This window comes from Streptomyces sp. NPDC001415 (genome assembly GCF_053597395.1).
In genome coordinates, this window is record NZ_JBSFIE010000003.1 from 168,773 (window position 1) to 395,672 (window position 226,900).

General features: G+C 70.8%; 200 protein-coding genes, 1 tRNA gene, 1 pseudogene and 1 riboswitch (2 of these 203 cut by a window edge). Of the genes and pseudogenes, 107 read left to right on the forward strand and 95 right to left on the reverse strand.

Annotated features, from left to right (window positions below):
- Both ACWC2B_RS05025 and ACWC2B_RS05030 read right to left on the reverse strand, forming a co-directional pair.
- Positions 1-92, reverse strand: partial view of a hypothetical protein gene (locus tag ACWC2B_RS05025; protein ID WP_450715037.1) — the 5' portion only. 1,465 nt of this gene lie to the left of the window's left edge; 92 of the gene's 1,557 nt are visible here — the first part of the coding sequence; its start codon is at positions 90-92; its stop codon lies off the left edge, out of view.
- A gap of 26 nt (positions 93-118) precedes the next feature.
- The gene (locus ACWC2B_RS05030; protein ID WP_450715038.1) at positions 119-1,714 is read right to left on the reverse strand and encodes a pyridoxal phosphate-dependent decarboxylase family protein; all 1,596 of its coding nucleotides are present in this window, start codon (positions 1,712-1,714) and stop codon (positions 119-121) included.
- Positions 1,715-2,734: 1,020 nt separating this feature from the next.
- On the opposite strand from ACWC2B_RS05030, the gene ACWC2B_RS05035 reads away from it, so the two are divergent.
- On the forward strand, positions 2,735-5,815 hold the full coding sequence (locus tag ACWC2B_RS05035; protein ID WP_450715039.1) for an endo-alpha-N-acetylgalactosaminidase family protein: 3,081 nt from the start codon (positions 2,735-2,737) through the stop codon (positions 5,813-5,815).
- A gap of 314 nt (positions 5,816-6,129) precedes the next feature.
- Here ACWC2B_RS05035 and ACWC2B_RS05040 read toward each other — a convergent pair whose 3' ends face one another.
- Positions 6,130-7,911 (reverse strand): glycoside hydrolase family 35 protein, encoded by a 1,782-nt coding sequence (locus ACWC2B_RS05040; protein ID WP_450715040.1) that lies wholly within the window; start codon positions 7,909-7,911, stop codon positions 6,130-6,132.
- Positions 7,912-8,039: 128 nt separating this feature from the next.
- Between ACWC2B_RS05040 and ACWC2B_RS05045 the strand changes: the two genes are divergently transcribed.
- From ACWC2B_RS05045 to ACWC2B_RS05065, 5 genes are all read left to right on the forward strand, one after another.
- On the forward strand, positions 8,040-8,927 hold the full coding sequence (locus tag ACWC2B_RS05045) for a helix-turn-helix domain-containing protein (RefSeq protein ID WP_450715041.1): 888 nt from the start codon (positions 8,040-8,042) through the stop codon (positions 8,925-8,927).
- A gap of 5 nt (positions 8,928-8,932) precedes the next feature.
- On the forward strand, positions 8,933-9,241 hold the full coding sequence (locus ACWC2B_RS05050; RefSeq protein WP_450715042.1) for a chorismate mutase: 309 nt from the start codon (positions 8,933-8,935) through the stop codon (positions 9,239-9,241).
- Positions 9,242-9,407: 166 nt separating this feature from the next.
- Complete coding sequence (gene pepN, locus ACWC2B_RS05055) at positions 9,408-11,897, forward strand: aminopeptidase N (protein WP_450715043.1); 2,490 nt, start codon at positions 9,408-9,410, stop codon at positions 11,895-11,897.
- Positions 11,898-12,110: 213 nt separating this feature from the next.
- A complete protein-coding gene (locus ACWC2B_RS05060) occupies positions 12,111-13,487 on the forward strand; it encodes a pyridoxal phosphate-dependent decarboxylase family protein (protein WP_450715044.1) in 1,377 nt (458 codons plus the stop codon).
- Positions 13,484-14,896, forward strand: coding sequence for a lysine N(6)-hydroxylase/L-ornithine N(5)-oxygenase family protein (locus ACWC2B_RS05065; RefSeq protein WP_450715045.1), 1,413 nt, complete (start codon positions 13,484-13,486; stop codon positions 14,894-14,896). Before ACWC2B_RS05060 ends, ACWC2B_RS05065 begins: the two co-directional genes overlap by 4 nt.
- Before the next feature lie 19 nt (positions 14,897-14,915).
- On the opposite strand, the gene ACWC2B_RS05070 is transcribed toward ACWC2B_RS05065, so the two are convergent.
- Complete coding sequence (locus tag ACWC2B_RS05070) at positions 14,916-16,736, reverse strand: bifunctional metallophosphatase/5'-nucleotidase (RefSeq protein ID WP_450715046.1); 1,821 nt, start codon at positions 16,734-16,736, stop codon at positions 14,916-14,918.
- A gap of 166 nt (positions 16,737-16,902) precedes the next feature.
- On the opposite strand from ACWC2B_RS05070, the gene ACWC2B_RS05075 reads away from it, so the two are divergent.
- Both ACWC2B_RS05075 and pyk read left to right on the forward strand, forming a co-directional pair.
- The gene (locus ACWC2B_RS05075; protein WP_450715047.1) at positions 16,903-17,595 is read left to right on the forward strand and encodes an SIMPL domain-containing protein; all 693 of its coding nucleotides are present in this window, start codon (positions 16,903-16,905) and stop codon (positions 17,593-17,595) included.
- A gap of 166 nt (positions 17,596-17,761) precedes the next feature.
- Positions 17,762-19,198, forward strand: coding sequence for a pyruvate kinase (gene pyk, locus ACWC2B_RS05080; RefSeq protein WP_450715048.1), 1,437 nt, complete (start codon positions 17,762-17,764; stop codon positions 19,196-19,198).
- A gap of 53 nt (positions 19,199-19,251) precedes the next feature.
- On the opposite strand, the gene ACWC2B_RS05085 is transcribed toward pyk, so the two are convergent.
- The gene (locus tag ACWC2B_RS05085) at positions 19,252-20,031 is read right to left on the reverse strand and encodes a transcriptional regulator (protein WP_450715049.1); all 780 of its coding nucleotides are present in this window, start codon (positions 20,029-20,031) and stop codon (positions 19,252-19,254) included.
- 109 nt (positions 20,032-20,140) lie between these two features.
- Positions 20,141-20,215: transfer RNA gene (locus ACWC2B_RS05090), tRNA-Leu, on the reverse strand.
- 99 nt (positions 20,216-20,314) lie between these two features.
- Between ACWC2B_RS05090 and ACWC2B_RS05095 the strand changes: the two genes are divergently transcribed.
- Positions 20,315-20,968 carry an ANTAR domain-containing response regulator gene (locus tag ACWC2B_RS05095; RefSeq protein ID WP_450715050.1) on the forward strand — a complete coding sequence of 218 codons (654 nt, stop codon included), beginning with the start codon at positions 20,315-20,317 and terminating at the stop codon, positions 20,966-20,968.
- 72 nt (positions 20,969-21,040) lie between these two features.
- Here ACWC2B_RS05095 and ACWC2B_RS05100 read toward each other — a convergent pair whose 3' ends face one another.
- The 8 genes from ACWC2B_RS05100 to ACWC2B_RS05135 form a co-directional block, all read right to left on the reverse strand.
- Positions 21,041-21,757, reverse strand: coding sequence for an ABC transporter ATP-binding protein (locus tag ACWC2B_RS05100; protein WP_450715051.1), 717 nt, complete (start codon positions 21,755-21,757; stop codon positions 21,041-21,043).
- The gene (locus tag ACWC2B_RS05105) at positions 21,754-22,614 is read right to left on the reverse strand and encodes an ABC transporter ATP-binding protein (protein WP_450715228.1); all 861 of its coding nucleotides are present in this window, start codon (positions 22,612-22,614) and stop codon (positions 21,754-21,756) included. Before ACWC2B_RS05105 ends, ACWC2B_RS05100 begins: the two co-directional genes overlap by 4 nt.
- 5 nt (positions 22,615-22,619) lie before the next feature.
- Entirely contained in the window at positions 22,620-24,419 is a 1,800-nt protein-coding gene (locus ACWC2B_RS05110) for a branched-chain amino acid ABC transporter permease (protein ID WP_450715052.1), read from the reverse strand.
- Positions 24,420-24,424: 5 nt separating this feature from the next.
- On the reverse strand, positions 24,425-25,354 hold the full coding sequence (locus ACWC2B_RS05115) for a branched-chain amino acid ABC transporter permease (protein WP_450715053.1): 930 nt from the start codon (positions 25,352-25,354) through the stop codon (positions 24,425-24,427).
- Positions 25,355-25,455: 101 nt separating this feature from the next.
- Entirely contained in the window at positions 25,456-26,670 is a 1,215-nt protein-coding gene (locus ACWC2B_RS05120) for a branched-chain amino acid ABC transporter substrate-binding protein (RefSeq protein ID WP_450715229.1), read from the reverse strand.
- A gap of 412 nt (positions 26,671-27,082) precedes the next feature.
- Entirely contained in the window at positions 27,083-27,535 is a 453-nt protein-coding gene (locus ACWC2B_RS05125) for a hypothetical protein (protein ID WP_450715054.1), read from the reverse strand.
- A 114-nt stretch (positions 27,536-27,649) separates the two neighbouring features.
- On the reverse strand, positions 27,650-28,117 hold the full coding sequence (locus ACWC2B_RS05130) for a PaaI family thioesterase (protein ID WP_450715055.1): 468 nt from the start codon (positions 28,115-28,117) through the stop codon (positions 27,650-27,652).
- Positions 28,118-28,204: 87 nt separating this feature from the next.
- Positions 28,205-30,499, reverse strand: a complete 2,295-nt coding sequence (locus tag ACWC2B_RS05135) for an FdhF/YdeP family oxidoreductase (RefSeq protein ID WP_450715056.1) — start codon at positions 30,497-30,499, stop codon at positions 28,205-28,207.
- Between the two features lie 169 nt (positions 30,500-30,668).
- On the opposite strand from ACWC2B_RS05135, the gene polA reads away from it, so the two are divergent.
- Positions 30,669-33,380, forward strand: coding sequence for a DNA polymerase I (gene polA, locus ACWC2B_RS05140; protein WP_450715057.1), 2,712 nt, complete (start codon positions 30,669-30,671; stop codon positions 33,378-33,380).
- 127 nt (positions 33,381-33,507) lie between these two features.
- On the opposite strand, the gene ACWC2B_RS05145 is transcribed toward polA, so the two are convergent.
- Positions 33,508-34,446: a DUF4184 family protein gene (locus tag ACWC2B_RS05145; RefSeq protein WP_450715058.1), complete on the reverse strand. Its 939-nt coding sequence runs from the start codon at positions 34,444-34,446 to the stop codon at positions 33,508-33,510.
- 439 nt (positions 34,447-34,885) lie between these two features.
- Between ACWC2B_RS05145 and ACWC2B_RS05150 the strand changes: the two genes are divergently transcribed.
- From ACWC2B_RS05150 to ACWC2B_RS05160, 3 genes are all read left to right on the forward strand, one after another.
- Positions 34,886-36,592, forward strand: coding sequence for a lytic transglycosylase domain-containing protein (locus tag ACWC2B_RS05150; protein WP_450715059.1), 1,707 nt, complete (start codon positions 34,886-34,888; stop codon positions 36,590-36,592).
- A 138-nt stretch (positions 36,593-36,730) separates the two neighbouring features.
- Positions 36,731-36,886 carry an SPW_0924 family protein gene (locus tag ACWC2B_RS05155; RefSeq protein ID WP_450715060.1) on the forward strand — a complete coding sequence of 52 codons (156 nt, stop codon included), beginning with the start codon at positions 36,731-36,733 and terminating at the stop codon, positions 36,884-36,886.
- 134 nt (positions 36,887-37,020) lie between these two features.
- Entirely contained in the window at positions 37,021-38,016 is a 996-nt protein-coding gene (locus ACWC2B_RS05160) for a DUF3068 domain-containing protein (protein ID WP_450715061.1), read from the forward strand.
- 50 nt (positions 38,017-38,066) lie between these two features.
- Here the strand turns inward: ACWC2B_RS05160 and hrpB are convergent, their stop codons facing one another.
- Both hrpB and ACWC2B_RS05170 read right to left on the reverse strand, forming a co-directional pair.
- Positions 38,067-40,559, reverse strand: a complete 2,493-nt coding sequence (gene hrpB / locus ACWC2B_RS05165) for an ATP-dependent helicase HrpB (RefSeq protein ID WP_450715062.1) — start codon at positions 40,557-40,559, stop codon at positions 38,067-38,069.
- A 189-nt stretch (positions 40,560-40,748) separates the two neighbouring features.
- Complete coding sequence (locus ACWC2B_RS05170) at positions 40,749-41,588, reverse strand: class I SAM-dependent methyltransferase (protein WP_450715063.1); 840 nt, start codon at positions 41,586-41,588, stop codon at positions 40,749-40,751.
- Positions 41,589-41,961: 373 nt separating this feature from the next.
- Between ACWC2B_RS05170 and rpsA the strand changes: the two genes are divergently transcribed.
- The 5 genes from rpsA (at position 41,962) to ACWC2B_RS05195 (ending at position 46,480) form a co-directional block, all read left to right on the forward strand.
- Complete coding sequence (gene rpsA / locus ACWC2B_RS05175; RefSeq protein WP_053729297.1) at positions 41,962-43,461, forward strand: 30S ribosomal protein S1; 1,500 nt, start codon at positions 41,962-41,964, stop codon at positions 43,459-43,461.
- 303 nt (positions 43,462-43,764) lie between these two features.
- The gene (locus tag ACWC2B_RS05180; RefSeq protein WP_053729298.1) at positions 43,765-44,703 is read left to right on the forward strand and encodes a PAC2 family protein; all 939 of its coding nucleotides are present in this window, start codon (positions 43,765-43,767) and stop codon (positions 44,701-44,703) included.
- A 111-nt stretch (positions 44,704-44,814) separates the two neighbouring features.
- Positions 44,815-45,414: a dephospho-CoA kinase gene (coaE, locus tag ACWC2B_RS05185; RefSeq protein WP_450715064.1), complete on the forward strand. Its 600-nt coding sequence runs from the start codon at positions 44,815-44,817 to the stop codon at positions 45,412-45,414.
- A 212-nt stretch (positions 45,415-45,626) separates the two neighbouring features.
- Positions 45,627-46,013 (forward strand): hypothetical protein, encoded by a 387-nt coding sequence (locus ACWC2B_RS05190; protein ID WP_450715065.1) that lies wholly within the window; start codon positions 45,627-45,629, stop codon positions 46,011-46,013.
- A gap of 95 nt (positions 46,014-46,108) precedes the next feature.
- Positions 46,109-46,480 carry a tetratricopeptide repeat protein gene (locus tag ACWC2B_RS05195; RefSeq protein WP_450715066.1) on the forward strand — a complete coding sequence of 124 codons (372 nt, stop codon included), beginning with the start codon at positions 46,109-46,111 and terminating at the stop codon, positions 46,478-46,480.
- A gap of 30 nt (positions 46,481-46,510) precedes the next feature.
- On the opposite strand, the gene ACWC2B_RS05200 is transcribed toward ACWC2B_RS05195, so the two are convergent.
- A complete protein-coding gene (locus ACWC2B_RS05200; protein WP_450715067.1) occupies positions 46,511-46,780 on the reverse strand; it encodes a DUF6343 family protein in 270 nt (89 codons plus the stop codon).
- A 221-nt stretch (positions 46,781-47,001) separates the two neighbouring features.
- Between ACWC2B_RS05200 and ACWC2B_RS05205 the strand changes: the two genes are divergently transcribed.
- Complete coding sequence (locus ACWC2B_RS05205; protein WP_450715068.1) at positions 47,002-47,898, forward strand: acyltransferase domain-containing protein; 897 nt, start codon at positions 47,002-47,004, stop codon at positions 47,896-47,898.
- A 26-nt stretch (positions 47,899-47,924) separates the two neighbouring features.
- On the opposite strand, the gene ACWC2B_RS05210 is transcribed toward ACWC2B_RS05205, so the two are convergent.
- Positions 47,925-48,296: a hypothetical protein gene (locus tag ACWC2B_RS05210; RefSeq protein WP_450715069.1), complete on the reverse strand. Its 372-nt coding sequence runs from the start codon at positions 48,294-48,296 to the stop codon at positions 47,925-47,927.
- Between the two features lie 294 nt (positions 48,297-48,590).
- Between ACWC2B_RS05210 and ACWC2B_RS05215 the strand changes: the two genes are divergently transcribed.
- The 3 genes from ACWC2B_RS05215 (at position 48,591) to ACWC2B_RS05225 (ending at position 54,391) form a co-directional block, all read left to right on the forward strand.
- Positions 48,591-50,045 carry a carboxylesterase/lipase family protein gene (locus ACWC2B_RS05215; RefSeq protein WP_450715070.1) on the forward strand — a complete coding sequence of 485 codons (1,455 nt, stop codon included), beginning with the start codon at positions 48,591-48,593 and terminating at the stop codon, positions 50,043-50,045.
- Between the two features lie 273 nt (positions 50,046-50,318).
- The gene (locus tag ACWC2B_RS05220) at positions 50,319-53,150 is read left to right on the forward strand and encodes a DEAD/DEAH box helicase (protein WP_450715230.1); all 2,832 of its coding nucleotides are present in this window, start codon (positions 50,319-50,321) and stop codon (positions 53,148-53,150) included.
- Positions 53,147-54,391, forward strand: coding sequence for an SWIM zinc finger family protein (locus tag ACWC2B_RS05225; RefSeq protein ID WP_450715071.1), 1,245 nt, complete (start codon positions 53,147-53,149; stop codon positions 54,389-54,391). The genes ACWC2B_RS05220 and ACWC2B_RS05225 overlap by 4 nt, the downstream gene beginning before the upstream one ends.
- Positions 54,392-54,592: 201 nt before the next feature.
- On the opposite strand, the gene ACWC2B_RS05230 is transcribed toward ACWC2B_RS05225, so the two are convergent.
- Both ACWC2B_RS05230 and ACWC2B_RS05235 read right to left on the reverse strand, forming a co-directional pair.
- Positions 54,593-55,138 (reverse strand): hypothetical protein, encoded by a 546-nt coding sequence (locus tag ACWC2B_RS05230; RefSeq protein WP_450715072.1) that lies wholly within the window; start codon positions 55,136-55,138, stop codon positions 54,593-54,595.
- A gap of 149 nt (positions 55,139-55,287) precedes the next feature.
- Entirely contained in the window at positions 55,288-55,983 is a 696-nt protein-coding gene (locus ACWC2B_RS05235) for a DUF2293 domain-containing protein (RefSeq protein WP_450715231.1), read from the reverse strand.
- A gap of 335 nt (positions 55,984-56,318) precedes the next feature.
- On the opposite strand from ACWC2B_RS05235, the gene ACWC2B_RS05240 reads away from it, so the two are divergent.
- Entirely contained in the window at positions 56,319-56,960 is a 642-nt protein-coding gene (locus ACWC2B_RS05240; RefSeq protein WP_450715073.1) for a uridine kinase, read from the forward strand.
- 92 nt (positions 56,961-57,052) lie between these two features.
- Here ACWC2B_RS05240 and ACWC2B_RS05245 read toward each other — a convergent pair whose 3' ends face one another.
- Together ACWC2B_RS05245 and ACWC2B_RS05250 are read right to left on the reverse strand one after the other, a co-directional pair.
- Entirely contained in the window at positions 57,053-57,973 is a 921-nt protein-coding gene (locus ACWC2B_RS05245) for a carbohydrate kinase family protein (protein WP_450715074.1), read from the reverse strand.
- Positions 57,970-58,884, reverse strand: coding sequence for a pseudouridine-5'-phosphate glycosidase (locus ACWC2B_RS05250; RefSeq protein ID WP_450715075.1), 915 nt, complete (start codon positions 58,882-58,884; stop codon positions 57,970-57,972). Before ACWC2B_RS05250 ends, ACWC2B_RS05245 begins: the two co-directional genes overlap by 4 nt.
- Positions 58,885-59,151: 267 nt before the next feature.
- Here ACWC2B_RS05250 and ACWC2B_RS05255 point away from each other — a divergent pair, with 267 nt between their 5' ends.
- Complete coding sequence (locus tag ACWC2B_RS05255) at positions 59,152-59,553, forward strand: cupin domain-containing protein (protein WP_450715232.1); 402 nt, start codon at positions 59,152-59,154, stop codon at positions 59,551-59,553.
- Here ACWC2B_RS05255 and ACWC2B_RS05260 read toward each other — a convergent pair.
- Positions 59,543-60,850 carry an MFS transporter gene (locus ACWC2B_RS05260; RefSeq protein ID WP_450715076.1) on the reverse strand — a complete coding sequence of 436 codons (1,308 nt, stop codon included), beginning with the start codon at positions 60,848-60,850 and terminating at the stop codon, positions 59,543-59,545. The two genes, ACWC2B_RS05255 and ACWC2B_RS05260, sit on opposite strands and share 11 nt — an antisense overlap.
- Positions 60,851-60,911: 61 nt before the next feature.
- Complete coding sequence (locus ACWC2B_RS05265; RefSeq protein ID WP_450715077.1) at positions 60,912-61,463, reverse strand: methylated-DNA--[protein]-cysteine S-methyltransferase; 552 nt, start codon at positions 61,461-61,463, stop codon at positions 60,912-60,914.
- Between the two features lie 262 nt (positions 61,464-61,725).
- On the opposite strand from ACWC2B_RS05265, the gene ACWC2B_RS05270 reads away from it, so the two are divergent.
- From ACWC2B_RS05270 to ACWC2B_RS05290, 5 genes are all read left to right on the forward strand, one after another.
- Complete coding sequence (locus ACWC2B_RS05270; protein ID WP_450715078.1) at positions 61,726-62,592, forward strand: MHYT domain-containing protein; 867 nt, start codon at positions 61,726-61,728, stop codon at positions 62,590-62,592.
- 51 nt (positions 62,593-62,643) lie between these two features.
- On the forward strand, positions 62,644-64,767 hold the full coding sequence (gene uvrB, locus ACWC2B_RS05275) for an excinuclease ABC subunit UvrB (RefSeq protein ID WP_450715079.1): 2,124 nt from the start codon (positions 62,644-62,646) through the stop codon (positions 64,765-64,767).
- Between the two features lie 167 nt (positions 64,768-64,934).
- Complete coding sequence (locus ACWC2B_RS05280) at positions 64,935-65,513, forward strand: TerD family protein (protein ID WP_450715080.1); 579 nt, start codon at positions 64,935-64,937, stop codon at positions 65,511-65,513.
- Between the two features lie 130 nt (positions 65,514-65,643).
- Positions 65,644-67,563 carry a TerD family protein gene (locus ACWC2B_RS05285; RefSeq protein WP_450715081.1) on the forward strand — a complete coding sequence of 640 codons (1,920 nt, stop codon included), beginning with the start codon at positions 65,644-65,646 and terminating at the stop codon, positions 67,561-67,563.
- A 290-nt stretch (positions 67,564-67,853) separates the two neighbouring features.
- The gene (locus ACWC2B_RS05290; protein ID WP_450715082.1) at positions 67,854-68,834 is read left to right on the forward strand and encodes a TerC family protein; all 981 of its coding nucleotides are present in this window, start codon (positions 67,854-67,856) and stop codon (positions 68,832-68,834) included.
- 20 nt (positions 68,835-68,854) lie between these two features.
- Here ACWC2B_RS05290 and ACWC2B_RS05295 read toward each other — a convergent pair whose 3' ends face one another.
- The 3 genes from ACWC2B_RS05295 to ACWC2B_RS05305 form a co-directional block, all read right to left on the reverse strand.
- Entirely contained in the window at positions 68,855-70,141 is a 1,287-nt protein-coding gene (locus ACWC2B_RS05295) for an MFS transporter (RefSeq protein WP_450715083.1), read from the reverse strand.
- Positions 70,142-70,375: 234 nt separating this feature from the next.
- Positions 70,376-71,032: an MBL fold metallo-hydrolase gene (locus tag ACWC2B_RS05300; RefSeq protein ID WP_450715084.1), complete on the reverse strand. Its 657-nt coding sequence runs from the start codon at positions 71,030-71,032 to the stop codon at positions 70,376-70,378.
- A gap of 21 nt (positions 71,033-71,053) precedes the next feature.
- Positions 71,054-71,743 carry a maleylpyruvate isomerase family mycothiol-dependent enzyme gene (locus ACWC2B_RS05305; protein WP_450715085.1) on the reverse strand — a complete coding sequence of 230 codons (690 nt, stop codon included), beginning with the start codon at positions 71,741-71,743 and terminating at the stop codon, positions 71,054-71,056.
- Between the two features lie 223 nt (positions 71,744-71,966).
- On the opposite strand from ACWC2B_RS05305, the gene uvrA reads away from it, so the two are divergent.
- Positions 71,967-74,987: an excinuclease ABC subunit UvrA gene (gene uvrA / locus ACWC2B_RS05310; RefSeq protein WP_450715086.1), complete on the forward strand. Its 3,021-nt coding sequence runs from the start codon at positions 71,967-71,969 to the stop codon at positions 74,985-74,987.
- Positions 74,988-75,300: 313 nt separating this feature from the next.
- On the opposite strand, the gene ACWC2B_RS05315 is transcribed toward uvrA, so the two are convergent.
- Complete coding sequence (locus tag ACWC2B_RS05315; protein WP_450715087.1) at positions 75,301-76,191, reverse strand: carbohydrate kinase family protein; 891 nt, start codon at positions 76,189-76,191, stop codon at positions 75,301-75,303.
- A gap of 160 nt (positions 76,192-76,351) precedes the next feature.
- On the opposite strand from ACWC2B_RS05315, the gene ACWC2B_RS05320 reads away from it, so the two are divergent.
- The gene (locus ACWC2B_RS05320; protein ID WP_450715088.1) at positions 76,352-76,780 is read left to right on the forward strand and encodes a Rieske (2Fe-2S) protein; all 429 of its coding nucleotides are present in this window, start codon (positions 76,352-76,354) and stop codon (positions 76,778-76,780) included.
- 74 nt (positions 76,781-76,854) lie between these two features.
- Here ACWC2B_RS05320 and ACWC2B_RS05325 read toward each other — a convergent pair whose 3' ends face one another.
- The gene (locus tag ACWC2B_RS05325) at positions 76,855-77,778 is read right to left on the reverse strand and encodes a hypothetical protein (RefSeq protein WP_450715089.1); all 924 of its coding nucleotides are present in this window, start codon (positions 77,776-77,778) and stop codon (positions 76,855-76,857) included.
- A 238-nt stretch (positions 77,779-78,016) separates the two neighbouring features.
- Between ACWC2B_RS05325 and ACWC2B_RS05330 the strand changes: the two genes are divergently transcribed.
- The 14 genes from ACWC2B_RS05330 (at position 78,017) to pgi (ending at position 94,882) form a co-directional block, all read left to right on the forward strand.
- A complete protein-coding gene (locus ACWC2B_RS05330; RefSeq protein WP_450715090.1) occupies positions 78,017-78,625 on the forward strand; it encodes a papain-like cysteine protease family protein in 609 nt (202 codons plus the stop codon).
- A gap of 5 nt (positions 78,626-78,630) precedes the next feature.
- On the forward strand, positions 78,631-79,455 hold the full coding sequence (locus ACWC2B_RS05335) for a hypothetical protein (protein ID WP_450715233.1): 825 nt from the start codon (positions 78,631-78,633) through the stop codon (positions 79,453-79,455).
- Positions 79,456-79,565: 110 nt separating this feature from the next.
- Positions 79,566-81,599 (forward strand): excinuclease ABC subunit UvrC, encoded by a 2,034-nt coding sequence (gene uvrC / locus ACWC2B_RS05340; protein ID WP_450715091.1) that lies wholly within the window; start codon positions 79,566-79,568, stop codon positions 81,597-81,599.
- Positions 81,596-82,537 carry an RNase adapter RapZ gene (rapZ, locus tag ACWC2B_RS05345; RefSeq protein WP_450715092.1) on the forward strand — a complete coding sequence of 314 codons (942 nt, stop codon included), beginning with the start codon at positions 81,596-81,598 and terminating at the stop codon, positions 82,535-82,537. The genes uvrC and rapZ overlap by 4 nt, the downstream gene beginning before the upstream one ends.
- Positions 82,534-83,556, forward strand: coding sequence for a gluconeogenesis factor YvcK family protein (locus ACWC2B_RS05350; RefSeq protein WP_053729331.1), 1,023 nt, complete (start codon positions 82,534-82,536; stop codon positions 83,554-83,556). The genes rapZ and ACWC2B_RS05350 overlap by 4 nt, the downstream gene beginning before the upstream one ends.
- Positions 83,547-84,536 (forward strand): DNA-binding protein WhiA, encoded by a 990-nt coding sequence (gene whiA, locus ACWC2B_RS05355; protein WP_100574436.1) that lies wholly within the window; start codon positions 83,547-83,549, stop codon positions 84,534-84,536. The genes ACWC2B_RS05350 and whiA overlap by 10 nt, the downstream gene beginning before the upstream one ends.
- Positions 84,537-84,699: 163 nt before the next feature.
- Positions 84,700-87,648 carry a M14 family zinc carboxypeptidase gene (locus tag ACWC2B_RS05360; protein WP_450715093.1) on the forward strand — a complete coding sequence of 983 codons (2,949 nt, stop codon included), beginning with the start codon at positions 84,700-84,702 and terminating at the stop codon, positions 87,646-87,648.
- 209 nt (positions 87,649-87,857) lie between these two features.
- On the forward strand, positions 87,858-88,868 hold the full coding sequence (gene gap / locus ACWC2B_RS05365; protein ID WP_398876681.1) for a type I glyceraldehyde-3-phosphate dehydrogenase: 1,011 nt from the start codon (positions 87,858-87,860) through the stop codon (positions 88,866-88,868).
- A 120-nt stretch (positions 88,869-88,988) separates the two neighbouring features.
- Complete coding sequence (locus tag ACWC2B_RS05370; RefSeq protein ID WP_450715094.1) at positions 88,989-90,200, forward strand: phosphoglycerate kinase; 1,212 nt, start codon at positions 88,989-88,991, stop codon at positions 90,198-90,200.
- A gap of 6 nt (positions 90,201-90,206) precedes the next feature.
- Complete coding sequence (tpiA, locus tag ACWC2B_RS05375; RefSeq protein ID WP_406509127.1) at positions 90,207-90,983, forward strand: triose-phosphate isomerase; 777 nt, start codon at positions 90,207-90,209, stop codon at positions 90,981-90,983.
- A 106-nt stretch (positions 90,984-91,089) separates the two neighbouring features.
- Complete coding sequence (gene secG / locus ACWC2B_RS05380; protein ID WP_189961251.1) at positions 91,090-91,323, forward strand: preprotein translocase subunit SecG; 234 nt, start codon at positions 91,090-91,092, stop codon at positions 91,321-91,323.
- 113 nt (positions 91,324-91,436) lie between these two features.
- Positions 91,437-91,772 carry an RNA polymerase-binding protein RbpA gene (locus ACWC2B_RS05385; protein WP_003976875.1) on the forward strand — a complete coding sequence of 112 codons (336 nt, stop codon included), beginning with the start codon at positions 91,437-91,439 and terminating at the stop codon, positions 91,770-91,772.
- A gap of 158 nt (positions 91,773-91,930) precedes the next feature.
- Positions 91,931-93,163, forward strand: a complete 1,233-nt coding sequence (locus tag ACWC2B_RS05390) for an MFS transporter (RefSeq protein WP_450715095.1) — start codon at positions 91,931-91,933, stop codon at positions 93,161-93,163.
- Positions 93,164-93,229: 66 nt separating this feature from the next.
- Entirely contained in the window at positions 93,230-94,882 is a 1,653-nt protein-coding gene (gene pgi / locus ACWC2B_RS05395) for a glucose-6-phosphate isomerase (protein ID WP_450715234.1), read from the forward strand.
- 75 nt (positions 94,883-94,957) lie between these two features.
- On the opposite strand, the gene pgl is transcribed toward pgi, so the two are convergent.
- Genes pgl through tkt form a run of 5 tightly spaced genes read right to left on the reverse strand, consistent with a single transcriptional unit; the run spans position 94,958 to position 101,580 of the window.
- The gene (pgl, locus tag ACWC2B_RS05400; RefSeq protein WP_450715096.1) at positions 94,958-95,740 is read right to left on the reverse strand and encodes a 6-phosphogluconolactonase; all 783 of its coding nucleotides are present in this window, start codon (positions 95,738-95,740) and stop codon (positions 94,958-94,960) included.
- Positions 95,737-96,789, reverse strand: a complete 1,053-nt coding sequence (gene opcA / locus ACWC2B_RS05405; RefSeq protein ID WP_450715097.1) for a glucose-6-phosphate dehydrogenase assembly protein OpcA — start codon at positions 96,787-96,789, stop codon at positions 95,737-95,739. The genes pgl and opcA overlap by 4 nt, the downstream gene beginning before the upstream one ends.
- On the reverse strand, positions 96,786-98,309 hold the full coding sequence (gene zwf, locus ACWC2B_RS05410) for a glucose-6-phosphate dehydrogenase (RefSeq protein WP_450715235.1): 1,524 nt from the start codon (positions 98,307-98,309) through the stop codon (positions 96,786-96,788). Before zwf ends, opcA begins: the two co-directional genes overlap by 4 nt.
- A gap of 14 nt (positions 98,310-98,323) precedes the next feature.
- Complete coding sequence (gene tal / locus ACWC2B_RS05415; RefSeq protein ID WP_450715098.1) at positions 98,324-99,442, reverse strand: transaldolase; 1,119 nt, start codon at positions 99,440-99,442, stop codon at positions 98,324-98,326.
- 35 nt (positions 99,443-99,477) lie between these two features.
- Positions 99,478-101,580, reverse strand: coding sequence for a transketolase (gene tkt, locus ACWC2B_RS05420; protein ID WP_450715099.1), 2,103 nt, complete (start codon positions 101,578-101,580; stop codon positions 99,478-99,480).
- 307 nt (positions 101,581-101,887) lie between these two features.
- Here tkt and ACWC2B_RS05425 point away from each other — a divergent pair, with 307 nt between their 5' ends.
- The 3 genes from ACWC2B_RS05425 (at position 101,888) to ACWC2B_RS05435 (ending at position 104,439) form a co-directional block, all read left to right on the forward strand.
- Positions 101,888-102,841: a heme o synthase gene (locus ACWC2B_RS05425; RefSeq protein ID WP_450715100.1), complete on the forward strand. Its 954-nt coding sequence runs from the start codon at positions 101,888-101,890 to the stop codon at positions 102,839-102,841.
- 90 nt (positions 102,842-102,931) lie between these two features.
- Entirely contained in the window at positions 102,932-103,273 is a 342-nt protein-coding gene (locus tag ACWC2B_RS05430) for a hypothetical protein (protein WP_450715101.1), read from the forward strand.
- Positions 103,274-103,350: 77 nt separating this feature from the next.
- Positions 103,351-104,439, forward strand: coding sequence for an amidohydrolase (locus ACWC2B_RS05435; protein ID WP_450715102.1), 1,089 nt, complete (start codon positions 103,351-103,353; stop codon positions 104,437-104,439).
- Here the strand turns inward: ACWC2B_RS05435 and ACWC2B_RS05440 are convergent.
- The 4 genes from ACWC2B_RS05440 to ACWC2B_RS05455 form a co-directional block, all read right to left on the reverse strand.
- The gene (locus tag ACWC2B_RS05440) at positions 104,419-105,414 is read right to left on the reverse strand and encodes a COX15/CtaA family protein (protein WP_450715103.1); all 996 of its coding nucleotides are present in this window, start codon (positions 105,412-105,414) and stop codon (positions 104,419-104,421) included. The two genes, ACWC2B_RS05435 and ACWC2B_RS05440, sit on opposite strands and share 21 nt — an antisense overlap.
- Positions 105,415-105,508: 94 nt before the next feature.
- On the reverse strand, positions 105,509-106,276 hold the full coding sequence (locus ACWC2B_RS05445; protein WP_450715104.1) for an ABC transporter permease: 768 nt from the start codon (positions 106,274-106,276) through the stop codon (positions 105,509-105,511).
- Complete coding sequence (locus tag ACWC2B_RS05450; RefSeq protein WP_450715105.1) at positions 106,273-107,199, reverse strand: ABC transporter ATP-binding protein; 927 nt, start codon at positions 107,197-107,199, stop codon at positions 106,273-106,275. Before ACWC2B_RS05450 ends, ACWC2B_RS05445 begins: the two co-directional genes overlap by 4 nt.
- Before the next feature lie 171 nt (positions 107,200-107,370).
- On the reverse strand, positions 107,371-108,180 hold the full coding sequence (locus ACWC2B_RS05455) for an aminoglycoside N(3)-acetyltransferase (RefSeq protein WP_450715106.1): 810 nt from the start codon (positions 108,178-108,180) through the stop codon (positions 107,371-107,373).
- Positions 108,181-108,352: 172 nt separating this feature from the next.
- Here ACWC2B_RS05455 and ACWC2B_RS05460 point away from each other — a divergent pair, with 172 nt between their 5' ends.
- From ACWC2B_RS05460 to ACWC2B_RS05495, 8 genes are all read left to right on the forward strand, one after another.
- Positions 108,353-109,105 carry a helix-turn-helix transcriptional regulator gene (locus ACWC2B_RS05460; protein WP_450715107.1) on the forward strand — a complete coding sequence of 251 codons (753 nt, stop codon included), beginning with the start codon at positions 108,353-108,355 and terminating at the stop codon, positions 109,103-109,105.
- On the forward strand, positions 109,102-110,523 hold the full coding sequence (gene sufB / locus ACWC2B_RS05465) for a Fe-S cluster assembly protein SufB (protein ID WP_450715108.1): 1,422 nt from the start codon (positions 109,102-109,104) through the stop codon (positions 110,521-110,523). Before ACWC2B_RS05460 ends, sufB begins: the two co-directional genes overlap by 4 nt.
- 63 nt (positions 110,524-110,586) lie before the next feature.
- Entirely contained in the window at positions 110,587-111,807 is a 1,221-nt protein-coding gene (gene sufD / locus ACWC2B_RS05470) for a Fe-S cluster assembly protein SufD (RefSeq protein WP_450715109.1), read from the forward strand.
- Positions 111,807-112,124, forward strand: a complete 318-nt coding sequence (locus ACWC2B_RS05475; RefSeq protein WP_450715110.1) for a bifunctional 3-phenylpropionate/cinnamic acid dioxygenase ferredoxin subunit — start codon at positions 111,807-111,809, stop codon at positions 112,122-112,124. Before sufD ends, ACWC2B_RS05475 begins: the two co-directional genes overlap by 1 nt.
- A 7-nt stretch (positions 112,125-112,131) precedes the next feature.
- On the forward strand, positions 112,132-112,896 hold the full coding sequence (gene sufC, locus ACWC2B_RS05480) for a Fe-S cluster assembly ATPase SufC (protein ID WP_450715111.1): 765 nt from the start codon (positions 112,132-112,134) through the stop codon (positions 112,894-112,896).
- Positions 112,893-114,167 carry a cysteine desulfurase gene (locus tag ACWC2B_RS05485; protein ID WP_450715112.1) on the forward strand — a complete coding sequence of 425 codons (1,275 nt, stop codon included), beginning with the start codon at positions 112,893-112,895 and terminating at the stop codon, positions 114,165-114,167. Before sufC ends, ACWC2B_RS05485 begins: the two co-directional genes overlap by 4 nt.
- A 90-nt stretch (positions 114,168-114,257) precedes the next feature.
- Positions 114,258-114,722 carry a Fe-S cluster assembly sulfur transfer protein SufU gene (gene sufU / locus ACWC2B_RS05490; protein WP_450715113.1) on the forward strand — a complete coding sequence of 155 codons (465 nt, stop codon included), beginning with the start codon at positions 114,258-114,260 and terminating at the stop codon, positions 114,720-114,722.
- On the forward strand, positions 114,719-115,057 hold the full coding sequence (locus tag ACWC2B_RS05495) for a metal-sulfur cluster assembly factor (RefSeq protein ID WP_399049529.1): 339 nt from the start codon (positions 114,719-114,721) through the stop codon (positions 115,055-115,057). Before sufU ends, ACWC2B_RS05495 begins: the two co-directional genes overlap by 4 nt.
- A 54-nt stretch (positions 115,058-115,111) precedes the next feature.
- On the opposite strand, the gene ACWC2B_RS05500 is transcribed toward ACWC2B_RS05495, so the two are convergent.
- The gene (locus tag ACWC2B_RS05500) at positions 115,112-115,417 is read right to left on the reverse strand and encodes a hypothetical protein (RefSeq protein WP_450715239.1); all 306 of its coding nucleotides are present in this window, start codon (positions 115,415-115,417) and stop codon (positions 115,112-115,114) included.
- Between ACWC2B_RS05500 and ACWC2B_RS05505 the strand changes: the two are divergent.
- Together ACWC2B_RS05505 and ACWC2B_RS05510 are read left to right on the forward strand one after the other, a co-directional pair.
- Positions 115,413-115,664, forward strand: a pseudogene (locus ACWC2B_RS05505) (VOC family protein); the annotation flags it as partial. The gene ACWC2B_RS05500 and the pseudogene ACWC2B_RS05505 sit on opposite strands and share 5 nt — an antisense overlap.
- Positions 115,665-115,827: 163 nt before the next feature.
- Complete coding sequence (locus ACWC2B_RS05510) at positions 115,828-117,150, forward strand: hypothetical protein (protein ID WP_450715114.1); 1,323 nt, start codon at positions 115,828-115,830, stop codon at positions 117,148-117,150.
- A 7-nt stretch (positions 117,151-117,157) separates the two neighbouring features.
- Here ACWC2B_RS05510 and ACWC2B_RS05515 read toward each other — a convergent pair whose 3' ends face one another.
- Complete coding sequence (locus tag ACWC2B_RS05515; protein WP_450715115.1) at positions 117,158-118,345, reverse strand: DUF7847 domain-containing protein; 1,188 nt, start codon at positions 118,343-118,345, stop codon at positions 117,158-117,160.
- Positions 118,346-118,406: 61 nt separating this feature from the next.
- Between ACWC2B_RS05515 and ACWC2B_RS05520 the strand changes: the two genes are divergently transcribed.
- Both ACWC2B_RS05520 and ACWC2B_RS05525 read left to right on the forward strand, forming a co-directional pair.
- Entirely contained in the window at positions 118,407-118,943 is a 537-nt protein-coding gene (locus ACWC2B_RS05520) for a TetR/AcrR family transcriptional regulator (RefSeq protein ID WP_450715116.1), read from the forward strand.
- A gap of 110 nt (positions 118,944-119,053) precedes the next feature.
- Positions 119,054-119,377, forward strand: coding sequence for a DMT family transporter (locus tag ACWC2B_RS05525; protein WP_344373168.1), 324 nt, complete (start codon positions 119,054-119,056; stop codon positions 119,375-119,377).
- 75 nt (positions 119,378-119,452) lie between these two features.
- Here the strand turns inward: ACWC2B_RS05525 and ACWC2B_RS05530 are convergent, their stop codons facing one another.
- Both ACWC2B_RS05530 and ACWC2B_RS05535 read right to left on the reverse strand, forming a co-directional pair.
- Positions 119,453-120,334: a winged helix-turn-helix transcriptional regulator gene (locus ACWC2B_RS05530; protein WP_450715117.1), complete on the reverse strand. Its 882-nt coding sequence runs from the start codon at positions 120,332-120,334 to the stop codon at positions 119,453-119,455.
- A gap of 107 nt (positions 120,335-120,441) precedes the next feature.
- A complete protein-coding gene (locus ACWC2B_RS05535) occupies positions 120,442-120,666 on the reverse strand; it encodes a hypothetical protein (protein ID WP_450715118.1) in 225 nt (74 codons plus the stop codon).
- 138 nt (positions 120,667-120,804) lie between these two features.
- Between ACWC2B_RS05535 and ACWC2B_RS05540 the strand changes: the two genes are divergently transcribed.
- Both ACWC2B_RS05540 and dapD read left to right on the forward strand, forming a co-directional pair.
- Positions 120,805-121,527 (forward strand): GntR family transcriptional regulator, encoded by a 723-nt coding sequence (locus ACWC2B_RS05540; protein ID WP_450715119.1) that lies wholly within the window; start codon positions 120,805-120,807, stop codon positions 121,525-121,527.
- Positions 121,528-121,718: 191 nt separating this feature from the next.
- Positions 121,719-122,711 (forward strand): 2,3,4,5-tetrahydropyridine-2,6-dicarboxylate N-succinyltransferase, encoded by a 993-nt coding sequence (dapD, locus tag ACWC2B_RS05545; RefSeq protein ID WP_450715120.1) that lies wholly within the window; start codon positions 121,719-121,721, stop codon positions 122,709-122,711.
- A gap of 76 nt (positions 122,712-122,787) precedes the next feature.
- On the opposite strand, the gene dapA is transcribed toward dapD, so the two are convergent.
- The 3 genes from dapA to ACWC2B_RS05560 form a co-directional block, all read right to left on the reverse strand.
- Entirely contained in the window at positions 122,788-123,687 is a 900-nt protein-coding gene (gene dapA / locus ACWC2B_RS05550; RefSeq protein WP_450715121.1) for a 4-hydroxy-tetrahydrodipicolinate synthase, read from the reverse strand.
- 115 nt (positions 123,688-123,802) lie between these two features.
- A complete protein-coding gene (locus ACWC2B_RS05555) occupies positions 123,803-125,353 on the reverse strand; it encodes a N,N-dimethylformamidase beta subunit family domain-containing protein (RefSeq protein ID WP_450715122.1) in 1,551 nt (516 codons plus the stop codon).
- Between the two features lie 127 nt (positions 125,354-125,480).
- Positions 125,481-127,316 carry an endonuclease/exonuclease/phosphatase family protein gene (locus ACWC2B_RS05560; protein WP_450715123.1) on the reverse strand — a complete coding sequence of 612 codons (1,836 nt, stop codon included), beginning with the start codon at positions 127,314-127,316 and terminating at the stop codon, positions 125,481-125,483.
- Between the two features lie 332 nt (positions 127,317-127,648).
- Between ACWC2B_RS05560 and ACWC2B_RS05565 the strand changes: the two genes are divergently transcribed.
- Positions 127,649-129,115 carry a hypothetical protein gene (locus tag ACWC2B_RS05565; RefSeq protein ID WP_450715124.1) on the forward strand — a complete coding sequence of 489 codons (1,467 nt, stop codon included), beginning with the start codon at positions 127,649-127,651 and terminating at the stop codon, positions 129,113-129,115.
- Positions 129,116-129,727: 612 nt separating this feature from the next.
- Positions 129,728-131,305, forward strand: a complete 1,578-nt coding sequence (locus tag ACWC2B_RS05570) for a TROVE domain-containing protein (RefSeq protein ID WP_450715125.1) — start codon at positions 129,728-129,730, stop codon at positions 131,303-131,305.
- A 61-nt stretch (positions 131,306-131,366) separates the two neighbouring features.
- Here ACWC2B_RS05570 and ACWC2B_RS05575 read toward each other — a convergent pair whose 3' ends face one another.
- The 4 genes from ACWC2B_RS05575 to ACWC2B_RS05590 all read right to left on the reverse strand — a co-directional run bounded on the left by ACWC2B_RS05575 (position 131,367) and on the right by ACWC2B_RS05590 (position 135,335).
- A complete protein-coding gene (locus tag ACWC2B_RS05575; RefSeq protein ID WP_450715126.1) occupies positions 131,367-132,134 on the reverse strand; it encodes an SDR family NAD(P)-dependent oxidoreductase in 768 nt (255 codons plus the stop codon).
- 90 nt (positions 132,135-132,224) lie between these two features.
- Positions 132,225-133,442: a beta-ketoacyl-[acyl-carrier-protein] synthase family protein gene (locus ACWC2B_RS05580; protein WP_450715127.1), complete on the reverse strand. Its 1,218-nt coding sequence runs from the start codon at positions 133,440-133,442 to the stop codon at positions 132,225-132,227.
- Positions 133,443-133,581: 139 nt separating this feature from the next.
- Entirely contained in the window at positions 133,582-134,127 is a 546-nt protein-coding gene (locus ACWC2B_RS05585; RefSeq protein ID WP_450715128.1) for a flavoprotein, read from the reverse strand.
- The gene (locus tag ACWC2B_RS05590) at positions 134,124-135,335 is read right to left on the reverse strand and encodes a helix-turn-helix domain-containing protein (protein ID WP_450715129.1); all 1,212 of its coding nucleotides are present in this window, start codon (positions 135,333-135,335) and stop codon (positions 134,124-134,126) included. The genes ACWC2B_RS05585 and ACWC2B_RS05590 overlap by 4 nt, the downstream gene beginning before the upstream one ends.
- A gap of 306 nt (positions 135,336-135,641) precedes the next feature.
- Here ACWC2B_RS05590 and ACWC2B_RS05595 point away from each other — a divergent pair, with 306 nt between their 5' ends.
- Positions 135,642-135,803, forward strand: a complete 162-nt coding sequence (locus ACWC2B_RS05595) for a hypothetical protein (RefSeq protein ID WP_450715130.1) — start codon at positions 135,642-135,644, stop codon at positions 135,801-135,803.
- 115 nt (positions 135,804-135,918) lie between these two features.
- Here ACWC2B_RS05595 and ACWC2B_RS05600 read toward each other — a convergent pair whose 3' ends face one another.
- Complete coding sequence (locus ACWC2B_RS05600) at positions 135,919-137,103, reverse strand: TerD family protein (RefSeq protein ID WP_450715131.1); 1,185 nt, start codon at positions 137,101-137,103, stop codon at positions 135,919-135,921.
- 244 nt (positions 137,104-137,347) lie between these two features.
- Positions 137,348-138,160, reverse strand: coding sequence for an NAD-dependent epimerase/dehydratase family protein (locus ACWC2B_RS05605; RefSeq protein WP_450715132.1), 813 nt, complete (start codon positions 138,158-138,160; stop codon positions 137,348-137,350).
- Positions 138,161-138,452: 292 nt separating this feature from the next.
- Here ACWC2B_RS05605 and ACWC2B_RS05610 point away from each other — a divergent pair, with 292 nt between their 5' ends.
- The 3 genes from ACWC2B_RS05610 to ACWC2B_RS05620 all read left to right on the forward strand — a co-directional run bounded on the left by ACWC2B_RS05610 (position 138,453) and on the right by ACWC2B_RS05620 (position 142,455).
- Positions 138,453-139,487 (forward strand): 5-dehydro-4-deoxyglucarate dehydratase, encoded by a 1,035-nt coding sequence (locus ACWC2B_RS05610; RefSeq protein WP_450715133.1) that lies wholly within the window; start codon positions 138,453-138,455, stop codon positions 139,485-139,487.
- Positions 139,484-140,626: a hypothetical protein gene (locus ACWC2B_RS05615; RefSeq protein WP_450715134.1), complete on the forward strand. Its 1,143-nt coding sequence runs from the start codon at positions 139,484-139,486 to the stop codon at positions 140,624-140,626. Before ACWC2B_RS05610 ends, ACWC2B_RS05615 begins: the two co-directional genes overlap by 4 nt.
- Positions 140,627-141,666: 1,040 nt before the next feature.
- The gene (locus ACWC2B_RS05620; protein ID WP_450715135.1) at positions 141,667-142,455 is read left to right on the forward strand and encodes an HAD family acid phosphatase; all 789 of its coding nucleotides are present in this window, start codon (positions 141,667-141,669) and stop codon (positions 142,453-142,455) included.
- Between the two features lie 80 nt (positions 142,456-142,535).
- Here the strand turns inward: ACWC2B_RS05620 and ACWC2B_RS05625 are convergent, their stop codons facing one another.
- The 5 genes from ACWC2B_RS05625 to ACWC2B_RS05645 form a co-directional block, all read right to left on the reverse strand.
- Complete coding sequence (locus ACWC2B_RS05625) at positions 142,536-144,008, reverse strand: peptidoglycan D,D-transpeptidase FtsI family protein (protein WP_450715136.1); 1,473 nt, start codon at positions 144,006-144,008, stop codon at positions 142,536-142,538.
- A gap of 64 nt (positions 144,009-144,072) precedes the next feature.
- On the reverse strand, positions 144,073-144,726 hold the full coding sequence (locus ACWC2B_RS05630) for a response regulator (RefSeq protein ID WP_450715137.1): 654 nt from the start codon (positions 144,724-144,726) through the stop codon (positions 144,073-144,075).
- Positions 144,723-145,946 (reverse strand): sensor histidine kinase, encoded by a 1,224-nt coding sequence (locus tag ACWC2B_RS05635; protein WP_450715138.1) that lies wholly within the window; start codon positions 145,944-145,946, stop codon positions 144,723-144,725. The genes ACWC2B_RS05630 and ACWC2B_RS05635 overlap by 4 nt, the downstream gene beginning before the upstream one ends.
- A complete protein-coding gene (locus ACWC2B_RS05640) occupies positions 145,943-146,926 on the reverse strand; it encodes a hypothetical protein (RefSeq protein WP_450715139.1) in 984 nt (327 codons plus the stop codon). The genes ACWC2B_RS05635 and ACWC2B_RS05640 overlap by 4 nt, the downstream gene beginning before the upstream one ends.
- Before the next feature lie 84 nt (positions 146,927-147,010).
- On the reverse strand, positions 147,011-147,781 hold the full coding sequence (locus ACWC2B_RS05645; protein ID WP_053729383.1) for an IclR family transcriptional regulator: 771 nt from the start codon (positions 147,779-147,781) through the stop codon (positions 147,011-147,013).
- Positions 147,782-147,934: 153 nt separating this feature from the next.
- Here ACWC2B_RS05645 and ACWC2B_RS05650 point away from each other — a divergent pair, with 153 nt between their 5' ends.
- On the forward strand, positions 147,935-149,464 hold the full coding sequence (locus ACWC2B_RS05650) for an aldehyde dehydrogenase (NADP(+)) (protein ID WP_450715140.1): 1,530 nt from the start codon (positions 147,935-147,937) through the stop codon (positions 149,462-149,464).
- Positions 149,465-149,599: 135 nt separating this feature from the next.
- On the opposite strand, the gene ACWC2B_RS05655 is transcribed toward ACWC2B_RS05650, so the two are convergent.
- Entirely contained in the window at positions 149,600-151,006 is a 1,407-nt protein-coding gene (locus tag ACWC2B_RS05655) for an MFS transporter (protein WP_450715141.1), read from the reverse strand.
- A gap of 70 nt (positions 151,007-151,076) precedes the next feature.
- Here ACWC2B_RS05655 and ACWC2B_RS05660 point away from each other — a divergent pair, with 70 nt between their 5' ends.
- The 4 genes from ACWC2B_RS05660 to ACWC2B_RS05675 all read left to right on the forward strand — a co-directional run bounded on the left by ACWC2B_RS05660 (position 151,077) and on the right by ACWC2B_RS05675 (position 154,678).
- The gene (locus tag ACWC2B_RS05660) at positions 151,077-152,036 is read left to right on the forward strand and encodes a GlxA family transcriptional regulator (protein ID WP_450715142.1); all 960 of its coding nucleotides are present in this window, start codon (positions 151,077-151,079) and stop codon (positions 152,034-152,036) included.
- Between the two features lie 85 nt (positions 152,037-152,121).
- Positions 152,122-152,829 (forward strand): DsbA family oxidoreductase, encoded by a 708-nt coding sequence (locus ACWC2B_RS05665; RefSeq protein WP_450715143.1) that lies wholly within the window; start codon positions 152,122-152,124, stop codon positions 152,827-152,829.
- A gap of 83 nt (positions 152,830-152,912) precedes the next feature.
- Positions 152,913-153,962: an aminotransferase class V-fold PLP-dependent enzyme gene (locus ACWC2B_RS05670; RefSeq protein WP_450715144.1), complete on the forward strand. Its 1,050-nt coding sequence runs from the start codon at positions 152,913-152,915 to the stop codon at positions 153,960-153,962.
- A gap of 14 nt (positions 153,963-153,976) precedes the next feature.
- Positions 153,977-154,678, forward strand: coding sequence for a hypothetical protein (locus ACWC2B_RS05675; RefSeq protein ID WP_450715145.1), 702 nt, complete (start codon positions 153,977-153,979; stop codon positions 154,676-154,678).
- Here the strand turns inward: ACWC2B_RS05675 and ACWC2B_RS05680 are convergent.
- The 6 genes from ACWC2B_RS05680 to ACWC2B_RS05705 all read right to left on the reverse strand — a co-directional run bounded on the left by ACWC2B_RS05680 (position 154,653) and on the right by ACWC2B_RS05705 (position 159,992).
- Positions 154,653-155,321: a hypothetical protein gene (locus ACWC2B_RS05680; RefSeq protein ID WP_450715146.1), complete on the reverse strand. Its 669-nt coding sequence runs from the start codon at positions 155,319-155,321 to the stop codon at positions 154,653-154,655. The genes ACWC2B_RS05675 and ACWC2B_RS05680 overlap by 26 nt on opposite strands.
- 130 nt (positions 155,322-155,451) lie before the next feature.
- A complete protein-coding gene (gene thpD / locus ACWC2B_RS05685; RefSeq protein ID WP_450715147.1) occupies positions 155,452-156,312 on the reverse strand; it encodes an ectoine hydroxylase in 861 nt (286 codons plus the stop codon).
- A gap of 2 nt (positions 156,313-156,314) precedes the next feature.
- Complete coding sequence (locus ACWC2B_RS05690) at positions 156,315-156,719, reverse strand: ectoine synthase (RefSeq protein ID WP_450715148.1); 405 nt, start codon at positions 156,717-156,719, stop codon at positions 156,315-156,317.
- A gap of 75 nt (positions 156,720-156,794) precedes the next feature.
- Positions 156,795-158,063 (reverse strand): diaminobutyrate--2-oxoglutarate transaminase, encoded by a 1,269-nt coding sequence (gene ectB, locus ACWC2B_RS05695; protein WP_450715149.1) that lies wholly within the window; start codon positions 158,061-158,063, stop codon positions 156,795-156,797.
- Positions 158,060-158,581 carry a diaminobutyrate acetyltransferase gene (gene ectA, locus ACWC2B_RS05700; RefSeq protein WP_450715150.1) on the reverse strand — a complete coding sequence of 174 codons (522 nt, stop codon included), beginning with the start codon at positions 158,579-158,581 and terminating at the stop codon, positions 158,060-158,062. The genes ectB and ectA overlap by 4 nt, the downstream gene beginning before the upstream one ends.
- 313 nt (positions 158,582-158,894) lie before the next feature.
- On the reverse strand, positions 158,895-159,992 hold the full coding sequence (locus tag ACWC2B_RS05705; RefSeq protein WP_450715151.1) for a pyridoxal-phosphate-dependent aminotransferase family protein: 1,098 nt from the start codon (positions 159,990-159,992) through the stop codon (positions 158,895-158,897).
- A gap of 89 nt (positions 159,993-160,081) precedes the next feature.
- Here ACWC2B_RS05705 and ACWC2B_RS05710 point away from each other — a divergent pair, with 89 nt between their 5' ends.
- Positions 160,082-161,167, forward strand: a complete 1,086-nt coding sequence (locus ACWC2B_RS05710; RefSeq protein ID WP_450715152.1) for an amidohydrolase family protein — start codon at positions 160,082-160,084, stop codon at positions 161,165-161,167.
- Here the strand turns inward: ACWC2B_RS05710 and ACWC2B_RS05715 are convergent.
- Together ACWC2B_RS05715 and ACWC2B_RS05720 are read right to left on the reverse strand one after the other, a co-directional pair.
- Entirely contained in the window at positions 161,145-162,338 is a 1,194-nt protein-coding gene (locus tag ACWC2B_RS05715) for an MFS transporter (protein ID WP_450715153.1), read from the reverse strand. The genes ACWC2B_RS05710 and ACWC2B_RS05715 overlap by 23 nt on opposite strands.
- 134 nt (positions 162,339-162,472) lie before the next feature.
- Entirely contained in the window at positions 162,473-163,069 is a 597-nt protein-coding gene (locus ACWC2B_RS05720) for a TetR/AcrR family transcriptional regulator (RefSeq protein ID WP_450715154.1), read from the reverse strand.
- A gap of 362 nt (positions 163,070-163,431) precedes the next feature.
- Here ACWC2B_RS05720 and ACWC2B_RS05725 point away from each other — a divergent pair, with 362 nt between their 5' ends.
- A complete protein-coding gene (locus ACWC2B_RS05725; RefSeq protein ID WP_450715155.1) occupies positions 163,432-164,421 on the forward strand; it encodes an SCO1860 family LAETG-anchored protein in 990 nt (329 codons plus the stop codon).
- A 296-nt stretch (positions 164,422-164,717) separates the two neighbouring features.
- Here the strand turns inward: ACWC2B_RS05725 and cobC are convergent, their stop codons facing one another.
- Positions 164,718-166,256 (reverse strand): Rv2231c family pyridoxal phosphate-dependent protein CobC, encoded by a 1,539-nt coding sequence (cobC, locus tag ACWC2B_RS05730; protein ID WP_450715156.1) that lies wholly within the window; start codon positions 166,254-166,256, stop codon positions 164,718-164,720.
- A gap of 88 nt (positions 166,257-166,344) precedes the next feature.
- Between cobC and ACWC2B_RS05735 the strand changes: the two genes are divergently transcribed.
- Positions 166,345-167,067 carry a ZIP family metal transporter gene (locus ACWC2B_RS05735; RefSeq protein WP_450715157.1) on the forward strand — a complete coding sequence of 241 codons (723 nt, stop codon included), beginning with the start codon at positions 166,345-166,347 and terminating at the stop codon, positions 167,065-167,067.
- Between the two features lie 5 nt (positions 167,068-167,072).
- Here the strand turns inward: ACWC2B_RS05735 and ACWC2B_RS05740 are convergent, their stop codons facing one another.
- The 8 genes from ACWC2B_RS05740 to ACWC2B_RS05775 form a co-directional block, all read right to left on the reverse strand.
- Entirely contained in the window at positions 167,073-168,557 is a 1,485-nt protein-coding gene (locus tag ACWC2B_RS05740) for a cobyrinate a,c-diamide synthase (protein ID WP_450715158.1), read from the reverse strand.
- Entirely contained in the window at positions 168,551-169,159 is a 609-nt protein-coding gene (cobO, locus tag ACWC2B_RS05745; RefSeq protein ID WP_450715159.1) for a cob(I)yrinic acid a,c-diamide adenosyltransferase, read from the reverse strand. Before cobO ends, ACWC2B_RS05740 begins: the two co-directional genes overlap by 7 nt.
- Positions 169,159-171,180 carry a putative cobaltochelatase gene (locus tag ACWC2B_RS05750; protein ID WP_450715160.1) on the reverse strand — a complete coding sequence of 674 codons (2,022 nt, stop codon included), beginning with the start codon at positions 171,178-171,180 and terminating at the stop codon, positions 169,159-169,161. Before ACWC2B_RS05750 ends, cobO begins: the two co-directional genes overlap by 1 nt.
- Positions 171,181-171,232: 52 nt before the next feature.
- Positions 171,233-172,738 (reverse strand): cobyric acid synthase, encoded by a 1,506-nt coding sequence (locus ACWC2B_RS05755; RefSeq protein ID WP_450715161.1) that lies wholly within the window; start codon positions 172,736-172,738, stop codon positions 171,233-171,235.
- Positions 172,720-173,676, reverse strand: coding sequence for a cobalamin biosynthesis protein (locus tag ACWC2B_RS05760; protein ID WP_450715162.1), 957 nt, complete (start codon positions 173,674-173,676; stop codon positions 172,720-172,722). Before ACWC2B_RS05760 ends, ACWC2B_RS05755 begins: the two co-directional genes overlap by 19 nt.
- 98 nt (positions 173,677-173,774) lie before the next feature.
- Positions 173,775-173,913: riboswitch (cobalamin riboswitch) on the reverse strand.
- A gap of 101 nt (positions 173,914-174,014) precedes the next feature.
- Positions 174,015-174,236 carry a hypothetical protein gene (locus ACWC2B_RS05765; protein WP_450715163.1) on the reverse strand — a complete coding sequence of 74 codons (222 nt, stop codon included), beginning with the start codon at positions 174,234-174,236 and terminating at the stop codon, positions 174,015-174,017.
- A 32-nt stretch (positions 174,237-174,268) separates the two neighbouring features.
- Positions 174,269-175,543, reverse strand: a complete 1,275-nt coding sequence (locus tag ACWC2B_RS05770) for an anion permease (protein ID WP_450715164.1) — start codon at positions 175,541-175,543, stop codon at positions 174,269-174,271.
- 130 nt (positions 175,544-175,673) lie between these two features.
- Entirely contained in the window at positions 175,674-176,462 is a 789-nt protein-coding gene (locus ACWC2B_RS05775; RefSeq protein ID WP_450715165.1) for a lysozyme, read from the reverse strand.
- A gap of 106 nt (positions 176,463-176,568) precedes the next feature.
- On the opposite strand from ACWC2B_RS05775, the gene ACWC2B_RS05780 reads away from it, so the two are divergent.
- The 3 genes from ACWC2B_RS05780 (at position 176,569) to ACWC2B_RS05790 (ending at position 180,279) form a co-directional block, all read left to right on the forward strand.
- On the forward strand, positions 176,569-177,222 hold the full coding sequence (locus tag ACWC2B_RS05780; RefSeq protein WP_450715166.1) for a class II aldolase/adducin family protein: 654 nt from the start codon (positions 176,569-176,571) through the stop codon (positions 177,220-177,222).
- 332 nt (positions 177,223-177,554) lie between these two features.
- Positions 177,555-178,682: an alpha/beta hydrolase gene (locus tag ACWC2B_RS05785; RefSeq protein WP_450715167.1), complete on the forward strand. Its 1,128-nt coding sequence runs from the start codon at positions 177,555-177,557 to the stop codon at positions 178,680-178,682.
- A gap of 253 nt (positions 178,683-178,935) precedes the next feature.
- Positions 178,936-180,279, forward strand: coding sequence for a hypothetical protein (locus ACWC2B_RS05790; protein ID WP_450715236.1), 1,344 nt, complete (start codon positions 178,936-178,938; stop codon positions 180,277-180,279).
- A gap of 235 nt (positions 180,280-180,514) precedes the next feature.
- Here ACWC2B_RS05790 and ACWC2B_RS05795 read toward each other — a convergent pair whose 3' ends face one another.
- Both ACWC2B_RS05795 and ypfJ read right to left on the reverse strand, forming a co-directional pair.
- The gene (locus ACWC2B_RS05795; protein ID WP_450715168.1) at positions 180,515-180,904 is read right to left on the reverse strand and encodes a VOC family protein; all 390 of its coding nucleotides are present in this window, start codon (positions 180,902-180,904) and stop codon (positions 180,515-180,517) included.
- A 90-nt stretch (positions 180,905-180,994) separates the two neighbouring features.
- Complete coding sequence (ypfJ, locus tag ACWC2B_RS05800) at positions 180,995-181,888, reverse strand: KPN_02809 family neutral zinc metallopeptidase (protein WP_450715169.1); 894 nt, start codon at positions 181,886-181,888, stop codon at positions 180,995-180,997.
- 369 nt (positions 181,889-182,257) lie between these two features.
- On the opposite strand from ypfJ, the gene ACWC2B_RS05805 reads away from it, so the two are divergent.
- The 3 genes from ACWC2B_RS05805 to ACWC2B_RS05815 all read left to right on the forward strand — a co-directional run bounded on the left by ACWC2B_RS05805 (position 182,258) and on the right by ACWC2B_RS05815 (position 185,404).
- A complete protein-coding gene (locus tag ACWC2B_RS05805; protein ID WP_450715170.1) occupies positions 182,258-183,856 on the forward strand; it encodes an ABC-F family ATP-binding cassette domain-containing protein in 1,599 nt (532 codons plus the stop codon).
- A 375-nt stretch (positions 183,857-184,231) separates the two neighbouring features.
- A complete protein-coding gene (locus ACWC2B_RS05810) occupies positions 184,232-184,453 on the forward strand; it encodes a helix-turn-helix domain-containing protein (protein WP_006123601.1) in 222 nt (73 codons plus the stop codon).
- A gap of 150 nt (positions 184,454-184,603) precedes the next feature.
- Positions 184,604-185,404, forward strand: coding sequence for an enoyl-CoA hydratase/isomerase family protein (locus tag ACWC2B_RS05815; protein ID WP_450715171.1), 801 nt, complete (start codon positions 184,604-184,606; stop codon positions 185,402-185,404).
- Between the two features lie 104 nt (positions 185,405-185,508).
- Here the strand turns inward: ACWC2B_RS05815 and ACWC2B_RS05820 are convergent, their stop codons facing one another.
- Positions 185,509-186,192, reverse strand: a complete 684-nt coding sequence (locus ACWC2B_RS05820) for a hypothetical protein (protein WP_450715172.1) — start codon at positions 186,190-186,192, stop codon at positions 185,509-185,511.
- Between the two features lie 88 nt (positions 186,193-186,280).
- Between ACWC2B_RS05820 and ACWC2B_RS05825 the strand changes: the two genes are divergently transcribed.
- The 6 genes from ACWC2B_RS05825 (at position 186,281) to ACWC2B_RS05850 (ending at position 190,131) form a co-directional block, all read left to right on the forward strand.
- The gene (locus ACWC2B_RS05825) at positions 186,281-186,778 is read left to right on the forward strand and encodes an Asp23/Gls24 family envelope stress response protein (RefSeq protein ID WP_450715173.1); all 498 of its coding nucleotides are present in this window, start codon (positions 186,281-186,283) and stop codon (positions 186,776-186,778) included.
- Between the two features lie 134 nt (positions 186,779-186,912).
- A complete protein-coding gene (locus tag ACWC2B_RS05830) occupies positions 186,913-187,104 on the forward strand; it encodes a hypothetical protein (protein ID WP_053730757.1) in 192 nt (63 codons plus the stop codon).
- Positions 187,105-187,107: 3 nt separating this feature from the next.
- Positions 187,108-187,455, forward strand: a complete 348-nt coding sequence (locus ACWC2B_RS05835) for an iron-sulfur cluster assembly protein (protein WP_450715174.1) — start codon at positions 187,108-187,110, stop codon at positions 187,453-187,455.
- A complete protein-coding gene (locus tag ACWC2B_RS05840) occupies positions 187,452-188,150 on the forward strand; it encodes a DUF6286 domain-containing protein (RefSeq protein WP_450715175.1) in 699 nt (232 codons plus the stop codon). Before ACWC2B_RS05835 ends, ACWC2B_RS05840 begins: the two co-directional genes overlap by 4 nt.
- 3 nt (positions 188,151-188,153) lie before the next feature.
- Entirely contained in the window at positions 188,154-188,732 is a 579-nt protein-coding gene (gene amaP / locus ACWC2B_RS05845) for an alkaline shock response membrane anchor protein AmaP (RefSeq protein ID WP_450715176.1), read from the forward strand.
- Between the two features lie 382 nt (positions 188,733-189,114).
- Positions 189,115-190,131 carry a hypothetical protein gene (locus ACWC2B_RS05850; protein WP_450715177.1) on the forward strand — a complete coding sequence of 339 codons (1,017 nt, stop codon included), beginning with the start codon at positions 189,115-189,117 and terminating at the stop codon, positions 190,129-190,131.
- Positions 190,132-190,193: 62 nt separating this feature from the next.
- Here the strand turns inward: ACWC2B_RS05850 and ACWC2B_RS05855 are convergent, their stop codons facing one another.
- The 6 genes from ACWC2B_RS05855 to ACWC2B_RS05880 form a co-directional block, all read right to left on the reverse strand.
- Positions 190,194-190,949: an SDR family oxidoreductase gene (locus ACWC2B_RS05855; protein ID WP_450715178.1), complete on the reverse strand. Its 756-nt coding sequence runs from the start codon at positions 190,947-190,949 to the stop codon at positions 190,194-190,196.
- 4 nt (positions 190,950-190,953) lie between these two features.
- Positions 190,954-192,756 carry a glycoside hydrolase family 15 protein gene (locus ACWC2B_RS05860; RefSeq protein WP_450715179.1) on the reverse strand — a complete coding sequence of 601 codons (1,803 nt, stop codon included), beginning with the start codon at positions 192,754-192,756 and terminating at the stop codon, positions 190,954-190,956.
- 30 nt (positions 192,757-192,786) lie between these two features.
- Complete coding sequence (locus ACWC2B_RS05865) at positions 192,787-193,575, reverse strand: SURF1 family cytochrome oxidase biogenesis protein (protein ID WP_450715180.1); 789 nt, start codon at positions 193,573-193,575, stop codon at positions 192,787-192,789.
- A 106-nt stretch (positions 193,576-193,681) separates the two neighbouring features.
- The gene (locus tag ACWC2B_RS05870; RefSeq protein WP_450715181.1) at positions 193,682-193,915 is read right to left on the reverse strand and encodes a hypothetical protein; all 234 of its coding nucleotides are present in this window, start codon (positions 193,913-193,915) and stop codon (positions 193,682-193,684) included.
- Positions 193,916-193,968: 53 nt separating this feature from the next.
- The gene (locus tag ACWC2B_RS05875; protein WP_450715182.1) at positions 193,969-194,949 is read right to left on the reverse strand and encodes a DEDDh family exonuclease; all 981 of its coding nucleotides are present in this window, start codon (positions 194,947-194,949) and stop codon (positions 193,969-193,971) included.
- Between the two features lie 259 nt (positions 194,950-195,208).
- Complete coding sequence (locus tag ACWC2B_RS05880) at positions 195,209-195,835, reverse strand: TetR/AcrR family transcriptional regulator (protein WP_450715183.1); 627 nt, start codon at positions 195,833-195,835, stop codon at positions 195,209-195,211.
- A 126-nt stretch (positions 195,836-195,961) separates the two neighbouring features.
- On the opposite strand from ACWC2B_RS05880, the gene ACWC2B_RS05885 reads away from it, so the two are divergent.
- From ACWC2B_RS05885 to ACWC2B_RS05905, 5 genes are read left to right on the forward strand one after another with little or no spacing between them, the layout of a single operon-like run.
- Positions 195,962-196,759: an acetoacetate decarboxylase family protein gene (locus ACWC2B_RS05885; RefSeq protein WP_450715184.1), complete on the forward strand. Its 798-nt coding sequence runs from the start codon at positions 195,962-195,964 to the stop codon at positions 196,757-196,759.
- Positions 196,760-196,761: 2 nt separating this feature from the next.
- Complete coding sequence (locus ACWC2B_RS05890; RefSeq protein WP_450715185.1) at positions 196,762-197,646, forward strand: SDR family NAD(P)-dependent oxidoreductase; 885 nt, start codon at positions 196,762-196,764, stop codon at positions 197,644-197,646.
- A gap of 24 nt (positions 197,647-197,670) precedes the next feature.
- Positions 197,671-198,969, forward strand: coding sequence for an amidohydrolase family protein (locus ACWC2B_RS05895; protein ID WP_450715186.1), 1,299 nt, complete (start codon positions 197,671-197,673; stop codon positions 198,967-198,969).
- Positions 198,966-200,192, forward strand: a complete 1,227-nt coding sequence (locus tag ACWC2B_RS05900; RefSeq protein ID WP_450715187.1) for an amidohydrolase family protein — start codon at positions 198,966-198,968, stop codon at positions 200,190-200,192. The genes ACWC2B_RS05895 and ACWC2B_RS05900 overlap by 4 nt, the downstream gene beginning before the upstream one ends.
- A 24-nt stretch (positions 200,193-200,216) precedes the next feature.
- Positions 200,217-200,930 (forward strand): VIT1/CCC1 transporter family protein, encoded by a 714-nt coding sequence (locus ACWC2B_RS05905; protein WP_450715188.1) that lies wholly within the window; start codon positions 200,217-200,219, stop codon positions 200,928-200,930.
- Here ACWC2B_RS05905 and ACWC2B_RS05910 read toward each other — a convergent pair.
- Entirely contained in the window at positions 200,887-202,506 is a 1,620-nt protein-coding gene (locus ACWC2B_RS05910) for an NACHT N-terminal Helical domain 1-containing protein (protein ID WP_450715189.1), read from the reverse strand. The two genes, ACWC2B_RS05905 and ACWC2B_RS05910, sit on opposite strands and share 44 nt — an antisense overlap.
- A 160-nt stretch (positions 202,507-202,666) precedes the next feature.
- Here ACWC2B_RS05910 and ACWC2B_RS05915 point away from each other — a divergent pair, with 160 nt between their 5' ends.
- Positions 202,667-203,551 carry a sterol desaturase family protein gene (locus ACWC2B_RS05915; RefSeq protein ID WP_450715190.1) on the forward strand — a complete coding sequence of 295 codons (885 nt, stop codon included), beginning with the start codon at positions 202,667-202,669 and terminating at the stop codon, positions 203,549-203,551.
- A complete protein-coding gene (locus tag ACWC2B_RS05920; RefSeq protein WP_450715191.1) occupies positions 203,548-204,201 on the forward strand; it encodes a lysoplasmalogenase in 654 nt (217 codons plus the stop codon). The genes ACWC2B_RS05915 and ACWC2B_RS05920 overlap by 4 nt, the downstream gene beginning before the upstream one ends.
- A gap of 71 nt (positions 204,202-204,272) precedes the next feature.
- Here ACWC2B_RS05920 and ACWC2B_RS05925 read toward each other — a convergent pair whose 3' ends face one another.
- On the reverse strand, positions 204,273-205,814 hold the full coding sequence (locus tag ACWC2B_RS05925) for a S8 family peptidase (protein WP_450715192.1): 1,542 nt from the start codon (positions 205,812-205,814) through the stop codon (positions 204,273-204,275).
- Between the two features lie 361 nt (positions 205,815-206,175).
- On the opposite strand from ACWC2B_RS05925, the gene ACWC2B_RS05930 reads away from it, so the two are divergent.
- The 3 genes from ACWC2B_RS05930 to moaA all read left to right on the forward strand — a co-directional run bounded on the left by ACWC2B_RS05930 (position 206,176) and on the right by moaA (position 209,332).
- On the forward strand, positions 206,176-206,544 hold the full coding sequence (locus ACWC2B_RS05930) for a DUF485 domain-containing protein (protein WP_450715193.1): 369 nt from the start codon (positions 206,176-206,178) through the stop codon (positions 206,542-206,544).
- Positions 206,541-208,169 (forward strand): solute symporter family protein, encoded by a 1,629-nt coding sequence (locus ACWC2B_RS05935; RefSeq protein ID WP_450715194.1) that lies wholly within the window; start codon positions 206,541-206,543, stop codon positions 208,167-208,169. Before ACWC2B_RS05930 ends, ACWC2B_RS05935 begins: the two co-directional genes overlap by 4 nt.
- A gap of 173 nt (positions 208,170-208,342) precedes the next feature.
- Positions 208,343-209,332, forward strand: a complete 990-nt coding sequence (gene moaA / locus ACWC2B_RS05940) for a GTP 3',8-cyclase MoaA (protein ID WP_450715195.1) — start codon at positions 208,343-208,345, stop codon at positions 209,330-209,332.
- On the opposite strand, the gene ACWC2B_RS05945 is transcribed toward moaA, so the two are convergent.
- On the reverse strand, positions 209,315-209,572 hold the full coding sequence (locus ACWC2B_RS05945; RefSeq protein ID WP_450715196.1) for a hypothetical protein: 258 nt from the start codon (positions 209,570-209,572) through the stop codon (positions 209,315-209,317). The two genes, moaA and ACWC2B_RS05945, sit on opposite strands and share 18 nt — an antisense overlap.
- Positions 209,573-209,749: 177 nt before the next feature.
- The gene (locus ACWC2B_RS05950; protein WP_450715237.1) at positions 209,750-210,124 is read right to left on the reverse strand and encodes a DUF3099 domain-containing protein; all 375 of its coding nucleotides are present in this window, start codon (positions 210,122-210,124) and stop codon (positions 209,750-209,752) included.
- 214 nt (positions 210,125-210,338) lie between these two features.
- Here ACWC2B_RS05950 and ACWC2B_RS05955 point away from each other — a divergent pair, with 214 nt between their 5' ends.
- A complete protein-coding gene (locus ACWC2B_RS05955) occupies positions 210,339-210,614 on the forward strand; it encodes a GlsB/YeaQ/YmgE family stress response membrane protein (protein WP_189961347.1) in 276 nt (91 codons plus the stop codon).
- A 106-nt stretch (positions 210,615-210,720) separates the two neighbouring features.
- On the opposite strand, the gene tyrS is transcribed toward ACWC2B_RS05955, so the two are convergent.
- The 3 genes from tyrS to ACWC2B_RS05970 are packed head-to-tail and all read right to left on the reverse strand — an operon-like array spanning position 210,721 to position 214,939.
- Positions 210,721-211,989, reverse strand: a complete 1,269-nt coding sequence (gene tyrS, locus ACWC2B_RS05960; protein WP_450715197.1) for a tyrosine--tRNA ligase — start codon at positions 211,987-211,989, stop codon at positions 210,721-210,723.
- 44 nt (positions 211,990-212,033) lie between these two features.
- The gene (locus ACWC2B_RS05965) at positions 212,034-213,431 is read right to left on the reverse strand and encodes a metallopeptidase TldD-related protein (RefSeq protein WP_450715198.1); all 1,398 of its coding nucleotides are present in this window, start codon (positions 213,429-213,431) and stop codon (positions 212,034-212,036) included.
- The gene (locus ACWC2B_RS05970) at positions 213,428-214,939 is read right to left on the reverse strand and encodes a TldD/PmbA family protein (protein ID WP_450715238.1); all 1,512 of its coding nucleotides are present in this window, start codon (positions 214,937-214,939) and stop codon (positions 213,428-213,430) included. The genes ACWC2B_RS05965 and ACWC2B_RS05970 overlap by 4 nt, the downstream gene beginning before the upstream one ends.
- A gap of 209 nt (positions 214,940-215,148) precedes the next feature.
- Between ACWC2B_RS05970 and fabG the strand changes: the two genes are divergently transcribed.
- The 3 genes from fabG to ACWC2B_RS05985 all read left to right on the forward strand — a co-directional run bounded on the left by fabG (position 215,149) and on the right by ACWC2B_RS05985 (position 217,172).
- Positions 215,149-215,868, forward strand: a complete 720-nt coding sequence (gene fabG, locus ACWC2B_RS05975) for a 3-oxoacyl-[acyl-carrier-protein] reductase (protein ID WP_450715199.1) — start codon at positions 215,149-215,151, stop codon at positions 215,866-215,868.
- 5 nt (positions 215,869-215,873) lie between these two features.
- On the forward strand, positions 215,874-216,641 hold the full coding sequence (gene fabI, locus ACWC2B_RS05980) for an enoyl-ACP reductase FabI (protein WP_450715200.1): 768 nt from the start codon (positions 215,874-215,876) through the stop codon (positions 216,639-216,641).
- 165 nt (positions 216,642-216,806) lie between these two features.
- Positions 216,807-217,172: a hypothetical protein gene (locus tag ACWC2B_RS05985; protein ID WP_450715201.1), complete on the forward strand. Its 366-nt coding sequence runs from the start codon at positions 216,807-216,809 to the stop codon at positions 217,170-217,172.
- A gap of 12 nt (positions 217,173-217,184) precedes the next feature.
- Here ACWC2B_RS05985 and ACWC2B_RS05990 read toward each other — a convergent pair whose 3' ends face one another.
- Complete coding sequence (locus ACWC2B_RS05990) at positions 217,185-217,868, reverse strand: FadR/GntR family transcriptional regulator (RefSeq protein WP_450715202.1); 684 nt, start codon at positions 217,866-217,868, stop codon at positions 217,185-217,187.
- A 149-nt stretch (positions 217,869-218,017) separates the two neighbouring features.
- Between ACWC2B_RS05990 and ACWC2B_RS05995 the strand changes: the two genes are divergently transcribed.
- From ACWC2B_RS05995 to ACWC2B_RS06010, 4 genes are all read left to right on the forward strand, one after another.
- Complete coding sequence (locus ACWC2B_RS05995; RefSeq protein WP_450715203.1) at positions 218,018-219,304, forward strand: CynX/NimT family MFS transporter; 1,287 nt, start codon at positions 218,018-218,020, stop codon at positions 219,302-219,304.
- A 30-nt stretch (positions 219,305-219,334) separates the two neighbouring features.
- Positions 219,335-219,451, forward strand: coding sequence for an SGM_5486 family transporter-associated protein (locus tag ACWC2B_RS06000; RefSeq protein ID WP_262985314.1), 117 nt, complete (start codon positions 219,335-219,337; stop codon positions 219,449-219,451).
- A 213-nt stretch (positions 219,452-219,664) separates the two neighbouring features.
- Positions 219,665-219,871 carry a hypothetical protein gene (locus ACWC2B_RS06005; RefSeq protein ID WP_450715204.1) on the forward strand — a complete coding sequence of 69 codons (207 nt, stop codon included), beginning with the start codon at positions 219,665-219,667 and terminating at the stop codon, positions 219,869-219,871.
- 95 nt (positions 219,872-219,966) lie between these two features.
- Positions 219,967-220,485, forward strand: coding sequence for a SixA phosphatase family protein (locus ACWC2B_RS06010; RefSeq protein ID WP_450715205.1), 519 nt, complete (start codon positions 219,967-219,969; stop codon positions 220,483-220,485).
- 93 nt (positions 220,486-220,578) lie between these two features.
- Here the strand turns inward: ACWC2B_RS06010 and serB are convergent, their stop codons facing one another.
- Both serB and ACWC2B_RS06020 read right to left on the reverse strand, forming a co-directional pair.
- Complete coding sequence (gene serB, locus ACWC2B_RS06015) at positions 220,579-221,820, reverse strand: phosphoserine phosphatase SerB (RefSeq protein ID WP_450715206.1); 1,242 nt, start codon at positions 221,818-221,820, stop codon at positions 220,579-220,581.
- A gap of 115 nt (positions 221,821-221,935) precedes the next feature.
- Positions 221,936-223,534, reverse strand: coding sequence for a streptophobe family protein (locus ACWC2B_RS06020; protein WP_450715207.1), 1,599 nt, complete (start codon positions 223,532-223,534; stop codon positions 221,936-221,938).
- A 346-nt stretch (positions 223,535-223,880) separates the two neighbouring features.
- Between ACWC2B_RS06020 and ACWC2B_RS06025 the strand changes: the two genes are divergently transcribed.
- A complete protein-coding gene (locus ACWC2B_RS06025; RefSeq protein WP_450715208.1) occupies positions 223,881-226,397 on the forward strand; it encodes an FHA domain-containing protein in 2,517 nt (838 codons plus the stop codon).
- 105 nt (positions 226,398-226,502) lie between these two features.
- Here ACWC2B_RS06025 and ACWC2B_RS06030 read toward each other — a convergent pair whose 3' ends face one another.
- Positions 226,503-226,900, reverse strand: partial view of a transglycosylase SLT domain-containing protein gene (locus ACWC2B_RS06030; RefSeq protein WP_450715209.1) — the 3' portion only. 274 nt of this gene lie beyond the right edge of the window; 398 of the gene's 672 nt are visible here — the last part of the coding sequence; its start codon lies beyond the right edge, outside the window — the gene reads right to left on this strand; its stop codon occupies positions 226,503-226,505.

The window sequence follows — 226,900 nt, forward strand, 5'->3', positions numbered from 1 at the left end:
GGTTTCACCTCCCAGTCCGGGATGAGCCAGCCCGCCAGCTCTCCGGCATCCCCCGGCGCCACCCGGGCCTGCGGCTCGTGCACTGAACTCATTGACGGCCCCTCTTCGTTGGTTTCCCTCATCGGGTCTGCTGGGTCTGGCGGAGCAGATCCTGGCCGACCCGCCGGATTTCGCCGAGCAGCATGCGGGCGTGCTCGGCGGTGACCTGATGGTTCATCATGACCACGCGCAGGGCGGCGACTTCATTCACGTTCACCTTGGAGATGAAGAAGTTGCCCTCGAATTTGATCCGGTTCCTGATCTCCACCTGGAAGTCGTGCACGTCCGCCTCGGGGAGCCCCGGGGGGCGATAGCGGAAGCACAGGATGTTGGCCTCGGGGCGATGCAGGGTTTCGAAGTCCGGCTCGCCTTCGAGCATGTGGTGGACATCGCCCGTCAGGCGGCACAGGTACTCGATCTTCTGGGCGAACAGGGCCCTTCCGTGAATCGCCCACAGCGTCCACAGCGGCATGATCATGGGGCGCTTGGTGCATTCGAAGTTCTTCTCGCCGCTGTCGAGGGCGGTGTAGATGTCCGGCTCCTCGTCGAACACGTAACTCGCCTGCTGACGGAACGCGCCGAGGCTGTTCTCCCTGTTCCGGTAGAACAGAAGCGTGCACGGCGCGGGCGTGAACATCATTTTGTGCGCGTCCCACGTCAGGGAATCCACCTGCTCGATTCCCCGCAGTTTGTGCCGCAGTTCGTCCGACACCAGCAGGCTCGCCCCGTGCGCGCCGTCGACGTGCAGCCACAGGCCCCGCTCGCGGGCGAGGCCGGCGAGTTCGTCCAGCGGGTCGAACGCGCCGACCGGGGTCGTACCGGCCGAGGCGACCAGACAGAACACCTTCAGGCCGCGCCGCTCGGCCGCGTCCAGGACCGGGCGGGCCCGCTCCACACTGATCTGGTGGCGCTCGTTCAGCGGGAGCCGCACGATCTGGGCGTCGCCGATTCCCATCACCCCGGCTGCCCGCGCCACGCTGTAGTGGACGTCGTCGCCGACCGCGATGGCGGGCCTGAGCTGCCCCGCGAGGCCCGAGCCGCCCTCGGACCAGTAGCCGGGGAACGCCCGGTTGCGGGCCGAGAGCAGCGCCGTGAGGTTCGCCAGCGAGCCCCCGGAGGTGGTCACCATCGCGAAGGTGCCCGGATCCCAGCCGATGAACGCGTTCAGCTCCTCGGCCATGATCCGCTCGGCCACATTGGGGAGTTGGGCGGCCTCGTAGAACGAGGACGGCTGGTTGACGACCGAGCTCACGAAGTCGATGACCCCGGACAGCGGCACGACCCCCGAGAACTGGCGCCCCATGTATCCGGGCGAATGCACCTGGATTCCGGTCTTGATGTACAGGTCGACGATCGCGGCGAGCCTGTTCTCGTCGAACGCCGCGATCTGTTCGCGTTCCGTGGTCATCAGGGCCCTGGCCGCGTCGGTGAGGATCGCGGGGTCGGTCAGGTCGAGCCCCCTGATCGAGAGGTCGGCGAGGTGTTTCTCCAGCTTGGCGACGACCGTCTCGGACTGTTCACGGAAGAGCTGGGCGTCGAACGCCTCAAGTAATAAGCCACTTTCGAGCGTTCCTGTCGATTGCGGAGGCGAGGAAGTGGGCCCCGCCTGGGCGGAGAACGGCTCCGTGCCGTCGTGCCGCACACCGAAGGGATTCTCCGACCGGTATTCCGTCAACGGGATCTCCTCTGAAGAATGTGGCGCGTCCGGGCATGGCGATGGCCCGGAGGCTGCCGAGGCAATCAGGAAAGGTCCGGGGAAAGGCCCGGCGCACCTGGTCGAGGCGCGGCCGTGGCCCGGGGCACGGAACGGCTCACAGGGTTGGCGCGGGCCGGCGTCCGCCATGGAGGGAAGGGGGAAAGGGCGATCGGTGCAACCGAGGGAAGGAAATGTCATCCGGGCCGCTTCTATGCGGGCTGCCACGTGTCAACGAAATGGCTGCCTACATCCCGGTGAATTTCTCATGAACCCTTGTGGGGCCGGATGTTCAGTCAGTCGTTCATGGTCGGCGGTCGGGACCGCCCTCGTCCGGATTCTGTGGAATGGGGCCGCGTCGGCATCTGCTCGTCGTGAAGAAACCCGCCCGGCTCGATGTTCCCGCTCTGCGATACCGGCCGGTAGGGCGTTCTTGAACTCCGCGCCACACCCCGGCGCACCGGGCGACGCCGGCATTCATGCCGTTCCGTTTCACTCGCACCATCGGCGTCCCGCCCCCCTCTTGCTCCCCGAAGGCGAAGAACTCCACGACCGTGCGGCCGAGCCCCATTCGGCCAAGAGCGCGACGGCTTGCCGCACCCTTGAATCGATCATGGTCAGCGCTTCGCAGGAACAACAGTAGGGGCTCACATTCGGTAGCCGAGCCGTTCCGGAGAGTCTGTCCGAAAAGAGGCAAGGGGCCTCCCGTCATCCGGCACGCCTTTCGGACAGCGGCCTTTCCGCAATACGCGGCCGAGCGCGACGGGCAACAGGCGGTTCAGCCGTTGGCATAGACCAGCGGCAGATCCTTTCTGCCATTCCGCACGGCCGCCGGCCCGCCACCGCTGCGGCCAATAAAAAGCCAAACGGGCGGCGCGGGCCCCACTCCCACCCGCCACCGGAACCCGTTAGTCCAACACTCCTCACTCCTTTGTCCATGGGCGCACCCGCACCGTGCGGCACATCGTGGCCCGCACCGGAAGCCGTCACGAAGGAGCGAGCGTGAACGCCGAACAGCACGGTCCGAAGCGGAGAACAGTCGTCGCGGCCACCGCCCTCGCGGGCGCCGGAGCCGCCCTGGGCATCCCCTCGACGGCACTCGCCGCAGCGCGCACGGCGGGGGAGGCGGTGGTGCGCTCCACCGCACTCGACGTCCGCGTCGACACCGGATTCCCGCGCATCGTGTCGTACACCGACCGCGCCACCGGCGCCGTGCTGCACGCCCAGGAGGACCCGGTCACCGAGGTCCTCGTCGACGGCGCCGCGCACACCCCCACGGTGACCTCGCACCCCGGCCCGGACCGCATCGCCTACACGCTCGCCTTCGACGGCGGCACCGAGATCGACGTGGACATCCGCGTCACCGGCCACCGCGTCGACTGGCGGGTCACCCGCATCGACGACACCACCGCCCTGCGCGTCGCCACCCTCCAGATCCCCGGCCTCGCCCTGCTCTCCGTACGCAGCGACCAGAGAGGCGCCCAACTCCTCGCCGCCCAGCTCCAGTTGGACAAGGCCAAGAGCGGTGACACCCTCATCACACCCACCGCCACCACCGCCCCGGACGCGACGCCCACCGGCTGCGCCTACGCCGTCCTCGCCCACCACGGACTCGGCGGCGCCGTCGAGACCAACACCGTCTACGACCATCCCACCGCCACCCCCGGAGCCACCTGGGAGAACGGCCGACTGTGGCGCCAGACCCTCAAGAGGGACGGCTACGTCAAGGCGCAGCTCGTGCCGGGGCAGTGGACCCACCGCGCCGCGACCTCACCCACCGACGCCACCGAGCCCCTCCCGTACGCCACCGTCATCGTCACCGGCGACCGCAACGGCGACGGCGTCATCGACTGGCAGGACGCCGCCATCGCGTTCCGCGACATCATGGTCACCCCGCTCGGCGCCGACGAACAGCACCTCAGGGTCGTCCCGCACATCCCCTTCAACTTCGCCTCACAGGCCACCAACCCGTTCCTGGCCACCCTCGACAACGTCAAACGGATCTCGCTCGCCACCGACGGGCTGCGCCAGTACACCCTGCTCAAGGGCTACCAGTCGGAGGGCCACGACTCCGCCCACCCCGACTACGCGGGCAACTACAACCAGCGCGCCGGCGGCCTCGCCGACCTCAACTCCCTGGTGCGCGAGGGCAAGAAGTGGAACAGCGACTTCGCCGTCCACGTGAACGCCACCGAGTCCTACCCCGTCGCCAACGCCTTCTCCGAGACCCTCGTCGACAAGACCAACCAGCAGTGGGACTGGCTCGACCAGTCCTACCGCATCGACCAGCGCCGCGACCTGGTCTCCGGCGACATCATCCAGCGCTTCGCCGACCTGCGCCGCGACACCGACCGCGGCCTGAACGCGGTCTACCTCGACGTGTTCCGCGAATCCGGCTGGACCTCCGACCGCCTCCAGCGCGCCCTGCGCGACCAGGGCTGGCTCGTCGCCTCCGAATGGGGCCACGGCCTGGAACGCTCCTCCCTGTGGTCGCACTGGGCGAACGAGACGGACTACGGCCCCGACACCTCACGCGGCATCAACTCCCGCCTCATCCGTTTCATCCGCCACCACCACAAGGACGTCTTCGCCAACAAGTGGCCCACCCTGCTCGGCCACGCGCGCATGGGCAACTTCGAGGGCTGGACCGGCAAGACCGACTGGAAGACGTTCTACGACCTGATCTGGACGGAGTCGCTGCCCGCCAAGTACCTCCAGGCCCACCCCATCGCACGCTGGACCGACCACGAGATCACCTTCGCCGGACCCACCCGCACCTCGGTCTCCGACGCGACGGGCGCGCGCCGCATCACCACCGACGGCCGCCTCGTGTACGACGCCGGCACCTACCTCCTGCCGTGGGAACCCCGCGACGCCACCGACCCCGCGAAGCTCTACCACTACAACCCCCAGGGCGGCACCAGCAGTTGGCACCTGCCGCGCGGCTGGTCGGGCCTGCGCAAGGCGTTCCTGTACCGGCTGACCGACCAGGGCCGGGTGTACGTCGGCGACCTCCCGGTCCGGGCGGGCCAGGTCACCATCACGGACGCGGACGCGGACCGGCCGTACGTGGTGTACCGGGAACGGGCCCGCGCCCAAGGGGACCCGGTCTGGGGCCAGTTCACCCCGGTGCGCGACCCGGGGTTCAACTCCGGCACCCTTGATGCCTGGCAGGTGACCGGCGCGGCGAAGGTGGTCCGCAGCCCGCTCGGCGACTACGAACTGGTCCTGCCCGCGGGGGGCGCGGCCGCGGTGAGCCAGCGCCTGGCCCGCCTCGCGCCCGGCACGTACTCCGCCTCCGTACAGGTCGAGGTGGGGGAGAAGCCGGGGGAGCGGCGCCGAGCCGCGCTCGATGTCCGCACGGCCGACGGCGTCACCGCCACCAACCGGACCGACGCCTCCACCGCGGCCAACTACGTCGCCGCCGACCGCAAACACGGCACCCGCTTCCAGCGCATGCACGTCCCCTTCACGGTCCCGTCGGGCGGCGGCCCGGTCACCCTGACGCTGCGCGCGGAGGAGGGATCGGCGAGGATCCGCTTCGACAACGTAAGGGTCGTACGTTCCGGGCCGGCCGCCCGCCCGGGCACCCTCGCCCACGAGGACTTCCAGAACGTGCCGTCCGGCTGGGGCGTCTTCGTGAAGGGCGACGCGGGCGGCTCCACCGACCCCCGCACCCACATCGCCCAGCGGCACGCCCCGTTCACCCGGCGCGGCTGGAACGGCAAGGCGATCGACGACGTGGTCGACGGCACGCAGTCGCTGAAGTCGCGGGGCGAGAACGAAGGGCTGGTCTACCGGACGGTGGACCACACGGTCCGCTTCCTGCCGGGGCGCCGCTACCGGGTGTCCTTCCGGTACGAGAACGAGAAGGCGGGGCAGTACGCGTGGATCACGGGGGTGGACGAGCCGGCCCCGCGCGAGCTGACCCGGGTCGCGCTTCCGGTGGCTGTTGAACCCGCCCTGTTCACCTACGAGTTCACCGCACCGGCGGTGGGGGTGGCGTGGGTCGGCCTGAGAAAGGTGGGGGACGACGGGGTGGCGGAGGTGGCGCTGGACACGTTCGAAGCGAGGGAGGTCTAGCCCTGCCCCGCTGTGCACTCTGCGGCCGCACGGCATGGCCCCGGGGGCCCCGGCTCGGCGGGGCGCGCTGGGGCTCAGCCCCAGCCCCCCTGCCGGCCGTCAGGGAATCGCGGGAGCATGGCCGCATGAGTGAGAACCGCAGCGCCGAGACGCACCCGCACAGTCACCAGGAGAGCTTCTCCCCTTGGCCGCCCAGCGGGGCCGATCTCCCGGACTACCCCGTCGAGCGACGCCCCGCCCGCACACCCTCCTGGGCCCACCCGGACGAGGCCAACGGGCAGGGGCGCCAAGCCGGATCCACGCCCCCGGTGGGTCTAGGGGAGGGGCGGGGCGGGGGATGACCCCACGGTCACCACCTCCCCCGCCCGCTCCAGCTCCAGCACCCACACCTCGTTCGCCCCCGCCCGCAGCACCGCCCCCGGCACATACAGCGACACCCCCGGCCCCACCCCCCAGTACCGCCCCAGGCAGAACCCGTTCACCCACACGAACCCCCGACCCCACCCCGGCAGTTGGAGCCACGCGAACGACACCCCGGGCACCCCCGACGGCAGGTCGAGCCCGCCCCGGTACAGGCCCGTCGAACCCGCCCCCGCCGGCGTACGGAAGGCGACCTTCGCCACCACCTCCGGCGAGGCGAAGGCATCGAGGCGCAGCCCCCGCGCCCGCACCCCGTGCAGATACTGCCGCTCGTGCAGCACCCCGCCCGTGATCCCCTTCGGCTCACCGCTGCGCGGCCCGTAGTTGACCCGGCCGAGGGACTCCACCCACAGCTCGACCTCCACGCCCCCCGGCACGGGATCCGCCAGCGTCGCGTCCTCGGTGTCCAGCACCCCGGCCCGTACCCCGTCGACGTACACCGTCGCCACATCCCGCAGACCCAGCACACCCAGCGGATACGGCTGCCGGGGCCCGGGGACGTCCAGGCGGTAGCGGACCAGGCCCCGGTCCACGTCCAGCTCCTCGAACGTCGGCGGGACCGGAGACTCGCTCTCCTCGCCGCCCAATACGTCCAGGACGTCCGGAAGGGGAGCCCAGTCGAAGACATCGACCATGACCGGGCCCGTCAACTCCATTGGCTCCGGCGGGAGTTCGGGCAGTGGGCCATCCGCGTACTCCGCCAGGACCTCACGGAAGCGCCAGAACTTCTCCGTCGCCCGGCCCGCCTCGTCGATCGGCGCGTCGTAGTCGTACGACGTCGCCGTCGGCTCCAGCGCGCCCACGTGCAGGTCGCCCGCGCGGTTCGCACCCGACCAGCCCGCGAAGCTGGTGCCGCCGTGCGCCATGTAGATGTTGACCGACGCCCCGCACTCCAGGATCTCGCGCAGGGCCGCCGCCGCGTCCACCGCGTCCCGCACCACATGGTCCGCGCCCCAGTGGTCGAACCAGCCGCACCAGAACTCCATGCACATCAACGGCCCGGAGGGCCGGTGGCGGCGCAGGACCTCGAAGCCCTCACGGGCGCCGGTGCCGAAGTTCACCGTGGCCAGGACGCCCGGCAGCGAGCCACCGCTCAGCATGTGGTCCTCGGGGCCGTCCGAAGTGAACACCGGCACCGTGACGCCGCACTCGTGCAGCAGGTCCGCGAGGTGACGCAGATAGCCCTGGTCGCTGCCGTAACTGCCGTACTCGTTCTCCACCTGCACCATGAGCACCGGACCGCCCCGGTCGATCTGGCGCTCGGCGACCTGGGGAAGCAGCGTGCGGAACCAGCGGTTCACATGCACCAGGTACTCCGCGTCGTCCGTCCGCACCCGCCGCCCGAGCCGCCCGGTCAGCCAGTGCGGAAGCCCCCCGTTCTCCCACTCGGCACAGATGTAGGGCCCGGGACGGACGATCGCCCACAGGCCCGCCTCCCGTGCCGCGTCCAGGAAACGGCCCAGCGCGCCCACATCCTCGTACCGGCCCGGATGCGGCTCGTGCAGGTTCCACGGCACATATGTCTCCACGCAGTTCAGGCCCATCGCCCGCAGCATCGCGAGCCGGTGCCCCCACTGCGCCTCGTGCACCCGGAAATAGTGCAGCGCACCCGACAGGAGGCGCACCGGCCGCCCGTCGAGCAGAAAGTCCTCGTCCCCCACGGTGAAGTCGCCCACCGGCCGGCCCGCCCATCTCTCTCGATCACTACGCCAGGCCACTCTCGCCCCTGGCGCGGCGGTGGTCCATGGACAAAGATCGGCGCTGATTGGACGCAACGGGGACCCGGGAGAAGGCGGAAACCGGCATGTACCACACCTGGATGCGGTATTTCACCCCGAGCCCGGCCCACCACCGGCTCGGCCTGGTCTGTCTCGGCGTGGGACTCCAGCACGGCACGCTGCCCACCGTCGGCCCCCGCACCCTCGACCACCACGTCGCCGTCGTCATCGGCGCGGGCGGCGGCTGGTTCCGCGGCGCCGACCGCCGCAGGATCCCCGTCACCGCACCCGCCCTGATCTGGCTCACCCCCGGCGTGCCCCACCACTACGGTCCCGACCCCGCCACCGGCTGGGACGAGTCGTTCGTCGACTTCACCGGGCCCGCCACCCTCACGTACACCGAACTCGGCTACATCCAACCCGACCGGCCCGTCGTGCCGCTCAGCGACACCGTGGGCGCCCGCGCCGCCGTCGGCCGCATCGCCAGGGCCGCCCGCCGCGGCAACCCGCTCCTGGAGGTCGAGACCGCGGCCGCCGTCCACGAACTGCTCGTCGCGCTGCGCCGCGCCCGCGCCGACGTCGCCCCCGACGGCGACCCCCTCCTCGACGCCCTGGCCCGCGACGCCTTCCAGCCCTTGTCGGTGGCCGAACACGCCTCCCGGCACGGCATGACACCCGCCGAGCTGCGCACCGCCGTGCGCCGGGCCGCCGGCTGCAGCCCCAAGGACTACCTCCTCGGCATCCGCCTCGGCCGCGCCAAAGAACTCCTCGCCGCAACGGAACTGCCGGTCGCGGCCGTCGCCCGCCGCGTCGGCTACGACGACCCCGCCTACTTCTCCCGCCTGTTCACCCGCCGCGTCGGCATCGCACCCGTACGCTTCCGCGCACAACAGGGCCGGGCCGTCCCCGGCGGCTGGAGCAACCGGATCCCGGATCCTGAACACCCGCCGACCATCGCGGGCCACGCCACGTAAGCTCGATGACCATGACCACGATCGACCCCTCCGTGCAGGCAGAGCTGTCCCGGCTCCGCGACAGCATCGACAACATCGACGCGGCTGTCGTGCACATGCTGGCCGAGCGCTTCAAATGCACCCAGCAGGTCGGCCACCTCAAGGCCGAACACAAACTCCCCCCGGCCGACCCCTCCCGCGAAGCCGAACAGATCGCCCGGCTCCGCAGCCTCGCCGAGAACGCCAAGCTCGACCCGGCCTTCGCCGAGAAACTTCTCAACTTCATCATCGCCGAGGTCATCCGGCACCACGAAACCATCGCCAAGTCCGCCTGACGCCACACCCCGGCCCGCCGCACGCAGCGAACACGGAACCGCCACCCCCCGCGGCCCGGCTCAGAGCCTGTGTCTGAACCCCGCCCGTATCAGGCACCGGCTCCCCCACCGCAACAAGCCCCACCGCACCTGTGCTCACCCGCCCGCTTCAGGCAGCATGGGCCCCATGTCCGTACTGACGCGCGACGAAGCGCAGACCCGAGCCCAGTTCCTCGACGTACAGCGGTACCGCATCGAACTCGACCTGACCACCGGCGGCGAGGACACCTTCGAATCCCGCACCGTCATCCACTTCACCGCACACACCGCCGGGGACACCTTCGTCGAGGTCAAGCCCGCAACCCTGCGCTCGGTCACCCTCGACGGGCAGCCCTTGGACCCCGAGGGCCTCACCGAGAACCGCCTCGCGCTGACCGGCCTCGCCGCCGGCCCCCACGAACTGCACGTCGACGCCGTCATGAACTACTCGCACACCGGCGAAGGCCTCCACCGCTTCACCGACCCCGCCGACGGCGAGACCTACACCTACACCCAGCTGTTCATGGAAGACGTCCAGCGCGTCTTCGCCGCCTTCGACCAGCCCGACCTGAAGGCCGCCTTCGACCTCACCGTCAAAGCCCCCGACGGCTGGAAAGTCCTCGCCAACGGCATCACCGAGCAACAGGACGACGGCCGCTGGAAAGCCGCCACCACCCCCCTCATCTCCACCTACCTCGTCGCCCTCGCCGCCGGCCCCTGGCACACGGTGACCACCGAACACGCAGGCCTCCCCTTCGGCCTGCACTGCCGCCGCTCCCTCGCCCCCCACCTCGACGCCGACGCCGACGAACTCTTCGACATCACCCGCCAGTGCTACGACCGCTACCACGAAAAGTTCGACGAGCCCTACCCCTTCGACTCCTACGACCAGGCCTTCGTCCCCGAATTCAACGCGGGCGCCATGGAGAACCCCGGACTCGTCACCTTCCGCGACGAATTCATCTACCGCTCCGCCGTCACCGACACCGAACGCCAGACCCGCGCCATGGTCATCGCCCACGAAATGGCCCACATGTGGTTCGGCGACCTCGTCACCCTCCAATGGTGGGACGACATCTGGCTCAACGAATCCTTCGCCGAATACATGGGCTACCAGACCCTCACCGAAGCCACCCGCTTCACCGACACCTGGGTCGACTTCGGCATCGCCCGCAAAGCCTGGGGCTACGACGCCGACCAGCGACCCACCACCCACCCCGTCGCCCCCGCACCCGACGCCGTCCCCGACACCGCCTCGGCCATGCTCAACTTCGACGGCATCTCCTACGCCAAGGGCGCCTCCGCACTGCGCCAACTCGTCGCCTGGCTCGGCGAGAAGGACTTCCTCGCCGGCATCAACACCCACTTCAACCGGCACAAGTTCGCCAACGCCACCCTCGCCGACTTCATCGACTCCCTCGCCTCCGCCACCGACCGCGACGTCCACGCCTGGGCACAGCAGTGGCTCGGCACCACCGGAGTCGACACCCTCACCCCCACCGTCACCGAAGCCGACGGCCAATGGCACCTCACCGTCACCCAGCACGGCGAACGCCCCCACCGCCTCACCATCGGCGCCTACGACCGCGACCTCAGCGACGACCGCCACCTGACCCTGCGCGAACACTTCGACATCGACATCCCCCAAGGCGCACCCACCACACGCCCCGGGCCCCGCCCCGCCCTCCTCGTCCTCAACGACCAGGACCTCACCTACGCCAAGGTCCGCCTCGACGAAACCTCAGCCGAAACCGCACGGCGCTCCCTGTCCGGCGTACCCGACGCCCTCACCCGCGCCGTCCTGTGGAACACCCTGCGCGACATGGTCCGCGACGGCCAACTCCCGCCCACCGCCTACCTGGAGACCGCCCGCGCCCATCTCGCGGAAGAAGCCGACCTCGCCGTCGTCCAGGGCGTCCTCACCTTCGCCGCCACCCAGATCACCGACCGCTACCTGCCCGCCGACCAGCGCCCCGCCGCCCTCACCCTCCTCACCGGCCTCACCCGCGACCTCATGCGCCGCACCGAGGACGGCACCAACCCCGGCCTGCGCCTCACCGCCGTACGCCACTTCATCGACGCCGCGGCCCAACCCGACACCATCCGCGGCTGGCTCGACGAAGGCAGCGTCCCCGGCGGCCCCGAACTCGACCCCGAACTGCGCTGGCGCATCCTCACCCGCCTCGCCGTCCTCGGCGCCACCGACGAAACCGAAATCGCCGCCGCCCTCACCGCCGACCCCAGCGCCACCGGCGAAGAAGGCGCCGCCCGCTGCCGCGCCGCCCTGCCCACCCCCACCGCCAAAGAAACCGCCTGGACCGCCATGTTCCAGCGCGACACCCTGTCCAACTACCTGTTCACCGCAACCGCCCAAGGCTTCTGGCAGCCCGAACAAGCAGACCTCCTCCAGCCCTACGTCGCCCGCTACTACCAGGACGCCGTCGCCCTCGCCGCCCGCCGCGGCCCCGCCATCGCCGAAGCCGCCGGCCGCTACGCCTTCCCCACCCCCGTCATCGACGCCGCCGCGGTACACCTCGGCGAAACCTGCCTCGACCGCACCGACCTCCTGCCCGCCCTGCGCCGCAAACTCGCCGACCAGGTCGACGACCTGCGCCGCGCCCTGAGCGTACGCGGCTGACCCGAAGACGGCCCCCAGGGCTTGTGTCCGAACCGCGCCCGGATCGGACACAAGCCCTCGGCGGGCAGGCCATACCAGCAACCACCCTCCCCAACTCGCCCTCGCCACAAGGCAATACCACTTTCGGGTTGTCATCGTTGTGAACAACGCCTTCACCAGCAGACACAGGACCACGCTGGTGCAGCCGCTGCCCACACACCCGAAGGAACCCCCATGCACAGCCCGCCCCTCGCCGGAGGCACCGCAGGGCCCGGGGCCCTGCGCCCCCTCCTCGACGTCGTACTCGACGCCCTGACCCAGGGGGCGAAAACCCGAGGCGGCCCACTGCCCCGAGGCGGCCCCGACACCGTCGCCCGCCGCGTCCACGACGCCGCCCACGACATCCTCCCCACCCACGGCACCGGCGCCGAAGAAGCCCTCACCACCCTCGTACGCACCCTCGCCGAAGGCGCCGCCGACCCCGCCGAACCCCACTGCGCCGCCCACCTCCACACCCCACCCCTAGCCCTGGCGGCAGCCGCCGACCTCGCAGCCTCGGCCCTCAACCCCTCCATGGACTCCTGGGACCAGGCCCCCGCCGCCTCCGCACTCGAAGCACTCCTCACCCGCACCCTCGGCCAGGAAATCTGGCCCGACGGCGACGCCCTCATCACCACCGGCGGCACCGAGTCCAACCAGCTCGCCCTCCTCCTCGCCCGCGAACACCACGGCCCCGTCCAAGTCGTGTGCGGCGCCCACACCCACCACTCGATCCACCGCGCCGCCTGGCTCCTCGGCCTGCCCCAACCCGTCGTCGTACCCGCCCCCACCGGCACCACCGACCTCGCCTCCCTCGACGAAGCCCTCACCGACCTCCACCACCCCCTCCTCGTCGTCGCCACCGCAGGCACCACCGACACCGGCGCCATCGACCCCCTGCCCGCCATCGCCGACCTCTGCGCCACCCACCACGCCCCACTCCACGTCGACGCCGCCTACGGCGGACCCCTCCTCTTCAGCGACCAACACCGCCACCAACTCACAGGCATCGAACGCGCCCACACCGTCACCCTCGACCTGCACAAACTCGGCTGGCAGCCCGTCGCCGCCGGCCTCCTCGCCGTCGCCGACCCACACCACCTCACCCCCCTCGCCCACACCGCCGACTACCTCAACGCCGACGACGACACCGACGCGGGCCTGCCCGACCTCCTCGGCCGCTCCCTGCGCACCACCCGCCGCCCCGACGCCCTCAAAATCGCCGTCACCCTACGAGCCCTCGGCCGCGACGGCCTCGCCCACCTCATCGACCGCGTCCGCACCACCGCCCACCAGCTCGCCCAACTCATCGACCAACACCCCCAGTTGGAGCTCTACGAACACCCCGCCCTCACCACCGTCCTCTTCCGCCCCCGCGACGCCACCGACGAAACCGTCGCCCACATCCGCCGCACCCTGCTCACCAACGGCACCGCCGTCCTCGGCCGCGCCCGCGCCGACGGCCGCCTCTGGCTCAAAGCCACCCTCCTCAACCCCCACCTCACCCCCCACGACCTGCACACCCTCCTCGAAACCACCCTCAACACCCGCACGGAAGGCACCCCCCGATGACCCCCCAACCCCCCACACCCGAAGAACACCCCCGCGACCTCATCGGCATCGGCATCGGACCCTTCAACCTCTCCCTCGCCGCCCTCGCCCACGGCGTACCCGGCGGACTCGACACCGCCTTCTACGAACAACGCCGCGCCTTCCACTGGCACCCCGGCCTCCTCATCGAAGGCGCCACCCTCCAAGTCCCCTTCCTCGCCGACCTCGTGACCCTCGCCGACCCCGCCAACCCCTGGTCCTTCCTCAACTACCTCAAACACCGCGAACGGCTCTTCCCGTTCTACTTCGCCGAAAAATTCCACATCCAACGCACCGAATACGACGCCTACTGCCGCTGGGTCAGCGAAAACCTCACCGACCTCCACTTCTCCCACCAAGTCGACGCCGTCCGCTGGAACCCCGAACGCGCCCTCTTCGAAATCGACTTCACCCAACTCGACACCCACGGCGAAGCCGAAGCACTCGGCCGCTCCTACGCCCACCACCTCGTCGTCGGCATCGGCACCCAACCCCACATCCCCGGCCCCCTCAAGCCCCTCGCCGACGCCCCCACCGCCCCCGTCATCCACTCCGCCGACTACCTCGACCACCGCCAACAACTACTCACCGCCGGCCACATCACCGTCATCGGCTCCGGCCAGTCCGGCGCCGAAGTCTTCCTCGACCTGCTACGCAACCGCCCCGTCGGCGCCGAAAAAATCACCTGGCTCACCCGCACCGAAGCGTTCGCACCCATGGAGTACTCCAAACTCGGCCTCGAACACTTCACCCCCGACTACACCCACTACTTCCACCACCTGCCCGAAGGCGTACGCGACCAACTCCTGCCCCGCCAATGGCAACTCCACAAAGGCATCGACGCCGACACCATGGCCGCCATCCACGACGAGCTCTACCGCCGCACCCAGCACGGCGGCTGGCCCGACATCACCATGACCCCCGGCGTATCCGTACGCACCGCAGGACGCGTCGCCACCACCAAAGTCGAACTCCACCTCGAACACACCCAGCAAGGCGTACGCGAAAGACTCACCACCGACGCCGTCGTCCTCGCCACCGGCTACCGCGAACGCCCCCTCGGCCACCTGCTCGCCGGACTCGACCCCTATATGCGCTACGACACCTCCCAACGCCCCCGCATCGACGAAGAGTTCAAACTCCTCCTCGACGACACCGTCACCGGAAACGTCTACGTCCAGAACGCCGAAAAACACACCCACGGCGTCGGCGCCCCCGACCTCGGCCTCGCCGCCTGGCGCAGCGCCACCATCCTCAACTCCCTCACCGGCAAAGAGCCCTACCCCCTGCCCACCCGCACCGCCTTCACCACCTTCGGCCTCGACAAAAAAAACCAGGCCCGCCCGGCACAACAGCCAGGGGGCCTGGTACCGCTCGTCGAACAGCGGTGACACACAACGAGCCAACCGATCAGAACACGGCAACACCGTTCTGCGTCAGCTTCCAGTCCACCGAAGCGAACTCCGCCTGATCGATGACACCCTTCGCCTTCACCCACGCGATCATCGTGTTACGGATCTCGTCGGAATTCGCCCACACCTGCTTGGCGGTGGCCACCCCCGGGAAACCGCCGCCACCATTGGCCCGGTAATTGTTCACCGCCAGCACGAACTGCGCCTTGTCGTCCAACGGCTTGCCCTGGAACATCAGCTTCGAAATCCGCGAACCGGCCGGCTTCGCGATGTCCACCTCGTACGAAACGCCGCGCACCACGTCGTAGTTGTAGTCCGGCGTGTTGTTCGCGTTCGTGATCTTCGCCGGGTCGACCGCACCCGTCGTCTGCACGAAGTAATTCGCCGAGAACTCCAGATAGGCCTTTATCTGAGCACCCGTCAAAAGCCGTGCCTCCAGGGTGTTCTCGTACACATACAGACCCGCCACATCCCGGATCGTCACCTTCCCGGCAGGAATCACCGCCGACCGCGAGAAACAAGCCGCCTGCGACAGGACGGGCAACGACTTGTACTCAGTCGACGCCAGCGCCGCCTTCACCGTCTCCGCCTGAATGTGATTGATCAGGTCAATGATCGGCACATCCTTGTACGGAGCCTCCGTCGACCGCATCTCCGCACCATTGGTGCCCACCACCTGGTTGACGTACGCCACGACCTTGTCGTGCTCCGCCTTCACCAGCTTCGACACCACCGGATCCTCAGCCACCGCATTGGCGTTCCGCACCTCCGCCGTCACCGACGTCACATGCCAACGCCCCCGCGAAAACTCCAGCGCGAAATCGAAGACACTCAGCCGCATACCCCACATATACGGCTCGGACAGCACCACCGACTTACCGGTCTCCTTGTTCACCACCGTCCGCGACGCCACCTCCTTGTGCGTGTGACCCACCAGAATTGCGTCAATACCCGGCACCTGCTCCGCCACCAACGACGACGCGTTCTCCGGATACGGCAACGCGTCCCCGTACGACGTAGAACCGTCAAGACCCGAATGATCCGTACAGATCACCACGTCACAGCCCAACGCCCGCAACTTCGGCACATAGATCTTCGCCTGCTCCACCAGACCCGGGAACGTCATCTTCCCCTGCACATTGGCCTTGTCCCAGATCGCGATCCCCGGATTCGTCAGACCCAGGATCCCCACCTTCACATCCGGCCCGTGCGGCACCTTCAGCCGGCGCACCGTGTACGGAGGAAACGCCGGCTTCAACGTCTTCGCATCCAGCGCATTCGCACCAAGCAAAGGGAAATTCAACTGGTCCTGGAACGCCCGCAGCGTCGGAATGCCGTAATTGAACTCGTGGTTCCCGAGCGCCGCGGCGTCGTAGCGCATGTGGTTCATCGCCAGCGCCATCGGATGCTCCGGACCCCGCTTGCCACCCGAACCCGTGATCGGATCCACCCGCGCGTAGTAGTACGCCAGCTGAGTGCCCTGGATGATGTCACCCGCATCGATCAACAGCGTGTTGTGACGGCCCTTCTCCTTGCGGACCTGATCCACCAACGTCGAGATCTTCGCCAGACCGACGTCGTTGTGCGCCGCGTCGTCGTACTCCTTGTCCGTGAAGTAGTCCCAGTTGAAGACGTGCCCGTGCAGATCCGTCGTGCCCATCACGGAGAACGCGTACCGCTTCGGCGGACACCCCTGCCCGTGCCCCACATCCTGGCCACGAGTCGCGGCCTCGGCGGGCAACGCCGTACCCCCGGCAACGGCCACACCGGCCCCTGCGGCGGCCGTAGTGCCCAGGAACGTCCTGCGGTTCAGCGGCATGGTCTCTCCCTGAAGTCCTGAAGTCGTGTGACGCGCGTAGAAGTTGCACCCAGCGGCGACGCGCGTAGACCCCCGGAGTCTGACGCACCAGCCAGCACCGCAACACCCCCCGCAGGTTTCGATCTGATGACCGGCACCTGACAGAACGGGATGCCACAGTGAAACCATGACCAACCCCCAGCCCTACGGCACACCCGACCAACCACGCCTCGCCGTCCACGGCGAAGCCCACCTCGAAGTCGACCCCGAAATCGCCCGCATCAACATCGCCATCACCACCCGCGGCCCCGACCGCCGCACCACCCTCGACGACCTCACCCGCCGCAACACCCACACCCTCGACCTCATCAAAAGCTACGGCGACGCCATCGAAAAACTCGAAACCGGAGCCTTCTCCCTCACCCCCGAACTCACCAAACACGGCCGCGGCGAACGCGTACGCACCTACCACGGCACCGTCTGCATCACCGCCGAACTCACCGACTTCACCGCACTCGGCGAACTCACCACCCGCCTCGCCGACCTCGAACTCACCCGCATCGACGGCCCCTGGTGGTCACTACGCCACGACTCACCCGAATACGGCAAAGCGCGCCGCCAAGCCGTCCAACAAGCCGTCGTACGCGCCCGCGAATACGCCGACGCCCTCGGCACCACCCTCGCCGCCCTCGTCGAACTCTCCGACCCCGGCGCCGAAACCCCCACCACCGGCTACGGCCGCCCCACCGGCGGCATGGCCTACCGCGCCGCAGCCCCCGGCGCCCCCGAACCCGCCCCCGCCCTCGACCTCGAACCCCAACGCCAATACGTCCACGCCCGCGTCAACGCCCGCTTCATCATCAACCCACCCACCCTCTGAAACCCGCACACACCCCACAGCGCGAACACCCGCCGGGCGCCCCGAAATGCTCATCGGAGCGCCCCCGCGCACAATTCAACACTTGTCAACCACCCTTCACCCAAAGGACGTTGAGCAGTAACCCGAGCCCAAATCCCTACCCATCGGTAAGCCCTAGGCTCAGACCATGCGCCGAGCCAAAATCGTCTGCACCCTGGGCCCCGCCACCAACACATACGACCAGATCAAAGCCCTGGTCGAAGCCGGAATGGACGTAGCCCGCTTCAACCTCAGCCACGGCACCTACGCCGACCACGAAGAGCGCTACCACCACGTCCGCAAAGCCTCCGAAGAAACCGGCCACAACATCGGCATCCTCGCCGACCTTCAAGGCCCGAAGATCCGCCTCGGACACTTCACCGAAGGCCCCGTACTCCTTGAACGCGGCGACGAGTTCACCATCACCACCGAACCCGACACCCAAGGCGACCGCCACCTCTGCGGCACCACCTACCCCGGCCTCGCCACCGACGTCACCACCGGCGAACGCATCCTCGTCGACGACGGCAAAGTCGCCCTCCAAGTCACCGCCGTCGACGGACCCCGCGTCCACACCCTCGTCACCGAAGGCGGCATGGTCTCCGACCACAAAGGCCTCAACCTCCCCGGAGTCGCCGTCTCCGTCCCCGCCCTCTCCGAAAAAGACCAGGACGACCTCCGCTGGGCCCTGCGCACCGGAGCCGACATCATCGCCCTCTCCTTCGTCCGCAGCGGCCGCGACATCGAAGACGTCCACCGCATCATGGACGAAGAAGGCCACCGCCTCCCCGTCATCGCCAAAATCGAAAAACCCCAAGCCGTCGACAACATCGACGACATCGTCGCCGCCTTCGACGGCATCATGGTCGCCCGCGGCGACCTCGGCGTCGAAATGCCCCTGGAACTCGTCCCGATCGTCCAAAAGCGAGCCATCAAACTCGCCAAGCGCAACGCCAAGCCGGTCATCGTCGCCACCCAAATGCTCGACTCAATGATCGACAACTCCCGCCCCACCAGGGCCGAAGCCAGCGACGTCGCCAACGCCGTCATCGACGGCACGGACGCGGTGATGCTCTCCGGCGAAACGAGTGTGGGCAACTACCCCGTCGAAACGGTACGCACGATGGGCCGCATCGTAGAAGCCGCCGAAGAGGACGTCCTGGCCAAGGGCCTGCCCCCACTGACCGACCGCAACAAGCCCCGTACACAAGGTGGCGCCGTCGCCCGGGCGGCCGCCGAAATGGGCGACTTCCTCGGCGCGAAATTCCTCGTCGCCTTCACCCAGTCCGGCGACACGGTCAAACGCCTCTCCCGCTACCGCTCCCCGATCCCGCTCCTCGCCTTCACCCCGGTGCCGGCCACCCGCTCGCAGCTCAACCTCACGTGGGGTGTGGAGACGTTCCTCGGCCCGCACGTCGAATCCACCGACGAGATGGTGGCCCAGGTCGACGAGATGCTGCTCAAGGTGGGCCGCTGCAAGAAGGGCGACGTGGTCGTCATCACGGCGGGCTCCCCACCGGGGGTTCCGGGCTCGACGAACCTGGTCCGAGTCCACCACATCGGCGAGGACGACAGCCCCAAGTAACCCTGGACCACGGCCCCTTGCCCACCCCTTGCAGGGGGCCCCGCCCTTGCTCCTCAGTACTTGGGGCCTATGTGTTGGTCCATGAGCTGTACGGATGCCTTGCGGGCGATGGAGATGCTCTGGGCCACTCGACTCTGGTTGGCTGAGCGCCACTCGACGCCGACCTTGTCAAGGGTGTCAGTGAAGAGGCCCAGGATGTCGACGGACGTGTTGGTGAAGAAGTACCGGACGTACTCGTAGCGTTTGCGCCGACCGCCGATGGTCTTCTCGGTCCAGTTGGTGATCCGACAGCTGTCGGAGTGGATGAGGCCGCGAATGAACTCCCAGGGGTGGGCGTCGACGATGGCCTGCTGCCAGGGTTCGAGCGCGATGAGGCGGTTGTGCTTCTTTCCCTCGCCATGTTGAGGGAACAGGCAGGGCCAGTGGCGGTCGTAGCTGGTCACGGACACGCACCCCTGCTTCTGAAGGTTGTACACGCCGCTCTCCGGGCGTACCGCCTTGATCGCGGTCCGGCACGCCTCGATGAGGCCGGGCCACGCGTCAGCACACGCGATGCGCAGGTAGTGGCCGACGCCTCGCGGGTGCGCGCTGATGCAACCGTCGCCGAGGTAGAGCCCGAGGAGATAGGCGTACGCGGCGGTGTCCTCCGGTGCGCCCGGCGCGGGTCGGCATCTGGGGCATGGGCTGCCGAGCAATCGGGGGAGCGGTTCGATGCGGGTCTGCCAGGCGCGGATCGCTGCGCGTGATATCCCGGTCTGCTTGCTGACGGAGTTCATGCTGCGCCCGCTGGCGACCAGGGCCAGGGCGTGCTCGTGGGTAGCAATGTCGTACATGTGTACGAGCGTCACGGAATTAATGCCGCCGAGTGGCGAGAATGCCCAGTATTCACGCGGGCGAGTGAAGATCGCTCATCTTCTGATGACCTTCGAAACCGAGGAAAAGTGCCCCAGGTGGGATTCGAACCCACACTGTCCGCTGTTTGAGAGCGGCCTCTCTGACCAGTTGGAGTACTGGGGCCTTGGAAAGCAAGGTGCGTGGTAACCCTGCGTGCCCCCACCATACCGCAGCTAGGTACGCTCTTGGGAAGCAGTACTTGCCTTAAAACGAGGAGCCCCCGTGACCGCCCCCGAGTCGCCCCAGCCCACCGCAGACGACGACGCGACGCACGTCCCCCCGCTGACGACCCGCGTCGTCATCGCCGAGGACGAGGCCCTCATCCGCCTCGATCTCAAAGAGATGCTCGAAGAAGAGGGCTACGCGGTCGTGGGCGAGGCCGGTGACGGGCAGAAGGCCGTCGAGCTCGCCCGGGAGCACCAGCCGGACCTGGTGATCCTCGACGTGAAGATGCCCGTCCTGGACGGGATCTCCGCTGCCGAGCTGATCGCGAAGGAGTCGATCGCCCCGGTGCTGATGCTGACCGCGTTCAGCCAGCGGGATCTGGTCGAGCGGGCCCGGGACGCCGGTGCGATGGCGTACTTGGTGAAGCCGTTCTCGAAGAGCGATGTCGTGCCGGCGATCGAGATGGCGGTGTCGCGGTTCACGGAGCTGAAGGCGCTGGAGCAGGAGGTCGCCGACCTCTCGCAGCGTTTGGAGACGCGGAAGTTGGTGGACCGGGCGAAGTCGGTGCTGCAGACGCAGTACGGGCTGTCGGAGCCGGCGGCGTTCCGGTGGATTCAGAAGACGTCGATGGATCGGCGGATGTCGATGCAGCAGGTGGCCGAGGCGGTTATTGAGGACGCCGAGGAGAAGAAGGCGGCGAAGGGTCAGTAACCCCCGCACATAAATGAGAGTGGCCCGCGTCCGGCACCCCGGATGCGGGCCACTTTCGTGTGTACTCAGAGCTCAGTCTTCGCCGAGGTATGCCTTGCGGACGGATTCGTCGTGGAGGAGGTCTTGTCCGGTTCCGGAGAGGACGATTTTGCCGATTTCCATGACGTGGCCCTGGTCGGCGAGGGAGAGCGCGGCTTGGGCGTTCTGTTCGACGAGCAGGATGGTGGTTCCTTGGGCTTTGAGTTCGCTGATGGTGGCCATGATTTTCTGCATCATGATCGGGGAGAGGCCCATGGAGGGTTCGTCCAGCATCAGGAGCTTGGGCTGGGACATCAACGCGCGGCCCATGGCGAGCATTTGTTGTTCGCCGCCGGAGAGGGTGCCGGCTGCTTGCTTTCGGCGTTCTCCGAGGATGGGGAAGAGGTCGTAGGCGCGTTGGATGTCTTTTTCGATGCCTGTTTTGTCGTCGCGGAGGTAGGCGCCGAGGCGGAGGTTGTCCTCGATGGTCATGCGGGGGAAGATGTGGCGGCCTTCGGGGGAGTGGGCCATTCCGAGGGCGACGATTTTGTGTGCGGGGACGTTCTTGAGTGGTTTGCCGTCGAATTTGATGGTTCCGGCGAGGGGTTCGAGGAGGCCGGAGAGGGTGCGCAGGGTGGTGGTTTTTCCGGCGCCGTTGGTGCCGATGAGGGTGACGACTTGTCCTGCTTCGACGCTGAAGGAGATGCCTTTGACGGCTTCGATTTTGCCGTAGGCGACCCGGAGGTCCTCGACTTCGAGGAGTGCGGTCACGGGGTGTCTCCTTCGGTGCTGGTGGTGCTCTGCGCCGATTCCGCCGCTTCTACTTCGGCGAGTTCTTCGTCTCCGGGTGCGCCTTCGAAGGGGGTGCCGAGGTAGGCGGCGATGACGCGTTCGTCGGCTTGGACGATGTCGGGGGTGCCTTCGACGAGTTTTTCGCCTTGGACGAGGACGGAGACGCGGTCGCAGAGGTTCATGATGAAGCGCATGTCGTGCTCGATGACGAGGACGGCGATGCCTTGGTCGCGGATGGCGAAGATGAGTTCTTCGGCGGCGCGGGTTTCTTGGGGGTTCATGCCGGCGGTGGGCTCGTCGAGGAGGAGGAGTCCGGGTTCGCTGGCGAGGGCGCGGGCGATTTCGAGCTTGCGTTGTTCGCCGTAGGGGAGGTTGCGGGAGAGGTGGTCTGCTTTTGCGGCGAGGCCGGTGAACTCCAGGAGTTCCATGGCTCGTTCGCGTGATACGTTCTCCGCTTTGTTGAATCCGGGGAGGCGCAGGAGTGCGGACCAGAGGCCTTCTTTGGTGCGGGTGTGGCGGCCGACGAGGACGTTTTCCAGGACGGTCATGTTGGGGAACAGGCGGATGTTCTGGAAGGTGCGGGCGACGCCGGCTTTGGTGACGAGGTGGGGCTTGGGGGGCAGGACGGTGTCCTTGTACGTCACCTTGCCTTCGGTGGGGACGTACAGGCCGGTGAGGCAGTTGAAGAAGGTGGTTTTGCCTGCGCCGTTGGGTCCGATGAGGCCGACGATTTCGCCGCTGTTGACGGTGAGGTCGACGTTTCGTACGGCGGTGAGTCCGCCGAAGCGCATGGTGACGCCGCTGGCGTGGAGGACGGTGTTGGTCGTGGTGGTCATGCTGGTCACGCCCCCGCCTTGGTGACGCCGACGGTGTCGGTGAGGCTTGTTTCGGGTACGTCGAGTTGGCCGGTTTCGTGGAATTCGAGCTTTTTCCTGCGGTCGGCGACGATGCCTTCGGGGCGCAGGCGCATGAGGACGATGAGGGCTACTCCGAAGAGGAGGAGCTGGTAGTCCTGCATGAATTGGAGTTTGGCCGGGATGAGGTAGAGGAGTGCGGCGCCGATGAGGGGTCCGCTCATGGTTCCCATGCCGCCGAGGATGACGGCGGCGAGGAGGAAGGCGGAGTTGGGGGGTACGGAGCCGGCGAATTGGTACTGCTCGGGGGTGACGGTGCTGGTGAGGTGGCCTTGTACGGTGCCGGCGAGTCCGGCGAGGGTGGCGCCGAGTGCGAAGGCGATGAGTTTGACGCGGAAGCCGTTGATGCCCATGGCGGTGGCGGCGGTTTCGTCTTCGCGGATGGCGACCCAGGCGCGGCCGATGCGGCTGTCGGCGCTGCGGCGGAAGACGGTGACGACTACCAGGGTGACGAGGAGCATCAGGAGGTAGTAGTTGCCGGGTTTGCCGAGGGTGAAGCCGGCGATGTCGTGGGGGATGCCGAGGTCGTATCCGAAGATGGTGATGTCGGGGATGGCGGGGATGCCTCGGGAGCCGTTGGTGACGTTGGGTCCGCTGTTCCCGTTGAGGTTGTTCATGGTGATGCGGAAGATCTCGCCGAAGCCGAGGGTGACGATGGCGAGGTAGTCGCCGCGCAGGCGCAGGGTGGGGGCGCCGATGAGGACGCCGAAGACGAGGGATGCGCCGGCGCCGACGAGGATGGCGGCCCAGAAGGGGAAGTGGACGCCGAGGCTGGATTGGCCGGCGCCGGAGACGAGGGCTGCGGCGTAGGCGCCGACGCCGAGGAAGGCGACGTAGCCGAGGTCGAGGAGTCCTGCGAGGCCGACGACGACGTTGAGGCCGAGGGCGACGGTGGCGAAGATGAGGATGTTGGCGCCGATGAGGGCGTATTCGTCGCTGGACTGCGTGAAGGGGAAGCAGATCGCGGCGACGAAGGCGGCGCTGAGGGTGACGGTGCGGTGTTGTGCGGTGAGTGCGGAGAGGCGGGCGAGGAGGCCTGCCTGGGTGAGGGCTGCGAACGTGAACACGGCGGTGATGAGGAAGCCGATGAACAGTTCGGTGTATTCGGTGTCGATGCCGTAGGCGAAGACGTAGAGGCCGATGGCGAAGGCGGCGACGATGATGAGGATGCCGGCCCAGTCGGGGATGTTCTTGGCGGTGCGGGGGCTGGGGGCGGCGAGGGTGTGGCGGATGCGTTGCCAGGGGTTGTCGCCGGTGGTGTCGGTGCCGGGTGTGTCGCCGGGGAGGGCGAAGGCGGCGACGAGGGCGATGAGGGAGCCGATGCCGGAGACGTAGGCGCCGGGTTCGAGGTTGACGATGCCGCCGAGGTCGCTGGAGATCGCGCCGAGGGTGTAGCCGGTGGTGGCGAAGGTGGCGAGGGCGAGCAGGCGGAGGGGGGCGTTGGTGCCGGCGGGGGTGAGCCAGCGCAGTCCCTTGACGCCGTAGGTGGAGAGGGCGAACAGGAGGGTGAGCAGTGCGCCGGTGAGGGTGAGGAGTTGGAGGCCGCCGGGGTAGCCGTCGACGGTGAGGTCGCCGGGGAAGTCGCTGGTCCAGGTCCAGGCCATGAAGGTGCCGATGAGGGCGATGGCGGAGCCTGCGGTGACGGTGTGCCGGGCGAGGGGGGTGGGCAGCAGCGGGACGAGCGGGGTTCCGCTGTCGTTGGTGCGGGTGGTGGTGTTGGTTGTCATGGTGATCACGCCCTGTCCGCGACGCGTTCGCCGAGCAGGCCTTGGGGTCGCACGAGGAGGACGACGATGAGGAGGACGAAGGCCCATACGTCCTTCCAGGCGCCGCCGCCGAAGAGTTCCATGCTGGGGATGTTGCCGATGTAGCCGACGGCGAGGGATTCGGCGAGGCCGAGGACGATGCCGCCGAGCATGGCTCCGTAGATGTTGCCGATGCCGCCGAGTACGGCTGCGGTGAAGGCTTTGAGGCCCATGATGAAGCCCATGCGGAAGCCGACTTGGCCGTTGTGGAGGCCGTAGCCGACGGCTGCGACGGCTGCGAACGCGGCGCCGATGGCGAAGGCCATGACGATGATGCGGTCGGTGTTGATGCCCATGAGTTTGGCGGTGTCGGGGTCCTGGGCGGTGGCTTGCATGCCGCGGCCGGTGCGGGTCTTGGTGACGTAGAACCCGAGGGCGATCATGCAGACGGGGGCGGCGATGAGGATGAAGAGGTCGCCGCGCTGGATGTTGGCGCCGAGGATGTGGAAGGGGCTGCCGTCGAACTGGGGGAAGGAGCGGTCCTTCTTGGCGTCGGGGTACCACTTCCATACGGCCTGCTGGAGGGCGAGGGAGAGGCCGATCGCGGTGATGAGGGGGGCCAGGCGTGGTGCGTTGCGCAGAGGCCGGTAGGCGAAGCGTTCGGCCGCGGTGGCGACGAGGACGGAGATGATGACTCCGCCGATGATCATGAGGGGGATGGCGGCGAGGAGTGAGAAGCCTGCCGGGAGTGCGAGGAAGACGGTGAGAGCCCCGAAGCCCCCGACCATGAATATCTCGCCGTGGGCGAAGTTGATGAGCTGGACAATGCCGTAGACCATCGTGTAGCCGATCGCGATCAGTCCGTACATCGCGCCGAGGATGAGTCCATTGGCCAGCTGTTGCGGCAGTTCGTGCACCGCGGGGCCTCCGTGAAGTGATCGGATATGGCACCGCGCGGGAGCGCTGGTGGCGCTCCCGCGCGGTCCTTGTCGAGTGCTGGGGCGGGATGGTCGCCGGGTTACGGCTTGTAGGCCTCGCTGAGCTCGGGCTTCCAGGTGCCGTCGGTGACCTTGTAGGCGGTCATCATGGTGTTGGTGGTGTCGCCGTACTGGTCGAAGGAGACGGGGCCGGTGACTCCGTCGAACTTGACCTTGCCGACGGCGTCGAGGACCTTGGCGCGCAGGTCGCTGCTGGGGACCTTGCCGCTGTTGGCGGCGACGACGTCCTTGACGGCCTGGATGATGGCCCAGGTGGCGTCGTAGGTGCCGCCCCCGTAGGCCTCGTAGGCGTCCTTGTAGCCCGCTGCCTTGTAGTTGGCGATGAAGCTCTTGGCGGAGTCGAGCTGCTCGACGGGCTTGCCGACGGAGGTGGCGAGGTCGCCGGCGGCCTTCTTGTTGAGCTTGATGAAGTCGGAGCTGTAGATGCCGTCGCCGCCCATGAGCGGGATGTTGGTGCCGCTGTCCTTGAGCTGCTGGCTCAGGGGGCCGGCGGCGGGGTATTCGCCGCCGTAGTAGAGGGCCTTGGCTCCGGTGTTCTTGACCTTGGCGACGATGGCGTTGAAGTCGCGGTCGTCGGGGTTGATGTGGTCGGAGCCGACGATCTTGCCGCCGAGCTTGGTGAAGGTGTCCTTGAAGGACGCGGCGAGGCCGGCGCCGTAGGTCTTCTGGTCGTCGATGAGGTAGACCGAGTCGATCTTGGCGTTGTTGAACAGGTACTTGGCGGCGAAGGCGCCCTGGACCTGGTCGGTGGTGGCGGTGCGGAAGAAGGTCTTGTAGGGGCGGACCTTGTTTCCGGTCTTCCAGCCGTCGCCCTGGGTCAGCTCGGTGCCTGTGTTGGCGGGGGATATCTGGGTGAGGCCCGCGTCGTTCAGCGGCTTCTGCATGGATTGCGAGACGCTGGAGTTGAGGGGGCCGACGACGCCGACGACGGTCTTGTCGCCGATGAACTTGGTGGCGTTCTGCTGGCCGACGGAGGGCTGGGCCTGGTCGTCGAGCGGCTGGGTCTTGAACTCGACGCCGGGGACGAGGTTCTGCTTGTTCGCCGTCTGGGCGGCGAGGTCGGCGGAGTTCTTGATGCCGAGGCCGAGGGCGGACAGGTCACCTGTGAGGGGTGCGTCGACGCCTATGACGACGGTCTGCTTCTTGCCGCTGCTGGTGTCGCCGCCTTTGTCGCGCGAACCGCAGGCGGTGAGTGTGAGTGCACCTGTGGTGAGCACTGTGGTGAGGATGAGCAAGGAACGGTGTCGCACGATGGGTCCTTTCCCTGGCGCGGCCTCCTCGTGTGTGAGGTGCCGTGTCGGTCGCCGGGCCGTACTGGGTGGTAAGGGCCGTGCAGCAGTCGCACCCGGCGGCGCGGTGACTGGCCGTGACTCTAAGCGCAGCTGAGGGGGGTGGGGAGCGGCGAGGACAGGATGTGACTTTCTTGTTATGCCAAGGCCAAACGTTGACGGTGCAGGGCGGACAATTTGTACATTTTGGGGCACGCGGGTTTCTCGCATGATGAGAACGCCCAGTTCCGCTAAGGGGCTTGAGGGGATCATGGTGCTGACAGGCCACTGTGTGTCCGGATGTCGGTCGATGGCTGACGAGGGCCTGTCCGGTGGCCGGATCTCGCCGCTCGACATCCGGCGCGATTGTCACTCTGCGTTACGAAGATCCGGACGGGGTGGGCTGCTTCGTCTGCGCCCAAGGGTCCGTCGTCGGGGCGCCGTTGCGGTAGCGCTCGGCACAACCCTGGCGTGCCTGCTGCTCGATGAGCCGGTCGCCGGCGGCCGCGCCGTGGGCCGCGCGTTCCTTGCGGGCCGCGGCGAGGGTGGCCAGGAGGATCTCGTTCTGTCCGTCGGACAGGCCCTTCTCCTGGTAGTCGAGCCCGGAGCCCTGCCCCGCGTCCAGCTCCTGCTTCGCCCAGTACGTGATCAGGTGCGTGCAGAGCTCGGCGGGCGAAGTGGCCTGCGGGGACGGCGAGTCGGGGGCGGAGGCGCTGAGCGTGGCGGTGCCCGGGGGATCGGAGTGTCCGGTGGTGCAGCCGCCCAGGGCGGCCACCGCGGCGAGCGCGCCCGCCAGGGCGAGGTGTGCCCGCGGTCGTCCAGGGGTCCTCATGGCTCGACGTTAGGGTGCGGGCCACCACGTGACAATGGCCGGTGAGTCGTCAACTCACCGGCCACGAAACGGACTTGACCCGTCCGCGGGATGCGTCGGGTCGCGCCCGCGCACTCAGCTCTTGAGGCCCTCCGCGTCGCGCAGCAGGCAGGTGAGGCGGGCCGTGCAGACCCGCTTGTCCTGCTCGTCGGTGATGACGATCTCGTACGTCGCCGTCGACCGCCCGCGGTGCACGGGAGTGGCCACACCGGTGACCAGACCGCTGCGCGCCCCGCGGTGGTGGGTGCAGTTCAGGTCGACGCCCACCGCGATCTTGGTGATGCCGCCGTGCAGCATCGAGCCGACCGAGCCGAGCGTCTCGGCGAGCACCGCGGAGGCGCCTCCGTGCAGCAGCCCGTACGGCTGGGTGTTGCCCTCGACGGGCATGGTGCCCACGACGCGCTCCGCCGAGGCTTCGATGATCTGCACGCCCATGCGGGTGCCCAGGTGCCCGGCGGAGAACAGGGCGGGCAGGTCGACTCCGAGGGCCGCGTACTCGTCGAGGACTTCCTGCGGGAACTTCACGCTGCTCTGCTCGCCCATCGGCTCCGGCTCCGTTCATCTGCGGTCACTGTGCTGGTGTCCGCACCGTCATACCAGATGCCTGAGCAAACGCTTAGGGCGCAGCTCTCATTCCCGCACCCCGCTCTCCTGCCCGGCACTCTCGAAGCGCACGACCACCGACTTGCTGGCCGGGGTGTTGCTGACATCCGCCGTCGCGCCGAGTGGCACCAGGACGTTCGTCTCCGGGTAGTAGGCGGCCGCGCAGCCACGCGCCGTCGGATAGTGGACGACACGGAAACCGGGCGCCCGGCGCTCCACACCGTCCTTCCACTCGCTGACCAGATCCGCGTACGAGCCGTCGGCCAGGCCCAGCTCGCGCGCGTCCTCAGGGTTCACGAGGACGACACGGCGGCCGCCCTTGATCCCGCGGTAGCGGTCGTCCAGACCGTAGATGGTGGTGTTGTACTGGTCGTGCGAACGCAGCGTCTGCAGCAGCAGCCGGCCCTCGGGCACCTCCGGAACCTCCACCGGGGCGGCCGTGAAGTTGGCCTTTCCGGTGGCCGTCGGGAAGCGGCGCTCATCGCGCGGGGCGTGCGCCAACTGGAAGCCGCCGGGACGGGCGACCCTGGCGTTGAAGTCCTCGAAGCCGGGCACCACACGCGCGATACGGTCGCGGACGGTGGCATAGTCCCTCTCGAACTCCGCCCAGTCGATCGAGGACCGCGCGCCGAGCGTGGCCCGCGCCATGCGCACCACGATGGCCGGCTCGGACAGCAGATGAGGGCTCGCGGGCGTGAGGTTGCCGCGGGAGGCATGCACCATGCCCATCGAGTCCTCGACGGTCACGAACTGCCGACCGCTCTTCTGTACGTCCTTGTCCGTACGGCCCAGAGTGGGCAGGATCAGGGCCCGCCGACCGGTCACCGCATGCGAACGGTTCAGCTTCGTCGACACGTGCACCGTCAGAGAGGCCCGGCGCATCGCGGCCTCCGTCACCTCGGTGTCCGGGGTCGCGCCCACGAAGTTGCCGCCCATCGCGAAGAACACCTTCGCCCTGCCGTCGCGCAGCGCCTCGATGGACCGTACGACGTCGTAGCCGTGGTGGCGGGGCGGGGCGAACCCGAACTCCTTCTCCAGGGCGTCGAGGAAAGCGGGCGCCGGCCGCTCGAAGATGCCCATCGTGCGGTCGCCCTGCACGTTCGAATGGCCGCGCACCGGGCAGACCCCGGCGCCCGGCCGCCCGATGTTGCCGCGCAACAGAAGGAAGTTGACGACTTCGCGGATCGTCGGCACGGCATGCTTGTGCTGAGTCAGGCCCATCGCCCAGCACACGATGGTGCGCCGGGAGGCGAGCACCATGGAAAGCGCCTGCTCGATCTCGGCACGGCTCAGACCGGTCGCGGCGAGCGTGCTATCCCAGTCCGCCCCCTGGGCCGCGGCCCTGAACTCCTCGAATCCATGGGTGTGTTCACGCACGAACAGCTCGTCGACGGCACCCTCGGTCTCCACGATCAGCTTGTTGAGGAGGCGGAACAGAGCCTGGTCGCCGCCGATACGGATCTGCAGGAACAGGTCCGTCAGAGCGGCGCCCTTGATCATGCCCTGCGGCGTCTGCGGGTTCTTGAACTTCTCAAGACCCGCCTCCGGCAGCGGATTCACCGAGATGATCTTCGCTCCGGCGGACTTCGCCTTCTCCAGAGCCGACAGCATCCGCGGATGGTTGGTGCCCGGATTCTGCCCCGCGACCACGATCAGATCCGCCTGGTGAAGATCCTCCAGCGAGACGCTCCCCTTGCCGACACCAAGAGTCTCCGTCAACGCCGAACCCGACGACTCGTGGCACATATTGGAACAGTCGGGCAGATTGTTGGTGCCGAACTCGCGGGCGAACAGCTGAAGCAGGAACGCCGCCTCATTGCTCGTACGCCCCGACGTGTAGAAGAGGGCCTCGTCGGGGGAGCCGAGAGCGTTCAGCTCCTCGGCGATGATCTCGAACGCCCGCTCCCAGGTGACCGCCTCATACCGCTCGGCACCCTCGGGCAGATACATCGGCTGCGTGAGACGCCCCTGCTGCCCCAGCCAGTACCCGCTGCGGGAGGCGAGGTCGGCCACCGGATGCTCGGCGAAGAAATCGGGCGTGACCCGACGCAGCGTCGCCTCCTCGGCGACCGCCTTCGCCCCGTTCTCACAGAACTCCGCCGCATGCCGCTTCTCGCCCTCCGGCCAGGCACACCCCGGACAGTCGAAACCGTCCTTCTGGTTGACCTTCAACAAGGTCTGCGCCGTACGCCGCAACCCCATCTGCTGCTGGGCCATGAGCAGCGTATGACCGATCGCGGGGAGACCGGCAGCCGCATGCTTGGGCGCTTCGACCCGCGGCGCGTCCTGGACCGGATCACCTGTGGGCGGCTTGCTGGCCATGGCACTGCTCCCCTTCGAGCGAACACGTCGTGCGGGTACGAGGTGGGTACGTACCCGATCCTGCCACGCGCCACCGACAACCGCGCCGAGCAGCCCGGACAGGCCCGGACCGGACGCCCGGAGCCCGCACTGGCCAGGATTGTCAGTGGGGCGTGGCAGGATCGGGGGCATGGCTGAGACAGCATCGAAGAAGACCCCGGACAACCGACCGCGCCTGCTCCTCATGGACGGGCACTCCCTGGCGTACCGGGCGTTCTTCGCGCTGCCCGCGGAGAACTTCACCACCGCGACAGGCCAGCCGACCAACGCGGTCTACGGCTTCATGTCCATGCTCGCGAACACGCTGCGTGACGAGGCGCCCACCCACTTCGCGGTCGCGTTCGACGTGTCCCGCAAAACCTGGCGCTCCACCGAGTTCCCCGACTACAAGGCGAACCGGTCCAAGACCCCCGACGAGTTCAAAGGCCAGGTCGAGCTGATCGGCGAGCTCCTCGACGCGATGCACGTGGACCGGTTCGCCACCGACGGCTTCGAGGCCGACGACATCATCGCCACCCTCGCCACCCAGGCCGAGACGGCAGGCTTTGAAGTCCTCATCGTCACCGGCGACCGCGACTCCTTCCAACTGGTCTCCGACAACGTCACCGTCCTCTACCCCACCAAGGGCGTCTCCGAGCTGACCCGCTTCACCCCGGAGAAGGTCGAGGAGAAGTACGGCCTGACCCCGCAGCAGTACCCCGACTTCGCGGCGCTGCGCGGCGACCCCTCCGACAACCTGCCGGGCATCCCGGGCGTCGGAGAGAAGACCGCCGCCAAGTGGATCAACCAGTTCGGTTCGTTCGCGGAACTCGTCGAACGCGCCGAAGAGGTCAAGGGCAAAGCCGGACAGAACTTCCGCGACCACCTCGACGCCGTGAAGCTGAACCGCCGCCTGACCGAAATGGTCAAGGACGTCGAGCTGCCCAAGGGCCCCGCCGAGCTGGAGCGCGCTCCTTACGACCGCAGCGCGGTGACCGGCGTCCTGGACGTCCTGGAGATCCGCAACCCGTCACTGCGCGAGCGACTCCTCGCCGTCGACCCGGGCGCCGGCGAGGAACAGGCCCCGCCGCCGGCCGCCGGCCTCGAACTCGACGGCACGGTCCTCGGCGCGGGCGAGCTCGCCCCCTGGCTGGCCGAGCACGCCGGGCAGCCGCTCGGCGTGGCCACCGTCGACACCTGGGCCCTCGGCACCGGCAGCGTCACCGAAATCGCGCTGGCCGCGGCCGACGGAGCAGCCGGCTGGTTCGACCCGGCACTGGTCGACGAGGCCGACGAGCAGGCCTTCGCCGCCTGGATCGCGGACCCCGCCCAGCCCAAGATCATGCACAACGCCAAGGCCGCGATGCGCGTCTTCCCCGAGCACGGCTGGACCATCGCCGGCGTCACCATGGACACCGCGCTCGCCGCCTACCTCGTCAAGCCGGGCCGCCGCTCCTTCGCCCTGGACGCCCTGTCCATCGAATACCTCGGCCGCGAGCTGGCCCCCGCCGGGGCCGCCGACGGCCAGCTCGCCTTCGGCGCGGACGACGAAGCCGAGGCCGACGCCCTGATGACCCAGGCCCGAGCCGTCCTCGACCTCGGCGACGCCTTCACCGAACGACTCAAGGAAGTCGGCGCCGCAGAACTCCTGCACGACGTCGAACTGCCCACCTCCCTCCTCCTGGCCCGCATGGAGCGGTATGGCATCGCCGCCGACCGCGCCCACCTGGAAGCCATGGAGCAGCAGTTCGCGGGCGCCGTCCAGCAGGCCGTAAAAGAAGCGCACGCCTCGGTGGGCCACGAGTTCAACCTCGGCTCGCCCAAGCAGCTCCAGGAAGTCCTCTTCGGCGAACTCGCCCTGCCCAAGACGAAGAAGACCAAGACCGGCTACACCACCGACGCCGACGCACTGGCCTGGCTCGCCGCCCAGACCGAGCACGAGCTGCCCGTGATCATGCTGCGCCACCGCGAGCAGGCGAAACTGCGGGTCACCGTCGAAGGCCTCATCAAGACCATCGCCGCCGACGGCCGCATCCACACCACGTTCAACCAGACCGTCGCCGCGACCGGCCGCCTCTCCTCCACCGACCCCAACCTCCAGAACATCCCGGTCCGCACCGACGAGGGCCGCGCCATCAGACGGGGCTTCGTCGTCGGCGAAGGCTACGAGTCGCTGCTCACCGCGGACTACAGCCAGATCGAACTGCGCGTGATGGCCCACCTCTCCGAGGACGAGGGCCTCATCGAAGCGTTCACCTCCGGCGAGGACCTCCACACCACGGTCGCCTCACAGGTCTTCGGCGTCGCCAAGTCGCACGTCGACCCGGAAATGCGACGCAAGATCAAAGCGATGTCGTACGGCCTGGCCTACGGCCTGTCCGCCTTCGGCCTCTCCCAGCAGCTCAACATCGACGCGGGCGAGGCCCGCGGCCTGATGGACACCTTCTTCGAGCGCTTCGGCGGCGTACGGGACTACCTGCAACGCGTCGTCGAGGAAGCCCGCGCCACGGGCTACACCGAGACGATGCTGGGCCGCCGCCGCTACCTGCCCGACCTCAACAGCGACAACCGCCAGCGCCGCGAAATGGCCGAGCGGATGGCGCTCAACGCCCCGATCCAGGGCACGGCCGCCGACATCGTGAAGGTCGCGATGCTGAACGTGGACCGCGCCCTCACCGAAGCCGGCCTCACCTCCCGCCTGCTGCTCCAGGTCCACGACGAAATCGTCCTGGAAATCGCCCCCGGCGAGCGCGACCAGGTCGAGGCGCTGGTCCGCCACGAGATGGCCGGAGCGGTGGAACTCCGCGCCCCGCTGGACGTCTCGGTGGGCGCCGGCAACGACTGGGAATCGGCGGCCCACTAGCGAGCGCCTCCGCCGGGGCCGGGTGACTTTCCGCCCGGGCCCGGCGGAGGTTTCCGCTCAACTGACCAGTGCCAGCCGGGAGTTGAACGGTGGTGCGGGGCTGCACGGCCCGGCCAAGGCACCCCATTCAGCGGTGCGACCGGGCAGAGTCCGCCACCGTGGAATTCTCGACCCGATCGAGGCGACCCGACCGCCATGCCACCGCATAGGCCATCAGGCCAAGGACCAGCCCCGTACCACCCCCGAAGCAGGCGCTCGGGACAAGACCCAGGATGGACGCGTCGCCGTAGAACGCGTACCAACGCAGACATCGGTACGCCGCGACCGCCGCCGTGCACAACGTCAACAGGACCAGAACGCCCCGGAGTTGCCGCGGGGCGAGGCCGGGCGGAGCCTCCGTTGCGTGCGCGGGGGCATCCGCCGCGAGGAAGGGGCCGGCGACGGCTCGGATCCCGTGGGGGTGGAAGCCGGCGGGGTGAGGGCTGGAAGGGGGGACGCTGACGGGGCGCGTCCGGCGCAGTGCCGTCACCGTGAACCAGCCGATTCCCGTCAGCGCCAGCGCCGATCCGCCGTACTGGGCATACCAGTACAAAGGGAACCCGGCGAGTTCCTCGCCCAGCACGGGCAGTATCCGCATGCCCCATCGGTCGAAGTGAGTGAACGCATCCCACACCACATGCGTGGCGGAACCGATCGCCGCCGACAGCGCGAACCAGCCGGCCGACGCCCAGGACCCGGACCGCTGCCACACCTCGCCGCGCACCACCGCGTACACCCGCGAACGCCAGGACGCCCTCGGCAGCAGCGCGAGCAGCGGTTCGCGCAGCAGCACCCACAGCGCGACCAGCGCACATGCCGTCGCCACATCCACGGTGACGACCCCGAGCGCGGAATGCGTGACCCGGCCGAACGGCATCGCGGCCGGCACGACCGTCGCCACGTAGTACGTCACATCCGGCGCGAACGACCCCGCGACGAGGGCGGACGCGATCAGTCGGCCGCGCCCGGTGCCGTCCCTCCGGATGCCCGGCAGTACGGCTGCGGCGTGGCTCAGCGTGAATGGCATGCACGTCCCATCGGTTGATTGGCCTGTCTGCGGTCTGTTTGTGGTCTACCTGTGGTCTGTCTGTACGCACTTGTCACGGTTCGTCAGGTGTCAGTTGTCGGCCGATACCCGTTAGCCGTCCGTTAGTCGTTGGCGGTTAGATGGCGGTCGGCACCTGAAAATCTGATGGCCCGTGACCGCCGGCCGATCACAGACGACAGATGACCCCATAACCAAGGACAGATTTCAACCTTCAGCTGACAGAGGTCATTGACCCGTCAGCGATCACCAACGTTCGGTATTCGGCACCGGTTCCCCCGCCGCCACCCGGCAACGCACAGGTGGCGAATCAGTGAAAAGCGGTCAGCCCGCGGTGTCATGGCGCCAACGGTTGCCGTAGTGTCACATGAGTCTCGCGCTGGGGAGCGCGGACAGCCGAATACGGGGAGGGACTTGACGTATGGCACCGCACATGGGCCGACGACTGCGCAAGGGAGCGGGCACCACGGCGGTGGCCGCGCTGGCGGTGGCGGCACTTTCCGCCTCGCAGGCGCCGGGAGTCGTGCACGCGAGCAGCCCGACCGATCAGGCGGCTTCCGATGTGACACCGACCCCCACCCCTGACGCCCCGGCCTCCGGCAACTCCCCGTACTACACGGACCTTCCGCCGCTCGTGTCGCCGACGCCGCCGCCGAACGCGTCGGCGGGCACGCTTCCCGTCGGCGACCAGCAGGGCATACCCGCGACCGTTCTCGACGCGTACAAGAAGGCGGAGGCGGCGCTCGCGACGGACCGGCCGAACTGCCACCTCCCCTGGCAGCTGCTCGGGGGCATCGGCAAGGTCGAGTCCGGTCACGCGAGCGGCGGCCGGGTCGACGCCAACGGCACCACCCTCACCCCGATCCTCGGCCCCGTGCTCAACGGCGCCGGGTTCGCCAACATCACCGACACCGACGGCGGCGCGTACGACGGTGACAAGGTGCACGACCGGGCCGTCGGCCCGATGCAGTTCATCCCGTCGACCTGGGCGACCTCGGGCCGGGACGGCAATGGCGACGGCGTCAAGGACCCGAACAACGTCTACGACGCGGCGCTCGCCGCCGGGTTCTACCTCTGCGGGAACGGCCGCGACCTCGCGGTGAAGGACGACCTGGACAAGGCGATCCTGAGCTACAACCAGTCGCAGGAGTACCTGACCACGGTCACCACGTGGTTCGACTTCTACCGGCGCGGTACTCACGAGGTCCCCGACGGCACGGGCTCGCTGCCCGGCCGCCGCAGTGACCACACCACCCCCAAGCAGCCGCCGGTCACCCCGCAGGCACCGGTCACCCCGCAGGCGCCGCCGAGCAAGAAGCCGTCTCCCAAGCCGACGCCGACCCCGCCCGCCCCGCCGGCGAAGCCGACGGTGCCGCCCACCAAGCCCGATGGCGGCGGCACTCCGACGCCGACCGTGCCACGGGCGACGACGTTCGAGGGCGTGGGCGCCAAGGAGCTGACGGCGTTCGCGGGCGGCGCCTTCGGCGGGCAGCCGACGGCACGGGTGAAGGACGCGTCCGGCAAGGCGATGGCCAAGGTGCCGGTGAAGTTCGAGATCGTCGGCGACACCGACACCCGCTTCCCCGGCGGGGCCACCACCGTGACCGTGGCCACCTCGGCCGACGGCACGGTCGCCGCCCCCGCGCTCAAGGCGGGCGAGAAGACCGGCACGTTCACGGTGCGAGCCACCGTCACCGAGGCGAGCCTGACCGCCGTCGAGTGGAAGGCGACCGTCGTCGCCCGGCAGGCCGACACCCTGACCCGCGTCGACGCCAAGGCGCTGACGGCCGCGCCGAGCGGCGAGTTCGCGAACCAGGTGTCGGTCAAGGCGACCTACAAGGGTGCCGTCGCCTCCGGTGTGGCGGCATCCGCGACCATGATCTTGACCCCGGCCGCCGGCGCCGACCCGAAGGCCGCGCCCAAGGTCAACGACAAGGGCCCGTACTTCAAGGACGCCAAGGGCAACCCGGTCCGCGAACTCACGGACCTGAAGACCGACGCGAACGGTGCCCTGGTCCTGCCGAAGATGTACGCGGACGTCCAGACCGGCACGTTCCTGCTCCGCCTCACCACCGAGGGCGGCGCCACGCTCACCCTCGAACTCAAGGTGGCTGCCGCTTCCTCCTGAGGAGCGTCTCCGTCCCCCTCTTCCCAGCAGCCCCTTTGTCGCCCGACGGCAGAGGGGCTGTTCGACGTGTTCTCATCTCGGCCCGGCGTTGCTACGGTGCCCACTCCTGACGACCCATCAGCTTGACGGAGGCCGAGCATGCGCGCCCTCATAGCCGCCGCGATCGGGCTGGCCGCCGCCCTCGCCCTCGTCCTGACCATCTCGGCCATCGGCGCCCCCGAGGGCAAGACCTCGCCGAAGCCGCTGCTCACCACCGTGCCCAGCGCCCCCGGCAAGATCACCCAGGCCGAGTAGTACGAGACAGGCAGAGCCGGGCTGAGCAGAGCCAGGCCAAGCAGCGCAAGACCAAGCGGAGCCACGCCAAGCAAAGCCGGCCGATGTACGCCACGCCAAGCGAAGGCCGGCCGATCCAGAGGGAGAGCAGGTCCATGCGACGCAAAGCCAGTCTCGTCCTGCTCGCCCTTGCCGTGTTCTTCGGCGCCCTGTCACCCCTGTTGCGCTGGTACGCCTTTCCCCGGCTCGCGAAGATCCCGCCAAGCCAGTACCAGGAAGCGGTCCTCGAAGCGAAGAACGCCACCCTCATCGACTACGGCACCATGCAGTCGAAGACGGTCCCCAAAGTGACGGTCGTCCAGACGCTGAAAGGCAACGTCGAGGCGGCCAAGGAGATCGAGAAGAGCGCGGGCAGGGACGTCGTGGTGTGGGACACCCTCTCCTATGTCCAGGGACCCGACGGCAAGCTGGTTTCCCAGATACCCGAGCGCTACATCTTCGACGCGCACAGCCAGGCGCCCGTCCACGCCACCGGCGAGATGGTCGACGGCGATCCGGTGCAGCGCAAGGGCATCGAGTTCAAGTGGCCGTTCCTGACCGAGAAGCGGGACTACGAGTACTTCGACTTCCAGGCCCGCACCTCCGCGCCCATCCACTACAAGGGCACCCAGAGCTTCCACGGCCTCGACGTGTACTACTTCGAGCAGACCATCCCCTGGACCAAGGTGCCCTACCCGAAGAAGATGCCGCTGCCCGGCATCGACTCCAGCACCCTGGAGAAGACCACCGGCACCTCCCTCTGGTACACCACCACGCGCAAGTTCTGGATCGACCCCGTCACCGGTGCCCCGGTCAACGGCGAGGAACTCAACCAGGAGGAGATGCGCGGCGGCACCCTCCTCGGAGGCCGCGACAAGGTCACCGTGTTCGCCGGCGACGTCAAGATGCGCGACGACTACGTCAACTACACCGTCGACCTGGTCAAGAAGAACCGCGTCCTGGTCCTGTTGCTCACCTCCTATCTCCCCTGGGGATTCCTCGGCCTCGGGCTCGCGCTGCTCGCCCTCTCCCTCTGGCTGGAGGCGCGCGGCCGCCGCCCCAGCGACCCGCCGCCCGCCGTCACGGAGCGCCTCGACCCCGTCATCGCCTGAGCCGCCCCTTTGCCGCGTTTTCCCCCTTTGAGCCGCGTCCGAGGCGCTCCCTACTGTTTGAGCCGCGCCTTGGTGAACCGGGTCGCCTCCGCCACCGTCGGATCCTCCGGCCACGGGTGCTTGGGGTAGCGGCCGCGCAGTTCGGCGCGGACCGCCCGGTACCCGTCGCGCCAGAAGTTCGCGAGGTCCGCGGTGACGGCGGCGGGCCGTCCCGCGGGGGAGAGCAGATGGACGAGCACGGGCACCCCGGCCACCTCCGGTGTGCCGTCCAGGCCGAACATCTCCTGCAACTTGACGGCGAGTACGGGCTGTTCACCCCCGTACTCCACTCGTATCCGTGATCCGCTCGGGACCTGGATGCGCTCGGGGGCAAGCTCGTCGAGTCGGGCCGCCTCCCCGGTCGCCCACGGCAGCAGCCGGTTGAGTGCCGCGCCCGCCTCGATCCGCCCGAGGTCGGCCCGGCGCCGGGCCCGGGAGAGCTCGGGTTCCAGCCACTGCGCGGCCCGGTCCAGCAGTGCCGCGTCGGCGACATCGGGCCAGGGCTCCTTGAGCACCCGGTGCAGGAACGCGAGCCGCTCCCGCAGACCCCGCGCCTCACGGGTCCAGCGCAGGAGTCCGAGCCCGTCGCGCGCCAGGCCGTCGAGCAGTGCCTCGCGTATGAGCGCCGGGTCCGCGTTCTTCAGCGGGCGTACGGACAGCTCGACCGCGCCGAGCCTGGCCACCCGGCGTGCCACCACGTCACCGTCATCCCAGTGCACCTCCTCGCCTTCCGCCAGCAGATGCCCCGCGGCGAGCCGGGCGGTCGCCTCGTCGATGACGGCGGCCAGGCGGACCCGGGCGGACGCCGCCTGCACGGGCCGGTCCGCGACGGCCACCGCCAGCCAGCCCGCAGTGCTCAGCCCGGACCCCTGCGCCACCTCGGCGCCCGTGCCGGACGCCATGAGGAACGAGCCGCCGCCACGTGCCCGCGCCACCCGCTCCGGGAACGCCAGCGCCGCGACGAGCCCGGCAGTGGCCTCGGCGGAGCCCTTCTCGGAATGGCTCCCGGCGAACGGGGCGAGGCGCCGCACCTCCTGAAGCCAGCGCGCCGCATACCCGTCCCCGCCCCGGCGTGCCGTGCGCCAGGCAGCCGCCAGGTCGTCCCCGTACTCCCGCGGAGGCTCCTCGCTCAGCAGGGCCACCACTTCGGCGGCCCGCCGGCCACCCACCTCTGAAGCGCCGTCGAGGAGGGCCCGGGCGAGCCGGGGATGCAGCCCGAGCCGAGCCATGCGGGCGCCGCGCTCGGTGGCCCGGCCCTGTCCGTCGACGGCCCCGATCGCCGTCAGTACGGAACGGGCCGCGGCCATCGCGCCGACCGGCGGCGCGTCGAGCAGCGCGAGGCCCTCGGCCGACGGATCGCCCCAGCAGGCAGCCTGCAGGGCGAAGGCGGCCAGGTCGGCGACCTTGATCTCGGGAGCGGGGAAGCGCGGCAGGCGGACGTTCTCCGCCTCGGTCCAGCAGCGGTACACCGCACCAGGGGCCTCACGCCCGGCCCGGCCCGCGCGCTGGCGGGCCGCCGCCTGCGAGGCCCGTACCGTCGTCAGTGCCCCGAGTCCCCTGGCGTGGTCCACCCTCGGCTCGCGGGCCAGGCCGCAGTCCACGACCACGCGCACCCCGGGCACGGTCAGCGAGGACTCGGCGACCGAGGTGGCGAGGACCACCCGCCGCCCGTCGGATCCGGCGAGCACCGCGTCCTGTACGGAGGCCGGGGCACGGCCGTGCACCTGGAGCACCTCGACCTCGGCCAGATCGCCCAACTGCCGGGCCACGCGGGCGATTTCACCCACGCCGGGCAGGAAGCAGAGCACATCGCCGTCCCGCTCGGCCAGCGCCCGCCGCACCGTGCCGGCCACATGCGAGAGCAGCGCCGGGTCCACCCGCATGCCGTGCGGCGGCCGGACCGGCTGCGCGGGCGGCGCCCACACCACCTCCACCGGGTGCGCAACCCCGGCCGCCTCGACGACCGGCGCGTCCCCGAGCAGCCGGGCCCAGCCCTCGGCGTCCGTCGTCGCGGAAGCCGCCACCAGACGCAGTTCCGGCCGCAGGGCCGCCCGCACGTCGAGGAGGAAGGCGGCGACCGTGTCCGCGTCAAGATGGCGCTCGTGGCACTCGTCGAGGACGACGACATCGACCCCGGTCAGCTCCTGGTCGCGCTGCAGGCGTTGGAGGAGCACACCGGTGGTGACGACCTCGACGACGGTGTCGGGCCCCACGGACCGTTCGCCGCGCACGGTGAAGCCGACCCGCGCACCCGTCCGCTCGCCGAGCAGCCAGGCCATCCGGCGCGCGGCCGCCCGGGCCGCGATCCGGCGTGGCTCGGCGACTATGACCCGGCGCACCGGGCCGCCCCCGACCAGGCCCGCGAGGACCAGCGGCACCAGGGTGGTCTTGCCGGTGCCGGGCGGCGCACACAGCACGGCCGTCCCGTGCCCGTCGAGCGCGGCCAGCAGCTCGGGCACGGCCTCACGGACCGGGAGGGCGTCGAGTGCGTCGGTTCGGATCATGCGCTCAGTGTCGTACGTCCCGCCAGACCGTGTGGCGCTCTGTCCACAGGGACGGTGGGCTTGTATGACTAACCCCGGGTAACGCGCACCGTGGGCCCAGCCCAGCCCAGCCCAGCCCAGCCCAGCCAGGCTCCGGCCCGCGGCCTGGCCCGAGGTCAGTCCCGGATGCGCCTCAGCCCCCTACGCGCCTCAGTCCCGTACGCACACGAAAATCGCGGTTCCGGGGATCAGATTGCCGCGCAGCGGGGACCAGCCGCCCCACTCCTGGGCGTTCCAGGACGGCCACTCCGGCTCGACCAGGTCCTCCAGGCGGAACCCGCCCGCGACCACGTCCCGCACCCGGTCGCCCAGGGTGCGGTGGTGCTCCACATACACCGCGTGACCGCTCTCATCCTGCTCGACGTACGGCGTGCGGTCGAAGTAGGAGGCCGCGACGGACAGGCCCTCGGGGCCCGGCTCGTCGGGGAAGGCCCAGCGGATGGGGTGGGTGACCGAGAAGACCCAGCGGCCGCCGGGGCGCAGCACCCGGCGCACCTCGCGGAAGACCTTCACGGGGTCCGCCACGAAGGGGACCGCGCCGTAGGCCGAGCACGCCAGGTCGAAGGAGCCGTCCGCGAAGGGCAGGGCGCCGGCGTCCGCCTCGATGAGCGGGAACGCGCCCCCGTCGATGCGCAGGGCGTGCTGGAGCTGGCGGTGGGAGAGGTCCAGGGCCACCGGGCGGGCGCCCTGGGCGGCCAGCCAGCGCGAGCACTGGGCCGCGCCGGCGCCGATCTCCAGGATGTCGAGGCCCTTGAGGGACTCCGTCGAGCCAAGGAGGCGGGCGTCCGCCTCGTCCAGGCCCTCGGGGCCCCACACGAACCGGTCGTCCCCGAGGAACGCTCCGTGATCGGTCTGGTACTCGTCGGCGTTGCGGTCCCACCAGCCGCGGCTGGCCCGGCTGCTCTCCGTGTCGTCGGCGGTACGCCTGGTCGCCTCGGGCTCGGAATCGGACCCGTTATCGGACTCGTACGCTGGGATCTCTTGGCTCATCGTGTCCGTCGTTGTAGTTTGCGCGGAACGCGACCTCGTGTTCCGAAGGTTCTCGAAAGAGGTCTGCGGGGCCCATCGTGGCCTCGGGGAACCTTAGTTGTGCCGGGAATGCGGGGATCCGCCCCGGGTGTGCGCCTTCGCGCATTGACCGTGTCCGGCTGCCCCCGTATGCTACAAGTTGCGCTGCGAGCCTGCGCACCTCAGACGTAGCAGGCGCGCTTCCATCTGTTGTATGTCCCCTCGGTTGTCGAGGCGCCATCCGGACCGACCCGGATCGGCGCTTCCCAGGCTGTCCGGCTTCTGCAGAGGCGATACGGGCTCTCGGCGTGGCAGTACCTACGACTTTCTGTCCGTAACCGGAGCCCTTTCCCACATGACGAGCAGCACCGAGACCACCTCTACCACTCCGCAGGTAGCGGTCAACGACATCGGTAACGAGGAAGCCTTCCTCGCCGCGATCGACGAGACGATCAAGTACTTCAACGACGGCGACATCGTCGACGGCGTCATCGTGAAGGTCGACCGGGACGAGGTCCTGCTCGACATCGGTTACAAGACCGAAGGCGTGATCCCGAGCCGCGAGCTCTCGATCAAGCACGACGTCGACCCGAACGAGGTCGTCAAGGTCGGCGACGAGATTGAGGCCCTGGTTCTCCAGAAGGAGGACAAGGAAGGCCGCCTGATCCTGTCCAAGAAGCGCGCTCAGTACGAGCGTGCCTGGGGCACGATCGAGAAGATCAAGGAAGAAGACGGCATCGTCACCGGTACCGTCATCGAGGTCGTCAAGGGTGGTCTCATCCTCGACATCGGCCTCCGTGGCTTCCTGCCGGCCTCCCTCGTCGAGATGCGTCGTGTCCGCGACCTCCAGCCCTACGTGGGCAAGGAGCTTGAGGCGAAGATCATCGAGCTGGACAAGAACCGCAACAACGTGGTCCTGTCCCGCCGCGCCTGGCTTGAGCAGACCCAGTCCGAGGTTCGCCAGACGTTCCTCACCACCCTGCAGAAGGGTCAGGTCCGCTCCGGCGTCGTCTCCTCGATCGTCAACTTCGGTGCCTTCGTGGACCTGGGTGGCGTCGACGGTCTCGTCCACGTCTCCGAGCTGTCCTGGAAGCACATCGACCACCCGTCCGAGGTTGTCGAGGTCGGCCAGGAAGTCACCGTCGAGGTCCTCGACGTCGACATGGACCGCGAGCGTGTCTCCCTGTCGCTGAAGGCGACGCAGGAAGACCCGTGGCAGCAGTTCGCCCGTACGCACCAGATCGGGCAGGTTGTCCCCGGTAAGGTCACCAAGCTCGTTCCGTTCGGTGCGTTCGTGCGCGTCGACGAGGGCATCGAGGGCCTGGTCCACATCTCCGAGCTGGCCGAGCGCCACGTGGAGATCCCGGAGCAGGTCGTCCAGGTCAACGACGAGATCTTCGTCAAGGTCATCGACATCGACCTTGAGCGTCGCCGGATTTCGCTGTCCCTGAAGCAGGCCAACGAGTCCTTCGGTGCCGACCCGGCGTCGGTCGAGTTCGACCCGACCCTGTACGGCATGGCCGCGTCCTACGACGACCAGGGCAACTACATCTACCCCGAGGGCTTCGACCCCGAGACCAACGACTGGCTTGAGGGCTACGAGACCCAGCGCGAGGCTTGGGAGGGGCAGTACGCCGAGGCGCAGTCGCGCTTCGAGCAGCACCAGGCCCAGGTCATCAAGTCCCGCGAGGCCGACGAGGCCGCCGCTGCCGAGGGTGCTGCCGCCCCGGCCGGTGCCCCGGCGGGCGTCTCCGGTGGTTCGTACTCCTCGGAGTCGGACGACAACTCCGGCGCCCTGGCGTCGGACGAGGCGCTGGCTGCCCTGCGCGAGAAGCTGGCGGGCGGCCAGAGCTGACGCTCTGACCCCAGCTGGTAGATAGCTGAAAGTAAGGCCCGCCCCCATAGGGAGCTGGCCTTACTTCATTTCCGGGCCCACTTCATTCCCGGCCGCCCTGCCCGGCGCTCTCCGTCAACTCGGCTCTTGCGTCGCCGAGTTGACAGATGTCGCGGCCAGGGCCGGGTTCCGCCCGGCAGACTGGAGGCCCGCCCCCGCGAGCTTCTCCCGGCCGGGCAAGGCTTTCCGTGAAAGCGGCGGGGACGGGAATGCCCGCGTCCTGGCGGTCGTTCTTCCTGATGAACACGAGGAGGAGCGGTAATCGTGCTTGATCCGCAGGGTTTGTACGAATGGGAGCCGAAGGGCCTCGCCGTCGTCGACATGGCGCTCGCGCAGGAGTCGGCCGGCCTGGTCATGCTGTACCACTTCGACGGCTACATCGACGCGGGTGAGACCGGCGAGCAGATCGTCGAGAAGCTGCTGGACACGCTGCCCCACCAGGTGGTGGCCCGCTTCGACCACGACCGGCTCGTGGACTACCGCGCCCGGCGCCCGCTGCTGACGTTCCGGCGGGACCGCTGGACGGACTTCGAGGTCCCCGCCCTTGAGGTCCGCCTGGTGCAGGACGCCACGGGCGCGCCCTTCCTGCTGATGTCGGGCCCCGAGCCGGACGTCGAGTGGGAGCGCTTCGCGCTCGCCGTGCGCCAGATCGTCGAGCGCCTCGGCGTGCGCCTCTCGGTCAACTTCCACGGCATCCCGATGGGCGTGCCGCACACCCGCCCTGTCGGCCTCACGCCGCACGGCAACCGCACGGACCTGATGCCCGGCCACCGTTCGCCGTTCGACGAGGCGCAGGTGCCCGGCAGCGCCGAGTCGCTGATCGAGTACCGCCTGATGGAGTCCGGCCACGACGTCCTGGGTGTTGCCGCGCACGTGCCGCACTACGTGGCGCGCTCGGCCTACCCGGACGCGGCGCTGACCGCCCTGGAGGCCGTCACGGCGGCAACGGGACTGGTCCTGCCGAGTGTTGCGCACGGCCTCCGTACGGAGGCGCAGCGCACCCAGACCGAGATCGAGCGGCAGATCGGCGAGGGCGACGAGGAACTGGTCAGCCTGGTCCAGGGCCTTGAGCACCAGTACGACGCCGTGGCGGGTGCCGAATCCCGCGGCAACTTGGTCGCCGAACCGGCGGACCTCCCGTCGGCGGAGGAACTGGGCCGTGAGTTCGAACGCTTCCTCGCGGAGCGGGAGGGCGACGCCTAGGGCCTGGGGAGTGTCCGCTGGGCCCGGTCGGCCGCGAGGCGCGGTGAGGTTGGTGCGACAGGCGCCTGCGGGCCGGGCAAGACCCGCCGGACACGCCCTAAGCTTCCGCTCATGCTGAAGGTGGGCCTGACCGGCGGTATCGGCGCCGGCAAGAGCGAAGTGTCACGGCTGCTCGTCTCGTACGGAGCCGTGCTGATTGACGCGGACAGGATCGCGCGGGAGGTCGTCGAGCCCGGAACTCCCGGCCTGGCGGCGGTGGTCGAGGCCTTCGGCCCCGGCATCCTGTCCGCCGACGGCACGCTCGACCGTCCCCGACTGGGCCGCATCGTGTTCTCCGACCCCGAGAAGCTCGCGACTCTGAACAAGATCGTGCACCCATTGGTCGGCGCGCGGTCCGCGGAGCTGGAGTCGGCGGCGGGCCCCGGCTCCGTTGTCATCCACGACGTACCCCTCCTCACGGAGAACGGCCTCGCGGCGCTGTACGACCTCGTGGTCGTCGTCGACGCGGCCCCCGAGACCCAGCTCGACCGCCTGGTGCGCCTGCGCGGCATGACGCCCGACGAGGCCCGTGCCCGTATGGCCGCCCAGGCCGACCGCGCCCAGCGCCTCGCCGTCGCCGACCTCGTCATCGACAACGACGGCCCCTTGGAGGCGCTGGAGCCGCAGGTGCGGAAGGTGTGGGGGGAACTGGTGGAGCGGGCCGCTGCCTGAGGGGCGTGGCGCGGCGCCTGCCTGAGGCCAGGGGCAGTCGGCGGCCGTCCACAGCGCCTGGTGGCCTCCAACCCGCGCCCAGGGCTCAGCGGGGGCGCGAACCAGGCGCGCTGATGAACCGGCGCGTATCCGAACCGTACGGATTCCCTCTTCGTACCGGGTTTCCACGGCTTGGCCCGCGGCATATGGCCCGCGCGGATTACGATCCGGCTGTGCTCTTCGTACTGGCGGGTTTCACGGTGCTCGGCGGTTTGGTGGCGCTGCTTGCCGGGGCGTACGGGCTGCGGGAGACCCGGCGCGTCGAACGGGCGGGCGCATTCGCATGGGCGCTGGTGAAGCCCGCGCCGCAGGGCTCCGCGCGGCCGCTCCTGCAGTTCGAGACGGCCGACGGCCATGTCCTCGAACTTCCTTCCCCGGTCCCCCCGAGCCGCCGCGAGCCACTCCCGCCGGGCGCCAGTGTCCGGGTGTCCTACGATCCGGAGGACCCGCGCACCATCGTCCTGCTCGGCCGCGAACGAACCGCCCTGGACCGGGCCTTCATGGCGGCGGGCGCGGCCATCGTCCTCCTCGGGCTGACCTTGGCGGCGGCCGCGCTCTGAAACGTGCGGCCCGGGCGCGATCGTGGTCGCATGCGTACGGAATACCGGAGCTGGGCATGGCGTTGACAACGCGCAGCGAGGGAAAGGACAGGCACGTGGCCGAAAGCACCCCCGAGACACACGTCATCGACTTCCGCGCGGCCGAACACCTCCTGGCCGCCCGGGACCCGCGTGGTGCCGTCAAACTTCTCGACTCGGTCGTCGCCGCCCACCCCGAGAACACCGCGGCCCGCCTCCTGCGGGCCCGCGCCTTCTTCGCCTCGGCCCAACTCCGTGCAGCGGAGCTGGAGTTCCAGCTGGTCCTCGACCGCGAGCCGGACAACGCCTTCGCCCACTTCGCCCTGGCCCGGACCTACGAGCGCCAAGCCCGCGCCGACCAGGCCAAACGCCACTTCCGGCTGGCCGCGGCCCTGGACCCCAAGCCGGAGTACCTCGCGGCGGCGCGGTTCGAGGACGAGGCGGAGTAGCGGGCGCGTCCGGGCTTCACGGCCTACGGCTCACGGCCAGCGGGTGCGCGGCGGCTCGTAGGGCGGGATGTCGCGGCCCGGCTGATAGTGCGGGCCCTGCCGGATATGGCGGATGATCATGAACAAGTCGACGATGATCACCGCGGCCAGGACCGCGCACGCCGCCATCCACCCCGGCCGCCCCTCCAGAGCGAAGCCCACCGTGCCGCCGACGGCCCAGACCAGCCCCCAGATGCTCAGCCACAGCCGCATCCGCAGGGGGCTGCGGGCGGTGATCGGTTCGTTACCGGTGCGCAGCATGGTGATCGCCTCTATAGGGGGTGTACCCGCTGGGGCGGAGGTGAAAGCCGCGGAGCGCGGAGGATCCGTGCGGTGCCGGGGTAGAAAGCCGCGAGCCGTGGCGGATCCGTGCGGTGCCGGGGCGCCCGCGCATGCGGCGTCGGGCGCCCCCACACCTGCGGTGGGCGCCGCGTCCGCAAATGCGGCGGCGAGGGGGACGGACAGGCCCTAGGGTGGCGCGCATGCTGCTCCTCGACGACCTTCCCGAGACGCTGCTCGACCTCGCCGTACCACACGAGGACATCAACGAACTGACCGCGCTGGCCGCCCGGTTCACCGCCGAGCCGGCGCTCGGCGAACTCCTGGAAGAGTCAGCCCGCGTCCTCGTGCAGGACATCGGCACCGTCGGCGCCCACCCCGAACTGCCGGACCTGCCCGAGGGGTTGGGAGACCTCGAACGCTGGTTCCCCGTGTACGTCGCCATCGCCGCGCTGCCGCACATCAGGGCGTACCACCGCGAGCGGGGCATCCCCGAGGACATCGCCCGCCATACGCTCGCCGACCTCGGGCGGCACATCGCGCTGCACCACAGGCGGCGCGGAAGCGGCGGCCTCTCCGTGCCCGCCTGGCTGCGGCTGCACTTCCGGGGGGAGATCTACCAGCTCGGCCGGCTCCAGTTCCAGCGCTCACGGCTCGGCGAGCGTACGAGCCGGGCCGTACGGGAGGCAGGCATCGACGTGGAGCCCGGCGACCTGTGTCTTGACCTTCATATCCCGGACTACCGGGGCCCGTTGACGCCGGACGCGTGCGCCGACTCCATCGCCCTGGCCAGGAAGTTCTTCGCGCGCCACTTCCCCGAGGAGCACTACCGGGTCGGCGCCTGCCACTCCTGGCTGCTCGACGAGCAACTGCGCGACTACCTTCCGGAGAACTCCAACATTGTGCGCTTCCAAGGTTTGTTCCGTACCGCCTACAAAGACGACGAGCCGTCCGACCGCGAACCCGTCGGCTTCGTCTTCGGCAACCCGGAACTGCCCGTGGCGGACCTCCCGCAGCGCACCACCGTGCAGCGCGCCGTCACCGGGCACCTCCTGGACGGCGGCCACTGGTACGTGGGCCACGGCTGGTTCGAGCTGTAAGAGCCTGTGTCCGAACCCAGCCCGGCTCAGTGCACGAAGCTGTAGCTGCGCCAGGGCGCGGCCTTCGGGGCCGTGTTGTTGGCGAGCCTGCTGCCGATGTACGTCGTGTCCTTGCCGGTGCAGTCGGGCGTCCGGTACATGACCATGTCGACCAGCGTGTTGTTGTACAGCTCGGTCGTCCCGGACGGGGGGAGCCTGTGGCAGCCCCGCACCTTCGGGCTGGTCAGCTTGACGTCCGTGTCGGCGCCGATCGAGTAGGTGACGGTGCCGACCGACGTCCGCCCGAGGCTGGAGCAGGCCGTGGTGGCGAGGGCGAGCAGCACGGCTCCGGCGGCGATCCGCGCCCGGCGACGGCGGCGTGCGGGGCGGGCGGGGGACTGGGACGCGGGCACGGACATGAACGGTCCTCGTCTGTACGGCATGGCTGCGGCGGTCAGTGTCGCCAGCCTGCCCCTTGCCCGCGTTTCCGGCATCCGGTGCGCGCCGTGGATAGCCCGCCCGGGCGAAGGGACGCCGACACCCCACATTTCGCCTTCGCCTTGTGTGGTGGGCACATATCACCCCGGTGACCGTGTACGAGAGATTGCGGTGCCCGGAGCCGGGCATGCGGTCCCTGTCGAACGTCCCGAGGAATTCGGCACGACCCTGCTGGAAACCCCGCCGGAAACCCTGTCGGAAGGCGCACGAACCTGATGGAACCCATCCGTACGACCCACCAGGGCGCGGTACGAGGCCGGCTCGTCGCCGACGATGTGGCCGCCTTCCTCGGCATCCCGTTCGCCGCGCCCCCCTTCGGAGAGGCACGCTTTCGCGCACCGGGACCGGCCGCCCCCTGGGACGGCGTGCGCGAAGCGCTCTCCTACGGGGCGAGCGTGCCCAGAGCCCCCTACGTGCCGCCCTTCGACGCCCTCCTCCCGGACGACGGCCCCCAGGGCGAGGACTGCCTCAACCTCAACATCTGGACCCCGCACCCGCCCCCGGGCGGCGGCCTCCCGGTGATGGTGTGGATCCACGGCGGAGCCTTCGCCAACGGCTCCGGATCCACGTCCGCCTACGACGGAAGCACCTTCGCCCGCGACGGCGTGGTGTACGTGAGTATCAACTACCGGCTCGGCGCCGACGGCTTCCTACGGCTGCCCGACCGGCCGGACAACCGCGGGCTGCTCGACCAGATAGCCGCCCTGGAGTGGATCCGCGACAACATCGAGGCCTTCGGCGGCGACCCCGGACAGGTGACCGTCTTCGGCGAGTCGGCGGGCGCCATGAGCATCGGCGCGCTGCTCTCGATGCCCCGTGCGCGCGGTCTGTTCCGGCGCGCGATCCTGCAGAGCGGCGCCGCCCACCACTTCCTGCGACCCGCCTCCGCGGAACTGATCACCGCCAGGCTCGCCGAAAAGCTCGGCGTCGAAGCGACCGCTGAGGAGTTCGCCGCCGTCCCCCTCGAAACGCTGCTGCCCGCCCAGGCGGAGCTGCGGGGCGAGATCGGGGCCCGCCCCGACCCGGCGCTGTGGGGCGAGGCGGCGCTCAACATGATGCCGTTCGAGCCCGTCCTCGACGAGCTCCCGCTGCCCGGCGCGGACTGCGGGGTGGAGCTCCTGGCCGGCAGCAACCGCGAGGAGTACCGCCTCTTCCTGGTGCCGACCGAGCGCCTCGACGTCCTGCCGCACACCAAGCTGCGGGCCGTGACGGCGGCCTACGGCCTCGACCCGGACAAGGCGCTGCCCGTGTACGCGGAGCACCGCCCGGACGCCGTGCCCGGCGAACTGTTCGACGCGGTCACCACCGACTGGTTCTACCGGATCCCGGCGCTGCGCCTCGCCGAGTCGGTGCCCGGCAGTCACGTGTACGAGTTCGCCCGGCGCTCCCCGGCCCTCGGCGGACGGCTCGGCGCCGGCCACGCCTGTGAGCTCGGCTACGTCTTCGACCGGCTCGACGACCCGGCCTACGCGCCGCTCCTCGGCGAGAAGCCCCCGCGGTCCCTCGCGGACGCGATGCACGGAGCCTGGGTGGCCTTCGCGAAGACGGGCGACCCGGGCTGGGCGCCGTACGACCGCGAGACCCGGACGACCATGGTCTTCGACACGGTGCCGAGCGTCGAGTGCGACCTGCGCGGCGAGGAACGTGCCTTGTGGGAGGGGGTGCGCTGAGGCCGTGGGGCTCATTGTCAGACCTCGCCCGTAAGGTCGTAGATCAGTCGCGGACCACGCGACGCATCCTGACCGTGCGGACGAAGGAGGTGACCGGCGATGAACCGGCCGACACCGCTGCAACACCCCGAGCCGGTGACTTCGTGGATGCCCGCGTCCGCCTGGCGTGAGCAACGCGGGCACACCCACCCCTCGGCGGAGCCCCGCCAGGGCTTGGCGCGGCCGCACCAAGCCCCGACGGCACGGGAGCCCGCGCCCGCCCCGTGGCCCGCGATGTCGGCGGCCGCCGTGTTCCTGCCGGCCGGACTGCCGCGCGACGGAAAGGTCGCCTTCTGGGACCCGGACCAGGGGCCGCTGCCCCAGGGGCCGCCCGGGACGGAGGCGACCGAGCTGACCGTGGTACGCCGCCACGGCCCGGGCGCCCGCAGCCGCAAGGTCGCCGCCCTCCTCGTGCCGGTCGCCGAAGCCCTTCCGATGCTGGTCAAGGCCCGCCGTCACCCCGTCGCACACCCGGCGGCGGCCTGCTGGGGCGCCGCCGCGCTGCACGCCCTGCACCTCGTCGCGCGCGGCAGACTGCTGCCCGGGCTCACCCCGACCCACCACGACGCCTGGCGGGCCGGACCGCTGGATGCCGACGACATCGCCCAGCTGCGCGCCATCGCCGCCGCCATGCCGTACGAGGCGTACGCCGTCCCCGTCCCCGGCCGGGGCGCCCTCCGGCTGCCCGAGCCGGAAGCCCTGGTGCGGGCCTTCCTGGACGCGGTCGCCGACACCCTGCCCCGCACCCCGGCCGCCGCCCACGCGGCGGGCGCGCCCTTCGCCGCGGCCGCCGCCCAGCACCTGCCCGCCGCCCGCGCCTGGGCCGCCGAGGCGGCCGCCGGTATGGACGCGGGCGTACGGGTCTCGCTGCGCCTGGACCTGTCCGGGTACGAGCTGTTCGACACGGCGGCCGAAGAAGAAGGCGAGGCCCGGCGCGCGGGCTCTGCGATCGTCCAGGTGCACAGCCTCGCCGACCCCACCCTGGTCGTCGACGCCGCCCACCTCTGGTCGGACGACGACACCGAGAGCCGGACCACAACCTCAACAGGCAGCGCGCGAAGCGGAGTTGACGCCTTCGGCCCGCGAGCCAGGATCGACGCGCTGCTCGCACTGCGCCGCGCCGCCCGCGTCTGGGCGCCGCTCGGGCTGCTCCTGGAACGCAGCGTCCCGGATGTCCTGCCGCTCACCGAGACCGAGCTGTACGAGCTGCTCGGCGAGGCCTCGGCGCGCCTCGCCGCGGCGGGCATCGCCGTCCACTGGCCGCGCGAACTGGCCCGTACGCTCAGCGCCACCGCCGTCGTGCGGCCGGCCCCCGGCTCGGCGACCGACGGCACGTCCTTCTTCGACACCGAGGAACTCCTCGCCTTCAACTGGCAGTTGGCGCTCGGCGGCGAACCACTCAGCAACGCCGAGATGGACGTGCTCGCCGAGTCCCACCGCCCGATCGTGCGGCTGCGCGACCAGTGGGTGGTCGCCGACCCCGAACTCGTCCGCAAGGCCAGAAAGCGCGACCTGGGGCTGCTCGACCCGGTGGACGCGCTGTCCGTCGCTCTCACCGGCACCGCCGAGGTCGACGGCGAGACGGTCGAGGCGGTCCCGGCCGGCGCCCTCGCCGTGCTCCGCGACCGGCTCCTGGAAGGTCCCGCCACGGCCGAACAGCCACCGGGCCTGGACGCGACGCTGCGCGACTACCAGCTGCGGGGCCTGGCCTGGCTGGAGATGATGACCTCGATGGGCCTCGGCGGCTGCCTCGCCGACGACATGGGCCTCGGCAAGACCATCACCGTGATCGCCCTGCATCTGCGCCGGGCCCGCACCGAGCCCACCCTTGTCGTCTGTCCGGCCTCGCTGCTCGGCAACTGGCAGCGGGAGATCGCCCGGTTCGCGCCGGGCGTCCCGGTGCGCCGCTTCCACGGCAGCAGCCGCAGCCTCCAGGGCAGCGAGGGCGGCTTCGTCCTCACCACGTACGGCACCATGCGCGGCAGCGCACCCCAACTGGCCGCACACGCCTGGAACATGGTGGTCGCCGACGAGGCGCAGCACGTCAAGAACCCTTTCTCGGCGACCGCCAAGGCGCTGCGCACCATCCCGGCCCCGGCCAGGATCGCGCTCACCGGTACCCCGGTGGAGAACAACCTCTCCGAGCTGTGGGCGCTGCTCGACTGGACGACCCCCGGGCTGCTCGGCCCCCTCAAGGCGTTCCGGTCCCGGCATGCCCGGCTGGTGGAGAACGGCGAGGACGACGATGCGGCGGCTCGCCTCTCCCGCCTGGTCCGCCCCTTCCTCCTACGGAGGAAGAAGTCCGACCCGGGCATCGTGCCCGAACTGCCTCCCAAGACCGAGACCGACCACCCGGTGCCGCTCACCCGCGAACAGGCCGCCCTCTACGAGGCGGTGGTCCGCGAGGTGATGGCGGCCGTCGAGGCCTCCGAAGGCATCGCCCGGCGCGCCCAGATCATGAAGCTGCTCACCGCCCTCAAGCAGATCTGCAACCACCCCGCCCAGTACCTGAAAGAGGAGGCCCCGCGCCTGCCGTCCCGCTCGGGGAAGCTGGCGCTGCTCGACGAGCTGGTGGACACCATCCTCAGCGAGGACGGCTCGGTCCTCGTCTTCACCCAGTACGTCGCGATGGCCCGCCTGCTCTCCAGCCACCTCACCGCACGCGGCGTGCCCTCCCAACTGCTGCACGGGGGAACACCGGTGGCCGAGCGGGACCGACTGGTCGACGCCTTCCAGAGCGGCGAGGTCCCCGTGTTCATCCTCTCCCTCAAGGCCGCCGGCACCGGCCTCAATCTCACCCGCGCCGGTCATGTCATCCACTACGACCGCTGGTGGAACCCGGCGGTGGAGGAACAGGCCACCGACCGTGCCTACCGCATTGGCCAGACCCAGCCCGTCCAGGTCCACCGCCTGATCGCGGAGGGCACCGTGGAGGACCGCATCGCCGACATGCTGGAACAGAAACGCCGGCTGGCCGAGGCGGTCCTCGGCTCCGGCGAGAGCGCCCTGACCGAACTCACCGACCGTGAACTGGCCGATCTCATCTCCCTGCGGAGGGCCCCATGAGCCCCCGCCCGTCCATCGGCACCCCACGCCACGACGACCGCCGCCGCAGCTACCCGGCGCTCGGCGCCCGCTCGGAGCGGACCGGCACCTGGTGGGGCGACGCCTGGGTGGAGGCCCTTGAGGAACTCGCCCTGGACTCCGCCCGGTTGGCGCGCGGCCGCGCCTACGCGGAAGCCGGCCAGGTCGACGCGATCACCGTCACGCCCGGCCGCATCAGCGCATACGTCCACGGCTCCCGGCCCCGCCCCTACCGTACGGAGCTGAGGCTGCGCACCCTGCCCGACCAGGTGTGGGAGGACTTCCTCGACACCGCGGCCCAGGAGCCCGCCCACATCGCCGCGTTGCTCGACAAGGACCTGCCGCACGCGCTGGCCGACGAGGCGGCCCTGCTGCCCGCGTCGGGCGACCTCATCCCCGACTGCTCCTGCCCCGACGACGGCTACCCCTGCAAGCACGCGGCGGCGCTCTGCTACCAGACCGCCCGCCTCCTGGACGAGGATCCGTTCGTGCTGCTGCTGATGCGGGGGCGCGGCGAACAGGAGGTGCTCGCCGCGCTCACCCGGCGCAACGCCGCCCGCATGGCCGTGGAGCGGGCAGCTCCGCTCCCTCAACTCCCCACCGTCCAGGCCCGCGTGGCGGTCCAGCCGCGTACGCTCCCGCCTCTGCCCCGGCCGTTCCCCACGCCGCCACGGCCCGGCCACCCGCCCGCCTTCCCCGAGGTGCACGGCGGCCCAGACCCCCTGTCCCTGGATCTCCTCGCCACCGAGGCGGCCATCCGAGCCCACACGCTCCTGGCCACCGGAGAGGACCCGATCGCGCCCCTGACCGCTTGGCAGGACGCGGTCCGCCTCGCCGCGGCGCACCCCGGATCCGGCCTCACCTCGGCCACCCGCGCCCTCTACACCTCCCTGACCCGGGCCACCGACCGCACCCCCACCGACCTGGCGCGCGCGGTGGCCGCCTGGCGGCAGGGCGGCATCGAGGCGCTCGACGTCCTCGAATCCCCCTGGGACCCACCGGCCGGCCCCTTCGACCGAGCCCGCCCGGCGCTCAGCGCCGCCGGATTCCCAGGCTTCCGCCCCAGCCGCAACCGCCTCTCCACCCCCACCACCCAGCTCCGCTACGGGCGCGACGGGCTCTGGTACGGATACGAATCCGACCCGGGAAGGGAGGACTGGTGGCCGCGCGGCACCCCGGACGCGGATCCGGTGGGAGCACTCACGGCCCGGCTCGGCGACTGACACCAGGAGGGGAGCGGCCGCGAGGGCCGGCGGACGCCACTGGGCCGACCAGGTGCGCGGCCCCGAGGGCCGGCGGACGCCCCTGGGCCGACCAAGGTCGCGACCCGAGGGCCAGTCAGCTGACGGACCGAGCCGACCAGGAGGTCAGGGGGAAGTGGGAAAGGGCGTAGGGGAAACGGACGCTCCCGGTCAGTGTGGGGCTCATGTGTTCGCAGCCGCCCACTGGGTCAGTTTCCTGAAGTCCGAATCCCGCAGCCCCCGTCGCGGATGCACGCGCACCATCAGCGCGGGCGAATCATGGTTGTCGCGCACATAGGTCTCATCCAGATCGGTGATCATGTCGTCGACCCAGGCGAACGGGCGACCCGCGGCCCACTTCAGCAGGGGTCTGGTCTTCCAGTACAGGCCGTCCGGATCGGTGGCGAAGAGCTCGGGCCAGGCGATGAAGGGGAGGTCGGGCGGGAGGCCGATGGCGGGGGCGATCATTTCGTTCGCCTCGTTCATCCACGTGGTGGCCCAGGCCAGTTCGTACGGCAGGGAACGCAGCCGGGGGCCGTGGGCCGGGTTCAGGTAGACGCGCAGGCCGCGCCGGTGTGGGCGGGAACCCGGGGTCTGACGCGAGAGCCAGCACGACGGGTGGAGCCGGTGGGTGCGGTAGCCGCGCAGCCGGGGGAGGTGGGCCGCGTACGGGTTGAGGGGGCCGTCCACGTCGAGGAGCAGCAGGGGGCGGTCCGGCGCAGTCGTCATGGAGGAGGGATACCCATGCCGACAGACCAAGTGGCGTGCTGTGCGGGTGAGTTGTCGAGGTGAGGCGTCCGCTCGCGATGCCGTCCTGCCCTGTCGGAGCGCCCTGGGGGAATCGCTCTATGCGAAGGAAGTGCGAGTGGATGGAATGCTTACGAAAGAGGAGGCCGGCCTTCCGTGATCGTGGGGGCTGTCTCGTCCGCCCCGGCCGCTGCCCAGGAGGCCAGTACGGCGTCGATCGCGGCGGCCACCCGGGCCCGCGCCCGGTTGTGTGGCACCCGCGCCATGAGCAGCGCGTCGTACTCGGTGTCCAGATGGCGGACGGAGGCGCGCACGGCAGCCGTCACCGCGAACTCGTCCAGCGCCCGGCCCGCCGCCGACCGGCCCACCCGGCCGCTGCCGCGCACCGAGGTGTGCTCGGCGATGTCGCGGGCCCGCTCGGCCGGGCAGCACGGAAACAGGCGCAGGATCTCGGCGGTCAGCGCCGCGGTGAACCGCACATCCTGGGCGGCCCGGCGCTCGGCGTCCCGGGCCCGCCGCCGGGCGCGGGCCTCCGCATCGGCCAGGCACGCCGCCTCCGCGGCGGCGAGGGCGGGCTCCTCGACGAAGACGCCCTGGCGCTCGTAGCGCCGGCGGCGCCGGTTGTAGCGGACCACGACGGCGGAGAGCGAACTGCCCGCGCGGGCGCGGCGGGTGAGCGCGGTGTCGCCGCGCGGCAGGAAGACCAGATGGCCCAGATCCGCGCAGTCCAGGCAGAGCGGGGCGCCGGCCTCCAGGACGAGATGTCTGAGCGGGGCGCGATCGCAGTCGGCGCAGCGATGGTGGCGCCGGGGTTGTATGACGAGGATGTCGCGGCCCTCCTTGTGCGCGCCCCCTGCCGCCGCGCCGTCCTTGAAGCGGACCTTGCCGACGGGCGGGTGAGAGGAAGCCGGTGGGCGAGGGGAAGCCGGTGGAGGACGGTGAAGTCGTGGGCGAAGGTGGGGTCGGTGGGCGAAGGTGGATGGACGGAATCTGTCAGACGCTTTCCCTTCTCTGATTCCCCGCTCAACTACTGGTGGAACAGGGGGGATTGGCGTTGCTCCTCCTCGGAAAGCAGCCGACGGGCATCGACGTCTTCGTGCGCGCGGGGCCGGTTCACGCCTCCGGGCCCACTCCCGTTTGCGGCACCGCGCATGATGGGGGCGTGCGATTCGAAGCGATCACCTGGGAACGGCTGACCGACGCCCTCGCTGAACGGGCCATGGACCTGAAGGCGGCCGACGGCAGCCCCTGGCTGCGCATCGGCGTCGACGGCGCCCCGGCGTCCCGCCCCGGAGAGCTGTCCGGACGCATCGCGGAAACGCTCCGCCTGCGCGGCAGGTCCGTCTTCGCCGTCTCCGTCGAGGGCTTCCTGCGGCCCGCGTCGCTGCGCTACGAATTCGGCCGCGAGGACCCGGACACGTACTACGACGGCTGGTTCGACACGGGCGCCCTGTGGCGGGAGGTGTTCGGGCCGCTGGAGCCGGGCGGCACCGGCCGTGTGCTGCCCGACCTGTGGGACCCGGCGACCGACCGGGCCACCCGGAGCCCCTACCAGCTCCTCCCCGAGGGAGGGGTGCTGATCCTGTACGGCCCCATGCTCCTGGGCCGCTGGTTCCCCTTCGACCTCACCGTGCACCTGCGTCTCTCGGCGCCCGCCCTGCGCCGCCGAACCGAGGAGAGCGCCCGCTGGACGCTCCCCGCGTTCGAGCGGTACGAGGCGGAGGTGGGGCCGGGTGAGGCGGCTGACGTTGTGGTGCGGGTTGACGACTTTCGGCATCCGGCCTGGGGGGTTGACGGACTCTGACATCTGTCCGTCAATCATCACCACCTCTACTTTCCACCGGCCTGTTCCACCAGCGGCCGCCCTCCCAGCACCGCCGGCGCCTCGCCCTGCACCTACTCCGCCGGCGGCCGCCCTCCCACCACCCCCACGGCCAGCGCCCCCGCCCGGCATCCCGCCGCCGCGGCGTCCGCGGGGGACGCGCCCCGCAGGCGGGCGGCGAGGAAGGCGCCGGTGAAGGCGTCGCCCGCGCCTGTGGAGTCCACGGCCTCCACCTCCGGCGCCGCCACCCTCGCGATGACCTCGCCCTCCGCGGCCACCAGCGCCCCGGCCGCGCCCAGCGTCACCGCGACCAGCGGGAACTGCCGGCTCAACTTGGCCGCCGCGTCGGCCGGTTCGGGCAGGTCGGTGAGGAAAGCCGCCTCGTCCGCGTTGGGGAGCAGCACGTCCACGCCCTCGGTCGACGTCAGGAACCGTTCGACGCCCAGGTCCGCGACGAAGCCGGTCGATGCCGGGTCCAGGCTCACGGTGACACCGGCCCGCCGGGCCGACTCCCATGCGGCAAGGGCCAGTTGACGGCTCCGGTCGGCGAACAGCAAGTAGCCCGAGAGGTGGAGGTGGGCGATGCCGTCGAGGAGGGCGGGGGACCAGTCGGCGGGGCTCATGCTGTGGACAGCACCGCTGTCGGTCAGGAAGGTGCGCTCCGCCGTCGCCGAATCGACCAGGGCGATCACGGTCGCGGTGGGCGCGTCGGCATCCGGGATGAGCAGGGGGCGTACGCCGGAGCGGCGCAGCCAGAGGTCGTGCCAGCCGGCCGAGTCCCGGCCGACCCGGGCGAGCAGCCGCACGTCCGGACAGCCCGAACGGGCCGCCCAGCAAGCCGCGTTGGCGCCAGCCCCGCCCGGCACCGTACGGATGTCGGCCGCGGTGTCCGTGGCGGGTGCGAGCGGGCCGCGGTGGCGGGCGACCACGTCGGTGACCACGTCCCCGACGACAAGGAGCCCGCCGCCCGCACGGCCGCCCCCGGCACCGCTCACAGCGCCGCCGCGATGTCCGCCGCGAGCAGGACGTTCCCGCGGACCGCCGCCACGTTCGCCTCCAGGGACGCGCCGTCCGTGTGCTGGACCAGGTGGTCGAGGAGGAAGGGCGTGACCGCCTGGCCCGTGATGCCCGCGGCGCGGCAGGCGGCGAGGCCCGAGGCGAGGATCTCGTCGTGCAGCCGGGGATCGAGCTGCTCGGCCTCGGGCACCGGATTGGCCACGATCACCGCCGAGTCGAGCGCGAGCGAACGATGGGCCCGCAGGACGTCCGCGGCCTGCTTCGGCGTCCGCACCGTCCAGTCGACCGGCTCACCGGAACTGGACAGGTAGAACCCGGGGAAGTGGTCCGTGCCGTAGCCGACCACCGGGATTCCCAGCGTCTCCAGGCGCTGGAGTGTGGCCGGTACGTCGAGGATCGACTTCACCCCCGCGCACACCACCGCGATCGGTGTCGTGGCGAGGAGCCTCAGGTCGGCCGACTCGTCCTGTGTCTCGGTCCACTCGCGGTGCACGCCGCCGAGCCCGCCGGTCGCGAAGACGCGCAGGCCCGCCCGCGCGGCCAGGAACGCGGTGCCCGACACGGTCGTCGCGCCGCTCGCCCCGGTCGCCATCGCCATCGGCAGGTCGCGGTGCCCGAGCTTGCGCAGCTCCTCGTTGGCCACCCGCTCCAACTGCGCCTTGTCGAGGCCCACCAGGGGCTGCCCGTCGAGCACGGCGATCGTCGCGGGAACGGCGCCCCGGGCCCGCACCAGCTGCTCCAGTTCGGTGGCGACGTGCAGGTTGCGCGGCCGGGGGAGGCCGTGCGAGATGATCGTCGACTCCAGAGCGACGACCGGCCGCCCCTCGTCAAGAGCCGTCCGTACTTCTTCAGACACCTTGGTCTCATCAGGTACGTCGTCAAAGGGCATGTCCCATCCCTGGCACGCCCGGAAGCCGGGTAAACGTATCGCCTTACGGACCGGGCGAGACGGAGGGCGCCGTGGCCCGAAGTGGTGGGCGGGGCCGGAACGCGTGCCTCGACGGCTCAACTCCGCTTCGGCATGGCCGGTTTGACCGAACGAGCACGAGGTAGGGGGACGCGTTGGACAGACTGTCGCGGAGGCACGCTCAGAGCCGGCCGGACTGTCGGTCGGAGCCCGCGCCCGACGAGGCTAGATTGACCGGCCATGAGCACTATGGATCAAGCCCCTGCCGCACTTTCCGGCCCCGCCCCGCTCGACCCGAACCCGCCGGGGCCCGGTTCCTTCGCCGTCCGCGTCCGTGATGCCGAGCTGGAGCCGGAGCCGCTCGATCCGGAACAGATCGTCTCCGGCGCCCCGGAGGTGACCGGGAAGGTGCTGTGGGAGTCGGTGGACGGGAAGCAGATCCGGGGCATCTGGCAGATCACGCCGGGTGTGGTGACGGACACCGAGGCCGACGAGCTCTTCGTGGTGGTCAGCGGGCGCGCCACCGTTGAGGTGGCGGGCGGTGACACGCTGGAGATCGGACCCGGCGACGCCTGCGTGCTGCGCGCGGGCGACCGCACCACGTGGACTGTCCACGAGACGCTGCGCAAGGCCTATCAGATCAGCTTGTAGGCGTGGCCGGGCCCGGTTCCTTCGCCCCGTGCCGACGGGATGTGAACAGGGTGAGCCCTGCCATCGGCAGCAGCAGGGCGGCGCCCGCCGCGTTCAGCCAGCCGTACCCCGCGCGGGCCACGATCAGGCCGGCCGTGAGGCCGCCCAGGCCCGCCGCCACGTTCATGGTGAGGTCGCACAGGCCCTGCACGGCGGCGCGGGCCGGGCCCGGCACCGAGTCGGTCAGCAGGGCCGAACCGGAGACGAGCCCCGCCGACCAGCCGAGGCCCAGCAGGAAGAGCCCGGCCATGGTCCGCACGTGGCTTCCGCCCGCCGTGCCCGCCAACAGGGCGGCGCAGCACAGCAGTCCGGCCGCCAGGCCGATCACGGCGAGCCTCCCGAGCCGGTCGGCGAGCCAGCCCACGACCGGCGAGAACGCGTACATCCCCGCGATGTGGATGCTGATGACCAGGCCGATCAGCTCGATGTCCGCGCCGTGACGGGTGAGGGCGACCGGCGTCATCGACATGATCGACACCATGGCGGTGTGCGACACGGCGACCGTGACGAGTGCGAGGCGGGCCCGCGGGGACTCCTTGACCGCCGTGACCCCGGCCCGCAGCGAACGGGCCGCCGGGGAGTGCGCCCCGCCGCCGTCCAGCGCACGGGCGGTCAGCAGCGGGTCCGGCCGAAGGAGTACGCCGACGAGCACGGCGGACAGCAGGAACACCCCGGCCGCCCACACGAAGGGGCCCGCGGCCGCCGGTATGCCGAAGCCGGTGACGCTGCGGCCGGCGGGTGCGGCTATGTTCGGGCCGAGCACGGCACCGATCGTGGTCGCCCAGACCACGGTGGAGATGGCCCGGGCCCGTCGCTGCGGCTCGGCGAGATCGGCGGCGGCGTACCGGGCCTGGAGATTGCCCAGGGAGCCGGCACCGAAGACGGCCATGCCGAACAGCAGTAGCGGGAAGCTGGCGAGCACGGCGCCGGTGACTACGACCATGGCGCCCAGCACCCCGAGGAGATAGGCGAGCACCAGACCGGGGCGGCGGCCGCGCCTGGTCATCAGCGCGGCCAGCGGCATCGCGAGGAGCGCGGGCCCGACCACCATGGACGCGGAGGCGAGCCCCGAAAGGGCCTGGCTGCCGCTGACCTCGGCGGCCAGCACCGCGGCCAGCGCGATCCCGGTGGCGTTCGCGAGCCCGCCGAGTATCTGGCTCGCGATCAGCACGGCGGTGATGCGGCGCCGCAGCGCGGGCAGAACCGCCGGATCGGGCACCGCGCTGCCGGTGTCGGAGGTATCGGGGAGCGTAGTCACCGGCGCAGTGTGCCAGCCCGAATCCGCGTACGAAACAGCCGGGCCCGGGGAACGGCGCTGCTCAGAACAGCGGCTGGGGCAGCACGCCTTCGAGCGCGAGTAGTTGCCGCTTGGTCTCCAGGCCGCCGCCGAACCCGCCGAGGCCGCCGTCGCTCTCCACCACGCGATGGCAGGGCACCACCACCGGCAGCGGGTTCGACCCCATGGCCGCGCCCACCGCCTGGGCCGCGCCGGGCTGGCCGACGCGGCCGGCCAGATCGCCGTAGCCCACCACCGTCCCGTACGGCACTCCTGCCGCCAGCTCGCGCAGCACCTGCCGGTTGAACCCGGACGACAGCGACCAGTCGAGCGGCAGCGTGAACTCCCGCAGCCCGCCCGCGAAGTAGGCCTCGATCTGGCGTATGGGCTCCTCCAAGGAGCCCGCCCGGCCGGGCACCGCCGGGGTCGGCTCGGTAGCGAACCGGGTGGCGAGCGCCCGCACCGCCCGGTCACGCACCGCTTCATCGGCGTGGAACACCACGTTCACCAGACCCTGGCCGGTCGCGGCCAGGAGCAGCGGGCCGATGTCGCTCTCGACGACGGCCCACTCGACGAACTGCGCACTGCTGTCCATGCCGACCACCGTACGACCGCCCACTGACAACGCGGCCCGCCCGCCGGACGCGCGGGTCCGGGAAACCGGCTCCGCCGGGGGTGAAACAGGGGTATGAAAGGGCATGGATCGGCCCACAACGGAACGCCCCGGCTGCCCGGAGTCGATAAATTGCCCGGAAAATGTTTGCCTGTCGCGCAGCGAGCCCTAATGTCGCCCCGAACCAGGGCCGCAATCAGGAGTAGGGCCTCTTCAGTCGGTACGGGGTGAAGGGCACACGGGTATGCACGGGACGGTCGACGGATTCAGCTATGGCCTTGTGACGCCGGTGGCGGCGTTCATCATGGCCTGCCTCGGTGGAGCGCTGGGCCTGCGCTGTACCGCCCGGTCCCTGCGGACCGAGCGCTCCTTCAAGGCCGCCTGGCTGGCCCTCGGCGCCACCTCCATAGGCTCGGGCATATGGACCATGCACTTCATCGCGATGATGGGCTTCACGGTCCACGAGGCGCCGCTGGGCTACGACCGGGGCATCACCTTCGCCAGCCTGGCCGTCGCGATCGTGATGGTGGGCATCGGCATCTTCATCGTCGGCTACCGGGGCGCCACCCCCATGGCACTGGTCACTGGAGGCACCATCACGGGTCTCGGCGTCGCCACCATGCACTACCTGGGCATGGCCGGGATCACGATGAACGGGGAGTTCGAGTACAACACCGTCGTCGTCAGCATCTCCGTGGTGATCGCCGTGGTGGCCGCCACCGCCGCGCTGTGGGCCGCCGTCTCCGTGCACGGCTTCCTGGCCAGCCTGGGCGCCAGCCTCGTCATGGGAGTCGCGGTCAGCGGCATGCACTACACGGGGATGGCCGCGCTCAGCGTCCAGCTGCACGGCCACGCCGCCACCACCGCGGCCGGCGGGGAGTCGCCCGCCTCCCTGCTCGCGCCCATGCTGATCGGGCCCGTCGCCTTCCTGGTCCTGGCCGGAGTGGTCGTGATGTTCGACCCGCTCGTGGTGATGGGCACGCCGGACTGGGAGAAGCGTCCGCCGCGCGCGATCCCCGTGCCCCGGCACCGCCCGTCCTTCCCGGAACGCACCAGCTGGGCCGCCTCCGAGCCGCCGCGCGAAGGCTCCGCATCGCCGCACGACTGGTGACCGGAGCACGATCGGACCCCGGTTGTCAGTGGCGAGTCGTACGGTGGTTGCATGCGGCCCGTTTCCAAGATCGAACGTACGGTGGCGCCCTTCGAGGTCGTCAGTCCCTACCAGCCCAGCGGTGACCAGCCGGCGGCCATCGCCGAGCTGGAGAAGCGCATCCGCGCAGGTGAGAAGGATGTCGTCCTTCTCGGCGCCACCGGCACCGGAAAGTCGGCGACGACTGCCTGGATGATCGAGAAGCTCCAGCGCCCCACGCTCGTCATGGCGCCGAACAAGACCCTGGCCGCCCAGCTGGCCAACGAGTTCCGCGAGCTGCTGCCCAACAACGCCGTCGAGTACTTCGTGTCGTACTACGACTACTACCAGCCCGAGGCGTACGTCCCGCAGTCGGACACCTACATCGAGAAGGACTCCTCGATCAACGAGGAGGTCGAGCGGCTGCGCCACTCGGCGACCAACTCGCTGCTCACCCGCCGTGACGTGATCGTGGTCGCGTCCGTCTCCTGCATCTACGGTCTGGGCACCCCGCAGGAGTACGTCGACCGGATGGTGCCGCTCAAGGTCGGCGACGAGATCGACCGCGACCAGCTGCTGCGCCGCTTCGTCGACATCCAGTACACCCGCAACGACGTGGCGTTCGCGCGCGGCACCTTCCGGGTGCGCGGGGACACCATCGAGATCTTCCCGGTCTACGAGGAACTGGCCGTCCGCATCGAGATGTTCGGGGACGAGATCGAGGCGCTCTCGACCCTGCACCCGATCACCGGCGAGATCATCAGCGAGGACCAGTCGCTCTACGTCTTCCCCGCCAGCCACTACGTGGCGGGCCCGGAGCGCATGGAGAAGGCCGTCAACGGCATCGAGAAGGAGCTGGAGCAGCGCCTGGCGGAGCTGGAGAAGCAGGGCAAGCTCCTGGAGGCCCAGCGGCTGCGCATGCGCACCACGTACGACCTGGAGATGCTCCGCCAGATCGGCAGCTGCTCGGGCGTGGAGAACTACTCGATGCACTTCGACGGCCGTGAGCCCGGCACCGCGCCCAACACCCTGATCGACTACTTCCCCGAGGACTTCCTGCTGGTCCTCGACGAGTCGCATGTGACCGTGCCGCAGATCGGCGCGATGTACGAGGGCGACGCCTCCCGCAAGAGGACGCTCGTCGACCACGGCTTCCGGCTGCCCTCCGCGCTGGACAACCGGCCGCTGAAGTGGGAGGAGTTCCTCGGCCGCATCGGCCAGACCGTCTACCTGTCGGCCACCCCCGGCAAGTACGAACTCTCCCGCGGCGACGGCTTCGTGGAGCAGATCATCCGCCCCACCGGCCTGGTCGACCCCGAGGTCGTGGTCAAGCCCACCGAGGGCCAGATCGACGACCTGGTCCACGAGATCCGCAAGCGCACCGACAAGGACGAGCGCGTCCTGGTCACCACGCTGACCAAGAAGATGGCCGAGGACCTCACCGACTACTTCCTCGAACTGGGCATCCAGGTGCGGTACTTGCACAGCGACGTCGACACGCTGCGCCGTATCGAGCTCCTGCGGGAACTGCGGGCCGGTGAGTACGACGTGCTGGTCGGCATCAACCTGCTGCGCGAGGGCCTCGACCTGCCCGAGGTCTCCCTGGTGGCGATCCTCGACGCCGACAAGGAGGGCTTCCTGCGCTCGGGCACCTCCCTGATCCAGACCATCGGCCGTGCGGCACGCAACGTCTCCGGCCAGGTCCACATGTACGCCGACCGCGTCACCCCGGCGATGGAGAAGGCCATCGAGGAGACCAACCGGCGCCGCGAGAAGCAGATCGCGTACAACAAGGAGAAGGGGATCGACCCCCAGCCGCTGCGGAAGAAGATCAACGACATCGTCGCGACCATCGCGCGCGAGGAGATCGACACCGAGGAACTGCTCGGCAGCGGATACCGCAAGGGCAAGGACGGCAAGGCGGCCAAGGCGCCGGTGCCCTCGCTCGGCGGCAAGGCGGGGAAGGCCGGCAAGGGCGCGAAGAAGGAGCTCACCGACCGTCCCGCGGCCGAACTGGCGGGAATCATCGAGGAGATGACCGACCGGATGCGGGCGGCGGCCGCGGACCTGCAGTTCGAGGTGGCGGCCCGGCTGCGCGACGAGGTCGGCGAGCTGAAGAAGGAACTCCGCCAGATGAAGGAGGCGGGCCTCGCCTGACCGGCCGGCCGCGGGGGCGGACGCCGTGCGTACGCGGTGTGTTGCAACACCGCCACAAAAAGCCCCCGCGTGCTCGCGCGGCCCGGGCCACTGCGTAGGGTCGGGCCCGAGAACGTACAACAACGCAAAGCATGTCAAGAACGACACATGGGGAGAGGGGACAGCGCGTGACGGTCAATCTGTCCAAGGGTCAGGCCATCAGCCTGGAGAAGCAGGGTGGCGGCACCCTGACCGCGGTGCGGATGGGGCTCGGCTGGCAGGCGGCACCGCGCCGGGGCCTGTTCGGCAAGCGGACGCAGGAGATCGACCTGGACGCGTCGGCGGTGCTCTTCGCCGACAAGCAGCCCGTCGACGTGGTCTTCTTCCGCCACCTCGTCAGCGACGACGGCTCGGTCCGGCACACCGGTGACAACCTCGTGGGCGGCGCGGGCCAGGGCGGTGACGACGAGTCGATCCTGGTCGACCTCTCGCGCGTGCCGGTCCACATCGACCAGATCGTCTTCACGGTGAACTCGTTCACCGGCCAGACGTTCCAGGAGGTGCAGAACGCGTTCTGCCGCCTGGTCGACGAGACCAACGGCCAGGAGCTGGCCCGCTACACGCTGGACGGCGGCGGCCAGTACACCGCGCAGATCATGGCGAAGGTGCACCGCGCGGGCGCCGGCTGGCAGATGACCGCCATCGGCAACCCGGCCAACGGCCGCACCTTCCAGGACCTGATGCCGGCGATCCTGCCGCAGCTCTGACCGCACCGCGGTACCGGACATCGCAGGACCGAACACCGCAGCTCCCGGAGGCACGAGGCCGCCGGGAGCTGCATCGCAACCGCATGCGCGGCACACGCACCACCATCAACTCGACGAGGGGACAGAGGCGATGACGGCCGAGCTGGTACGGGGACAGAACCATCCCCTGCCCCAGACCCGACTGGAGATCCGGGTGTCGGCCGGCACCCCGATCGTGGCCGGCGCCACGCTCGGCGACGAGCAGGGCCTGGTGCGCGGGGCGGAGCGGGTCGCCCACCCCGGCGCGCCGAGCCTGCCCGGCCTGGAGGTCTCCCGGCAGGCCGCCGCCGATCACCGCCTGGCCGTGGACCTGGAGGCCCTGGGCGAGGGCGTGCACCGCGTCAACGTGCTCCTCGCGCTGCCGCTCGGGACGCCGGGGCCCAGCCGGTTCGCCGCGGTCGCGGCCCCCTTCGTCGCCGTCACCGGCCTCGACGGCACCGAGATCGCCAGCTACACCATCACGGGGCTCGGCGCCGAGTCCGCCGTCGTGGCCCTGGAGCTCTACCGCCGCCAGGGCGCCTGGAAGATCCGCGCCATCGGCCAGGGGTACGCGGGCGGCCTCGCCGACCTGCTGGCCGACCAGGGGCTGTCCGAGGCGGGGCAGCTGGCCGCCGCCATCCAGGACGCGATCGCGCTCGGCGTCTCCCGTTCGGTGGCCGCGCCCCCGCCCCGTACCAGCGACGATGCCCGGGTGCGCGCCGCCGGGCCCGGAGTCTCCGGCGGGCCCGCACCGGCCGACGCCCAGCCGCCCGTCACCCCGCCCCAGCAGGCCGTCGGTGACGGCGGGCCCATCAACTACGCGCACCCCCGGCGACAGACCAGCACGCCCCCGCCACCGGCGCCGGTCGCGCCGCCCGCGGCCCCCGGCGAGCCCGCGCAGCCCGTCGCGGGCGACGCCAGCGGCTGGTCCATGGACGAGCGGCTCTACAACCAGGTCTGGGGCATGTTCGAGGACCTGGCCCGCGCCGTCGCCGCCTACCGCAGCGCCGTCGACTTCGCGGACTCGCGGATGGAGCAGGAACTCGACCGCGCCCTGTCCGACCCGCGCGACCGCATGGGCTCCGCCGGGGACCGGGCGCGCGAGCAGGCCCGCGCCAAGCGGGAGGAGCTCGTCGACAGGGCAAGGGAGGCCCTCGACCGCGACCTCGCCCAGCTGACCGCCGAGTCCGAGGTCGTCGAGCCCGCCCTGCCGCCCGCGTACGCCCGCTGGGACAACCCGGTGTGGCACGCCTACCGAGTGCCGATGGAACTCCCCATGGCCCTGCGGATCGGCGATCTGCGGCTGCCCGAGCAGCCGGAGCTGCGCATTCCGATGCTGGTCCGGCTGCCCCTTGAGCGCGGCCTGTGGATCGACTCGGGCCGCGGCGGCTCGGAGGAGGCCGCGTTCATGGACTCCGACCAGGTCAAGGGCCTGGCCGTGGACACCGCGGTGGCGGTCGCGGCCCGGCTGCTCGCTGTCTACCCGGCCCATGAGTTCGCCGTCCACGTCATCGACCCGGCGGGTTCGGCCGCCGCCCGGCTCGCCCCGCTCACACGGGCCGGGGTGCTCGCCGCGCCCCCGGCGGCGGGCGCGGCCGGGGTGTCCGAGGTACTGGCCCGGCTCACCGAGCGCGTGGACCTCGTACAGATGGCGGTACGGGCGGGGGCGGGCGCGGACGCGCTGCCGCCCGGCATGGACACCGCCGAACAGCTCCTGATCGTCAACGACTTCCCGCACGGCTTCGACGACCGAGCCCTGAACCAGCTGCGCTACCTCGCCGACGAGGGGCCCTCGGTCGGCGTGCACCTCCTGATGGTCGCCGACCGCGAGGAGGCCAGCGAGTACGGGCCGGTCCTGCAGCCGCTGTGGCGCTCGCTGCTGCGGCTGACCCCGGTGCCCGACGACCACCTCGCCGATCCCTGGGTGGGCCACGCCTGGACCTACGAGCCGCCGCTCGCGCCACCCGACAGCCGCGTCCTGGAGCAGGTCCTGGGTCAGGTCGGCGAGGCCCGCGCCGCCTGGCCCCGCTAGCGCTCCTGCCCGTTCCGGAACGGCGCGGGCGACTCCACCGTAAGAGCTAGACCAAACGCCTCCGACCTGGCAATTTGGCCGATCTTTACCAATCTCTTTACCTTCTCTTGGTCATTCGGGTAGGCTGCTTGCAGCGGAGGGGAGTACTCCCGACTGCGGCGTTCCCGTCAATACGGACCCACGGGACGGGTCCCGGGGTGCCGGCCCGTGGCGCGAGGGAAGGCGCCCGGGTGGAAGAGACCTCCGGCAGCGACGACGCTGATCAGTAGCCGTACGACGCCGGAGGCGCAGTGGACGTTTCAATGACCCTGTGGGTACTGACCATTCTTGGTCTGTGTGCCCTGATCGCGGCCGACTTCTTCATCGGGCGCAAGCCCCATGACGTGTCGGTCAAGGAAGCCGGCATCTGGACCGTGGTCTGGATCGTGCTGGCCGCGCTCTTCGGCCTCGGCCTGCTGTTCTTCGGCAACAGCCAGGCGTCCGGCGAGTTCTTCGCGGGCTTCATCACCGAGAAGTCGCTCTCCGTCGACAACCTCTTCGTCTTCATCCTGATCATGGCGAAGTTCTCGGTGCCCTCGCACCTCCAGCAACGGGTGCTGCTGTTCGGCGTGTTGATCGCCCTCGTGCTGCGCGCGATCTTCATCGCGGCCGGCGCCGCGGTGATCGCCAACTTCTCCTGGGTCTTCTACATCTTCGGCGCGTTCCTGATCTACACCGCCTGGAAGCTCATCCAGGAGGCGCGCTCCGGTGACGAGGAGGAGGAGTTCGAGGAGAACCGCCTCCTGAAGTCCGTCGAGAAGAAGTTCGGCGTCGCCGACAAGTACCACGGCACCAAGCTGTTCGTGGAGAAGAACGGCAAGAAGATCCTGACGCCGCTCATGGTCGTCATGCTCGCCATCGGCACCACCGACGTCCTCTTCGCGATGGACTCGATCCCCGCGATCTTCGGTCTCACGCAGGACCCGTACATCGTCTTCACCGCCAACGCCTTCGCGCTGATGGGCCTGCGCCAGCTGTACTTCCTGATCGGCGGGCTGCTCAAGAAGCTGGTCCACCTCAGCTACGGCCTGTCGGTGATCCTCGGCTTCATCGGCGTGAAGCTGGTGCTGCACGCCCTGCACGAGAACGGGATGAACGTCCCCGAGATCTCCATCCCGGTCTCGCTCGGCGTGATCTGCGGCGTCCTGGTCATCACCACGATCACCAGCCTCATCGCCGCCAAGAAGCAGACGGCGGCCGAGGAGCCCCAGAAGGACAGCATCGGCGCCTGACCGGCTCCGAGGCGGTCTCCCTATGCGGGGGCCGCCTCCGGCTCCGCCCCGGGCCCCGGCTGCGCCACCGGCGCGGGCCGGGTCTCGGGGAGCAGCGCGAAACAGCCCAGGCTCAGCAGCCCGATGCCGGTCAGATACGCGGCGACACCCCACGGCGGGCCTTCCCCGCGGGCCAGCGCCGTAGCCACGATCGGGGTCAGCGCGCCGCCGAGCACCCCGCCCAGGTTGTAGCCGACGGCCGCGCCCGTGCAGCGCACCCGCGGCTCGTACAGCTCCGGCAGATACGCCGCGATCACCGCGAACATCGAGATGAACGCCAGCATCGCGCCGAGGAACCCGGCGAACATCCACAGCGGCTCGCCGGTCGAAAGCAGCGCCACCATCGGGAACATCCACACCACCGTCGCCGCACACCCCACCAGGCACAGCGGCCGACGCCCGTAGCGATCGCCGAGCAGAGCCGCGAGCGGCGTCAGCGCACCCATGATCGCGACAGCCGCCATGACGCAGACGAGCATCACCGTGCGGTCGACCCCGAGCCGTTCCGTCGCGTACGCCAGCGACCAGGTCGACACCGTGTAGAAGACGGCATACCCGATCGAGAGGGCGCCCGCGGTCAGGAGCACCAACCGCCAATGGCCGCGCGCCACTTCGAGCAGCGGCAGCCTGGCCGGCTCGCCCATCTCGCGGAACTGCGGCGTCTCTGCCAACGAGGTCCGAAGCAGCAGCCCGCCCAGCGCGAGCAGCCCGGCACCCCAGAACGGCACCCGCCAGCCCCAGTCGCGGAACTGGGCGTCGCTCAGCCCGGCGGACAGAGCGAGGACCACGCCGTTGGCCAGCAGGAAGCCGGTGGAGGGACCGATCTGAGGAAAGCTCGTCCACAGGCCGCGCCGGTGGGCGGGCGCGTGCTCGGCCGTGAGCAGCACCGCGCCGCCCCATTCGCCGCCGAGCCCGAGCCCCTGGAGGAAACGCAGCACCAGGAGCAGCGAGGGCGCCGCGATACCGATCGAGGCGTACGAGGGCACACAGCCGACCGCCACCGTCGCGAGCCCAGTCAGCGTGAGCGAGGCGAACATGACGGGACGGCGCCCGTAGCGGTCGCCGATGTGCCCGAAGAGGACCGAGCCCAGGGGGCGGGCCAGGAAGCCGACACCAAAGGTGCCGAAGGCGGCCAGAGTTCCCGCGAGCGCGGAGAACGTCGGAAAGAACAGCGGGCCGAGGACCAGGGCGGCCGCCGTCCCGTACACGAAGAAGTCGTAGAACTCGATGGCGGTGCCCGCGAGCGAGGCCGCCGCGAGACGGAGCATCGACGGGGGAGCGGGAGAGGTGGGGGGAGTTGGGGTGCGCATGTCGCGCCAACTACCCCGGGTGATCATCCGTTACGGGGGCGCGCGGAAGCTCGCCGGACGGCGGGCGGGGGCACGGCTGCACCGCCGATTGTCAGTGGCGGGTGCCACGATCGAGGCATGGACTTCTACGGCGCACCGAACGGATCGGTTCCCTCGGCGGAACCGGCGGCGGAACGCGCCGCCGCGGGGCGGCTACCAGCCCCGTGCGTGCCACTCCGGCAGGTGCGGGCGCTCGTCGCCGAGGGTGGTGTCGTTGCCGTGGCCGGGGTAGACCCAGGTCTCGTCCGGCAGGGCGTCGAAGAGCTTGGTCTCGACGTCGCGGATGAGGCTGGCGAAGGCCTCCGGGTCCTTCCAGGTGTTGCCCACGCCGCCCGGGAACAGGCAGTCGCCGGTGAACACATGGGGGTGGCCGTGCGGGTCGTCGTAGACCAGGGCGATCGAGCCCGGCGTGTGGCCGACGAGGTGGCGCGCGGTGAGCTCGACGCGGCCGACCCTGATCGTGTCACCGTCCTCGACGGGGACATCGGTCGGTACCGGGATGCCCTCGGCGTCGTAGCGGCCCGCGTAGGTGCGCGCGCCCGTCGCGGCGACGACCTCGGCGAGCGCCTGCCAGTGGTCGCCGTGCCGGTGGGTGGTGACGACGGACGCGATGCCGTCGTCACCGATCAGCGTGAGCAGCGTCGCGGGGTCGGCCGCCGCGTCGATGAGCAGCTGCTCGCCGGTGGTCCGGCAGCGCAGCAGATACGCGTTGTTGCTCATCGACCCGACCTCGACCTTGGAGATCATCAGGTCCGTCAGCTCGTGCACATCGGCCGGTCCGCCGGCCTTCACCGCTCCGCTGTACGTCATGGGCTCAGCCTATCGCCGAGGTCACAGCGGGGGCAGGGTGGGCAGCGCGCCGCCGGTCACCCTGAGGGCGGCGCCGTCACGCCGTCCCGCGAGCCAGCCGACGAGGTCCGCGGCGGTTCCGCCCACCTGGACCGGGCCGCCGTCGGCGCCGCCGCCGGTGGTCCAGGACCGGCCGGTGTCGTCGGTCAGAGTGGTCGACGGAAGGTCTTTGTGCCCGGCGAACCGCTCGGCGAGGAAGTCGATCTCGCGCCGGACGAAGTCCGCGGGGAGGTCTTCGAGCTCGTATCCGATCCCGAGGTCCACGTGGTGCAGCTCGACCTCGACGAGGCGGCGGAAGGGCACGCGGGCGGCGGCGTCGGTGACGCCGTTGCGCAGCTCGACCGTGCGCGACCAGTCGGCGGGCCGCTCGCCCTCCGCCTGGAAGCCGGCCGCGCTCTCGCGTACGTCCGCGAGCTGGGCGTCCAGCGGGCGGGGCGCGTCGCGGTCGATGTCCGCGTCCCGGGTCTCGGGGCTCGCATACATGGGCCGCCCGGCCAGCACATTGACGAGCGCATCCGCGTTCCGTGCGATATGGGCCAGCACATGGCCGCGGCTCCAGCCGGGCAGCCGTGACGGCTCGGTGACGGAGGCGTTGTCCAGTGCGGCGGCTGCGGTGAGCAGTCGTTCGGTGGCTTCGCGTACAGAGGCCAGGTCGCGTGCGTGATCAATCATGGCGCCGACGATAGCCCCGCCACTCGTCCGGGTGAAGGTGGCCGGACGAGTCCGTAAATCGAATGCGCGTGCTATACGCTCGTAGTCGGTTCCCTTCTCCGGATCCCGTTCGGAACGTGTCCGGATTCATCCAAGAATCAACAACATCACCGTGGCGCCCCCCATACCCTGGGACGGGGGCTCCTGGAGCTCCCTCGCTCTCTCTAGAAAGGTGCGGACCGGCGTGGCCGACCGTCTCATCGTCCGTGGCGCGCGCGAGCACAACCTGAAGAACGTCTCGCTCGACCTGCCGCGCGACTCCCTCATCGTCTTCACGGGTCTGTCCGGGTCGGGCAAGTCCTCGCTCGCCTTCGACACGATCTTCGCGGAGGGGCAGCGGCGGTACGTCGAGTCGCTGTCGTCCTACGCCCGCCAGTTCCTCGGCCAGATGGACAAGCCGGACGTCGACTTCATCGAAGGTCTGTCGCCCGCCGTCTCCATCGACCAGAAGTCGACCTCGCGCAACCCGCGCTCGACGGTCGGCACCATCACCGAGGTCTACGACTACCTGCGTCTGCTCTTCGCGCGCATCGGCAAGCCGCACTGCCCCGAGTGCCGGCGGCCCATCTCGCGCCAGTCGCCGCAGGCCATCGTCGACAAGGTGCTCGAACTGCCCGAGGGCAGCCGCTTCCAGGTGCTCTCGCCGCTGGTGCGTGAGCGCAAGGGCGAGTTCGTCGACCTCTTCGCCGACCTCCAGACCAAGGGCTACAGCCGGGCCCGGGTCGACGGCGAGACCATCCAGCTCGCCGAGCCGCCCAAGCTGAAGAAGCAGGAGAAGCACACCATCGAGGTGGTCATCGACCGCCTCACGGTGAAGGACTCCGCCAAGCGCCGCCTCACCGACTCCGTGGAGACCGCGCTGGGCCTGTCCGGCGGCATGGTCGTGCTCGACTTCGTCGACCTCGCCGCCGACGACCCCGAGCGCGAGCGGATGTACTCGGAGCACCTCTACTGCCCGTACGACGACCTGTCCTTCGAGGAGCTGGAGCCGCGCTCCTTCTCCTTCAACTCACCGTTCGGCGCCTGCCCCGACTGCACGGGCATCGGTACGCGCATGGAGGTCGACCCCGAGCTGATCATCCCGGACGAGGACAAGTCCCTCGACGAGGGAGCGGTCTCGCCGTGGTCGCTCGGCCACACCAAGGACTACTTCGCCCGTCTGGTGGGCGCGCTCGCCGACGAGCTGGGCTTCCGCACCGACATCCCCTGGGCCGGGCTCCCGCAGCGCGCCAAGAAGGCGCTGCTTTACGGCCACAAGACCCAGATCGAGGTCCGCTACCGCAACCGGTACGGCCGCGAGCGGGCCTACACGACCTCCTTCGAGGGCGCGGTGCCGTTCGTCAAGCGGCGCCACTCCGAGGCGGAGAGCGACGGCGCCCGCGAGCGCTTCGAGGGCTACATGCGCGAGGTGCCCTGCCCCACTTGTGAGGGCACGCGCCTGAAGCCCCTCGTCCTCGCGGTCACCGTGATGGAGCGGTCCATCGCCGAGGTCTCCGCGATGTCGATCAGCGACTGTGCGGACTTCCTGGCCGAGCTGAAGCTCAACAACCGGGACAAGAAGATCGCCGAGCGAGTCCTGAAGGAGGTCAACGAGCGGCTGAAGTTCCTGGTCGACGTCGGCCTCGACTACCTCTCGCTCAACCGCGCGGCCGGCACGCTCTCCGGCGGCGAGGCCCAGCGCATCCGGCTCGCCACCCAGATCGGTTCCGGCCTGGTCGGCGTGCTCTACGTCCTGGACGAGCCGTCGATCGGGCTGCACCAGCGCGACAACCACCGTCTGATCGAGACGCTCGTACGCCTTCGGGACATGGGCAACACCCTGATCGTCGTCGAGCACGACGAGGACACCATCAAGGTGGCCGACTGGGTCGTCGACATCGGTCCGGGCGCCGGTGAGCACGGCGGAAAGGTCGTCCACAGCGGCCCGTTGAAGCAGCTGCTCAGCAACAAGGAGTCGATGACCGGCCAGTACCTGGCGGGCAAGAAGTCGATCCCGCTGCCCGACGTCCGGCGGCCCATGGATCCCACGCGCCGGCTCACCGTGCACGGCGCAAAGGAGAACAACCTCCGCGACATCGACGTCTCGTTCCCCCTCGGCGTGCTGACCGCCGTCACCGGCGTCTCCGGCTCGGGCAAGTCGACGCTGGTCAACGACATTCTCTATACGCACCTGGCCCGGGAGCTGAACGGGGCGCGCGGCGTGCCCGGGCGGCACACCCGGGTCGACGGCGACGACCTGGTCGACAAGGTCGTGCACGTCGACCAGTCGCCCATCGGCCGCACCCCGCGGTCCAACCCGGCGACGTACACGGGCGTCTTCGACCATGTGCGGAAGCTCTTCGCGGAGACCATGGAGGCCAAGGTCCGCGGGTACCTCCCCGGGCGCTTCTCCTTCAACGTCAAGGGCGGCCGCTGCGAGAACTGCTCGGGCGACGGCACCATCAAGATCGAGATGAACTTCCTGCCGGACGTGTACGTCCCGTGCGAGGTCTGCCACGGGGCGCGCTACAACCGGGAGACGCTGGAGGTCCACTACAAGGGCAAGTCCATCGCCGAGGTCCTCGACATGCCGATCGAGGAGGGCCTGGAGTTCTTCGAGGCCGTTCCGACGATCGCCCGTCACCTTCGGACGCTGAACGAGGTCGGGCTCGGGTATGTCCGGCTCGGGCAGTCCGCGCCGACGCTGTCGGGTGGTGAGGCGCAGCGCGTGAAGCTCGCCTCCGAGCTCCAGAAGCGGTCCACGGGGCGGACGGTGTACGTGCTCGACGAGCCCACCACCGGGCTGCACTTCGAGGACATCTCGAAGCTGATCAAGGTGCTTTCGGGGCTGGTCGACAAGGGGAACTCGGTGATCGTCATCGAGCACAACCTGGACGTCATCAAGACGGCGGACTGGGTTGTCGACATGGGTCCCGAGGGTGGCAACGGGGGTGGCCTGGTCATCGCCGAGGGCACCCCCGAGCAGGTCGCCTCCGAGCCGGCCAGCCACACGGGGAAGTTCCTGCGGGACATTCTGGGGGCGGACCGGATCAGTGACGCGTCCGTTCCGGTGCGGAAGCCGGTGAAGAAGGCGGCGGGCAAGAAGGCGGTTTCCGCGGCGAAGGCTGCGCCGGCGAAGAAGACGGCGTCTGCGTCTGCTCGGACGGCTTCCGCTGCCAAGAAGGCGGCTCCGGCGAAGAAGGCGGCTCGGGCTCGTAAGGCCTGAGTTCCCACCCCGCCCCTTCCCGAGACCCTCCGGGGGTGGGTGGGGTGGGGAGGGTTTGTTTCCCGGGGCTCCGCCCCAGACCCCCGGGGGCTCCGCCCCTCGACCCCGGCGGGGGCTCCGCCCCCTGCGCCCCTGGTTCGGAGCCCGCGCCCTGAGCCCCGGCGGCGGGGGCTCGGGCCTCTGCATCCCGGTTCCGGGCCCGCGCCCTGCGCCCCGGGTCGGAGGCCGCCCCCCCACCGCTGCCGGAGGAGGGGGCGCCGTGGCCGCAAGCGGTCGGGGTTGCTCCCTGGGGCTGGTCAGGGCCGGCCGGGCGTCACGTGGTGGGTAGTTCCTCCGCGGTTGGCGGCTGGGCGCCCTCTCTCGTGCAGGTCAGGGCCGCTGCTCTCGCCGCGTGGCGGAGTACTTCCGGCCAGTCGGCCGCGGCCAGGGCGGTGCGGGTCGGGAGGCGGTGCAGGAGCGCCGCGTTCACCGTGTCGCCCGCGCCGATCGTGTCCACCACCTCCACCCGCTCGGCGGGCACGGAGTGCTCCGCGCCTTCGGCGGTGTGGACCGTCAGGCCTGCCGAGCCCCTGGTCAGCACCACCGCCCGCGGGCCCGCCGCCAGCCACTCCTCCACCTCGCCGCCCAGCCACGCCGCGTCCTCCTCCGAGAGCTTCAGGAGGGATACGTACGGCAGCCAGCTTCTGAAGCGGGACCGGTAGGCGTCCGGGTCCGGGATCAGGCCGGGGCGGATGTTCGGGTCGAGCAGGGTGAGGACGCCCCGGGCGGATTCTCTGCGCAGCAGCGCCTCGTACGCGGTAGCGCCCGGTTCGAGTACCAGTGAGCACGTGCCCAGCGCCAACGCGCTTACCGTGGGCGGTAGTTGAGGGGGGACTTCGAAGAGGCGGTCGGCGGTGCCGTCGGCGTAGAAGCCGTACCTCGCGGAGCCGTCCGGCGCGAGGCTCGCCACCGCGAGCGTCGTCGGCTCCGGGCCGCGCTGCACCAGGGACGTGTCCACCCCGGCCGAGCGCAGCCCGCCGAGGAGGGCCTCGCCGAAGCCGTCCGTGGAGACCCGGGAGCAGAAGGCGGCCCCCGCGCCTAGCCGGCCCAGTGCGACCGCTGTGTTGTACGGGCCGCCACCGAGCCGCGGTGCCAGCGGCCCCAGCGGATCCTCGGGGTGCTGCGGCACCAGGTCGATGAGGGACTCTCCGGCGACGACGATCACGGCCCAGAACGTAACCCATCCCACGGCCGCTGCGGCAGCCCCGGCGAAGGGCGGGCGATCTGCGCCGGTATCGTCGATCGCGCAACCCGGGTCGGTTGCGCGCGACGACCGCGTCGGCCGCGCAGGCGACCGACCGAGACCAGTGATCAGTGGAGTACCCATGACCGGCCAGCCCGCCGCCCGTCGCACCGTGCTGAAAGGCGCCGCCCTCGCCGGGGCCGCGGGGGTCGGCGTAGCGGCCTGCTCCACCGAGTCCAAGCTCGGCCACGCTGAGACCCCGACCCCGACCTCGCCGGAACCGCTCGGCTCGCCCGACGCGGTCCCGGTCGGCGGTGCCAAGCTCTACCGCGAGCAGCGGGTCATGGTGTCCTGCCCGGCGAAGGGCGAGTACCAGGCGTTCAGCGCCCAGTGCACGCACGCGGGCTGCCTCCTGGAGAAGATCGAGGACGGCCACGCGAACTGCCCCTGCCACGGCAGCCGCTTCAATGTGATGACCGGCAAGCCCGTCCAGGGCCCGGCCACCGTGCCGCTGCCCAAGGTGCCGGTGAAGCTCAAGGACGGCCAGCTGGTGGCGGGCCCCGACGCCTGACCCGAGGCCCTTGAAGCCGACGCCCACGACATTGGCGCACCCGGCGCACCCCGCCCCGGCCAGGCCCCGGGCGCTCACTCCCAGTCCCAGTCGATCCCCAGGATCCCCGGCCGCACCCCCTGCTCCACCAGGTGCACCGAGCGGTGCCGGCCGCTGAGGGTGAGGTCGCTGCGGCCGGAGCGGGTGGCGCCCGTGGAGGTCTGGGCGAAGCGGCGGCAGCGGGCCGGCAGGGCCCGCTCGTCGAACCGCACCTGCAACACGTACTGGCCGCCCGCGAAGCTGAAGCCGCGCACGTACTCCCGGCTCGGACCGCCCGTACCGTCCTCGAAGCCGTATCCGAACAGGTACGTCTCGCCGGCCCGCAGCCGGGTGTCGAAGAGCAGCTCGGCGACCAGGACCCCGCTGGCCGCGTCCCAGCGGACGCGGCCGGTGCGGCAGTTCTCGCCCGCGCGCACCTCGACCCGGGCCGGATCGCAGTCGGCGTCCCCGCGGTGGATGGCCAGATAGCGGTCGATGCCGTCGCGGTGGGCCCGTACGACGTGCTGCGAGTCTCGGCCGCGCAGTTCCCGGGCCGCGCCGATACGGACCCGCTCGTGATGGCCGACGGTGTGCAGCCCGCCGTCCACCGGGGACTCCAGCTCGCCGATGAGCTGCTCCACCACCCCGGACGCCTCGACCAGCGAACGGTAGGAGCGCCCGGCGGGACGCTCGACCTCGGCCGCGGAGGTGTCGTCGAGGAGGCGCAGCAGGGAGTTCGCGGGCAGGCCGAGCACCTCTTCCAGGCCGCGCACGGCGCGCAGCGACTCGGGGCGCTGCGGCCGGCGCGCCCCCTGCTGCCAGTAACTCAGGCTGGTCACACCGACTTTGATGCCGCGCCCGGCGAGATGGTGCTGGACCCGCTGGAGCGGCAGACCCCGAACGGACAGCGCGGCGCGCAGTGCCAGGTGGAACGGGCCGGTGTGCAGCACCTGCGCCAGATCGGCCTCGGTGTGGAGCATGGGGGACTCCTCAGTGAACGTTCACGGTGGGGGGTGGGCGCGAGGCTGCGGCAGGTCGGGGAAAACCTGGTGGCGGACCGGGAGTTGTTCACACTCCGGCCACTTCGTTCACACCCGCGTCCCACCCCGCATTGAAGCGCGTTGACCAGTTCTCGACAACGCCCGATGCTCAACCGCAAGCGTCCGGACGCGATCCTCCACCATCCCCAACCCCCCACCCCGCCATGGGAGGAACGCGATGCGCAGCAAGAAGAGACGGCTGTCCGCCCTCACCCTCGTGGTGGCGGCCCTGTTTGCCGCCCCCACGGCAACGGCCACCGCCGCCCCGCACAGCGACCAGCCGGTGCCCGCCGCAGCCGCCGCGGCGAGTGCCAAGAAGCTCAACATCACGATGCAGTCCCAGCAGAAGAACAACTGGTGCTGGGCCGGCAGCGGCAACACCATCGCCACCTGGTTCGGCCGCAACTACACGCAGAACCAGTTCTGCAACGCGGCCTTCGGCCGGGCGCAGGGCTACGACTGCCCCAACTGGCAGGCCGACCTGGGCAATGTGCAGAACGCCCTGGACTGGGCCGGCATCAACTCGGGCTCGTACGTGAGCGGTTGGCTGCGCTATTCGACCGTACAGACCGAGATCAACAACAACCGTCCGATCGAGACCCGCATCCAGTGGTCCAGCGGCGGCGGTCACATGCACGTCCTGTACGGCTACGACACCGCGAGCAGCTGGGTGTACTGGGGCGATCCATGGCCCTCCAGCACCCGCTACAACTGGGCGTCGCACGACTGGTACGTGGACAACAACTCCTTCTCCTGGACCCACTCGCTGTACCGGATCGGGGCGTGACGACGATGAAGCTGACCCGCCTCGCACCCGCGGTCGCGGTCGCCGCGGCCCTCATCGGTCTCGCTGCCCCGCACGCCTTCGCCGACCAGGTGCCGCTCGCCTCCGCCGAGTCCAAGGCCGCGGCCCGCCAGGCCGCGAGCGCCCCGGCCACCCTCGACACGCTCTCCCGCTTCTTCGCGCGGGACGGCAAGGTGGCGCTGAAGGCCGCCGCCCCGCACATCGAGGGTGACGCGGTGCCCGTCTACGCGCTCTCCCCGCGGTTCGTGGCGGGGCAGGCGGGAGCCCCCGTCGCACAGCTGGAGTACCTGGCCTCGACGGCCGTCTCGTCGGACGGCCAGAAGGCCTCGCTGTGGACGGTTCGGCAGGGCGCCTCCTGGAAGGTGGTCAACATAGCCACCGGCGACGACGAGACCCGCTATGCGGCGGCCGGGGCCGCGAAACTCCCCGGCGGCACCGTCTTCCAGGAGCCGCAGATCAACGCCTGGTACGTCGAGAAGGACAGCAAGGTGCTGCCGCTCGACGAGGACGCCGTCAAGGCGGTCGGCGCGAACGGCACCACGCTCGCCGCCTACCAGAAGCGCGTCGCCAAGGCGTACGGCGACAAGCTGCCGGGCTCGGCGTACGCCAGGTCGGGCAAGGCCGGCGGCTACGGCGAGTCGGCCGAGGAGACCCGGGCCCAGGCCGCCCAGGCCGCGGCCGTCGCGGCCGGGCAGGACGACGGCTCCCTGACGGCGGTCTCCACCGTGGCCGGCGCGGGCGCGCTCCTCGCGCTCGGCCTCACCGGCACGGCCGCGCTGCGCAGGCGCCGCCGCCCGGCCGGGCAGGCGTAGCACCCGGGCCGGTGCGGGGGCTGCGACGGCGCACCCCCGCACCGGCCCGTTCACCGCCCGACCCCATGGGAGAGGCCGCGTTGTCAGCCCCCGCCAGTAGGGTGGTGGCCATGGCAGACCCCTCCAGCTACCGCCCCAAGCCGGGACAGATCCCCGACTCGCCGGGGGTCTACAAATTCCGCGACGAACACCGCCGGGTGATCTACGTCGGGAAGGCGAAGTCCCTGCGCCAGCGCCTCGCCAACTACTTCCAGCCGTTGACGAGTCTGCACCCGCGCACGGCCACGATGGTCACCACGGCCGCCTCCGTGGAGTGGACCGTCGTCGCCACCGAAGTGGAGGCGCTCCAGCTCGAATACTCCTGGATCAAGGAGTTCGACCCCCGCTTCAACGTCAAGTACCGCGACGACAAGAGCTATCCGTACCTCGCGGTGACGATGAACGAACAGTTCCCGCGCGTCCAGGTCATGCGCGGCGCCAAGAAGAAGGGCGTGCGCTACTTCGGCCCGTACGGGCACGCCTGGGCGATCCGCGAGACCGTCGACCTGATGCTCCGCGTCTTCCCCGTACGCACCTGCTCGGCGGGCGTGTTCAAGCGCTCGGCCCAGATCGGCCGGCCCTGTCTGCTCGGCTACATCGGCAAGTGCGCGGCCCCCTGCGTCGGCCGCGTCACCCCCGAGGAACACCGCGAACTGGCCGAGGACTTCTGCGACTTCATGGCCGGCCGCACCGGCGCGTACCTGCGCCGCATCGAGCAGCAGATGATGGCCGCGGCCGAGGACATGGAGTACGAGCGGGCCGCCCGCCTTCGCGACGACATAGAGGCGCTCAAGAAGGCCCTGGAGAAGAACGCGATCGTCTTCAACGACGCCACCGACGCCGACCTCATCGCGGTCGCCGAGGACGAGCTGGAGGCGGCCGTCCAGATCTTCCACGTGCGCGGCGGCCGGGTTCGCGGCCAGCGCGGCTGGGTCACCGACAAGGTCGAGGCCGTCGACACGGCGGGCCTGGTGGAGCACGCGCTCCAGCAGCTGTACGGCGAGGAGACCGGCGACTCCGTACCGAAGGAGGTCCTGGTCCCGGCGCTCCCCGAGGACGCGGAGGCGGTGAGCGGCTGGCTCGCGAGCCGGCGCGGCTCGGGCGTCTCGCTGCGCATCCCGCAGCGCGGCGACAAGAAGGACCTCATGGTCACGGTCGCGCGCAACGCCCAGCAGGCCCTCGCGCTGCACAAGACCAAGCGCGCCTCCGACCTGACGACCCGCTCGCGGGCCCTGGAGGAGATCGCCGCCGCCCTGGACCTCGACAGCGCGCCGCTGCGCATCGAGTGCTTCGACATCTCGCACCTCCAGGGCGACGACGTGGTGGCGTCCATGGTGGTCTTCGAGGACGGCCTGGCCCGCAAGAGCGAGTACCGGCGCTTCCAGATCAAGAGCTTCGCGGGCCAGGACGACGTCCGGTCCATGCACGAGGTGATCAGCCGCCGCTTCAAGCGCTACCTGGCCGAGAAGGCGCGCACGGGGGAGTGGGTCGAGGAGGAGAGCCAGGAGGGCGGCGAGGCGCCCGGTCAGGGAGCTGGCGGGTTGTCCGGCGAGGTGTCCGCGCTCCAGGAGGAGGACGGCCGCCCCAAGCGGTTCGCCTACCCGCCGCAGCTTCTGGTCGTCGACGGCGGGCAGCCGCAGGTCGCCGCCGCCAAGCGGGCCCTGGACGAGCTGGGCATCGACGACATCGCGGTGTGCGGGCTCGCCAAGCGGCTCGAAGAGGTCTGGGTGCCCGAGGACGACGACCCGGTGGTGCTGCCGCGTTCCAGCGAGGGGCTCTACCTCCTCCAGCGGGTGCGTGACGAGGCTCACCGGTTCGCCATCACCTATCAGAGGGCCAAACGGACGAAGCGCTTCAAGGCGGGGCCGCTGGATGCCGTGCCGGGCCTCGGCGACACCCGCAAGCAGGCTCTGATCAAGCATTTCGGCTCGGTGAAGAAGCTCCGGTCGGCGACAATCGACGAGATCTGCGAGGTCCCCGGCATAGGCCGCAAGACGGCCGAGACCGTTGCCGCGGCCCTCGCCGAAGCGGTCCCGGCCGCGCCCGCCGTGAACACGGCGACAGGAGAGATCATTGAAGAGGACGACGGGGGCAGCACGACATGACTGAGCACGAAGAAGACCGAGAAGCGGGAGTACACGTGAGTACGGGCACGACGATCGAGGCCGGCGGGGCCGATGCGCCCATCCCCGAGCTGGTGATCATCTCCGGTATGTCCGGCGCCGGGCGCAGCACCGCCGCCAAGTGCCTGGAGGACCTCGGCTGGTTCGTCGTCGACAACCTGCCGCCCGCGCTGATCCCCACCATGGTGGAGCTCGGCGCCCGCTCCCAGGGCAACGTGGCGCGCATCGCCGTCGTCGTCGACGTGCGCGGCCGGAGGTTCTTCGACAACCTCCGCGAGTCGCTCGCCGACCTCGACGCCAAGGAGGTCACCCGGCGCATCGTCTTCCTGGAGTCCTCCGACGACGCCCTGGTACGCCGCTTCGAGTCGGTGCGCCGCCCGCACCCGCTGCAGGGCGACGGCCGGATCGTCGACGGCATCGCCGCCGAGCGAGACCTGCTGCGCGAGCTGCGCGGCGACGCCGACCTGGTGATCGACACCTCCAGCCTCAACGTCCACGAGCTGCGCGCCAAGATGGACGCCCAGTTCGCGGGCGACGAGGAGCCGGAGCTGCGCGCCACCGTCATGTCGTTCGGCTACAAGTACGGCCTGCCGGTCGACGCCGACCTGGTCGTCGACTGCCGCTTCCTGCCCAACCCGCACTGGGTGCCGGAGCTGCGTCCGTTCACCGGCCTCAACGAGGAGGTGTCGGGCTACGTCTTCAACCAGCCCGGCGCCAAGGAGTTCCTCGACCAGTACAGCGAGCTGCTCCAGCTGATCGCGACGGGCTACCGCCGCGAGGGCAAGCGGTACGTGACGATCGCGGTGGGCTGCACCGGCGGCAAGCACCGCTCGGTCGCCATGTCCGAGAAGCTCGCCGCCCGTCTGGCCTCCGAGGGGATCGAGACCGTCGTCGTCCACCGGGACATGGGGCGCGAGTGAAGGTGTACCGCCGGCGCACCGCCGGACCGGTGCTGCGCACCGGCCGCAAGCGGGGCGCCCAGCCCAAGGTCGTCGCGCTCGGCGGCGGCATGGGCCTCTCGGCCTCGCTCGCCGCGCTGCGCAGGATCACCGGTGACCTGACCGCCGTCGTCACCGTGGCCGACGACGGCGGCTCCAGCGGCCGCCTCCGCGACGAGCTGGGCGTGCTGCCCCCGGGCGACCTGCGCAAGGCCCTCGCGGCGCTGTGCGGCGACGACGACTGGGGCCAGACCTGGTCCCGGGTCATCCAGCACCGCTTCCAGTCCAAGGGCGACCTGCACGAGCACGCGGTGGGCAACCTCCTGATCGTCGCCCTGTGGGAGCAGCTGGGCGACCATGTGCAGGCGCTCGACCTGGTCGGCAAGCTGCTCGGCGCCCAGGGCCGGGTCCTGCCGATGTCGGCCGTCCCGCTGGAGCTGGAGGCCCTCGTACGGGGGCACGATCCGGAGCGTCCCGACGACGTGGACACCGTGCGCGGCCAGGCCACGGTGGCGCTCACGCCCGGCGAGGTGCTCTCCGTGCAGCTGGTCCCGCACGACCCGCCGGCCGTCCCCGAAGCGGTCGCCGCGGTGCTCGACGCGGACTGGGTGGTGCTCGGTCCGGGCTCCTGGTTCTCCTCCGTCATCCCGCATCTGATGGTGCCCGAACTGCTCGACGCGCTCACCGAGACCAAGGCCCGCAAGGTCCTCTCGCTGAACCTCGCGCCACAACCGGGTGAAACCGATGGCTTCTCTCCGCAGCGTCATTTGGAGGTTTTGGGACGACACGCCCCTAAACTCGCCTTCGACGTGGTGCTGGCCGACGAGGCCGCCGTGCCCGACCGGGGGAGCCTGACCGATGCCGCCAAAAGGCTCGGAGCCGAGGTCGAGCTGGCGCCGGTGGCCAGGCCCGATGGTTCTCCGAAGCACGATCCGGAGCTGTTGGCCGCCGCGTACGACCGTATTTTTCGGATGCATGGAAGGATCGGCCCATGGCGATGACGCCGGCGGTGAAGGACGAAATTTCCCGGCTGCCCGTCACCCGGACCTGCTGCAGGAAGGCGGAGGTCTCGGCGATTCTTCGGTTCGCGGGCGGGCTGCACCTGGTGAGCGGCCGCATTGTGATCGAGGCGGAGCTGGACACCGCGATGGCGGCACGCCGGCTGAAGCGGGACATTCTGGAGATCTTCGGGCACAGCTCCGAGCTGATCGTGATGGCTCCTGGCGGCCTGCGCAGGGGCTCGCGCTTCGTCGTACGGGTCGTCGCGGGCGGCGACCAGCTGGCCCGCCAGACCGGGCTCGTGGACGGCCGCGGCCGTCCCATCCGCGGCCTGCCGCCCCAGGTGGTCTCGGGGGCCACCTGTGACGCCGAGGCCGCCTGGCGCGGCGCGTTCCTGGCGCACGGCTCGCTGACCGAGCCGGGCCGCTCCTCGTCCCTTGAGGTGACCTGCCCGGGCCCGGAGGCGGCCCTCGCCCTGGTCGGAGCCGCGCGGCGGCTCCAGATCGCGGCCAAGGCCCGCGAGGTCCGCGGTGTGGACCGGGTGGTCGTCCGTGACGGCGACGCGATCGGTGCGCTGCTCACCCGCCTCGGCGCGCACGAGTCGGTGCTCGCCTGGGAGGAGCGGCGGATGCGCCGCGAGGTCCGCGCCACCGCCAACCGCCTCGCCAACTTCGACGACGCCAACCTGCGCCGCTCGGCCCGCGCGGCGGTCGCCGCCGGGGCCCGCGTGCAGCGTGCCCTGGAGATCCTCGGCGAGGAGGTCCCCGAGCACCTCGCGGCGGCCGGCCGGCTGCGCATGGAGCACAAGCAGGCCTCCCTGGAGGAGCTGGGCGCGCTCGCCGACCCGCCGCTGACCAAGGACGCGGTCGCGGGCCGGATCCGCCGCCTCCTCGCGATGGCCGACAAGCGGGCCCAGGACCTGGGGATCCCCGGGACGGAGTCCAACCTGACCGAGGAGATGGCGGACGGCCTGGTCGGCTGATCCCGCCCGCTCCTCAACCCGCTTGATCCGGCGCCCACTTGGTGGGCGCCGGTTCCGTCTCCAGCCCGTACCGCCGGGGAGCCACGCGGTATTGACATGATCATGAAGTGTCATGAGCCTGGCGTCTGTCCACTTTCGTGGCAGACAACTGCAAGGGGGGCTCATGAGACGCAGAGCGAGAGCGATCCTCGCCGCCGCATCACTGCTGACGGCCGGACTGGTGGCGGCACCCGTCGCCCAGGCCAGTCAGGGCGGAGCGGACGGCGAGGGCATCGTCGTCTGGAACGCCAAGGTCAGCCGCGCACAGCTGCCGCTGCTCCTGGAGGCCGGCGCCGACGCCCAGGAGCTGGGCGCCCAGCTGCCCGCCAAGGGCTCGGCCGGAGTCGAGCTGTACCTCACCAAGACCCAGGCCGCGGCCCTGCACGGCAAGGGCGTCGAGCTCACCGAGCACAAGGTCTCCGCCCAGGCCCAGAGCCGCCTCAAGGCCGCGGGCGACGGAGTGTTCCGCCCGTACAGCGGCAAGAACGGGCTGAAGCAGGAGATCCTCGACACAGGCAAGGCCAACCCGTCCCTCACCAAGGTCGAGTCGATCGGCAAGACCGTCAACGGCCAGGACATCCTCGCCGTGAAGCTCACCAAGGGCGCCAACAAGTCGAGGGACGGCTCCAAGCCGGCCACGCTGTACCTGTCCAACCAGCACGCCCGCGAGTGGATCACCCCCGAGATGACGCGGCGGCTGATGCACTACTACCTCGACAACTACGGCAAGGATCCGCGGATCACCAAGATCGTGGACTCCACCGAGCTGTGGTTCGTGATCTCCGCCAACCCGGACGGCTACGACTTCACGTTCACGCCCGGCCACCGGCTGTGGCGCAAGAATCTCCGCGACAACAACGGCGACGGCAAGATCACGCCCGGCGACGGCGTCGACCCCAACCGCAACTTCCCCTACAAGTGGGGCTACGACAACGAGGGTTCGTCCCCCGACCCGGCGAACGAGACCTACCGCGGCCCGAGCGCGGGCAGCGAGCCCGAGACCAAGGCGCTCGACTCCTTCGAGAAGCGGATCCACTTCAACTACGCCATCAACTACCACTCCGCGGCCGAACTGCTGCTTTACGGAGTGGGCTGGCAGGTCGCCACGCCGACCCCCGACGACGTCCTCTACAAGTCGCTCGCGGGCACCCCCGACAAGCCGGCCATCCCCGGCTACCTCTCCGAGGTCTCCTCCGCGCTGTACACCACCAACGGCGAGGCGGACGGCCACGCGGCGAACGTCAACGGCACGATGATGTTCACCCCCGAGATGGCCACCTGCACCACCGCCTCGAACGTGGACCCGGGCGACGAGTGGAACGCGGCGGACTGCCCCTCGGACTTCAACTTCCCCGACAGCGAGAAGCTGATCCAGGGCGAGTTCCAGAAGAACATCCCCTTCGCGCTGTCGGTCGCCGAGACCGCCGCCCACCCCGACCAGCCCTCCTCCTCGGTCGGCATCGACGCCCCCGACTTCACGCCGGACACCTTCGCCACCTCGTACACCCGCGACGACGACCAGGAAGTCGCCGTCACCGTACGCAAGTCGGTGCGCGACAAGACCCTCAACTACCGCATCAACGGCGGCCGTACGCAGACCGAGGACCTGGAGCCCTGGAAGGGCGGCGAGGTCTACGGCGGGCGCGACAACCTCCGCTTCGACCAGTACCGCGCGAAGGTCGAGGACGCCGACGCGGGCGACAAGGTCGAGGTGTGGTTCACCGGGCGGACCGCCGCGGGCAAGAAGACCGCCAGCACGCCGTTCACGTACACCGTGGCCGACCGGCCCAAGGCGGACACCCTGGTGCTCGCCGACGAGGGCGGCACCGCCCCGGCCAAGAACGCCGCGCTCTACACCAAGGCGCTCGCCGACAACGGCAGGAAGGCCGCGGTCTGGGACGTCGCCACCCAGGGCACCCCGAGCGCGCTCGGCGTGCTCAGCCACTTCAAGAACGTCATCTGGTACACCGGCAGCGCCCAGCCGACGGCCGCCACCACGTTCGCCGTACGCGACTTCGTCAACGAGGGCGGCAAGCTGGTCAACGCGGGTGAACAGGCCGGCGGCAGCATCGACCTCGGCGGCGGCGCCCTGTCCGACGACTTCTCGCAGTACTACCTCGGCGCCTACAACAAGGCCGGGCTCAAGTCCCCGCCCGCCTTCGCCGGGACCGGACGGCTCGCCGGCGCCAAGGCCTCCCTCGCCGCCGCCCCCGGCAGCCCGCTGACCGCGGCCGGCGCGTACACGGTCACCTCCGACACCCTCAAGCCGCAGCAGTTTCCGCAGTTCACGAGCGCGTCGGCCGGTGACTACCCCGGGATCCGCAGCCCCTTCGAGCCCGCTGAGGGCTCCTGGTTCGCCGCCGCCAAGCACCGGGACGGCGCCTATATGCGGCTCGCCCGCACCGTCGACCTGACCGGCACGGCCGCCACCGCCAAGCCGAGCCTGGACTTCCAGCTCAGCTACGACACCGAGCCCGGCTACGACCAGGTGATCGTCGAGGCGCACACCGTGGGCCAGGACGACTGGACCACCCTGCCGGACGCCAACGGGGGCAGCACCACCAGCGTGCCCAGCCAGTGCGAGCAGGGCTTCCTGCTCCAGGAGCACCCCTTCCTGACGCACTACCTCACGCTCGGCTCGCCCGCCTGCAAGGCGACCGGCAGCAGCGGCAGTTGGAACCGCTTCACCGGCTCCTCCAACGGCTGGCAGCAGGTCGCCATCGACCTCAGCAAGTACGCGGGCAAGCAGGTCGAGGTCGCCGTCTCCTATGTCACCGACCCGGGCACCGGAGGCCTCGGCGCCTTCGTCGACGACACCAGGCTGGTCATCGGCGGCACCCCGCAGGGAGCCGAGGGCTTCGAGACGGCGCTCGGTCCCTGGAGCGTCCCGGGACCGCCGGCCGGCAGCCCCGGGAACAGCGGCGACTGGGCCCGCTCCCAGGCGCTCTTCCACTCCTCGGCCGCCGTCACCACCCGTAACACCGTCCTCCTCGGCTTCGGCCTGGAGAACGTGCCCGCGGCCGCCGACCGCAAGCAGGTCGTCGGCAAGGCGCTCAGCGCACTCCACCGCTGACCCCGCGTAGTGGGGCCGAAGGTCCCGGAGGTCCGTACCCGCAGGTAGGTACGGGCCTCCGGGCTCGCCCGGGCCGCATTTCGGAACCATCCGGACGCGCTGATGTCACCCGGACGCCCCCGGGGAGGTAGGGTCGTAACCGGTCGGGGACATCCCATACAACTCGCCGGCGTCGAGAAACCCGGCGTACCTAACGAGGAGATCGGTTCGTGACGATCCGCGTAGGCATCAACGGCTTTGGCCGCATCGGGCGCAACTACTTCCGCGCGCTCCTTGAGCAGGGTGCTGACATCGAGATCGTGGCTGTCAACGACCTCGGTGACACCGCGACCACTGCCCACCTGCTGAAGTACGACACCATTCTGGGTCGTCTCAAGGCCGAGGTCACCCACACCGCCGACACCATCACGGTCGACGGCCACACCATCAAGGTCCTCTCCGAGCGCAACCCGGCCGACATCCCCTGGGGTCAGCTGGGCGTCGACATCGTCATCGAGTCGACCGGCATCTTCACCAAGAAGGCCGATGCCGAGAAGCACATCGCCGGCGGCGCCAAGAAGGTCCTCATCTCGGCTCCGGCCAAGGACGAGGACATCACCATCGTGATGGGCGTCAACCAGGACAAGTACGAGCCGGCGAACCACCACGTCATCTCCAACGCCTCCTGCACCACCAACTGTGTGGCGCCGATGGCCAAGGTGCTCGACGAGAACTTCGGCATCGTCAAGGGCCTGATGACGACGGTCCACGCGTACACCAACGACCAGCGCATCCTGGACTTCCCGCACTCGGACCTGCGTCGCGCCCGCGCCGCCGCCGAGAACATCATCCCGACCACGACCGGTGCCGCGAAGGCCACCGCTCTGGTGCTCCCGCAGCTCAAGGGCAAGCTCGACGGCATCGCGATGCGCGTCCCGGTCCCGACCGGTTCGGCCACCGACCTCGTCGTGGAGCTGCAGCGCGAGGTCACCAAGGACGAGGTCAACGCCGCGTTCAAGAAGGCCGCCGACGACGGCGACCTCAAGGGCATCCTTTACTACACCGAGGACCCGATCGTGTCCTCGGACATCGTGAGCGACCCGGCCTCCTGCACCTTCGACTCCTCCCTGACCATGGTCCAGGAGGGCAAGTCGGTGAAGATCCTGGGCTGGTACGACAACGAGTGGGGCTACTCCAACCGCCTCGTCGACCTGACCGTCTTCGTCGGCGGCCAGCTCTGACCTCGGTCCGGTAGGCACCTGATGTGAGCTACAGGGCTCGGGCAGCGCAATGACGCGCTGTACGGGCCCTGTCGCCTGTCCAGACCGCCCGTCACGTACCTCCCAAGGAGTCACTCTCATATGAAGACGATCGACGAACTTCTCGCCGAAGGGGTCGCGGGCAAGCGGGTATTCGTCCGCGCCGACCTCAACGTGCCGCTGGCTGAAGGCCTCATCACGGACGACGGCCGCATCCGCGCCGTGCTGCCCACCATCAAGGCGCTCGTCGCCGCCGATGCCAAGGTCGTCGTGGCCTCGCACCTGGGCCGCCCCAAGGGCGCCCCGGACCCGCAGTTCTCGCTCCTTCCCGCCGCCGAGCGGCTCGCCGAACTGCTCGGCGCCCCGGTCGCGTTCGCCCAGGACACCGTGGGCCCCGCCGCCCACGACGCGGTCAACGGCCTTGAGCCCGGCCAGGTCGCGGTCATCGAGAACCTGCGTTTCAACGCCGGCGAGACGGCCAAGGACGACACCGAGCGCGGCGAGTTCGCCGACCGGCTCGCCGCCCTCGCGGACGTGTACGTCGGCGACGGCTTCGGAGCCGTGCACCGCAAGCACGCCTCCGTCTTCGACCTCCCGGCGCGCCTGCCGCACTACGCCGGCTACCTCATCGCCACCGAGGTCGGCGTCCTCAAGAAGCTCACCGAGGACGTCAAGCGCCCCTACACCGTCGTCCTCGGCGGCGCCAAGGTCTCGGACAAGCTCGCCGTCATCGACGAGCTGCTCGGCAAGGCCGACCGCCTGCTCATCGGCGGCGGCATGGCGTACACCTTCCTGAAGGCCAAGGGGTACGAGGTCGGCATCTCCCTCCTTCAGGAGGACCAGATCCCGGTCGTCCAGGAGTACATGAAGCGCGCCGAGGAGACCGGCGTCGAGCTGGTGCTCCCGGTCGACGTGCTCGTCTCCAAGGACTTCCCCGACCTGAAGACCAAGGCCCCGGCGACCTTCCAGACCGTCGACGCGGACAGGATCCCCGCGGACGAGGAGGGCCTGGACATCGGCCCCAAGTCCCGCGAGCTGTTCGCCTCGAAGATCACCGACGCCGAGACCGTCTTCTGGAACGGCCCGGTCGGCGTCGCCGAGCACCCCGACTACGCGGGCGGTACCACCGCCATCGCGCAGGCCCTGCTCGACAGCAAGGGCTTCACCGTGGTCGGCGGCGGCGACTCCGCCGCGGCCGTCCGCAACCTGGGCTTCGACGAGTCGAAGTTCGGCCACATCTCGACCGGTGGCGGCGCGAGCCTCGAATACCTCGAAGGCAAGACGCTTCCCGGCCTCGCCGCACTGGAGGACTGAACAACCGTGAGCACCCGTACCCCGCTGATGGCGGGCAACTGGAAGATGAACCTCAACCACCTTGAGGCCATCGCGCACGTCCAGAAGCTCGCCTTCGCGCTCGCCGACAAGGACTACGAGGCCGTGGAGGTCGCGGTCCTGCCGCCCTTCGTCGACCTGCGCTCCGTGCAGACCCTCGTCGACGGCGACAAGCTCAAGATCAAGTACGGCGCCCAGGACATCTCGGCGCACGACTCCGGTGCCTACACCGGCGAGATCTCGGGCCCGATGCTGTCCAAGCTGAAGTGCACCTACGTCGCCGTGGGCCACTCCGAGCGCCGCCAGTACCACGCCGAGAGCGACGAGATCTGCAACGCCAAGGTGAAGGCCGCCTACAAGCACGGCCTGACCCCGATCCTCTGCATCGGCGAGGGTCTGGACATCCGCAAGGCCGGCCAGCAGGTCCAGTACACGCTGGCCCAGCTCGACGGCGGCCTCAAGGACATCCCGGCCGAGCAGGCCGAGTCCATCGTGATCGCGTACGAGCCGGTGTGGGCGATCGGCACCGGCGAGGTCGCCACCCCCGAGGACGCGCAGGAAGTGTGCGGAGCGATCCGCGGGCGCCTGGCCGAGCTGTACTCGCAGGAGCTCGCCGACAAGGTGCGCATCCAGTACGGCGGCTCGGTGAAGTCCGGGAACGTCGCCGCGATCATGGCCCAGCCCGACGTGGACGGCGCCCTGGTCGGCGGTGCCGCACTGGACGCCGACGAGTTCGTCAAGATCGTCCGCTTCCGCGACCAGTAAGTATGCGGTAGCGCGGATCCGTCGTACCCTTGCGGGGGCCGGACAGGGATTGTGGAATGTCCCCCGGCCCCCGTCGCCATATCAGTCCTAGGAAGTTGGTCCAGCCGTGATTGTCGGGTTCTCGATTGCCCTGATCGTCTTCAGCCTGCTGCTGATGCTGCTGGTGCTGATGCACAAGGGAAAGGGTGGCGGCCTCTCCGACATGTTCGGCGGTGGCATGCAGTCCTCCGTCGGTGGCTCCTCGGTCGCCGAGCGCAACCTCGACCGCATCACCATCGTGGTCGGTCTGTGCTGGTTCGCGTGCATTGTCGTACTTGGTCTGCTGATGAAGCTCAAGTAAGCCGTCGTCGTTCGGCGTTTCGGGGGTGGGGTGTAACTCCAATCACTGGACGCGCGTTGGGCCTTACGTAGACTGGGGCATCTTCGAGCACCATCACGCAGGGAGTTACGACCGTGGCAAGTGGCAACGCGATCCGGGGAAGCCGGGTCGGAGCGGGGCCGATGGGGGAGGCAGAGCGGGGCGAGTCCGCGCCGCGCCTCCGCATCTCCTTCTGGTGCTCGAACGGGCACGAGACGCAGCCGAGCTTCGCCAGTGACGCACAGGTTCCGGAGACGTGGGACTGCCCGCGCTGCGGATTCCCCGCAGGACAGGACCGGGACAACCCGCCGGACCCGCCGCGCACCGAGCCGTACAAGACGCACCTCGCGTACGTACGCGAACGACGCAGCGACGCGGACGGCGAAGCGATCCTCGCGGAGGCACTCGCCAAGCTCCGGGGCGAGATCTGACAGTTGAAGGGCCCACAGGGTGAACTCGCTTCATCCGGAGGGCCCTTCGGTGTATCCGGGCCCGTACCGCATCCGCCCCAACGGGTGAAAGCGCAGGTCACCGGCGATTGTCAGTGGTGCCCTCTACCTTGTGAAGCAGCCGATCACGAGGGGGAGTTGTGGCAGCAGTGCATGCCGTGGAGGGCGCGGCGGGCGCCTCACCGACGAAACCGGCCTGGCGCGGGGGATTCGGCAGGCTGTGGACGGCCGCCGTCGTCAGCCGTTTCGGTGATTCCCTGCGCACCGCCGCGCTGCCGCTGCTCGCCACCACACTCACCTCCGACCCGTTCCTGATCGCGCTCGTCACGGCCTGCGGCTATCTGCCGTGGCTGCTGTTCGGACTGCTCGGCGGGGCGATCGCCGACCGGGTGGACCAGCGCCGCGCCATGTGGGCCGTCGACCTGGTCCGGGGCGCCCTGGTCGCCGCCTTCGCGGTGGCCGTCGGCGCGGGCCACGCCTCCATGGGCCTGCTCATAGCGCTCGCCTTCGCGCTCACCACCCTCCAGACCCTCTTCGACAACGCGGCCACCGCCCTGCTGCCCTCGCTGGTGCCCAGCGGAGCCCTGGGCAGCGCGAACGCCCGGGTGATGACCGGGCAGCAGATAGCGGGCGGCTTCCTGGCGGCCCCGCTGGTGCCGGTGCTGCTCGCGGTCTCGGTCGCGGCGCCGTACGGGGTGGACGCGGCCAGCTACGTACTCGCAGCGGCCCTCGTCGCCTCCCTGCGGACCGGGGCCCCGCGGCGGGCGGCCAAGAAGGCCGGGTCCACGCTGCGGGCGGAGATAGCGGAGGGGCTGCGGACGCTCTGGGCCGACCGGGCGCTGCGCGGCCTGTGCGCGGCCACCACCGTGTGCAACATCGGCATGGGCGCCCTCATCGCCACCCTGGTCCTGCACATCACCGGATGGCTGGGTGCCGGGCACGGCGGCTATGCCGCGACGATCACGGCGTACGGGGGCGGAAGCGTGGCCGGCGGGCTGCTCGCCCAGCCGCTCGCACGAAGGCTCGGGCGGATACGCGGCGTGCTCGTCGCAGGCGTCGTCCAGACCGGCTGCCTGGCCGCCATGGGCACGGTCCGCGCCCTGGGGGTGACGGTCGCCGCGATGGCGCTGTTCGGGGTCATGGGCATGGTGTGGAACGTGAACATGGCGACGCTGATGCAGGAGCGCGCGCCGGAGGCGATGCTGGGACGGGTCAGCGCCGCGTTCCGCACGCTGGCCGTGGCGGGGGCCCCGCTGGGTGCGCTCGCGGGCGGCGCCGCGGCGGCGTCCTGGGGCCTCAACACCCCGGCCCTGCTGGCGTCCGGCTTGTTCGTGGCCGCAGTCGCCGCGCTGATTCCTGCCCGCACCGCCTGATCAATTAGGTTGGAGGGGCAGCGGGGCAGGTACGCAGGTACGAGAAGAAGTGGGCTGATGTCGGAGATGAACGCAGGAAGCCGTACCAGGCTCAACCAGATGCCCGAGTGGATCGCACTGGGCAAGCACCGGGAGCAGTTGGGCGACACCCATCTGCGTGAGCTTTTCGCCGCCGAGCCCGGCCGCGGCACCGATTACACCCTGCAGGTCGGCGATCTCCATCTCGACTACTCCAAGCACCTGGTGACCGACGAGACCCTCGCGCTGCTTCGCGAGTTGGCCGCGGCCACCGATGTCGCCGGGCTGCGGGACGCCATGTTCCGCGGCGAGAAGATCAACACCACCGAGGACCGCGCCGTCCTGCACACCGCGCTGCGCGCCCCGCGCGACACGGTGATCGAGGTCGACGGCGAGAACGTGGTGCCGGACGTGCACGCCGTGCTGGACAAGATGGCCGCGTTCTCCGGGAAGATCCGCTCGGGCGAGTGGACCGGTCACACCGGCAAGCGCATCAAGAACGTCGTCAACATCGGCATCGGCGGCTCCGACCTCGGCCCGGCGATGGCGTACGAGGTCCTGCGGTCGTTCACCGACCGGGAGTTGACGGTCCGTTTCGTGTCCAACGTCGACGGCGCCGACCTCCACGAGGCCGTCCGCGACCTGGACGCCGCCGAGACGCTGTTCATCATCGCGTCCAAGACGTTCACCACCATCGAGACCATCACCAACGCCACCTCGGCGCGCGACTGGCTGCTCACCGAGCTGAAGGCCGGTCAGGACGCCGTGGCCAAGCACTTCGTGGCGCTGTCCACCAACGCCGACAAGGTCGCCGACTTCGGCATCGACACGGCCAACATGTTCGGGTTCTGGGACTGGGTGGGCGGACGCTACTCCTTCGACTCGGCCATCGGCCTCTCCCTGATGATCGCCGTCGGAGCGGACCGGTTCCGCGAGATGCTGGACGGCTTCCACCTGGTCGACGAGCACTTCCGCACGGCTCCCGCCGAGTCCAACGTGCCGTTGCTGCTCGGTCTGTTGGGCGTGTGGTACGGGGCGTTCTTCGACGCCCAGTCGCACGCGGTGCTGCCGTACTCGCACTACCTGTCCAAGTTCACCGCCTACCTCCAGCAGCTCGACATGGAGTCCAACGGCAAGTCCGTGGACCGCGACGGCAACCCCGTCGACTGGCAGACCGGGCCGGTCGTGTGGGGCACCCCCGGCACCAACGGGCAGCACGCGTACTACCAGTTGATCCACCAGGGTACGAAGGTGATCCCGGCCGACTTCATCGGGTTCGCCGAGCCGGTCGCCGACCTGCTGCCGGGCCTGGTCGCCCAGCACGACCTCCTGATGGCCAACTTCTTCGCCCAGACGCAGGCGCTGGCCTTCGGCAAGACGCCGGACGAGGTGCGCGCCGAGGGCGTGCCCGAGGAGCTCGTGCCGCACAAGACGTTTCTGGGCAACCACCCCACCACCACGATCCTCGCCAAGGAGCTGACCCCCTCGGTCCTCGGCCAGCTGATCGCCCTCTACGAGCACAAGGTGTTCGTCCAGGGCGCCATCTGGAACATCGACTCCTTCGACCAGTGGGGCGTCGAGCTCGGCAAGGTCCTCGCCAAGCGCGTCGAGCCCGCGCTGACCGAGGGCGCGGACGTGCCGGGCCTGGACGGGTCCAGCAAGGCGCTGGTGGCCAAGTACCGTACGCTGCGCGGCCGTTGAGCACCTGAAGGGCCCGCACGACGAACGGCCCGGTCCGCTCCCCGAAGGGGCGGGCCGGGCCGTTCGCATGAGGCGTCAGGCGGACGCCGGGGGGTACAGCGACCGCGGCAGGCGGGACGCGGCCGCCGCGTCCAGGAGCCACAGGGTGCGGGCCCGGCCGTAGGCGCCGGCCGCCGGGGCCTGCACCTCGCCCGCCCCCGACAGGGCCATCGCCGCGGCCTGCGCCTTGTCCTCGCCCGCCGCGAGCAGCCAGACCTCCCGCGCCGCCCGGATGGCCGGGAGGGTGAGCGAGATCCGGGTGGGCGGTGGCTTCGGAGCGCCGTGCACCCCGACGACCGTCCGCTCGGTCTCCCGCACCGCGGGCAACTCCGGGAAGAGGGACGCCACATGGGTGTCCGGGCCGACGCCCAGCATCAGCACGTCGAACGTCGGAACCGGGCCGTGGTCCTCGGGGCCCGCCGCTTCCGCGAGCTCCGCGGCGTAGGCGGCGGCCGCGGCGTCCGCGTCCCTGCCGTACGCCCCGCCCGAGGCGGGCATCGCGTGCACCCGCTTCGGGTCGAGCGGCACCGCGTCGAGCAGCGCGGCACGCGCCTGCGTGTAGTTCCGCTCCGGGTCACCCTCGGGCACGAAGCGCTCGTCGCCCCACCACAGGTCCAGGCGCGACCAGTCGATCGCGTCCCGGGCCGGTGAGGAGGCGAGCGCCGCGAGCAGCCCGTTGCCGTTGCGGCCGCCCGTGAGGACCACGGACGCCGAGCCGCGGGCGGCCTGGGCGTCCACGACCTTCGTGATCAGCCGGGCCGCGGCGGCCTGCGCCATCAGCTCCTTGTCGCGGTGGACGACGAGCTGAGGCGTGCTCACTTGGCCGCTGCCTTCTTGGCCGCGGCCGCCTTCTTCGCGGGAGCCGGCTTGGCAGCCGAGCCCTCCGCGCCCTCCTTGGCCTCCGCGTTCTGCGTGGCGGCCGGTGCGGACTTGGCCTCGACGCCCTCGCCGAGCCGGTCGACGCCGTACCTCAGCGCGGACGCGTAGGTGTCGTCCGGGTCCAGGCGGCGCAGTTCCTCCGCGATGAGCTCGGAGGTCTCGCGGCGCTTCAGCGCCACCGCGCGGTCCGGCTGGCCCTGCACGGACAGCGTGGCGAGCGAGCCGTCCGCGCGGTCCAGGACGATCGGGCCGCCGTCCGTCTCCAGGCGTACGGCGGTCAGGCCGGGGCCTGCCGACAGGGAGCGCTTGACCGGCACGTTCAGCCGGTCGGCGAGCCACATGCCGAGCAGTTCGCAGCTCGGGTTGAACTCCTCGCCCTCCACCTCGACGCTGGTCACCCTGCAGGCGATCTGGTCGAGGGCCGCGGCCAGCATCGAGCGCCACGGCGTGATGCGGGTCCACGACAGGTCGGTGTCGCCGGGCGTGTACGCCTCGGCGCGGGCGGTCAGCTCCTGTATGGGCTGCTCGGCCGCGTAGGTGTCGGTCACCCGGCGCTGGGCGAGCGCGCCCAGCGGGTCCTGCGCCGGGTCGACCGGCGCGTTCACCGGCCACCAGACGACGACCGGCGCGTCCGGCAGGAGCAGCGGAAGGACCACCGACTGGGCGTGGTTGAGCACCTCGCCGTACAGCCGGAGGACCACCGTCTCGCCGGTGCCCGCGTCCGCGCCGACCCGTACCTCGGCGTCCAGGCGCGAGCTCGTGCGGTCGCGGGGCGAGCGCGAGACCCGCTTGATGACGACGAGGGTGCGCGAGGGGTGCTCGCGCGAGGCGTCGCTGGCGGCGCGCAGGGCGTCGTAGGCGTTCTCCTCGTCGGTGACGATGACGAGGGTGAGCACCATGCCGACGGCGGGCGTGCCGATGGCCCGGCGGCCCTGGACCAGCGCCTTGTTGATCTTGCTGGCCGTGGTGTCCGTAAGGTCGATCTTCATGGCCGCCGCCAGCTCCGTCCGTCTCGTGCGAGCATTTCGTCCGCCTCGTCCGGACCCCAGGTCCCCGAGGGGTACTGGGCGGGCTTGCCGTGGCTGTCCCAGTACTGCTCGATCGGGTCGAGGATCTTCCAGGACAGCTCGACCTCCTCCACGCGCGGGAAGAGGTTGGAGTCGCCCAACAGGACGTCCAGGATGAGGCGTTCGTAGGCCTCGGGGCTCGACTCCGTGAAGGACTCGCCGTACGCGAAGTCCATGGAGACGTCCCGGACCTCCATCGAGGTGCCCGGCACCTTGGAGCCGAAGCGCACGGTCACGCCCTCGTCCGGCTGCACCCGGATGACCAGGGCGTTCTGGCCCAGCTCCTCCGTGGCGGTGTGGTCGAACGGGGAGTGCGGGGCGCGCTGGAAGACCACCGCGATCTCCGTGACGCGCCGGCCGAGCCGCTTGCCGGTGCGCAGGTAGAACGGGACGCCCGCCCAGCGGCGGTTGTCGATCCCCAGCTTGATCGCGGCGTAGGTGTCGGTCTTCGACTTGGGGTCGATGCCGTCTTCCTGGAGGTAGCCGACGGCCTTCTCGCCGCCCTGCCACCCGGCCGCGTACTGCGCGCGCACCGTGTCCTTGCCGAGGTCCTTGGGCAGCCGCACGGCGCCGAGCACCTTGGTCTTCTCGGCCGCGAGCGCGTCCGCGTCGAAGGAGGCGGGCTCCTCCATCGCGGTCAGCGCGAGCAGCTGGAGCAGGTGGTTCTGGATGACGTCGCGGGCCGCGCCGATGCCGTCGTAGTAGCCGGCCCGGCCGCCGATGCCGATGTCCTCGGCCATCGTGATCTGCACGTGGTCGACGTAGGAGCGGTTCCACAGCGGCTCGAACATGGTGTTCGCGAACCGCAGGGCCAGGATGTTCTGAACGGTCTCCTTGCCCAGGTAGTGGTCGATCCGGAAGACCTCGTTGGGCGGGAAGACCTCGTGCACGACCTGGTTGAGCTCCTTGGCGGAGATCAGGTCGTGGCCGAACGGCTTCTCGATGACCGCGCGGCGCCAGGAGCCGTTCTTCTGGTCGGCGAGCCCGTGCTTCTTGAGCTGCTGGACGACCTTGGGGAAGAACTTCGGCGGCACCGACAGGTAGAAGGCGAAGTTGCCGCCCGTGCCCTGAGCCTTGTCGAGCTCCTGGATCGTCGACTTCAGCATCTCGAACGCGTCGTCGTCGTCGAAGTCGCCCTGGACGAAGCGCATCCCCTGGATGAGCTGCTGCCAGACCTCCTCGCGGAACGGCGTACGGGCGTGCGCCTTGACGGCGTCGTGGACCTCCTGCGCGAAGTCCTCGTCCTGCCACTCGCGGCGGGCGAAGCCGATCAGGGAAAAGCCCGGCGGAAGCAGACCCCGGTTGGCGAGGTCATAGACGGCGGGCATCAACTTTTTACGGGACAAATCGCCCGTGACGCCAAAGATCACCAGGCCCGACGGCCCCGCGATACGCGGGAGCCGTCGGTCTGCGGCGTCACGAAGCGGATTCGCTTGGCGAATCGCAGTCAAGATATTTACGCCTCCGAGGGTGCGAGGCGCTTGAGCTCCGCCTCGGTGGACTTGAGCAGGTCGTTCCAGGCGGCCTCGAACTTCTCGACGCCCTCGTCCTCAAGGAGCTGCACGACCTCGTCGTAGGAGATCCCCAGCTTCTCGACGGCGTCGAGCTCGGCGCGGGACTGCTCGTACGTGCCGGTCACCGTGTCGCCGGTGATCTGCCCGTGGTCGGCGGTCGCGTCGAGCGTGGCCTCCGGCATGGTGTTCACCGTGTTGGGCGCGACCAGGTCGTCCACGTACAGGGTGTCCTTGTACGCCTTGTCCTTGACGCCCGTCGAGGCCCACAGCGGACGCTGCTTGTTGCCGTGTGCCTTGTCGAGCGCGGCCCAGCGGTCGGAGGAGAAGACCTCCTCGTACGCCTCGTAGGCGAGCCGCGCGTTGGCCAGACCGGCCTTGCCGCGGGCGGCCTTGGCCTCGTCGGTGCCGAGCGCGTCGATCCGCTTGTCGATCTCGGTGTCCACGCGGGACACGAAGAAGGACGCCACGGAGTGGATCTTCGAGAGGTCCAGGCCGCGCTCCTTGGCCTTCTCCAGGCCGGTCAGGTAGGCGTCCATGACCTCGCGGTAGCGCTCAAGGGAGAAGATCAGCGTGACGTTGACGCTGATGCCGAGGCCGATGGTCTCGGCGATCGCCGGCAGACCCGCCTTGGTGGCCGGGATCTTGATGAGCGTGTTCGGCCGGTCCACCAGCCAGGCCAGCTGCTTGGCCTCGGCCACGGTCGCCCTGGTGTTGTGCGCCAGGCGCGGGTCGACCTCGATGGAGACCCGGCCGTCCTGGCCCTCGGTCGCGTCGAAGACCGGGCGCAGGATGTCGGCGGCGTCCCTCACGTCAGCCGTCGTGATCATGCGGATGGCTTCTTCGACGGTGACCTTGCGGGCGGCGAGGTCGGTGAGCTGCTGCTCGTAACCGTCACCGCTGCTGATCGCCTTCTGGAAGATCGACGGGTTGGTCGTGACGCCCACCACGTGCGACTGGTCGATCAGCTCGGCCAGGTTGCCGGACGTGATCCGCTTGCGCGACAGGTCGTCGAGCCAGATCGCGACGCCTTCGTCGGAGAGGCGCTTGAGTGCGTCTGTCATGAGAATTGCATCTCCTACTTGTTCGTATACCGGCGTCAGCGCGCTGCGGCTTCGAGAGATTCCCGGGCCGCGGCGGCCACGTGCTCGGCGGTGAAGCCGAACTCCTGGAAGAGGACCTTGCCGTCGGCCGAAGCGCCGAAGTGCTCCAGCGAAACGATGCGGCCCGCGTCACCGACGTAGCGGTGCCAGGTCAGACCGATACCGGCCTCGACCGCGACCCGCGCCTTGACCGAGGGCAGAAGGACGCTGTCCTTGTACGCCTGGTCCTGCTCCTCGAACCACTCGACACACGGCATCGAGACCACGCGGGTCGGGATGCCGGCCGCCTGCAGCTGCTCGCGCGCGCCGACGGCGAGCTGGACCTCGGAACCGGTGCCGATGAGCACGACCTGGGCGTCTGTGTTCTGCCCGGAGGGCCCTTCAGCGTCGAAGAGCACGTAACCGCCCTTGGCGGCATCCTCGTTGACGTCGTACGTCGGCACACCCTGGCGGGTCAGCACGAGGCCGTGCGGGGCCCCCTTGCCGAACACCTTGGTGTAGCGCTTGAGGATCTCGCGCCAGGCGATGGCCGTCTCGTTGGCGTCCGCGGGACGGACCACGTTGAGGCCCGGGATCGCGCGCAGCGAGGCCAGGTGCTCGACCGGCTGGTGGGTCGGGCCGTCCTCGCCGAGGCCGATCGAGTCGTGCGTCCACACGTACGTCACCGGCAGGTGCATCAGCGCGGAAAGACGCACGGCGTTGCGCATGTAGTCGGAGAACACCAGGAAGGTGCCGCCGTAGATGCGGGTGTGGCCGTGCAGCGCGATGCCGTTCATCTCCGCGGCCATGGAGTGCTCGCGGATGCCGAAGTGCACGGTGCGGCCGTACGGGTCGGCCTCCGCCAGCGGGTTGCCGGCCGGCAGGAACGACGACGTCTTGTCGATGGTCGTGTTGTTCGATCCCGCGAGGTCGGCGGAGCCGCCCCACAGCTCGGGCATGACCGCGCCGAGCGCCTGAAGGATCTTGCCGGAGGCGGCGCGGGTGGCGACGCCCTTGCCCGTCTCGAAGACCGGGAGGTGCGACTCCCAGCCCTCGGGCAGCTCGCCCGCGTTGATGCGGTCGAACTCGGCGGCGCGCTCCGGGTTGGCGGTGCGCCAGGCGGCGAACGACTTCTCCCACTCGGCCTTGGCCTCACGGCCGCGGTCAAGGGCCTCACGGGTGTGCGCCAGGACCTCGTCGGCGACCTCGAAGGTCTTCTCCGGGTCGAAGCCGAGGACGCGCTTGGTGGCGGCCACCTCGTCGTCGCCGAGCGCCGAGCCGTGCGCGGCCTCGGTGTTCTGGGCGTGCGGCGCGGGCCAGGCGATGATCGAGCGCATCGCGATGAACGACGGCTTGTCGGTCACCGCCTTCGCGGCCTCGATCGCGTTGTACAGCGCCTCGGGGTCCAGGTCGCCGTCCGGCTTGGGCGCCACGCGCTGGACGTGCCAGCCGTACGCCTCGTACCGCTTGAGGGTGTCCTCGGAGACGGCGGTCTCGGTGTCGCCCTCGATCGAGATGTGGTTGTCGTCCCACAAAAGGACCAGGTTGCCGAGCTTCTGGTGGCCGGCCAGCGAGGACGCCTCGGAGGAGATGCCCTCCTGGAGGCAGCCGTCACCGGCGATGGCGAACACGAAGTGGTCGAACGGGGAGGTGCCGGGGGCCGCCTCCGGGTCGAACAGGCCGCGCTCGTAGCGGGCGGCCATCGCCATGCCCACCGCGTTGGCGACGCCCTGGCCCAGCGGGCCGGTCGTCGTCTCGACGCCGGTGGTGTGGCCGTACTCCGGGTGGCCGGGCGTCTTCGAACCCCAGGTGCGGAACGCCTTGAGGTCATCCAGCTCCAGGCCGAAACCGGCCAGGTACAGCTGGACGTAGAGAGTCAAGGACGAGTGGCCCGCGGACAGGACGAACCGGTCGCGGCCGACCCAGTCGGCGTCCGCCGGGTCGTGCCGCATCACCTTCTGGAAGAGGGTGTAGGCGGCGGGGGACAGGCTCATCGCCGTACCTGGATGGCCGTTGCCGACCTTCTGTACAGCATCCGCGGCCAGTACGCGGCCGGTGTCTACGGCCCGCTGGTCCAGCTCGGTCCAGTCAAGGTCTGTGGTGGTCGGCTTGGTGCTCACCCTGAGTCAGGGCTCCTCTCCACATGTCGAATCCCGGTGACTGAGGGCGCACCGGGCGCTGTCGAGCCTACCCCTGCCGGAACGCTCACTTTTTCGACTGACTGCACGTTGAGACAGACACCTCCAGGGTGGCGGGGAGCGGCGAAATCCGCCTCCCGGCGAACCACCCCCAACACGACCCCACCCCCGGGGATGGCGGCGTATGGGCAACGTCTAGAGTGGCGTGGTACGCGCAAGTCTTTACCGGGCCTTCACGTCCGGGAACGTCCGGAATCACCGGGGACTTGCTGGGAATTCTCTGTCAGGGGTGTGCGTGACAGCCGTCGAGTCCCGACCCGCAGGGGTCATCTTGACTCCCAGCCCGGGGGGCCATCGGCCATTCGGGGCCCGCGTCAAGGCCTTCGTGATGCTGACCAAGCCGCGGATCATCGAACTGCTCCTCATCACCACCATTCCGGTGATGTTCCTGGCCGAGCAGGGCGTTCCTCCGCTGTGGCTGGTGTTCGCCACCACTCTGGGCGGCTACCTCTCCGCGGGCGGCGCGAACGCGCTGAACATGTACATCGACCGCGACATCGACGCCTTGATGGACCGCACCGCGCAGCGCCCGCTCGTGACCGGCATGGTCTCGCCGCGCGAATGCCTGGTCTTCGGCCTCTCGCTCGGCGTCGTCTCGACGCTGTGGTTCGGCCTCCTGGTCAACTGGCTCTCGGCGGCCCTGTCGCTCGGCGCGCTGCTCTTCTACGTCGTCGTGTACACGATGATCCTCAAGCGCCGGACCTCGCAGAACATCGTGTGGGGCGGCATCGCGGGCTGCCTGCCGGTGCTCATCGGCTGGTCCTCGGTCACGAACTCCATGTCGTGGGCGCCGATCATCCTCTTCCTCGTCATGTTCTTCTGGACGCCGCCGCACTACTACCCGCTGTCCATGAAGGTCAAGGAGGACTACGCGCGGGTCGGCGTGCCGATGCTGCCGGTCGTCGCCTCCAACAAGGTCGTGGCCCGCCATGTCGTCCTCTACAGCTGGGTGATGGTCGCCGTCTCGCTGCTGCTCACCCCGCTCGGCTACACCGGCTGGTTCTACACGGCCGTCGCGCTGCTCGCGGGCGGCTGGTGGCTGTGGGAGGCGCACGCGCTGCAGTCGCGCGCCAAGTCCGAGGCGACCGGCACCAAGCTGAAGGAAATGCGGCTCTTCCACTGGTCGATCACGTACGTGTCGCTGCTGTTCGTGGCCGTCGCGGTGGACCCGTTCCTGCGCTGACCGCATCGTTCGACTTCCTTGAGGGGCCAGTGGCGCAAGCCACTGGCCCCTCTTGTCGCTCCCGGGGCTACCCGCTAGTAGCATCGCGGCATGGCAGACACCCAGGTTGACGAGAAGCAGGCCGCCAAGGCCGAACGGCGGGCGGCCAAGCTCGCCCGGCAGATCGGCTCCTTCGCCAAGGAGCACGGCGGCGCCGAGGGCCAGATCGCGTACATCGGCCAGCGGGGCGCCCGCATCGTGCTCGTCGGCGAGGACGGCGGCTGGGGCGACCTCGTGGCCCCGAGCCACGCCGTCGCCCGGAGCGCGGTCGAGAAGTCCGGGATCACCGTCCACGAGGACTTCGACGGAGAGTTCGCGGCCAAGGTGAAGACGGGCCCGTACGAGTGGACCCGCATGGCCGGCATCCAGCTCGGCGGCCCGAAGAACGGCTGAGCGACCCGCCGAGCAACACCGATCCGGGGCTCACCCGTTAGGAGGGGTGGAAGCGCGTCCACCGCTGGGAGCCCCGGATGATCGACACCCCGACCCTGGTGGACCAGTACTGCCACGGGGTCCTGCGGACCGAGCTGGGCCTGGGCACCTTCGAGACGGCGCTCGGCCGCACCGGAACCCTGCCGGCGCCCGGCACCACGTTCTTCGACACCCAGACCGGCTTCGCCGTACGCCGCTGGTGCCCCCCGCTCCTCGGCCTCGAACCGCACTGCCCCCCAGCCCGCTATCTGGCCCGCCGCCGTGAACTCGGCGTACTCGAATCGGGCAGGCGCCTGCTGCGCGGCTCCGGCATCTCCACCTATCTGGTGGACACCGGGCTGCCCGGGGACCTCACCGCCCCGCAGGAGATCGCCGCCGTCGGGGCGGCCGACGCCCACGAGATCGTCCGCCTCGAACTCCTCGCCGAGCAGGTCGCCGACACCTCGGGCACCGTCGAGTCCTTCCTCGCCAACCTCGCCGAGGCCGTGCACACCGCGGCCGCCTCCGCCGTCGCCTTCGCCTCGGTGGCGGGCGTACGCGAAGGACTCGACCCCGAACCGCCCGGGCCGGGGGAGGTGCGCGGGGCGGCCGGGCGGTGGCTGGCGGGGAGGCGCAAGCACGGGCGCCTCGAAGACCCGGTGCTGCTGCGCCATCTGCTGTGGAGCGCGGTCGCGGCCGGGCGCCCGCTCCAGCTCCAGGTGGGCATGGCCGACCCGATGCTGCTCGCCGGATTCGCGTCCGCGACGGCGGGGCTCGGCACGGATCTGGTGCTCCTGCACGGCTATCCGCACCACCGCCAGACCGCCCATCTGGCCAGCGTCCACCCGCATGTCTACGCGGATGTCGGGCCCGCCCTGGTGCGGACGGGGGCGCGGGCGGCCGCCGTGCTCGCGGAGATCCTGGAGCTGGCCCCCTTCGGGAAGCTGCTCTACTCCAGCGGGGCGCGCGGGCTGCCCGAGCTGCACGTGGTGGGCGCGCGGCTGTTCTCGGAGGCGCTGAGCAAGGTGCTGGGCGGCTGGGTGGGCGACGGCGCCTGGTCGCGTACGGACGCGCAGCGGGTCGCCGGGATGATCGCGGCGGGCAATGCCCGCCGCGTCTACGGTCTTTCAGGCGTGGCTGAGCGCTGAGTCGGCCGGCGCCGGGACCTCGGCAGAGACCTCGGGGCGCTCGCGCAGCGAGAGCAGGACGCGCAGCGCGGCGATCCACACCAGGCACGAGCCCAGCATGTGCAGGCCGACCAGGATCTCGGGCGTCTTCAAGAAGTACTGCACATACCCCACCGCACCCTGACTCAGCAGCACCAGGAACAGGTCGCGGGCCCGGGCGCGCGGTCCGGCCGGGGCGTCGACGGCCTTCAGGACGAACCACAGCGCGACGGCCAGCGCCACGACGACCCAGGCGAGGTCCGCGTGCAGCTGCGTGATCATCGTCCAGTCGAGCGGGATGCGCGGCACGTCCTTGGAGTCGCCGGGGTGGCGACCGGTGCCGGTCACGATGGTGCCCACCGCGATCAGCGCGGCCGAGGCACCCACCAGGAGCCAGGTCAGCTGCACAACTGCCTTGCCCACCAGGGGCCTTGGCGCTCCGTCGCCCTCCTGGGCGCGCTGCCAGGTGACCACCGCGACCGCGATGAGCGCGCTGGAGAGCAGGAAGTGGGCGGCCACCGTGTACGGGTTCAGGCCGACCAGGACGACGATGCCGCCCAGGACCGCGTTGCCCATGACCACCCAGAACTGCACCCAGCCGAGCCGGGTCAGCGGGCGTCGCCAGGGCTTCGCCGAGCGGGCGGCGATGATCGCCCAGCCGACCGCGGCGCACAGCACGTACGTCAGCATCCGGTTGGTGAACTCGATGACGCCGCGGAAGCCCATCTCGCTGGTGACGGTCAGGCTCTCGCTGGTGCACTTGGGCCAGGTGGGGCAGCCGAGTCCGGAGCCGGTGAGCCGGACCGCGCCGCCGGTCACCACGATGGCGACGGACATGACGAGGGCGGCAAGGGCCGCGCGCCGCACGATCGTCGGGGAGGCGGTCCACCGCTGCGCGATGTAGAGGAGCGGATTGCGGGCCGCCGCGGTCACATCGGCTCGGGTCACTTTCGGCATGCGCCCTATCGTAGGCGCCCGTTTGTGCATGATTTCACGAGGGGGGTCCGCCCGGCCGTACCGGGAGGAAAGTCACCCCGGTACGGCTCCCGGCTCACTCCCAGCGGAAGAACTTCGCGGCCGCGCCCAGGCCGAGCACGGCCCACACCGCGAGGATCCCGAGGTCCCCCCACGGCATCGACGCGCCGTCCCTGAGAACGTCCCGCAGCCCGTCGGAGAGAGCCGAGATGGGCAGCAGATCCAGCACCGACCGCACCCCGCCGGGGAACTTGTCCATCGGCACGATCACCCCGCCGGCCACGAGCAGCAGCAGGAACACCAGGTTGGCGGCGGCCAGCGTCGCCTCGGCCTTCAGGGTGCCGGCCATGAGCAGCCCGAGCCCCGAGAACGCGGCGGTGCCCAGCACGAGCAGGAGCAGCACCGCGAGCGGGTTGCCGTGCGGCGACCAGCCGAGCGCGAAGGCGATCACGGTGAGCAGGACGACCTGGAGCGCCTCGGTGACGAGGACGGCCAGCGTCTTCGAGGTCATCAGCGCCCAGCGCGGCAGCGGCGAGGCGCCGAGCCGCTTGAGCACCCCGTACCGCCGCTCGAAGCCGGTCGCGATGGCCTGGCCCGTGAACGCGGTCGACATCACGGCGAGCGCGAGAACGCCCGGCGCGAGGAAGTCGACAGACTTGCCCTTCCCGGTGTCGATGATGTCGACGGTCGAGAACAGCACGAGCAGCAGACTCGGGATGATCACGGTGAGCAGCAACTGCTCGCCGTTGCGCAGCAGCATCCGCGTCTCCAGGGCGGTCTGCGCCCCGATCATCCGCCCGAGCGGGGCCGCGCCCGGCTTCGGTGCGTACGTACCGGCGCTCATGCGCGCAGCTCCTTACCGGTGAGCTCCAAGAAGGCGTCCTCAAGGGTGTGGCGCTCGACCGAGATGCCGTCGGGCATCACGCCGTGCTGGGCGCACCAGGAGGTGACGGTGGCGAGCAGCTGGGGGTCGATGGTGCCGGTGATGCGGTACGCGCCCTGGGTCAGCTCGGCTGCGGCCGAGCCGTCCGGCAGGGCCTTGAGGAGCGAGCCGAGGTCCAGGCCGGGGCGTCCGGTGAAGCGGAGCGTGTTCTCGGCGCCGCCCTTGCAGAGCTGCTCGGGGGAGCCCTGGGCGACGACCTTGCCCGCGTCGATGATGGCCACGTCGTCCGCGAGGACCTCGGCCTCGTCCATGAAGTGCGTGGTCAGGACCACCGAGACGCCGTCGGCGCGCAGTTCGCGCACGAGGTCCCAGGTGGCGCGGCGGGCCTGCGGGTCGAGGCCCGCGGTCGGCTCGTCGAGGAAGACCAGTTCGGGGCGGCCGACGACGGCCATCGCGAGCGCGAGGCGCTGCTGCTGGCCGCCGGAGAGCCTGCGATACGTCGTACGGCCGCAACTGCCCAGGCCCAGGCGCTCGATGAGGGCGTCCACGTCCAGCGGGTGTGCGTGCAGCCTGGCCATGTGGCGGAGCATCTCGTCGGCGCGGGCGCCGGAGTAGACGCCGCCGGACTGGAGCATCACGCCGATGCGCGGCTTGAGTCGCTCGGCGTCGGCGACCGGGTCGAGACCGAGGACGCGGACGGTGCCCGCGTCCGGTCGGCGGTAGCCCTCGCAGGTCTCGATGGTGGTGGTCTTGCCGGCGCCGTTGGGGCCGAGGACGGCGGTCACGGTGCCCGCGTCGACCGTGAGGTCGAGGCCGTCCACGGCGGTTTTGGGTCCGTACCGCTTGACCAGGCCGGTGACCTGGACGACGGGCTCGCTCTTCATGACCGGCAAGTCTAGGCGGGGCGCAAGGTCCCTCCGGCGCGGGGGCCCGGGTCCCCGACAGAGGGCCGGGCCGGGCGTGAGCCGGGTCTACTCCTCGCGCGGTCGGTGTATCGGCAGCCACCGCTCAGGCCCGGGTCCCCGACAGAGGGCCGGGCCGGGCGTGAGCCGGGTCTACTCCTCGCGCGGTCGGTGTATCGGCAGCCACCGCTCGGCGTAGGCGACCGCCTCCCGGACCGGGAACAGGCGGCAGGCGGCGGCGCCCACCGTGCCCCGCACCACCTCTTCCGGCTTGTCCCGCTCGAAGTCCGCGCCCAGCTCGTCGAAGCGCTCGCTGGTGATCGAGGTGTCCCGGATCGTCATCCACCGCCGGCCCTCGGGGGTCGTCGCCGCGAAGGAGGCCTCCGCCCGCGGCCCCGGTACCCGGTATTCCGCGAGGTGGAAGGACGTACAGGAGTCGTATCCCGCGCCGAGCAGCAGGACCCGGGCGTCGGCGTCCTCCAGGCGGGCCAGGGGGCTGCGCTCGCCGAGGAGGCAGTCGAGGGCGTGGCCCCGTGTGATGCGCGCCGCGCCCGGGCCGATCGCGGCGAAGGAGGTCTGCGGGTGGGCGCTGCGCAGGGCGCCGGGCCAGGTGCGAACGGCCTCCGGGATCACCCCGACGCCCCGGCTCGGCGTGGTCAGCGGGTCGTAGGCCGGCATCGCGGCCCGGATCTCCTTCCACCACTCCTCGGGCACCGGAGGGCGCCGCCAGTGCGCGGGGTCGGAGTTGTCCCCGGAGTGCGCGGGGACCACGAGCGTGCCCGTTTCGCCCAGCGTGTCGAGAAATGCCTGAACCACCGCGACCGGGCCTCCGCAGACCCAGCCGAGGGACTTCAGGGAGGAGTGCACGAGGAGCGTCTCGCCGGGCCGTACGCCCAGCTCGCGCAGGTCCTCGGCGAGCGAGCCGCGCGTACACAAAGGGCCGGTCACAGGGGGTGTGGGCATAGCACGACAGTCTGCCGGAAGCCCATTTCGGGGACCACCGAATTGGCGGTGAAACGATCGATCAAAGATCGTTTCCGCAGGTCGCCTTAGGTATGCCTAAGTGATGCACCGCACCGGCCGGTGATCGGGACGCGGGTTGTCAGGCTCTGAGGAATTACGCAACAATGGCGTTGTGAAAAACATCGGCGAGGCTCCCCAGGAGGAACTCGCGACCGGTGAGCGGTCCACCCGCAACCGGGTCGCGCGATCCATCCTGGACCACGGGCCCTCGACCGCACAGGACCTCGCGAACCGCCTCGGCCTCACCCAGGCCGCCGTCCGCCGCCACCTCGACGCACTCGTCGCCGACGAGGTCGTCGCACCGCGTGAACAGCGCGTGTACGGGGCGCGGACCCGTGGCCGGCCGGCCAAGGTCTTCGCGCTCACCGACTGCGGCCGGGACGCCTTCGAGCAGTCCTACGACAAGCTCGCCGTGGACGCCCTGCACTGGATCGAGCAGTCGGCGGGCGGCGGTGCGGCCGGCGAGAAAGCCGTCGCGGCGTTCGCCCGGGCCCGCATCGAGGCTCAAGCGGGGGCGTACAAAAACGCGATCGAGGCCGTGCAGCCTGAAGAGCGCACCCAAGCCCTGGCCAGGGCCTTGAGCGCCGACGGGTACGCTGCTACGGCGCGCAGCGCGCCCCTCCCGCAGCGGGGTGAGCAGCTGTGCCAGCACCACTGCCCGGTCGCCCACGCCGCCGAGCGGTACCCGCAGCTGTGCGAGGCGGAGACGGAATTCTTCTCCCGCCTCCTGGGAACGCACGTGCAGCGCCTGGCGACCATCGCCCACGGCGACGGCGTCTGCACCACGTTCATCCCGCACGGCGCGCCACCACAGACCACACACCAGCAAGCATCTGCAAGCACGGCCGGGAGGAACCCCGCATGACTCTCCCCACGGAGACTGCCCACCCTGAGCTCGAAGGCCTGGGCACGTACGAATACGGCTGGGCCGACTCCGACGCGGCGGGCGCCGCTGCCAAGCGCGGTCTGAACGAGGACGTCGTACGTGACATCTCCTCGAAGAAGAACGAGCCCGAGTGGATGCTGAAGCTGCGCCTCAAGGGGCTGCGGCTCTTCGACAAGAAGCCCATGCCGAACTGGGGCTCCGACCTCTCCGGCATCGACTTCGACAACATCAAGTACTTCGTCCGGTCGACGGAGAAGCAGGCGGCGTCCTGGGAGGACCTGCCCGCGGACATCAAGAACACGTACGACAAGCTCGGCATCCCCGAGGCGGAGAAGCAGCGCCTCGTCGCGGGTGTCGCGGCCCAGTACGAGTCCGAGGTCGTCTACCACCAGATCCGTGAGGACCTGGAGGAGCAGGGCGTCATCTTCCTCGACACCGACACCGCGCTGAAGGAGCACCCGGAGCTCTTCCAGGAGTACTTCGGCACGGTCATCCCGGTCGGCGACAACAAGTTCGCGTCGCTGAACACCGCGGTGTGGTCGGGCGGCTCGTTCATCTACGTGCCCAAGGGTGTCCACGTCGACATCCCGCTGCAGGCCTACTTCCGTATCAACACGGAGAACATGGGCCAGTTCGAGCGGACGCTGATCATCGTCGACGAGGACGCCTACGTCCACTACGTCGAGGGCTGCACCGCCCCGATCTACTCGTCGGACTCGCTGCACAGCGCCGTCGTCGAGATCATCGTCAAGAAGGGCGGCCGCTGCCGCTACACGACGATCCAGAACTGGTCGAACAACGTCTACAACCTGGTCACCAAGCGCGCCGTGGCGTACGAGGGCGCGACCATGGAGTGGATCGACGGCAACATCGGCTCCAAGGTCACCATGAAGTACCCGGCCGTCTACCTGATGGGCGAGCACGCCAAGGGCGAGACGCTCTCCATCGCCTTCGCGGGCGAGGGCCAGCACCAGGACGCCGGCTCCAAGATGGTCCACATGGCGCCGAACACCTCCTCCAACATCGTCTCCAAGTCGGTGGCGCGAGGCGGCGGCCGCACCTCCTACCGAGGCCTCGTCGAGATCGGCGAGGGCGCCCACGGCTCCAAGTCGAACGTGCTCTGCGACGCGCTCCTGGTCGACACGATCTCCCGCTCGGACACGTACCCCTACGTGGACGTCCGCGAGGACGACGTCTCCATGGGCCACGAGGCGACCGTCTCCAAGGTCTCCGAGGACCAGCTCTTCTACCTGATGAGCCGCGGTCTGACCGAGTTCGAGGCGATGGCGATGATCGTGCGCGGCTTCGTCGAGCCGATCGCCAAGGAGCTCCCGATGGAGTACGCCCTGGAGCTCAACCGGCTGATCGAGCTGCAGATGGAGGGCTCGGTCGGATAACGACCGCCCCCCCGTCCGGCAGTTGAGCAGATTCTGATCTAGGAAGAGAGCACTACGACAGCCATGGCTGAGGCTCAGAACCCCCCCAAGTCCTCGAACAAGCTCGGACAGGGGGCACCCCCACCGCTGGGCTCCACCACCGCAGGCTCCATCGCGGTGGCCGCCGAGTCGACCGTCGCCACCCGCATGAGCGCCCCCCCGTCCTTCGACGTCGCGGACTTCCCGGTCCCGCACGGCCGCGAGGAGGAGTGGCGGTTCACGCCGCTTGAGCGGCTGCGCGGGCTGCACGACGGCACCGCCGTCGCCACCGGTGACGGCGTGAAGATCGCCGTCGAGGCCCCCGAGGGCGTCGTCGTCGAGACCGTCGGGCGCGACGACGCCCGGCTCGGCAGGGCCGGCACGCCGGTGGACCGCATCGCGGCCCAGGCGTACTCGTCCTTCGCCAAGGCCTCCGTCGTGACCGTCCCCAAGGAGACGGTGCTCACCGAGCCGATCCGGATCGCCGTGCACGGCGAGGGCGGCGTGGCCTACGGCCACCAGGTCATCGAGCTCGGCGCGTTCGCCGAGGCCGTCGTGGTCATCGACCACACCGGCGACGCGGTGCTCGCCGCCAACGTCGACTACCTCCTCGGCGACGGCGCCAAGCTGACCGTGGTCTCCGTTCAGGACTGGGACGACAAGGCCGTCCACGTCGCCCAGCACAACGCGCTGATCGGCCGCGACGCCACCTTCAAGTCGTTCGTGGTCACCTTCGGCGGCGACCTCGTACGGCTGCACCCGCGGGTCTCCTACGCGGGCACCGGCGGCGAGGCCGAGCTCTTCGGCCTGTACTTCACCGACCAGGGCCAGCACCAGGAGCACCGCCTCCTGGTCGACCACAACACCCCGCACTGCAAGTCCAACGCCGTGTACAAGGGCGCCCTCCAGGGCGACGACGCGCACGCCGTGTGGATCGGTGACGTCCTCATCCAGGCCGCCGCCGAGGGCACGGACACGTACGAGATGAACCGCAACCTGGTTCTGACCGACGGCGCCCGTGTCGACTCGGTGCCGAACCTGGAGATCGAGACCGGCGAGATCGCCGGCGCCGGTCACGCGTCCGCCACCGGCCGCTTCGACGACGAGCAGCTCTTCTACCTGATGTCCCGCGGCATCCCGCCGACCGAGGCCCGCCGCCTGGTCGTGCGCGGCTTCTTCGCGGAGCTCGTCCAGCAGATCGGTCTGCCGGACGTCGAGGAGCGCCTGCTCGCCAAGATCGAGACGGAGCTGGAGGCTTCCGTCTGATGGCCTTCGTCAAAGCCTGTGCGCTGAGCGAGCTGGAGACCGACACCCCCAAGCGGGTGGAGATCGACGGCACGCCGGTCTCCCTCGTCAAGACCGAGGGCGAGGTGTTCGCGATCAACGACATCTGCTCGCACGCGAACGTCTCCCTCTCGGAGGGCGAGGTGGAGGACTGCATGATCGAGTGCTGGCTGCACGGATCGAGCTTCGACCTCCGCACCGGCAAGCCGTCCGGCCTTCCCGCGACGCGCCCCGTCCCCGTATACCCCGTACAGATCCAAGGGGACGATGTGCTCGTCTCCGTCACCCAGGAGTCCTGAGTTCCCCATGGCAACGCTTGAAATCCGCGACCTGCACGTCTCCGTCGACACCGAGAACGGTACGAAGGAGATCCTCAAGGGCGTCGACCTGACCGTGAAGCAGGGCGAGACCCACGCCATCATGGGCCCCAACGGCTCCGGCAAGTCCACCCTGGCGTACTCGCTGGCCGGGCACCCCAAGTACACGATCACCAGCGGCACCGTCACCCTCGACGGCGAGGATGTCCTGGAGATGACCGTCGACGAGCGCGCCCGCGCCGGCGTGTTCCTCGCCATGCAGTACCCGGTCGAGGTCCCCGGCGTCTCGGTCTCCAACTTCCTGCGCACGTCGGCCACGGCGATCCGCGGCGAGGCCCCCAAGCTGCGCACCTGGGTGAAGGAGGTCAAGTCCGCGATGGAGCAGCTCCAGATGGACCCGGCCTTCGCCGAGCGCAACGTGAACGAGGGCTTCTCCGGCGGTGAGAAGAAGCGCCACGAGATCCTCCAGCTGGAGCTCCTCAAGCCGAAGATCGCGATCCTCGACGAGACCGACTCCGGCCTCGACGTCGACGCGCTGCGCCAGGTCTCCGAGGGCATCAACCGCGTCCGTGAGAACGGCGAGGTCGGCACCCTCCTGGTGACCCACTACACGCGCATCCTGCGCTACATCAAGCCCGACTACGTCCACGTCTTCGCGGCAGGCCGCATCGTCGAGTCCGGCGGCGCCGAGCTCGCCGACAAGCTTGAGGCCGAGGGCTACGAGTCGTACACGAAGGGCGGCGCTTCCGAGTGACACAGCTGCCGGGCCTCCTCCCCGCGACCTCTCAACTGCTCGACGAGGCGATCCGCAAGGACTTCCCCTTGCTGGACCGTGTGGTCCACGACGGGAAGAAGATCGTCTACCTCGACTCCGCGGCGACTTCGCAGAAGCCGCGCCAGGTGCTCGACGCGCTCAACGAGTACTACGAGCAGCACAACGCCAACGTGCACCGCGGCGTGTACCTGGTGGCCGAGGAGGCCACGGCGCTGTACGAGGGCGCCCGAGACAAGGTCGCCACGTTCATCAACGCGCCGAGCCGCGACGAGGTCATCTTCACCAAGAACGCCTCGGAGTCGCTCAACCTCGTTGCCAACATGCTGGGTTGGGCCGATGAGCCCTACCGCGTGGACAGCGACACCGAGATCGTCATCACGGAGATGGAGCACCACTCCAACATCGTGCCGTGGCAGCTGCTCGCGCAGCGCACGGGCGCGAAGCTGAAGTGGTTCGGCCTCACCGACGACGGTCGGCTCGACCTGTCGAACATAGACGAGATCATCAACGAGAAGACGAAGATCGTCTCGTTCACGCTCGTCTCGAACCTGCTCGGCACCCAGAACCCGGTCGAGGCGATCGTCCGGCGCGCCCAGCAGGTCGGCGCGCTGGTCTGCATCGACGCCTCGCAGGCCGCCCCGCACATGCCGCTGGACGTGCAGGCGCTGCAGGCCGACTTCGTGGCCTTCACCGGCCACAAGATGTGCGGCCCGACCGGCATCGGCGTCCTGTGGGGCCGCCAGGAGCTCCTGGAGGACCTGCCGCCGTTCCTCGGGGGCGGCGAGATGATCGAGACGGTCTCGATGCACTCCTCCACCTATGCTCCGGCGCCGCACAAGTTCGAGGCGGGCACGCCCCCGATCGCGCAGGCCGTGGGCCTCGGCGCGGCGGTGGACTACCTGTCGGCCATCGGCATGGACAAGATCGCCGCACACGAGCACGCGATCACCGAGTACGCGGTCAAGCGCCTCCTCCAGGTGCCCGACCTGCGGATCATCGGCCCCACCACGGCCGAGGACCGCGGCGCCGCGATCTCCTTCGTGCTCGGCGACATCCACCCGCACGACGTGGGCCAGGTCCTCGACGAGGAGGGCATCGCCGTCCGCGTCGGCCACCACTGCGCGCGCCCGGTCTGCCTCCGCTACGGAATTCCTGCGACCACGCGAGCGTCTTTCTATCTGTACTCCACGCCCGCCGAGGTCGACGCCCTGGTGGACGGCCTGGAGCACGTACGAAACTTCTTCGGCTAGGGGTGCTGTGCTCTCCCGGGGGGCAACCCCCGGACCCCCGGCCCATAAGGCACGTCACGCAAGGGACGCGAGGACGCGAGGTAATTCGCTGTGAAGCTTGATTCGATGTACCAGGACGTCATCCTGGACCACTACAAGCACCCGCACGGCCGGGGCTTGCGGGACGGTGACGCCGAGGTGCACCACGTGAACCCGACGTGCGGCGACGAGATCACTCTCCGGGTGAAGTACGACGGTTCACGCATCGAGGACGTCTCGTACGAGGGCCAGGGCTGCTCCATCAGCCAGGCCAGCGCCTCGGTCCTGAACGACCTGCTGGTCGGCAAGGAGCTGGAGGAGGCGCGTCAGATCCAGGAGACGTTCCTGACTCTGATGCAGTCCAAGGGCCAGCTGGAGCCCGACGACGCGATGGAGGAGATCCTGGAGGACGCGGTGGCTTTCGCCGGCGTCTCCAAGTACCCCGCCCGCGTGAAGTGTGCTCTGCTGAGCTGGATGGCCTGGAAGGACGCGACGGCCCAGGCTCTGGGCGAGATCGCCGAAAGGAAGACGGCATGACCGAGAACGCGGAGGCGGCGATCAAGCCGGCGACCGAAGAAGAGATCCGTGAGGCGCTGTACGACGTCGTCGACCCCGAGCTGGGTATCGACGTCGTCAACCTCGGCCTGATCTACGGCATCCACATCGACGACTCCAACGTCGTCACGCTGGACATGACCCTGACGTCGGCGGCCTGCCCGCTGACCGACGTGATCGAGGACCAGGCGAAGGCCGCGACCGACGGCATCGCCAACGAGCTGAAGATCAACTGGGTCTGGATGCCGCCGTGGGGCCCGGACAAGATCACCGACGACGGCCGCGAGCAGCTGCGCGCGCTGGGCTTCAACGTCTGAGTCCCGCCTGCGAGTTGAGGCCCCCGGCACCGATGGTGCCGGGGGCTCTTCGTGTTACGGGGCTTCTTCGTGGCGCGGGGTTCCGGCCAGGCGGCGCATCGTCGCGGCGGGGAGGGCCGGGTTGGCGGCAGCCGCGTGGGTGAGCTCCTCGTCGTCGAGCAGCTCCATGATGCGGGGGAGCGGCAGGCGGGGGTGCCGGGCGAAGGCGTCCCGGACGTCCGCGTCCGGGTCCCGGGTGAGCCGGTCGGCCGCCTCCGGGGCGAGCTCCGGATCGCGGGCGGCCAGCCTGCCGCGGCGGCCGATCGGGCGCGGAGCTGCCCGGGGTCCTCGGGCGGCGCCGGGGTCCACGGGGTCCGTCATGGGGGCGGGCGAGACGGCGTATCCGGGGATGTGTTTCCTGCCGGTGCCCGAGGACAAGAGCGTCAAGAACCGGCTGCGCATCGACCTCAACCCCGATGACCGGGACGCCGAAGTCGAGAGGATCGTCTCGCTCGGGGCGCGGCGGGTGGACGTGGGGCAGGGGGAGGACGCCACCTGGGTCACGCTCGCCGACCCCGAAGGGAACGAGTTCCGTGTGCTGCGGCCCAAGCGGAGCCTGATCGACTGACATTCGCCTGCCGTACGGATGGCGTACGCCTCTCGTTGGCGGGGTGGCCGGAACCTACTCGACGACACCCCGCCGACGAGAGGCCAGCCCCGTGCCGTATCGCCCATCGCTCCGACGTGCCAGGGCCCTTGCCGCCGCGTCCGGAGTGCTTACGCTGGCCGCCATGGGACCCAACTTCCCCGCGCACGCGGCGAGTTACGGCACGCCGACCATCGGGCTCTCGGCCTCCTACCTGTCGGGGGCCGTCGGAGCCACGGGTGATCCGGTGGTCACCGTCACGGTCGGGCAGAGCGGTGCCGACGCCTCGGCGCTGACCGTGGCCGCCTCCGCCAGCAGCAAGAGCTCGGTGGCCGGGACCGGGGACGTGAACGTCAGCGGCACGGGGGCCACCCGGCGGCTGTCCGTGGCCGCGCACGCTCGCGGCTACACCGACCTCACCATCAAGGTCACCGGGCTCGGCGGGAAGTCCGCCACCAAGACGCTGCACTACGCGGCCTCGGCCGCCGTGCAGGGCGCCGCCGACACGCGGTACTTCACCGGCTCCAGCGACGCCTCCGCCGCCGTGGACGTGGGCGGCGGGTACGTGATCGTCGCCGACGACGAGTCCAACACCCTGCGGATGTACGACCGTTCGGCCTCCGGTGCGCCCGTGAAGACCTGGGACTTCAGCTCGCAGCTCGGGGTGTCCAAGGAGATCGACATCGAGGGCGCGGCCCGCGTCGGCGACACGATCTACTGGACCGGCTCGCTGGGCAACAACAAGGACGGCGTGTACAAGGCCGACCGGAACACCGTGTTCACGACCACCGTGAGCGGGTCGGGGGCCGGTACGCAGCTCGCGCTCGGCGGCTCGTACAAGAAGCTGCGGGACGACCTCGTCGCCTGGGACCACGCGGGCGGCGACCGATACGGGTTCACGGCCGCGACCGCCGCGGGCCAGGCGCCCAAGCAGATCGACGGGTTCAACGTGGAGGGCCTGGAGTTCGCGCCCGGGTCGACGAGCACCGCGTACATCGGGTTCCGGGCGCCGCTCGTGCCGCCGAAGACCGGCGGCAAGGCGCTGATCGTGCCGGTCACCAACTTCGACAAGGTGCTCGCCAGTGGCGCGAAGGCCGTCATGGGCACGCCCATCGAGCTCGACCTCGGTGGGCTCAGCATCCGCGACATCCGCAAGAACGCCGCCGACCAGTACCTGATCGTCGCCGGGTCCTGGGCCGCGGACGACAACTCCGACCCGTACGCGGTGTACTCGTGGGACGGCGTCGCCGGGCACGCACCCGTCAGGCGGGCCGACCTGCCGACCACTGACCCGGGCGGCTGGGAGGCCGTGGTGGACGTGCCCGACCTCGACCAGGCGGGCGCGCGGGCCCAGTTCATCACCGACGACGGGTCCGCCGACCTCTACGGCGACGGCACCGCGGCCAAGGACCTCACCCACCCCGAGTGGAAGAAGTCCCGGGCCACGTGGTTCACCGTGACCAAGTGATCAGGCGCTACCAGGTGCCCATCGGCGGGGCCGCCACCGGCGGGACACCGGCCGCCTCGGCCAGCGCGGGCGCCAGGTTCTCGCGGCGGATGCGCTGGTCGATGTAGAGCAGGCCGGTGGCGAGCTGCGGCAGGGTGGTCGACAGGAACTGGCTGATCACCGTGCCGATCAGGTAGAGCACCGCGATGATGACGACGGCCATGACCTTGGGGCCGACCGCGTCCCCGCCGGACAGGGCCAGCGGCATGGCCGCGAAGATCCCGCCGTAGGTGAACGGCAGCTGGACGAAGTAGCCGAGCACCCCGCTGATCATGCCGACGAGCATCAGGATGCCGAAGGTCCGCCACCAGGCGTCCTTGACCAGGCGGGCCGAGCGGCGCAGCGCCTCGACGGGCCGCTGGTTCTCCAGGACCGCGGCCGCCGGAGCGAAACCGAAGCGCACCCACAGCCAGATGCCGAGCGGGACCAGCGCGAGGAAGACGAGCACGAAGAGGCCGATCAGCGCGGCCGGCGGCTCGTGGCGCGAGCTCGACAGGATCGTCACCAGCATCAGCGTCACGAACAGGACCAGCGCGCCGATCATGGCCGCCCACTGGAGCGCCAGCGCGCCGAGCACGGCAGGGAACCGGGACCAGGCCTTGCGCCACACCGGGCCGAACGTGGTGCGCCGGCCGAGCACCGCGTCCTGGAGCACGGCCGGGACGGCCGCGTACACCAGCGCCATCGCGACGAGCCACATCGCGGTCGCGACGAGGAACAGGACGACCCCGGCGATCACCACCGGCTGCACGTCGGCGCGGACCGGGTCCACGCCGACGGGCTGGTCGACGACCCGGTCGAGGTGCTCGCGCACGGCGGTCGCCGCGATCGCGAACGTCCCGCCGACGACCAGCGCGGCCATCCCGTACGCGACGAGGGCCACGCCGAAGAGCTGCTTCCAGTGGCGGCCGAGCGCCGAGAACGCCCCGCCGAGTATGTCGCCGAGCATCAGCGGCCTGAGCGGAATCACCCCCGGCTTCGGCGGCGGCGGCATCCAGCCACCGCCCCAGCCGGGGCCCCACCCCGGCGGCGGTCCTGGAGGTCCGCCCTGGGCGCCCGGGCCCCAGCCCATGTCCTGCGTCACTGCAACCTCGCACTTCCCGTACGTTTCCGCACGTCCCGTCCCCTGGTCGATCAGCTTTACCGTAGCCCGCACGGCCTCCGGGTACGGTCGGGGGCATGCTCTGTGACCAGGCCGGAACACCCCGGGGCCGCTGATGGGCCGCCGTTACGACCCCGACCGGCGCCGGCGCATCATCGACGCGGCGATCCGGGTCGTCGCCGAGCGCGGCATCGCGGGGCTCAGCCACCGCACCGTCGCCGCCGAGGCCGATGTGCCGCTGGGCTCGACCACGTACCACTTCAAGACCCTCGACGAACTGCTCGTCGCGGCGCTGCGCCAGGCCAACGAGGGGTTCGCCACGGCGGTGCGCGACTGTGTGCGCCTGGAGGATCCGGGCGCGGACCTGGCTGTCGAACTGGCCCGGCTGATGGGCGAGTGGCTGACCGGGGACCGGGCCCGCGCCGAGCTGGAGTACGAGCTCTACCTCGCCGCCCTTCGCCGCCCAGCCCTTCGCCCGGTCGCCGCCGAGTGGACCGACTCCGTCGCTGAACTGCTCGCCCGGCACACCGACCCGGTCACCGCGCGCGCACTCGTCGCCGCGATGGACGGCATCTGCCTCCAGTCCCTGCTCACCGGCGGTGTGTACGACGAGGGGTACGCGCGGGACCTGCTCGGCAGGCTGCTGCGGTAGAGGCCGGGCAAGTGGTGGGGGGGCATGGGCAGGTGGGCGTCGACAGGGCGGGCCGAGTCTTGGACGATCGATATGTACGGGCGTACGCATCGCCGGATATCCTTGCCCCCATGCCCTACGTCCTGCTCGCCTGCGCCATCGGCTCGGAGATCGCCGCGACTTCCGCGCTGAAGTACAGCGAGGGATTCACCCGGCTCTGGCCCTCGCTGATCACCGGCGCCGGCTATCTGCTCGCCTTCTTCCTGCTGTCGCTGACGCTGAGGTCCATGTCGGTGGGTACCGCGTACGCGATCTGGTCCGGTGTGGGCACGGCCGTCATCGCCGCCGTCGGCATGGTCTTCATGGGGGAGGCGATGACCGCCGCCAAGATCGCCGGGATCGCCCTCATCATCGGCGGAGTGGTCCTGCTGAATCTTGGGGGCGCGGCGCACTGAGCGCCGTGGTCGGGCGGGGGACCGTCGAGAGCGCGGGTTCAGGAATCTGCCCGGAGCACCGCCGCGAGCGCGGCGTCAGGAATCCGCCCGGAGCACCGCCGAGAGCGCGGCCCGCACGCTCGCCTCGATGTCGGTGATCGGATAGATCGCGTCGATGACCGTACGGTCCCGGTCGACCACAAGGGTCAGCCGCTTGAGCCGGCTCACGCCCGCCGTGCGGAAGGTCGGCAGGCGCAGGGCCGCGGTCAGATCGAGCCCGGCGTCCGAGAGCAGAGGGAAGCGCAGGGCCTCCTTGTCGGCGAACGCCCGCTGCTCGTCCGGGCGTTGGGTGGAAACGCCGTGCACGCTCGCGCCCGCCGCGGTGAACTCGGCCAGCTGGTCGCGGAAGGTGCAGGACTCCAGGGTGCAGCCGCGCGCGCCGGGAATCCCGGCCCAGCCGGGCGGGTACGACTCGGCGCGGGCGTAGGCGCCGGGGAAGCAGTACAGGACCGTGTACGGCGTGGAAGCCGAGACCGGATCCCTCAACTCCCCGTTGAAATCGGTCAGTTGGAGCTCGGGAACGCGGGTGCCGACCAGCTCCCGTACCCGCTCGGTCTCGCCCGATGTCTCCGTCGAAGTGGCCATCGTCTCTCCTTCTCCCAGCACCCAGGTGTCTCCCCAGTCCTGGAGTGCGATCAGTACGGGCAGCAGGGCGCGGCCGCGCGGGGTGAGCCGGTACTCGTGGCGCACCGGGCGCTCCTGGTACGGCTCGCGCACCAGGACCCCGCACTCCACGAGCAGCTTCAGACGTTCGGCGAGGACCTTGCGGGACATGCCGAGCTCCCGCTGGAGCGCGTCGAACCGGTGCACCCCGCGTGCCGTGTCGCGCACGATCAGGAGGGTCCACCAGTCGCCCACCACGTCCAGGGCCTGGGCGATGGCGCAGTGTTCGTCGTCGAGCCGGGTGCGTTGGGGCATGCGCCCATCCTTTCGCGATCCTGCGCCGGCCCGGACCGGGCTCCGCGACGGTTGACCTGCCGCGATCCATGCTGCCATAGTCCGTTCCCTTAGGGAACTCGCTCGGTTTACGGGCTCGGTGGGAGCGGGAGCTCCGTTCCGTGGTCCTGGCGCATGTGCCGCCTGATCTTCACTCGGGCGTCGACCTCGGCCGACTGGTTGCGGTCCTGCACCGCCTGGTGGAGCTGGGCGGTGAGGGCGGAGCAGGGGTCGCACCCTTCTGTGTACTGCGTCGGCTCCGTGGCGGGCGGCATGGAGTAGTGGCCGTTCCCCGGCGGTTGGCTCGCGAACATGGTGTTGCTCCCCTCGTCCCCCCGACTCGTCTGTGTACTAGTTCAGTCTTCGGAGTGTTAGAAGCACTCCACAAGGGTGGCCGGTGCACTAGTGTGCCGAGCGTCAGCGGTGCTCAACTCCCGTGAGGAGAACGGCAGATGCCCGGAGAGAAGACGTTCACGAAGATCGCCGACCACTTCCGCGAACGGATCATGTCCGGGGAGCTCGAACCCGGGGCCAGGCTTCCGACCAACCGTGAGATCGCCGGCAGCTGGCAGACCGCTGCGGCCACGGTGTCGCGTGCGCTGCAAGCGCTTCAGGTGGAGGGGTACATCAGGACCACCCCGCGCGGCACGTTCGTGGAGGACGACCCGGTGTGGACCCTGACGCCGAAGGACCGCCTGGAGCGCGTCCAGCGGGTCAAGAGCTTCCTCGCCGAGGGCGAGACGTCGCGCGTGACCGCCGCCGAACTGGTCAAACCGCCGCTGTACGTCGCGGACATCCTGGACCTCGAAGTCGGGGACCAGGCCGTACGGCGGGAGTGGCTCGCCGGACGCGGCAAGACCCGCACCGTGTTCGCCGTGGTCTGGTACCCGGCGCCGTTCGCCGCCCTGGTCCCGGATCTGCTCAACACGTCGCCGGGCCGGAACCACGGGCTCACCGCCAGGGTCCTGGAGGCCACGGGGCGCACGATCACGCACGCCCGGGACGACATGCACGCCCGTGAGGCCGACTCCCGCGAGGCAAGCGCCCTGGCCCTGCCGGTGGGCTCTCCGGTGCTGGCGGGCGCTCACCGCTGGTCCGACGCCGAGGGGATCATCGAGTACGGGGAGTGGTGCCTGCCGCCGCGGTTCACGATCGGGTACGAGTACACACCCTGACCGGGGCTGTCGCGGGGGCTGCGGGCCGCCCCGCCATCGCGACGACGAATACGGCACAGATCAGGCGGCCCGCCCGCACGCGGGGCAGTACCGGGTGCGGGCGGGTCCCGGTGCGCCGGCCGGGGTGGACACGGGACCGGCACATGAGACCGGTTCGCCCCGGCGGGCCGTGGCCGGTTAGGTTTTGGGGCATGACCGACACGACTACCGCTACGACCGGCGCCGCGGCCGCCGGACTCGCCACCATCGCCGCCGACGGCACCATCCTGGACACCTGGTTCCCCGCCCCCGAGCTCGTGACCGTCGCCGAGCCCGGCCCCGCCGGGACCGAGCGCCTCTCCGCCGAGCGCGCCGCCGAACTCCTCGGCGCGGGCGCGCTCAAGGCCGTCGGCGCCGACGAGCGCCGCGGGGTCGAGGTCGTCGCCGTCCGCACGGTCATCGCCTCCCTCGACGACAAGCCCCTGGACGCGCACGACGCCTACCTGCGCCTGCACCTCCTCTCGCACCGGCTCGTCAAGCCGCACGGCCAGAACCTGGACGGCATGTTCGGGCTGCTCGCGAACGTGGCCTGGACCTCGCTCGGCCCGGTCGCGGTGGACGACATCGAGACGGTGCGGCTGAACGCCCGAGCCGAGGGGCTGCACCTCCAGGTCACCTCCATCGACAAGTTCCCGCGCATGACGGACTACGTCGCGCCCAAGGGCGTACGCATCGCCGACGCCGACCGGGTGCGCCTCGGGGCCCACCTCGCCGAGGGCACGACCGTCATGCACGAGGGCTTCGTGAACTTCAACGCTGGCACCCTCGGCACGTCCATGGTCGAGGGCCGCATCTCCGCCGGCGTCGTCGTCGGCGACGGCTCCGACATCGGCGGCGGCGCGTCCACGATGGGCACGCTGTCCGGCGGCGGCAACGTCCGCATCGTCATCGGCGAGCGGTGCCTGGTCGGCGCGGAGGCGGGCGTGGGGATCGCGCTGGGCGACGAGTGCGTCGTCGAGGCCGGGCTTTACGTCACTGCCGGTACGCGGGTGACCATGCCGGACGGGCAGATCGTGAAGGCCCGGGAGCTGTCGGGGGCCTCCAACATCCTGTTCCGCCGCAACTCGGTGACGGGCACGGTTGAGGCTCGGCCGAACAATGCGGTGTGGGGTGGGCTGAACGAGGTTCTGCACGCCCACAACTAGCCCGGGGCCGCGGGCCAACCCCCTGGGGCTCCGCCCCAGACCCCGGGGGGTTTACGCCGGCGGGCCGGGGCGGGGGTCACCCCGCGCTCAAGTGGGCCAGCGTCGCGTGGAGCAGGGTCGCCTCAGCCGGGCTCGCCGCCTGCAGAGGCGCCCTCACCGGGTACCCCAGCAGCGCCTTCGCCGTCACCGTGCCCGGCAGGCCCGACGCCATCATCAACTCCGTCAGGGGGGCGGCTAGTTGGTTGAGGCGGGCCGCCTCGGCGACAGCCCCCGCGTCGTGCGCGTCCAGGACCGCCCGCAGCTCGCGCGGCGCCACGTTCGCCACCGTGCTCACATAGCCCGCCCCGCCCACCGCGTACAGCGGAAGGTTCAGTTCCTCCGAGCCCGAGTAGTACGCCAGCGACGTACCGCCGATGACCTTCGTCGAGCCGAGCAGGTCGTACGCGCAGTCCTTCACCGCCACGATCCGCTCGTGTTCCGCGAGCCGCAGCATCGTGGCGACCTCGATGCGCGTGCCCGTGCGGCCCGGGATGTCGTACAGCATCACCGGCAACGCGGTCGCGTCGGCCACCGTGCGGAAGTGGGCCTCGACCGCGGCCTGCGGAGGCCGGCTGTAGTACGGCGTCACCACCAACAGGCCGTCCGCGCCCGCCTGTTCGGCCTCACGGGCCAGCGCGACGGTGTGCGCGGTCGAGGCGCTGCCCACCCCCGCCACGACCGCCGCCCGGTCGCCGACCGCCTCCACCACGGCCCGTACCAGCGCCGTCTTCTCCTCGTCGGTGGTCGTCGGTGACTCCCCGGTCGTGCCGTTCAGGACCAGGCCGTCGCACCCGTTCTCGACCAGGTGCGCGGCCAGCTTCCGCGCGGCCGGGAGGTCGAGGTCGTACGAGTCCGTGAACGGCGTGACCATGGCGCACAGGGCGCGCCCGAAGGGGCGGGGCGGGTGAAGTGGGCTTGATGGGCTTGATGTCGTCATACGGCAGTTTCGCCCGCCCCAAGAGTTAACGTCTACTTAGAGTTTTTGGCGGGCTGCCGTAGCACTGCTTAAGTAGGGCGGTGATGCGGTACGCCGCCCCCCACCGGAGGCTTCGCTACCAGAGGTTTCGCTTCGACCACGTCGGATCCCCCGCGTACGGGTGGAACGTGTCCAGGTTGTCCTTCGCCGGGTGCGTGCGGCCTGCCGGGCCCGCCGCGAACGCCCGCAACAGGTTCTCCGTCACCCTCGACGTGAACCTCGCCGTCGTCGCATCGATGCCGTGGCCGCCCTCGCCCACCGTCGACTGGACCCACCGCATCGTTCCCGTGTTGAAGACGCCGGCCCCCGAACTCGCGGTGTAATAAGCCGAGTTGGCGTACGAATGGACCCCCCGGCAGGTCAGCGGTGAATGCGAGATCACCTCGATCGGGCGGGGCGTGGACTCCGTACCGTTCGCGCGGTCGTACTCCGTACCCACCAGGCCCGGGAACTTCGAGCCCTGCTTCACGCCGGTGCCCTCGAACAGCCAGTGGTCCGGCGAGGCGACCACATAGTCCGCGGTGGTCGGGTTCGACTCGTACAGCGTGCCCGTCAGGGAGTTCTCCGGCTGGGCGTGCGGAGGCTCGCGGAAGTTGGTCGTCGGCGGCTCGCCCTCGCGGCGGCCCGGGTCCTTGGGCCAGTCGTTCTTGTAGCACACGATCAGACGCTGCTCGCCCAGCGCGGTCTTCTCCAGGCGGATCCGGCGGAAGCACGCGTTCGCGCCGAGGAAGGCTATGTTCGTGCCCCGGTCGCGGGCCGCCGTGACGCGGTCGCGCATCGACTGCGTCCAGTACTCGTCATGTCCCAGGGACAGGACGGCAGTCGCTCCGTCGAGGATGTGGGGGTCCCGCTCCAGGTCCATGTTCGTCACATACGCCGGGGCCAGGCCCAGCTTCTCCGCGAGCGCCACCACCGGCTGCTCGTACGTGAGGAACAGGCCGTCGCCGTCCCGGTGGTAGGGGCGGTCGCAGCTCACCGCGCGCGAGCGGTCCGCGTCGTCGCCGGTCGGGCCGTTGTAGAGGCTGTGGCCGCCCCATTCGTTGTATGCCTGCCACGTCGCCACCGCGTTGACGATCACCACGCGGCCCCTGGTGCCGGCCGACCTGACGGTGACCGGGACGTACCGTTGGCCGCCGGTGTCGGCGGTGAGGCGGATCAGATAGGAGCCCTCGGGCCAGTCCTTGGTGGCCACTTCCGTGCTCGCCGTCCAGTCGGCCGTCACCGTGTACGTCGTCGGCTCGACCTTCGCGGCGGGCTGCCGGGTGCCCTTCAGCGAGCCCGACTCCCACACCTTGCGGGCCAGCGCGCCCCCGTACCAGCCCATCCGGAACGCCTCCGCGCGGAACGTCTTCGCGGTCGTGTGCACATGGAGGCGGAAGGGCTCGCCCGACGCGACGCTCGTACGGTCCGCGTAACCCTCGACCTCGTGCTCGGCGCCGCGCCCCTTGAGCCGCCAACTCGCGTCGCCCGCACGGTCGTTCTCCTTCGCGGGAGACTTGGCGTCGGAGTGAGCGGGAGAGCTGCTTCTGTCCCGGTCCTCGCCGGGCGCACAGCCCGCCGCCCCCGCCGCGGCGGCTGCCCCGGCCGCCGCGAGGAAGGTCCTGCGACTGAATGCCGCGCGGTCCATCGCACAACTCCGCTCTGCTGTCCGGTCCCTGAAGGGTCCAGTGTGCGGGAGCCGCGCCGAGGTCGGACACAGGGCGGGCGGGCCCGAGTGGGCCGAGGGCGACACCCCCCGGCCACCCCAGCGGCCACTACGGGTGGAAGCGGATGATCTGCGGGTCGTGGTCGCTGGTCTGGTTCGCGAACTCCGCGTTGATGTGCACGCTGTCGTAGTCGAAGCCCCGGATGGCGGGGCTGGTCAGGATCTGGTCGAGGACCTGGGTGTTGCCCTGGTAGACGTAGGAGTAACGCTCCTTCTTCGGCAGTGTGCGGTAGGCCGAGCGCAGCGCGCCGCCGTCCTCCAGAGCCTTGGTCGTGCCCGAGAAGTCGAAGTCGTTGATGTCGCCGACGGCCAGGACGTCCGCGTGCTTGTCGACCGCGAGCAACTGCTTCACGAAGGCGTTGACGGCGCGGGCCTGCTGGAGCCGCTTGGCCTCCGAGGAGCGCGGCACCGGCTGGTGCTGCGAGAGAAGGCTCTCGTCGCCGCCCTTCGACGCGAAGTGGTTCGCGATCACGAAGACCGTCCTGCCCTTGAAGACGAACTCGCCGGCCAGCGGCTTGCGGCTGTCCGTCCATGCCGGGTTGGCCGGGTCGATCCGGCCGGGGGAGAGGGTGAGCGCCGGGTGGCCCTTGGTGCCGGTGACGCCGACGGCGGTCTTGTAGTCGCCGCCGGGACGCTCGGTGAAGGAGACCCGGGCCGGGTTGAAGAGGAAGCCCTGGCGGATGTTTCCGCCGGGCTCGCCGCCGTCCTTGTCGTTCTCCGGGTCGATGGAGCGCCACTGGTAGGCCGGGCCGCCCGCCGCGAGGATCGCGTCCGTGAACTTCTTCACGGTCGCCGAGGCGTCCACCGTGCCGTCGTTCTTCGCACCGTTGTTGTCCTGGATCTCCTCCAGGGCCACGATGTCGGGCGAGGCCAGGTTGGTCACCACGCCCTGCGCCAGCGCGTCGAACTTCGACTGCGGGTCGCCCGGGTCCAGGTTCTCCACGTTGTACGTGGCCACCGCCAGCTCGCCCGTGCGCTGCTTGCGGGTGACCTCCCGCTTGAGGCCGTTGTCCTTGACCGTGCCGAGGGTGCGCGCGGTGATCGTGTAGCCGCCGAACTGGTTGAAGTCCAGGGGGCCTTCGGTGGTCCCGGTCAGCGTGTCGCCCACGTTCGCGGTGGGGAAGCGCTGCTGAGCGGCCGGGATCAGGCTCTGGATCTGGAGGCGGCCGGTGTTCTGGTCCTCGTACGAGGAGTAGAGCGAGCCGCCGCGCGCGGTCCGGTTCTCCTGCGGCTTCACCGTGACCCACAGCTCGGAGTACGGGTCCGTGGCGCCGACCACCCGCGAGGTGCCGATGCGGACGTTCATGCCCTCCAGGGACTCGTAGTAGTCCGTGGCGTACTTCTTCGGCTGGAGGGTCAGGCCGTTGACGCTGTTCCCGGCCGCCGGGTCGCCGTTCGGCGTGTAGCGGTCGGGCACGGTGCGGGCCGTGATGACGACCGGCGCGGGCACCGCGTTGCCCGAGGAGACCACCGTGACGGTCGGCTTGGAGAGCTGGGTCAGCGACTGGTTGCCCGAGGCCGGGCCGCCGGGCACGTACTCGGTCACGGTGGCGGAGACCTCCACCGCGTCGCCCACCGCGACGGTCGGGTTCGCGCCGGTGAAGACGAAGATGCCCTCGCTGGTCGCCGGGTTCTTGTCGGGCGCCGTGTCCTGGAACCAGAAGCCCTTGGAGGAGCCGTAGGCGCGCACACCGGTGACGACGCCGGTCACGCCCGTGACCTGCTGGCCCGCGAGCGGCGATATCCGGGTGGTGCCCTGGATGTCATGGATCTTCGCCGGCACGGGGGCGGCGGGGGCCGCCTGCGAGGAGGCGGCGCAGACCAGGCCGGCGGCGAGTGCGGCGGCGACCACGGCGGACACGGCGGCGGTTCTGGAAACGGGCATTCAGGTACTCCGGAAGTGATGAGGGGCGGAGATGAGGGAAACGTGCGTGCGGCGGTGCAGTTCTACGCGCGTCAATCTCTTGTCTGGGGTGGGGAGTTGTCAAGAGTTCTCGGGTGGAACAAAACCGACGGGTACATGAACCCCCGGGGACGGGGCGCCGCATCCACGGGGGCGCGCCGCGGCGGAGCGGGGAGAGGCGGGGGCGGGCGCCGGGTGCGCAGGACCGGCGCAGCGAAACCCGGTGAAATGCGTCTACGCTGGGTGCCGCTCAACCATCGCTGACCCAGCGCGACCCAGAGCGCCCAGACCGTACGGCCGAGGAGTACCCCCAGATGTCCGGAGACCGCCCCACCCTGCCGCCGGTACGGCTGAACTCCGAGGCGGAGCTGGCCCGGGACGCACTGTCCGCCCCGCTGCTCGCCCGCGCCGTGCGGCTCGCCCGCTGGGCCGGGCCCGACACCCGGGTCGGCGCGGGCGGTGAGCTCGTCGAGGAGCAGCTGCCCGCGGCCGCCGCCGAACTCGGCCTGGGCGACGACCAGGACGGCCCGGCCTACGCGAGCGAAGCCTGGCGGGTCGCGGTCGACACCGGCCTCGTCGACATCGAGGACGCCCCCGAGACACCGAACTCCGCGGGGCAGGACGACGAGGACGCCGAGGGCACCGCCTCGCCCGGCGACAACCTCTCCGTCCTCACCTCCGGCTCCCCGCACGACGTGCTCGCCCTCTGGCTCGACGCCTTCGACGTGGTGTTCGCGGACGCCACCGCCCCGATGATCGACGACTTCGCCGACCTGGTCGGCGAGAACGGCGAGATCGACTTCGACCGCCTCGAATGGGACCCCGAGGAGGAGGCCGACTTCCTGGAGGGCGTCCTCGGCAACCTGTACCTGCTCACCGTCAGCGAGGGCGGCACCCCCGAGGGGCCGGTGCCGCTGCCCGCGCTCGCCGCCTCGATGATCGTCCCCGACGACATGGGCGAGCCCACCGACGACATCCTGGAGCAGGTCTCCGACGCGATGATGCGCCTCGACGACCAGTTCCGCCTCCTGGAGCCGATCGGCCTGGTCGAGTACGAGCCCGTCGACGAGGCCCTGATGGCCGAGGTCGGCGACGAGCCCGCCCCGCCGGTCGACGACGAGGACGTCTCCCGCTACGGCATGGTCCGCCTCACCCCGCTCGGCCTCTACGGCGTGCGCGCCCGGATGCTGGAGGCCGGTGTGGACGCCCCGGCCGTCGGCGACCTGGCCGACAAGGGCGCCGACGCGCTGCTCGACGGCATCGCCTACTTCCCCGAGCTCTCGGCCCGCGCCGAGACCGAGCAGTGGCTCGCGCGCCGCGAACCGGCCGAAGCGGCAAGGGAGTTGCTCGTCGCGGCCCGGGGCGGCGACGAGGGCGGCCCGCTGCGCCGGCTGCACTGCCAGCAGGCCCTCGCCCTGACCGGCGCCTCCGCCGAGCCCGCCGTGCGCGAGGTGCTGCCCGACCCCGAGCTGGGCGGCCTCGCCCGGGTCTGGCTCGCCGAGCGCGGCGCCCCCGACGTCCCGCCGCCGTCCGAGACGATGATCTTCTGGCTTGCCATCGACACCATCGCCGCGCAGCTCGCGGTGGAGGGCGACCTGGAGGAGCTCCAGGAACTCGTCGAGGGCCTGGTCGGCCAGCACAGCGGGTTCTTCGACGCGGCCTGGCGGGTGGAGCACCCCGCGACGGCGGACGTCCTGGAGGCGATGGGCCGGCTGCACCCGGACAAGTCCACCGCGAAGGAGGCCCGCAAGGCGGCCTTCAAAGCCCGCTCGCGAGCCTGACGACGCAGCGCGCCTGACGTCTCCCTGGCCTTGACGTCTGGTCGAGCTGACGTCTTACCGCCCCTGACCTCTCACCGAGCCTGACGTCTGGCCGAGCTGACGTCTCATCACACTCCGACCGCCCGGGGGCCGCACGGCCTCCGGGCGGTCGTGCGTCCACGCCCGGTCCCAGGGCGTGCGTGCCGGTGCCTGGCAGGTGGCGTGTCCGGCGCCCCGTCGTCGTCCGCCCCGTCGTCGTCACCTCCCCAACTGCGGCTGTCGTGCGGCCGGTTGGGCCCGTACGGATACCGCGAGCTCCCGCCCGGACAGCGCCGCCCGCCAAAAATGCGTGGCGTGCCGTCGCGTCCCGCGCCTAAAGTCGATCTCGTCCAGGTGCGCAGGCAGGACCTACTTCCGCTGCTAACGGGGAGGTCGCGGGTTCGAATCCCGCCGCCGGCATTGTTCGTGCCGGTGTAGCTCAGGGGCAGAGCACCACACGTCGGTTCCGCCGTCCTGATCTCTGGACACCCACACATACTTCATCCGCTCGTGCACCTCCCGGTGCGCAGGCCACGGCTACTTCCTCCAACGAAATCCGCCGTCGCCGAATTTGATCTCGGGAGGCCATTCACCATGGCTCGGTTCAACCTGCGCGCCACCAAGGCGCGCACCACTTCGCCCGTGGCGTCCGCCGGCGCCACCGCCCTCACCCACGAGGGCGGCCCCGGCCACCTGCGGGACGCCCGGTCCGAACTGTTCCTGCTCGCCGTCGCCAACTTCGTTTCCCAGCAGACCTTCTACGAGTCCGGCGAGGCTCGCGACGACCGGTTCGCCACGCTCGTCCGGGGGCTCGCCGTCGAGGACCCCGAGTGGACCGCGGGCCTGCTCGGCTGGCTGCGCGGCGAGGGCGGGCTGCGTACCGCCTCGATCGTCGGCGCCGCCGAGTACGTCAAGGCGCGCCTCGACGCGGGCGCCGAGGCCGGCCCGTCGAACCGGCAGGTCGTCGCCTCGGTGCTGCTCCGCCCGGACGAGCCCGGCGAGCTGCTCGCGTACTGGACGTCGGTGTACGGCCGGAACGTGCCCAAGCCCGTGAAGCGCGGGATCGCGGATGCCGTACGCCGCCTCTACAGCGGGAAGTCGCTGCTCAAGTACGACACCGCGTCGAAGGGGTACCGCTTCGGCGACATCCTCAACCTGGTGCACGCGGCGCCCGACCCGGCCAAGCCGTGGCAGGGCGAGCTGTTCCGGTACGCGCTCGACCGCCGGCACCACCCGGACACCGCGGTGCCGCCGGCCGGGGACCGGGTGCTGGCCGCGCACCGCGAGCTGATGGCGCTGCCGGTCGAGGAGCGCCGGGCGGTCGTGCTCGCGCCGGACGGCGCCGAGCGGCTGGCGGCCGCGGGCCTGACGTGGGAGGCGCTCGCGGGCTGGCTGCAGGGGCCGATGGACAAGGAGGCATGGGAGGCGGTCATTCCGTCGATGGGCCCGATGGCGCTTGTGCGCAACCTGCGCAACTTCGACGAGGCGGGTGTCTCGGACGAGGTCGCAGCCGAGGTCGCCGCGAAGATATCGGACCCCGAAGTCGTCGCGAAGTCCCGGCAGTTCCCGTTCCGCTACCTCGCCGCGTACCAGCACGCGCCCTCGCTGCGCTGGTCGTACCCGCTGGAGAAGGCGCTCGGCCACTCGCTGGCCAACGTGCCCGCGCTCGGCGGCCGGACACTGATCCTGGTCGACCGTTCGGGTTCGATGTGGTCGCCGCTCTCGGACCGCTCCAAGCTCAACCGGGCCGACGCGGCCGCGATCTTCGGTACGGCGCTCGCGCTGCGGGCCGCCGACGCGGACCTCGTGGAGTTCGGTACGGGTAGCGCGCCGGTGAAGTACAAGGCGGGGGAGTCCGTCCTGAAGATCCTGGAGCGCTTCGGCGACCTGGGCGGCACCAACACGGCGGAGGCGGTACGCAAGCACTACCGCCGCCACGACCGGGTGCTGATCGTGACGGACGAGCAGGCCTCGTACCACTACGGCGGCGACCCGACGGCGCTGGTCCCGGCGGACGTGCCGGTCTACACCTGGAACCTCGCGGGGTACCGGGTGGGCCACGGCCCGTCGGGCACGGACAACCGCCACGTGTTCGCGGGCCTGACGGACGCGGCGTTCCGCATGGTGCCGCTGCTCGAAGCGGGCCGCTCGGTCAACTGGCCCTGGCTGTAGCTGACCCGGTGACCCCCTGATCTCTTGATCAGGGGGTCACCGGGTTACGTGGGATGTCGGCTCAAGTCCGCAGGTGGGACGCCCCGTTGAGGTCGAGCACCGCGCCCGACGACCACTGGGCGAGCGGCGAGGCCAGCCAGCGCACCGCCTCCGCGATCTCTTCGGCGGAGGCGACCCGCCCGAACGGAGACTGCGCCCGGATCGCTTCGCCCTCCGCCCCGCTCAACCGTCCCGCGACGCGCTCCGTCTCGAAGAACCCGGGCGCGACCGAGGCGACCCCGATCCCGTACGGGGCCAGCGACACCGCGAGCGACTGGCCGAGCGCGTGCACCGCCGCCTTGGTGGCCCCGTAGGCGGGATGGTCGGGCTCGCCGCGGAAGGCGCCGCGCGAGCCGATGTTCACGATCCGCCCGCCGGTCCCTTGCGCGATCATCCGGGACGCCGCCAGGTGGCTGAGGTTGGCGGTGGCGAGGAGGTTCACGCTCACATGCCGCTGCCACAGCTCTGCCCACTCCTCGTACGGGGTCTCGGCGAGCGGATGGCGAAGGTTCACGGCCGCGTTGTTCACCAGGACGTCGATGCCGCCGAGCGCGTCGGCGGCGGCGTCGGCGACGCGACGGGCCCCGGCGGGGTCGCCGAGGTCACCGCCGACCAGCACGTGCCCGTCTCCCTTCAACGAGTCGAGGGTCTCGCGCGCCTCCTGCTCCCTGGACCCGAAGTGGACGGCCACGCGGTCCCCGTTGGCCGCGAACGCCTGGGCGACGGCGCGGCCGAGTCCGCGGGAGGCCCCACTGACGAGCACGCGGCGGTCGGTGGCCGGTAGATTCATGAACTCTCCCCAGGTCGAAGGCGGTTGCACTGCCGTTATACGCGGACGGCGCTCGGCAGCGTCCCCGGGGGCTCTTCACCGGGCGGGAGTTCAGGCCCGCCCGAGCACCAGGCTCACGTTGTGCCCGCCGAACCCGAAGGAGTTGGCGAGCGCCGCGTCCCACGAGCCCGTACGGTTCTCGCCCGCGGCCACGTCGAGCCGGACCGCCGGGTCGAGGTGGTCCAGATTGCGAGTGGCGGGCACGACGCCATCGCGCAGGGCGAGCAGCGCCGCGATCGCACCCACCGCGCCGGACGCGCCCAGCATGTGGCCGGTCATCGACTTGGTGGCGGTGACCACCGGGTGCGTGCCGATGGCCTTGGCCACCGCCTCCGCCTCGGCGAGGTCGCCCGACGGTGTGGAGGTGGCGTGGGCGTGCACCACTCCGATGTCGGAGGGGCCCAATTGGGCGTCCCTCAGCGCCGATTCGATCGCCCGGACCTGACCGGCCACATCGGAGGCCGTGATGTGGTCCGCGCTGGACGTGACGGCCGCCCCGGCCACCGACCCGTACACCCGCGCGCCCCGGGCCCGGGCGAACTCGGCCCGCTCAAGCACGACCACTCCCGCGCCCTCGCCCATCACGAAGCCGCTGCGGTCCCTGTCGAACGGCCGTGACACCGACTCGGGGTCGTGGTCCTGCGTGGAGAGGGCCTTCATCTGCGCGAACGCGGCGATCGTGAAGGGGTGCAGACAGGCCTCGGTGCCGCCGGCCACCACCACATCGGCCCGCCCCGCGCGGATCAGATCCAGCCCCATCGCGATCGCCTCCGCACCCGACGCACAGGCGCTGACGGGCGTGCGGGCCCCGCCCTGCGCGCCGAGCTCCATGGACACCCAGGCGGCGGGCCCGTTCGGCATGAGCATCGGCACGGCGAACGGGGAGAGCCGCCGGGCCCCGCTCTTCTCGAACGTGTCGTCCTGGCTCAGCGTGGTCAGCACACCGCCGGTGCCGGTGCCGATCACCACGGCCAGCCGCTCAGGCGCGACCTCCGGGGTGCCCGCGTCCCGCCAGGCCTCGCGGGAGCTGATCATCGCGAGTTGTTCACAACGGTCAAGCTTGCGTGCCTCGACCCGGTCGAGCAGCGAGAGGGGGTCCACGGAGAGCCCGGCCGCGACCCGAACCGGCAGCCCGGCCCCCCACTCCTCCTCGATCAGCCCGACCCCGGACGTGCCGTCCAGCATTCCGGCCCAGGTAGTAGCGGCATCCGCGCCGAGCGGGGTGATCGCGCCGAGCCCGGTGACGAGTACTTCTCCAAGATCGCTCATACCCCGACTCTGCCAGCCGGCCGGGCCGGGCGGGGATGGCGTGGCCGCAGCGATTTGTCCTGGGGGTGTTGTGGGGTTTCGACAGGGCGTGCGAGCGGGGGCGGCGAAGGGCGCGGTCCGGTGCCTGAGGGGACCGGGGTTACTGGTGGGTGGCGGCCATCGTGGCCACCGCGTCAAGAGCCCGATTCCATGGAAAGCCCGCTGGGTTGCCCTGCTTCGGCGGATGCGATGCGTATCCGTCCTCCCCGTCGAGGAAGCGGACACCCTGGGCGCGCAGGTCGCGGATGCTGCGGGCCACGGCCGGCTGCGCACCTTGCGCCTGGTTGAAGTACGGCATGGCCGCCACGGGGACGCCCATGTGCACGCCCTCCGACACCAGCCCGAGGGCCAGGGTGTCGGCGATACCAGCACCCCACTTGTTGAGGCTGGTGCAGCTCAACGGTGCGACCAGCATTGCGGCCGCCTTCGGCAGCGCATCCGCCTCACCGGGCAGCTTGTACCGCGAGCGGACCGGATGCCCCGTGAGGTCCTCCAGCTCGCTCATGCGCGGCGCCCACCACTCGGCGGCCGACGGGGTGAGCACGAGACAGACGTCCCAGCCACGCTTTTGCGCCTGCTCCACCCCCTTCTCGACGTACTGGGTGGGGCCGGCCGCACAGGAGATCAGGTAGAGAACTCGGGTCATGCCCGGAGTCCACAGGCTTCGGCCAGTGCGCGCAACTCCACACTGGGTACAGGAGTCGCGCCGACCACGTCCTTCACCAGATCAATCGTCGACTGCCTGCCGTGAACTTCCTCCGGAGCCAGTTTGGCCGCCTCGATGAGGGACTTGGCAGCATCGCTCTTGCGCCGCGTCAGGAGCTGAGCGCGTGCCATCGTGATGAGATGCAGCGCATGCCGTTCCCGCGTCAGGTTTCCCATAGCCTCCGATAACAGGCACCCAGCGGCCTCCAGCGCTGACCAGCCATCTTCGAACCGGGCCAGAACGTCGACCCGGTGCAGCGTCACATTCGTCGGCCCGAATGCCGTCCAGTCCTCGTTCAGGTCCGCACCCTGCTGATCGGCGACTTCCGCCGCCTCGTCGATGTGCCGTTCTGCCCTCCGCACGGCTTGCGTTGACCTCTCCTGCGCGGATGCGGCGATCGCGGCGTTCAGGTACAGCATGCCGAGCGTCGACAGGCCCAGCGGTCCCGCACTCACCAGATCCTGGCGCAGACGTTGCGCCGAGGAAAGGGCGAAGTCGACGGCGGCACCGGGACGGTCTTGGTAAGCGAGGGACTTCGCGACGCGGCGGGACGCGGCCCCGATGGTCACGGGATCCCCGGACCGTTCGGCCGCGGCGAGCGCACGGTCGGCCACGACGGCAGCCTGCACTGCTGTTGCCGCACCGTACTTGTGAAGGAAGGAGGCAACCAGTTGCAGCACCCGCGACAGGAGAGCGTGCGCTTCGGAAGCATCCGGACCGGCCGCGCTCGCGGCCCGCTGAGCCGACATCACCAGAGCGGGCAAGGCCCGTCCCAGCGCCCCGTAGTGGCATGCCTGGAACGCCTCGCAGCAGTAGGCGAGCCGACGACGCACCTCGGCTTGCGGCGGAATGAGCCCCTCGTCCACGGCACGGTAGAGGACATCGATGACGGCGGTCGCTTCGATTGGCGGCGCGTTCGCGGACACTGCACTCGACGGCTCGTCGGTCAACAGCTGTTCCAGGGGGATACGCAGGACTTCGGCCGCCCGCATCAGTACCGAGAGGCGGGGGTCGGCCTGACGCTTGCCGCCCTCCAGATCCTGCACCCACCGTTTTGTCTGCCCCATCAGCCGGCCGAAGTCGGCCTGAGTGAACCCTCGGCGATCGCGCCAGTAGCCGATGCGGCGCCCGATGCGTCCAGCGTCCACGGAGCACTCCTCGTACAGGGCACGCACTTTGCGTGCCCACCTCCGTTGTAGCGCGGCCTACGGTGCCCGTGCAGGAGATCGCCGGTAGCGGACACGTGCGGAGTACGGGATGACACGGCACGACAATAAAGCGCCTGACAGGTGCACCTACTGCTCTGAACCGAGGGCCGAATGCTGCGTGCGCATGGTCGGTACGCCGGACGGCAGCACACGGTTCGAGTACAGCCACCTCAAGTGCGCCGCCGACCACGGCATCGGCCCACTTTTTCTCCTTGTCGCCAAGGCGGGGCAAGCCTCATGACGGGCATGAGCCGCATCAGGATCTGCATCCGCTGCGACCGGCCCATTGAGGGCGCGGCGATCAAGGTCACCGGCCCGGGCCACCTCGTGTCGATGAGCGGGGCGCGGCCGGACGACTGGCGGCACGTCGAGGGCGATACCCGGTGCCGCAAGCCTTTGGCCAGATAGAGAGCGGGGGCGTCAGGCACTCGGCAGGCCGGCAGGTCGGCGGGCGGGCAGACGGATCTACGGGCTGGTACCGGTCCGGTCTGGTTACCGGTTCCAGCCCACCGAGCCGCAAAAGTTAAAGGACCTCCGCTCCCGGCTTCACCATGCCTCGGGCGGTACGGGACTTCACGAAGGTGCCCAGGGCCGTCATCTCCCACTCTCCGGAGAACTGCTTGATCAGCTTCGCCATCATGACCCCGGTCTGCGGCTCCGCCCCGGTCAGGTCGAAGCGCACCAGCTCCTCGCCGCTCGCCGCGTCGATCAGGCGGCAGTACGCCTTGGCGACCTCGGTGAACTTCTGGCCGGAGAAGGAGTTGACGGTGAAGACCAGGCCGGTGGCCTCGGCGGGGATGCGGCCGAGGTCGACCACGATCACCTCGTCGTCGCCCGCGCCCTCGCCCGTCAGGTTGTCGCCGGAGTGCTTGATCGCGCCGTTCAGGATGGAGAGCTTCCCGAAGTAGCAGCTGTCCAGGTGGTTGCGCTGCGGCCCGTACGCGATCACCGACGCGTCCAGGTCGATGTCCTTGCCTCGGAACGCGGGCTCCCAGCCGAGGCCCATCTTGACCTGGGAGAGCAGCGGGCGGCCGCCCTTGACCAGGGAGACCGTCTGGTTCTTCTGGAGGCTGACCCGGCCCTTGTCCAGGTTGATCTTTCCGCTGCTCGCGGGCGGCGCTGAAGGGGCGGCCGGGGCCGGGGCGGTGATGCGCGGGTCGGCCGGCGGGGCGGACGGCATCGGCGGTGCGGCGGGCGGCGCCGCGGGCTCCTCTACCGAGACGCCGAAGTCCGTGGCGATCCCGGCCAGGCCGTTGGCGTACCCCTGGCCCACCGCGCGGGCCTTCCAGGCGCCGCCGCGCAGGTAGATCTCCATGACCACCAGGGCCGTCTCGGTGCCGAGCCGGGGCGGGGTGAAGGTGGCGATCACGCTGCCGTCGTCGCCGTTGCGCAGGGTGGCCGTGGGCTCGATGCCCTGGAAGGTCTGGCCCGCCGCGTCCGGACTCGCGGTCACCACGATCTTCTCGATGCCGGGCGGAACGGCGGCGGTGTCCACGACGATCGCGTCGGGCGCGGTGCCGCCGCCGGAGCGGTGGGTGACACCTGGGCCCTGCGGCTGGTTGTAGAAGATGAAGTCGTCGTCCGAGCGCACCTTGCCGTCGGCGGTGAGCAGCAGGCCCGAGACGTCGAGCCGTACGGGAGCGGCCACGTCCACCGTCACTCGGGTGGTCGGGAGCGGAAGGTTCGAGCCGGGGGTCATTGCGGTCATGTCCCAGAAACGATCGGAGCCGCTTTACGGTTCCTTGAACCTCGACGGACCTCGACGGACCTCGACGGACCTCGACGGACCTCGACGGACCTCAATGGACCTCGACGGACCTTCAACCTCGGCGAACCTCGAACATCCATAGGCCTCGAACCTCGACGAACCTCCAACCCCCATGGGCCTCGAACCTCGAACCTCGACCGGATGCCGGCGTCGTGCTCCCCGTGCTGCTCCCGTGCCCCCAGGGTCAGTGCGGCCAGATCGGCGGGTCGGTGGTGAAGTGGCCGCCGAGGCGGGCGTGCTCGGGCTGGTCCGGGTCGAGTTCGCCCTGCTCGGCCACGAGCTTCTCCGCGTACCGCTCGGAGTCGTCCCGTGGCTCGTAGCCGAGCGCCCGCGCCGATGAAAGGTCCCACCACAGGCGGGTGTTGGCGGACGACCCGTACACCACGGTGTGCCCGACCCGCTCCGCCGTGAGCGCGGCGTGGAAGAGGCGGGCGCCGTCGCCGGGGCTCAGCCAGATCGACAGCATCCGTACGGAGGTGGGCTCCGGGAAGCAGGAGCCGATGCGGACCGAGACGGTCTCCAGGCCGTGCTTGTCCCAGTAGAACTGCGCGAGGTCCTCGCCGAAGGCCTTGGAAAGCCCGTAGAACGTGTCGGGCCGGTGCGCGGTGGCGACCGGAATCAGCGGGTCGTCCGCGTCCAGGGGGCGGGGCGTGAAGCCCACCGCGTGGTTGGAGGAGGCGAACGCGATCCGCCGTACGCCCTCCTCGCGCGCGGCCTCGTAGAGGTTGTACGTGCCCTCGATGTTGGCCTTGAGGATCTTGTCGAAGGAGGCTTCGAGAGAGATCCCCGCGAGGTGGAGCACCGCGTCGACCCCGCGGACCGCCTCGCGCAGCGCGTCCTTGTCGGCGAGGTCGGCGGTGATCGCCCCCGGCTCACCGGGGATCGGCAGCACGTCCAGGAGCCGCAGCTCGTATCCGTACGCCGGGAGCAGCCCGCGCATCAGGGTGCCGAGCCCGCCGGCGGCGCCGGTGAGCAGGACGGTGCGGGGACGGGGCATGGGCTCTCCTCGGGGTGGGGGCGGGCGGTCCAGGGAGCCGCAAGAGGTAACGGCCTGCGCAATCATCTACTGTATCCATGGATGCAGTTCACATGCGTGGACACGCTAGGGAGCGCGGTCGAACCACGTCAAGTGGCGCGCCGAGGCGTCGAATCCGCCCGGGCGTCAGGGCTGTTCACCTTGACCGACGCCTGGGCGCGGGCTTAGCGTGGCGTCGTTCAGAAATATGGACGACGGTCAGAATTGTGCACGCCGGTCGCCCTCGTGACGGTCCTTGCCCAGGGAGCAGCCCGTGACCTCAGCCCCGCTCGCCGCCCGTCTCACCCACGTCAGCGGGCCGCTGTTCTTCCCCGTGACCGCGTACGGGCCGGGCGGCGGCCTCGACCTCGACACCTTCCGCGCGCACGTGCGCAACGGGATCCAGGCCGGTGCCGCCGCGGTGTTCGCCTGTTGCGGCACGGGGGAGTTCCATGCTCTGACCCCGCAGGAGTTCCGGGACTGTGTCGCCGCGGCGGTCGAGGAGAGCGCGGGCCGCGTCCCGGTGGTCGCGGGCGCCGGGTACGGCACGGCCCTCGCCGTCCAGTACGCCCGGCTTGCGGAGGAGGCCGGCGCCGACGGGCTGCTCGCGATGCCGCCGTACCTCGTCGTCGCCGACCAGGCGGGCCTGCTGCGCCACTACACCGAACTGGCCGCGGCGACCTCGCTCGACGTCATCGTCTACCAGCGCGACAACGCGATCCTCACCCCCGAGACCGCCGTCGCGCTGGCCCGCGTCGACGGCATCATCGGCTTCAAGGACGGCCTGGGCGACCTCGACCTGATGCAGCGGATCGTCAGCGCCGTACGCTCGGCGGGCCTGGACCCGCTGTACTTCAATGGCCTGCCCACCGCCGAACTCACCGGCCTCGCCTACCGCGGCATCGGCATCACCCTGTACTCCTCCGCGGTGTTCTGCTTCGCGCCCGACATCGCGCTGGCCTTCCACCGGGCACTGGCGACGGGCGACGACGAGACGGCCAACCGCCTCCTCGACGGGTTCTTCGTCCCGCTCGTGGAACTGCGCAACCAGGGCCGCGGATACGCCGTTTCGCTGGTCAAGGCAGGGGTGCGGCTGAGCGGCCTGGAGGTGGGCGAGGTCCGGCCGCCGTTGAGCGAGCCGGACGCGGACCACGTCAAGCAGTTGGCCGCGCTGATCGAGCGGGGGCGGGAGTTGTTGGCTTCGGGGGAGAGTGGGGTGGGCGGGGCCGGTGTGTCCGGGGTCGCCGCACCCGGGGCAGGCGGAGGAGGATCGGCACCCGGGGCGCCCGCTTCCGGGGCGGGCGTGTGAAGGCCTCCGCGTTCCTCTATCCCTGGGACGTCCTCGGCGACCCGGACGCCCCCGCCCGCATCGCGGACCTCGGGGTCGGCCAGGTGACGCTCGCCTCCGCCTACCACTCGACCCGCGCCCTGACGCCCCGTCACCCGCGCCACCGCATCGTCACGGCCGAGCACGCGGCGATGCTATATCCCCCCGATGAACCAGCATGGCAGGAAAGGGAGTTGAGGCCCTACCCGGCCGGGTCCTGGGCGCCGGGTGATGCCTACGGTGAGGCCGCCGAGGCGCTGGCGGCGGCCGGGCTCGACGTGCACTCCTGGGTGGTGCTCGCACACAACTCCCGGCTCGGCGCGGAGCACCCCACCATCTCGGTGGTCAACGCCTATGGCGACCGCTACCCCTGGGCGCCGTGCATCGCCCAGCCCCGGGTCCGCGCGTACCTCGTCGCGCTGGCGGCGGAGGCTGCGGTGCGGCCCGGCACGTCCGGCACGGAACTGGAGTCCTGCGGCTGGTACGGCCTCGCGCACCTGCACGCCCACGACAAAATCGCGGGGGCATCCCTGGACGACACCGCGCAGTACCTGATGTCGCTCTGCTTCTGCGCGTCCTGCGAGCGGGGGTACGCCGAAGTCGGCCTGGACGCGGGCGAGTTGAGGGTACGGGTGCGGGGGGCGCTGGAGCCGGTGTGGCGGGGTGGGCCGGTGGGGGCGTCCGGCGGTGAACTGCGCGCGGCCACGCTGGAGTTCCGCGCGCGGGTTGCGAGGGAGCTCCAGGAGGAGGCCGTCGCGGCGGTACGGGCCCGGGCCCGGCCGGGGTTTCAGGTGCTGCTGCACGCGGATCCGCGGAGGGATCGGTGCGGGGCCAACGCGGGGGTCGACCCTGGGCGCATTCTCGGCGTGGCCGACGGGGTGGTCGTGCCCTGCGCGGGCGGGCCGGAACTTCTCGCGCCCTTCGCCATGAGGGGGGTCTTGGGGGCGGTGCTTGCCGCGAACTTCACGGTGGTGTCGGGGATGGGGGGTCGGCCGGGTGCGCTGGCGGAGGATGCGGCCCGGGCGGCGGCGCTGGGGGCGACGGAACTCCGGTTGTATCACGCGGGGTTGGCGTCGGAGGCGGACCTTGAGGCGGTGCGGGGGTCGGGGGTGCTGGGGTAGCCGCGTGCGGCGAGCTTCCCCACCCCGCCCCTTCCCCAGACCCTCCGGGGGATGGCTGCTGGGCTGCGGCCCGGCGGTCGTTGCCTGGGGCTCCGCCCCGGACCTCGCTCCTCAATCGCCGGAGAGGCTGAATGCGCTGTCGGTTGACTGCGGCCCGGTGGACGGCTGGTCGCGCACTTCCCCGCGCCCCCAGCAGCACGATCCCTGGCAGGGCCGAGCATCTGCAACCCGTCCGGCGAGCACGGGCACCAGTCCATATCCAGTCTGTCCGGTGAGTATGGACATCAGCCCAATTCCCGGCCCGTGCAGGGATCAGGAGGGCCCGACTCCCTGCCCGTCCAGGGGACACGGACATCAGCCCACATCCAGCCCGCCCGGTGAGCATGGACACCGGCCAGTCCGCACCTAGCCCGTGCAGGGATCAGGAGGGCCCGACTCCCTGCCCGTCCAGGGGACACGGACATCAGCCCACATCCAGCCCGCCCGGTGAGCATGGACACCAGCCGGTCCGCTCCTAGCCCGTGCAGGGATCAGGAGGGCCCCACCCCCTGCTCGTCCAGGGGCACGGACATCAGCCAGCCCGCTCCCGGCCTGTCCAAGGATTATGGACAGCAGCCCCCTCCCAGCCCGTCCAGGGATTACGCACAGCGGCCCGCTCCTAGCCAGGTCCGGCGAGGACGAGACGGCAGCCCACTCCGGCTCATCAAGTGATCGCGGACGCCAGCCGACCCCTAGCCTGTCCGGCGATTGAGGACGAGCGCCCTTCAGGCGCGAACGGGGTCTGGGGCGGAGCCCCAGCGCACCCCTCCCAGCCGCAACCCCACGCCGCGCGGCGCAGCCGCAGAGTGTCACAGCCGAGGCGGGGCGGGAGGAGCCAACGGGGCCTGGGCGGAGCCCCAGGTGTCGGTCGCCGGGCGCAGCCGGACCCGCCGCACCCCCGGAGCGGCGGGACAGAGCCCTACCCCCGGTAGGACACAGTGCGGCAAAGATTTCCGCATTTCCCCTGGCGGGGCGCCATGTGATGCGCGTAGACAATCCCCATGCGCACTCTCACCAAAGCCGCAGCCACCGCCGCCGCGTTCGCCGTCACCGGCGTCGCCTTCTACGGCGTCGGCGCGGCCTCCGCCGACAACGCCGCGCCGAAGTCGGACCGCGAGATCCCCAACATCACCAAGGTCGAAGACAAGATCAACGCCTACTACGGCGGTGCCGTCGACGCCTCCGGTAAGTTCCAGGCGTCGCCCACGAGCAACTACGCCAAGCAGGTCGCCGAGATAGAGGCCCGCGCCAAGCGGCAGATCAAGCACGCCGCCGAGCACCCCGGGCGGGACGGCCGTAAGCCCGCCATCGTCCTCGACGTCGACGACACGACGCTGCTGACGTACGACTACGAGAAGAAGAACGGCTTCGCCTACAACGCGGCCGCCTTCGACGCCTATGTGCAGAGCGCGCAGTCGATCGCCGTGTTCGGCATGCCCGACCTGGTCAACTACGCCGCCAAGAACGGCGTCACCGTCTTCTTCCTCACCGGCCGTGATGCCTCTCAGCGCACTGCAAGCGCCGCCAACCTCACCAAGGCGGGCTACAACGTGCCGGTCGACGCCGCCCACTTCTTCCTGAAGGACAAGGCCAACCCGCCGGCGTACCTGAGCTGCGGCAAGCCCACCTGGAGCTGCTCGACCGTCGACTACAAGGCCGGCACCCGCAAGCACATCGAGTCGCTCGGCTACAACATCGTGGCCAACCTCGGTGACCAGTACACCGACCTCTCGGGCGGCTACGCCGACAAGACGTACAAGATCCCGAACCCGATGTACTTCCTGCCGTAGCCCTTGGCCTCAGCGCAAACTGCTCCGGTCCGGGGCGCTCGTCCGTCCGCGTGCGCCCCGGGCCGGGCTTCACCCGGGGTTCACCGTGAGGCCAGTGCCGCCTTCATCATCGCCTGGGCGACCGGGCCCGCCAGGCCGTTGCCGCTGACCTCGGAGCGCTCGGCGTCGGAGTCCTGGATGACCACGGCCACCGCGACCTCCTTGCCGGTCTTCGCGTCCTTGGCGAACGAGGTGAACCAGGCGTACGGCTTCTTGGAGTTGTCCACTCCGTGCTGGGCCGTGCCCGTCTTGGCGCCCACCTCCATGCCGTCGATCTTCGCGTTGGACCCGGTGCCGTCGGTGACCACCGAGACCATCGCGCTGTACATCTGCTGAGCCGTCTTCGACGACATGATGCGGTTTCCATGCGAGTCCGAATCCGAGTCCGGATAGGACTGGAGGACGGCTCCCTTGGAGTCCGTCACCTTGGACACCATGTGCGGTGACGACATCACACCGTCGTTCGCTATGGCGGCCGACACCATGGCCATCTGCATCGGGGTCGCCGTCACGTCGAACTGGCCGATGCCGGACAACGCCGTCGACGACGCGTTCATGTGCTTCGGGTACACGCTCGCCTCGGCGCGCACGGGAACGTCCAACTCCGCGTTGTTGAAGCCGAACTTCTCGGCCATCGCCCGCACCTTGTCCTGGCCCAGGTCCACGGCCATCTTGCCGAAGACGTTGTTGCAGGAGTATTCGAGCGCCGTACGGATCGAGGCGTTCTCGCAGGGTGCGGACGCCGACTCGTTGCGCAGGTCCGTCGTCGTGCCCGGCATCCGGTACGGGTTGGGGCTCGCCGTCTTCTCGTCGATCGAGGAGTAGAGGCCGTTCTCCAGCGCCGCCGACGCCACCACCAGCTTGAACGTGGAACCCGGCGCCAGCGGCTGGCGCAGCGCCCGGTTGAGCATCGGCTGGCTCTTGTCCTCGGACAACTGCTTCCACACGTCGCCGTCCGCCGACGAGGAACCCGCGATCTTCGACGGGTCGTACGACGGCGTGGAGACCATGCCGAGGATGCGGCCGGTCTTCGGGTCCATCGCGACGGCCGCGCCCTCCTTGTCGCCGAGCGCCTGGAAGCCGGCCTTCTGCACCGCCGGGTCGATGGTCGTCAGGACGTCGCCGCCCGGCGCGCGCTGCCGGGTGAGCGCGTCGAACGGGTTCTGCATGCGCGGATCGCTGCCGTCGAGGACCTTGGAGTAGATCCCCTCCAGCTGCGTCGATCCGTAGACCTGCGAGGCGAAGCCGGTCACGGGCGCATACATCGGGCCGTCCTTGTAGCTGCGCCGATAGGCGAGGTCGCCGCTCTTCGTCCTTTCCGAGCCGGTGACCGGGGATCCGGCCACGATGATGTCCCCGAGCGGCTGCGAGTACTCCGCGATGGTGTTCCGCCGGTTCAGTTTGTCGTCCGCGAGGGCCTGGCTTTCGTAGAACTGCACATAGGTGGCTCGTCCGAGGAGGGCGAGCACCATCAGCAGACAGAAGACCGAGGCGCGCCTGATTGTCTTGTTCATCCCATACGCAAGACGGACGGGCCGGAGCGCGGAGTTCCTCTTGTCCCGTCTTCTCAGGAAACCTTCATCGGGGTCGTACGAAGCCCGACTCGTACGCCGCGATCACCGCCTGGGTGCGGTCGCGGGTGCCCGTCTTGGCCAGGACCGAGGCGACATGGGTCTTCACGGTGGCAGGTCCGACCCCCATCCGCCCGGCGATCTCCGCGTTGGTCAGGCCCGTCGTCATCAGGCGGAGCACCTCCGCCTCGCGTTCGGTGAGCCGGGCCGTCCAGGGGGCTGCGGCGCGGGAGGGCGAGTGCCGGGCGGCCAGTTCGCGCACCTTCGCGGGGAACAGGAGCGAGTCGCTGCGGGCGACCAGGCGGACCGCCTGGATCAGCTCATCGGCGGCGGCCCGCTTCAGGAGGAATCCGGAGGCGCCCGCGCGCAGCGCGTCGTACACGTAACTGTCGTTCTCGAAGGTCGTGACCACCACGATCCTCGGTGGCGCGGCCGACGTGGCCAGGATCTGTTCGGTGGCGCGGATGCCGTCGATCTCGGGCATCCGGACGTCCATCAGGACGACGTCGGGGCGCTTGTCGCGGACGACCGAGACGGCCTCTGCGCCCGTGGTGGCCTCGCCGACGACCTCCAGGTCGGGCTCGGCGTCGAGGATCACCCGCAGGGCCGTGCGCACCATCCGCTCGTCGTCGGCGATCACCACCCGCACCGCGCCGCTCATCGCGCACCGCCGAGCGGGAGGCGCGCGCTGAGCCGCCAGAGGTCGCCTTCCGAGCCCGCCGAGGCGTGCCCGCCGAGCAGCACGGCCCGCTCGGCGATGCCGCGCAGACCGCGTCCGCCGCCCGGCCGCACCACCGGCGCGACCCCGGACAGGGGGTTCTCCATCACAAGGACCAACTCTCCGTCGCCCACGGCGACTCGCAGGGTGACGGGTGAACTCCCGCCGTGGCGAAGGGCGTTGCTCAGACCCTCCTGGACGATCCGGTACGCCTCTCGCGAGACCAGTTCGGGCACCGAGGCCGGATCGCCCTCCAGGGTGTACGCCACCTTCAGGCCGGTGCGGGACAGCAGGCCCTCCAGGGCGGCGAGGCCCGGGGTCGCGAGATCGCCGTCGTCCTGGCGCAACAGGCCCAGTACGGAGTCGAGTTCGTCGACCGTGCGCCGGGTCGTCTCCTCGATGGCGGCGAGCGCCTCGCGTACGAACTCCGGGTCCGAGTCCAGGACGCGACGGGCCGCGCCCGCCTGGAGGGTCACCGCGCTCAGGGCGTGGCCCACCGAGTCGTGCAGCTCGCGCGCGAGCCGGTTGCGTACGGCCAGCTCCGCCGCGCGCTGTTCGGCGGCGGCCAACCGGTCGGCGGGCGACGGGCCGAGCAGCGCCGGTGCGAGCCGGGCGAGCAGCGCTCCGGCCGCTGCCGAACAGGCCGCAAGGCCGAGCAGCATCGCGATCCCGGCGACCGGGGCGAGCGCGATGCCCCAGCCGGTGGAGAGCGGGCCGGAGGTGCTGTACACGGTGTGGCGCAGGCCCGGGAAGGCGGGCAGCGCGATCAGGAACACCGTGAACGGCGGCAGCGCCAGGCTCATCCCGCTGAGGACCCCGCCGAGCGCGACATGCAGCGTGTACCAGGCGGCGGTGCGCAGCCGGGCGTCGCGCGAGCGCGCGGGCCCGTCGGCGAGCGCCGCCGGATCCACCCCGCACAGCGCCCGGGCGCCGAACACGAGCAGCGGCCGGGCGATCGGCACCAGGCCGGTGACGGCGGCGATGGGCAGCGCGATGGCGAAGGTGACGAGCGCCCGCGGGAACGAGTCGAAGGAGCTGGCGCCGGGTGCGTTCGAGCCGACGATGACGGAGCCCACCAGGAAGTACGGCATCAACAGGGCCCCGCCGATGACCAGATGGACCCAGCGGTGCCGGGCCCGTATGCCGAATAGTGCGCGTATCACGTGGTCCGGTCCGGGTGGCGGGAGCGGTCGGTGAAGAAGGCGGTGCCCATGGTGACGACCAGCATGCCGACGATCATCTGCACAGCGTAGGTGAGGTGCATCATCGTGGTGGGTTCCTCCGCCGTGCCGTCCGTGACCATGAGCGCGGAGAGCCAGAGCCAGCCGCCCCAGCAGGCGGTGGCGCCCGAACCCAGCCACGCCAGGGCCAACGGCACCCGGAGCGGAAGGGACCGGCCGAGCCCGAAGGCGAGCATCAGCACCCCCGCCGCGCCGAGCAGGGCGAACGCCGCGAACAGGGCCTCCACGACGTACTGGTCGGAGGTCCGTCCGTCGGCCATGGACGGGCTCAGGCCCGCCGCCGCACCCGTCGACCACAGCAGGTGCATCCCGGCCGGAAGCAGCGAAAGGACCGCGACGGCGACGGCGGCCGTCCGCGTCGCGGGCCGTACGGTCTCCTGCGGAAGCTCGCTGACCCGGCCGCGCCACAGGTGGCCCCAGCGGTCGCGGGCGTAGAGCGCGAACAGGGTGGCGAGCGCGAGGCCCTGGACGATGAAGCCCGTGTAGACGACGCCGAAGACCCACTCGTCGAGGTACGGGGTGCTGCCGGTGTCGGTGGGCTTGTTTACGGTGCCGCCGAGCGCCCGCACCAGGAGCTGGAGGGGATATCCGGTCATCACCGGCGCGAGCAGGCCGGTGGCGAGCCACATCGGCAGCGCGAGCAGCCAGGCCTTCACGCGCAGGCCCCAGGGCCTGGTCAGGAGCAGTGCGAGCACGATCACGCAGGCGTCCATGAGTACGGTGCCGCTGTTGGCCAGGGCCATGAAGGCACGGTGCTCAAGGAGGATGCTGTGCTCGGGGATGCCCAGGTGACTGCCCGCGACCCAGGCGATCTTGAGGGCGAGGTAGGGCAGGCAGGAGGCGATGGCGAGGGCCCGCAGGGTGGGACGCAGAGCGGGGCGCGTGAGGGCGACGGTGGTCATGTCCTCACGCTCCCGCGCGGGCACGGCCCATCGCGTCCTGCGCCCCGATGATCCGCCTCCGCCACGCGGGGGAGACGAGGCTCGTCAGAGGCGCCGGGTCGCCAGCGTCAGGCGGTCCCGCGCGTCGAACAGGGCGTCCTTCACCATCTGTTCGTGGGCCGGGGTGAGCCGGGCCACCGGCACCGAGCAGCTGATCGCATCGCGGGCCGGGGTGCGGTACGGGATCGCGACGCCGAAGCAGCGCAGGCCCAGCGTGTTCTCCTCGCGGTCCACGGCGTAGCCCTGCTCGCGGATGAGGTGCAGCTCCTCGATGAGCTTCTCGCGGTCGGTGATGGTGTGCTCGGTGAGCTGCTGGAGGGTCTCCGGGAGCAGCTTGCGCACCTGCTCGTCGCTGTGGGTGGCGAGCAGGGCCTTGCCGAGCGACGTCGAGTGGGCCGGCAGCCGGCGGCCGACGCGGGTGAACGGGCGCAGGTAGTGCTGGGACTGGCGGGTCGCGAGGTAGACCACGTTCGTGCCGTCGAGGCGGGCGAGGTGGATGGTCTCGGTGGTGTCGTCCGAGAGCCGGTCCAGGGTCGGGCGGGCCGCCGCGACCACTTCGTCGCCGTCGATGTACGAGGTGCCCACCAGCAGGGCCCGGACGCCGATTCCGTACCGGGTGCCGGTCGCGTCGGTCTCCACCCAGCCGAGCTCGACCAGGGTGCGAAGGAGCATGTAGAGGCTGGACTTGGGATAGCCCACCGCCTCCTGGACCGCGGCGAGGGAGTGCATTCCGGGCCGCCCCGCGAAATACTCAAGCAACTCGACGGTTCGCACCGCGGACTTGACCTGTGCTCCACCTGAATCGGCAGCCGACATTCAGCACCCCGCTCCTTCTCGCCCCGGCCGAAGCTTCTTGCCAAGGCGGAACGCCCGTTAATAGAGTTCCCAGCATATTCAGCATCGGGAACTCTGTTCAGAATACCGAACAAGTCCGGTGGGTGGCAGGAGCGGTAGCGGAAGGACAACGCGGTGAGCGCAGCAGCACCAGTCTGGAGTGTCGACCCCCGAACGGGGAAGCCGCGTGAAGAGGTTGCGGTGGAAGCCACGCCCGAGGAGGTCGACCAGGCAGTCCGGGCCGCCCACGCCGTTCGCGGGGCGCTGGCCGACCTGAGCGTACGCGCCGTCTTCCTGCGGACCGCGGCCGACCTCCTGGACGCCTCGGCCGAGCACGTGGTGGAGGCCGCCGACGCCGAGACGGCGCTCGGCCCGGTCCGGCTCACCGGTGAACTGGCCCGGACCACGGCCCAGTTGAGAGCCTTCGCCGAGGCCGTCGAGGACGGTTCCTTCCTCGACATACGCATCGACCACGCCGACCCGTCCCGCACCCCGCCGTGGCCGGACCTGCGGCGCGTCAAGATTCCCCTCGGGGTCGTCGCCGTCTACTCGGCCTCCAACTTCCCGCTCGCCTTCTCCGTGCCCGGCGGCGACACCGCGAGCGCGCTCGCGGCCGGCTGCCCCGTCGTCGTCAAGGCGCACCCCGACCACCCGGCGACCTCCGAACTCTGCGTCTCGCTCCTGCGCCGTGCCGCCGTCCGGGCCGGGCTCCCCGAGGACGTCGTCGTCCTGGTGCACGGCTTCACCGCGGGCGTCGAACTCGTACGCCATCCGCTGGTGTCGGCCGCCGGGTTCACCGGGTCGGTGCGCGGCGGGCGGGCGCTGTTCGACGCGGCGGCCGCGCGGCCCGCGCCCATCCCCTTCCACGGCGAGCTCGGCTCGCTGAACCCCGTCGTGGTGACGGCCGCCGCCGCCGAGGAGCGCGGCGAGCAGATCGGGGCCGGGCTCGGCACCTCGATGACCATGGGCGTCGGCCAGTTCTGCACCAAGCCGGGCTTCGTCCTGGCCCCGCGGGGCGAGGCGGGCGACGCCCTGCTCAAGGCCCTCACGGCGGCCGTCAGCGACACCGACGCCGGGGTCATGCTCGACCACCGGATGCGGGACGCGTTCGTCGCCGGGGTCGCCGAGCGGGCCGCGCTGCCCGGCGTCGAGGCCCCGGTCACGCCCGGCGCGGGCGGCGAGCACACGGTGAGCGGCGGCTTCCTGACCGTACCGGCCGCGCTGCTGGCGGAGGGGGACGGGCTCGACCTGCTCCTGGAGGAGTGCTTCGGACCGGTCACCGTCGTCGCCCGGTACGCGGACGAGAGCGAGATCGGCGCGGTGCTCTCGCGCCTGCCGGGCAACCTCACCGCCACCCTCCAGATCTCCTCCGCCGAGGCGGAGGGCGAGGGCTCCGGGGCCCAACTCCTCGCGGAACTCACCCGGTTGGCGGGCCGCGTCCTGGTCGACGGCTGGCCCACCGGGGTCGCGGTCGCCCCCGCCCAGCACCACGGCGGCCCCTACCCGGCGTCCACCTCCACCTCCACCTCGGTCGGCGCCACCGCCGTGGAGCGCTGGCTGCGCCCGGTCACCTACCAGAGCACCCCGCAGGCACTGCTGCCGCCGGAACTGCGCGACGACAACCCGCTGGGGCTGCCCCGCCGGGTGAACGGGACGCTCGGATAAGGGGTGCGTGGCGTCCGAGGGCGGGGTGCGCCGGGGCCTCCGCCCCGGACCCCGTTCGCGCCGTAAGAGCCCCGTCCTCAAGGGGGAGCGACCAGCCACCCGCGACCCGCAGCCCAACGCATGCCCCCGGAGGGTCTAGGGAAGGGGCGGGGTGGGGAATCGCTCAGCCGTCCGCAGCCGCATCGTCCCCGCCGCGGACAGCGCGAACAGCCCCGCCGCGACCAGCAGACTCGTGCGCAGGCCCGGCACGAAGCCGCCGTCGCCCGCGACCAGCGCGCCGAACACCGCGATGCTGAGGGCGCCCGCGACCTGCCGGGCCGCGTTGAGGACACCGGCCGCAAGCCCCGCCCGCTCCTGCGGCAGCGCCTCCATCATCGCGGCGGTCAGCGCGGGCACCGAGATGCCGCAGCCGAGTGCGAGCGGGACCATCAGGAACGCGGCGAGCAGCGTGGGGGTGTGCTCGTCGGCCAGGAGGAGCACCAACAGCCCTGCCACGGCGAGGAGTTGGCCGCTCAGCATCGGTACGCGCGGCCCGTACCGGTTGGACAACTTGCCGGAGAGGACGTTCACGACCGGGATCAGCGCTGTCATCGGGAGGAACATCAGCCCGGCCGTCAGGGCGGATTCCCCGCGTACCCGCTGGAAGTAGAGGCTGAAGGCGAAGATCACCCCGTAGAAGGCGACGCTGGCCGCGGAGCCCGCGCCGATGGCGACGACCACCGTCCGGTCGCGGAACAGGCCGAGCGGCACCACCGGGTGCGCCACCCGCCGCTCGATCAGCCAGAACACGACCCCGGCGGCCAGCGCGAGGGCGCCCGCCACGATCCGTACCGTGCCCTGCTCGATCACCGCGAAGGCCAGCGCGGCGAGCGCGACCGCCGCCGCGAGCTGGCCCGGCAGGTCGAGCGGTGCGGGGCGGCGCTCGCTCCGCGGTGCGCGGGCGGTCAGGGCGAGGGCGGCGAGGCCCAGGGGCAGGTTGATGAAGAAGATGCCGCGCCAGTCCCACACCGTGGTCAGCGCGCCGCCCGCGACCGGGCCGAGCGCGACGGCCGCCGAACCCCCGGCCGCCCAGAGCGCCACCGCCCTGGCCCGCCGGGCGGGGTCCGGATAGGCCTGGCGGACCAGGGCGAGGGACGCGGGCAGGACCACCGCGGCCGCCACGCCCTGGACGACGCGGGCGCCGATCAGCGTGTCGAGGTTCGGGGCCAGGCCGCAGGCCGCCGAGGCGAGGGTGAAGACGACCGTGCCCAGCGCGTACGCCTTCGCCGAGCCGATCCGGTCGGCGAAGGCGCCGGTCGAGAGCATCAGCGCGGCGAACGCGAGGGTGTAGGCGTCCACCACCCACTGGAGCCCGGACATGCCGCCGCCGAGGTCGCTGCCGATCGCGGGCAGCGCCACGTTCACCACGGACGCGTCCAGCGTGATGAGTGCGAAGCCGAGCAGGGAGGCGGCGAGGGTCAGGGCGGGGGAGGACCCGCGCGGCGGCTTCGGGGTCAACAGGCGGTCGGCGGGCGGGGCTTGGAGTGCGGTGTTCGGTGACATGCCCCCAGCTTGGCGAGCATGGGCCGCGTACAGTAGTGGCCTGAATGCCATACGTCCGGAGGTTCTGGCCATGCCGCTGCACCGGGTCGCCGTCATCGCGCCCTCGCCCGTCTCGATGTTCAACCTCGCCATCCCCGAGCTGCTCTTCAGCAAGGTCGAGGTCGACGGCGGGCCCGGCTACGAGGTGGTCGTCTGCACCCCCGAGCCGGGACCGATCACCACGACCGGCGGCCTCGACCTGTATGTGGGCCGGGGCCTGGACGCGGTCGAGGGCGCCGACACGGTCCTGGTCGCCGGGACCGGCCAGCGCTACGAGGCCGACCCGCGCACGGTGGCCGTGGTCGCGAAGGCGGCCGCCGAGGGCGTGCGCATCGCGTCCATCTGCAGCGGCGCCTTCGTGCTCGCCGAGGCCGGACTGCTCGACGGGCGCAGCGCCACCACGTACTGGGAACTCGGCGAGGAACTGCGCAGGCGCTACCCGGCGCTCGACCTCAAGGGCGATGTCCTGTACGTGCAGGACGGCAATGTCATGACCTCGTCCGGGTACGCGGCCGGGATCGACCTGTGCCTGCACATCATCCGCACCGACTACGGCGCCGCCGTCGCCAACAAGGTGGCCCGCCAGGCGCTGGTCGCGCCGGTGCGGCCGGGCGGGCAGACCCAGTTCACCCAGACCCCGCTGCCCGCCGAGCGCGGGACGGTCTGCGCGGACACCCGGGGCTGGGCGATGCGCAACCTCGACAAGCCGCTCACCCTGACCGACCTGGCCCGGCACGCGGGCGTCAGCGTGCGCACCCTGACCCGGCGCTTCCACGCCGAGAGCGGGGTGAGCCCGCTCCAGTGGCTGCTGCACCAGCGCATCGAGCGGGCCAAGGAGCTCCTGGAGACGACCACCCTGGCCATGGACCAGGTCGCCGAGGCCAGCGGCCTGGGTAGCGCCGACTCCCTGCGCGGCCACCTCGTGCGGCGCACCGGGCTCACGCCGAGCGCCTACCGGGCCACCTTCAGCAGGCTGGCCCCGGCGGCCTGACCTGGGCGAAAGCGCTCGGGAATGGGCCGGGCACCCCGCGCGTTGGCCTAAAACGTACGACCTTCAACAAACTGAGAGAAGTGACATGCGCGTCGAGATCTGGAGCGACATCGCCTGCCCGTGGTGCTACATCGGCAAGGCCCGCTTCGAGAAGGGCCTGGCGGAGTTCGCCCACCGCGACGACATCGAGGTGGTCCACCGATCCTTCGAGCTCGACCCGGGCCGCGCCAAGGGCGACATCGGCCCGGTGATCCCGATGCTGGCCAAGAAGTACGGCCGCACCATCGAGGAGGCCCGCGAGATGGAGGCGCACGTCGCCTCCAACGCGCACGCCGAGGGTCTCGGCTACCTGGCCGACGGCCGCGACCACGGCAACACCTTCGACATCCACCGCGTTCTGCACCTCGCCAAGGCGCGCGGCCGCCAGAGCGAACTGCTCGACCTCGCGTACCGGGCCAACTTCGCCGAGGAGCGCTCCGTCTTCGACCCGGAGGTCCTGGTCGAGATCGCCGTCGCGGCCGGCCTGGACGCCGACGAGGTCCGTACGGTCCTTGCCGACGAGGACGCCTACGCCGACGAGGTGCGCGCCGACGAGCGCGAGGCGGCCGAGCTCGGCGCCAACGCCGTCCCGTTCTTCGTGCTCGACCGCAAGTACGGGATCTCCGGCGGCCAGCCCGCCGAGGTCTTCACCCAGGCCCTCGACCAGGCCTGGCAGTCGCACACCCCGGCCCTGAAGACCATCGAGGGCGACGCCGGGGCCTGCGGGCCCGAGGGGTGCGAGGTTCCCCGGTAACACCCCATTCATAAGGGTTGCTTAGGGGCATCAGTCAATTTTGCCCAATTGACTTGGGGTCGGCGGGGATTCAGGGTGGAGCCATGGAACTGGACTCCCTCGCGCGCGGCGAATTCGCGCCGCAGACCACCTACCTCAACACCGCGAGCACCGGGCTGCTGCCCGCCCGCACCGTGGCGGCCCTGGGTGAAGCCGTGGCCGCCTCGGCAGCCGGGGCGCCGACCGACATGTTCGGCGACGTGGAGGCGGCCCGCGCCACCTACGCCCGGCTCGCCGGCGTGCCCGTGCGGCGCGTCGCGGCCGGCGCGTCCGTCGCCGTCTACACCGGACTCGTCGCGGCCTCGCTGCCCGAAGGCTCCGAAGTCCTCGTCGCCGAGGCCGACTTCAGCTCCGTGGTGAACCCGTTCCACATGCGCGGCGACCTGAAGGTGCGCACCGCACCCCTGGAGCGGCTCGCCGAGGCGGTGCGGCCGGGCACCGCGCTGGTCGCGGTCAGCGCCGTCCAGTCCGCCGACGGCCGCATCGCCGACCTCGCCGCGATCCGCGAGGCCGCCCGTGCCCACGGCGCCCGCACCCTGGTCGACGTGTCCCAGGGCGCGGGCTGGTACCCCATCGACGCCGACGCGTACGACTACACGGTGACCGTCGGCTTCAAGTGGCTGACCACCCCGCGCGGCGTCGCCTTCCTCACCGTCCCCGACGACCTCGGCGGCCTGAACCCGATCTTCGCGGGCTGGGTGGCCGGCGAGCACCCCTGGGACACCTGCTACGGGCCCATCGAGGAACTCGCCCACTCCGCACGGCGATTCGACGAGAGCCCCGCGCTCTTCTCGTACACCGGCGCCCGGCACTCCCTCGCGCTCGTCGAGGAGCTGGGCACCGAGCGCATCCGCGCCCACAACACCGCGCTCGCCGACCGCTTCCGCGCGGGGCTCGTGCCGCTCGGCTACGAGCCGGTGGCCGCACCCGGCTCGGCGATCGTCGCGGTGCCCGGACTAGGCCACCGCCAGGAGGAGTTGAGCCGCTCCGGCATCGAACTCTCCAACCGCGCGGGCAACCTGCGCGCGGCCTTCCACCTCTACACCTCGGCCGAGGACGTCGACCGCCTGCTCGACCTGCTGCCCGCCCGCTGAGCCAGGGCGTGACCATGGATGCCAGCAACACCGAGCGGGTGCGCCAAGCCGTCCGCAACAACGCCGAGTGGTGCGCCGCGTTCTGCCGCGCGCACGGCATCGCGGGGGAGTCGGGACCGTACGCCTGGACCAGCCCGCGCAGAACCCCGCTCTACTATCCGGACGCCGTGACGCTCACCCCCGAGGCCTCGCCCCGCGACATCGTCGGCCGTATCGACCTCGCGGCACCCGGCGCCTCGGTGAAGGACAGCTTCGCCTCGCTCGACCTGACCGGCGACGGCTTCGATGTCCTCTTCGACGCGGAATGGATCCACCACCCGGCCCCGGAAGCCACCGGCGAGGGGTGGCAACCCGTGCGTACCGAGGGCGAGTTGGCCGAGTGGGAGCGGGCCTGGTCCGACGGGGACAGCGAAGGGCTCTTCCCGCCGGCGCTGCTCGCCGAAACCGCCCACACCTTCCTGGCGGAGCGCGACGCGGAAGGAAGAGTGGTCGCGGGAGCCATCGGCAGCAGGAGCGGACAGGTCGTGGGCATCTCCAACCTGTACGCCGTCGACGGTGACCAGGACGCGGCCTGGGCCGGCTGTCTCGCCACCGTCGCCCGCGCCTGGCCGGGCCTCGCGGTCGTCGGCTACGAGAGCGGCGACGACCTGGCCGCGGCGCTGCGCGCGGGCTTCACCGCGACCGGACCGCTCAGCGTGTGGCTGCACCGGGGCTGAGCGGCTCGCCGTACCAGCGCCACTTGTCCGGGCGGGCCCGCCCCGGCAGATCCGCCCGGCCGGTGGCCCAGAGCAGCACCCGCCAGCGGTCCTGGTCGTCCGGCACGTCCCGGAACAGCCGGGCGAGCACCCGGTCGCACAGACCCGCCGGTGGGGCCCAGGTCAGCCCGAGCCCCTCGGCCACGTCATGCGTGTGCAGCAGGGTCTCCACGACGCCCATGGCCCCGAACCCCTCCGGGTCCGAGACGCCGAAGCCGTGGTACGCCCGCACCTCCGGTGAGGCGGTGCGGACCATCGCGGTGAGCAGGGCGCCGCTCGCCTCCAGCGTCTGAAGCAGCCCGGCCGGCCCCGCCGCGCGGTCCGCGTGCACCGCGTTGCGGGGGCCGCCGGGACGTTTCGCCTCCCACAGGTACGGCACCTCGCCCTCCAGCGGCGGCTGGGCGGGACCGAGCTGCACCGCGTAGGCGAAGAGATCGTCCGAGAGGTGCTCGACGGTCTCCCAGCAGTCCCACTCCAGCGTTCCGGCCTTCACGCCCCAGTCCGCCGCGAGCCCGGCCCGCAGCGCGGTCACCGACAGGCGCACGGCGTGCTCGACGTCGGCGGCGGTGACGGGAGTTCGTGAAGTTTCATCGACCATGGACATGGAGGGACCGTACCAACGATCTCTGTGCGTACGGCCCCCGGGAGTCGACGTTCACCTCACCGGCGTGAAGTCCCTCGCCCCGATGCTGTGTCTCCCGGGGGCGACCCCCGGACCCCCGGCCGGGAGCGTCTCACCTCACCGGCGTGAAGTCCCTCGCCCCAATGAACTCCGGTCGGCGGATCGGGGCCGCGAAGGGTTCCTGCGCCGCGTTCTCCACGCTGTTGAAGACGATGAAGACGTTGCTGCGCGGGTACGGGGTGATGTTGTCCCCGGAGCCGTGCATCGCGTTGCAGTCGAACCAGGTCGCCGAGCCCGCCCGGCCGGTGAACAGGCGGATGCCGTGCCGGTCGGCCATCTTGGTGAGTGCCTCGTCGGAGGGCGTGCCCGCGTCCTGCATCTGGAGGGACTTCTTGTAGTTGTCCTTCGGGGTGGCGCCCTCGCAGCCGAGGAAGTCCCGGTGCGAGCCGGGCATGATCATCAGGCCGCCGTTGGTGTCGTGGTTCTCGGTCAGCGCGATCGAGACCGAGACCGCCCGCATCCGCGGCAGGCCGTCCTCGGCGTGCCAGGTCTCGAAGTCCGAGTGCCAGTAGAAGCCCGAGGCGCCGAAGCCCGGCTTCACGTTGATCCGCGACTGGTGGACGTACACGTCCGAGCCGAGGATCCGGCGCGCCGTGCCCACCACCCGCTCGTCGCGCACGAGCCGCCCGAAGAGCTCGCTGATCCGGTGCACCTCGAAGACCGAACGCACGGACTGCGACTGCGGTTCGATGATCGACCGCTCATCGGCACGTACGGAAGGATCGGCGATCAATCGCTCAAGTTCCGAGCGATAGAGCGATACTTCGTCGTCCGTGAGCAGATCTTCGATCGCGAGGAAGCCGTCCTGCTCGAACGATTCGAGTCCGGCGGACGGGCCCCAGACGACCGGGTCCTGGCGGGGTGTGATCACCTCGGCGGTGCCACGGGTGGGGTAGAGATCCTGGGCGGTCATGGTCAGCCCTCCTCGGGTTCGGTCAGCAGGGGGTAGACGCCGTTCTCGTCGTGGTCCTCCCGTCCGGTGACGGGCGGGTTGAAGACGCAGACGCAGCGGAAGTCGGTCTTGGGGCGCAGGGTGTGGCGCTCGTGGCCGTCGAGGAGATACATCGTGCCCGGCGCGATCCAGTGGGTCTCGCCGGTCTCCTCGTCGGTGAGCTCGGCCTCGCCCTCCGTGCACAACACGGCCTCGATGTGGTTGGCGTACCACATGGAGGTCTCGGTGCCCGCGTACAGGACGGTCTCGTGCAGGGAGAAGCCGACCTTCTCCTTCGCGAGCACGATCCGCTTGCTCTCCCAGGTGCCGGAGGCGGCCTTCACATGGCGGTCGGTGTTCTCGATGTCCTTCAACGAGCGGACGATCACGGTGAGTTGATGCCTTTCTGTCGCTGTACGCCGACTGCGTACGCAGGTTGTGTACGTCGGTGGGGTGCGGGCGGATCAGACCGTCGCGGCGACCGCGCGGGCCAGCGTCCGCAGGCCTTCGTCCAGTTCCTCGGGCGTGATGGTCAGCGGCGGAAGCAGCTTGACCACCTCGCTCTGCGGCCCGGAGGTCTCCAGGAGCAGCCCCAGCTCGAAGGCACGGGCGCACACCTCGGAGGCGCGGGCCGGGTCGGCGAACTCCAGGCCCCAGACCAGGCCCCGGCCCCGGTAGCTCGCCCCGAGCCGGGTGTGCTCGGCGCACAGTGCGAGCAGCGCCTGCTCGACCTGCTCGCCGCGCGCCAGGGTGTGCTTCTCCATCTGGCCGTCGGCCCAGTACGCGTCGAGCGCGGCGGTCGCGGTGACGAACGCCGGGTTGTTGCCGCGGAAGGTGCCGTTGTGCTCGCCCGGCTCCCACACGTCGAGCTCGCCCTTGAACAGGCAGAGCGACAGGGGCAGTCCGTAGCCGCTGATCGACTTGGAGACGGTGACGATGTCCGGCACGATGCCCGCCTCCTCGAAGGAGAAGAACGCGCCGGTGCGACCGCAGCCCATCTGGATGTCGTCGACGATGAGCAGCATGTCGCGCCGACGGCACAGGTCGGCGAGCGCGCGCAGCCACTCGGCGCGGGCCACGTTGATGCCGCCCTCGCCCTGCACGGTCTCCACGATCACGGCGGCCGGCTTGTTCAGGCCGGAGCCCTGGTCCTCCAACAGCCGCTCGAACCACAGGAAGTCGGGCACCCGGCCGTCGAGGTAGTTGTCGAACGGCATCGGCGTGCCGTGCACCAGCGGGATGCCGGCCCCGGCCCGCTTGAAGGCGTTTCCGGTCACCGCGAGCGAGCCGAGCGACATGCCGTGGAAGGCGTTGGTGAAGGAGACGATCGACTCGCGGCCCTTCACCTTGCGGGCCAGCTTCAGCGCGGCCTCCACCGCGTTGGTGCCGGTCGGGCCGGGGAACATGACCTTGTACGGCAGGTCGCGCGGGCGCAGGATCACGTTCTGGAACGTCTCCAGGAACGCCCGTTTCGCGGTGGTGGCCATGTCCAGGCCGTGCGTGATGCCGTCCCGCTCGATGTAGTCGAGCAACGCCCGTTTCAGTACGGGGTTGTTGTGGCCGTAATTGAGTGAGCCGGCCCCGGCGAAGAAGTCCAGGTAACTGTGGCCGTCCTCGTCGGTCAGGCGGGCACCCTGCGCGCGGTCGAACACGGCGGGCCAGCCGCGGCAGTAGCTGCGCACCTCCGATTCGAGCGACTCGAAGACACTGAGGGCGGGCGGGGTGATGGTCACAGCGATTCTCCCTGGGGGTGGAGGGGGCCGATGCGGTAGAGGACTTCGGGCTGGTGCCCGTCGTCGGGGAACAGGCCCGCATCGAAGAGGAGTTCACGGTCGAGGGCGGCGCCGCGCCGCTTGGCGAACGAGGTGAAGAGCCGGTCGGACGGGGTGTTGTCCGGCGACACCGTCGTCTCGACGCCGGTGATCCCGTGCGAGGCGGACACCTTCGCGGTCAGCGCTTCGAGCAGCAGCCCGGCGAGCCCGTGGCCCCGGTGGGCGTGGTCGACGGCGACCTGCCAGACGACCAGGGTGCCGGGGCGCTCGGGCCGTACGTAGCCGGTGATGAACGCGATCGGCTCACCGGCGTCGTCGCGGGCGACGACGGAGGTCCCGGAGAAGTCGCGGCACCAGAGCAGATAGCTGTACGAGGAGTTGAGGTCGAGCACCTCGGAGTCACGGGCGATGCGCCAGATCGCGGCTCCGTCCTCCACTCGTGGGCTTTCGATACGGACTGCTGTTTGCGCGGCGGTCATGCCGAGGGAATTTACCGACCGGAAATTGAAATCGCATTCCCGTGAGGGGGTGTGCGAGGAGCGCGTTCGTGTTATCACGCGAGCATGCGCGCGAACCGTTTTGTCCGGTAATTCCCGGACAAAACGGTAGTGATGTGGAGTCGATCACACCCCTGTGACCGCCCCGGAACCTTGTTGAAACCTTTGTGTTTGAGGTCGGGAAGTCGGGGCAGAAGAAAACGGGAAGCTGCGATGGATAAGCAGCTTCCCGTTCTGTGGAACGTTTTTCGGAATTCGGTTGTGCTTTACGTCCCGGAGGAACGCGGAGAAAGTGTCACCAGGTTTCGGAAACGGCCTTGCGGGCAGCCTCCAGGTCCACCGCGATTCCGTACTCGCCGAGCGCCGCACCCAGCGCCGCGAGCGAGGACTGGACGACGCCGCGCGTGGCGTCCACGCCGTAGTGGTTGACCCGGATCATCGTCGAGGCCAGCGCCCCGCCGCCGGCGATCAGCGGCAGCGAGGGGTCGGAGGCGAGCGCCTTGACGACGAGTTCGGAGGCGTCGACTCCCTCCGGGGCGCGCAGAGTTGTGGCCACCGGCGCCGCGTCCGCTGCTTCGTGGACGTACGGGGCGAGCCCGCCGCCGAGCGCGACGGCGCCCGCCCGGGTCGCGGCGGCGGCCGAGGCGTGCCGGGCCGTCACCGCGTCCAGGCCCTCGGACTCGATGCGCTCGACACACGCTTCGAGGGCCAGCATCTCCAGCTGCGCGGGCGCGTGCAGCAGGGCCTTGCGGCCGCCGTCGATCCAGCGCTGCTTCCAGTCCAGGAGCGAGAGGTAGGAGCGGCGCGGCGCGTTCGGGTTGGCGGCGATGCGCTCCCAGGCGCGGGCGCTGACCGAGACGGCCGAGACGCCGGCCGGGCCGCCCATCGCCTTCTGCGCGCCGATCACGCACAGGTCCACGCCCCAGGCGTCCGGGCGGAGCGGCTCGGCGGCCACCGAGGCCACCGCGTCCAGCATGAACAGGGCGCCGTGCCGGCGCACGACCTCGCCGATCTCCGCGACCGGGTTCGTATTGCCGGTCGCCGCCTCCGCGTGAACGAGCGAAACGAAATCGATCTCGGGATGTTCGGTGAGCGATCGATCGATCTGCTCCGCGGTGACGGCCGCGTGGAACGGCACCTCCAGATCGATCACCTCGGCCCCGCAGTCGCGCAGCCAGTTGCCGAAGGTCTGCCCGTAGGGACCGGTCACCACGTTGAGCGCGGTGGAGCCGGGGTGTGCGGCGCCGCGGATGCAGCCCTCCAGGGGGAGCAGCGCCTCGCCCTGCATGATCACCACGTCCTGCTCGGTGTCGAGCAGGGCGGCCACGCGGCGCTCGATCGCCGCGAAGTGGTCGGCGGTCAGCGGGGCCAGATCCAGGAGGGGGTGTGTCACGGCGGTGCCTTCTTCGGTCAAGTCGGGGGTCGCATCGGGTGTTCGAGCCTCTGGATGGAGACTACCCAGCGCCTCGTACAGTGCTGACCATGAGCGATCGCGCGGTGCTGCATGTGAAGGGGCGCGTCCTGGCGGGGCCCGAGGACGTACGGGACGAGCTGTGGGCGGTCGACGGGCGGATCACCTACGAGCGGCCGCCGGGCGAGACCCTCACCGTGTCCGGCTGGGCGCTGCCCGGCCTGGTCGACGCGCACTGCCACGTCGGGCTCGACCGGCACGGTCCGGTGCCGGACGAGATGAGCGAGAAGCAGGCCCTCACCGACCGCGACGCCGGGACGCTGCTGATCCGTGACGCGGGTTCGCCCTCCGACACCCGCTGGGTCGACGACCGCGAGGACCTGCCGAAGATCATCAGGGCGGGCCGGCACATCGCCCGCACCCGCCGCTACATCCGCAACTACGGCCACGAGATCGAGCCCGGCGACCTCGTCGCCTACGTCGCCCGGGAGGCGCGGCGCGGCGACGGCTGGGTCAAGCTGGTCGGCGACTGGATCGACCGGGACGCGGGCGACCTGGCCGCCTGCTGGCCGCGCGGCGAGGTCGAGGCCGCGATCGCCGAGGCTCACCGGCTCGGCGCCCGGGTCACCGCGCACTGCTTCGCCGAGGACTCGCTCAGGGACCTGGTCGAGGCGGGCATCGACTGCATCGAGCACGCCACGGGCCTGACCGAGGACACCATCCCGCTGTTCGCCGAGCGGGGCGTGGCGATCGTCCCGACGCTGGTCAACATCGCCACGTTCCCGCACATGGCCGACGGCGGCGAGGCCAAGTTCCCCGACTGGGCCGCCCACATGCGGCGGTTGTACGAGCGCCGCTACGACACGGTGCGCTCGGCCTACGACGCGGGGATCCCCGTCTTCGTCGGCACGGACGCGGGCGGCTCGCTCGCCCACGGCCTGGTCGCCGCCGAGGTCGCCGAGCTCGTGAAGGCGGGCATCCCGCCGGTCGACGCGCTCTCGGCGACGGCCTGGGGGGCCAGGACCTGGCTCGGCCGCCCCGTCCTCGAAGAGGGCGCCCCGGCGGACCTGGTCGTCTACGACCAGGACCCGCGCGCGGACGTCCGGGCCCTGGCCGCGCCGAGCCGCATCGTGCTCAACGGGCGGATCGTGGGCTGATCAACTCGCGCTCGGGGGCGGGCAGTTGGCCGGGGCGTCGGCGGCCTGCCAGTTCGGGCAGCAGGCTGACGACGCCCAGTGCGGCAAGGCCCGCGCCGAGCCACAGCGGCGCCCGCAGGCCGAAGTGGGCGACGCCGACCCCGCCGAGCGAGGAGCCGATGCCGACGCCGAGCGTGATGAACGAGGCGTGCACGGAGTTCACCAGGGGCCGGGCGTTGGCGATGCGCTGGACGCGAGTGACCATCGCCGGGTTCATGGTGACCCCGACCAGGCCGATGCCCAGCATGAACACCACGGCGGGCAGAGTGAGTTGCGCGAGCAGCGCGAACCCGGTGAGGAAGAGCAGGTTCAGCGCGAGCCCGGCTGCGAGCACGTTCAGGGCGTACCGGTCGGCGAGCCGGCCGACCACGTAGTTGCCGACCACGGTCGCGGCCCCGTACGCGATGAGCAGCACCGGGACGGCTCCGCTGCCGAACCCGGTGACCTCGGTCAGGATCGGGTTGAAATAGCTGAACGCGGAGAACGTCGCGCCGATGATGAAGGTGCTGGTCATGAGGGCCAGCCACAGCCTGGGGCGCCGGAAGACGGCCAGCTCCTTGATGAAGCCCCCGCCGTCCTCGGCCCGGCCGAGCCGGGGCACCCCGGCCAGGGTGCACAGTGCGGCGGCCACGGTCAGCACGGTGATGGCCCAGAACGCGGCGCGCCAGCCCAGGTGTTCGCCTATCAGGGTGGACAGCGGCAGCCCGAGGAGGGTGCCGAGCATCAGCCCGTTGAGCGCGACGGAGGTGGCCCGGCCGCGTTCCTCGGGGCGGGTCAGCTGGGCGCAGATCGACAGCGAGACACCGAAGAACGCCTGCGAGGCGGTGCCGGTGACGACCCGGGCGAACAGCATGACCGCGTACGTGGTGGCGGTCGCGGCCAGCAGGTTGCCCACCAGGAAGACGGCGAACAGCACCATCAGCGCGTGCTTCTGCGGCAGCCGCATCACCCCCACGGTGAGGAACGGGCCGCCGAACGCCATCGCCAGTGCGAACGCGGTGATGAGATAGCCGATTTGGGGGACTGTGACATCGAGGCCCGCCGCCATCTGCGGCATCAGTCCGGCGACGACGAACTCGCTGGTGACCATGGCGAAGATCCCCAGGGCCAGTACGTAAACGGCGCGAGGCATGGCAGGTGTGCTCCTGTCCGGAGGGTGTTATGGATTGTTCAGTACAAAACCGACCCATGCGTCAACTGGTATGGGGGAGCTGGTCGTTGACGGATGGCCGGTGAGGTGCGGGGTGTGGGGCCAGGGGGTAGTGATCAGTGGGTCAAGGCGTCCATGGCCGTGTCGATGATGCCCTCCAGGTCGGCACGGCCGGCGCCGCCCTGGCCCGCCACCCGTAGCCCGGCGATCACCGAGTTGAGATAGCGGGCCAGGGTGAGCGGATCGCGCCGCGAGGTGATCTCGCCGGCGCTGCGGCCGGTCTCGATGACCGTCCGCAGCGCATCGAGACGGCGTGCGAGGTCGCGCTCCAGGAGGGTGGCCGCCGCGACGTCGCGGCGGGCGAGTTCGACCGTGGCGTTGACCGCGAGGCAGCCGATGCTGCGCCCGTCGCGGCGTTCCTTCATCTCGCCGTCGACGACCGCGGCGAACGTGGCCCGGATCCGTTCGAGCGGGCCGAGCCGCTCGTCCTGGAGGAGTTCGAGCTGGTTCGCCGTCATCATGTCGACATAGCGGCCGAGCGCCCGCTCGAAGAGGGCGTGCTTGCTGATGAACGTGTTGTAGATGCTGCTGCGGCCCAGTCCGGTGGCCTCGCACAGGTCCTGGGTCGAGGTGGCCTCGTAGCCGTTCGCCCAGAAGGCGCGCATCGCCGCGTCCAGGGCCCGCTCCTCGTCGAACTGTCTCGGTCGAGCCATGGTCGTACCCTAGCACTGTTTTGAATCGACCTGTCCAATACGTCGTCCGGTTGACCGGACGTTACGTGTGGCGCGGCCGGGTCGTTGAAATTCTTTATGTGTACGCCGGGGTGGTCGGGTGGCGTACGGGGTGCAGGGTGGTTTCGGGGGTGACGGCAGGGAGCGGCTGTGTCGGAAGAATCGAATAAAGGAGCGGAAAGAGCCCTTTGGGGTGAACTCGCGTCTGGTGACCGCCAGTTCACTCTCAGTGCGTAAAGATTCGGTGTCCCAAGTTGCCGGTGCGCCCCTCGATTCGCAGGAGTCCCACGAGTCCCCGTGGCGGGCGCCCGGCCGGCCATGTCTCCTGTGGGGGTTCCACCACTTTGAACAGCACCAACTTCGGCCTGCCCTTCTGCCCGCGCTTCGGCTTGACCTCGGGCCCGACCGCGAACGGTCCGGCCACCCGTCGTCCGATCGGCCGCCGCTCCACCGCGATCGCGGCCTGCGCGGCTCTCACCGCCGGGCCGCTGCTGCTCGCCGTGCCCGCGCGGGCCACCGGCGTCGAGGGCGACGGAGGCGGCCGGGCGAGCGCCGTCGTACTGCGCACCGGGCTCGACGTGTCCCTGCTCAACAGGGCCGTCGACGTACCGCTCAAGGCCACGCTCAACGACGTGCGGGCGCCGGCCGGTGCCGAGAAGACCGCGCTGACCGTGAAGCTGGACGGGGTCGGCGGCGGGCAGCCCGTCAACGTCCTGAAGGCGGACGTGGCCACGGCCAGGGCGAGCGCCGACGCGAAGAAGGCGGAAGGCTCCTCCCGGCTGGTCAACGCCCGGCTGCACCTGCCCGGGCTGCCGCTGCTCTCCCTCGTCGAGCTGGGTGATGTGACCTCCAGCGCGGTCTGCGAGGCTGGCCGTCCCCCGGTTGCCAAGTCCAATGTGCTGGGCGCGGTGAGCGTGCTCGGCAGGAAGATCACGTTGTCGGCGGGCGGGACCACGCGGGTGCAGGTGCCGGGAATCGGCGAGGTCACGCTCGACCTGTCGAAGGCCACGACCACCTCGCGGACGGCGGCGGCCGTCGCCCTTCAGCTGAAGGTCTCGGTCAACCCGCTCCAGCTGAACGTGGCCGTCGTCAAGGGCGAGGTCACCCTCGCGGAGGCGACCTGCCAGTCGCCGAAGACGCCCGCGAAGGCGGCGCCGGACGCGGGTCCCGTCTCCACGGCGGTGAAGACGCAGAGCGTCGCATCGGACACGAAGTTGGCGGAGACCGGGGGGAGTTCTGCCACGCCGTACGTTGCTGGTGGGGCGGGAGCGCTGCTTGTGGGGGGTGCGGGGGTGCTGGTGCTGACCCGGGTACGGGCGCGGGGCCGGGGCTGACGCTGGGCGGCCCGCACCCCCGGCAGGGGGGGGCGGGCTCTTTCGGGGCTGCGCCCCGGGCCCCTTCGGCCTGCGGACCGTAGGTGGCTGGTCGCGCAGTTCCCCGCGCCCCTGAAGACTCCTTCGGCCTCGGGCCGTGGGTGGGTGCTCGCGCAGTTCCCCGGGCTCCTTAAATGTCATGCGCTACGCGCATGTGCCCTTACCTCGGCTGCGGATCGTGCGTGGCTGGGCGCGCAGTTCCCCGCGCCCCTAGCAGGGTCGGTGCTGGGCCCACCCCACCTCGGAGGCCCCCCGGCTCAGCGGTCCGTAAGGGTCAGGGCCTGGTCCAGGGCCTGGAGGAAGCGGTTCGTGGTGGGGCGGTCCCGGACCGCGAGCCGCAGCCACTCGGGCCCGAGGCCCGGGAACGTGTCGCCGCGCCGCGCCGCGAAGCCGAGCGTGCGCAACCGCTCCCTGACCTCCGCCGCCCCCTCGATCCGTACCAGCACGAACGGTCCCTCGGCCGGCTCCACCATGGTCACCTCGTCGAACTCCGCAAGGCCGGCCAGGAGATGGGCCCGGTCCTCGGCGGCGCGCACGGCCGCCGCCTCGGCCTCCGCCAGTGCGCGGGGTTCCATGCAGGCGCTCGCCGCGACCAGCGCCGGGGTCGACACCGGCCACAGCGGCTGGGCTCGCTGGAGGGCCGCGATCGTGTCCGGGTCGGCCAGTACGTAACCGATCCGCAGCCCCGCCAGGCCCCAGGTCTTGGTCAGGCTGCGCAGCACGATCAGCCCGGGCAGGTCCGTGCGGCCCGCGAGGGCCTCGCGCTCGCCCGGCACCGCGTCCAGGAACGCCTCGTCCACCACCAACGTCCGCCCAGGGCGGGCGAGTTGGGCCAGAGTGCGGGCCGGGTGCAACACCGACGTCGGGTTGGTCGGGTTGCCGACCACCACCAGGTCCGCCTCCTCGGGGACGGCCGCGGGGTCGAGCCGGAAGCCGTCCTCGGCCCGCAGCAGCACCCGCCGCACCTCGTGCCCCGCATCGCGCAGCGCCGCCTCCGGTTCCGTGAACTGCGGGTGCACCACGACCGGGTGACGGAACGTCAGCGAGCGGGCGAGGAGCACGAAGGCCTCCGCGGCGCCCGCCGTCAGCAGCACCCGCTCCACCGGAAGGCCGTGCCGCGCCGCCACCGCCGAGCGCGCCGCCCGGCCGTCCGGATAGGCGGCGAGCCCGGTCAGGGAGTCGGCGATGCGCTCCCGCAGCCAGACCGGGGGAGTGCCGGTGCGGACATTGACGGCGAGATCGATCAGCTCGTCGCCGTCGTCGCGGACCTCGGCGTCACCGTGGTGACGTAGATCGTGCTGGGCCTCGGTGGCAGGCATGGACATGGCTTCGCTCCTGGTGGGGGGTCCGTCACAGCGGTCGGCGAACGGCCGGAGGTGGGGTCGACGTACGATCGCACATGTCGCCATCGCGGCACCCTCCGCGGGGCTCGACTTCCGCTTGGGGACGAGCAGTTCACCGCCCCCGGCCAGTGCGGCGGCCTCCGCCACGGAACGGGTTCCGACGGCGGCGAGCGCGGCGTCCGAGCCGTGCGGCACCGGGACGGCCGCGAGTTCGGCGGCCGCGTACGAGACGACCGGCACCCCGAGCTTCGCCGCGGCGCCGACGATTCCCGGCTCGCCGGACTTGCCGTCCACGGTGGCCAGTTCGGCGACGGCGAGCGGATCGAGACCCGCGTCCGCCAGGGCGGCCCCGATCAGCCCGAGGACCTCGTCGACGGACACGCCCTTCGAGGCGCCGACGCCCACGACGAGAGATGCCCCGGCGTGCTCGGGGGTGCGGGCGTCGTCGGCCATGGCGAGGATCCTCTCAGGCCGCTCTGGGGCGGCGGCGGAGCCGGACGTGGACATGCGGAGTAGGGGCACCGTCGGTTAGCAAGGGCGCATGGCGGTATTCGTCGCGCTCGGCGCGTTCCTGATGACCCTGCTCGGCGGCTGGACCGCCCAGCGGGTCACCGACCGGCGCCACCTCGTGCTCGGGCTCGCGGGCGGACTCATGCTCGGCGTGGTCGGCCTCGACCTGCTGCCGGAGGCCCTGGACGCGGCCGGCGACGACCTCTTCGGGGTGCCCCGGGCGCTGCTCCTGTTCGTCGGCGGCTTCCTCTTCGCGCACGTCGTCGAGCGGGTGCTCGCGGTCCGCCAGGCCGCCCACGGGGCGGGCGAACACCGGGCCCCGCAGGTCGGCGTCACCGTGGCCTGCGCGATGGTCGGGCACAGCCTGATGGACGGCATCGCGATCGGCGCGGCCTTCCAGGTGGGCGCCGGCATGGGCGTGGCCGTGGCGCTCGCCGTGATCACCCACGACTTCGCCGACGGCTTCAACACGTACACGATCACCAGCCTGTACGGGAACGAGAAGCGCAAGGCGCTGGCGATGCTGTTCGCCGACGCGCTCGCCCCGATGGTGGGAGCCGCCTCGACCCTGCTCTTCACCCTTCCGGAGCAGCTGCTCGGCAGCTATCTGGGGTTCTTCGGCGGCGTGCTCCTGTACCTGGCCGCCGCCGAGATCCTCCCCGAGGCCCACCACGAGCACCCCGCCCTGTCGACGCTGCTGTGCACCGTCGCGGGTGTGGGGTTCATCTGGCTGGTGGTGGGCATCGCCGGCTGAGTACGTCACCTGGCGCAGCCCTCGGTGAAGCGACGGGCGACCTCCGGCCGGGCCGCCCAGTGCGTGTGCAGATAGCTGGCGTGCACGCCCTTCTGCACGAAGCCCTCGACGCGGCGCTCCGGGTGCACGATCCCCCAGGCGGGGTCGGCGCCCGCGCCCGGCTCGATGACGGTGCGGTGGAACTCGTGGCCGCGCAGCCGGGTTCCGGCGGCGGCCAGACTGTTGTCGCCGATGGCCACCGCCTCGCGGTATCCGAGGGTGAGCCGCCCCGACATCCGAGCGTCGGCGTCGAGCACCCCGCACATGGGCTGCCCGTCCAGCGACCGCGCGAGGTAGAGCAGGCCGGCACACTCGGCGGCCACGGGCGCCCCCGAGCGGGCGAGCTCGGCGACGGCCTTCCTGAGCGGTTCGTTGGCCGACAGCTCGGCGGCGTACACCTCGGGAAACCCGCCGCCTATCACCAACCCGCCTGTCCCCGGCGGCAGTTCCTCGTCCCGGAGCGGGTCGAAGGTGACGACTTCCGCCCCGGCGGCGGTGAGGAGTTCGGTGTTCTCGGCGTAGGAGAAGGTGAACGCGGGGCCGCCGGCGACGGCGACGAGCGGCCGCCGACCTTGATTCTGCTGGCCCTGGGTCGTGGCCTCAGCCGCAAAATCCAGCCCCTCCGGCGTTTGAGGAGCGGGGTCCGGGGCGGAGCCCCGTGCCCACCGGCCCGAGGCCGACGATCCATCCGCCGGAGGCTTTCGGGAAGGGGCGGGGTGGGGGAATCCGAAGCCGGGCTCCCACGCCTCCACCCCCAGCGCCGGAGCCGACCGCGCCAGAGCCAGCAGCGCAGGCAGATCGCACCCCTCCCGCACCTGCTCCCCCATCGCCGCCACCGCGTCCACCGCGTCCGCCCGCCGCTCGGCGACCGGAACCAGACCCAGGTGCCGGGACGGGGTGTCGACCTGGGGCGCCCGGCGCAGGGCACCGAGGACCGGCACGCCCGACTCGCCGAGGGCCTCCCGCAGCAGCGCCTCGTGCCGGTCCGAGCCGACCTTGTTGAGGATCACGCCGCCGATCCGCACCTCGGGGTCCCACGACGCGAAGCCGTGCACGAGGGCGGCCACCGACCGGGACTGCGAGGACGCGTCCACGACGAGGACCACCGGGGCGCGCAGAAGCTTGGACACCTGGGCGGTGGAGGCGAGTTCGCCGAGCCCGCTCGCCCCGTCGTACAGGCCCATCACGCCCTCGACCACGGCGAGGTCGCAGCCGCGCGCCCCGTGCGCGAACAGCGGAGCCACCAGCTCGGGCCCGCACATGTACGCGTCGAGGTTGCGGCCGGGCCGCCCGGTCGCCAGGGAGTGGTACCCGGGGTCGATGTAGTCGGGGCCCACCTTGTGCGGGGACACGGCGAGCCCGGAGCGCGCGAACGCGGCCATCAGGCCCGTCGCGACGGTGGTCTTACCGCTGCCCGACGATGGGGCGGCGATGACGAGACGTGCTACCACTCGATGCCCCGCTGGCCCTTCTGGCCGGCGTCCATGGGGTGCTTGACCTTGGACATGTCCGTCACGAGATCCGCGAACTCCACCAGCTGCTCGGGCGCGTTGCGGCCCGTGATGACCACGTGCTGGGTGCCCGGCCGGTCGCGCAGCACCGAGACGACCTCGTCGACGTCGACCCAGCCCCAGTGCAGCAGGTAGGCGAACTCGTCCAGGACGTAGAACTTGTACGTCTCGGCGGCCAGGTCGCGCTTGACCTGCTCCCAGCCCTCGCGGGCCTTCTCCTCGTGGCTCGGCTCGCCCTCGGCCACCTCGCGCTGGATCCAGGACCAGCCCTCGCCCATCTTGTGCCACTCGACGAGGCCGCCCTCGCCGGATGCCCCGAGCACCTTCAGCGCGTTCTCCTCGCCGACCTTCCACTTCGCCGACTTCACGAACTGGAACACCCCGACCGGCCAGCCCTGGTTCCAGGCGCGCAGCGCCATCCCGAACGCGGCCGTCGACTTCCCCTTGCCGACACCCGTGTGCACCATGACCAGCGGCCGGTTGCGGCGCTGACGGGTCGTCAGGCCGTCCTCGGGTACGACACTGACCTGTCCCTGCGGCATTAAGCGGCCCTCCTCGATGTTCCAGTTGCGTCCTTGACGAGACCGGCGATGGAGTCCGCCCGCAGCTCGTCCAAGGTGACGGCGGTGCCGCCGAGTTCGCGTGCAAGGTCCCCGGCGAGCCCGAGCCGCACCATCCCCGACTCGCAGTCCACGACCACCGACGCGGTGCCCTCGGCGGCGTGCAGCCGGGCCGCGCGGGCGCCGAGCGCCACCGGCTCGGGGCCGCCGGTGGCCCGGCCGTCGGTGACGACCACGAGCAGCGGCCGCCGCGCGGGATCGCGCAGCCGCTCCACCCGCAGTACGTCATGGGCCTTGAGCAGCCCCGCCGCGAGCGGGGTGCGCCCGCCGGTCGGCAGCGATTCGAGCCGGGCGGCGGCCGCGTCCACCGACGAGGTGGGCGGCAGCGCAAGGTCGGCCTCCTTGCCGCGGAAGGTGATCAGGCCGACCTTGTCGCGGCGCTGGTAGGCGTCGAGGAGCAGCGAGAGCACCGCGCCCTTGACCGCGCTCATCCGCTGCCGGGCCGCCATCGACCCGGACGCGTCCACCACGAACAGCACGAGGTTGCCCTCGCGGCCCTCGCGGGTGGCCTGACGCAGATCGTCCCGGCGCACCACGAGACCGCGCCCCGAACGCCCGCGCGCCCGCTGATGGGGGGCCGCGGCCTGCACGGTCGCCGTCAAGTGCAGCTTGGTGAGCGCCCCTTGAGGGCGGCGCGAACCCGTCGTCCTGCCGTGGTCGGTACGGGCCCGCGAGCGCCGGCCCGCCGCGCCCTCGCCGAGCCCGGGCACGCTCAGCATCTTCGTACGGAACGGCTCGGCGGCCTTCACCGCGGCCCGCTCGCCGGGGCCGCTGGGGGCGGGGGAGGCGGGCGGTTCCACGGCGTCGGAGGACTCCGGCGACTCAGGGGATTCGGCCGGGCTCTCGGGGGAGTCGCCCTGCGGCGGCACTCCGCCGCCACCGCCGCCGGGGCCTTCGGGGCCCGGGTCCGGATCGTCGTCGCCCTCGTCCTCGTCCTGGAACTGCTCCAGGGTCTCGTCGAGCTTGTCCTGGTCGAGGCCCGGCGCGTCGAACGGGTTGCGCCGGCGCCGGTGCGGAAGGGCGAGCAGCGCGGCCTGCCGGACGTCCTCACTCGTCACCTCGGTGCGCCCCGCCCAGGCGGCCAGCGCGGTGGCGGTGCGCGCCATCACGATGTCGGCGCGCATGCCGTCCACCTCGAACGCGGCGCAGGTGGCGGCGATCTGGAGCAGCACCGCGTCCCCGAGCACGACCGAGGGCAGCAACTCCCGCGCCGCCACGATCCGCTCGCGAAGGGCGCCCTCCGCGTCGGCCCAGCGCGCGGCGAATGCGGCCGGGTCGTCGTCGTACGCGAGGCGGCGCCGTACGACCTCGACGCGCTGCTCGGGCTCGCGGGAGGCGGCCACCTCGACGGTGAGGCCGAACCGGTCGAGCAACTGCGGCCGCAGCTCGCCCTCTTCGGGGTTCATCGTGCCGACGAGCAGGAACCGCGCGGCGTGCCGCACGGAGACGCCCTCGCGCTCGACGTAGGAGGACCCCATGGCGGCGGCGTCGAGGAGAAGGTCGATGAGGTGGTCGTGGAGCAGGTTGACCTCGTCGACGTACAGGATGCCGCGGTGGGCGTCCGCGAGCAGCCCCGGCTCGAAAGCCTTCACGCCCTCGCCGAGCGCCCGCTCGATGTCCAGGGCGCCCACCAGACGGTCCTCGGACGCGCCCACCGGGAGCTCGACCATGCGCGCCGCGCGGGCGGTGCCAGGACCGCTCTCGTGCGGCCCGTCCGGGCACCGCGCGTCGGGTGCGGCCGGGTCGCAGCTGAAGCGGCAGCCCGCCACGACCGCCACCTCGGGCAGCAGATCGGCGAGGGCTCGTACGGCGGTGCTCTTCGCGGTGCCCTTCTCGCCCCGGACGAGCACTCCGCCCACGGCCGGGCTCACCGCGTTCAGGAGCAGCGCGAGGCGCAGGTCGTCCATGCCGACGACGGCGGTGAACGGATACCGGGTGCTCATGTGCCGATCTCTCCTTCGAGTAGTGCTGTACGCCGAGGCGGGGCCGGGGTGTTCACGGCGCCCCCGGCGGGATGAAGGGCAGCCCGGCGGGCGGGCCCTGCTCGATCAGCCTCAACAGGGCGTCGGTGTCGGCGTGTTCTTCGATCAGGTCGCCGAGCCGGTCCAGCTGTTCCTCGCGCAGCGCCCCGAACGAGGTGTCGGGCGCGGGCACGAACCGGCGGCCCGCGGCCCGGGCGACCTGCTCCAGGAACCGGCGCCGGAACCCGTCGCTCTCCAGCGAGCCGTGCCAGTGCGTACCCCACACCGCGCCCACCCGGCAGCCGTCCAAGAAGGCATCCCCACCCAGGACTTCGGCCACGCCGTGGTGGATCTCGTACCCCTCGACGGGTTCCCCGAGGGCCTCGCCGACGGGCCGCGCCAGGGTCTTGTCGGCGGCGAACCGCACCCGTACGGGAAGCAGGCCGAGGCCCGGCACCGAGCCCGCCTTCGACTCGACCTCGTCCTCGATGTGCTCGCCGAGCAGCTGGAACCCGCCGCAGATGCCGAGCACCGGGCGGCCCTCGGCGGCCCTGCGCGCCAGCTCCGTCGCGAGGCCGCGCTCGTGCAGCCACTCCAGGGCGCGGACCGTGCCGCGCGTGCCCGGCACCACCACGAGGTCGGCGTCGATGAGTTCCTCGGGCCGGTCCACGAACCGCACGACCACGCCGGGCTCCGCCGCGAGCGCGTCCACGTCGGTGAAGTTGGACATCAGCGGCACGGCGCAGACGGCGACCCGCAGCACGTCCTCGCCGACCGGCGGCGCCACCACGGACTCCCGCACGGCTCCGCGCATGGAGACCCTGAGGCCGTCCTCCTCGTCGATGCCGAGGCCGTGAGCGTACGGCAGGATCCCGTAGGTGTGCCGTCCGGTGAGGCCGCGCAGCATCTCGATGCCGGGCTCAAGGAGCGTCACGTCGCCCCGGAACTTGTTGACGACGTAGCCGGCGACCAGCGCCTGGTCCTCGGGGCTGAGCAGCGCCGTCGTCCCGAAGAACGAGGCGAACACGCCGCCCCGGTCGATGTCGCCGACCACGACCACGGGCAGCCGCGCGGCCCGCGCGATACCCATGTTGACGATGTCGGTACGCCGCAGATTGATCTCGGCCGGGCTGCCCGCCCCCTCGCAGATCACGGCGTCATACGTGCCCCGAAGCTCCGCCAGGCACTCCAGAACAGTGCCGAGCAACGCCTGCTGCCTGCCCCCGTGGTAGCCGCGGGCGCTCAACTCGCCCACCGGCTTGCCCATCAGGACCACCTGGCTGGAGCGGTCGCTCCCCGGCTTGAGCAGCACCGGGTTCATGAGCGCACTCGGCTCCACGCGCGCCGCCTGCGCCTGCATTGCCTGCGCCCGGCCGATCTCCGCGCCCTCGCGCGTGACGAACGAGTTCAGCGACATGTTCTGGCCCTTGAAGGGCGCGACCTTGACGCCCTGGCGCACCAGCCAGCGGCAGATCCCGGCCGTGACGACGCTCTTGCCGGCGTCCGAGGTCGTGCCCGCGATCAGCAGCCCGCCACCCATGTACGTCCCTTCCTCACAGCGGCCCTCGTCGCGACGGAGGCGGCCAGCGTCAGCCAGCCCACCCTGCGCGAGAGCCGTACCGCCCGTTCGATGTCCGTGACGCCGACGGCCCGCCCGGACGCGTTCAGGACCGGCCGGTGCTCGACGCGGCCGGCGTAGGAGAGCGTGCCCCCGAGCCGTACGCCCAGCGCCCCCGCGAACGCGGCCTCGACCGGGCCCGCGTTGGGGCTCGGGTGCCTGCTCGCATCGGCGCGCCAGGCCCGTACCGCGCCCTTGGTGTCCGGGCCGGCGAGCGCGGCGAGGACGGCGGTGAGGCGGGCGCCCGGCCAGCCCGCCACATCGTCCAGGCGCGCCGAGGCCCAGCCGTACCTGCGGTACCTGGCCGACTTGTGCCCGACCATCGCGTCCAGCGTGTTGACCGCCCGGAAGCCCACCAGGCCCGGCACGCCCGCGAGCGCGCCCCACACCAGGGCGCCGACGACCGCGTCCGAAGTGTTCTCGGCGACCGACTCGACGACGGCCCGCGCGATGCCGTCCGCGTCCAGGGACTGCGGGTCGCGCCCGCACAGGTGAGGCAGGCGCTCCCGGGCCACCTCCACGTCGCCCGCGGCCAGCGCCCCGCCGATGGCCCGGGCCTCGCGGCCCAGCGACGTGCCGCCGACCACCGTCCAGGTGGCGGCGGCGGTCAGCGCGACGGATGCGGCGGGCCGACCTCGTACGGCACGGGAGAGCAGGAGCGCGCCGCCCACGGCGCCGCCCGCGCACACGAGCGTGTGCAGCGCGCCCCAGCCGCGGTGGTCGCGCCACAGGGCGCGCTCGACGGCGCCGGCCGCGCGTCCGAACGCGGCGACCGGATGCCCGCGGCGTGGATCGCCGAGCAGGAGGTCGCCGAGGAGTCCGGCCGTGGCGCCGTAGGCGAAGGTGCGATCGGCCCGCATGCGGTCAGCCCGCCAGGGCGACGCGGGAAGGGCGGGAAGGTCTCAACGGGCAGGCGCGCATGGCGGTATGTCCTCACTCAGGGTGTCCGCGCCCTGGTTCGACGTGACCGGCGGTGAGAGTTCCTGGCTCGCGGGGATCTCTCCCCGGTGACAGTGGCGGGACCGCGCCGGATTCGCACCGGCTTCCTCTTCTGCCGCCGTAGCTGGCCGGTGCAGTCCACCACGCTGCGAGAACACCCGTCAACTTGCTGTTGACCTGCGGCGCGAGAGAGTGTGCGACGCCACGCGGAACCGCCCTCCGGCGGGGGCCGAAGGGCGGTTCGGGTGGTGCGGGCGGGTCAGGCGACGATCAGATAGATCCCGTACGCGACGGCCGCCGCGCAGGCCGCGAAGCAGGCGTACGCACCGGTGCGGGCCATCGCCACATTGCCGGTGCCCGAGGCCGCGGCCTCCCGCTTGGTGAGGCCGACGATGCCGAGGGTGAACAGGCCCACCAGGCCGACGGTCACCGCGAGGCTGACGCCGAAGACGGAGCCGAGAGCTGCCCAGTCGATGTGCATGAGGATTCCTTAGCTGTGCCGGAGAACCGGGGTCAGACCGTCGCCGGGGTGGGCGGATCGGCGGGGGCCACCGGGGCCGGGGCCTGGATCGTGGCCTTGAGGTCGGTGGCCGCGGCGGCCGCGGCCGCGACGGTCGGCGGCGGGGTGACCGCGGCGATCGCGGTGGTGACGACACCGGCGGGCTCGGCCGCGGGGGCCTCGCCGATCTCGTCGGCGGTGACGTTGTGGTGGTCGACCGGCTGGCGGCGCGACAGCTTCCAGATGGTGCCCGAACCGGCGATCAGGAGGATCGCGACGGCGACGATGCCCCACGTGCCCTGCTTGGTGAGGAATTCCGCGCCCGCGCCGACCAGGCCGGCGGCCGGCAGCGTCAGCACCCAGGCGACGGCCATCCGGCTCGCGGTGGACCAGCGCACCACACCGCCCTTGCGCCCGATGCCCGCGCCCATGACGGAACCCGAGCAGACCTGGGTGGTGGAGAGCGAGAAGCCGATGTGCGAGGAGGCCAGGATGACGGTGGCGGCGCCGGTCTGGGCGGCGAAGCCCTGCGGCGGGCGCAGCTCGGTCAGGCCCTTGCCCATGGTGCGGATGATGCGCCAGCCGCCGAGGTAGGTGCCCATCGCGATGGCCAGACCGGCCGAGACGATGACCCACAGCGGGGGGTTCGCGCCCGGGTGCAGCACACCGCCGGTGACCAGGGCGAGGGTGATGATGCCCATCGTCTTCTGGGCGTCGTTGGTGCCGTGGGCGAGCGAGACCAGGCCGGCCGAGGCGATCTGGCCCGCGCGGTAGCCCTTGGCGGTGGCCTTCTCGTCGGTGTTCCGGTTGATCCGGTACGTCAGCCTGGTGGCCAGCATCGCGGCGACGCCCGCGACGATCGGCGCGGCGACGGCGGGGAGCAGCACCTTGGTGACCACGGTCGAGCCGTTGACCGAGGACCAGCCCGCCGACATGACCGCGGCGCCGATGAGGCCGCCGAACAGGGCGTGCGAGGAACTGGAGGGCAGACCGAGCAGCCAGGTCAGCAGGTTCCAGAGGATGGCACCGACCAGGGCCGCGAAGATGACCTCGGTTCTGATGCCTTTTTCGTCGATGATCCCGCCGGAGATCGTCTTGGCGACCTCCACTGACAGGAACGCGCCGACCAGGTTGAGCGCGGCGGACATGGCGACCGCCGTCTTGGGCTTCAGGGCGCCGGTCGAGATGGTGGTGGCCATCGCGTTGGCGGTGTCATGGAAACCGTTCGTGAAATCGAACACGAGAGCTGTCACGATCACAATCGCGAGCAGCAGCGTGATGTGTTCCATTTACCCAGGCAATCGTTCGACGTCAGTGGCTGGACGAACGTAAGTAACCTGAGTGAACGGAAGATGAACTGAGGCGGGCGCATCGGTGTCCGTAGCCTCTTCTCTCTCCCGGTCGGCCCGCCGAGGCCGTTCAGCGGCCCGCCGCGAACCGCCTCAACTGCTCGAAACTCCCATTGAAGAGATTCTGGTCACCCGGCAGGCTCCCGCTCCCGTTCTGGAACTGCCAGAACGTCCAGTACGACCAGCCCGCCGGCAGCGGGCCCGGCGTGTCGGCGTACCGGGCCAGCCACAGGGGATGGGTCGCAGCGAAGGCCTTGCTGTGGCCGGTGCAGTCGTTCCACCAGCCCGCGGTCGTGTAGATCACCGGCCGGCGCCCGGTGCGCAGCCGCACCTCGTCGCTGAACTCCGAGATCCAGGCGGTCATCGCGGCCGGGCTCAGGCCGTAGCACTTGGCGCCGGCGCCGGAGCTGTCGTCGGTGTTCTCGCCGTACGGGTTGTGCTCCAGGTCGACCGCGGGCGGCAGCGTCCGGCCGTCGTCCGACCAGCCGCCGCCGTTGCCCACGAAGAAGTCGGCCTGCGCCCGGCCGGACGCCTGGTCGGGCAGAGCGAAGTGGTAGGCCCCGCGCACCAGGCCCGCCTGCCGGGCGCCGTCGTACTGCTGCCCGAAGTAGGGATTGCGGTACGTCGTCGACTCGGTCGCCTTCACGTAGACGAACGAGGCGCCCAGACCCTTCGCCGCGCCCCAGTCGACGTTCTTCTGGTGCGAGGAGACGTCGTGGCCGAGCGGCTTGTCCGCGGCCGACGCGGCGGGCAGCGCCGCGAGCGCCGCACAGCCCAGCGCCAGCGCGGCCAAGGACGCCGTGAGCGCGGCGGCCCGCACCCGGGCCCGGCGCGGCAGCGCATTGCGGTCACCAGCCATGATCCCCCCAGAATTCCGGTGTACGGAACAAAGCACCCAGAGGCTAGTGGAAGATCCAGTCCAACTCCCGTACCCCGGCCGCCCCCGCCCTGGCAGGATCGGCCGCATGAGCGACGACGAGGCGGCGACCGCCGCGGCATGGGCCGAACTGATCGACACCGCACGCAGAACCGCCGCGGAAGGGCTGGTCGTCGGCACCTCGGGCAATGTGTCGGTACGCGTCGGCGACCTGGTCCTGGTCACTCCCACCGGCGTCCCCTACGACCGGCTCGGCCCCGCCGACACCGTCGCCGTCGACCTCGAAGGCCACCAGGTCATGGGCACGCTCCGGCCCACCAGCGAGATCCCGATGCACCTCGCCGTGTACCGGAACACCGACGCGCGGGCCGTCGTCCACACCCACGCCGTGCACGCCACGGCCGTGTCCACCCTCGTCACCGAGCTGCCCCTGGTCCACTACATGGCGGCCGCGCTCGGCGGCCCCGTCCGAGTCGCCCCGTACGCCCTGTACGGCAGCGAGGAGTTGGCCCAGAACATGCTGCGCGCCCTCGACGGCCGCACCGGATGCCTCCTGCAGAACCACGGAACCGTCACCTACGGAACCGGGCTCGCCCAGGCCTACGACCGCACCGCCCAACTGGAGTGGATGTGCCGGGTCTGGCTCACCGCCGCCGCCCTGCCCGGCCGCACCCCGTCCCTGCTCAGCCCCGCCCAGCTCGACGAGGCCGCCGACCGGCTGCGGGGATACGGGCAGCCTTAGGGTCCGTCCGGCGGATCTTGTCCGGGACGCGCGGCCCTGGCGCGCCCTCCCTCAAGGCCTAATGGGCCTAATGGGCCAGGGGGACCCCCAGCCGCGTTGTCGTCGGTTGCCGACTCCCTCAAGTTCTCGGCTCCGCTCGGACAGGGCCCCCATCGCGTCGCCGCCCTCCTCCGCCTTGCGGCTGGACGCACCGGACCCCCGCTCACCAGCACCACAAGGCCGAGCCACCTCGACGGCGACCACACCCGCCGGACAGACCCTGGCCGGGGGCCGCCGACCCCGATGGGCTCCGCCCACTGGCACCCCGGCGGCCCCGAGCCGAGACTGGAGGGGTGCGCCCCGCTACCAAGACGGCTGCAGCCGTCACCACACTCCTCGGCGTCGGCGCGGCGGCGGTCGTCGCCGGACGCTACGCCAGCGACGCCGCCCTCAAGGCGCCCCCGGGCCGCCCGCTGCCCACCGACCCCCGGCTGACCGTGCACGCCACGGCCCCGGGGCGCATCACCCTGACCCGCTCGCTCGTGTCGCTGCGCCCCGGCACGTACGGCCTTGCGGGACAGGGCGCCCACGCCGTCGTCGGTGACGTCCTCGAAGACGCCCCGCACACCGCCGACACGGTGGTACGCCGCCTGGAGCGGGTCACCCACGGCAGCCTCGCGGCGGGGGACCGCGTACGGCTCACCCCCCAGATCCATCGCGGTACCCCGGCCACCGCCCTCGGCCTCGACCACCGGGACGTCGAGATCGCGGCCGAACTCGGGCCGCTGCCCGCCTGGTTGGTGCCCGGCCCCCGCACCACCTGGGTCATCGCCGTGCACGGGCTCGGCACCACTCGCGAACACCCCCTGAACATCGTGGAGTTCCTGCACCGCCAGCAGCTCCCCGTGCTCCTCCTCGCCTACCGGGGCGACGAGGGCGCGCCCCGCTCACCGGACGGCCTCGGCCACCTCGGCGACTCCGAGTGGCGCGACCTCGACGCCGCGATCCGCTACGCCCTGCGGTCCGGGGCCCATCGGGTCATCCTGCACGGCTGGTCCACCGGCGCCACGATGGCCCTGCACGCCGCCACCCACTCCGCACTGCGCGAGCGCATCGGCGGCATCGTCCTCGACTCGCCCGTTCTGGACTGGGAGGCCACCACGCGTGCCCTCGCCTCGGCCCACGGCACTCCCGGCGCGCTGCTGCCGCTCGCCGTCCGGGCCGCCCAGGGCCGCACCGGCGTCCACGGCGACCGCCTCCAGGAAGCCGTCGACCCCAGGGCCCTGCGCGTCCCGACACTGCTCTTCCACGGCCCCGACGACACGCTCGCCCCCTGGGGCCCGTCCCGCGAACTGGCCGACCGCCGCCCGGAACTGATCAGCCTGCACACGGTCCCGCACGCCCCCCACGCCTCGATGTGGAACGCCGACCCACCCCGCTACGAAGAAACCCTGCGCCGCTTCCTCACCCCCCTCATGTGACACCCCACCCGCCCCCGGAGTGGCGGGCGTGGCCGATTCCGTTTGGGCTTTCGGGCAGTGACGGGGCTGTGTTCTTCCGGGGGGCGACCCCCGGACCCCCGGCAGTCCCGGTGGCCCCCGGAGTGGCGGGGGTGGCCGATTCCGTTTGGGCTTTCGGGCAGTGACGGGGAAGACTGCCTGCGTGACGTCCCGGAAGCCTGAAGAGAAGTTGCCGCGCGACTCCAGACTGCGGCTTGTCCGCGCTCCGCACCCGATGCAAGCCCGACCCCTTGCCACCGCCCGCAGGGCCGTGACCGACCGGCGTACCCGGCCGGCACTCCGGCCGCCCGCGGGCACCCCGGCCGCCGCCGAACTGGCCCGCCAGGCCAGAGCGGTGCTCGCCGACGCCGTACGTGTCGCCCGCTGGACCGACGCCGAGCGCGCCCGCGGCGGCGACTCCGGGCCGGGCCGGCCGGGCCCGCTTCCCGCGCCGGTCGCCGAGCGGGCCGCCGCCGCCCTGGGTTTGACGACCAGTCAGGTGCGGGCCGGCTGGGACCGGGCCCGGCTCGCCGGTCTCGTCGAGCTGCACGGCGCCACGGTGCGGCCCGGCTGGCGGCTGCGCGCCTGGGATCGTGACGACGCGGCCGTCCTGCGCGGCTGGGTCGCCCTGTTCGACGCGTGGTCGCTCATCCATCCCGCCCCGGACGACATCGCCCCCACGGCGGTCGCCGAGGTCGTCGAGGCCGTCCCTCAAGTGCTCTCCCTCCTCCAGCTCTCGAACGGACCCGTACTCGTACCGGCACTGCTCGACCTCCTCGGCCAGCGGGTCGCCGAACTCCGCGAGGAACGCTGCGAGGTCTCCTACGGCCCCCAGCCCGACCCGGTGTCCCTGCCTCCGCTCCTCCCGCACCTCCTCGGCTGGGCGCTGGCCGGCCTCGCCGCCGTCGGCGCGCTCGTCCTTGGCGAGGGCCAGGCCACCCTGACCCCGCTCGGCAACTGGGCGGTCTGGGTCAAGCTGGAACAGATCTGCGTCGCCGCGCAGAGCCCCGCCGGGAACATCGAGCAGTCCGCCGAGGACATGCTGCGCGGCTGCGCCGGCCTCACCCCCGGCCCGGCCCGCGCCGAGTACCGGGCCTGGACCGCCGCGCGCACCGTCGGCAGCGCCGTCACCGAGCTCCTCGACGTGGCCCGGGGCGACGACGCCCTGCTGCGCGGGCTCGCCTTCGAGGCGCTGAGGGTGGTGGGAGCGCCCGCCGAGGCCGAGGTGCGCGCCGCCGCCACCGAAACCTGCCTGCGTCCCTACGCCCTGCTTTGGCTCGCCGAGTACGAGGGCGGCGACCCCGAGGACGTGCTCGGTGTCCTCACCCGCGAGGAGTCCACCTGGCTATGGGTCGACACGGCCGCGGCAGTGGCCGACCACGGCGAGAGCGAACTGCTCGTACGGCACCTCGACTCGGCGGTGCAGGGCACGGTCCCGGCACTGCTCGACGAGGTACGCGCCGTCGGGCATCCCCGCACCGTGCAGGTCCTGGTCGCCCTCGCCGCGGCCCACCCCGACCCGGCCCTGGCCAAGGCGGTCCGCCGCGCCGCCTTCCAGGTCCATACGGGCTCCGTATAGCGCGACGCGCGTAGCGAGACAGCCGCCCGCCCCCAGGGGCGGCACGTCCGCCGAGCCCAACTCCCCTTCCTGCTCGATCAGTTGAGCCACCGTCGCCCATTGAGCAGCCCCGAACCCTCAGCCTCCGGGTCCCGGCGCCGGACCTCCAAGCGCCGGGCCCCTGGATCGGGCCCGGGCGCAGCGCCCCGGGTCCGGGGAACCGCGCCCGGGGGACAGGGGGCGGGCCTCCATCCCCTCACTCCGCGCCGCCCGGCGCATACGTGCCGAAGCTCCACACGTTGCCCTCCGCGTCCCTCGCCATGTAGTCCCGCGAGCCGTAGTCCTGGTCCGTCGGCTCCATGAGGATCTCCACGCCCTGCTCGGCGGCGCGTTTGTAGTGCGCGTCCACATCGCTCACCACCACGTACACCCCCACCGGACCCGCCTTCGCCATCACCTTCGCGAAGAGGCCCTCGCGGCCCTTGGAGCCGAGCATCACGGTGCCCGTCCCGTACGACAGCTCGGCGTGCGTCACGCTGCCGTCCTCGCCCTCGTACGCGCACACTTCGGTGAAGCCGAACGCGTCTTTGAGCTGGCGGATCGCCGCCTTCGCGTCGTCGTAGAGAATCGTCGGGTACATGCTCATGCCGATCATTCCTTCCCAGCCCAAGACGCCGACTGTGACCTGGATCTCAGTGTTGCACCCGGCACTGACAACGCCCTGCGGCGCCCGGATTCAGTGCGCGAAGGTGTTGCAGCGGGCCATGTCGCCCGTGCGGTAACCGGTGTAGAACCACTGCTGGCGCTGCTGCGCCGAGCCGTGCGTCCAGGTCTCCGGGGTGACCCGGCCCTGGAACTTCTGCTGGATCCGGTCGTCGCCGACCGCGGCCGCCGCGTCCAAGCCGTCCTTGATGTCCTGGTCGGTGAGCTTGGAGAGGAGCGGGCGCCCCGTCGACTTGTCGGGGGTCGTCGTCGCGTGGTGCGCCCAGACCCCGGCGTAGCAGTCGGCCTGCAATTCCACCTTCACCGCGTTGCTGTTGGCGCCCTGCTGCCCGTCCTGCGACTTCCGCAGGGTGCCCATCAGGTTCTGGATGTGGTGCCCGTACTCGTGCGCCACCACATACGCCTGCGCGAAGGGGCCGCCGGTGGAACCGAACTTGGTGCGCAGCTCGTTGAAGAAGCCCAGGTCGAGATAGACCTGCCGGTCACCCGGACAGTAGAAGGGCCCCACGGCCGAACTCGCGGCCCCGCAGGCGGTGTTGACCCGGTTGGTGAAGAGGATCGTCCGGGCGGGGGCGTACTTGCCGCCGCGCCGCGGAAACTCCTGGCCCCAGTAGTCCTGCACGCTGTTGACCACGGCGACGATCCGGCAGTCCTCCTTGGTGTTGGCGTCCGAGCCGGTACGGCAGTTCTGGTCCACCTGGGCCTGCGACGACGAACTCGCCCCCGGCGTGGTGTCGCCGGACGAGAGCCCGAGCTCCTCGGGTCCCACGCCGAAGAACAGGCCGAGGAGCAGCGCGATGACCCCGACGATTCCGCCTCCGACCGTGGCCCGGCCGCCCGGGATCCGGCTGCCGCGCACATCCTTGACCTCGGATGTGTCCAGATCGGCGTCGTCGTCGAACTGCATGGGCGCACCACTCTCTGTTCACCCGGGCCGACACGAGGGGCAGCCCGCTCAAGGTCACCCCGAGTATCAGGAAAGTCACCCCGAGTATCAATCGGTTCATTGCGCTACGCCCGTTTTATTACGTCTCATCGCGTCGGTCGATGCGCTCCGGGCCGACTGCCGCCCGCGCCCGGGAGCTCGGCAAGATCACCCCCGGTCGTGCCCCGCCGGGCGGCGATCTCCCAGGTGAGCGGCCCACGGACCGCGGCGGAAATCGGGTTGCGCGGCCCAGTTAGAATTGGCCCATGGCAATTCTCCTTGTGCATTAGGCGGCGTCGACCTCCGCGACCCCCGTCCCGTCCGCCGTCCATACCGCCCTGGAGTCTTACCGTGATCACCGCCACCGGCATCGAGCTGCGCGCCGGCGCCCGAGTCCTCATCGAGTCCGCAAACTTCCGCGTCGCCAAGGGCGACCGCATCGGCCTGGTCGGCCGCAACGGAGCCGGCAAGACCACCCTCACCAAGTGCCTGGCCGGCGAGGGCGTCCCGGCCGCCGGCACCATCACCAGCTCGGGCGAGGTCGGCTACCTGCCGCAGGACCCCCGCACCGGCGACCTCGACGTCCTCGCCCGCGACCGCGTCCTCTCGGCCCGCGGCCTCGACGAAGTCCTGCGCAAGATGCGCGAGAACGAGGAGCGCATGGCGAACGGCAAGGGCGCCACGCGCGAGAAGGCGATGAAGAAGTACGAGCGCCTGGAGACCGAGTTCCTCACCAAGGGCGGGTACGCCGCCGAGGCCGAGGCCGCCACCATCGCCGCCGCCCTCGGCCTGCCCGACCGCGTGCTCGGCCAGCCGCTGCACACGCTCTCCGGCGGTCAGCGCCGCCGCATCGAGCTCGCCCGCATCCTCTTCTCGGACGCCGACACCCTGCTCCTCGACGAGCCGACGAACCACCTCGACGCCGACTCCATCGTCTGGCTGCGGGACTACCTCAAGACGTACCGCGGCGGCTTCATCGTGATCTCCCACGATGTCGACCTCGTCGAGACGGTCGTCAACAAGGTCTTCTACCTGGACGCCAACCGCGCCCAGATCGACGTCTACAACATGGGCTGGAAGCTCTACCAGCAGCAGCGCGAGGCCGACGAGAAGCGCCGCAAGCGCGAGCGCCAGAACGCCGAGAAGAAGGCCGCCGCCCTCAACTCGCAGGCCGACAAGATGCGCGCCAAGGCCACCAAGACCGTCGCCGCGCAGAACATGGCCAAGCGCGCCGAGCGGCTGCTCTCCGGCCTGGAGGCGGTCCGCGTCTCCGACAAGGTCGCCAAGCTGCGCTTCCCCGAGCCCGCGCCCTGCGGCAAGACCCCGCTGACGGCGGAGGGGCTCTCGAAGTCGTACGGCTCCCTTGAGATCTTCACCGACGTCGACCTGGCCATCGACAAGGGCTCGCGCGTCGTCATCCTCGGCCTCAACGGCGCCGGCAAGACGACCCTGCTGCGGCTGCTCGCCGGGGCCGAGAAGCCGGACACCGGCGAGGTCACCCCGGGCCACGGCCTGAAGATGGGCTACTACGCCCAGGAGCACGAGACGCTCGACCCGGAGCGCACCGTCCTGGAGAACATGCGCTCCTCCGCGCCGGACCTGGACCTCGTCGAGGTACGCAAGACGCTCGGCTCGTTCCTCTTCTCCGGCGACGACGTCGACAAGCCCGCCGGGGTCCTGTCCGGCGGCGAGAAGACCCGCCTGGCGCTTGCCACCCTCGTCGTCTCGTCCGCCAACGTGCTGCTCCTCGACGAGCCCACCAACAACCTCGACCCGGCCAGCCGCGAGGAGATCCTCGGCGCGCTGCGTACGTACAAGGGCGCCGTCGTCCTCGTCACGCACGACGAGGGCGCGGTCGAGGCGCTCCAGCCGGAGCGGATCATCCTGCTGCCGGACGGCGTCGAGGACCTGTGGGGTCCGGACTACGCGGACCTGGTCGCCCTCGCCTGACCGGGCGCCGGCGCGGGATTCCGTGCATGATCCATCCGCTGATCCACTCGGTATGGATCATTCGGCTTACGCGTGATCCTCAATCTGAGTGAGTGCGTCTCGTACCCCGGTGTGTCATGTGCGGGATCAAGGCCCGCCCCTTGTGGGGCGGGCCTTTTTTCATGTGTGACCCGGGACACAGCGCTGACCTGGCGCTTCGCCTCGACTTTCGGCCCGGGACATGTTCGGGCCCAGCCGGAATGTGGAATTCCGTTCCGTCCGGCCGCAGTCCGGGCCCGGAAGCTTGTTGTACGGACCTTGCCGAATGGGTGGCCAGGAAGCCCGGAAGGGGTGATCATGAGAAGTCCAGAGCGCACTTCCCATGAGGAGGCACGGGTGGCCGAGACTCTGAAGAAGGGCAGCCGGGTTACCGGCGCCGCGCGCGACAAGCTCGCGGCAGACCTGAAGAAGAAGTACGACTCCGGTGCGAGTATCCGAGCACTGGCCGAGGAAACCGGCCGGTCCTATGGATTCGTCCACCGGATGCTCAGCGAGTCCGGGGTCACTCTCCGAGGACGCGGCGGAGCGACACGGGGCAAGAAGGCCGCCTCGGCCTGACCGAGGCAGTTTCCGGACAGCTCCTGTGGCCCACCGGGTCCGGTGGTGGCCACCCGGTCGGCCATGCGGTCGACCGGGTGGTTACTGTGCAGTCACTTAATGACCGCCGACGCGGTCATTCAATGACGGCCACTGACCCGGAGGCGCCCCATGGCTACGCCCGCATCCGCAGCTGAGGTATTCGACAAGGACGGCGTCCGGCTCTCCGTCGACGACGCGGTCGCCACGGTGACCCTGACCAATCCGGCCAAGCGCAACGCTCAGTCTCCCGCTCTGTGGCGGGCGTTGGCGGACGCCGGACGGTCGCTTCCGGGCAGCGTCCGCGTCGTCGTGCTGCGCGGTGAGGGCAAGTCCTTCTCCGCCGGCCTCGACCGCCAGGCCTTCACCCCCGAAGGCTTCGACGGCGAGCCCTCGTTCATCGACCTCGCACGCGGCTCCGACGCGGACCTCGACGCGGAAATCGCCGCGTACCAGGAGGCGTTCACCTGGTGGCGCCGCAACGACATCGTGTCGATCGCGGCCGTCCAGGGGCATGCGATCGGTGCCGGCTTCCAGCTCGCCCTCGCCTGCGACCTCCGGGTCGTCGCGCAGGACGTGCAGTTCGCCATGCGCGAGACCAGCCTCGGGCTCGTCCCCGACCTCACCGGCACGCATCCGCTGGTCGGGCTCGTCGGGTACGCCCGCGCGCTCGAAATCTGTGCGACGGGCCGGTTTGTGGGAGCCGAGGAGGCCGAGCGCGTCGGCCTGGCCAACCTCGCCGTTCCCGTCGAGGAACTCGACTCTGCCGTACGGGACTTGGCGGGGGCGCTGCTGGCTGCGCCGCGTGATGCCGTGGTCGAGACGAAGGCCCTGCTTCGGGGTGCGGGTGGGCGGGGTTACGAGGAGCAGCGGGTCGCTGAGCGTGCCGCTCAGGCTCGGCGGCTTCGCGACCTGGCCGGGCTTTCCGACTGAGCCTGGTCGCATCCCGCGGGGGTGGGGGCCCCGGTTGCATCCGCGGGCCGTGTGCTGGGGGCTCTGCCCCCAGGCCCCCGTTCGCGCCTTGAGGGCGCTCGTCCTCAAACTCCGGACGGGCTGAAGTTGCCCGCCCACGTGATCAGTACGGCCACTGAATCCGCCTCCGGCGTCGCCCTTGCCACCGCTTCTCGTACGGCTCTTGCCACTTCCAGGGGGTGGTGGGTCGTGGCCAGTTCCACCCTTACGTGGGCCCCTGACGTGTGCACCGGTGGGCCCAGTTCCGCCGTCAGGTGGGCCACCCCCGGCGTGGCCAGGGCGGCTGCCGCGGCCGCTGTCGCGGGGGGCTCGGCCGGGCCGGGCGGGGGGCCGCCGGGCAGGGGGTCAGGGAGGGCGTCCGACAGGGACGTCACCCGCAGGTCGATGTCCGAGACGGGCAGCCCCAGGCGGTCGTCCGCCGCCGCGAACAGGGCGTCCCGCAGGGCCGCCGTCAGCTCCGGCAGCGGGTGGCCGCCCAGGGCCGTCAGCTCGGCCGTGATGCGGAGCGGGCCGGGGGGCAGGGCGGACGGCGGGGCAGGGACCTGCGGCTCGGCGCGGCACTCCGGGTCGGCCGGGGCGAGGCGCAAGGACGTCACCGCCAGGTCCGGCAGCGCCGCCGCCGCGGCCCCAAGGACCGAGACCGCCGCCCGCTCGGTGATCCACGCGCCATCCTGAAGGTCACCCAGCGCGAGCAGTCGGCCCAAGCCCAGCCGACGGCGTACCGCGGAACTCCAACTGTCACCCGTCATTGCTCCAGCCTGCCGCATCGCGGGCGCGAGTCGGGGCAACCGCACTTAATGTGGGCAATGGAGTCCAAGCGTGAAGGGACAGACGGTCATGAGCGACACCGCACAGCGCAACCGGCCCGGTACGCCCGCGAACGACCCGGTGGGCGAAACGGCCGAGCAGGCCAAGAAGACGTCCGTCACCAGGCGTGGCGGTGGCGATCCGGCGGGGCGCGGCCGCACCACGATCGCCGACGGCGTGGTCGAGAAGATCGCCGGCCTCGCGGCCCGCGACGTCGTGGGCGTACACGCCATGGGCAGCGGTCTCTCCCGTACGTTCGGCGCGGTCAGGGACCGCGTGCCCGGCGGTAAATCGGCCGTCACACGCGGAGTGAAGGCCGAGGTGGGCGAGGTGCAGACCGCGCTCGACCTCGAAATCGTCGTCGACTACGGGGTGTCCATCGCCGACGTCGCCCGCGATGTGCGGGAGAACGTCATCTCCGCGGTGGAGCGGATGACCGGGCTCGAAGTCGTCGAGGTCAACATCGCGGTGAGTGATGTGAAGCTGCCCGACGAGGAGGACGAGGAACCGGAGTCCCGGCTTCAGTAGGCCTCTGCATCGGTGCCCCAGCTATGGGTGTCTCATCCGTGGGCCTCTCCACGGGGCACGGCTCATGGGACAGCACGGCTCATGAGGCACGGCTTTCCCCACATATCGGAACTCATCGGAGCGAGGAGCTCGGCATGAGCATGGCGGTGGTTGGCTTGATGGCCGGCATGGCACTCGGCTTCGCCGGATACTTCGGCGGCTTCGGGGCCTTCCTGCTGGTCGCGGCGCTCGGCGCGATCGGCTTCGTGGTGGGCCGGTTCCTGGAGGGCGACCTCGAACCCGGCGACTTCTTCCGCCCCCGCGACCGCGGCGACCGGCGGCGCTGACCCATGGCGGTGGCCGGACGGATCGAGCCCGCCGAGCGCGGCGCCACCCGGATCGCCGACCGGGTCGTCGCGAAGATCGCCGCACAGGCGGCCCGAGAAGTGCTCGACGTGATCCCCGAAGGCGGCGCCCCGCCCCGCGCCACCGTCACCGTGCACCAGGAATCCGCCCGGGTACGGGTCAGCGTCGAGCTCGGCTACCCCGGCGATCTCGGCGGCCAGTGCCGCGCGGTGCGTCGCCAAGTCACGGAACGGGTAAGGGCGTTGGCGGGGATGGAGGTGCCCGAGGTGGCGGTGCAGATCGAGCGTCTGCACGCGGACGCGGGCGCGGCGGACCGGCGGAGGATCCGATGAGCCAGCCGCACGAAGACGACAACAGCACGCGGCGTCTGCCCGTGATCGAGCAGAGTCCTGATCCGGCCGCGCCCGGATCCCCCGGCCTCGACCAGTCGGCCTCGGCCGCCGACTACGACGCCGTGCCGGCCCTCGCGGAGGGCGAGGGCGGCAAGGCCGGGCGCTTCTGGTCGGTGCGCCGGGTGCCCGCCGGACTGCTCGCCCTGGTGGTCCTGGCCACGGCCGGTCTCTTCCTCTACGACATCGCCGCCGTACGCGCCCACCGCCCCGCCATGCGCTGGCGGGTCAGGCTCGCCGACTGGCTGGCGGGCCACCCCGTCGACGACGTGGCGGTGCTCGCGGGCGCCGGCGCCGTGGCGCTGCTCGGCGTCTGGCTGATCGTGCTCGCCGTCACCCCGGGCCTGCGCGGCATCCTGCCGATGCGGCGCGAATCGGCGGCCGTACGCGCCGGGCTCGACCGGGCCGCGGCGGCGCTCGTACTGCGCGACCGGGCGATGGAAGTGGCCGGCATCCAGTCGGTCCGGGTCCGCATGGGGCGCAGCCGGGTCGTGGTGCGCGCCCTGTCGCACTTCCGTGAACTCGATGACGTACGGGCCGACTTGGACGCGGCGCTGGGCGCGGGCATCCGGGAGCTGGGCCTTGCCGGGCCGCCCGGGCTCGCGGTCCATGTGAGCCGCCCGGCACGGAAGGGATGAGCCATGCTGAGGACGGTCAACCGGGTGCTGCTCGGTCTCGCGGGGCTCGTGCTGTTCCTCGCGGGCGGCGCGGTGCTGGCCGCCGGGCTCGGGCTCGACGTGCCGTCCTGGTGGCCCTGGCACGGCAAGACCGACGTACTCCTGAGCCGGTCCCGCCGTGTCCACTGGCACGACCAGGGCTGGTGGTGGCCGGTCGTCATCGCCGTCCTGGCGCTCGTCGTGCTGCTCGCCCTGTGGTGGCTGCTCGCCCAGCTGCGCCGGGCCCGGCTCGCCGAGGTTCTGGTGGACTCCGGCGACGGGGAGGGGGCGTTGCTGCGGGGGCGGGCACTGGAGGCGGTGCTCGCCGGTGAGGCGGAGGGGCTCGACGGGGTGTCCCGGGCGCAGGTCGTCCTGGTCGGCCGGCGGTCCGCCCCCTCGGCTCGGGTGGAGCTGCTCCTGGAGGCGCATGCGGAGCCCGCGGGGGCGCTTGCGCGGCTTGAGGGGGAGGCGCTTGCCCACGCGCGGGACTCGGCGGGGCTTGCCGAGCTGCCCGCGGAGATTCGGCTGCGGGCGGTCAAACACCGGGCGCGGCGCGTTAGTTGAGCGCTGGGGCCCTTCCCCACCCCACCCCTTCCCGCTGTGACACTCTGCGGTTCCGCCGCGTGGCCTCCGGGGTGGGAGAGAGGGGAAGGTACGTTTCCTGGGGCTCCGCCCCAGACCCCGTTCGCGCCTAAAGGGCGCTCGTCCTCAAACGCCGGACGGGCTGGGAATGCCTGCTGGGCACCCTGCCAAGGCCAACCCCCTAGGGGCGCGGGGAACCGCGCGAGCAACCACGCACGGTCCGCAGGCCGAAGGGGGGTCTGGGGGCGCGGGGAACTGCGCGACCAGCCCTCAGGGTCAGGCGATGCGGCGCGTCAGTCTGGCGTCAGCACCCTCTGTGAGCGTGAAGCCGTCAGCGGGCACGCGTGAAGGAGTGGTGGTTCGTATGTGGTTCCGACATGTGACGACGGCCCTCGCGATGGGGGCGGCCGCCGGGCTCATGGCCCCCGCCGCAGCCGCCACGACGGCCGCGACCTGCACTCCCACGAGCCTTCCGCTGCCCGCCGGAACCATCGATGGTGTCGTCACCGCGGCCGACAGCGGGGGCGGGTACGCCGGGGAGGCGTACTCCTCGACCGTGCATCATGCCGTCCGCTGGAGTGGCGGCAAGGTGACCGACTACGGCGATCTCGCCGGGCTGACCGACAGCCTGACCGTCGAAGGCGTCAGCCGGGACGGGACGGTGACCGGCTACACCGTCGACGCCCAGAACAAGGTCCACCCCTTCCGCTCGCGGGGCGGCAAGCTGGAGGCGCTGCCCGTGCCGTCGTTCTCCGGCGCCATGGACGCCTTTCCCGCGGCGATCAACGACAGCGGCGACATCGTCGGCTGGGCCCGGGCCGACCGGGACAACGCCCCCATGGTCGCGGTGCTGTGGCCCGCGTCCGCCCCCGGCACCGTCGTGAAGGTGACCGGCGGGCTGCCGGGCACCGGGCAGACCAAAGCCGTCGGCATCGACCAGGACGGCACCGTGCTGGTCAATTCCTACCCGGCCAACGACCCGGTCAGCGGCAACGGCGTCTATCTCTGGCGTGCGGGCGGCGCCCGAAAGCTGGCCGTCCCCTCGGGGGAGTCCTCGGTCGATGCCGGCGGCATCTCCAACGGCCGGGTGGCCGGGCGGGCCGGCGAGCACGGCATCCTGTGGGACCAGAACGGCACGGTCGTGCGGCCCGACAACAGCGCGCTGCTCTACTCGGTCAACCGCACCGGCCAGTCCGTCGGCTACCAGCCTTCGCCCTTCGGCTCCCAGGTGCTCGGGGTCTGGCAGCTCGGCACGAAGACCGCCACGATGGCCGGCATGGAGAAGACCGTCAAGGTCTCCGCGGACAACGGCACGCTGGCCGGGAGCATCTGGACCTCGGGCAGCGGCCGGGTGACTCCGACCACGTGGCGGTGCGGCTGACGGCCAGGACTCCGTGTTCGAGGGGAGCGGGGCAACCCCTCTCGCCCCGCTCCCCGATCCCCTCAGAACCCGTGCCGCGCGCCCCCGTCCACCGGGAGCATCAAGCCGGTGAGGTACGACGCCGCGGGCGACAGCAGGAACGCGGCCGTGCGGCCGAACTCCTCCGGGGTGCCGTAGCGGCGCAGCGGGATGCGGGACTCGTTGGCCGCGCGGGTCGCCTCGGCGTCGCCGGACAGCTCGTCGAGCTGGCGGACCCGGTCCGTGTCGATGCGGGAGGGGAGGAGCCCCACGACTCGGATTCCGCGCGGGCCCAGCTCGTCGGCCAGCGACTTGGCGAAGCCCGCCAGACCCGGGCGCAGGCCGTTGGAGATGGTCAGGCCGGGGATCGGCTCGTGGACGGAGGCGGACAGGACGAAGCCGATCACGCCGCCCTCGTCGAGCTCGTCGGCCGCCGCGCGGGCGATGCGGACCGCGCCGAGGAACACCGAATCGAAGGCCGACTGCCACTGCTCGTCGGTGTTGTCGGCGACGAAGCCCGGCGCCGGGCCGCCCACGCTGATCAGTACGCCGTCGAAGCGCCCGAAGTGCTCGCGGGCGGTGGCGATCAGCCGGGCCGCCGCTGCCGGGTCGGCGTTGTCGGAGGCCAACGGCAGGGCTCCTGGGCCGAGTTCGGCGGCGGCTTCCTTCAGTGTCTTCTCGTCGCGGGCGGTGATCAGCACCTTCGCGCCGTCCTCGACGAGCGCGCGGGCGGACGCCAGGCCGAGACCCCGCGAGGCCCCGGTGACGACGTACACACGGTCCTTCAGTCCAAGATCCATGCGTCTATCCTGCCCCTTCCCCGCACTCCAGCGCGCAGGCGGTCGCGACCAGGCCGATGTGGCTGAAGGCCTGCGGGAAGTTGCCGAGCTGGCGCTTCCCCGCCGGGTCGTACTCCTCGGCGAGCAGTCCCACGTCGTTGCGCAGAGCGAGGAGCCGCTCGAAGAGTTCCCGGGCCTCGTCCTCGCGGCCGGTCAGGCGCAGGGCGTCCGCCAGCCAGAACGAGCACACCAGGAAGGTGCCCTCGTCGCCGGGCAGGCCGTCCACGGTCGTGCCGTCCGTGCTGTAGCGGCGTACGAGGCCGTTCACGCCCAGCTCCTCGCGCACCGCGTCGACCGTGCCCACCACCCGCGGATCGTCCGGCGGCAGGAAGCCGACACGGGGGATGAGCAGCGTCGCCGCGTCCAGCTCCTGCGAGCCGTACGCCTGGGTGAAGGTGTTGCGGACCGGGTCGTAGCCCTTCTCGCACACCTCCTTGTGCACCTCCTCGCGCATCTTGCGCCACCGCCCGGCGGCGCCCCGCAGCTTCGGTTCCGCCTCCAGGGTGCGTACCGCGCGGTCCGCGGCCACCCACGCCATCACCTTCGAGTGGACGAAGTGCCGGCGCGGCCCGCGCACCTCCCACAGGCCCTCGTCCGGCTCGCGCCACCGGGCCTCCAGGAAGCCGAGCAGACTGAGCTGGATGTTCCAGGCGTGCGCGTGGCTCTTGAGGCCCGCCTCACGCGCCAGAAACAGCGAGTCGACGACCTCCCCGTACACATCGAGCTGGAGCTGGTCGACGGCCGCGTTGCCGATCCGTACCGGCGCGGACCCCAAGTGGCCCTTCAGCCAAGGGAGTTCGACCTCGGGGAGCCTGCGCTCGCCCGCGAGCCCGTACATGATCTGGAGGTCGGCCGGGTCGCCGGCGACGGCGCGAAGCAGCCAGTCCCGCCAGTCGGCGGCTTCCTCCAGATAGCCGGCCGACAGGAGCGCCTCCAGGGTGAGGGTGGAGTCGCGCAGCCAGCAGTAGCGGTAGTCCCAGTTCCGTACGCCGCCGATCTCCTCGGGCAGCGAGGTGGTGGGGGCCGCCACGATGCCGCCGGTGGGGGCGTAGGTGAGGGCCTTGAGGGTGATCAGGGAACGGATCACGGCTTCCCGGTAGGGGCCCTGGTACTGGCAGCGGTCCGCCCATTCCTGCCAGTCGGCCACCGACTGCTCCAGGGCTTCGTGCGGGTCGCAGAGGTCGGGGCGCGGCTGGTGCGAGGCGTGCCAGGTCAGGACGAAGGCGACCTTCTCCCCCTTGTCGACCGTGAACGACGAGCGCGTACTCATGTGCTGGCCCCACGTCTTGACCTCGGGCTCGGTGCGCAGCCACACCGAGTCGGGGCCCGCGATCGCCACCCGGTGCCCGTCGGCGCGCCGCATCCAGGGCACGATGTGGCCGTAGTCGAAGCGCAGCCTGAGGACGGAGTCCATCTCGACGGTGCCGCTCAGGCCCTCCACGATGCGTACGACATCGGGGGCCTGGTCGCGCTGCGGCATGAAGTCGACGACCTTCACCGTGCCGGTGCGGGTCTCCCAGAACGTCTCCAGGATGAGGGAGTCGCCCAGATAGGCGCGCCGGTCGCACTGTCCGGAGTGGCCCACCTCGGCCGGGGCGATCCGCCAGTGGCCGTTGTTCTCATCACCGAGCAGCGCCGCGAAGCAGGCGCCGGAATCGAAGCGGGGCAGACAGAGCCAGTCGACCGATCCGTCCAGGCCGACCAGGGCCGCGGTCTGCAGATCGCCGATGAGGGCGTAGTCCTCGATGCGCTGAGTACGTGGGGTCACGCCATGGCGTGTTCCCGGCCGGTCACATTGCTAAGCAGCCGCGGGTTCGGGCGTCGTGGCCGGCGCGGCCGCCGCTGCCTGGCGGTCCTGCTTCTCGCGCCGTACGAGGATGAACCAGCCGGCCGGCACGGCGGCCGAGAACAGCCACCACTGGACGGCGTACGCCATGTGCGGGCCGATCGAGCTGTGGTCGGGGGCCGGGATCAGCTCGGGGGAGTGGTCGGCCGGCTCGGGGGCGGTCTGCTCGATGTAGCCGCCGAGCACGGTGCGGCCAAGGGCCTTGGCCTGCTCGGCGCTGCTGATCAGCATGACCTGGCGGGGCGGCAGGCCCTTGACGTCCTTGATGCCGCTGGCCGCGGTCGTCTGGTCGGCCATCAGGCGCCCGGTGATCGTGACCTTGCCGGCGGGCGGCGCGGGGATCTTCGGGAAGTCCGTCTGGTTGCCGTTGTCGGCGATCCAGCCCCGGTTGACCAGCACGGTCGGGCCGCCGTCCAGGACGAACGGGGTGAGCACGTGGTAGCCGACCCGGCCGTCGGCCGCTGTCCTGCGCCGTACGACGACCTCGTGCGCGGTGTCCCACGTGCCGGTCGCGCTGACCCGGCGCCAGTAGTCGGACCGCGGGACCGTGTGGCCCGGAGAGGTGAGGTCGGTCACCGGGACCGGCTCGGCCTTCAGGTTGTCGGCGATGAGCGTGTTCTGGGCCACCTTGTGCTCGTGGCGGTGCAGCTGCCAGAAGCCCAGCTCGATCATCGTGGGGATGAGAGCGAGGGCCAGAAGGGTGACGAGCACCCACTGCCGGGACAACAGGAAGCGGTACACCCCATGACCGTACAACTCGGGCCACGGGGTGCGTGAGGGGGGTGGCGGGGAGGCCGGGTGGGTGGCCGGAGAAGCCGGGTGGGGTGGGCGGGCGAAGCCCGGGGGGTCAGACCTTGTCGACGATGCCCGCCTTTCCTTCCGCGCGGGCGCAGTGCGCTCCGCAGTACCACGAGCCCTCGACCTCGACGCCCTGGCCGATGATCTGGACCCGGCAGTGTTCACAGATGGGCGCCATGCGGTGGATGGCGCACGAGAAGCAGTCGAAGACGTGCACCGCGCCCTGCGCGTGCACCTCGAAGGACATCCCGTAGTCGTTTCCGCAGACCTCGCAACGTGCCATGCGCCACAGGGTGCGCGGTGCGTGGCGCGCGCGGTGGGCGCCGCGCCCGGCACTCACCCGTCTGCCGGTGTCACGTCCCGCAGGAGCTGGGTGAAGGCGGCTTCGTCGACGACCGGCGTGCCGAACGACTTCGCCTTGACGGTCTTGGAGGTGGCCGAGTCCGGATCGTTGGTGACGAGGAGGCTGGTGAGGCGCGAGACGCTGGTCGCCACGTGCAGCCCCGCCTCGATCGCCCGGTCCTCCAGGAGTTCACGGTCGACGGAGGTGTCGCCGGAGAACGCCACCCGCATGCCCTGCTTCAGGGGCCGGTCCGGCTCGTAGCGGCCGGGGTTGGGGTACGGGCACGCGGGGCGCTTGCGCGAGGCCCGCCAGGTGCCCGCGCCGCCGCGGTAGGAGGCCTGGTAGCCGATGCGGGGGGTCGCGGGGGAGTCCGTCCACTCGGTGAGCGGGCGGCATTCGAGCAGCGGGAGGCGCACCCCGCCGGCCGCGGCCGCGTGCAGGCTCGGCCGGAACGCCTCGGCGAGCACCCGCGCGTCGTCCAGGGCGTGGTGCGCGCGCTGCTGCACGACGCCGTAGTGCGCGGCGAGCGACTCCAGTTTGTGGTTGGGCAGCGGCAGCGCGAGCTCCTTGGACAGCGCGATCGTGCACAGCCGCTGCTTGACCGGCGCGGTGCGCTCTGCCCGTGCGTACTCGCGGGCGATCATCTGCCAGTCGAAGATCGCGTTGTGCGCGACCAGGACGCGACCCTCAAGACGGGCCGCGAACTCCTCGGCGACCTCCGGGAAGAGCGGCGCCCCTTCCAGGACGTCACTGGTCAGCCCGTGGATCCACACCGGACCCGGGTCGCGCTCGGGGTTGACCAGCGTGTACCAGTGGTCCTCGACGTTGCCCTGCGCGTCGAGCCGGTAGACGGCAGCCGAGATTATCCGGTCGTCGCGGGCGAGGCCGGTGGTCTCCACGTCGACGACCGCGTACCCCTGTGGGTAGGCGGCCGGCCACGTCGCTGCTGTCGTCAGGTCGTCGAGCATGGTCACAGAGAATACGGGGCGACACTGACACTCCGGGCCGGGCCCGGGTGGGTGCCGGGTTCCGTGGTGCCGTTCGCTGCCGGTCGGACACCATCAACTGGCCCTGATATCAGCCGATTTGGTGTCCTGGTGAACTCGCCCGGGTCGGCATCGCGCTCCCCGAGGGGTGCGGGGCTGTGACATGTGCGGCTCCGCCGCGTGGGCGCGCCCAGCCACGGACGGCCCGCAGTCGAACAGCGCACGCGCCGCGGAGTGGGCGGCGTGATTAGTCCGGGTCCCCCGAGAGCAGCCCCGCCACGAGAGCCCGCACCGAGTGCGTGAAGAGCCTGTCCTGGTCCAGCGGCGCAGCCAGCGCACGCGCCAGCGCCGGGTCGTGTTCGGCGTTCGCGGTGTGCCACAGTTCCTCCTCCGCCGGGCGCTGTACCGGCGCGCGCTCCCGGTTGCGCTCGACCAGGACGTACCCCACCACCTGGAACTGCACGGCCCGCACCGCCCGGGCCGCCCGGGCGCCGCGCAGGCCCGCCGCGTGCATCTCGTGGACCAGGGCCTGCTGGGCGGGCAGGAACATGCGCTCGGTCAGGCCGCGTTCGTGGACCATCGCGATCAGGTGCGGGCGCTCGCGGAGCTCGCGGCGCAGGGTGCGGGCCACCGACACGACGCGGGCGGCCGGCGTGCGTCCGCGCGGTCTGATCTCGCCCAGCTCCTCGACGGTCCGCTCGACGAGCGCGTCCAGGAGCGACTCGCGGTTGCCGACGTGCCAGTAGATCGAGGTGACCGCGGTGCCGAGCTCCGCGGCCAGCTTGCGCATCGTGAGGGCGGCGGGTCCGTGCTGTCTGACCAGGGATCCGGCCGCGGCCAGGACCTCCTCGCGGGTGAGTGACGTACGCGTCATATCTGATGGCCCCTCAATTCCATTGCCCGCACGGCTCTTTACCCTTCATCGGGTGCGGTGTAACTGTGTTACAGAACCCCTGGAAGGGACAGTCCGCAGAGAACAGCCTGCGAAGGGTGGTACGACATGGCACGCGTACGGTACGGGGCGCGCACCGAGGCCGAGATCCAGGCGGCGCGCTCCGCGAGCTCCAAGCTCCCCGACATCTGGTCGACCGGGGTGGTGGCCGTCTGGGAGAGCGACCCCGACGTGGTCGCGGCAGTGCTGCCGCCGCCGCTCAAGCCCGCCGAACGTCCGCTGGTGCGGGCCAACATCAGCAAGGTCGACCTGCCCGGCTATCCGCTCGGCGCGGGCTCTGTGGCGGTCGCCGCCGTGCACGACGGACAGGAGGGCTGGTATCCGCTGGTCATGCCGATGACGCACGAGCGGGCCCTGATCGGAGGGCGCGAGGTGTTCGGCGAGCCGAAGAAGCTCGGCGAGGTGCTCGTCGAACGCGACGGGCTGGTCGTCCGCGCCTCGCTCGCCCGGCACGGGATCGCGTTCGTGGAGGTGCGGGGCGCCGTCGAGGGACCGCTGCCGCTGCCCGAACCGACCCGGAAGACCGACTTCTACTTCAAGTTCCTGCCGGCCGTGGACGGCGAGGGCTTCGACGCCGACCCCGTCCTCGTCCACTGCGTGCGCAACGAGAAGGTGCGCAAACTGGAGAAGATCACCGGAGACGTGGTGCTGCGCGAGTCGATGTACGACCCGGTCGCCGACCTTCCGGTGCGCCGCGTCGTCGAGATCACCATCGGCGAGAAGACCACCGACCAGAAGGGCACGGTGGCCGAACGGGTCAGCGCCCAGGCCCTGTTGCCGTACATCCACCAGCGCTACGACGACCCCCGGCAGATCCTCGACGGGCCGCCCGAGGGGAGCGTCTGACCATGGAGCTCAGGCCGGGGCAGGTCGCCGTCGTCACCGGCGCGGCGAGCGGCATCGGGCTCGCGATGGCCCGGCGGTTCGCCGCCGAGGGCCTCAAGGTCGTCCTCGCCGACGTCGAGGAGGGCGCCCTGGAGAAGGCCGCCGGGCAACTCCGCGAGGACGGGGCCCAGGTGCTCGCGCGCACCGTCGACGTCAGCGAGCGGGACTCGGTGCTCGCCCTCGCGGACGCCGCGTACGAAACCTTCGGGGCCGTGCACGTCCTCTGCAACAACGCGGGGGTCGGCTCCGGAGTCGAGGGCCGCATGTGGGAGCACGAGGTCAACGACTGGAAGTGGGCCTTCGCGGTCAACGTGTGGGGCGTCTTCCACGGCATCCAGGCCTTTGTGCCCCGCATGATCGCGGGCGGCGAGCCGGGCCGGATCGTCAACACCTCGTCCAGCGACGGCGGCATCGCCCCGCTGCCGACCGCGTCGGTGTACGCCATCACCAAGTCGGCCGTCGTCACGATGACCGAATCCCTGTACGCGCACCTCAAGGCGGAGGGCGTCCCCATCGGCGCCTCGGTGCTCTTCCCCGGGCCGCACATGCTGCGCACCGGACTGTGGGAGTCGCACCGCAACCGGCCCGAGCGGTACGCCAAGGAGCGGCCGCGCAGGACCCCGTACCGCAGCCTCGACCAGTGGGAGGCGGCCATGAAGGCGGCCGGCCAGGAGATCGAGTTCACGCCGGTCGAGTCCGTGGCCGCCGAGGTCGTCGACGGGATCCGCGCCGACCGGTTCTGGATGCTGCCCGCGAGCGAGCACAGCGACCGGCAGATCAGAGCGCGCTCGCAGTCGATGCTCGACCGGGCGAACCCGGCGTACCTGGAGAACTTCATTCTGGATTGATTGAGATCGATTGAGGGACGTGCGATGACAGCACAGAAGGCAGCACAGAACGACCCATACCTGATCATCTCCTCCGACTGCCACGCCGGACTGCCCACCGAGCGGTACCGGCCCTATCTGGACGCCCGGTTCCACCGGGACTTCGACCAGTTCCTCGCGGGGCGCGACCGCCGCCGCGAGGAGATGACCCGGCTCGGCGTGCGCAACGAGGCGTTCGCGAGCAAGTGGTTCAGCGACAACGAGGAAGGCCTGCGCGGCGGTTGGGACGCGGCGCAGCGGCTCAAGGAACTCGACGGGGACGGCGTGGCCGCCGAGGTCGTCTTCCCCGACGCGGACGCCGTCGACAGCCAGACCGCCGCGCCCTTCGGCGTGGGTCTCGGCCTCTCCGGCGACCAGGACCCCGAGCTGGGCATGGCGGGCGCGCAGGCGCACAACCGCTGGCTGGCGGAGTTCGTCGGCCAGAATCCCGAACGGCACTGCGGGGTGGCCCTGCTGCCCGTCACCGGCGAGGTCGACCGGGTCGTCGCCGAGATCCACCGGGCCAAGGAGTCCGGGCTCGGCGCGCTGATGATCCCCTCGATGTGGGTGGACCGGGCCCCGTACCACGACCGCCGCTACGACCCGGTGTGGGCGGCGGCCGCCGAGACCGGGATGCCGCTGGTGACCCACTCGGGCGCGGCCCCCCGCCACGAGTACGGCGACCACCTGGGGATCTACGTGTCCGAGGTGACGTTCTGGCCCGCCCGGCCCCTCTGGTTCCTGCTCTGGTCCGGTGTGTTCGAACGGCACCCGGGGCTGAGGTTCGGGGTGGCGGAGTCGGGCTGCTGGTGGCTGCCGAATCTGCTGTGGTTCATGGACCGGCTCTACCTCGGTGCGCACGGCGGCAAGAAGCTGTCGCCGTTCGCCGAGCTGAAGCGCCCGCCGAGCGAGTACCTCGACCGGCAGGTCTTCATCTGCGCCACCAACACCAAGCGCCGCGAGCTAGCCCAGCGGTACGAGATCGGCGTCGACAACATCCTGTGGGGCTCCGACTTCCCCCACCCGGAAGGGACGTGGCCCAACACCCGCGAGTGGCTGCGCAACACCTTCCACGACATTCCGGTGGCCGAGACCCGGAGGATGCTGGGCCTGGCGGCGGCGGAGGTCTTCGGCTTCGACACGGAGAAGCTCGCGCGGATCGCCCGCCGGATCGGGCCCACGCCGGCCGAACTCGGCCAACCTGACGACCAGTTGGCGGTGGATGCGTCCTGGGCGCGCTCGCGCGAGGTGGGCCGTCACTGGCTCACCGAACACGACTTCCCGGTCCTGGGGGTGTCGTCATGACGGACCGCTACACCGTCATCTCGGCGGACTGCCATGCCGGCGCCGACCTCCTGGACTACCGGCCCTATCTGGAGTCGAAGTACCACGACGCCTTCGACGCGTGGGCGGCCACCTACGTCAATCCGTACGAGGACCTGGTGGCTGAGACCGCCGACCGCAACTGGAACTCGGCCCGCCGGGTCGCCGAGCTGGAGGCGGACGGCATCGTCGCCGAGGTCGTTTTCCCGAACACGATCCCACCGTTCTTCCCCTCCGCCTCCCTCATGGCGCCCGCGCCCACCCGCGAGGAGTTCGAGCAGCGCTGGGCGGGCCTGCGCGCCCACAACCGCTGGCTGGCGGATTTCTGCGCCGAGGCCCCGGGCCGCCGGGCGGGCGTGGCCCAGATCCTCCTGAACGACGTCGAGGAGGCGGTACGGGAGATCCGCCGGGTCAAGGAGGCGGGCCTGACCGGCGGCATCCTGCTGCCGGGCACGCCACCGGGTTCGGGAGTCCCCGAGCTCTACTCCGCCGTGTACGACCCGATCTGGGCGGTCTGCGCGGACCTGGACGTACCGGTCAACCACCACGGCGGGTCGGCGTCGCCGCCGCTGGGGGAGGAGCCGGCGGCTCGGGCGGTGTTCATGGTGGAGACGACGTGGTTCTCGCACCGGGCGCTGTGGCACCTGATCTTCGGCGGCGCGTTCAACCGCCATCCGTCCCTCAAGCTCATCCTCACCGAACAGGGCTCGGGCTGGATCCCCGGCGTGATGGACATGCTGGACTACTACCACGCCCGGCTGGTGGCGGCCGCGACGAAGGCGTCCACCGCGGAGTCCAAGTTCGGCGCGGGCCTCGCGGACTCCATGGGCAAGGGCCCGTCCCAGGTATGGCGGGACAACTGCTTCGTCGGCGCGAGCTTCATGCGTCCGCACGAGGTGCCGCTGCGGGACCGGATCGGCCTCGACAAGATCATGTGGGGCAGCGACTACCCGCACGACGAAGGCACGACCCCGTTCTCCCGGGAGGGGCTGCGGATCGCGTACGCGGGCCTGCCGAGCGACGAGGTCGCCGCCATGGTCGGCGGCAACGCGGCCCGCGTCTACGGCTTCGACCTGCCCTCCCTCAACAAGGTCGCGGCCAGGGTCGGCCCCACGGTCGCCGAGATCGCCGAACCGCTGAAGGAGATCCCGGCCGAGGCGACGAGCCCCGCGTTCGCACTTGGTGGGTCGGTGCGCGTGTGGTGAGGGGCGGGGTGAGACCCTCCCCGCATGAGCTCAACCGACCAGCACGACGAGGCGCACAACGGGGCGCTCGGCTCGCGGCTCAACTGGCTGCGGGCCGCGGTCCTGGGGGCCAATGACGGCATCGTGTCCACCGCCGGTCTCGTCGTCGGCGTGGCCGGCGCCACGGACGACCGCTCGGCCCTCCTGACGGCGGGCCTCGCGGGGCTGCTCGCCGGTTCCATGTCGATGGCGGCCGGCGAGTACGTCTCCGTCTCCACCCAGCGCGACTCGGAGAAGGCCGCGCTCGCGACGGAACGTCGCGAGTTGAGGGAGGCCCCCGAGGCCGAACTGGACGAGCTGACTGGTCTGTTGGTGGATCGCGGGCTCAGCGAGGAGGTGGCCCGCGAGGCGGCGGTCCAGCTCACCGAACGCGACCCCCTGCGCGCACACGCCCGCGTCGAGCTGGGCATCGACCCCGACGAACTCACCAACCCCTGGCACGCGGCCTGGGCCAGCTTCTTCGCCTTCACGGCGGGCGCGCTGCTCCCGTTGTTGGCGATCGTGCTGCCCCCGGCCTCGGTCCGCCTCTACGTCACGGTCGTCTCGGTCCTGGCGGCGCTGGCCCTCACGGGCTGGTGGAGCGCCCGCCTGGGCTCGGCCCCGGTGGGCCGCGCGGTCGTGCGGAATGTGGGTGGGGGTGCGGTGGCCATGGGGGTTACTTATGGGGCGGGGGTGCTTTTGGGGGCGGTGGGGGTGTAGGGCGTTCGTCCTGTTGCAGGCGCTCGGGTGGGATGGATTCGGCGCCCCTTGCCGTGGTGAGCTGGCAGCGGATGTTGAGCTGGTGCAACTGGACGAGTGCGCTGAGGTCGATCGTGCCGGTGCAGTTGTAGAACGAGACGTAGCGCAGGTCCGGCAGCTCGCGTAGAGCCGAGAGGTCCGACGTCAGACAGCAGCCGCTGAGGTAGAGGTACATCAGGCCGGCGTGCCGGGACAGGGCCCTCAGGTCGAGAGCACGATGGTCGAGGATCTGCAGGGAGCGCAGCTTCCGCGGCACGGGAACCCGCGCCAGCCCCTTGGCCTGGGCCTCTCCCGTGATGGTCAGCGTGTGCAGGCCCGGCCAGCGTTCCAGGCCGTCCAGGCTGATGCCTTCGGACTGGCGGTACAGACCGAGAACGACAAGCCTTTCCAGGGGCGGCAGTTCGCTGAGGTTCCGTGTTTCGCCGGGGGTACCCAGCATCAGACCCGTCAGTTGGTCGAGCCGGGCCAACGGGCTCAGGGACAGGCCGGGCCGCAGGTCGAGGAGCGACAGGGCCCGCACCCGGGGCAGGTCGCAGACTGGTCCAAGATCCCGGACCTGCGGACAGCCATCGAGCCCGAGCTGATCCAGGGCCGGCAGCCGGACCAGTGGGCTCAGGTCGCGGACGACCGTGTTCGCTGTGAGGGCCAAGTGGGCCAGGCGCGGGAGGGAGAGCAGGGCGTCCGGCAGTGCGTGGTCGCCCGCCAGGGTGATCCTCCTCATTCCATGGAGTCGGCCCAGCTGAGCCACCTGCTCATCGGTGCGGACGGTGAGATAGGTGCTCTCCCAATCCGGGGCGGGTTCCAGCACTTCTGTCACGTACTCGGCCGCATCGAAGGCGCCCCAGGCCATGCCCAGTTGCACGCGGACCATCGGTTGCTCGTCCTCCCGGAATCGCCGCAGGCTGATGTACGCGGTGTCCAGCGGCCACTCGCTCGCCGATCGCCCGAGGGTGAGGCCGAACAGTTCGAGGCGGCTGTGTGTCTGCTCCACATACCGCGCGTACTTCTCCTCGAAGGCGAGCGCGGTCGCCTCGGGGCGCGGGCCCACCCGGTCCCGCACGTCCTCGATCAGCTCCCGTGCGGCATCCGCCGATCTGACCTGCCCCACGGCCGCCCGCGCCGCGAAGGACGGATGCGCGGTGAGCTGTTCCACGTAATGCGCGCAGCAGAGGGTCAGGAGCTCCTCGTAGAGGGGCTCGCCCGGGCCCGGGTGCGGGCGGCGCAGTTCGGCGGCGAGGCGGTCGGGGTCCAGGCTCAGCGCGAACAGGCGGTCCGCGTCGAGCTCGCCCGCCGCCGCGAAGCCGTCCCGCACCGCGTCGGCAGCCGCTGCCCGCTCGTGCGCGGGGAGCGAGGCGTAGGATTCCTCCAGTCGCCGCCCCAGCACCCTCGCCAGGCGGTCCGGCGACGCCGGCTTCGGCAGGGGGCGCAGGGGCCCGGCCGCCAGATCCGCACCCGGCCTCGGGGCCAGTACCGACTTCGCGACCGTCGACACCACCGTGCTCGCGAGCCGCAACACCACAACTTCCAGTCCTGGCACGGCAGTTGCCTCCCCCAGAGCGCACCCGTGTCGCCGATCGTACGCCGCGCCCGCGAGACCCCATTGGCAGAACTCACCAAACCCTGCTGACAACACGTCTCGCATACTTGTCGGTAACAACATCTAGCCGGACCTGCCACCGCGCCCCTACGGTGCAGGCATGTCGCCGAACCTGCCCGATGTCGTGCTGTGGTCGATACCCGCCTTCGTGCTGCTCACCGTCGTCGAGATGGTGAGCTACCGGCTCCATCCGGACGAGGACGCCGCCGGGTACGAGACGAAGGACGCCGCCACCAGCGTCGGTATGGGGCTCGGCAGTCTGGTCTTCGACGCGTTGTGGAAGATCCCGATCGTCGCCATCTATACGGCCGTCTACGCCCTCACCCCGCTCGCCATCCCGGTCCTGTGGTGGACCGTGCCGCTGATGCTGCTCGGGCAGGACTTCTTCTACTACTGGTCGCACCGCGGCCACCACGTCATCCGGATCCTGTGGGCCTGCCACGTGGTGCACCACTCCAGCCGCAAGTTCAACCTCACCACCGCGCTGCGCCAGCCCTGGACGACCTGGACCGTGTGGCCCTTCTACGTGCCGCTCATCGCGCTCGGCGTGCACCCGGCGGTCCTCGCGTTCTGCTCGTCGGTGAACCTCGTCTACCAGTTCTGGGTGCACACCGAGCGGGTCGGCAAGCTGCCCCGGCCGTTCGAGTTCGTCCTCAACACGCCCTCCCACCACCGGGTCCACCACGCCTCCCAGGGTGGCTATCTGGACCGGAACTTCGGCGGGATCCTGATCATCTGGGACCGCGTGTTCGGCTCGTTCACGGCCGAGACCGAGCGGCCCGTGTTCGGGCTCACCAAGAACATCTCCACCTTCAACCCGCTGCGCGTCGCCACCCACGAGTACGCCGCCATCGCCCGCGACGTGCGGGCCGCCCGCACCTGGCGCGAGCGGGCCGGCCGGGTCTTCCGCGGCCCGGGCTGGCAGCCGCGGCCCACGGTGACGACCGCCGCCGAGCCCGCCGCGGTCGCGGAGCGCGCCGCATGACGCAGCCCGGCGCGGACGCCGTCGCGCGCGGGCCGGCCACGAAGGCCGCCACGATCAGCCCGCTCCTCATCGCCTTCGGCATCGCCTCGGCCGTCGACCTGGTCTCGCTGCTCGCGGGCTGGCACACCGGGCACCTGGTGGCCAAGCCGCTCCTCATGCCGCTGCTCGCCGGCCACGTGCACGCGCGGGGCGGGCCCCGGCTGCTCATCGCGGCGCTCCTGTGCGGCTGGGGCGGTGACGTGTTCCTGCTGTCCGGCGCCGATGCCGCGTTCCTGCTCGGCATGGGCTGCTTCGCCGCCGGTCACGTCTGCTACCTGGTGCTGTTCGGGCGGGGCAGGACGCACGCCGGGCTCGGCGCCGCGTACGGGATCGCGCTGGTCGGGACCGTCGCCGCGCTCTGGCCGGACCTGCCGGGCGGGCTGCGCGTCCCGGTCGCCGGATACAGCCTGCTGCTCACCGCGATGGCCTACCGCTCCTCCCGGCTCGGGCCGCTCGTGGGCCTCGGCGGAGCGCTGTTCCTGCTCTCCGACACCCTCATCGCCACCGGCGTCGCCGACTGGCCGCAGCCGCCGCGCCCCGCCTTCTGGGTCATGCTGACGTATCTCGCCGCGCAGGCCCTTCTCGCCCTGAAGGTCCCCGTCAAGCCGTAGTACGCGACGCACGCCGAAGGGGCCGCCCGGCGAACGGACGGCCCCCCCAGGTCGTGCGCTCAACTCCCTTGCTACTGCACGGCGTTGAGGGCGTTGGTGATGCCCGCCCCGTAGAAGCCGTTGTAGAACGTCCCGCCCTGGCAGACCGCGTCCGCCTTGCCGTCACCGTCGATGTCGTACGGCGTGGTGCACGGGGTCTTGTCCGCCTGCAGTGCGAGCAGCGCCTTGATCTCCAGCGCCGACGCGTGCGGGTGCTGCGACTTCAACAGGGCCGCCACGCCCACCACATGGGGCGTCGCCATGGACGTACCGGCCATGTAGGCCCAGGTGCCGCCGGGGACCGGGCCGAGGATCAGGCCGCTGGTGGCCGGGGCCTGCGGCGGCTGGTACGCGGTCGAGTCGCCGCCCGGGGCCGCGATGTCGATCACGCCGAAGCCGTAGTTGGAGAACGACGACTTGAGGCCCTTGGCGCCGGTCGCGGAGACCGTCACCACACCCGGCAGCTGGGTCGGGATGTCCAGGCACTCACGCGGGTTGATCACCCGGCTGCCCGGGGTCGTGTCGTTCGGGCTGGAGGGGTCGGTGATCGAGTCGGCCGCGAAGTCGTAGTTCTCGTTGCCGGCCGCGGCCACGTTCACCGTGCCCTTGGACTCGGCGTACTTCGACGCCCGGGTGATCGCGTCGACCAGCGCCTTCTGGTCGGGGTCGTTCTTGCAGTTGAAGTACCACGGGTCGGTGAAATAGCTGTTGTTCGTCACGTCGATGTGGTGCTCGGCCGCCCACACGAAGCCGCAGACCACGGCCTCCGTGTAGAAGAAGCTGCCGCCCTGCGTCGACACCTTGATGCCCGCGACCTTCACGCCGGGCGCGACGCCGGTGATGCCGACGCCGTTCTTGGCGCCCGCGATCTCGCCCGCGACATGGGTGCCGTGCGGGGAGCCGCCGGTGGTGAACGGGCGCCAGGCGCCGTCCGTGGTGTCCGGCTTGCCGGTGATGCAGCTGACCGACTTGGCGCGGTCGAAGTTGGGCGCGATGTCGGGGTGCGTGTCGTCGACACCCGTGTCGATCACGCCGACGGTCACCTTGGAACTGCCCAGCGTCTTCTCGTGCGCCTTGTCCGCCTTGATCGCCTTCAGGTCCCACTGGAGCGGCTCAAGGGGATCCTCGCCCGGCGCGGCCTTCGCGGACGCGGCCTTCAGGTCCTGGGCGGTGAGGTTCTTCGGCGTGCCCACATCGGTGGTGGACTGCGCGGGCAGCGGCGCGGTCCGCGTCGCCCCCGCCGAATCGACGCCCTTGACCTTGCGGATCGTCTTCGCGAAATCCGCGTTGGCGGAGTGCACGACGAGCACTCCTATCTGGTCGTACGCCTGGAGCACCGAGCCGCCCGCCTCGGCGACGGCTCTCTGCACCCGGGCCGAATTCCCGTGCCCGGGGCGGATGTTGACGATGTAGCTCAGCTCGGGCCCGGCCGTCCGCGCGGCCTTGGCGCTCGGCGCGCCGGCGTCGAAGGAAGCGGCCGAAGCCGTGCCGGGAAGCAGCGCCAGCGCGGCGGCGGTGGCCAGGCCCGCCGAGGCGGCGACGGCGCGGCGCGTACGGGAGATGTGCAACGTCATGGGGTCTCCATGGGGTTGGCGGAGCTCTCGGTGCGTACGTGGTGAAGAACCTGGGGAAGGGTGACGACTGCTCCGGCGGCACTGGTACCGCCCGGCACATTGAGCGTGAAGCTATCGCCGATCATCTCGGCGGATCAACGTTTTGTGCCGAGTTCGCGAAGAAAGTCGCGTAGTCGACCCGGCGGGCGCGCGGAACGGGCCACGCGCCGGCGGGGGAGGCGCCAAGGAGAAAAACGGCCGGACTGAACCGAGACGCCCCGCGCTCCGTGCCGTTGTCAGGGGGACCGCGTCAAACCCCACAGCGAGGGCCCCTATGTCCGAACCTTCCGTTCCCGTCGCATCCGCATCGCGAGGAGATTCCGTGGCCACCGAAGCGTCGCCGCCGCCCGAAGCCGGGGCGGACCCCCGACCGGCCCAGCCCAGCACCGAGGCGTTCGCCGCGGTGCAGCAGAGCGCGGAATTCGGCGAACTCCGCCGCGCCCACCGCTCGTTCGCCTTCCCGCTGACCATCGGCTTCATCGTCTGGTACCTGCTGTACGTGCTGTTGTCCAACTACGCGGGCGGCTTCATGGGCACCAAGGTCGTGGGCAACATCAACGTGGCCTTCGTCTTCGGCCTCGCCCAGTTCCTCACCACCTTCCTCATCGCCTGGTTCTACTCGCGGCACGCAGCCGCGAAGCTCGACCCCAAGGCCGAGGCCATCAAGTCCCGCATGGAGGCCGACGCATGAGCCCCGCCCTCATTCCCCTCGCGGCCTCCTCGACCACCGAGCACCGGCCGCTGATCATCACCCTGTTCGCGGTGTTCGTCGCCGCGACCCTTGCCATCACCGTCTGGGCCGGACGGCAGACCAAGAACGCCTCCGACTTCTACGCGGGCGGCCGCCAGTTCACCGCGTTCCAGAACGGCCTCGCGGTCTCCGGCGACTACATGTCCGCCGCGTCCTTCCTCGGCATCGCCGGAGCCATCGCGCTGTTCGGCTACGACGGCTTCCTGTACTCCATCGGCTTCCTCGTCGCCTGGCTGGTGGCGCTCCTCCTGGTCGCCGAGCCACTGCGCAACTCCGGCCGCTACACGATGGGCGACGTGCTCGCCTACCGGATGCGCCAGCGCCCGGTCCGCACCGCGGCCGGCGCCTCCACCATCGTCGTCTCGATCTTCTACCTGCTCGCGCAGATGGCCGGCGCGGGCGTGCTCGTCTCCCTGCTGCTCGGCATCACCACCGACGCGGGCAAGATCCTCATCGTCGCCCTCGTCGGCGTCCTGATGATCGTGTACGTCACCATCGGCGGCATGAAGGGCACCACCTGGGTGCAGATGGTCAAGGCCGTGCTGCTCATCGCGGGCGCGCTCCTGATGACCTTCCTGGTGCTGCTCAAGTTCCACTTCAACATCTCCGACCTGCTGGGCACGGCCGCCGAGAAGAGCGGCAAGGGGTCCAAGTTCCTTGAGCCCGGCCTGAAGTACGGCGTCAACGGCACCTCCAAGCTGGACTTCATCTCGCTCGGCATCGCGCTCGTGCTCGGCACCGCGGGGCTTCCGCACATCCTGATCCGCTTCTACACGGTGCCCACGGCGAAGGCCGCCCGTAAGTCCGTGAACTGGGCGATCGGCATCATCGGTGCCTTCTACCTGATGACGATCGCGCTCGGCTTCGGCGCGGCCGCGCTGGTGGGCCCGGCCGCCATCAAGGCGCAGAACCCGGCGGGCAACACCGCGGCCCCGCAGCTCGCCGAATATCTGGGCGGCGGCGTCGGCACCACGGGCGGCGCGACCCTGCTGGCGGTGATCTCGGCGGTCGCCTTCGCGACCATCCTCGCCGTCGTCGCCGGCCTCACCCTCGCCTCGTCCTCCTCCTTCGCGCACGACATCTACGCCAACGTCATCCGCAAGGGGAAGGCGACCGAGAAGGAGGAGATGGGGGCCGCCCGCTGGGCCACCGTCTTCATCGGCGCCATCGCGATCCTGCTCGGCGCCTTCGCCCGCGACATGAACGTGGCCGGCCTGGTCGCGCTCGCCTTCGCCGTCGCCGCCTCGGCGAACCTGCCGACCATCCTCTACAGCCTGTTCTGGAAACGCTTCACCACCCAGGGCGCGCTGTGGTCGATCTACGGCGGCCTGTTCAGCTCGGTGTTCCTGGTGCTGTTCTCGCCCGTCGTCTCCGGCAACCCGAAGACCTCGATGTTCAAGGGCGTCGACTTCCACTGGTTCCCGCTGGAGAACCCGGGCCTCATCTCGATCCCGCTCGGCTTCCTGCTCGGCTGGATCGGATCGCTCCTGTCGAAGGAGGAGCCCGACCAGGGCAAGTACGCCGAGCTGGAGGTGAAGTCCCTCACCGGCGTCGGCGCCCACTGACGTACATCCGCACGGCGCATGGCCGAGGCCGTGTCGTAGAGTCCTACGACACGGCCTCGCCGCACCTCGTGACAATCGGCCCCTCCGGTTGTCGGACCGCTCGCGTAGGCTCGGCTTTATACGCATGCGACGGATGTGCGACTGACCTTCGACGGACAGGGAGGGGGCCCACAGTGCTCATCGACACCTACGGCCGAGTGGCCACTGACCTGCGTGTCTCGCTCACCGACCGGTGCAATCTGCGGTGTACGTACTGCATGCCGGAAGAGGGTCTGCAGTGGCTGGCCAAGCCCGATCTGCTGACCGACGACGAGATCGTCCGCCTCATCCGCATCGCCGTCACCGACCTCGGTGTGAATGAGGTCCGCTTCACCGGAGGCGAGCCGCTGCTTCGCCCGGGCCTGGTCGGGATCGTCGAGCGCTGCGCGGCCCTGGAGCCGCGCCCCAAGATGTCGATCACCACCAACGGCATCGGCCTCAAGCGCACCGCGGCCGCCCTGAAGGCGGCCGGGCTCGACCGCGTCAACGTCTCCCTGGACACCCTGCGGCCCGACGTCTTCAAGACACTGACCCGCCGCGACCGCCACAAGGACGTCATCGAGGGCATGGAGGCCGCCCGCGAGGCGGGCCTCACCCCGGTCAAGGTCAACGCGGTCCTGATGCCCGGCCTGAACGACGACGAGGCGCCCGACCTGCTCGCCTGGGCCGTCGAGCACGACTACGAGCTCCGCTTCATCGAGCAGATGCCGCTCGACGCCCAGCACGGCTGGAAGCGCGACGGCATGATCACCGCCGGTGACATCCTGGAATCGCTGCGTACGCGCTTCACGCTCACCCCCGAGGGTGACGACGAGCGGGGCTCCGCGCCCGCCGAGCGCTGGGTGGTCGACGGCGGCCCGCACACCGTGGGCGTCATCGCCTCGGTGACCCGCCCGTTCTGCCGGGCCTGCGACCGCACCCGGCTGACCGCCGACGGCCAGGTGCGTACCTGCCTGTTCGCCCGCGAGGAGTCCGACCTGCGCGCGGCCCTGCGCTCGGACGCCGGTGACGAGGAGATCGCCCGGCTGTGGAAGCTGGCGATGTGGGGAAAGAAGGCCGGTTCCGGTCTGGACGACCCCTCGTTCCTGCAGCCCGACCGTCCGATGTCAGCGATCGGCGGCTGACTCGGCCGACTCCCACTCGGCGAGCGTCACGACATCCTTCAAGAAGCCCCGTACGCCCAGGAATTGGGAGAGGTGCTCGCGGTGTTCACCGCACGCGAGCCACGTCTTGCGCCGCTCCGGTGTGTGGATCTTCGGGTTGTTCCAGGCCAGGACCCAGACGGCGGCGGCACGGCAGCCCTTGGCGGAACAGATGGGGGTCTCGTCAGTCGTCTCGTCACTCACAGAGACATTGTCCGTCATGCGACCCCGTACAAAAGGCGACGCCGAGCAGCCACGGGGGGAGCTGCCCGGCGTCGGTCCGTCGCTCCGACGGGGGATGCGGAGCGCCTACGAAGTATGTCATGGGGGACCCGGTGTGGTGCACCGGAACTTCATGATTGATCTGAGCTTTTCCTGAGCTTCGCGGACGGTTACGGATCAGCGCTGTTCGCGTGAACGCGACGCGTGGTCACCGGCGGTGGGTTCCGTCGCGGATTCCGCGGAGCCGACCACCGAGGCCGCACCCAGCGCCGGCCGGGTCGGGGCGGCAATGAAGGTGGACGGAAGTGAAGTGACGTTCTCCCGGCCCGCGTTGGCGAACACGACCGCCACATAGGGCAACAACGCGCCGAGCACCAGCGTCACGATGGCGACAGGACGCTCGATGTTCCACAGCACCGCGGTCAGCACCACCGAAACGGTGCGGATCGACATCGAGATCACATAGCGGCGCTGCCTGCCCCGGACGTCCTCGGCGAGCCCCTGACGCGCCCCGGTGATCCGGAAGACCTGGCCGCCGCGCTGCTTCCGCATCACGTTCCACCACCCGAGTTCCACGGCGGGCTCTCCCCGGCCCGCACCGCTACCACCGTACGCCGGGGCTCCGCCGGGTTCGAGACCGGGGCGGCTCTTACCTGCGCGGATGCCGCAGTGCGTACCACGTACGGAGGTGTCCGACATGCGCCGTACGGAGTACGGGCTGACACTGGCTGAACCCGCTCACGTCGAGCCGTACTAGGAGGCAGCCATGGGCTGGTTGTGGGCCATCATCGTGGGATTCGTGCTCGGTCTCATCGCCAAGGCGATCATTCCCGGCAAGCAGCACAGTCCACTCTGGCTGACCACCATCTTCGGCATCATCGGCGGCATCGTAGGCAACTCGATCGCCCGGGCGATCGGGATCGCCGAGACCAAGGGCATCGACTGGGGCCGGCACGGCCTCCAGATCGCGGCCGCCGTCGTCATCGTCTTCCTCGGCGACATGCTGTACATGGCGCTGCGGGGCAACAAACAGAGAGCCTGACGGGCAGGACGAAGGGGCGGTCCCGCGAGGGAACCGCCCCTTTTATGTGCCTCTGCGCTCAAGCGCAGGTCTGCTCGGGCACAGGTCCGCGCCCAGCCCCGGGCCTTCAGGCGCCGGTGACCTCGATGGCCGCCAGGTTCTTCTTGCCCCGGCGCAGCACCAGCCAGCGGCCGTGCAGGAGTTCGTCGGCGGTGACCACCGCGTCCTCGGCGGTCACCTTCACGTTGTTCACGTAGGCGCCGCCCTCCTTCACGGTGCGGCGGGCCGCCGACTTGCTGGCGACCAGGCCGACCTCCGCGAACAGGTCGGTGACCAGGCCGAGTTCGGCCACCTGGGCGTGCGGCAGCTCGGACAGCGCCGCGGCCAGCGTCGCCGCGTCCAGCTCGGTGAGTTCACCCTGGCCGAACAGCGCCTTGGACGCGGCGGTCACCGCGGCCGTCTGCTCGGCGCCGTGCACCAGCGTGGTCAGCTCCTCGGCGAGCGCGCGCTGGGCGGCCCGGGCCTGCGGCCGCTCCTCGGTGAGCTTCTCCAGCTCCTCGATCTCGTCGCGGGACTTGAAGCTGAAGATCCGCAGGAACTTCGAGATGTCCCGGTCGTCCGCGTTCAGCCAGAACTGGTAGAAGGCGTACGGCGTGGTCTTCTCGGGGTCGAGCCAGACAGTGCCGGACTCCGTCTTGCCGAACTTGGTGCCGTCCGCCTTGGTGATCAGCGGCGTGGCCAGCGCGTGCACGTCGGCGTCGGGCTCGACCCGGTGGATCAGGTCGGTGCCCGCCGTGAGGTTGCCCCACTGGTCGCTGCCGCCGGTCTGCAGCGTGCAGCCGTACCTCCGGTTGAGCTCCAGGAAGTCCATGCCCTGCAGGATCTGGTAGCTGAACTCGGTGTAGCTGATGCCCGCGTCGGAGTTGAGCCGCCGCGAGACGGCCTCCTTCGCGATCATCTTGTTGACCCGGAAGTACTTCCCGACGTCCCGCAGGAAGTCGATGGCCGACAGGCCCGACGTCCAGTCCAGGTTGTTGACCATCGTCGCGGCGTGCGGGCCCTCGAAGTCGAGGAACCGCTCGATCTGACCGCGCAGCCGCTCGACCCAGCCCGCCACGACCTCCGGCGCGTTCAGCGTGCGCTCCGAGTTGGGCTTCGGGTCGCCGATCAGGCCGGTGGCGCCGCCGACCAGGCCCAGCGGCCGGTTCCCCGCGAGCTGGATCCGGCGCATCGTGAGGATCTGCACCAGGTTGCCGAGGTGCAGGCTGGGCGCGGTCGGGTCGAAGCCGCAATAGAACGTGACGGGACCGTCCGCGAACGCCTTGCGCAATGCGTCCTCGTCAGTGGAGAGGGCGATCAGCCCACGCCACTGCAGTTCGTCGACGATGTCCGTCACGGGTCTCTTGTCTCCTTCAGACGTGCTTACTGACAGCACTGAGGTTATACGCCCCGGCTGACCGAACTCATATTGAAATCCGGGATGCGCAGCGCGGGCATCGCCGCCCGGGTGAAGTAGTCGCTCCACTCCCTGGGCAGGGTCTTCTCGGCGCGGCCGGCCTCGGTGGCCCGGGACAGCAGGTCCACCGGGGACTCGTTGAACCGGAAGTTGTTCACCTCGCCGACCACCTCGCCGTTCTCGACGAGGTACACGCCGTCCCGGGTCAGACCCGTGAGCAGCAGCGTCGCCGGGTCCACCTCGCGGATGTACCACAGGCACGTCACGAGCAGGCCCCGCTCGGTGGCGGCGACCATCTCGTCCAGGGTGCGCTCGCCGCCGCCGTCCAGGATCAGGTTCCCGGGGGAGGGGGCGACCGGCAGGCCGGTGAGCCCCGCGCTGTGCCGGGTGGTCACCAGGTGCTCCAGGCGGCCGTCGCGCATCCAGTCGGTCGCGGTGAGGGGGAGCCCGTTGTCGAACACCGACTCCGTGTCGCCCGAGGAGTGCGCCACCAGGAACGGCGCGTACTCAAGGCCCGGCTCGTTCGGGTCGCTGCGCAGCGAGAGCGGCAGCTCGGAGAGGGTCTCGCCGATGCGGGTGCCGCCGCCCTGCCGGGAGAAGACGGTCCGGCCCTCAGCCGCGTCCCGGGCCGCCGCCGACCACATCTGGTAGATCAGCAGATCGGCCACGGCCGTCGGCGGCAGCAGCGTCTCGTACCGCCCGGCGGGCAGCTCGACGCGCCGCTCGGCCCAGCCGAGCCTGCGGGCCAGCTCCTCGTCGAGGGCCGCCACGTCGACGTCCTTGAAGTCGCCGGTGGCGCGTCCCGCCCACGCCGAACGCGTCCGGTCCGGCGACTTGGCGTTGAGCTCCAGGGTGCCGTTGGGCTGGTCGTGGCGCAGCCTGAGGCCCGTGGACGTACCGAGGTAGGTGGAGCTCAGCTCGTGGTTCGCGAAGCCGTACAGCTCGCGGCCGCCGGCCCCGGCCCGCGCGAAGGCCTCGCCGAGGGCGGGCGCGAAGTCGGCGAACACGGCGGAGGTGGTCTCGGCCGGGGCGTCGGTGAAGTCCGGGGAGACCGGAACCCCGGTGACCAGCGGCTGTGCGTCCTCGGCGGGCCCGGCGCCGCGCGCGGCCGCCTCCGCGGCCCGTACCAGCGGCTCCAGGTCGTCGGCGGTGACGGCGGAGCGCGACACGACACCGGAGGCGGTGCCCTCGGCGCCGTCGACCGTCGCGATCACGGTCAGGGTGCGCCCGCGGGTGACTCCGTTGGTGGTCAGCGCGTTGCCGGCCCAGCGCAGGTTGGCCGAGGAGTGCTCGTCGGCGATGACGACACAGCCGTCGGCGGTGGACAGTTCGAGAGCTCGCTCGACGATCTCGTGCGGCTTGACGGTCGTACGGGAGCTCATCGACCCGCCTCCTGCGTGGTGTTGAGGATGTTGACGCCCCGGAACAGGGCGGAGGGGCAGCCGTGGGAGACCGCGGCCACCTGGCCCGGCTGGGCCTTGCCGCAGTTGAAGGCGCCGCCCAGGACGTACGTCTGGGGGCCGCCGACCTTCTCCATGGAGCCCCAGAAGTCCGTGGTGGTCGCCTGGTAGGCGACGTCGCGGAGCTGGCCCGCCAGGCGCCCGTTCTCGATGCGGAAGAAGCGCTGGCCGGTGAACTGGAAGTTGTAGCGCTGCATGTCGATCGACCAGGACCGGTCGCCGACCACGTAGATGCCGCGCTCGACCCCGCCGATCAGATCCTCGGTGGAGAGCCCGCCCGGATCGGGCTGGAGCGAGACGTTCGCCATCCGCTGGACCGGAACGTGCCCGGGGGAGTCCGCGTAGGCGCAGCCGTTGGAACGGCCGAGGCCGGTCAACTTCGCGATGCGGCGGTCGAGTTGGTAGCCGACGAGCGTGCCGTCCTTCACCAGGTCCCAGGACTGCGCCTCGACGCCCTCGTCGTCGTAGCCGATGGTCGCGAGCCCGTGCTCGGCGGTGCGGTCGCCGGTCACGTTCATGACCTGCGAGCCGTACGCCAGCTTGCCCAGCTGGTCGAAGGTGGCGAACGAGGTGCCCGCGTACGCGGCCTCGTAGCCGAGCGCGCGGTCCAGTTCGGTGGCGTGGCCGATGGACTCGTGGATGGTCAGCCACAGGTTGGACGGGTCCACCACGAGGTCGTAGAGGCCGCCCTCGACGCTGGGCGCCCGCATCTTCTCGGCCAGAAGCGAAGGGATCTCCTCCAGTTCCGCGTCCCAGTCCCAGCCGGTGCCGGTCAGGTACTCCCAGCCGCGCCCGGCCGGCGGCGCGATCGTGCGCATCGAGTCGAACTCGCCGGTCGTGCGGTCCACCGCGATGGCCGTGAGCTGCGGGTGCAGCCGCACCCGCTGCTGGGTGGTCACCGTGCCCGCCGTGTCCGCGTAGAACTTGTTCTCGTGCACGGTGAGCAGCGAGGCGTCCACGTGCTCGACCCCGTCCGCGCCGAGCAGCCGCGCGCTCCAGTCGGCGAGCAGGGCGCTCTTGTCCTCGTCCGGCACCGAGAACGGGTCGATCTCGTACGCGGAGACCCAGGTCTTCTCGGAGTGCACCGGCTCGGCCGCGAGCTCGACCCGCTCCTTCGACCCGGCGGCCGCGATGACCCGCGCGGACAGCTTGGCCATGGCCACCGCCTGGGAGGCCACCTTGGCCGCCGCGTCCATCGTCAGATCGACCCCGGAGGCGAACCCCCAGGCCCCGCCGTGCACGACCCGGACCGCGTAGCCGAGGTCGGTGGTGTCGGAGGAGCCGGCGGGCCGGGCGTCGCGCAGGCGCCAGGCGGCGCTGCGCACCCGCTCGAACCGGAAGTCGGCGTGGTCGGCGCCCAGCGCGCGGGCCCGCGCGAGCGCCGCGTCGGCGAGCGCCCGCAGGGGCAGTGCCGTGAAGGCTTCGTCGATGGAATGGGTCCCAGATGGCACAGCTGTCTCCCTGTCGTATGAGACCGGTCGCCCCGATCATGTCGCGTCGGCGGGCCTCGTGACTACGCCTTTCTGTAGGGACCCGACAGCGCTCGTTCCACGCCACTGTCAGGGCTCGATTCCTCGTAAGTCGGGCCGTACCGATAGTTTGCGTGGAGTACGAATCCGCCTATCGAAAGGGTGATCCGTTGAGCCGCTCGGTTCTCGTCACCGGAGGTAACCGGGGCATCGGCCTCGCCATCGCCCGCGCTTTTGCCGAGAGCGGCGACAAGGTCGCGATCACGTACCGCTCGGGAGAGCCGCCGCAGGCCCTTGCCGAATTGGGCTGTCTGGCCGTCAGGTGCGACATCACCGACACCGAACAGGTGGAGCAGGCCTACAAGGAGATCGAGGGCAAGCACGGTCCCGTCGAGGTCCTGGTCGCCAACGCGGGCATCACCAAGGACCAGCTCCTGATGCGCATGTCCGAGGACGACTTCGCGTCCGTCCTCGACACCAACCTCACCGGCACCTTCCGTGTGGTCAAGCGCGCGAACCGCGCCATGCTGCGCGCGAAGAAGGGCCGCGTCGTCCTGATCTCCTCGGTCGTCGGGCTGCTCGGCTCGGCGGGCCAGGCCAACTACGCCGCCTCCAAGGCCGGTCTGGTCGGCTTCGCCCGGTCGCTCGCGCGTGAGCTCGGGTCCCGGAACATCACCTTCAACGTCGTCGCACCCGGTTTCGTCGACACCGACATGACCAAGGTGCTCACCGAGGAGCAGCGCGCGGGCATCGTGTCCCAGGTGCCGCTCGGCCGCTACGCGCAGCCCGAGGAGATCGCCGCCGCGGTGAAGTTCCTCGCCTCCGACGACGCCTCGTACATCACTGGAGCCGTCATCCCGGTTGACGGCGGATTGGGCATGGGTCACTGATCACCATGAGCGGAATTCTTGAGGGCAAGCGCATCCTGATCACGGGTGTGCTGCTGGAGTCCTCCATCGCCTTCCACGCCGCCAAGCTGGCTCAGGAGCAGGGCGCCGAGGTCATCCTGACCGCCTTCCCGCGCCCGACCCTGACCGAGCGCATCGCCAAGAAGCTCCCCAAGCCCGCCAAGGTCATCGAGCTGGACGTGACCAACCAGGAGCACCTGGACCGGCTCGCGGGCCTGGTCAAGGACGAACTCGGCGGTCTGGACGGCATCGTCCACTCCATCGGCTTCGCCCCGCAGGACGCCCTCGGCGGCAACTTCCTGAACACGCCGTTCGAGTCGGTCGCCACCGCCATGCACGTCTCGGCGTTCTCGCTGAAGTCGCTGACCATGGCGTTGCGCGAGCTGCTCGGCCCGGGGAGCTCCGTCGTCGGCATGACCTTCGACGCGCAGTACGCCTGGCCGCAGTACGACTGGATGGGCCCGGCCAAGGCGGCCCTGGAGGCGACCTCCCGCTACATGGCCCGTGACCTGGGCAAGGACGACATCCGCTGCAACCTGATCTCGGCGGGTCCGATCGGCTCCATGGCCGCGAAGTCCATCCCGGGCTTCGGCGAGCTCGCGGACGTGTGGAACCACCGCGCCCCCATGGAGTGGGACATGGCCGACCCCGAGCCGGCCGGCAAGGGCATCGTCGCGCTGCTCTCGGACTGGTTCCCGAAGACCACGGGAGAGATCATCCACGTCGACGGCGGTCTGCACGCCGTGGGTGCCTGACCCCGCACAGCACGTTTCGCGGCCGCCCACCGGAGCTTCCGGTGGGCGGCCGCCGTGCGTGGAGCGCGACTTCCCCGCAGACTGATCGAACGGACATGTTCGGACGGTCGGCCGGGGAGGAGGCGGGGCGTGCGTCCCCTGCGAATGAGTCCCCGGGTACGTCCCTTGAGCGTCGGGCAGCGCCGGGCCCTGGCCCTGCTGTTCGTCCTGCTCGCGGCGGCGGCCGGACTCGCCGCCCCCTCCGTGGTGCGCGCCGCCACCGCCCCCGACCCGGCGCCCGCCGTGGCGCCGCCCGAGCCGTTCGGCGCCGCGTGCCGGACCTCCGTGAACGGCTCGCACGTCACCGCTTACTGCTACAACCCCTACCCGGACGCCGACCGGGTGCGCCTGCACACCGACTGCGCGAACTGGTGGGACCTGGACGCGGACGCGGCGCCCGTCGAGGTGGGCCCCGGGCAGACCGTACGGCTCACCGACCGCTGCTGGAAGGACGTACGCGCGGTCTGGGTGACCCACCAGAAGGCGCCCTGACCACGCAGCGCCTCAGCGGGCTTCGAGCCGGTCCGGCAGGCAGATGAAGGCGTGGGCCGCGGCCTCGGATGCGGCCGTCTCCGCATCGCCGACCCGGATCGCGTCGACCATCCGGCCGTGGTCCATGTGGTTCTCCGGGGTCATCTCAAGGGCCACGTCGTCCCGCAGCCAGTCGCGCAGCAGATGGCCGAGGTCCGCGTACAGCTCGGTCAGTACGTCATTGTGCGAGGCGGCGACGACCGCCAGGTGCAGCGTGGCGTCGGCCGCGACGAACGCCTCCCGGTCGCCCGAGGCCCACGCCTCCTCGCGCCGCTCCAGCAGCGTGCCCAGCTGTTTCAGCTCGCGCTCGGTACGCCGCTCGGCGGCCAGCTTCGCCGCCGCCGACTCCAGCGTGGAGCGCAGCTCGGCCACATGGCGCGGGTCCGCGTCGGCGAACCGGCGGTGCATCACCCCGGCCAGCTCGCTGGTCGCCACGACGTACGTGCCCGAGCCCTGGCGGATGTCCAGCAGGCCGTTGTGTGCGAGGGCGCGGACGGCCTCGCGCACCGTGTTGCGCGCCACCCCGAGCTGTTCGACCAGCTCCGGCTCGGTCGGGATACGTGAACCCACCGGCCACTCGCCCGAGGTGATCTGGTTGCGCAGCTGCGCGATCACCTGGTCGGCGAGGGCGGACCGCCGGGGAGAGCTCAGGGTCATGGTGCTCCAGTCCGAAAGGGAGTCGTAGGTGACGAGAAACGAGAGGGGGCGTGAGCGAGGGAGGCCGTGAATGACGTGAAGGCCGTGAAGGTTGCGACGCCGTGAATCGATTGGACAACCAATCATCCCATGATTCTATGATGGCTTCCATGCCCGACGAAGAGACCACCACGCTGAGCCCCGAGCCCATCGTCCGCACCGAGTCCCTCGAAGCCCCCGCCGACGCGGGGCGGGTGCCCTCGTGGACGCGCTGGCTCGTGCCGCTCGCGCTGGTGCTCGCCGCCGTCAACCTGCGCCCCGCGATCACCAGCCTCGGCTCGCTGATGAAGGAGGTCACCGGCGGGCTGCACATGAGCGGCGGCATCGCGGGCGTCCTCACCTCGGTCCCGGCGTTCTGCTTCGCCGTCTTCGGCATCACGGCGCCGCGCCTCGCCCGCCGGTTCGGCCCCGGCGCCGTCGTCTTCGCGGGCATGGCCGCCGTCACCGCGGGCCTGCTCCTGCGCCCGTTCGCCGGCGGCACCGTCACCTTCCTCGCGGCCAGCGCGCTCGCCCTGATGGGCATAGCCGTCAGCAACGTCCTGATGCCGGTGATCGTCAAGCGGTACTTCCCCGACCGGGTCGGCTCCATGACCGGCCTCTACTCGATGGCGCTTGCCGCCGGCACCTCGCTCGCCGCGGTCACCACCGTGCCCATCACCGATGCGCTGGGCGGCAGTTGGCGCCAGGGGCTCGGCATCTGGGCGCTGCTCGCCGTCGTCGCGGTGGCCGCCTGGATCCCGCTGACGCGCGACCGTTCCGGGAGCGCGGGCCCGGCCCTCAGTGCCAAGGAGGAGGCCGCCCCCGCCCTGCGCATCACCCGCAGCGGCACCGCCTGGGCGCTGGCCTGCTTCTTCGGGCTCCAGGCCACCGGCGCGTACATCACCATGGGCTGGATGCCGACGATCTTCCGCGACGCGGGCGTCTCCGCCGGCACCGCGGGGCTGCTGCTCTCCCTCACCATGGTCATGGGCGTGCCGCTCGGCTTCGTCATCCCGTGGCTGGTCAACCGGCTGCGAAGCCAGGGCCCCATCGTCGTCGCGCTCGGCAGCTGCGGCCTGGCCGGATACGCCGGGCTCTACCTCGCACCGGCCGCCGGCGCCTGGGCCTGGGCGCTGCTCCTCGGCATCTCCAACTGCGCCTTCCCGCTGGCTCTCACGATGATCGGCAAGCGGTCGCGGACCGGCGCGGGCGTCGTACGGCTCTCCGCCTTCGCCCAGTGCGTCGGCTACCTGCTCTCCATCCCCGGGCCGCTCCTGGTCGGCGTCCTGCACGACCGCAGCGGCGGCTGGGACCTGCCCATCGCGCTGATGGCGGCCCTCATGGTGCCGCAGATCGTCGTCGGCATCCTGGCGGGCCGCGACCGTACGATCGAGGACGAGGCCGGGGCCCGCCGATAGCGGGCCGAACCGGGATGCGACACTGGCCGCATGCCAGTGCTCGAACCCAATCCGCAGAACAGCCACAAGAAGCTCCTGCTCGTGCTCGGCGCGATGCTCGCCGTCACGGTCGTCGTGGCCATCATCGCGACGATCGCCTCCCCCTGACCGAGGCTCGACCGAGGCCTGACGGAGGCCGAGACCCCCGGATCGGGGTCATGGTGGTGCTAGCCCCACCATCCCCTAGGGGGTCAGGGTCAGGGTCGAGTGGGTGGGTCACCGGATGGGATGACGCCCGCCGGATCCGTAGGTTTTGAGGTACCGCGACGGACGCCCCGTTCGCCCGCGGCACTCGAACCCGGAACCCACACGGAGGCGGTCATGTCGGCCCACATCCACCCCAGGTCCCCCCAACCGACCGCCGGTGGCGTCGACTTCAAGCTGCCGTGGTGGGGTGTCGTACTGCCCGCGATCGCGTTCTTCGTGCTGCTCGCGCTCGTCATCGGATCGGGTGACACCCACGCCGTGTCCGGCGACGGCACCCTCACCCACCTCGTCGACCGCATCCAGCAGAGCCTTTCGCGCTAGGTCTCGAAAGCCCCCGTGCCCCCACTCGTCACCCCCCTGGCGGAGCCCTCCGGGACCCTGCGCCCGATGGCGCGATTCATGCGAAGCTGGGGAACATGAGCGTCGATACACCCCGCAGGATCGTCCTTCTGAGGCACGCGAAAGCCGACTGGCCCCAGGTGTCCGACCACGACCGGCCGCTCGCCGAACGGGGCAGGGCGGACGCCCCCGTCGTCGGCCGCTGGCTGGCCGGGGCCGGCATCGTCCCGGACCTCACCCTCTGCTCCAGTGCGGTCAGGACCCGCGAGACCTGGAAGCTCGCCGTCCAGGAACTGCCGCGGCGCCCCAGGACGGTGTACGAGGAGAGGATGTACGAAGCCTCCCTCGGCGAACTGATCGCGCTGGTCAACGAGACCCCCGACGACGTCTCCGACCTCCTGCTCGTCGGGCACAACCCCGGGATGCACGCCCTTGCCGACGCGCTCGCCGGTGACGCCGAGGGCGACACCATGGCCCGGATGAACCGCAGCGGCTTCCCGACCTGCGCCGTCGCCGTGCTCACCTTCAACGGCTCCTGGAAGTCCGTGGAACACGGGGTGGGCAGGCTCGTCTCCTTCTGGGCCCCGCACGCCTGACCCGGTAGCGGACGCTTTCGTACGTGGTGAAGGCCCCGGTACGCGATGCGCGCCGGGGCCTTCACCACATACGGGCGGTTCAGACACAGGCTCTCAGTCGATGAGGCCGTCCGCCGCCTCGACCTCTTCGCGGGTGATGCCGAGCAGATACAGCACGGTGTCGAGGAAGGGCACGTTCACCGCGGTGTGCGCGGCCTCGCGGACCAGCGGCTTGGCGTTGAAGGCGACGCCGAGACCCGCCGCGTTCAGCATGTCGAGGTCGTTGGCGCCGTCACCGATCGCCACCGTCTGGGCCAGCGGCACCCCGGCCTCCGTGGCGAACCTCCGCAGCAGCCGCGCCTTCCCGGCCCGGTCGACGATCTCGCCCGTGACCCGGCCGGTGAACTTGCCGTCCTCGATCTCCAGGGTGTTGGCGGAAGCGAAGTCGAGCCCGAGCCGGTCCTTGAGGTCGTCGGTGACCTGGGTGAACCCGCCGGAGACGACGCCCACTTGATAGCCGAGCGCCTTGAGCGTACGGATCAGGGTGCGGGCGCCCGGCGTGAGCCGGACCTCGGCCCGCACCTTGTCCACCACCGACGCGTCCAGGCCCCGCAGCAACGCGACCCTGGCGTGCAGCGACTCCTCGAAGTCCAGCTCGCCGCGCATCGCGGCGGCGGTGACCTCGGCGACCTCGTCCTCGCACCCGGCGTGCGCGGCGAAGAGCTCGATCACCTCGTCCTGGATCAGCGTGGAGTCCACGTCCATCACGACGAGCCGCTGGGCCCGCCGGTGCAGCCCCGCCGAGACGACGGCCACGTCCACTCCGAGGGCCGCGGCCTCGGTCGCGAGCGCGGTGCGCAGCACCCCGGTCGCCACGCCGGACACGGCGAACTCCACAGCGGTGACCGGGTACTTGGCGAGCCGGAAGATGCGGTCGATGTTGCCGCCGGTGGCGGTGATGCTGGCCGCTATGGCCGCCGTGGACTCGGCGGTCAGGGGGTGGCCGAGCACGGTGACGTGCGAACGGCCGCTGCCGCGCGGCCTGTTGTCGCCGATGCCGGAGATGATCTCGGCTTCGAGTTTGAGCGATTCGGCCCAGCTGTGCACGGTGGCGCGCAGCTCTCCCGAGGAGGCCACGGTCGGCTCGGTGACCAGCACGCACAGGACGAGCCGGCCACGGGAGACGACCTGTTCGATGTCCACGACATCGACGGAGTAGGCGGCGAGGGTGTCGAAGAGCCCGGCGGTGATGCCGGGGCGGTCCTTGCCGAAGATCTTGACGAGGAGGGTGGGTACGTCAGAGCTCTGACCGGCGTCGGAGTTCTGGCCGGCGGGGGGCAGGGGCGATGGCGTCATGGTGATCCCACCGTATCCGGCCACCGCTCACGCCCGGCACGCCGTCCCGCCCTGCGGACAGTGCCCCCTCGTACGGCCCCCTCGCCGAGCCCCCGCGCTGCTCAGGGCCCGTGTCTCACCTGCGGCCCCGTGGCGCCCCGGGCGGAGGCGGCGGGCCCTCCTCCGGGGGCCGGTACGGGCGGGGCCCCGCCCGGGGGCGGCCCGGGGGCCCCGGCATGGTGGGGGAGCCGTGCAGCCCCGGGGGCAGCTTCAGATACGGGTTGGTGTCCGGGTTCGGCGGCCGGTAGGAGGGCGCCGGGTTGTACGGCCCCGGCGCCGCCTCCTCGCGGGGCCCCGGTACGCCGGGTGCCGAAACATGGGCAAGGGGCGCGGCCCGCCGCCCCGCCGCCCCCGCCACCCGGGCGAGCAGCGCCCCCAGGGCTCCCGCCACGGCCCCCCACCCGGCGCCGAGCGCGAGGGCGAGCCCCGCGTTGCCGTGCAGCTCGACGCCCGCCCCGAACGCGTCGACGCCCAGCACGGACAGGGACGCGTTCGCGGACACCCCGGTGAGCCACACCATCAGGGGCAGCGCCACCGCGGTGGCCGCGGCCAGCGACACCGCGCACCGCCCCGCGAAGGCCCCGAGCGAGCGCCCGCCCACCGGCGTACGGGCCGCGGCGAGCACCCCCGCGTACAGCATGAGCACGCCCGTCGCGACCGCCAACAGCCAGACCCGGTGGTCGAGTTGGGCAAGGCGCCCCAGCGTCACCGACTCGTCGCTCTTCGCCCCGATGAGCTGGTCGAGCGGGTCGGGCAGGACGGTGGTGAGGGTGCCCGTGGCGTGACCGTGCCAGGGCACGAAAAGGCCGAGCGGGATCGCCAGCCACACGCCGTTGGGCGCGCCGAGCAGCGCGGCGCCCGCGATCCGCTTCGGGTGGGCGTCGCCGATCGCCGCGTAGGCCGCCGCCGCGAGCCCCGCCGCGACCGCCACCAGGACCACCGCCACCAGCGCGGACACCGCGGGCCGCACCACCCGGTGCAGCGCCGACCAGCCGCGCGGCAGCGGGGTGCGGCGCGAGGCGAGCAGGGCGATCACCAGGACCGCGAGCACCCAGCACGCCGCGCCGACCAGTGAGCGGGTCGTCTCGACGCTGAAGCCGACCTGCGCCTTGGCGTCCGCGAGGTCGGCGAGCCGGCCCGGCAGCAGACCGCCGACGTCCCCGATCCCGGGAATGCTCGGCACGCCGGGCACCTTCACCTGGCCGAGGCCCAGCTGGGATCCGTCGAGCGTGATGAGGTCGTGGCCGGCCCAGGCGAGGCCGCCCATGACGGCGACGAAGAGGACGGCCACCGCGGCCGCGCGGGCCGCCAGTTCGGCGCCGGAGATCCAAGCCCCGGCGGCCCGCAGCGAGCGCAGGAAGAAGAAGGCGAGCAGCAGGGCGCCCGCGAGCCCGACGCCCAGTGGCGCGAAATCGACGGCCGTGCTCGCCTGCGCGCCGGTCAGCCCGAACGCCGAGACGTTGCCGGACGGGGTGACCGAGCCGCCCGTCCCGAGCACCACCACGGCCGCCGTCATCGGGCCGAGCGCCCCCGCCGCGTCCGCCCCCAGCAGATGCAGTCCGAGCGCGGCCGTGCCCGCCATCGCGACCAGGGCCCAGCTCACCGAGGCGATCGAGGTGAGCACGACATCGCCCCACCGGATCGCCCCTCGGACGTCGTTGTCGCCCACGCTCATCAGGACCCCCCGATACGAGCCGACTTGCCCCTATTCATGCGGAGAGACCAATTCATCCGCCGCCATGTCATTTATGGGCGGACATCATGATCCGTACGCACTCATGGGTGCTTACCACTCTCGGGGGGTGTTTGGTCCACGTCAACGGGCGGGCCGCGGGCGCCTGTTGCACGACCGCGACCGGACTGTGCCGGGTCTATGCACGTAATTCACAAGGCCCGGGTTTCGGATACGAGCCCGGGCCTGAAATAGTTCCCCACGATGTTCACCATCCCTAGACTCCCTGTGTCGGGAGTCACAGGCCTCCGGTGCGGAGGTCTTTCGGGGGACGATAAGTGGGGCTGGAGTGCCGGAACTCGTACTGGAATTGAATGGCAGCACCTGGACGCTCGATCCGTCCAGGTCGTACACCCTCGGGCGTGACCCGCAGGGTGACCTCGTGATCGACGACGCCAGAGTCTCGTGGCGGCATGCCACGATCAGCTGGGGCGGCCGCAGTTGGGTCATCGAGGATCACGGATCGACCAACGGCACCTATGTGCAGGGCCAGCGGATCCACCAGATGGAAATCGGCCCCGGCTCTTCCGTCCACCTCGGCAACGCGACCGACGGCCCGCGGCTGAATCTCACCGGTGCCGCCGCGGCCGCCTACGCGCAGCCCGCCCCGGCCCAGCAGGCGCAGGCCGCGCCTGTCCACCCGCAACCCCAGCAGGCCCCGCCCCAGCAGGGCGGCTGGGCGCAGCCGCCGCAGCAGGCTCAGGTCCCGCCGCAGCAGCAGTGGCAGCAGCAGCCTCAGCAGCCGCAGTTCCCGCAGCAGCAGGGCGGCGCGGCGGGTGCCCCGCCGGTCTACGGCGACCGCAGCCCGACCACGTTCCACCAGGTCGCGCTCGGCCGCGTCATGCGGATCGGCCGTGCCCTCGAAAACGAGCTGGTGGTCTCCGACCTCCAGGTCTCGCGTCACCATGCCGAGTTCCACGCGACGCCCGACGGCCGGATGGAGATCCGCGACCTGGGGTCCCACAACGGCACGTACGTCAACGGCCAGCCGGTCGCCAAGGGCGGCACCGCGCTGCTCGGCCCCAACGACATCGTCGGCGTCGGCCACTCGACGTTCCGCATCGTCGGGGACCGGCTTGAGGAGTTCGTCGACACCGGTGACGTCTCCTTCTCGGCCCGCCACCTGACCGTCACGGTCGACGGCGGCAAGGACATCCTCAAGGACGTCTCCTTCGGCGTCCCCGAGAAGTCCCTCATCGCGGTCATCGGCCCCTCGGGCTCCGGAAAGTCCACCCTGCTCAAGGCGCTCACCGGCTACCGGCCCGCCAACAAGGGTGACGTCCTCTACGACAACCGGAACCTGTACAAGCAGTTCGCCGAGCTGCGCCAGCGCATCGGTCTGGTCCCGCAGGACGACATCCTGCACAAGGAGCTGACCGTCAAGAAGGCGCTGAAGTACGCGGCCAAGCTGCGCTTCCCCGCCGACACCACCGAGAACGAGCGCCAGCAGCGCATCGACGAGGTGCTGCGCGAGCTCAAGCTGGACATCCACAAGGAGAAGAAGGTCACCTCCCTCTCCGGTGGCCAGCGCAAGCGCGTCTCGGTGGCCCTTGAGCTCCTGACCAAGCCGTCGCTGATCTTCCTCGACGAGCCCACCTCGGGCCTCGACCCGGGCATGGACCGCGACGTCATGCAGCTGCTCCGCGGCCTCGCCGACGACGGCCGCACGGTCCTCGTGGTGACCCACTCGGTCGCCGAACTCGCCATCTGCGACAAGCTGTTGGTGATGGCGCCGGGCGGCTCGGTGGCGTACTTCGGTCCCCCGGAGGAGGCGCTGAACTTCTTCGGCTACAGCACGTGGGCCGATGTCTTCTCCGCCTTCGAGAGCTACCGCGACTACGACTGGGCGGGCCGCTGGAAGGGCTCGCAGCACTACCAGATGTACGCCGCGGACATCGACGCGGTCGCCCCGCAGTCCGTACAGATGCCGCCGGCCCAGGCGATGAAGCCGCCGAAGCCGCAGGGCTGGGCCTCCCAGCTGTGGACCCTGATGCGCCGCTACGTCTCGGTCATCGCCTCCGACAAGGGCTTCCTCGCCCTGTCGGTGGCCCTGCCCGCGGTGATCGGCTCGGTCAGCGTCGTCATCCCCGCCAAGTTCGGCCTCGCGCCACCCACGCCGCCGTCCCGGTTCAACGGCGACGCCGGCACGATCATGCTGATCCTCGCGGTCGGCATGTGCTTCTCCGGCGCCGCCAACTCCGTACGAGAACTGATCAAGGAACGGGTCATCTACGAACGGGAACGGGCCACCGGCCTGTCCCGCTCGGCGTACCTGATGTCCAAGATCTTGGTGCTCGGCGTCATCACGGCCTTCCAGGGCGTGATCCTCTGCGTGATCGGCTTCTCGACCCGCAAGCTGCCCACCGAGGGCCTCGTGATGCCGCCCGCGGTCGAGATGTGCCTGGTCGTGATCGCGCTCGGCTTCACCTCGATGATGTTCGGCCTGATCATCTCCTCGCTGGTGAAGACCTCCGAGAAGACGATGCCGCTCCTGGTCATGTTCGCCATCGTGCAGGTCGTCTTCACCGGCATCCTGTTCAAGGTGTACGACTCGGTCGGCCTGGAGCAGTTCGCCTGGCTGATGCCGTCGCGCTGGGCCATCGCGGGCGTCGGCACGACGCTCGACCTCTCGCACCTGATGGGGCCGATGGACCAGAACGACCCGACCAACCTCGACCCGCTGTGGAAGCACGATGCGTCGCAGTGGTTCACCGACATCTCGGTGCTGCTGGTCATCGGCATCGCCCTCGGCTTCGTCGTCGCACGCCTGCTGCGCCGCCACGAGCCCGAGGTCATGCGCAAGTAGCCCGCGCCTGACAACGCGAGAAGGGCGGCACCCCGTGGGGGTGCCGCCCTTCTTCGACGTCCGGAGAGGACGAGCCGTCCTGAAGGATCAGCCGTCCTGAACGGATCAGTAGGCGCTGTTGACGTTGTCCATCGAGCCGTACTTGTCGGCCGCGTAGTTGGCGGCGGCGGTGATGTTGGCGACCGGGTCGTAGATGTTCCACGACGTGCCGGGCACGTGGTACGCGTTGAAGGTCGGCTGGATGACCTGGAGCAGCCCCTTCGACGGGACGCCGTTGATGGCGTTGATGTCCCAGCCGTTGATGGCCATCGGGTTGCCGGTCGACTCGCGCATGATGTTGCGGTACAGACCGTTGTACGAACCCGGGATGCCCTTGGACTTCATGATGTCCAGGGACTCCTTGATCCAGCCGTCGAGGTTGTTCGCGTACACCGGCTTGCGGGCGGCGGAGCGGCTGGCGGCGGCCGCCTCGTCCCGCTTCTTCGCCTCGGCCGCGGCCTTCG

Excerpts from the sequence above, each read along its gene's own strand:
- ACWC2B_RS06005 (WP_450715204.1), top strand. The coding sequence starts at position 219,665 with ATGTCGGCCCACATCCACCCCAGGTCCCCCCAACCGACCGCCGGTGGC.
- ACWC2B_RS05535 (WP_450715118.1), bottom strand. The coding sequence starts at position 120,666 with ATGTTCGCGAGCCAACCGCCGGGGAACGGCCACTACTCCATGCCGCCC.
- ACWC2B_RS05670 (WP_450715144.1), top strand. The coding sequence starts at position 152,913 with ATGGAACTGGACTCCCTCGCGCGCGGCGAATTCGCGCCGCAGACCACC.
- ACWC2B_RS05155 (WP_450715060.1), top strand. The coding sequence starts at position 36,731 with ATGCGCGCCCTCATAGCCGCCGCGATCGGGCTGGCCGCCGCCCTCGCC.
- ACWC2B_RS05205 (WP_450715068.1), top strand. The coding sequence starts at position 47,002 with ATGCTGCTCCTCGACGACCTTCCCGAGACGCTGCTCGACCTCGCCGTA.
- ACWC2B_RS05575 (WP_450715126.1), bottom strand. The coding sequence starts at position 132,134 with ATGAATCTACCGGCCACCGACCGCCGCGTGCTCGTCAGTGGGGCCTCC.
- ACWC2B_RS05790 (WP_450715236.1), top strand. The coding sequence starts at position 178,936 with ATGCAAGCCCGACCCCTTGCCACCGCCCGCAGGGCCGTGACCGACCGG.
- sufB (WP_450715108.1), top strand. The coding sequence starts at position 109,102 with ATGACTCTCCCCACGGAGACTGCCCACCCTGAGCTCGAAGGCCTGGGC.
- ACWC2B_RS05125 (WP_450715054.1), bottom strand. The coding sequence starts at position 27,535 with ATGAGGACCCCTGGACGACCGCGGGCACACCTCGCCCTGGCGGGCGCG.
- ACWC2B_RS05890 (WP_450715185.1), top strand. The coding sequence starts at position 196,762 with ATGGAGCTCAGGCCGGGGCAGGTCGCCGTCGTCACCGGCGCGGCGAGC.
- tal (WP_450715098.1), bottom strand. The coding sequence starts at position 99,442 with ATGACAGACGCACTCAAGCGCCTCTCCGACGAAGGCGTCGCGATCTGG.
- ACWC2B_RS05305 (WP_450715085.1), bottom strand. The coding sequence starts at position 71,743 with ATGATTGATCACGCACGCGACCTGGCCTCTGTACGCGAAGCCACCGAA.
- ACWC2B_RS05830 (WP_053730757.1), top strand. The coding sequence starts at position 186,913 with ATGAGCATGGCGGTGGTTGGCTTGATGGCCGGCATGGCACTCGGCTTC.
- ACWC2B_RS06020 (WP_450715207.1), bottom strand. The coding sequence starts at position 223,534 with ATGAGCGTGGGCGACAACGACGTCCGAGGGGCGATCCGGTGGGGCGAT.
- hrpB (WP_450715062.1), bottom strand. The coding sequence starts at position 40,559 with ATGATCCGAACCGACGCACTCGACGCCCTCCCGGTCCGTGAGGCCGTG.
- ACWC2B_RS05135 (WP_450715056.1), bottom strand. The coding sequence starts at position 30,499 with ATGGCCAGCAAGCCGCCCACAGGTGATCCGGTCCAGGACGCGCCGCGG.
- ACWC2B_RS05720 (WP_450715154.1), bottom strand. The coding sequence starts at position 163,069 with ATGGCTCGACCGAGACAGTTCGACGAGGAGCGGGCCCTGGACGCGGCG.
- ACWC2B_RS05210 (WP_450715069.1), bottom strand. The coding sequence starts at position 48,296 with ATGTCCGTGCCCGCGTCCCAGTCCCCCGCCCGCCCCGCACGCCGCCGT.
- ACWC2B_RS05130 (WP_450715055.1), bottom strand. The coding sequence starts at position 28,117 with ATGGGCGAGCAGAGCAGCGTGAAGTTCCCGCAGGAAGTCCTCGACGAG.
- whiA (WP_100574436.1), top strand. The coding sequence starts at position 83,547 with ATGGCGATGACGCCGGCGGTGAAGGACGAAATTTCCCGGCTGCCCGTC.
- ACWC2B_RS05580 (WP_450715127.1), bottom strand. The coding sequence starts at position 133,442 with ATGAGCGATCTTGGAGAAGTACTCGTCACCGGGCTCGGCGCGATCACC.
- ACWC2B_RS05605 (WP_450715132.1), bottom strand. The coding sequence starts at position 138,160 with ATGCCCCGTCCCCGCACCGTCCTGCTCACCGGCGCCGCCGGCGGGCTC.
- serB (WP_450715206.1), bottom strand. The coding sequence starts at position 221,820 with ATGACGCCATCGCCCCTGCCCCCCGCCGGCCAGAACTCCGACGCCGGT.
- ACWC2B_RS05215 (WP_450715070.1), top strand. The coding sequence starts at position 48,591 with ATGGAACCCATCCGTACGACCCACCAGGGCGCGGTACGAGGCCGGCTC.
- dapD (WP_450715120.1), top strand. The coding sequence starts at position 121,719 with ATGACCGACACGACTACCGCTACGACCGGCGCCGCGGCCGCCGGACTC.
- ACWC2B_RS05265 (WP_450715077.1), bottom strand. The coding sequence starts at position 61,463 with ATGGACAGCAGTGCGCAGTTCGTCGAGTGGGCCGTCGTCGAGAGCGAC.
- ACWC2B_RS05945 (WP_450715196.1), bottom strand. The coding sequence starts at position 209,572 with ATGACGGACAATGTCTCTGTGAGTGACGAGACGACTGACGAGACCCCC.
- ACWC2B_RS06010 (WP_450715205.1), top strand. The coding sequence starts at position 219,967 with ATGAGCGTCGATACACCCCGCAGGATCGTCCTTCTGAGGCACGCGAAA.
- sufD (WP_450715109.1), top strand. The coding sequence starts at position 110,587 with ATGGCTGAGGCTCAGAACCCCCCCAAGTCCTCGAACAAGCTCGGACAG.
- ACWC2B_RS05250 (WP_450715075.1), bottom strand. The coding sequence starts at position 58,884 with ATGCCCTTTGACGACGTACCTGATGAGACCAAGGTGTCTGAAGAAGTA.
- ACWC2B_RS05735 (WP_450715157.1), top strand. The coding sequence starts at position 166,345 with ATGGCGGTATTCGTCGCGCTCGGCGCGTTCCTGATGACCCTGCTCGGC.
- ACWC2B_RS05085 (WP_450715049.1), bottom strand. The coding sequence starts at position 20,031 with ATGTACGACATTGCTACCCACGAGCACGCCCTGGCCCTGGTCGCCAGC.
- ACWC2B_RS05920 (WP_450715191.1), top strand. The coding sequence starts at position 203,548 with ATGACGCAGCCCGGCGCGGACGCCGTCGCGCGCGGGCCGGCCACGAAG.
- ACWC2B_RS05600 (WP_450715131.1), bottom strand. The coding sequence starts at position 137,103 with ATGACCGCAATGACCCCCGGCTCGAACCTTCCGCTCCCGACCACCCGA.
- ACWC2B_RS05645 (WP_053729383.1), bottom strand. The coding sequence starts at position 147,781 with ATGTCGGCTGCCGATTCAGGTGGAGCACAGGTCAAGTCCGCGGTGCGA.
- ACWC2B_RS05525 (WP_344373168.1), top strand. The coding sequence starts at position 119,054 with ATGCCCTACGTCCTGCTCGCCTGCGCCATCGGCTCGGAGATCGCCGCG.
- ACWC2B_RS05360 (WP_450715093.1), top strand. The coding sequence starts at position 84,700 with ATGAGACGCAGAGCGAGAGCGATCCTCGCCGCCGCATCACTGCTGACG.
- ACWC2B_RS05905 (WP_450715188.1), top strand. The coding sequence starts at position 200,217 with ATGAGCTCAACCGACCAGCACGACGAGGCGCACAACGGGGCGCTCGGC.
- rpsA (WP_053729297.1), top strand. The coding sequence starts at position 41,962 with ATGACGAGCAGCACCGAGACCACCTCTACCACTCCGCAGGTAGCGGTC.
- ACWC2B_RS05765 (WP_450715163.1), bottom strand. The coding sequence starts at position 174,236 with ATGCACATCGACTGGGCAGCTCTCGGCTCCGTCTTCGGCGTCAGCCTC.
- ACWC2B_RS05715 (WP_450715153.1), bottom strand. The coding sequence starts at position 162,338 with ATGCCTCGCGCCGTTTACGTACTGGCCCTGGGGATCTTCGCCATGGTC.
- ACWC2B_RS05110 (WP_450715052.1), bottom strand. The coding sequence starts at position 24,419 with ATGACAACCAACACCACCACCCGCACCAACGACAGCGGAACCCCGCTC.
- uvrB (WP_450715079.1), top strand. The coding sequence starts at position 62,644 with ATGCGGCCCGTTTCCAAGATCGAACGTACGGTGGCGCCCTTCGAGGTC.
- ACWC2B_RS05665 (WP_450715143.1), top strand. The coding sequence starts at position 152,122 with ATGCGCGTCGAGATCTGGAGCGACATCGCCTGCCCGTGGTGCTACATC.
- ACWC2B_RS05815 (WP_450715171.1), top strand. The coding sequence starts at position 184,604 with ATGGCTACGCCCGCATCCGCAGCTGAGGTATTCGACAAGGACGGCGTC.
- ACWC2B_RS05430 (WP_450715101.1), top strand. The coding sequence starts at position 102,932 with ATGGCAGACACCCAGGTTGACGAGAAGCAGGCCGCCAAGGCCGAACGG.
- ACWC2B_RS05200 (WP_450715067.1), bottom strand. The coding sequence starts at position 46,780 with ATGCTGCGCACCGGTAACGAACCGATCACCGCCCGCAGCCCCCTGCGG.
- ACWC2B_RS05915 (WP_450715190.1), top strand. The coding sequence starts at position 202,667 with ATGTCGCCGAACCTGCCCGATGTCGTGCTGTGGTCGATACCCGCCTTC.
- ACWC2B_RS05220 (WP_450715230.1), top strand. The coding sequence starts at position 50,319 with ATGTCGGCGGCCGCCGTGTTCCTGCCGGCCGGACTGCCGCGCGACGGA.
- ACWC2B_RS05045 (WP_450715041.1), top strand. The coding sequence starts at position 8,040 with ATGTACCACACCTGGATGCGGTATTTCACCCCGAGCCCGGCCCACCAC.
- ACWC2B_RS05965 (WP_450715198.1), bottom strand. The coding sequence starts at position 213,431 with ATGAGCTCCCGTACGACCGTCAAGCCGCACGAGATCGTCGAGCGAGCT.
- ACWC2B_RS05795 (WP_450715168.1), bottom strand. The coding sequence starts at position 180,904 with ATGAGCATGTACCCGACGATTCTCTACGACGACGCGAAGGCGGCGATC.
- ACWC2B_RS05455 (WP_450715106.1), bottom strand. The coding sequence starts at position 108,180 with ATGCCCACACCCCCTGTGACCGGCCCTTTGTGTACGCGCGGCTCGCTC.
- ectA (WP_450715150.1), bottom strand. The coding sequence starts at position 158,581 with ATGACCGCCGCGCAAACAGCAGTCCGTATCGAAAGCCCACGAGTGGAG.
- pepN (WP_450715043.1), top strand. The coding sequence starts at position 9,408 with ATGTCCGTACTGACGCGCGACGAAGCGCAGACCCGAGCCCAGTTCCTC.
- coaE (WP_450715064.1), top strand. The coding sequence starts at position 44,815 with ATGCTGAAGGTGGGCCTGACCGGCGGTATCGGCGCCGGCAAGAGCGAA.
- ACWC2B_RS05530 (WP_450715117.1), bottom strand. The coding sequence starts at position 120,334 with ATGCCCCAACGCACCCGGCTCGACGACGAACACTGCGCCATCGCCCAG.
- ACWC2B_RS05935 (WP_450715194.1), top strand. The coding sequence starts at position 206,541 with ATGAGCCCCGCCCTCATTCCCCTCGCGGCCTCCTCGACCACCGAGCAC.
- ACWC2B_RS05445 (WP_450715104.1), bottom strand. The coding sequence starts at position 106,276 with ATGAGCGCCGGTACGTACGCACCGAAGCCGGGCGCGGCCCCGCTCGGG.
- ACWC2B_RS05070 (WP_450715046.1), bottom strand. The coding sequence starts at position 16,736 with ATGCCGCTGAACCGCAGGACGTTCCTGGGCACTACGGCCGCCGCAGGG.
- ACWC2B_RS05585 (WP_450715128.1), bottom strand. The coding sequence starts at position 134,127 with ATGACCCGAGTTCTCTACCTGATCTCCTGTGCGGCCGGCCCCACCCAG.
- ACWC2B_RS05775 (WP_450715165.1), bottom strand. The coding sequence starts at position 176,462 with ATGGCTGGTGACCGCAATGCGCTGCCGCGCCGGGCCCGGGTGCGGGCC.
- ACWC2B_RS05895 (WP_450715186.1), top strand. The coding sequence starts at position 197,671 with ATGACAGCACAGAAGGCAGCACAGAACGACCCATACCTGATCATCTCC.
- uvrC (WP_450715091.1), top strand. The coding sequence starts at position 79,566 with ATGGCAGACCCCTCCAGCTACCGCCCCAAGCCGGGACAGATCCCCGAC.
- ACWC2B_RS05880 (WP_450715183.1), bottom strand. The coding sequence starts at position 195,835 with ATGACGCGTACGTCACTCACCCGCGAGGAGGTCCTGGCCGCGGCCGGA.
- ACWC2B_RS05820 (WP_450715172.1), bottom strand. The coding sequence starts at position 186,192 with ATGACGGGTGACAGTTGGAGTTCCGCGGTACGCCGTCGGCTGGGCTTG.
- ACWC2B_RS05885 (WP_450715184.1), top strand. The coding sequence starts at position 195,962 with ATGGCACGCGTACGGTACGGGGCGCGCACCGAGGCCGAGATCCAGGCG.
- ACWC2B_RS05160 (WP_450715061.1), top strand. The coding sequence starts at position 37,021 with ATGCGACGCAAAGCCAGTCTCGTCCTGCTCGCCCTTGCCGTGTTCTTC.
- ACWC2B_RS05955 (WP_189961347.1), top strand. The coding sequence starts at position 210,339 with ATGGGCTGGTTGTGGGCCATCATCGTGGGATTCGTGCTCGGTCTCATC.
- ypfJ (WP_450715169.1), bottom strand. The coding sequence starts at position 181,888 with ATGCAGTTCGACGACGACGCCGATCTGGACACATCCGAGGTCAAGGAT.
- thpD (WP_450715147.1), bottom strand. The coding sequence starts at position 156,312 with ATGACCGCCCAGGATCTCTACCCCACCCGTGGCACCGCCGAGGTGATC.
- ACWC2B_RS05370 (WP_450715094.1), top strand. The coding sequence starts at position 88,989 with ATGAAGACGATCGACGAACTTCTCGCCGAAGGGGTCGCGGGCAAGCGG.
- ACWC2B_RS05660 (WP_450715142.1), top strand. The coding sequence starts at position 151,077 with ATGCCGCTGCACCGGGTCGCCGTCATCGCGCCCTCGCCCGTCTCGATG.
- pyk (WP_450715048.1), top strand. The coding sequence starts at position 17,762 with ATGCGCCGAGCCAAAATCGTCTGCACCCTGGGCCCCGCCACCAACACA.
- ACWC2B_RS05075 (WP_450715047.1), top strand. The coding sequence starts at position 16,903 with ATGACCAACCCCCAGCCCTACGGCACACCCGACCAACCACGCCTCGCC.
- pgi (WP_450715234.1), top strand. The coding sequence starts at position 93,230 with ATGAACGCAGGAAGCCGTACCAGGCTCAACCAGATGCCCGAGTGGATC.
- ACWC2B_RS05285 (WP_450715081.1), top strand. The coding sequence starts at position 65,644 with ATGACGGCCGAGCTGGTACGGGGACAGAACCATCCCCTGCCCCAGACC.
- ACWC2B_RS05065 (WP_450715045.1), top strand. The coding sequence starts at position 13,484 with ATGACCCCCCAACCCCCCACACCCGAAGAACACCCCCGCGACCTCATC.
- ACWC2B_RS05170 (WP_450715063.1), bottom strand. The coding sequence starts at position 41,588 with ATGAGCCAAGAGATCCCAGCGTACGAGTCCGATAACGGGTCCGATTCC.
- ACWC2B_RS05710 (WP_450715152.1), top strand. The coding sequence starts at position 160,082 with ATGAGCGATCGCGCGGTGCTGCATGTGAAGGGGCGCGTCCTGGCGGGG.
- ACWC2B_RS05850 (WP_450715177.1), top strand. The coding sequence starts at position 189,115 with ATGTGGTTCCGACATGTGACGACGGCCCTCGCGATGGGGGCGGCCGCC.
- ACWC2B_RS05990 (WP_450715202.1), bottom strand. The coding sequence starts at position 217,868 with ATGACCCTGAGCTCTCCCCGGCGGTCCGCCCTCGCCGACCAGGTGATC.
- ACWC2B_RS05900 (WP_450715187.1), top strand. The coding sequence starts at position 198,966 with ATGACGGACCGCTACACCGTCATCTCGGCGGACTGCCATGCCGGCGCC.
- ACWC2B_RS05825 (WP_450715173.1), top strand. The coding sequence starts at position 186,281 with ATGAGCGACACCGCACAGCGCAACCGGCCCGGTACGCCCGCGAACGAC.
- ACWC2B_RS05620 (WP_450715135.1), top strand. The coding sequence starts at position 141,667 with ATGCGCACTCTCACCAAAGCCGCAGCCACCGCCGCCGCGTTCGCCGTC.
- ACWC2B_RS05435 (WP_450715102.1), top strand. The coding sequence starts at position 103,351 with ATGATCGACACCCCGACCCTGGTGGACCAGTACTGCCACGGGGTCCTG.
- ACWC2B_RS05780 (WP_450715166.1), top strand. The coding sequence starts at position 176,569 with ATGAGCGACGACGAGGCGGCGACCGCCGCGGCATGGGCCGAACTGATC.
- ACWC2B_RS05255 (WP_450715232.1), top strand. The coding sequence starts at position 59,152 with ATGGATCAAGCCCCTGCCGCACTTTCCGGCCCCGCCCCGCTCGACCCG.
- ACWC2B_RS05625 (WP_450715136.1), bottom strand. The coding sequence starts at position 144,008 with ATGAACAAGACAATCAGGCGCGCCTCGGTCTTCTGTCTGCTGATGGTG.
- ACWC2B_RS05925 (WP_450715192.1), bottom strand. The coding sequence starts at position 205,814 with ATGACGTTGCACATCTCCCGTACGCGCCGCGCCGTCGCCGCCTCGGCG.
- ACWC2B_RS05270 (WP_450715078.1), top strand. The coding sequence starts at position 61,726 with ATGCACGGGACGGTCGACGGATTCAGCTATGGCCTTGTGACGCCGGTG.
- rapZ (WP_450715092.1), top strand. The coding sequence starts at position 81,596 with ATGACTGAGCACGAAGAAGACCGAGAAGCGGGAGTACACGTGAGTACG.
- ACWC2B_RS05995 (WP_450715203.1), top strand. The coding sequence starts at position 218,018 with ATGCCCGACGAAGAGACCACCACGCTGAGCCCCGAGCCCATCGTCCGC.
- ACWC2B_RS05325 (WP_450715089.1), bottom strand. The coding sequence starts at position 77,778 with ATGCTCCACACCGAGGCCGATCTGGCGCAGGTGCTGCACACCGGCCCG.
- ACWC2B_RS05760 (WP_450715162.1), bottom strand. The coding sequence starts at position 173,676 with ATGCGGGCCGATCGCACCTTCGCCTACGGCGCCACGGCCGGACTCCTC.
- ACWC2B_RS05520 (WP_450715116.1), top strand. The coding sequence starts at position 118,407 with ATGGGCCGCCGTTACGACCCCGACCGGCGCCGGCGCATCATCGACGCG.
- ACWC2B_RS05050 (WP_450715042.1), top strand. The coding sequence starts at position 8,933 with ATGACCATGACCACGATCGACCCCTCCGTGCAGGCAGAGCTGTCCCGG.
- polA (WP_450715057.1), top strand. The coding sequence starts at position 30,669 with ATGGCTGAGACAGCATCGAAGAAGACCCCGGACAACCGACCGCGCCTG.
- dapA (WP_450715121.1), bottom strand. The coding sequence starts at position 123,687 with ATGACGACATCAAGCCCATCAAGCCCACTTCACCCGCCCCGCCCCTTC.
- ACWC2B_RS05750 (WP_450715160.1), bottom strand. The coding sequence starts at position 171,180 with ATGAGCACCCGGTATCCGTTCACCGCCGTCGTCGGCATGGACGACCTG.
- ACWC2B_RS05060 (WP_450715044.1), top strand. The coding sequence starts at position 12,111 with ATGCACAGCCCGCCCCTCGCCGGAGGCACCGCAGGGCCCGGGGCCCTG.
- ACWC2B_RS05630 (WP_450715137.1), bottom strand. The coding sequence starts at position 144,726 with ATGAGCGGCGCGGTGCGGGTGGTGATCGCCGACGACGAGCGGATGGTG.
- ACWC2B_RS05855 (WP_450715178.1), bottom strand. The coding sequence starts at position 190,949 with ATGGATCTTGGACTGAAGGACCGTGTGTACGTCGTCACCGGGGCCTCG.
- ACWC2B_RS05680 (WP_450715146.1), bottom strand. The coding sequence starts at position 155,321 with ATGTCCATGGTCGATGAAACTTCACGAACTCCCGTCACCGCCGCCGAC.
- ACWC2B_RS06000 (WP_262985314.1), top strand. The coding sequence starts at position 219,335 with ATGCCAGTGCTCGAACCCAATCCGCAGAACAGCCACAAGAAGCTCCTG.
- ACWC2B_RS05225 (WP_450715071.1), top strand. The coding sequence starts at position 53,147 with ATGAGCCCCCGCCCGTCCATCGGCACCCCACGCCACGACGACCGCCGC.
- ACWC2B_RS05510 (WP_450715114.1), top strand. The coding sequence starts at position 115,828 with ATGGGACCCAACTTCCCCGCGCACGCGGCGAGTTACGGCACGCCGACC.
- ACWC2B_RS05475 (WP_450715110.1), top strand. The coding sequence starts at position 111,807 with ATGGCCTTCGTCAAAGCCTGTGCGCTGAGCGAGCTGGAGACCGACACC.
- ACWC2B_RS05640 (WP_450715139.1), bottom strand. The coding sequence starts at position 146,926 with ATGACCACCGTCGCCCTCACGCGCCCCGCTCTGCGTCCCACCCTGCGG.
- ACWC2B_RS05450 (WP_450715105.1), bottom strand. The coding sequence starts at position 107,199 with ATGAAGAGCGAGCCCGTCGTCCAGGTCACCGGCCTGGTCAAGCGGTAC.
- ACWC2B_RS05440 (WP_450715103.1), bottom strand. The coding sequence starts at position 105,414 with ATGCCGAAAGTGACCCGAGCCGATGTGACCGCGGCGGCCCGCAATCCG.
- ACWC2B_RS05330 (WP_450715090.1), top strand. The coding sequence starts at position 78,017 with ATGCGCAGCAAGAAGAGACGGCTGTCCGCCCTCACCCTCGTGGTGGCG.
- ACWC2B_RS05560 (WP_450715123.1), bottom strand. The coding sequence starts at position 127,316 with ATGCCCGTTTCCAGAACCGCCGCCGTGTCCGCCGTGGTCGCCGCCGCA.
- ACWC2B_RS05335 (WP_450715233.1), top strand. The coding sequence starts at position 78,631 with ATGAAGCTGACCCGCCTCGCACCCGCGGTCGCGGTCGCCGCGGCCCTC.
- amaP (WP_450715176.1), top strand. The coding sequence starts at position 188,154 with ATGCTGAGGACGGTCAACCGGGTGCTGCTCGGTCTCGCGGGGCTCGTG.
- ACWC2B_RS05555 (WP_450715122.1), bottom strand. The coding sequence starts at position 125,353 with ATGGACCGCGCGGCATTCAGTCGCAGGACCTTCCTCGCGGCGGCCGGG.
- ACWC2B_RS05770 (WP_450715164.1), bottom strand. The coding sequence starts at position 175,543 with ATGGAACACATCACGCTGCTGCTCGCGATTGTGATCGTGACAGCTCTC.
- ACWC2B_RS05840 (WP_450715175.1), top strand. The coding sequence starts at position 187,452 with ATGAGCCAGCCGCACGAAGACGACAACAGCACGCGGCGTCTGCCCGTG.
- ACWC2B_RS05320 (WP_450715088.1), top strand. The coding sequence starts at position 76,352 with ATGACCGGCCAGCCCGCCGCCCGTCGCACCGTGCTGAAAGGCGCCGCC.
- fabI (WP_450715200.1), top strand. The coding sequence starts at position 215,874 with ATGAGCGGAATTCTTGAGGGCAAGCGCATCCTGATCACGGGTGTGCTG.
- ACWC2B_RS05230 (WP_450715072.1), bottom strand. The coding sequence starts at position 55,138 with ATGACGACTGCGCCGGACCGCCCCCTGCTGCTCCTCGACGTGGACGGC.
- ACWC2B_RS05565 (WP_450715124.1), top strand. The coding sequence starts at position 127,649 with ATGTCCGGAGACCGCCCCACCCTGCCGCCGGTACGGCTGAACTCCGAG.
- ACWC2B_RS05150 (WP_450715059.1), top strand. The coding sequence starts at position 34,886 with ATGGCACCGCACATGGGCCGACGACTGCGCAAGGGAGCGGGCACCACG.
- ACWC2B_RS05540 (WP_450715119.1), top strand. The coding sequence starts at position 120,805 with ATGCCCGGAGAGAAGACGTTCACGAAGATCGCCGACCACTTCCGCGAA.
- sufC (WP_450715111.1), top strand. The coding sequence starts at position 112,132 with ATGGCAACGCTTGAAATCCGCGACCTGCACGTCTCCGTCGACACCGAG.
- ACWC2B_RS05295 (WP_450715083.1), bottom strand. The coding sequence starts at position 70,141 with ATGCTCCGTCTCGCGGCGGCCTCGCTCGCGGGCACCGCCATCGAGTTC.
- ACWC2B_RS05755 (WP_450715161.1), bottom strand. The coding sequence starts at position 172,738 with ATGGGTGGCGGGCTGCTGATCGCGGGCACGACCTCGGACGCCGGCAAG.
- cobC (WP_450715156.1), bottom strand. The coding sequence starts at position 166,256 with ATGGCCGACGACGCCCGCACCCCCGAGCACGCCGGGGCATCTCTCGTC.
- ACWC2B_RS05300 (WP_450715084.1), bottom strand. The coding sequence starts at position 71,032 with ATGACGTACAGCGGAGCGGTGAAGGCCGGCGGACCGGCCGATGTGCAC.
- ACWC2B_RS05655 (WP_450715141.1), bottom strand. The coding sequence starts at position 151,006 with ATGTCACCGAACACCGCACTCCAAGCCCCGCCCGCCGACCGCCTGTTG.
- ACWC2B_RS05870 (WP_450715181.1), bottom strand. The coding sequence starts at position 193,915 with ATGGCACGTTGCGAGGTCTGCGGAAACGACTACGGGATGTCCTTCGAG.
- ACWC2B_RS05570 (WP_450715125.1), top strand. The coding sequence starts at position 129,728 with ATGGCTCGGTTCAACCTGCGCGCCACCAAGGCGCGCACCACTTCGCCC.
- ACWC2B_RS05495 (WP_399049529.1), top strand. The coding sequence starts at position 114,719 with ATGACCGAGAACGCGGAGGCGGCGATCAAGCCGGCGACCGAAGAAGAG.
- ACWC2B_RS05500 (WP_450715239.1), bottom strand. The coding sequence starts at position 115,417 with ATGACGGACCCCGTGGACCCCGGCGCCGCCCGAGGACCCCGGGCAGCT.
- ACWC2B_RS05675 (WP_450715145.1), top strand. The coding sequence starts at position 153,977 with ATGGATGCCAGCAACACCGAGCGGGTGCGCCAAGCCGTCCGCAACAAC.
- ACWC2B_RS05595 (WP_450715130.1), top strand. The coding sequence starts at position 135,642 with ATGAGCCGCATCAGGATCTGCATCCGCTGCGACCGGCCCATTGAGGGC.
- opcA (WP_450715097.1), bottom strand. The coding sequence starts at position 96,789 with ATGAAGATCGACCTTACGGACACCACGGCCAGCAAGATCAACAAGGCG.
- cobO (WP_450715159.1), bottom strand. The coding sequence starts at position 169,159 with ATGCCGCAGGGACAGGTCAGTGTCGTACCCGAGGACGGCCTGACGACC.
- ACWC2B_RS05145 (WP_450715058.1), bottom strand. The coding sequence starts at position 34,446 with ATGCCATTCACGCTGAGCCACGCCGCAGCCGTACTGCCGGGCATCCGG.
- ACWC2B_RS05950 (WP_450715237.1), bottom strand. The coding sequence starts at position 210,124 with ATGCGGAAGCAGCGCGGCGGCCAGGTCTTCCGGATCACCGGGGCGCGT.
- ACWC2B_RS05105 (WP_450715228.1), bottom strand. The coding sequence starts at position 22,614 with ATGACCACCACGACCAACACCGTCCTCCACGCCAGCGGCGTCACCATG.
- ACWC2B_RS05835 (WP_450715174.1), top strand. The coding sequence starts at position 187,108 with ATGGCGGTGGCCGGACGGATCGAGCCCGCCGAGCGCGGCGCCACCCGG.